Source organism: Heliomarina baculiformis, assembly GCF_019966545.1.
GTDB classification, from domain to species: Bacteria; Pseudomonadota; Alphaproteobacteria; order Rhodobacterales; family Rhodobacteraceae; genus Heliomarina; species Heliomarina baculiformis.
Genome location: NZ_JAIMIC010000008.1, coordinates 1 through 229,679, shown reverse-complemented (window position 1 = coordinate 229,679; position 229,679 = coordinate 1). Strand labels below are relative to the sequence as shown.

General features: G+C 60.0%; 213 protein-coding genes, 3 tRNA genes, 1 other RNA gene and 2 pseudogenes. 101 read left to right on the top strand and 118 right to left on the bottom strand.

What is annotated here, in order from left to right; all coding sequences use genetic code 11:
- Positions 1-14 precede the first annotated feature (14 nt).
- On the top strand, positions 15-1,268 hold the full coding sequence (locus MF268_RS19105; RefSeq protein ID WP_238372453.1) for a serine hydrolase domain-containing protein: 1,254 nt from the start codon (positions 15-17) through the stop codon (positions 1,266-1,268).
- A gap of 203 nt (positions 1,269-1,471) precedes the next feature.
- On the opposite strand, the gene MF268_RS19100 is transcribed toward MF268_RS19105, so the two are convergent.
- Positions 1,472-1,897, bottom strand: a complete 426-nt coding sequence (locus MF268_RS19100; protein WP_238372452.1) for a globin domain-containing protein — start codon at positions 1,895-1,897, stop codon at positions 1,472-1,474.
- 225 nt (positions 1,898-2,122) lie between these two features.
- On the opposite strand from MF268_RS19100, the gene MF268_RS19095 reads away from it, so the two are divergent.
- The 3 genes from MF268_RS19095 to MF268_RS19080 all read left to right on the top strand — a co-directional run bounded on the left by MF268_RS19095 (position 2,123) and on the right by MF268_RS19080 (position 8,521).
- Entirely contained in the window at positions 2,123-5,161 is a 3,039-nt protein-coding gene (locus MF268_RS19095; RefSeq protein WP_238372451.1) for a PAS-domain containing protein, read from the top strand.
- On the top strand, positions 5,158-5,889 hold the full coding sequence (locus tag MF268_RS25430) for a response regulator (RefSeq protein ID WP_238372450.1): 732 nt from the start codon (positions 5,158-5,160) through the stop codon (positions 5,887-5,889). The genes MF268_RS19095 and MF268_RS25430 overlap by 4 nt, the downstream gene beginning before the upstream one ends.
- Positions 5,890-6,337: 448 nt before the next feature.
- Positions 6,338-8,521, top strand: a complete 2,184-nt coding sequence (locus MF268_RS19080; RefSeq protein ID WP_273545080.1) for a calcium-binding protein — start codon at positions 6,338-6,340, stop codon at positions 8,519-8,521.
- Positions 8,522-8,927: 406 nt separating this feature from the next.
- Here the strand turns inward: MF268_RS19080 and MF268_RS19075 are convergent.
- The 14 genes and pseudogenes from MF268_RS19075 to chvE all read right to left on the bottom strand — a co-directional run.
- Positions 8,928-9,598 (bottom strand): annotated as a pseudogene (locus MF268_RS19075) (IS6 family transposase); the annotation flags it as partial.
- A 111-nt stretch (positions 9,599-9,709) separates the two neighbouring features.
- Entirely contained in the window at positions 9,710-10,312 is a 603-nt protein-coding gene (locus MF268_RS19070) for a 2-dehydro-3-deoxy-6-phosphogalactonate aldolase (RefSeq protein ID WP_238372449.1), read from the bottom strand.
- Positions 10,309-11,205, bottom strand: coding sequence for a 2-dehydro-3-deoxygalactonokinase (locus tag MF268_RS19065; protein ID WP_238372448.1), 897 nt, complete (start codon positions 11,203-11,205; stop codon positions 10,309-10,311). Before MF268_RS19065 ends, MF268_RS19070 begins: the two co-directional genes overlap by 4 nt.
- Positions 11,202-12,167 (bottom strand): galactofuranose ABC transporter, permease protein YjfF, encoded by a 966-nt coding sequence (yjfF, locus tag MF268_RS19060; RefSeq protein WP_238372447.1) that lies wholly within the window; start codon positions 12,165-12,167, stop codon positions 11,202-11,204. Before yjfF ends, MF268_RS19065 begins: the two co-directional genes overlap by 4 nt.
- The gene (locus MF268_RS19055; protein WP_238372446.1) at positions 12,164-13,189 is read right to left on the bottom strand and encodes an ABC transporter permease; all 1,026 of its coding nucleotides are present in this window, start codon (positions 13,187-13,189) and stop codon (positions 12,164-12,166) included. Before MF268_RS19055 ends, yjfF begins: the two co-directional genes overlap by 4 nt.
- The gene (locus tag MF268_RS19050; RefSeq protein WP_238372445.1) at positions 13,186-14,703 is read right to left on the bottom strand and encodes a sugar ABC transporter ATP-binding protein; all 1,518 of its coding nucleotides are present in this window, start codon (positions 14,701-14,703) and stop codon (positions 13,186-13,188) included. The genes MF268_RS19055 and MF268_RS19050 overlap by 4 nt, the downstream gene beginning before the upstream one ends.
- 96 nt (positions 14,704-14,799) lie before the next feature.
- Positions 14,800-15,747 carry a galactofuranose ABC transporter, galactofuranose-binding protein YtfQ gene (gene ytfQ, locus MF268_RS19045; RefSeq protein WP_238372444.1) on the bottom strand — a complete coding sequence of 316 codons (948 nt, stop codon included), beginning with the start codon at positions 15,745-15,747 and terminating at the stop codon, positions 14,800-14,802.
- Positions 15,748-15,844: 97 nt separating this feature from the next.
- Positions 15,845-17,368, bottom strand: coding sequence for an aldehyde dehydrogenase (NADP(+)) (locus MF268_RS19040; RefSeq protein ID WP_238372443.1), 1,524 nt, complete (start codon positions 17,366-17,368; stop codon positions 15,845-15,847).
- A complete protein-coding gene (locus tag MF268_RS19035) occupies positions 17,358-18,347 on the bottom strand; it encodes a Gfo/Idh/MocA family protein (protein ID WP_238372442.1) in 990 nt (329 codons plus the stop codon). The genes MF268_RS19040 and MF268_RS19035 overlap by 11 nt, the downstream gene beginning before the upstream one ends.
- On the bottom strand, positions 18,334-20,079 hold the full coding sequence (araD, locus tag MF268_RS19030; protein WP_238372441.1) for an L-arabinonate dehydratase: 1,746 nt from the start codon (positions 20,077-20,079) through the stop codon (positions 18,334-18,336). The genes MF268_RS19035 and araD overlap by 14 nt, the downstream gene beginning before the upstream one ends.
- 8 nt (positions 20,080-20,087) lie before the next feature.
- Positions 20,088-21,080 (bottom strand): AraD1 family protein, encoded by a 993-nt coding sequence (araD1, locus tag MF268_RS19025; protein WP_238372440.1) that lies wholly within the window; start codon positions 21,078-21,080, stop codon positions 20,088-20,090.
- Between the two features lie 4 nt (positions 21,081-21,084).
- Complete coding sequence (gene mmsB, locus MF268_RS19020; protein WP_238372439.1) at positions 21,085-22,290, bottom strand: multiple monosaccharide ABC transporter permease; 1,206 nt, start codon at positions 22,288-22,290, stop codon at positions 21,085-21,087.
- Positions 22,287-23,819, bottom strand: coding sequence for a multiple monosaccharide ABC transporter ATP-binding protein (gene mmsA / locus MF268_RS19015; RefSeq protein ID WP_238372438.1), 1,533 nt, complete (start codon positions 23,817-23,819; stop codon positions 22,287-22,289). Before mmsA ends, mmsB begins: the two co-directional genes overlap by 4 nt.
- A gap of 89 nt (positions 23,820-23,908) precedes the next feature.
- Entirely contained in the window at positions 23,909-24,973 is a 1,065-nt protein-coding gene (gene chvE / locus MF268_RS19010) for a multiple monosaccharide ABC transporter substrate-binding protein (protein ID WP_238372437.1), read from the bottom strand.
- Between the two features lie 172 nt (positions 24,974-25,145).
- On the opposite strand from chvE, the gene MF268_RS19005 reads away from it, so the two are divergent.
- The 11 genes from MF268_RS19005 (at position 25,146) to MF268_RS18955 (ending at position 38,671) form a co-directional block, all read left to right on the top strand.
- Positions 25,146-26,150 (top strand): LysR family transcriptional regulator, encoded by a 1,005-nt coding sequence (locus MF268_RS19005; RefSeq protein WP_238372436.1) that lies wholly within the window; start codon positions 25,146-25,148, stop codon positions 26,148-26,150.
- A gap of 830 nt (positions 26,151-26,980) precedes the next feature.
- Positions 26,981-29,047: an AAA family ATPase gene (locus MF268_RS25425; protein ID WP_238372435.1), complete on the top strand. Its 2,067-nt coding sequence runs from the start codon at positions 26,981-26,983 to the stop codon at positions 29,045-29,047.
- Positions 29,048-29,345: 298 nt separating this feature from the next.
- Positions 29,346-29,948, top strand: a complete 603-nt coding sequence (locus tag MF268_RS18995; protein ID WP_238372434.1) for a hypothetical protein — start codon at positions 29,346-29,348, stop codon at positions 29,946-29,948.
- Positions 29,945-31,717 carry a phage terminase large subunit family protein gene (locus MF268_RS18990; protein ID WP_238372433.1) on the top strand — a complete coding sequence of 591 codons (1,773 nt, stop codon included), beginning with the start codon at positions 29,945-29,947 and terminating at the stop codon, positions 31,715-31,717. The genes MF268_RS18995 and MF268_RS18990 overlap by 4 nt, the downstream gene beginning before the upstream one ends.
- A gap of 115 nt (positions 31,718-31,832) precedes the next feature.
- The gene (locus MF268_RS18985; protein WP_238372432.1) at positions 31,833-32,786 is read left to right on the top strand and encodes a DUF2971 domain-containing protein; all 954 of its coding nucleotides are present in this window, start codon (positions 31,833-31,835) and stop codon (positions 32,784-32,786) included.
- Positions 32,787-33,195: 409 nt separating this feature from the next.
- On the top strand, positions 33,196-33,729 hold the full coding sequence (locus MF268_RS18980) for a hypothetical protein (RefSeq protein ID WP_238372431.1): 534 nt from the start codon (positions 33,196-33,198) through the stop codon (positions 33,727-33,729).
- 2 nt (positions 33,730-33,731) lie between these two features.
- On the top strand, positions 33,732-35,069 hold the full coding sequence (locus MF268_RS18975; protein WP_420485447.1) for a phage portal protein: 1,338 nt from the start codon (positions 33,732-33,734) through the stop codon (positions 35,067-35,069).
- Positions 35,066-36,886, top strand: a complete 1,821-nt coding sequence (locus MF268_RS18970; RefSeq protein WP_238372429.1) for a prohead protease/major capsid protein fusion protein — start codon at positions 35,066-35,068, stop codon at positions 36,884-36,886. Before MF268_RS18975 ends, MF268_RS18970 begins: the two co-directional genes overlap by 4 nt.
- Positions 36,886-37,110 carry a gpW family protein gene (gpW, locus tag MF268_RS18965; RefSeq protein WP_238372428.1) on the top strand — a complete coding sequence of 75 codons (225 nt, stop codon included), beginning with the start codon at positions 36,886-36,888 and terminating at the stop codon, positions 37,108-37,110. Before MF268_RS18970 ends, gpW begins: the two co-directional genes overlap by 1 nt.
- Positions 37,110-37,436: a DUF2190 family protein gene (locus MF268_RS18960; protein ID WP_238372427.1), complete on the top strand. Its 327-nt coding sequence runs from the start codon at positions 37,110-37,112 to the stop codon at positions 37,434-37,436. Before gpW ends, MF268_RS18960 begins: the two co-directional genes overlap by 1 nt.
- Before the next feature lie 176 nt (positions 37,437-37,612).
- Positions 37,613-38,671 (top strand): tyrosine-type recombinase/integrase, encoded by a 1,059-nt coding sequence (locus tag MF268_RS18955; protein ID WP_238372426.1) that lies wholly within the window; start codon positions 37,613-37,615, stop codon positions 38,669-38,671.
- A gap of 57 nt (positions 38,672-38,728) precedes the next feature.
- Here MF268_RS18955 and MF268_RS18950 read toward each other — a convergent pair.
- Positions 38,729-38,805: transfer RNA gene (locus tag MF268_RS18950), tRNA-Met, on the bottom strand.
- A 55-nt stretch (positions 38,806-38,860) separates the two neighbouring features.
- A complete protein-coding gene (gene hemE / locus MF268_RS18945) occupies positions 38,861-39,892 on the bottom strand; it encodes a uroporphyrinogen decarboxylase (protein WP_238372425.1) in 1,032 nt (343 codons plus the stop codon).
- Positions 39,893-39,995: 103 nt separating this feature from the next.
- Here hemE and hemC point away from each other — a divergent pair, with 103 nt between their 5' ends.
- From hemC to MF268_RS18930, 3 genes are read left to right on the top strand one after another with little or no spacing between them, the layout of a single operon-like run.
- Positions 39,996-40,943 (top strand): hydroxymethylbilane synthase, encoded by a 948-nt coding sequence (gene hemC / locus MF268_RS18940; protein ID WP_238372424.1) that lies wholly within the window; start codon positions 39,996-39,998, stop codon positions 40,941-40,943.
- A 15-nt stretch (positions 40,944-40,958) separates the two neighbouring features.
- On the top strand, positions 40,959-41,309 hold the full coding sequence (locus tag MF268_RS18935) for a Lin0512 family protein (RefSeq protein ID WP_238372423.1): 351 nt from the start codon (positions 40,959-40,961) through the stop codon (positions 41,307-41,309).
- A complete protein-coding gene (locus MF268_RS18930) occupies positions 41,302-41,763 on the top strand; it encodes a Lin0512 family protein (protein ID WP_337926820.1) in 462 nt (153 codons plus the stop codon). The genes MF268_RS18935 and MF268_RS18930 overlap by 8 nt, the downstream gene beginning before the upstream one ends.
- On the opposite strand, the gene hemF is transcribed toward MF268_RS18930, so the two are convergent.
- The 4 genes from hemF to clpS are packed head-to-tail and all read right to left on the bottom strand — an operon-like array spanning position 41,673 to position 44,742.
- Positions 41,673-42,566, bottom strand: coding sequence for an oxygen-dependent coproporphyrinogen oxidase (hemF, locus tag MF268_RS18925; RefSeq protein WP_238372422.1), 894 nt, complete (start codon positions 42,564-42,566; stop codon positions 41,673-41,675). The genes MF268_RS18930 and hemF overlap by 91 nt on opposite strands.
- Positions 42,567-42,573: 7 nt before the next feature.
- Positions 42,574-43,374, bottom strand: a complete 801-nt coding sequence (locus tag MF268_RS18920) for an SDR family NAD(P)-dependent oxidoreductase (protein ID WP_238372421.1) — start codon at positions 43,372-43,374, stop codon at positions 42,574-42,576.
- A gap of 44 nt (positions 43,375-43,418) precedes the next feature.
- Complete coding sequence (locus MF268_RS18915; RefSeq protein WP_238372420.1) at positions 43,419-44,414, bottom strand: class I SAM-dependent methyltransferase; 996 nt, start codon at positions 44,412-44,414, stop codon at positions 43,419-43,421.
- A 7-nt stretch (positions 44,415-44,421) separates the two neighbouring features.
- Positions 44,422-44,742, bottom strand: a complete 321-nt coding sequence (clpS, locus tag MF268_RS18910) for an ATP-dependent Clp protease adapter ClpS (RefSeq protein WP_420485448.1) — start codon at positions 44,740-44,742, stop codon at positions 44,422-44,424.
- A gap of 99 nt (positions 44,743-44,841) precedes the next feature.
- On the opposite strand from clpS, the gene MF268_RS18905 reads away from it, so the two are divergent.
- On the top strand, positions 44,842-45,561 hold the full coding sequence (locus MF268_RS18905) for an HAD family hydrolase (protein WP_238372418.1): 720 nt from the start codon (positions 44,842-44,844) through the stop codon (positions 45,559-45,561).
- 243 nt (positions 45,562-45,804) lie between these two features.
- Entirely contained in the window at positions 45,805-47,253 is a 1,449-nt protein-coding gene (locus tag MF268_RS18900) for a D-alanyl-D-alanine carboxypeptidase family protein (RefSeq protein ID WP_238372558.1), read from the top strand.
- A 64-nt stretch (positions 47,254-47,317) separates the two neighbouring features.
- Here MF268_RS18900 and ccoS read toward each other — a convergent pair whose 3' ends face one another.
- The 4 genes from ccoS to ccoG are packed head-to-tail and all read right to left on the bottom strand — an operon-like array spanning position 47,318 to position 51,584.
- Positions 47,318-47,476, bottom strand: coding sequence for a cbb3-type cytochrome oxidase assembly protein CcoS (gene ccoS, locus MF268_RS18895; protein ID WP_238372417.1), 159 nt, complete (start codon positions 47,474-47,476; stop codon positions 47,318-47,320).
- The gene (locus MF268_RS18890; RefSeq protein WP_238372416.1) at positions 47,473-49,677 is read right to left on the bottom strand and encodes a heavy metal translocating P-type ATPase; all 2,205 of its coding nucleotides are present in this window, start codon (positions 49,675-49,677) and stop codon (positions 47,473-47,475) included. Before MF268_RS18890 ends, ccoS begins: the two co-directional genes overlap by 4 nt.
- Before the next feature lie 6 nt (positions 49,678-49,683).
- Positions 49,684-50,142: a FixH family protein gene (locus tag MF268_RS18885; protein WP_238372415.1), complete on the bottom strand. Its 459-nt coding sequence runs from the start codon at positions 50,140-50,142 to the stop codon at positions 49,684-49,686.
- A gap of 2 nt (positions 50,143-50,144) precedes the next feature.
- The gene (ccoG, locus tag MF268_RS18880) at positions 50,145-51,584 is read right to left on the bottom strand and encodes a cytochrome c oxidase accessory protein CcoG (RefSeq protein WP_420485446.1); all 1,440 of its coding nucleotides are present in this window, start codon (positions 51,582-51,584) and stop codon (positions 50,145-50,147) included.
- 197 nt (positions 51,585-51,781) lie between these two features.
- Here ccoG and MF268_RS18875 point away from each other — a divergent pair, with 197 nt between their 5' ends.
- Complete coding sequence (locus tag MF268_RS18875) at positions 51,782-53,962, top strand: M10 family metallopeptidase (RefSeq protein ID WP_238372413.1); 2,181 nt, start codon at positions 51,782-51,784, stop codon at positions 53,960-53,962.
- A gap of 6 nt (positions 53,963-53,968) precedes the next feature.
- Here MF268_RS18875 and MF268_RS18870 read toward each other — a convergent pair whose 3' ends face one another.
- From MF268_RS18870 to ccoN, 5 genes are all read right to left on the bottom strand, one after another.
- Positions 53,969-54,838: a LysR family transcriptional regulator gene (locus MF268_RS18870; protein WP_238372412.1), complete on the bottom strand. Its 870-nt coding sequence runs from the start codon at positions 54,836-54,838 to the stop codon at positions 53,969-53,971.
- Between the two features lie 345 nt (positions 54,839-55,183).
- The gene (gene ccoP, locus MF268_RS18865; protein WP_238372411.1) at positions 55,184-56,053 is read right to left on the bottom strand and encodes a cytochrome-c oxidase, cbb3-type subunit III; all 870 of its coding nucleotides are present in this window, start codon (positions 56,051-56,053) and stop codon (positions 55,184-55,186) included.
- A complete protein-coding gene (locus tag MF268_RS18860; protein ID WP_238372410.1) occupies positions 56,050-56,229 on the bottom strand; it encodes a cbb3-type cytochrome c oxidase subunit 3 in 180 nt (59 codons plus the stop codon). The genes ccoP and MF268_RS18860 overlap by 4 nt, the downstream gene beginning before the upstream one ends.
- Before the next feature lie 12 nt (positions 56,230-56,241).
- On the bottom strand, positions 56,242-57,003 hold the full coding sequence (gene ccoO / locus MF268_RS18855; protein WP_238372557.1) for a cytochrome-c oxidase, cbb3-type subunit II: 762 nt from the start codon (positions 57,001-57,003) through the stop codon (positions 56,242-56,244).
- A gap of 92 nt (positions 57,004-57,095) precedes the next feature.
- Positions 57,096-58,700 (bottom strand): cytochrome-c oxidase, cbb3-type subunit I, encoded by a 1,605-nt coding sequence (ccoN, locus tag MF268_RS18850; RefSeq protein WP_238372409.1) that lies wholly within the window; start codon positions 58,698-58,700, stop codon positions 57,096-57,098.
- A gap of 197 nt (positions 58,701-58,897) precedes the next feature.
- Here ccoN and MF268_RS18845 point away from each other — a divergent pair, with 197 nt between their 5' ends.
- A complete protein-coding gene (locus MF268_RS18845; RefSeq protein WP_238372408.1) occupies positions 58,898-59,737 on the top strand; it encodes a universal stress protein in 840 nt (279 codons plus the stop codon).
- A 51-nt stretch (positions 59,738-59,788) separates the two neighbouring features.
- Here the strand turns inward: MF268_RS18845 and MF268_RS18840 are convergent, their stop codons facing one another.
- Complete coding sequence (locus MF268_RS18840) at positions 59,789-60,835, bottom strand: glycerophosphodiester phosphodiesterase family protein (RefSeq protein WP_238372407.1); 1,047 nt, start codon at positions 60,833-60,835, stop codon at positions 59,789-59,791.
- Positions 60,836-61,098: 263 nt separating this feature from the next.
- Positions 61,099-61,833: a transcriptional regulator FnrL gene (gene fnrL, locus MF268_RS18835; protein WP_238372406.1), complete on the bottom strand. Its 735-nt coding sequence runs from the start codon at positions 61,831-61,833 to the stop codon at positions 61,099-61,101.
- Between the two features lie 62 nt (positions 61,834-61,895).
- On the opposite strand from fnrL, the gene hemN reads away from it, so the two are divergent.
- Positions 61,896-63,251, top strand: coding sequence for an oxygen-independent coproporphyrinogen III oxidase (gene hemN, locus MF268_RS18830; protein ID WP_238372405.1), 1,356 nt, complete (start codon positions 61,896-61,898; stop codon positions 63,249-63,251).
- 82 nt (positions 63,252-63,333) lie between these two features.
- On the opposite strand, the gene MF268_RS18825 is transcribed toward hemN, so the two are convergent.
- The 5 genes from MF268_RS18825 to MF268_RS18805 all read right to left on the bottom strand — a co-directional run bounded on the left by MF268_RS18825 (position 63,334) and on the right by MF268_RS18805 (position 69,761).
- Positions 63,334-64,911: an ABC transporter ATP-binding protein gene (locus tag MF268_RS18825; protein WP_238372404.1), complete on the bottom strand. Its 1,578-nt coding sequence runs from the start codon at positions 64,909-64,911 to the stop codon at positions 63,334-63,336.
- The gene (locus MF268_RS18820) at positions 64,908-66,014 is read right to left on the bottom strand and encodes an ABC transporter permease (protein WP_238372403.1); all 1,107 of its coding nucleotides are present in this window, start codon (positions 66,012-66,014) and stop codon (positions 64,908-64,910) included. Before MF268_RS18820 ends, MF268_RS18825 begins: the two co-directional genes overlap by 4 nt.
- Positions 66,014-67,111, bottom strand: coding sequence for a microcin C ABC transporter permease YejB (locus tag MF268_RS18815; protein ID WP_238372402.1), 1,098 nt, complete (start codon positions 67,109-67,111; stop codon positions 66,014-66,016). Before MF268_RS18815 ends, MF268_RS18820 begins: the two co-directional genes overlap by 1 nt.
- Before the next feature lie 7 nt (positions 67,112-67,118).
- Positions 67,119-68,945: an extracellular solute-binding protein gene (locus MF268_RS18810; RefSeq protein WP_238372556.1), complete on the bottom strand. Its 1,827-nt coding sequence runs from the start codon at positions 68,943-68,945 to the stop codon at positions 67,119-67,121.
- A gap of 312 nt (positions 68,946-69,257) precedes the next feature.
- Positions 69,258-69,761, bottom strand: a complete 504-nt coding sequence (locus tag MF268_RS18805) for a c-type cytochrome (protein ID WP_238372401.1) — start codon at positions 69,759-69,761, stop codon at positions 69,258-69,260.
- A gap of 110 nt (positions 69,762-69,871) precedes the next feature.
- On the opposite strand from MF268_RS18805, the gene MF268_RS18800 reads away from it, so the two are divergent.
- On the top strand, positions 69,872-70,699 hold the full coding sequence (locus MF268_RS18800; protein ID WP_238372400.1) for a prephenate dehydratase: 828 nt from the start codon (positions 69,872-69,874) through the stop codon (positions 70,697-70,699).
- A gap of 13 nt (positions 70,700-70,712) precedes the next feature.
- Here MF268_RS18800 and MF268_RS18795 read toward each other — a convergent pair whose 3' ends face one another.
- Both MF268_RS18795 and nudC read right to left on the bottom strand, forming a co-directional pair.
- Positions 70,713-71,180, bottom strand: a complete 468-nt coding sequence (locus tag MF268_RS18795; RefSeq protein WP_238372399.1) for an SRPBCC family protein — start codon at positions 71,178-71,180, stop codon at positions 70,713-70,715.
- Between the two features lie 60 nt (positions 71,181-71,240).
- Positions 71,241-72,218: an NAD(+) diphosphatase gene (gene nudC / locus MF268_RS18790; RefSeq protein ID WP_238372398.1), complete on the bottom strand. Its 978-nt coding sequence runs from the start codon at positions 72,216-72,218 to the stop codon at positions 71,241-71,243.
- Positions 72,219-72,541: 323 nt separating this feature from the next.
- Here nudC and MF268_RS18785 point away from each other — a divergent pair, with 323 nt between their 5' ends.
- On the top strand, positions 72,542-74,419 hold the full coding sequence (locus tag MF268_RS18785) for a 5'-nucleotidase C-terminal domain-containing protein (RefSeq protein WP_238372397.1): 1,878 nt from the start codon (positions 72,542-72,544) through the stop codon (positions 74,417-74,419).
- A gap of 44 nt (positions 74,420-74,463) precedes the next feature.
- An RNA gene (gene ffs, locus MF268_RS18780) (signal recognition particle sRNA small type) lies at positions 74,464-74,562 on the top strand.
- Between the two features lie 75 nt (positions 74,563-74,637).
- Here ffs and ypfJ read toward each other — a convergent pair.
- Positions 74,638-75,483: a KPN_02809 family neutral zinc metallopeptidase gene (ypfJ, locus tag MF268_RS18775; RefSeq protein ID WP_238372396.1), complete on the bottom strand. Its 846-nt coding sequence runs from the start codon at positions 75,481-75,483 to the stop codon at positions 74,638-74,640.
- A gap of 77 nt (positions 75,484-75,560) precedes the next feature.
- On the opposite strand from ypfJ, the gene MF268_RS18770 reads away from it, so the two are divergent.
- The 7 genes from MF268_RS18770 to MF268_RS18740 all read left to right on the top strand — a co-directional run bounded on the left by MF268_RS18770 (position 75,561) and on the right by MF268_RS18740 (position 81,917).
- On the top strand, positions 75,561-75,947 hold the full coding sequence (locus MF268_RS18770; RefSeq protein ID WP_238372395.1) for a YidH family protein: 387 nt from the start codon (positions 75,561-75,563) through the stop codon (positions 75,945-75,947).
- Between the two features lie 71 nt (positions 75,948-76,018).
- Complete coding sequence (locus MF268_RS18765) at positions 76,019-77,770, top strand: DNA polymerase III subunit gamma/tau (RefSeq protein ID WP_238372394.1); 1,752 nt, start codon at positions 76,019-76,021, stop codon at positions 77,768-77,770.
- Complete coding sequence (locus MF268_RS18760) at positions 77,763-78,161, top strand: RidA family protein (RefSeq protein WP_238372393.1); 399 nt, start codon at positions 77,763-77,765, stop codon at positions 78,159-78,161. Before MF268_RS18765 ends, MF268_RS18760 begins: the two co-directional genes overlap by 8 nt.
- A 32-nt stretch (positions 78,162-78,193) precedes the next feature.
- Positions 78,194-78,538, top strand: a complete 345-nt coding sequence (locus MF268_RS18755; protein ID WP_088632269.1) for a YbaB/EbfC family nucleoid-associated protein — start codon at positions 78,194-78,196, stop codon at positions 78,536-78,538.
- 7 nt (positions 78,539-78,545) lie between these two features.
- The gene (recR, locus tag MF268_RS18750) at positions 78,546-79,139 is read left to right on the top strand and encodes a recombination mediator RecR (RefSeq protein WP_238372392.1); all 594 of its coding nucleotides are present in this window, start codon (positions 78,546-78,548) and stop codon (positions 79,137-79,139) included.
- Positions 79,140-79,251: 112 nt separating this feature from the next.
- Positions 79,252-80,487: a putative DNA modification/repair radical SAM protein gene (locus tag MF268_RS18745; RefSeq protein ID WP_238372391.1), complete on the top strand. Its 1,236-nt coding sequence runs from the start codon at positions 79,252-79,254 to the stop codon at positions 80,485-80,487.
- Entirely contained in the window at positions 80,487-81,917 is a 1,431-nt protein-coding gene (locus tag MF268_RS18740; protein ID WP_238372390.1) for a UdgX family uracil-DNA binding protein, read from the top strand. Before MF268_RS18745 ends, MF268_RS18740 begins: the two co-directional genes overlap by 1 nt.
- Before the next feature lie 134 nt (positions 81,918-82,051).
- Here MF268_RS18740 and MF268_RS18735 read toward each other — a convergent pair whose 3' ends face one another.
- On the bottom strand, positions 82,052-83,236 hold the full coding sequence (locus tag MF268_RS18735) for a type III PLP-dependent enzyme (protein WP_238372389.1): 1,185 nt from the start codon (positions 83,234-83,236) through the stop codon (positions 82,052-82,054).
- 266 nt (positions 83,237-83,502) lie between these two features.
- Here MF268_RS18735 and MF268_RS18730 point away from each other — a divergent pair, with 266 nt between their 5' ends.
- Positions 83,503-84,369 (top strand): alpha/beta hydrolase fold domain-containing protein, encoded by an 867-nt coding sequence (locus MF268_RS18730; RefSeq protein WP_238372388.1) that lies wholly within the window; start codon positions 83,503-83,505, stop codon positions 84,367-84,369.
- 55 nt (positions 84,370-84,424) lie between these two features.
- Here the strand turns inward: MF268_RS18730 and MF268_RS18725 are convergent, their stop codons facing one another.
- Complete coding sequence (locus tag MF268_RS18725) at positions 84,425-85,186, bottom strand: DUF1013 domain-containing protein (RefSeq protein WP_238372387.1); 762 nt, start codon at positions 85,184-85,186, stop codon at positions 84,425-84,427.
- A 134-nt stretch (positions 85,187-85,320) separates the two neighbouring features.
- On the opposite strand from MF268_RS18725, the gene MF268_RS18720 reads away from it, so the two are divergent.
- The gene (locus tag MF268_RS18720; protein WP_238372386.1) at positions 85,321-85,968 is read left to right on the top strand and encodes a ribonuclease T2 family protein; all 648 of its coding nucleotides are present in this window, start codon (positions 85,321-85,323) and stop codon (positions 85,966-85,968) included.
- A 130-nt stretch (positions 85,969-86,098) separates the two neighbouring features.
- On the opposite strand, the gene MF268_RS18715 is transcribed toward MF268_RS18720, so the two are convergent.
- The 3 genes from MF268_RS18715 to MF268_RS18705 form a co-directional block, all read right to left on the bottom strand.
- Positions 86,099-86,794 carry a VPLPA-CTERM sorting domain-containing protein gene (locus tag MF268_RS18715; RefSeq protein ID WP_238372385.1) on the bottom strand — a complete coding sequence of 232 codons (696 nt, stop codon included), beginning with the start codon at positions 86,792-86,794 and terminating at the stop codon, positions 86,099-86,101.
- 508 nt (positions 86,795-87,302) lie between these two features.
- Positions 87,303-88,292: an NAD(P)H-quinone oxidoreductase gene (locus MF268_RS18710; RefSeq protein WP_238372384.1), complete on the bottom strand. Its 990-nt coding sequence runs from the start codon at positions 88,290-88,292 to the stop codon at positions 87,303-87,305.
- Between the two features lie 113 nt (positions 88,293-88,405).
- Complete coding sequence (locus tag MF268_RS18705) at positions 88,406-89,098, bottom strand: COQ9 family protein (protein WP_238372383.1); 693 nt, start codon at positions 89,096-89,098, stop codon at positions 88,406-88,408.
- Positions 89,099-89,214: 116 nt separating this feature from the next.
- Between MF268_RS18705 and rpsU the strand changes: the two genes are divergently transcribed.
- On the top strand, positions 89,215-89,421 hold the full coding sequence (gene rpsU / locus MF268_RS18700; RefSeq protein ID WP_007118112.1) for a 30S ribosomal protein S21: 207 nt from the start codon (positions 89,215-89,217) through the stop codon (positions 89,419-89,421).
- 95 nt (positions 89,422-89,516) lie between these two features.
- On the opposite strand, the gene MF268_RS18695 is transcribed toward rpsU, so the two are convergent.
- The 3 genes from MF268_RS18695 to MF268_RS18685 form a co-directional block, all read right to left on the bottom strand.
- Positions 89,517-90,242, bottom strand: coding sequence for a SpoIIAA family protein (locus tag MF268_RS18695; protein WP_238372382.1), 726 nt, complete (start codon positions 90,240-90,242; stop codon positions 89,517-89,519).
- 94 nt (positions 90,243-90,336) lie between these two features.
- Positions 90,337-90,828, bottom strand: coding sequence for an aspartate/glutamate racemase family protein (locus MF268_RS18690; RefSeq protein WP_337926822.1), 492 nt, complete (start codon positions 90,826-90,828; stop codon positions 90,337-90,339).
- A gap of 266 nt (positions 90,829-91,094) precedes the next feature.
- Positions 91,095-92,678: a GMC family oxidoreductase gene (locus MF268_RS18685; RefSeq protein ID WP_238372381.1), complete on the bottom strand. Its 1,584-nt coding sequence runs from the start codon at positions 92,676-92,678 to the stop codon at positions 91,095-91,097.
- Positions 92,679-92,864: 186 nt separating this feature from the next.
- On the opposite strand from MF268_RS18685, the gene MF268_RS18680 reads away from it, so the two are divergent.
- On the top strand, positions 92,865-93,461 hold the full coding sequence (locus tag MF268_RS18680) for a LysE family translocator (RefSeq protein ID WP_238372380.1): 597 nt from the start codon (positions 92,865-92,867) through the stop codon (positions 93,459-93,461).
- Between the two features lie 66 nt (positions 93,462-93,527).
- Here the strand turns inward: MF268_RS18680 and MF268_RS18675 are convergent, their stop codons facing one another.
- A complete protein-coding gene (locus MF268_RS18675; protein ID WP_238372379.1) occupies positions 93,528-93,986 on the bottom strand; it encodes an Lrp/AsnC family transcriptional regulator in 459 nt (152 codons plus the stop codon).
- Between the two features lie 138 nt (positions 93,987-94,124).
- Here MF268_RS18675 and ald point away from each other — a divergent pair, with 138 nt between their 5' ends.
- Entirely contained in the window at positions 94,125-95,246 is a 1,122-nt protein-coding gene (ald, locus tag MF268_RS18670; protein ID WP_238372378.1) for an alanine dehydrogenase, read from the top strand.
- A gap of 63 nt (positions 95,247-95,309) precedes the next feature.
- On the opposite strand, the gene mscL is transcribed toward ald, so the two are convergent.
- On the bottom strand, positions 95,310-95,741 hold the full coding sequence (gene mscL / locus MF268_RS18665) for a large conductance mechanosensitive channel protein MscL (RefSeq protein WP_238372377.1): 432 nt from the start codon (positions 95,739-95,741) through the stop codon (positions 95,310-95,312).
- Positions 95,742-95,882: 141 nt separating this feature from the next.
- Between mscL and MF268_RS18660 the strand changes: the two genes are divergently transcribed.
- On the top strand, positions 95,883-96,581 hold the full coding sequence (locus MF268_RS18660; RefSeq protein WP_238372376.1) for a glutathione S-transferase family protein: 699 nt from the start codon (positions 95,883-95,885) through the stop codon (positions 96,579-96,581).
- A 19-nt stretch (positions 96,582-96,600) separates the two neighbouring features.
- Here MF268_RS18660 and MF268_RS18655 read toward each other — a convergent pair whose 3' ends face one another.
- Positions 96,601-97,050 (bottom strand): YtoQ family protein, encoded by a 450-nt coding sequence (locus MF268_RS18655; protein WP_238372375.1) that lies wholly within the window; start codon positions 97,048-97,050, stop codon positions 96,601-96,603.
- A 125-nt stretch (positions 97,051-97,175) separates the two neighbouring features.
- On the opposite strand from MF268_RS18655, the gene MF268_RS18650 reads away from it, so the two are divergent.
- Positions 97,176-97,937: an ion channel gene (locus tag MF268_RS18650; protein WP_238372374.1), complete on the top strand. Its 762-nt coding sequence runs from the start codon at positions 97,176-97,178 to the stop codon at positions 97,935-97,937.
- A gap of 13 nt (positions 97,938-97,950) precedes the next feature.
- Here MF268_RS18650 and pheT read toward each other — a convergent pair whose 3' ends face one another.
- The 3 genes from pheT to pheS all read right to left on the bottom strand — a co-directional run bounded on the left by pheT (position 97,951) and on the right by pheS (position 101,809).
- The gene (gene pheT / locus MF268_RS18645) at positions 97,951-100,347 is read right to left on the bottom strand and encodes a phenylalanine--tRNA ligase subunit beta (protein ID WP_238372373.1); all 2,397 of its coding nucleotides are present in this window, start codon (positions 100,345-100,347) and stop codon (positions 97,951-97,953) included.
- 16 nt (positions 100,348-100,363) lie between these two features.
- Entirely contained in the window at positions 100,364-100,642 is a 279-nt protein-coding gene (locus tag MF268_RS18640) for a YrhK family protein (RefSeq protein ID WP_238372372.1), read from the bottom strand.
- Positions 100,643-100,735: 93 nt separating this feature from the next.
- Positions 100,736-101,809: a phenylalanine--tRNA ligase subunit alpha gene (pheS, locus tag MF268_RS18635; protein WP_088632290.1), complete on the bottom strand. Its 1,074-nt coding sequence runs from the start codon at positions 101,807-101,809 to the stop codon at positions 100,736-100,738.
- 189 nt (positions 101,810-101,998) lie between these two features.
- On the opposite strand from pheS, the gene MF268_RS18630 reads away from it, so the two are divergent.
- Positions 101,999-103,183: a YbfB/YjiJ family MFS transporter gene (locus MF268_RS18630; RefSeq protein ID WP_238372371.1), complete on the top strand. Its 1,185-nt coding sequence runs from the start codon at positions 101,999-102,001 to the stop codon at positions 103,181-103,183.
- Here MF268_RS18630 and MF268_RS18625 read toward each other — a convergent pair.
- The gene (locus MF268_RS18625) at positions 103,164-103,964 is read right to left on the bottom strand and encodes a MauE/DoxX family redox-associated membrane protein (RefSeq protein WP_420485445.1); all 801 of its coding nucleotides are present in this window, start codon (positions 103,962-103,964) and stop codon (positions 103,164-103,166) included. The two genes, MF268_RS18630 and MF268_RS18625, sit on opposite strands and share 20 nt — an antisense overlap.
- Positions 103,965-104,149: 185 nt before the next feature.
- On the opposite strand from MF268_RS18625, the gene MF268_RS18620 reads away from it, so the two are divergent.
- Positions 104,150-104,602 (top strand): DUF4174 domain-containing protein, encoded by a 453-nt coding sequence (locus MF268_RS18620; protein ID WP_238372370.1) that lies wholly within the window; start codon positions 104,150-104,152, stop codon positions 104,600-104,602.
- A 65-nt stretch (positions 104,603-104,667) separates the two neighbouring features.
- On the opposite strand, the gene rplT is transcribed toward MF268_RS18620, so the two are convergent.
- The 4 genes from rplT to pyk form a co-directional block, all read right to left on the bottom strand.
- Entirely contained in the window at positions 104,668-105,033 is a 366-nt protein-coding gene (rplT, locus tag MF268_RS18615) for a 50S ribosomal protein L20 (RefSeq protein WP_238372369.1), read from the bottom strand.
- A 15-nt stretch (positions 105,034-105,048) separates the two neighbouring features.
- Entirely contained in the window at positions 105,049-105,249 is a 201-nt protein-coding gene (gene rpmI / locus MF268_RS18610; protein ID WP_238372368.1) for a 50S ribosomal protein L35, read from the bottom strand.
- 130 nt (positions 105,250-105,379) lie between these two features.
- Positions 105,380-105,625, bottom strand: coding sequence for a hypothetical protein (locus tag MF268_RS18605; protein WP_238372367.1), 246 nt, complete (start codon positions 105,623-105,625; stop codon positions 105,380-105,382).
- 3 nt (positions 105,626-105,628) lie between these two features.
- The gene (pyk, locus tag MF268_RS18600) at positions 105,629-107,074 is read right to left on the bottom strand and encodes a pyruvate kinase (RefSeq protein ID WP_238372366.1); all 1,446 of its coding nucleotides are present in this window, start codon (positions 107,072-107,074) and stop codon (positions 105,629-105,631) included.
- Between the two features lie 116 nt (positions 107,075-107,190).
- On the opposite strand from pyk, the gene MF268_RS18595 reads away from it, so the two are divergent.
- Together MF268_RS18595 and MF268_RS18590 are read left to right on the top strand one after the other, a co-directional pair.
- Positions 107,191-107,706, top strand: a complete 516-nt coding sequence (locus tag MF268_RS18595) for an N-formylglutamate amidohydrolase (protein WP_238372365.1) — start codon at positions 107,191-107,193, stop codon at positions 107,704-107,706.
- A 236-nt stretch (positions 107,707-107,942) separates the two neighbouring features.
- Positions 107,943-108,257, top strand: a complete 315-nt coding sequence (locus MF268_RS18590; protein ID WP_238372364.1) for a DUF1244 domain-containing protein — start codon at positions 107,943-107,945, stop codon at positions 108,255-108,257.
- 36 nt (positions 108,258-108,293) lie between these two features.
- Here MF268_RS18590 and MF268_RS18585 read toward each other — a convergent pair whose 3' ends face one another.
- The 4 genes from MF268_RS18585 to dgcN form a co-directional block, all read right to left on the bottom strand.
- Entirely contained in the window at positions 108,294-109,238 is a 945-nt protein-coding gene (locus tag MF268_RS18585) for an alpha/beta fold hydrolase (RefSeq protein ID WP_238372363.1), read from the bottom strand.
- 139 nt (positions 109,239-109,377) lie between these two features.
- A complete protein-coding gene (locus tag MF268_RS18580; RefSeq protein WP_238372362.1) occupies positions 109,378-110,241 on the bottom strand; it encodes a D-amino-acid transaminase in 864 nt (287 codons plus the stop codon).
- A 10-nt stretch (positions 110,242-110,251) separates the two neighbouring features.
- Positions 110,252-111,217 (bottom strand): N-acetyl-D-Glu racemase DgcA, encoded by a 966-nt coding sequence (gene dgcA, locus MF268_RS18575; protein ID WP_238372361.1) that lies wholly within the window; start codon positions 111,215-111,217, stop codon positions 110,252-110,254.
- Between the two features lie 78 nt (positions 111,218-111,295).
- Positions 111,296-112,297 (bottom strand): N-acetyltransferase DgcN, encoded by a 1,002-nt coding sequence (gene dgcN / locus MF268_RS18570; protein ID WP_238372360.1) that lies wholly within the window; start codon positions 112,295-112,297, stop codon positions 111,296-111,298.
- Between the two features lie 383 nt (positions 112,298-112,680).
- On the opposite strand from dgcN, the gene MF268_RS18565 reads away from it, so the two are divergent.
- Entirely contained in the window at positions 112,681-113,637 is a 957-nt protein-coding gene (locus MF268_RS18565) for an L-malyl-CoA/beta-methylmalyl-CoA lyase (protein ID WP_238372359.1), read from the top strand.
- Between the two features lie 73 nt (positions 113,638-113,710).
- Here the strand turns inward: MF268_RS18565 and MF268_RS25500 are convergent.
- Positions 113,711-113,854, bottom strand: a pseudogene (locus MF268_RS25500) (GyrI-like domain-containing protein); the annotation flags it as partial.
- A gap of 280 nt (positions 113,855-114,134) precedes the next feature.
- A complete protein-coding gene (locus MF268_RS18560) occupies positions 114,135-114,320 on the bottom strand; it encodes a hypothetical protein (RefSeq protein WP_238372358.1) in 186 nt (61 codons plus the stop codon).
- Positions 114,321-114,439: 119 nt separating this feature from the next.
- On the opposite strand from MF268_RS18560, the gene MF268_RS18555 reads away from it, so the two are divergent.
- Entirely contained in the window at positions 114,440-115,402 is a 963-nt protein-coding gene (locus MF268_RS18555; protein WP_238372357.1) for an acetyl-CoA carboxylase carboxyltransferase subunit alpha, read from the top strand.
- Between the two features lie 114 nt (positions 115,403-115,516).
- Here MF268_RS18555 and MF268_RS18550 read toward each other — a convergent pair whose 3' ends face one another.
- The 6 genes from MF268_RS18550 to MF268_RS18525 all read right to left on the bottom strand — a co-directional run bounded on the left by MF268_RS18550 (position 115,517) and on the right by MF268_RS18525 (position 120,548).
- Positions 115,517-116,338, bottom strand: coding sequence for an ABC transporter permease (locus MF268_RS18550; protein WP_238372356.1), 822 nt, complete (start codon positions 116,336-116,338; stop codon positions 115,517-115,519).
- A complete protein-coding gene (locus MF268_RS18545; protein WP_238372355.1) occupies positions 116,331-117,098 on the bottom strand; it encodes an ABC transporter ATP-binding protein in 768 nt (255 codons plus the stop codon). The genes MF268_RS18550 and MF268_RS18545 overlap by 8 nt, the downstream gene beginning before the upstream one ends.
- Positions 117,099-117,140: 42 nt before the next feature.
- Positions 117,141-118,154 (bottom strand): ABC transporter substrate-binding protein, encoded by a 1,014-nt coding sequence (locus MF268_RS18540; protein ID WP_238372354.1) that lies wholly within the window; start codon positions 118,152-118,154, stop codon positions 117,141-117,143.
- Positions 118,155-118,268: 114 nt separating this feature from the next.
- Positions 118,269-119,057 carry a transporter gene (locus MF268_RS18535; RefSeq protein ID WP_238372353.1) on the bottom strand — a complete coding sequence of 263 codons (789 nt, stop codon included), beginning with the start codon at positions 119,055-119,057 and terminating at the stop codon, positions 118,269-118,271.
- A 116-nt stretch (positions 119,058-119,173) separates the two neighbouring features.
- Positions 119,174-119,818 (bottom strand): GntR family transcriptional regulator, encoded by a 645-nt coding sequence (locus tag MF268_RS18530; RefSeq protein WP_088632410.1) that lies wholly within the window; start codon positions 119,816-119,818, stop codon positions 119,174-119,176.
- A 37-nt stretch (positions 119,819-119,855) separates the two neighbouring features.
- Positions 119,856-120,548, bottom strand: coding sequence for a M48 family metallopeptidase (locus MF268_RS18525; RefSeq protein ID WP_238372352.1), 693 nt, complete (start codon positions 120,546-120,548; stop codon positions 119,856-119,858).
- 102 nt (positions 120,549-120,650) lie between these two features.
- On the opposite strand from MF268_RS18525, the gene MF268_RS18520 reads away from it, so the two are divergent.
- Both MF268_RS18520 and MF268_RS18515 read left to right on the top strand, forming a co-directional pair.
- Complete coding sequence (locus MF268_RS18520) at positions 120,651-120,974, top strand: TIGR02300 family protein (protein ID WP_238372351.1); 324 nt, start codon at positions 120,651-120,653, stop codon at positions 120,972-120,974.
- A 75-nt stretch (positions 120,975-121,049) separates the two neighbouring features.
- Positions 121,050-121,125, top strand: a tRNA-Ala gene (locus MF268_RS18515).
- Between the two features lie 196 nt (positions 121,126-121,321).
- On the opposite strand, the gene MF268_RS18510 is transcribed toward MF268_RS18515, so the two are convergent.
- Complete coding sequence (locus tag MF268_RS18510) at positions 121,322-122,335, bottom strand: AraC family transcriptional regulator (RefSeq protein WP_238372350.1); 1,014 nt, start codon at positions 122,333-122,335, stop codon at positions 121,322-121,324.
- Positions 122,336-122,445: 110 nt separating this feature from the next.
- Between MF268_RS18510 and MF268_RS18505 the strand changes: the two genes are divergently transcribed.
- Positions 122,446-124,209, top strand: a complete 1,764-nt coding sequence (locus tag MF268_RS18505) for an acyl-CoA dehydrogenase family protein (RefSeq protein WP_238372349.1) — start codon at positions 122,446-122,448, stop codon at positions 124,207-124,209.
- A 21-nt stretch (positions 124,210-124,230) separates the two neighbouring features.
- On the top strand, positions 124,231-125,040 hold the full coding sequence (gene dmdD, locus MF268_RS18500; protein ID WP_238372348.1) for a methylthioacryloyl-CoA hydratase: 810 nt from the start codon (positions 124,231-124,233) through the stop codon (positions 125,038-125,040).
- 568 nt (positions 125,041-125,608) lie between these two features.
- Here dmdD and MF268_RS18495 read toward each other — a convergent pair.
- Both MF268_RS18495 and MF268_RS18490 read right to left on the bottom strand, forming a co-directional pair.
- Positions 125,609-126,376, bottom strand: coding sequence for a choice-of-anchor D domain-containing protein (locus MF268_RS18495; RefSeq protein WP_273545079.1), 768 nt, complete (start codon positions 126,374-126,376; stop codon positions 125,609-125,611).
- A gap of 84 nt (positions 126,377-126,460) precedes the next feature.
- Positions 126,461-127,027 carry a choice-of-anchor D domain-containing protein gene (locus MF268_RS18490; RefSeq protein WP_238372346.1) on the bottom strand — a complete coding sequence of 189 codons (567 nt, stop codon included), beginning with the start codon at positions 127,025-127,027 and terminating at the stop codon, positions 126,461-126,463.
- A gap of 509 nt (positions 127,028-127,536) precedes the next feature.
- Between MF268_RS18490 and MF268_RS18485 the strand changes: the two genes are divergently transcribed.
- Positions 127,537-128,004 carry an AAA family ATPase gene (locus MF268_RS18485; protein WP_238372345.1) on the top strand — a complete coding sequence of 156 codons (468 nt, stop codon included), beginning with the start codon at positions 127,537-127,539 and terminating at the stop codon, positions 128,002-128,004.
- A gap of 227 nt (positions 128,005-128,231) precedes the next feature.
- On the opposite strand, the gene MF268_RS18480 is transcribed toward MF268_RS18485, so the two are convergent.
- On the bottom strand, positions 128,232-129,605 hold the full coding sequence (locus MF268_RS18480; RefSeq protein WP_238372344.1) for a sensor histidine kinase: 1,374 nt from the start codon (positions 129,603-129,605) through the stop codon (positions 128,232-128,234).
- Entirely contained in the window at positions 129,592-130,269 is a 678-nt protein-coding gene (locus MF268_RS18475; RefSeq protein WP_238372343.1) for a response regulator, read from the bottom strand. Before MF268_RS18475 ends, MF268_RS18480 begins: the two co-directional genes overlap by 14 nt.
- Positions 130,270-130,434: 165 nt before the next feature.
- Between MF268_RS18475 and MF268_RS18470 the strand changes: the two genes are divergently transcribed.
- From MF268_RS18470 to cyoD, 8 genes are all read left to right on the top strand, one after another.
- Positions 130,435-130,998: an HdeD family acid-resistance protein gene (locus MF268_RS18470; RefSeq protein ID WP_238372342.1), complete on the top strand. Its 564-nt coding sequence runs from the start codon at positions 130,435-130,437 to the stop codon at positions 130,996-130,998.
- A 295-nt stretch (positions 130,999-131,293) separates the two neighbouring features.
- Entirely contained in the window at positions 131,294-133,882 is a 2,589-nt protein-coding gene (gene mprF, locus MF268_RS18465; protein WP_238372341.1) for a bifunctional lysylphosphatidylglycerol flippase/synthetase MprF, read from the top strand.
- Between the two features lie 12 nt (positions 133,883-133,894).
- A complete protein-coding gene (locus tag MF268_RS18460) occupies positions 133,895-134,218 on the top strand; it encodes a YidH family protein (RefSeq protein ID WP_238372340.1) in 324 nt (107 codons plus the stop codon).
- Entirely contained in the window at positions 134,205-134,930 is a 726-nt protein-coding gene (locus MF268_RS18455; RefSeq protein WP_238372339.1) for a hypothetical protein, read from the top strand. Before MF268_RS18460 ends, MF268_RS18455 begins: the two co-directional genes overlap by 14 nt.
- Positions 134,927-135,886: a cytochrome ubiquinol oxidase subunit II gene (locus MF268_RS18450; protein WP_238372338.1), complete on the top strand. Its 960-nt coding sequence runs from the start codon at positions 134,927-134,929 to the stop codon at positions 135,884-135,886. The genes MF268_RS18455 and MF268_RS18450 overlap by 4 nt, the downstream gene beginning before the upstream one ends.
- Positions 135,883-137,976, top strand: a complete 2,094-nt coding sequence (locus MF268_RS18445) for a cbb3-type cytochrome c oxidase subunit I (RefSeq protein WP_238372337.1) — start codon at positions 135,883-135,885, stop codon at positions 137,974-137,976. The genes MF268_RS18450 and MF268_RS18445 overlap by 4 nt, the downstream gene beginning before the upstream one ends.
- Positions 137,973-138,602 (top strand): cytochrome c oxidase subunit 3, encoded by a 630-nt coding sequence (locus tag MF268_RS18440; protein WP_238372336.1) that lies wholly within the window; start codon positions 137,973-137,975, stop codon positions 138,600-138,602. The genes MF268_RS18445 and MF268_RS18440 overlap by 4 nt, the downstream gene beginning before the upstream one ends.
- The gene (gene cyoD / locus MF268_RS18435; RefSeq protein WP_238372335.1) at positions 138,599-138,904 is read left to right on the top strand and encodes a cytochrome o ubiquinol oxidase subunit IV; all 306 of its coding nucleotides are present in this window, start codon (positions 138,599-138,601) and stop codon (positions 138,902-138,904) included. Before MF268_RS18440 ends, cyoD begins: the two co-directional genes overlap by 4 nt.
- A gap of 43 nt (positions 138,905-138,947) precedes the next feature.
- Here the strand turns inward: cyoD and MF268_RS18430 are convergent, their stop codons facing one another.
- Genes MF268_RS18430 through MF268_RS18405 form a run of 6 tightly spaced genes read right to left on the bottom strand, consistent with a single transcriptional unit; the run spans position 138,948 to position 142,945 of the window.
- The gene (locus tag MF268_RS18430; RefSeq protein WP_238372334.1) at positions 138,948-139,334 is read right to left on the bottom strand and encodes a DUF1269 domain-containing protein; all 387 of its coding nucleotides are present in this window, start codon (positions 139,332-139,334) and stop codon (positions 138,948-138,950) included.
- Between the two features lie 31 nt (positions 139,335-139,365).
- Positions 139,366-139,632 carry a 3-ketoacyl-ACP reductase gene (locus MF268_RS18425; protein WP_238372333.1) on the bottom strand — a complete coding sequence of 89 codons (267 nt, stop codon included), beginning with the start codon at positions 139,630-139,632 and terminating at the stop codon, positions 139,366-139,368.
- A 24-nt stretch (positions 139,633-139,656) separates the two neighbouring features.
- The gene (locus MF268_RS18420) at positions 139,657-140,439 is read right to left on the bottom strand and encodes a 3-hydroxybutyrate dehydrogenase (protein WP_238372332.1); all 783 of its coding nucleotides are present in this window, start codon (positions 140,437-140,439) and stop codon (positions 139,657-139,659) included.
- Positions 140,436-141,074, bottom strand: a complete 639-nt coding sequence (locus tag MF268_RS18415; protein ID WP_238372331.1) for a cytochrome b/b6 domain-containing protein — start codon at positions 141,072-141,074, stop codon at positions 140,436-140,438. The genes MF268_RS18420 and MF268_RS18415 overlap by 4 nt, the downstream gene beginning before the upstream one ends.
- Before the next feature lie 6 nt (positions 141,075-141,080).
- The gene (locus tag MF268_RS18410; protein WP_238372330.1) at positions 141,081-141,827 is read right to left on the bottom strand and encodes an acetoacetate decarboxylase; all 747 of its coding nucleotides are present in this window, start codon (positions 141,825-141,827) and stop codon (positions 141,081-141,083) included.
- 14 nt (positions 141,828-141,841) lie between these two features.
- Positions 141,842-142,945 carry a DUF3734 domain-containing protein gene (locus MF268_RS18405; RefSeq protein WP_238372329.1) on the bottom strand — a complete coding sequence of 368 codons (1,104 nt, stop codon included), beginning with the start codon at positions 142,943-142,945 and terminating at the stop codon, positions 141,842-141,844.
- 825 nt (positions 142,946-143,770) lie between these two features.
- Here MF268_RS18405 and MF268_RS18400 point away from each other — a divergent pair.
- A complete protein-coding gene (locus MF268_RS18400; protein ID WP_238372328.1) occupies positions 143,771-145,402 on the top strand; it encodes an FMN-binding glutamate synthase family protein in 1,632 nt (543 codons plus the stop codon).
- Between the two features lie 27 nt (positions 145,403-145,429).
- Complete coding sequence (locus tag MF268_RS18395) at positions 145,430-147,142, top strand: thiamine pyrophosphate-dependent enzyme (protein ID WP_238372327.1); 1,713 nt, start codon at positions 145,430-145,432, stop codon at positions 147,140-147,142.
- 962 nt (positions 147,143-148,104) lie between these two features.
- Here the strand turns inward: MF268_RS18395 and MF268_RS18390 are convergent.
- The 4 genes from MF268_RS18390 to MF268_RS18375 all read right to left on the bottom strand — a co-directional run bounded on the left by MF268_RS18390 (position 148,105) and on the right by MF268_RS18375 (position 153,598).
- Positions 148,105-150,240 carry a sensor histidine kinase gene (locus MF268_RS18390; protein WP_238372326.1) on the bottom strand — a complete coding sequence of 712 codons (2,136 nt, stop codon included), beginning with the start codon at positions 150,238-150,240 and terminating at the stop codon, positions 148,105-148,107.
- A gap of 197 nt (positions 150,241-150,437) precedes the next feature.
- Positions 150,438-151,706, bottom strand: a complete 1,269-nt coding sequence (locus MF268_RS18385; protein WP_238372325.1) for an ABC transporter permease — start codon at positions 151,704-151,706, stop codon at positions 150,438-150,440.
- Positions 151,703-152,509: a taurine ABC transporter ATP-binding protein gene (locus tag MF268_RS18380; protein WP_238372324.1), complete on the bottom strand. Its 807-nt coding sequence runs from the start codon at positions 152,507-152,509 to the stop codon at positions 151,703-151,705. Before MF268_RS18380 ends, MF268_RS18385 begins: the two co-directional genes overlap by 4 nt.
- Positions 152,510-152,608: 99 nt before the next feature.
- Positions 152,609-153,598 carry a taurine ABC transporter substrate-binding protein gene (locus MF268_RS18375; RefSeq protein ID WP_238372323.1) on the bottom strand — a complete coding sequence of 330 codons (990 nt, stop codon included), beginning with the start codon at positions 153,596-153,598 and terminating at the stop codon, positions 152,609-152,611.
- A 401-nt stretch (positions 153,599-153,999) separates the two neighbouring features.
- On the opposite strand from MF268_RS18375, the gene MF268_RS18370 reads away from it, so the two are divergent.
- The 6 genes from MF268_RS18370 (at position 154,000) to MF268_RS18345 (ending at position 163,645) form a co-directional block, all read left to right on the top strand.
- Positions 154,000-155,391, top strand: coding sequence for an aminotransferase family protein (locus MF268_RS18370; protein WP_238372322.1), 1,392 nt, complete (start codon positions 154,000-154,002; stop codon positions 155,389-155,391).
- Between the two features lie 142 nt (positions 155,392-155,533).
- Complete coding sequence (gene pdxR, locus MF268_RS18365; protein WP_238372321.1) at positions 155,534-157,006, top strand: MocR-like pyridoxine biosynthesis transcription factor PdxR; 1,473 nt, start codon at positions 155,534-155,536, stop codon at positions 157,004-157,006.
- A 214-nt stretch (positions 157,007-157,220) separates the two neighbouring features.
- Positions 157,221-158,996 carry a sulfoacetaldehyde acetyltransferase gene (gene xsc / locus MF268_RS18360; protein ID WP_238372320.1) on the top strand — a complete coding sequence of 592 codons (1,776 nt, stop codon included), beginning with the start codon at positions 157,221-157,223 and terminating at the stop codon, positions 158,994-158,996.
- Positions 158,997-159,155: 159 nt separating this feature from the next.
- Positions 159,156-161,933 carry a molybdopterin oxidoreductase family protein gene (locus MF268_RS18355; protein ID WP_238372319.1) on the top strand — a complete coding sequence of 926 codons (2,778 nt, stop codon included), beginning with the start codon at positions 159,156-159,158 and terminating at the stop codon, positions 161,931-161,933.
- A 94-nt stretch (positions 161,934-162,027) separates the two neighbouring features.
- A complete protein-coding gene (locus tag MF268_RS18350) occupies positions 162,028-162,768 on the top strand; it encodes a 4Fe-4S dicluster domain-containing protein (RefSeq protein WP_238372318.1) in 741 nt (246 codons plus the stop codon).
- A gap of 1 nt (position 162,769) precedes the next feature.
- Positions 162,770-163,645, top strand: coding sequence for a dimethyl sulfoxide reductase anchor subunit family protein (locus MF268_RS18345; RefSeq protein WP_238372317.1), 876 nt, complete (start codon positions 162,770-162,772; stop codon positions 163,643-163,645).
- Between the two features lie 30 nt (positions 163,646-163,675).
- Here the strand turns inward: MF268_RS18345 and dapA are convergent, their stop codons facing one another.
- Positions 163,676-164,548, bottom strand: a complete 873-nt coding sequence (gene dapA, locus MF268_RS18340; protein WP_238372316.1) for a 4-hydroxy-tetrahydrodipicolinate synthase — start codon at positions 164,546-164,548, stop codon at positions 163,676-163,678.
- 248 nt (positions 164,549-164,796) lie between these two features.
- Here dapA and MF268_RS18335 point away from each other — a divergent pair, with 248 nt between their 5' ends.
- Positions 164,797-166,773, top strand: a complete 1,977-nt coding sequence (locus MF268_RS18335) for a lytic transglycosylase domain-containing protein (RefSeq protein WP_238372315.1) — start codon at positions 164,797-164,799, stop codon at positions 166,771-166,773.
- On the opposite strand, the gene MF268_RS18330 is transcribed toward MF268_RS18335, so the two are convergent.
- Both MF268_RS18330 and mnmC2 read right to left on the bottom strand, forming a co-directional pair.
- Positions 166,747-167,664, bottom strand: a complete 918-nt coding sequence (locus tag MF268_RS18330; RefSeq protein ID WP_238372314.1) for a DMT family transporter — start codon at positions 167,662-167,664, stop codon at positions 166,747-166,749. The genes MF268_RS18335 and MF268_RS18330 overlap by 27 nt on opposite strands.
- Positions 167,661-168,326 carry a tRNA (5-methylaminomethyl-2-thiouridine)(34)-methyltransferase MnmC2 gene (mnmC2, locus tag MF268_RS18325; protein WP_238372313.1) on the bottom strand — a complete coding sequence of 222 codons (666 nt, stop codon included), beginning with the start codon at positions 168,324-168,326 and terminating at the stop codon, positions 167,661-167,663. The genes MF268_RS18330 and mnmC2 overlap by 4 nt, the downstream gene beginning before the upstream one ends.
- A gap of 63 nt (positions 168,327-168,389) precedes the next feature.
- Here mnmC2 and MF268_RS18320 point away from each other — a divergent pair, with 63 nt between their 5' ends.
- Positions 168,390-169,415, top strand: a complete 1,026-nt coding sequence (locus MF268_RS18320; RefSeq protein ID WP_238372554.1) for an NAD(P)/FAD-dependent oxidoreductase — start codon at positions 168,390-168,392, stop codon at positions 169,413-169,415.
- Here the strand turns inward: MF268_RS18320 and MF268_RS18315 are convergent.
- From MF268_RS18315 to MF268_RS18300, 4 genes are all read right to left on the bottom strand, one after another.
- Complete coding sequence (locus tag MF268_RS18315) at positions 169,412-170,218, bottom strand: HTD2 family dehydratase (RefSeq protein WP_238372312.1); 807 nt, start codon at positions 170,216-170,218, stop codon at positions 169,412-169,414. The two genes, MF268_RS18320 and MF268_RS18315, sit on opposite strands and share 4 nt — an antisense overlap.
- A gap of 113 nt (positions 170,219-170,331) precedes the next feature.
- Positions 170,332-170,874, bottom strand: a complete 543-nt coding sequence (locus MF268_RS18310; protein WP_238372553.1) for an NADPH-dependent FMN reductase — start codon at positions 170,872-170,874, stop codon at positions 170,332-170,334.
- 130 nt (positions 170,875-171,004) lie between these two features.
- Positions 171,005-171,661 (bottom strand): YiaD family glycine zipper/OmpA-like lipoprotein, encoded by a 657-nt coding sequence (locus tag MF268_RS18305; protein ID WP_238372311.1) that lies wholly within the window; start codon positions 171,659-171,661, stop codon positions 171,005-171,007.
- A gap of 135 nt (positions 171,662-171,796) precedes the next feature.
- On the bottom strand, positions 171,797-172,645 hold the full coding sequence (locus MF268_RS18300) for a methylated-DNA--[protein]-cysteine S-methyltransferase (protein ID WP_238372310.1): 849 nt from the start codon (positions 172,643-172,645) through the stop codon (positions 171,797-171,799).
- A 218-nt stretch (positions 172,646-172,863) separates the two neighbouring features.
- Between MF268_RS18300 and nth the strand changes: the two genes are divergently transcribed.
- Genes nth through MF268_RS18285 form a run of 3 tightly spaced genes read left to right on the top strand, consistent with a single transcriptional unit; the run spans position 172,864 to position 175,093 of the window.
- Positions 172,864-173,508 carry an endonuclease III gene (gene nth / locus MF268_RS18295; protein ID WP_238372309.1) on the top strand — a complete coding sequence of 215 codons (645 nt, stop codon included), beginning with the start codon at positions 172,864-172,866 and terminating at the stop codon, positions 173,506-173,508.
- Positions 173,505-174,494 carry an adenosine kinase gene (locus MF268_RS18290; RefSeq protein WP_238372308.1) on the top strand — a complete coding sequence of 330 codons (990 nt, stop codon included), beginning with the start codon at positions 173,505-173,507 and terminating at the stop codon, positions 174,492-174,494. The genes nth and MF268_RS18290 overlap by 4 nt, the downstream gene beginning before the upstream one ends.
- 2 nt (positions 174,495-174,496) lie before the next feature.
- Positions 174,497-175,093: a GNAT family N-acetyltransferase gene (locus MF268_RS18285; protein ID WP_238372307.1), complete on the top strand. Its 597-nt coding sequence runs from the start codon at positions 174,497-174,499 to the stop codon at positions 175,091-175,093.
- A gap of 40 nt (positions 175,094-175,133) precedes the next feature.
- On the opposite strand, the gene MF268_RS18280 is transcribed toward MF268_RS18285, so the two are convergent.
- A complete protein-coding gene (locus MF268_RS18280; protein WP_238372306.1) occupies positions 175,134-176,453 on the bottom strand; it encodes a dicarboxylate/amino acid:cation symporter in 1,320 nt (439 codons plus the stop codon).
- A gap of 229 nt (positions 176,454-176,682) precedes the next feature.
- On the opposite strand from MF268_RS18280, the gene aroC reads away from it, so the two are divergent.
- The 4 genes from aroC (at position 176,683) to cobO (ending at position 180,434) form a co-directional block, all read left to right on the top strand.
- Complete coding sequence (gene aroC / locus MF268_RS18275) at positions 176,683-177,786, top strand: chorismate synthase (protein WP_238372305.1); 1,104 nt, start codon at positions 176,683-176,685, stop codon at positions 177,784-177,786.
- Position 177,787: 1 nt separating this feature from the next.
- Complete coding sequence (locus MF268_RS18270; RefSeq protein ID WP_238372304.1) at positions 177,788-178,732, top strand: AEC family transporter; 945 nt, start codon at positions 177,788-177,790, stop codon at positions 178,730-178,732.
- 146 nt (positions 178,733-178,878) lie between these two features.
- Positions 178,879-179,817: a DMT family transporter gene (locus tag MF268_RS18265; RefSeq protein WP_238372303.1), complete on the top strand. Its 939-nt coding sequence runs from the start codon at positions 178,879-178,881 to the stop codon at positions 179,815-179,817.
- 17 nt (positions 179,818-179,834) lie between these two features.
- Positions 179,835-180,434, top strand: a complete 600-nt coding sequence (gene cobO / locus MF268_RS18260; RefSeq protein WP_238372302.1) for a cob(I)yrinic acid a,c-diamide adenosyltransferase — start codon at positions 179,835-179,837, stop codon at positions 180,432-180,434.
- A 48-nt stretch (positions 180,435-180,482) separates the two neighbouring features.
- On the opposite strand, the gene MF268_RS18255 is transcribed toward cobO, so the two are convergent.
- Both MF268_RS18255 and MF268_RS18250 read right to left on the bottom strand, forming a co-directional pair.
- On the bottom strand, positions 180,483-181,448 hold the full coding sequence (locus tag MF268_RS18255) for a 2-hydroxyacid dehydrogenase (RefSeq protein ID WP_238372301.1): 966 nt from the start codon (positions 181,446-181,448) through the stop codon (positions 180,483-180,485).
- A gap of 254 nt (positions 181,449-181,702) precedes the next feature.
- Positions 181,703-182,467 carry a 23S rRNA (adenine(2030)-N(6))-methyltransferase RlmJ gene (locus MF268_RS18250; protein WP_238372300.1) on the bottom strand — a complete coding sequence of 255 codons (765 nt, stop codon included), beginning with the start codon at positions 182,465-182,467 and terminating at the stop codon, positions 181,703-181,705.
- 107 nt (positions 182,468-182,574) lie between these two features.
- Between MF268_RS18250 and MF268_RS18245 the strand changes: the two genes are divergently transcribed.
- Positions 182,575-183,279, top strand: a complete 705-nt coding sequence (locus MF268_RS18245) for a phosphatase PAP2 family protein (protein ID WP_238372299.1) — start codon at positions 182,575-182,577, stop codon at positions 183,277-183,279.
- 11 nt (positions 183,280-183,290) lie between these two features.
- Here the strand turns inward: MF268_RS18245 and MF268_RS18240 are convergent, their stop codons facing one another.
- Positions 183,291-184,157, bottom strand: coding sequence for a branched-chain amino acid aminotransferase (locus tag MF268_RS18240; protein ID WP_238372298.1), 867 nt, complete (start codon positions 184,155-184,157; stop codon positions 183,291-183,293).
- Between the two features lie 161 nt (positions 184,158-184,318).
- On the opposite strand from MF268_RS18240, the gene MF268_RS18235 reads away from it, so the two are divergent.
- The 6 genes from MF268_RS18235 (at position 184,319) to dxs (ending at position 189,606) form a co-directional block, all read left to right on the top strand.
- Positions 184,319-184,822 carry a MarR family winged helix-turn-helix transcriptional regulator gene (locus tag MF268_RS18235; RefSeq protein WP_088632339.1) on the top strand — a complete coding sequence of 168 codons (504 nt, stop codon included), beginning with the start codon at positions 184,319-184,321 and terminating at the stop codon, positions 184,820-184,822.
- A gap of 4 nt (positions 184,823-184,826) precedes the next feature.
- Positions 184,827-185,528 carry a response regulator gene (locus MF268_RS18230; RefSeq protein ID WP_238372297.1) on the top strand — a complete coding sequence of 234 codons (702 nt, stop codon included), beginning with the start codon at positions 184,827-184,829 and terminating at the stop codon, positions 185,526-185,528.
- Positions 185,529-185,604: 76 nt separating this feature from the next.
- Positions 185,605-186,537: a histone deacetylase family protein gene (locus MF268_RS18225; protein WP_238372296.1), complete on the top strand. Its 933-nt coding sequence runs from the start codon at positions 185,605-185,607 to the stop codon at positions 186,535-186,537.
- Positions 186,530-186,772 carry an exodeoxyribonuclease VII small subunit gene (locus MF268_RS18220; RefSeq protein WP_088632342.1) on the top strand — a complete coding sequence of 81 codons (243 nt, stop codon included), beginning with the start codon at positions 186,530-186,532 and terminating at the stop codon, positions 186,770-186,772. Before MF268_RS18225 ends, MF268_RS18220 begins: the two co-directional genes overlap by 8 nt.
- A complete protein-coding gene (locus tag MF268_RS18215) occupies positions 186,773-187,639 on the top strand; it encodes a polyprenyl synthetase family protein (RefSeq protein WP_238372295.1) in 867 nt (288 codons plus the stop codon).
- Positions 187,640-187,677: 38 nt separating this feature from the next.
- On the top strand, positions 187,678-189,606 hold the full coding sequence (dxs, locus tag MF268_RS18210) for a 1-deoxy-D-xylulose-5-phosphate synthase (RefSeq protein ID WP_238372294.1): 1,929 nt from the start codon (positions 187,678-187,680) through the stop codon (positions 189,604-189,606).
- Positions 189,607-189,651: 45 nt separating this feature from the next.
- On the opposite strand, the gene MF268_RS18205 is transcribed toward dxs, so the two are convergent.
- The 3 genes from MF268_RS18205 to MF268_RS18195 all read right to left on the bottom strand — a co-directional run bounded on the left by MF268_RS18205 (position 189,652) and on the right by MF268_RS18195 (position 191,077).
- Entirely contained in the window at positions 189,652-189,960 is a 309-nt protein-coding gene (locus MF268_RS18205; protein ID WP_238372293.1) for a hypothetical protein, read from the bottom strand.
- A 21-nt stretch (positions 189,961-189,981) separates the two neighbouring features.
- Complete coding sequence (locus tag MF268_RS18200; protein WP_238372292.1) at positions 189,982-190,125, bottom strand: hypothetical protein; 144 nt, start codon at positions 190,123-190,125, stop codon at positions 189,982-189,984.
- A 94-nt stretch (positions 190,126-190,219) separates the two neighbouring features.
- Positions 190,220-191,077, bottom strand: a complete 858-nt coding sequence (locus tag MF268_RS18195) for an SDR family oxidoreductase (protein WP_238372291.1) — start codon at positions 191,075-191,077, stop codon at positions 190,220-190,222.
- A gap of 108 nt (positions 191,078-191,185) precedes the next feature.
- On the opposite strand from MF268_RS18195, the gene paaA reads away from it, so the two are divergent.
- The 6 genes from paaA (at position 191,186) to MF268_RS18165 (ending at position 195,471) form a co-directional block, all read left to right on the top strand.
- Positions 191,186-192,181, top strand: coding sequence for a 1,2-phenylacetyl-CoA epoxidase subunit PaaA (gene paaA / locus MF268_RS18190; RefSeq protein WP_238372290.1), 996 nt, complete (start codon positions 191,186-191,188; stop codon positions 192,179-192,181).
- A gap of 65 nt (positions 192,182-192,246) precedes the next feature.
- The gene (gene paaB, locus MF268_RS18185) at positions 192,247-192,528 is read left to right on the top strand and encodes a 1,2-phenylacetyl-CoA epoxidase subunit PaaB (RefSeq protein ID WP_238372289.1); all 282 of its coding nucleotides are present in this window, start codon (positions 192,247-192,249) and stop codon (positions 192,526-192,528) included.
- Entirely contained in the window at positions 192,528-193,262 is a 735-nt protein-coding gene (gene paaC / locus MF268_RS18180; protein WP_238372288.1) for a 1,2-phenylacetyl-CoA epoxidase subunit PaaC, read from the top strand. Before paaB ends, paaC begins: the two co-directional genes overlap by 1 nt.
- The gene (paaD, locus tag MF268_RS18175) at positions 193,256-193,753 is read left to right on the top strand and encodes a 1,2-phenylacetyl-CoA epoxidase subunit PaaD (RefSeq protein ID WP_238372287.1); all 498 of its coding nucleotides are present in this window, start codon (positions 193,256-193,258) and stop codon (positions 193,751-193,753) included. The genes paaC and paaD overlap by 7 nt, the downstream gene beginning before the upstream one ends.
- Positions 193,754-193,763: 10 nt before the next feature.
- Positions 193,764-194,813 (top strand): 2Fe-2S iron-sulfur cluster-binding protein, encoded by a 1,050-nt coding sequence (locus MF268_RS18170; RefSeq protein ID WP_238372286.1) that lies wholly within the window; start codon positions 193,764-193,766, stop codon positions 194,811-194,813.
- 31 nt (positions 194,814-194,844) lie between these two features.
- Entirely contained in the window at positions 194,845-195,471 is a 627-nt protein-coding gene (locus MF268_RS18165) for a class I SAM-dependent DNA methyltransferase (RefSeq protein WP_238372285.1), read from the top strand.
- A gap of 60 nt (positions 195,472-195,531) precedes the next feature.
- On the opposite strand, the gene MF268_RS18160 is transcribed toward MF268_RS18165, so the two are convergent.
- The 5 genes from MF268_RS18160 to MF268_RS18140 all read right to left on the bottom strand — a co-directional run bounded on the left by MF268_RS18160 (position 195,532) and on the right by MF268_RS18140 (position 201,661).
- Positions 195,532-196,311 (bottom strand): carnitinyl-CoA dehydratase, encoded by a 780-nt coding sequence (locus tag MF268_RS18160; RefSeq protein WP_238372284.1) that lies wholly within the window; start codon positions 196,309-196,311, stop codon positions 195,532-195,534.
- Positions 196,308-198,338 (bottom strand): acetate--CoA ligase family protein, encoded by a 2,031-nt coding sequence (locus MF268_RS18155; protein WP_238372283.1) that lies wholly within the window; start codon positions 198,336-198,338, stop codon positions 196,308-196,310. Before MF268_RS18155 ends, MF268_RS18160 begins: the two co-directional genes overlap by 4 nt.
- Before the next feature lie 288 nt (positions 198,339-198,626).
- On the bottom strand, positions 198,627-199,787 hold the full coding sequence (locus tag MF268_RS18150) for an acyl-CoA dehydrogenase family protein (protein ID WP_238372282.1): 1,161 nt from the start codon (positions 199,785-199,787) through the stop codon (positions 198,627-198,629).
- 4 nt (positions 199,788-199,791) lie between these two features.
- The gene (locus MF268_RS18145; RefSeq protein ID WP_238372281.1) at positions 199,792-200,895 is read right to left on the bottom strand and encodes a TauD/TfdA family dioxygenase; all 1,104 of its coding nucleotides are present in this window, start codon (positions 200,893-200,895) and stop codon (positions 199,792-199,794) included.
- A gap of 10 nt (positions 200,896-200,905) precedes the next feature.
- Positions 200,906-201,661, bottom strand: coding sequence for a class II aldolase and adducin N-terminal domain-containing protein (locus tag MF268_RS18140; protein ID WP_238372280.1), 756 nt, complete (start codon positions 201,659-201,661; stop codon positions 200,906-200,908).
- A gap of 104 nt (positions 201,662-201,765) precedes the next feature.
- Here MF268_RS18140 and MF268_RS18135 point away from each other — a divergent pair, with 104 nt between their 5' ends.
- A complete protein-coding gene (locus MF268_RS18135) occupies positions 201,766-202,659 on the top strand; it encodes a LysR substrate-binding domain-containing protein (protein ID WP_238372279.1) in 894 nt (297 codons plus the stop codon).
- Here the strand turns inward: MF268_RS18135 and MF268_RS18130 are convergent.
- Positions 202,629-203,048, bottom strand: a complete 420-nt coding sequence (locus MF268_RS18130) for a VOC family protein (RefSeq protein ID WP_238372552.1) — start codon at positions 203,046-203,048, stop codon at positions 202,629-202,631. The genes MF268_RS18135 and MF268_RS18130 overlap by 31 nt on opposite strands.
- Positions 203,049-203,163: 115 nt before the next feature.
- Between MF268_RS18130 and ade the strand changes: the two genes are divergently transcribed.
- The 4 genes from ade to MF268_RS18110 all read left to right on the top strand — a co-directional run bounded on the left by ade (position 203,164) and on the right by MF268_RS18110 (position 207,888).
- The gene (ade, locus tag MF268_RS18125) at positions 203,164-204,966 is read left to right on the top strand and encodes an adenine deaminase (protein WP_238372278.1); all 1,803 of its coding nucleotides are present in this window, start codon (positions 203,164-203,166) and stop codon (positions 204,964-204,966) included.
- Entirely contained in the window at positions 204,963-206,426 is a 1,464-nt protein-coding gene (locus MF268_RS18120; RefSeq protein WP_238372277.1) for an AMP nucleosidase, read from the top strand. Before ade ends, MF268_RS18120 begins: the two co-directional genes overlap by 4 nt.
- Before the next feature lie 140 nt (positions 206,427-206,566).
- Complete coding sequence (locus MF268_RS18115) at positions 206,567-206,854, top strand: HU family DNA-binding protein (RefSeq protein WP_088632360.1); 288 nt, start codon at positions 206,567-206,569, stop codon at positions 206,852-206,854.
- Between the two features lie 146 nt (positions 206,855-207,000).
- Entirely contained in the window at positions 207,001-207,888 is an 888-nt protein-coding gene (locus MF268_RS18110; RefSeq protein WP_238372276.1) for a DMT family transporter, read from the top strand.
- On the opposite strand, the gene MF268_RS18105 is transcribed toward MF268_RS18110, so the two are convergent.
- Positions 207,889-208,413 carry a glutathione peroxidase gene (locus MF268_RS18105; protein WP_238372275.1) on the bottom strand — a complete coding sequence of 175 codons (525 nt, stop codon included), beginning with the start codon at positions 208,411-208,413 and terminating at the stop codon, positions 207,889-207,891.
- A 144-nt stretch (positions 208,414-208,557) separates the two neighbouring features.
- Between MF268_RS18105 and msrB the strand changes: the two genes are divergently transcribed.
- Positions 208,558-209,007 carry a peptide-methionine (R)-S-oxide reductase MsrB gene (gene msrB / locus MF268_RS18100; RefSeq protein WP_238372274.1) on the top strand — a complete coding sequence of 150 codons (450 nt, stop codon included), beginning with the start codon at positions 208,558-208,560 and terminating at the stop codon, positions 209,005-209,007.
- A complete protein-coding gene (gene msrA / locus MF268_RS18095; RefSeq protein ID WP_238372273.1) occupies positions 209,004-209,513 on the top strand; it encodes a peptide-methionine (S)-S-oxide reductase MsrA in 510 nt (169 codons plus the stop codon). The genes msrB and msrA overlap by 4 nt, the downstream gene beginning before the upstream one ends.
- A 59-nt stretch (positions 209,514-209,572) precedes the next feature.
- On the opposite strand, the gene MF268_RS18090 is transcribed toward msrA, so the two are convergent.
- The 5 genes from MF268_RS18090 to mtgA all read right to left on the bottom strand — a co-directional run bounded on the left by MF268_RS18090 (position 209,573) and on the right by mtgA (position 214,633).
- Positions 209,573-209,743 (bottom strand): YegP family protein, encoded by a 171-nt coding sequence (locus MF268_RS18090; RefSeq protein WP_238372272.1) that lies wholly within the window; start codon positions 209,741-209,743, stop codon positions 209,573-209,575.
- Positions 209,744-210,019: 276 nt separating this feature from the next.
- Positions 210,020-212,020, bottom strand: coding sequence for a hydantoinase/oxoprolinase family protein (locus MF268_RS18085; protein WP_238372271.1), 2,001 nt, complete (start codon positions 212,018-212,020; stop codon positions 210,020-210,022).
- Positions 212,017-213,105, bottom strand: coding sequence for a tRNA epoxyqueuosine(34) reductase QueG (queG, locus tag MF268_RS18080; RefSeq protein WP_238372270.1), 1,089 nt, complete (start codon positions 213,103-213,105; stop codon positions 212,017-212,019). The genes MF268_RS18085 and queG overlap by 4 nt, the downstream gene beginning before the upstream one ends.
- A 60-nt stretch (positions 213,106-213,165) precedes the next feature.
- Positions 213,166-213,831 (bottom strand): FtsZ-binding protein FzlA, encoded by a 666-nt coding sequence (gene fzlA / locus MF268_RS18075; RefSeq protein ID WP_088632367.1) that lies wholly within the window; start codon positions 213,829-213,831, stop codon positions 213,166-213,168.
- Positions 213,832-213,886: 55 nt separating this feature from the next.
- On the bottom strand, positions 213,887-214,633 hold the full coding sequence (gene mtgA, locus MF268_RS18070; protein WP_238372269.1) for a monofunctional biosynthetic peptidoglycan transglycosylase: 747 nt from the start codon (positions 214,631-214,633) through the stop codon (positions 213,887-213,889).
- Between the two features lie 294 nt (positions 214,634-214,927).
- On the opposite strand from mtgA, the gene MF268_RS18065 reads away from it, so the two are divergent.
- Positions 214,928-215,788: a VPLPA-CTERM sorting domain-containing protein gene (locus MF268_RS18065; RefSeq protein ID WP_238372268.1), complete on the top strand. Its 861-nt coding sequence runs from the start codon at positions 214,928-214,930 to the stop codon at positions 215,786-215,788.
- 200 nt (positions 215,789-215,988) lie between these two features.
- On the opposite strand, the gene MF268_RS18060 is transcribed toward MF268_RS18065, so the two are convergent.
- From MF268_RS18060 to MF268_RS18040, 5 genes are all read right to left on the bottom strand, one after another.
- Positions 215,989-216,984: a hypothetical protein gene (locus MF268_RS18060; protein WP_238372267.1), complete on the bottom strand. Its 996-nt coding sequence runs from the start codon at positions 216,982-216,984 to the stop codon at positions 215,989-215,991.
- Between the two features lie 373 nt (positions 216,985-217,357).
- Positions 217,358-221,890 (bottom strand): glutamate synthase large subunit, encoded by a 4,533-nt coding sequence (gltB, locus tag MF268_RS18055; protein ID WP_238372266.1) that lies wholly within the window; start codon positions 221,888-221,890, stop codon positions 217,358-217,360.
- A complete protein-coding gene (locus MF268_RS18050) occupies positions 221,887-222,315 on the bottom strand; it encodes a GFA family protein (RefSeq protein WP_238372265.1) in 429 nt (142 codons plus the stop codon). Before MF268_RS18050 ends, gltB begins: the two co-directional genes overlap by 4 nt.
- A complete protein-coding gene (locus MF268_RS18045) occupies positions 222,312-222,749 on the bottom strand; it encodes a GFA family protein (protein WP_238372264.1) in 438 nt (145 codons plus the stop codon). The genes MF268_RS18050 and MF268_RS18045 overlap by 4 nt, the downstream gene beginning before the upstream one ends.
- 139 nt (positions 222,750-222,888) lie before the next feature.
- Entirely contained in the window at positions 222,889-224,328 is a 1,440-nt protein-coding gene (locus MF268_RS18040; protein WP_238372263.1) for an NAD(P)-dependent oxidoreductase, read from the bottom strand.
- Between the two features lie 231 nt (positions 224,329-224,559).
- Here MF268_RS18040 and MF268_RS18035 point away from each other — a divergent pair, with 231 nt between their 5' ends.
- Complete coding sequence (locus tag MF268_RS18035; protein ID WP_238372262.1) at positions 224,560-225,363, top strand: undecaprenyl-diphosphate phosphatase; 804 nt, start codon at positions 224,560-224,562, stop codon at positions 225,361-225,363.
- A 4-nt stretch (positions 225,364-225,367) separates the two neighbouring features.
- On the opposite strand, the gene MF268_RS18030 is transcribed toward MF268_RS18035, so the two are convergent.
- The gene (locus tag MF268_RS18030; protein ID WP_238372261.1) at positions 225,368-226,351 is read right to left on the bottom strand and encodes a complex I NDUFA9 subunit family protein; all 984 of its coding nucleotides are present in this window, start codon (positions 226,349-226,351) and stop codon (positions 225,368-225,370) included.
- Positions 226,352-226,563: 212 nt separating this feature from the next.
- Between MF268_RS18030 and MF268_RS18025 the strand changes: the two genes are divergently transcribed.
- The 3 genes from MF268_RS18025 to MF268_RS18015 all read left to right on the top strand — a co-directional run bounded on the left by MF268_RS18025 (position 226,564) and on the right by MF268_RS18015 (position 229,519).
- Positions 226,564-226,650 (top strand) — tRNA-Leu (locus MF268_RS18025).
- A gap of 84 nt (positions 226,651-226,734) precedes the next feature.
- Positions 226,735-228,102, top strand: coding sequence for a site-specific integrase (locus MF268_RS18020; protein ID WP_238372260.1), 1,368 nt, complete (start codon positions 226,735-226,737; stop codon positions 228,100-228,102).
- A 118-nt stretch (positions 228,103-228,220) separates the two neighbouring features.
- Entirely contained in the window at positions 228,221-229,519 is a 1,299-nt protein-coding gene (locus MF268_RS18015; protein ID WP_238372259.1) for a hypothetical protein, read from the top strand.
- The last annotated feature ends 160 nt before the right edge of the window (positions 229,520-229,679 follow it).

The window sequence follows — 229,679 nt, the reverse complement described above, 5'->3', positions numbered from 1 at the left end:
GAAGCGACGTGTGCATGACCCAAAATTATTCGACTGCCAGTGAACTCAAGCTCATGGAGGGTTTTCCGCCCCCGCCGGAGCAGCAGGTAACACTCGAAAACGGCTTCTGGACTGCCCCCTACAACCGCTGGGCCTATCAGAACATGCGCAGGCTGATGCCAACTGCGCCTATTCGGTGCCCGGCCGAACCGATACCGCTCAAGATCGCGCATGACACGAGGGTCGAAACCCTGGCCGTGCGTCGACCTGACGACAGCCTCGCCAATTTTGCCAGCTTCCTGCACGAAACCTTTACAGACAGCCTTGTCGTCGTATCGGGTGAGACGATCGTACACGAAAGCTATCTGAACGGCATGACCGCTCGGACGCCACACCAGATGATGTCTTGCACAAAATCGCTGGCGGGACTTTTCGCGCTGCTCGCGATCGACGGAGAACGGGCGAGTGAAGGGGACACGATTGCCTCTCTCCTTCCCGACGCAGGTTTGGAGCCGGGCGTGGCCAGTGCGACTCTCGGACAGGTTCTCGATATGACGAACTCGATCCGTTTCAACGAAGATTATGCTGACCCTACGTCGCATATCCACGATTATGCCCGCGTCACCGGCATCGGACCGCGCGAGAAAGAGCGTCCAATAGCGAAGACCATCCAGGACTATCTCTGCACGCTGACTACCGAAGAAGAAGTGGCACACGGGCAAATCTTTCACTACCAGAGTCCAAAGACGGACCTGTTGAATTGGGTCACCTCGCGCCTCACCGGCAAGAGCTTTTCCCAACTCGCAGAAGACCTGTTATGGCACCCTTTGGGCGCCGACGGCGAAGCATACATGCTGCTTGATCCTGCCGGCACCGAGGTCGCCGCAGGTGGGCTGAACGCCACGCCGCACGACCTTGCCCGCTTTGGCGCGATGGTCTCGGCACGCGGCCGATGGAATGACAAGCAGCTGATCCGGGTGTCAATCATCGATAACATTTGCAGGGGTGGATCGCGCGAGGCGTTTCTGTCAGGGCCGGATGCCTCTCCCGAACTGGACAACGAGAGCTGGAGCTACCGCGCGCAATGGTGGGTGCGCCACACGCCCGGACGACAGGCGATTACGGCTCAAGGTATCTATGGCCAATGGATCTATTGCGATACGGAGCGCCATATTGCCATCATCAAACAGAGCTCCACTCCTGTTGCGTCGGACGCGGATTACGACCGCTACATTCTGAGTGCGTTCGACGGGATTATCGAGGCTCTTTCTTCTGACTCAGCAGGATAACCTGCCTTGGGAAAATACTCTGTATTTAGAAATCTCGGCATATCGAAACGTGACTCCAAATCGCTCTGGCGATGCTCCGTCGGAGGATAGTGAAAGCCTTTCAGTCGCGACGTGTGGGTCGGAATGATCCCTAAAGTGGATCGGTCAAGTTCGACCAAATATTAAAAGCACCATCTTATAGCCCAGGCCAGGGGCTCAGTCACTTAATGCGACTCAACCGAGCGATCTGGATACGCGACCGATACCATGAAACTCGCGATTTTCTCTAACGCGGCCTTCCAGGCGGCGATCTGGTCTGCGGTGGCGCCTGCCTGCGTCAAGGTCTCTATCAGGGCTGTGCAAACAACCCCGTAGTGTCTAGCTTCGGCACCGTATCCGACGTGACGCCGGGCAAGCGATGACAGAACGGGTTCGAGATTTTGCCACTCTCCGATCGCGTCCACAACCAGCGCGAGTGTTGCCGAGAGTTTGCGTCCCTGATCGTCCAAATTGTCGGGGAAGAGGCGACGGAGTTCCGGATTCGCTTCGAAAAGCAGAAGATAGAACCGGGCTGCAACAGCCTCGGGGGCGCCCCGGAAAATTGCTCCACTTTCTTTTAGCGCTTCGATTTGAGTTTTATCAAAAGACATTTAGACGATCCGATTCTGTCTTGTTGGATCAGACTAATCCCATTCCGTATCTGTCCAATGTCAGCTCTGTTTAGGTGTCAAATACGATCAATGGCTGAATAAACGCGGCTTAGCTCAAGCCAAGCAAGCCGGACAATGATACAATTGATACAATTATCGTCTGCAAAGAAACAGTTCTGACGTGAAACGGACGCATTGAGGGGTAGCAAGCGAAAGAAAGAAATCATGTCCAAGTCGACTACGCAGCATGCGGTAAGCGATATGACGCGAAGAGAGCAGCAAACTGCCTCCGAAAACTGCTTCAGCGACGCGTTCGAGGCGCTCGACGATGCGGCCATTCTTTTCGACACGGGCTGGCGCTGCGTGGCGACGAACGGCCGGTATCGTCGCACCTTCCATGCAACAAGCGCCGGGCCGTCGGCCGGCTACCGGTTTGAAGATACAATGCGCCTGTTATTTGACGGTGGCGGTGCCGCGATCATGTCAGGTTTCGACCTTCCTGGTATGATCGACAAGTCTGCAAATGCCATCCGAAGTTACCGGCGAGGTTTCGACGTTCCCATGACCGACGGTCGGATATTGATCGGCAGCGCCAATCCGACGCCTCGCGGCGGCTGTCTCGTCACGTTTCGTGACCGTCACCCGGAAATCATGGGCGAATTGCAGGCGCTCGGGCTTTTGGGGCAGGCTTTTGAAAGCGCGGACATGGGGATGATCATTCTGGACGCGTCGCTGACGGTACAGATGGCAAACTCCGCCTGGAGTGACCTGCTGGGTCCGGTCCGGTCGGGCATGTCCGGGACGGAATATGCAACTGGTCTGATCCAGAATGGTCTTCTCGAGGTCCCGACAGGTCAGACTGTCGATGAGATGGTCCAAGCTCTGTTTGCCATGGCGCAGCAGCAAACCATTACGATTGATGGAAAAACACCGGACGGGCGCAAGCTCTTGATGCAAAGCTTCCGTACGCCGACGGGCGGCATCATGGGGACCGCGATCGATGTAACCCAATTGCGATCGGAGGAAGCCCGCATAAATGACGCGCTGGGTGAAATCGTGGAGTCCCTGGAAGAAGGCGTCGCTCTTTACGATGCAGACCTGCGGCTGCGCATGTCGAACGAGGCGTTGCACCGGCTGGTGCATGATGGACATCCGCGTATGCCGCACGGCACGCACATGTCCGAACACTGTGCCTACGTTTACGATATTGGCCAGCTTGCACTGCCCGAGGGCGTCAGAGTCGATGATTTTACGGCCCAGATGAAAGATGCTACCCGCTCTTTTGCCCGTGATATGCCGATGCAACGGACGGATGGACGGCATCTGGAGTTCTCGAGCCATCCGACGCCTATGGGCGGCTACCTTATCGCACTGCGCGACGTCACAGAAAGGAAGCGGGCCGAAATCGCGGAGCGTGAGGCGGACGCCCGTGTGCGCACGATTGTGGAGTCCTTGGGAGAAGGCGTTGCGCTTTACGACTCCGAACGTCGGCTCTTGATGAACAACCCCGCATTCCGGAGGTTGTTGATGGACGATCGTGACCTCTCGGCCCCAGGAACAACCCTCGACGACGAGGTTCTGGCTTGTATCCGCGCAGGTCAGATTTCAGTCCCCGCAGATAAAAGTGAAAAAGATGTAATGGACTGGATCAGGACATGTATTGAGGAAGGCCGGATCGGGGTCGAATTGCCCATGGCGGACGGACGGGTTCTGGAGGCCTCGAATTTCCGGTCTCCCGATGGCGGGTATGTTATCGCCATGCGGGACATTACCATCCGCAAGCGTGCCGAAGAGAGCACCCGCGAGACCGACAGGCTTGTTCGTACGATCGTCAATGCCAGCCCGGCCACGTTGATGGTCAGCCGTGTCGATGATGGCAGGGTGATCTTTGCACCGCGTGCCACGCTCGAACAGGCGAACGGGCTGGACATGACGCGCGACATTTCCGATCCGGAGATACGGAAACGGTATCTTGAGGCGCTGCTCCCGACCGGAGAGCTGAGGGATTGGCCTGTGCGGTTCCACCGCGCCGATGGATCCGCGATTGACTGCCTCACCTCTGCCCGGGTGATCGAGTTCCGTGGGGAGCGTCTGATCGTTTCCTCAAGCCTTGACGTGACCGAGCGACTGGCGCTTCAGGCCGAGCTTGAACGACAGCGCGAGGTTGCACATCAGAACGAGAAACTTCTGGCATTAGGTGAACTCTTGGCGGGCGTGGCGCATGAGTTGAACAATCCGCTTTCGATTGTTGTGGGCCATACAATGATGTTGGCGGACGAGGTGGACACGCCTGCATTGAAACGTCGGGTCGACAAGATCTCTTCCGCGGCACAGCGCAGCGGACGCATCGTGAAAATGTTTCTCGCCATGGCGCGGCAACGTCCAGCGCGGGTCGAAAATTGCGATCTCAACGAATTGGTGCGTGTGGCGCTCGACATCTCTGCCTATGGGCTGCGAGCAGCCGGTGTGAAGGTTACGCTTGATCTCGACGCCGGGCTGCCCGAAATCGGTGTCGATTCCGATCAGATTGCACAAGTTGTGTCAAATTTGATCATGAACGCCGAACAGGCTCTTGCCGGTTGCAAGAATGCGCGGCTTTCCATCGTCACCTCGGCAAGTCCCGAAACCGTTGAGATCCGCGTGGCTGACAGTGGTCCCGGTGTCCCTGAAGCCCTGCGCTCGCGCGTATTCGAACCTTTCTTCACGACCAAGGAAGTAGGCGTGGGCACCGGCGTCGGCCTCGCTTTCTGCCATCGTATTGTTACCGCGCATGGCGGGCGGCTCACGCTGCATAATGGGCCAGAGGGTGGTGCGATCTTTACAGTAGCCCTTCCAATCCGGCCCGGTGGTGAATCGGCGAATGATGCGCCGAAAACGGAGAGGCAACAGCGTGCTCACATACTGGTCATCGACGACGAACCAGAGGTCGGCGAATTGCTCGGTGAGGTGCTGAGTCAGGCCGGACACAGGGTAACGTTGTGTACGGACGCGACACGGGCGCTTGAACAATGTCAGCGGACCAAGTTTGACGCGATACTGAGTGACATCAAAATGCCGGGCATGGACGGCCGCGCTTTTCTGGTTGCTCTGGGAGAAACAGCGCCACTGCTGGTTCACCGCGTTGCATTCCTGACCGGAGACTCGATGAGTCAGGACGTCGACACGTTTCTGACCGCTTCGGGTCGACCATATGCTGAAAAACCATTGCCGCCGGTGGAAATACTCGCGCTGGTCGACAATCTGCTAGAGGAGGCGGGCCGGTGAGCACTCCACGCATCGTGATCTGCGACGACGAACCGGATCTTCGCGAGATGGTCGGAGAATATCTGAGTGCTCGTGCCTTTAATGTGGAAATGGTGGGCGATGTCCGATCCCTCAAGACAGCGGTCGACGCGGCGCCGGTGGATCTCGTGATCCTCGATGTCCGGATGCCTGGAGAAGACGGGCTGAGCGCCCTGCGCAGCCTGCGCGCCGAGAGTGATCTGCCTATCGTTATGCTAACAGCCGCCGACGGAGTGATCGACCGAATCCTGGGGCTAGAGATGGGAGCCGACGATTATGTTGGCAAACCGGTGGACTTGCGCGAACTCGAAGCTCGGATCAAAGCCGTTCTCCGGCGCCGCGCTTCCTCTGTGGTATCTGTCGCGGAAGAGAAACAGATTCATCGCTTTGGCCCCTGGACGCTGGATCTGGACGCCGCGCGCTTGTCAGGAGAGCATGGGGACGTCACCATCACGGCAATGGAATTTGCTTTGCTGAAAGTGTTTGCTGAAAATCGCGGCCGCGTCTTATCCCGAGACCAGCTGCTCGACCTGGCGCATCATCGTGGATGGGAGCCGTTCGACCGCTCCATCGACCTGCGCATTTCGCGCCTGCGCCGGAAGATAGAGTCTAACCCGGCCAAGCCCCGCTATATCAAGACCGTACGTGGTCTGGGCTACGTCTTCTCGGATGATGCGCAAAGCGGCGGGCCGAAACGTACCGCCTATTAACCATTGTCTGCCTGATCGTTCTTCACGGTCGCAATCCCGCACTTCCGGCATCTGACGTATAGCGCGACGCCAAGCCATTATGGCGGTGGAAGGGTATAACCCCCGCACCCTCAATCAATTGGAAGGCCGACAAGGGCGTGACTCCGGCCTTGGCCGGTGTGGTCATTTTATGGCCCTGATACCAGCTGCATACATTGCGGTTACGAATGATACCCGAAACCGCCTTCTGCAACGCCAAGCTGAAACACGAGCCATTTAACTCCCTTGGTTATCGCATCGAGGGATGGTCCCCGGCGTACAACTGAAAGGCACAAGGCATGCGACATCGGACTTTCTATCGACTGCGATAAGCGTCTGTTTTCCAAGCCTGGATTCTCAAACCCTGAATTTCACCCCATAGGGCCGTGCGGCTGAGACGCTGGTCGGTCAATCCAAAAGGAACACTAAAATGTCATATGACAAAACGATTTATGGCAGTCACTTTGCGAACGATTTCTTGCTTGAGCAGAAGCTGAAAGAAACTGATCACGGCCCGGCCGCCATCAACGTAAGAATTCTCGGTCTCAACGGCGACGATCAGATTATTGCCGATGACGGCGCTTATCCCAAATTCTATGAAGCAACCGCGATGGTGACAGGCCAGGATCTTTTCGATGGCGGAGCGGGCACCGATATGGTCAGCTACGCCTTTTCAAAGATGCACGTCGTTGCGGATCTCGGCACTGGATGGGCTGAACGACCGGACAACGGAAAAGCATACATCGGTGGGGGCAACTATCAGACCCTCGATCGCGATCACCTGGAAAACATCGAGGACCTCTTCGGCACCGCTTTCAACGACTTCCTATATGGAGATGAAAACGCCAACGAGATCTTTGGTTACAAGGGCAACGACTTGATCCAGGGGCGTGGCGGCAACGACACGCTGGACGGTGGTGAAGGAGACGACAAGATCGACGGCGGCACTGGAAATGATTTTATCGACGGCGGCGATGACAACGACCAGATCTATGGCAGCTACGGCCTGGATACGCTGCTGGGCGGTGACGGTGACGATCTCATCAAGGGCGGCGACGGCAACGACAATATCTCGGGCGGCGAGGGTCATGATGAAATTCATGGCGGCAACCAGAACGATATCATTGATGGTAACAAAGGCGCCGACACCGTTTTCGGTGATCATGGAAACGATATCATCAACGGTGGCGATGGCAACGATGTCATCAAAGGCGGCGATGGCGATGACACCATTGACGGTGGGAACCACGCCGACGACCTGCGCGGCGACGATGGTGACGACGAGATCCGCGGTGGCGGCGGCGGCGACGAAATTCACGGCGGCAATCATAACGACCTGCTTTACGGCGATGTCGGCCATGACCAGATCTGGGGCGATGACGGCGGGGATGAAATTCATGGAGGTACTGGCAATGATTACATCCACGGCGGTGACGGTAACGATCACCTCTACGGCGAAGAGGGTATCAACATCATCCATGGCGGGGAAGGAAACGACTATATCGAAGTAGGCGAGTCCGGAACAGCGACGGGTGGAATCGGAGAGGATGCCTTGGTCGGAGGAGACTACGCCAACATAATGTCGGGTGACGAGGGCAACGATTTTGTCTTAGGCATGGGGGGCGACGACCTTCTGAAAGGCGGCCAGGGCAATGACTACATTGATGGCGGGTCTGGTAACGATACCGCGATCTATGACGACACGATTATGATCAACGGAAACGCCTTCAGCGTCGAGGTCTCGCTCAAGAACGACGGCACCGGAACCGCAACCGGCGCATGGGGAACCGACTCGCTGATCTCGATAGAGAATATCGAGACCGGCAACGGCGACGATACGCTGATCGGGAATGCTGGCGCCAACCGACTTGACGGTGGTGACGGCGACGATTTCATCAATGGCTCGGTCGGCGCGGATACACTGCTCGGCGGTGATGGCGAAGATACCATCTGGGGCGGCCATCACAATGACACGATAGAGGGTGGTAATGGGAACGATGACCTTGATGGCGGCGCCGGAAATGACACGATATCGGGTGGCGACGGTGACGACACGACCTTCGGCGCCAATGGTGACGACATAATTCTCGGCGGCGACGGAGAAGACCAGCTGCGGGGCGGTGATGGCAACGATATTCTGACCGGCGGCGCTGACGCGGACTCTTTCCTGTTTCTCGGCATCGACGACGGCATCGATACCATCACCGACTTCGCGATTGGCGAGGACATTCTGGCGATCCAGAACATCCTTGCAGATCCTGTGCCGGCCGGTGGATCCTATGTTGGAAAGGTCGCCGCGTTCCAGACATGGGATGGTGAGGGGGACGTCGTCCTGTCCGCGCATACAAACTCCGGATGGAAAGCGTTCGCCAAACTTGAAGACCTTGATGTCGACGACGTCATCGACGCGATCCAGTCAGGGGCGCTTTTCGAGGGGGGCCATTTTAATGGACCCGGTGACGAGCTTCCGCTGAATGGCGACCAATCGCTTGGCGGGGGCTTTGGACAAGAGCCAAACGCCAAGAGGACTGCAGCCGATCCTGTGGAATTCGCGACCCTGGAGGAGGATATGCCCGCCGAATTGGCGACATTCTTCGACTGCCACATGTTTTAGATAGCCGGTCGAAACAGGATCGAAAGGGCCGCCGGATCTGGCGGCCCTTTCTGCGTTCCGGTCTGCCTGACTTCCAATCGCAAGCAGGCCGTCTCAGTTGGTCCGGATTGAGTGCTCTGCAAGATAGCTTTGTTGCTTGTCGAGATACGTATGTTTGTTGGGACGAACCCCAATGCGATTTACACCGGGTCCGGAAGCGACGTGATCGTCGACTGTCGTGGATGTGCGCACCGGAATCCTTCGCTTGGAATACAACCCCCGCCCGTGACGAATGTCACATCGGGTCGTCAATCAAGTGTTCGCGCGGCACTGTAACGTTGACTGACGCCGGGCGCATTTGTGCATATTTTCTCCCGTATAGGGGCCTGAAGTTGAGCGAACTCGCGCCACGCTCTAGGGCACCGAAACGCAGCTCGCGGAAATCTGCAGACGTCATCTCGCGGCGGGGCCAGTGGAACAGGGCGTCGATCGACGCGAACCGTTGCAGACGCGGGAGACTTGAAACGCGTCACAACCCGCTCACGCCTTCGGACCCGCGGGCGGAAACTCGCGGTGCAATTGATCAGCCCCTTGTGTGAGCGATGCTTATACCCCGGCATGATCTCGCGCTTCGCGGCCGGATATTGCCGAAGCTAGTCGGTAATCAGGGCACGGGTAAGATGACCCTCTCGTGTCTGGAGCTGGCGCATCAACCGCATAGCAACTTTCCCGGCGCGGCGGCTCCGGACCAGAACATCAAGCACGAACACCTCCTGATCGAGCGCGCGCCAGAGCCAGTGTTTTTAAGCCCCTATTGAGACCGTGACCTATTCAAGATGCCACTTGTCGCCAAGCTGACCGGCCAAGCGGCGCCGGGCCGGCCTCGCAAAAAAGCCCCCGCTTCACGGCCCAGGTCTGCACCGTCTGGTGCGAGACGACGATGCCGCGCTCCTCAAGCAGATTCTCGACCATCCGCGGACTACTGGGGAGGCGGAAGCACAACCACACGACATGAGCGATCACGTCGGATGGAAAGCGGTGGGGACGATAGGATTTGGCCGTGGGCAAGGCACCAAATGCCACAGCGCAAACGAACATAATTAACTTGAAAGAACCCTCTCAAGCAAACGCACACAACTTGGCCCTCCCTGTCGGCGTGCCAGAACGGGCCTTCACCCAAATCATAGGTTCAATCGTCGTAGAAGATGGTCAGGTCATGGCCGCGTCATAGGCCGCGACGATCCGCGCAGCATTCTCCGCGACCTCCGCAACCGTGTCTCCCGGACGATAGAGCGCCGTGCCCACGCCAAAGCCCGAGATCCCCGCCTCTGCCCAATCGGAGAAATTCTCTGGGGTCGCGCCACCAACGGCCAGCACCTTTGTATCGGGTGGCAAAACCGCCCGTATCGCCGCCAGTCCAGAGGGGCCAATCAGAGACCCCGGGAACAGCTTGATCGCATCGGCGCCTGCACGCAGCGCGCTGAAACATTCGCTTGGTGTCATCGCGCCGGGGCACGAGATCATGCCCTGTCGCTTGGCCTCGCCGATCACGGCGGCGTTAGTGTCAGGGGAAACTATGAGTCTGCCGCCCGCTTTTGCCACGGCCAGCACCTGCGCGGGGTCCAGCACCGTTCCCGCCCCGATCCTGGCCTCTTTGCCGAAGGCCTGCGCCAGCCGGGCGATGCTGTCCAGTGGGTCAGGCGAATTCAGCGGCACTTCGATCTGGGTAATCCCTGCAGCGACCAGCGCTTCGCAGATCTGCTCGACCTCGGAGGGGTTTACGCCGCGCAGGATGGCAATGATCTCTCTCATTGGGCGTCCTCTCTCAACGTTTCAAAGGCTGCGCAGAGGCCGGCAAGGGTCAGCTCGCCCGCCTCAAACCTCTCGGCGTCACGTCCAGCCGCCTTCAGCGCCCGGTGATAGAGGTCTGCGAGCGTGGCATCCCCGATCAGGGCCACGGGCTGATCCTGCCAAATGGGCCGCATGGAGGCGACCTCCTGTCCGATGAGCACCGCCGAGAGCCGGGCGCGCACTGCACCGGGAGCGACCTTTTCGAGAAGACCCGCGGCGCGTAGACTGAACAGGTCAGCAGCCAGCGCGGACTGTGATCGCACGGCCCGGTTCACGGCCTCATCGAATGCGGCTTCGTCCCACCCGTCGTCGAGCAGTCCGGCAAGGGTCGAGCGCGTGCCAAGCAGGTCGAACAGTTCCCCTGTCATGGCGGTGCGGAAAGATTGCACACGGCCCTCTGCAACACGCACCCATTTGGTGTGGGTACCGGGCAGGCAGATCACGCCATCAAAGCCAGGATTTGCCTTTAGAAAACCCGCGATTTGAGTTTCCTCGCCCCTCATCACGTCGGGCGGCGTGGATTGGCTGAGGCCGGGGATGATACTGACATGCAGCCGAGGGTCGCCAGTCTTGATACGCTCTGGCCGAGCGATGGGAACACAGGGTACAGCCGCGTAAGAGACCTCCTGCCAGCCAGTCCTCGCCCCGGCCATGCCGCATATAAGAATCTCCACGGGGCCGACCTCTGGCAACAGCCCTACCGCCGCACGCAGGAAGGTCGGTTCGAAGGCGTCCGGTGTCAGATGGCGCATGCCTTCGTCTGAGGCCGCGGACCCCGTGACCTCTCCGCCTACGTTCAGCGCCCAGATGCGCAAACGCGAGGTGCCCCAATCCGCTGCGATCCAGCCGGTCATACAGCGACCCGTGCCGTGGTCACGCGCAGAAGCCCCTTTTGCAGCAGGATGAAGGCCAGTAGCAGTAGGCCGATGATGATCTTGGTCCACCAGCTCGAGAGCGAGCCGTCAAAGACGATATAGGTCTGGATCAGCCCCATGGTCAGCACCCCGATTAGCGTGCCAAACACAAACCCCGCCCCGCCGGTCAGCAGCGTGCCCCCGATCACTACCGCAGCGATAGCGGTCAATTCGGTGCCCACGGTGGCCAGCGGATAGCCTGAGCTCGTGTAGACTGAAAACACGATGCCCGAGAGTCCGGCCATCAACCCCGAAAACGCGTAGATCAAAATGGTCGTGCGCCCGACCTTTACGCCCATCAGGCGTGCGGTGGCTTCTCCTCCGCCCAGGGCGAAGACCGATGCGCCAAAGCGGGTACGGTGTGCAACGATAATGCCGAAGAAAACAGTAATCAGCATGAGAACGCCGATCAGGGTCAGCCGCCCCTTGCCGGGCATCAGATAATAGGCATCATCCAGCAAGTCATAGAACGCATGGTCGATTGGCACGGAGTCAATCGTGAGCATGTAGGCCACCCCGCGTGCCAGGAACATCCCCGCCAGTGTTACGATGAAGGGGGGCATTGCGAGCGAATGGATCAGCCAGCCCATTGCCGCGCCGAAACCGGTGGTGATCACAAGAAGCACGGCGAAGACGCTGATAGGATGAAGGCCCGTATCGCGCAGCATCACAGCGATGAAGACACCGGAAAATGCGATGACCGAGCCGACCGAAAGATCGATGCCGCCCGACAGGATCACAACCGTCATACCCACCGCCACGATCCCAAGATAGGCGTTGTCGGTCAGCAGGTTTCCGGCGACACGGGTCGACAGCATGTAGGGGAATTGCGTAACGCAGATCACCCAGGCCAGCAGAAAGATCGCGATGGTCGCGGCCAGGGGGTAGAGCCGTGGATTCATTGCCCTGTCTCCTTAGCAGAGGCCATGGCAGTTTCGCGGCGTGACTGTGCGGCGCGACGCAGCGCGTACCAGTGATGGCTCAGGTTCGGGCTTTGCAGCACCAGGATGATCAGCACGAGGCCCGCCTTGATGACGAGATTGTATTCCGATGGGAAACCCGCCAGCAGGATGCCGGTGTCGATGGTCTGGATGATCAGCGCTCCGAGCAGCGAGGCCGCGATGGAAAAACGGCCGCCCATCAGGGAGTTGCCACCTATCACCACCGCGAGGATCGCGTCCAGTTCCAGCCAAAGGCCGGCATTGTTGGCATCTGCCCCGCGAATATCGGCGGTGGCTACGATCCCTGCCAGCGCCGCGCAGAGGCCGGACGCCACATAGACCGCGATTAGTAGTACCGTCGCATTGACCCCCGCAAGGGCCGATGCGGCGCGGTTCACCCCCACGGCCTCAATCAGCATACCAAGCGCGGAACCGCGCATCAGAAAGGCCACGCCTGCGGCGGTCAGTACCCAGAGCAGCGCTGGGGCAGGAATGCCGAGCACATCGCCGGAGCCGAAAAATGCCATGCCCTCATGCGAAAAGGTCAGGATGCGCCCTTCGGTCACAAGCTGCGCGATGCCTCTGCCCGATGTCATCAGGATCAACGTGGCCACAATCGGCTGGATGCCGAAGATGGCCACAAGCGTGCCGTTCCACAGTCCGGCCGCGACCCCGGCGAGCAGCGCCAGTCCCAGCGCGCCGCCCAGCCCATAGCCCTGAGTGATCGACCAGGCGGCGACCGCGCCGGTGATGGCCATGGTGGTTCCCACGCTAAGGTCGATGCCGCGCGTGGCGATGACCAGCGTCATGCCGACAGCAAGCAAGCCAACCGGCGCGCCGCGCTTCAAAATGTCCATGGTCGTACCCACAAGGCGACCGTTAACCACCTCGATCCGCAGGAAGTCAGGGAAGAAGACTGTGACCAGTGCCACAAGCGCGGCCAGCGTGAGCAGTTGCGGTGTGACGCGGCGCAGCGCGTTCATGCGAGCACCTCCGTCATGTCGCGATCCGGCGCGGCAATGGCGCGGACGATGGTGTCCGTGGTGATCTCGGAACCCGTAAGCTCGGCCACATGGCGCCGGTCGCGCACGACGATGACCCGGTCGGCCACGGCGATCAACTCGTCCAACTCCGACGAAATAATAAGGATTGACATACCCTCGGCGGTGACCTGCTTGATCAAGCGCAGAATCTCGGCATGGGCACCGACATCGATGCCGCGCGTCGGCTCATCCAGGATCAGGAAACGCGGGTTCATGGCCAGCCAACGGGCCAGAACAACCTTTTGCTGGTTGCCGCCCGACAAATCTCCGACCGGCTGTTCCGGACCGGAGGTGCGGATGTCGAGCTTTTCGATGTAGGCCTCGGCAAGGCGCAACTGCTCGGCCCGGGGAATTGGACGCGCCCAACCGCGGCGAGCCTGCATGGCAAGCGCAATATTTTCAGGGACAGAGAGATCCGCGATAATGCCGTCCTCCTTGCGCTCTTCCGGCGCAAATCCAAAGCCTGCAGCGATAGCCTTGCGCGGCGAAGAGAGATCGAGCACCCCATTAGCATCGCGCGCCGCGCCGTTCTGGGCCGCTGCGAGGCCGAACATCAGCTCAGCGCTTTCAGTACGGCCCGAGCCAAGAAGACCGGCGAGGCCAAGAACCTCACCTTCGCCGACGCTCAGATCGAAAGGATCGATATGTCCGCGACGGCCAAAGCCGTCGAATTTCAGTAGCTCGGGCCATTCACCGCCCGCCTTATGCGTCTTGGCATGGCCGACCACATCATCCTTCAGCGCGTGGCCCAGCATATGCTCGATCAGCTGCACTCTGTCGAGATCGGCGGTACGTTCGGTAATGACGTTCTGACCATTGCGCAGGACGGTGACGCGGTCGGTCAGATCAAAGACCTGATCGAGAAAATGAGACACGAACACAATCCCCAGCCCCTTGTCGCGCAGGTCCCGGACCACCGCGAAAAGCGTCTCGACCTCGCGCGCGTCAAGGCTCGCGGTCGGTTCGTCCAGGATCAAAACTTTGCCGGAAAGCGCGACGGCCCGGGCGATGGCAATGATCTGGCGAATAGCTACGGAATAGGTCGAAAGGTCGCGCGACACGTCGATATCCAGCTTGTAGCCTTCGAGCATCTTCTCGGCTTGGCGCAGTTGCGCGCGCCGATCGACCATACCAAAACGCAGGGGTTCATTGCCGAAGGTCAGGTTCTGCGCCACCGTGAGGTTGGTCAAGAGGTTGACCTCCTGATAGACGGTGCCGATGCCCAGTTCCTGCGCCTCTGAGGTCGAGCTGGGCGAGATCTTTTCTCCCTCCAGCATAATCACACCTGCGTCGCGCACAAAGGCCCCGGTTAGGCATTTGATCAAGGTCGACTTGCCCGCACCGTTCTCACCCAACAAGGCGTGGACCTCGCCAGCGGCGAGCTCAAAGTCGACCCCATCCAACGCCTTGGTGCCGGGAAAGGTCTTGGTTAGGGATCTTATTGTAAGCAGCATTCTGCACCCGGAATTTCAAATCTGGCCGCATCTGTTGAAAACATCGGCGCAGTGGTACCGGAGGCGGTTGCTCCGCCTCCGATCATCAAGTCGAAATCAGTAACCCAGGCCCTTGCGGCGCTCATACTCGCCCGCCGGGTCGTCATCTTGCGTGTAGAGCTTGGATTCAGTCTGGATGAACTTCTCCGGTTCCGTTCCATCTGTCAGATAGGCGTCGAGCGCGTCAAATGCGGGACCTGCCATGTTCGGCGTCAACTCGACCGTAGCGTTGGCTTCGCCCGCCGCCATGGCCTGAAATATGTCCGGCACAGCGTCGATGGAAACGATCAGGATATCTTCGCCCGGCTTAAGTCCCGCTTCCTTGATGGCCTGGATCGCGCCCACGGCCATGTCGTCGTTATGCGCGTAAAGCGCACAGATATCCTTGCCGCCATTCTCAGCCTGCAAGAAGCTCTCCATCACCTCCTTGCCCTGCGCGCGGGTAAAATCGCCGGTCTGAGAGCGGACGATTTCAACATTGTCGGCCCCTTCGATACCCTTTTCGAATCCGGTCTTGCGGTCGATTGCGGGGGAAGACCCGGTTGTGCCCTGAAGTTCGACGACGCGGCATTCTTCACCCGAAACTGCGTCCACCAGCCATTTACCGGCCACTTCGCCCTCATGCACAAGGTCGGACCCGACGGCAGTCAGGTAGAGCGACTTGTCGCTGTCGACCTGACGGTCCAGCAGCACGACGGGGATCTCGGCTTCCTTGGCTTCTTCCAGCACCGAATCCCATCCAGTCGCAACGACCGGGGCGAGCAGGATCGCGTCTACGCCTTGCGCAATAAAGGACCGGATCGCAGCGATCTGGTTTTCCTGCTTCTGCTGCGCATCCGAGAACTTCAAATCGATCCCGCGTTCTTCGGCTTGCTGCTTGGTTAGGGTCGTCTCGGCCGCGCGCCAGCCCGACTCCGAGCCGATCTGTGAAAAGCCGACGGTCTGCGCCAGTGCGGCAGAGGCGCTAAAAGCCAGAAATGCCGTTGTGGTCAGTAGATGTTTCATAATTTCCTCCCTAGAATGAAGGACCCATTTCCTCCCTGGGTCCTGTCTATCGGCGACGGACCATCCACCGCCGATCTTGGTCTTTCCCGCCGCGCGGTCAGCCGATCCGAAGATCGGAGGGCAAAAGCGCGTCGGGGATATTCTGAAACGACACCGGGCGCAGGAACCGGCGAATGCCAAGGCTGCCGACCGAGGTTGCTCCGAAATTCGTGGAGGCGGGAAACGGCCCGCCATGGACCATGGCATCGGCCACCTCGACACCCGTTGGGAACCCGTTGGCCAATACGCGTCCCGCCATACGTTCCAAAACCGGCATCAATGCGCGGGCAGCTTCGGCGTCCCCCTCCTCCATCTGTAGCGTGACCGTCAGCTGCCCTGTGAACGACTTGGCGATGTCCAGCATCTCTTCTGGCGATGTTGTACGAATCAGGACGGCGGCGGGGCCGAACATCTCTTCCGCAAGGGTCGGGTTTGCCAGCCACTCAACGCCAGTAACCTCGAACACCGCAGGCAGGCCGCAGCGGTCCGGCACTTCGGTCGCCTCTGTCAGACGCTGTGCGGACTTCTCGGTCTCCTGCACGGCGGCAGCATAACCCTTGGCGGTGCCGATTGTGAGCATGGGCTGCGGGCCAGCGTCGGCCAGTGCCTTGATCGCGGCATCGCGGAACGCGTCCCCTTCCGCGCCCTGAGGCAGCACGACCACACCGGGGTTGGTGCAGAACTGGCCAACGCCCATTGTCAGCGACCCGGCCCAGGCTGCGCCGGTTTCGGCGGCGCGCGCCCTGAGAGCTTCGGGCATCACAAAAACCGGGTTAATTGAGCCAAGCTCGCCGTAAAAGGGGATTGGCTCGGGCCGTGCCATGGCCAGATCGAACAGCGCCTTGCCGCCCCGGAAAGACCCGGTGAAGCCGATGGCGCGGATCAGGGGATGCTTGACCAACGTTTCGCCCGCCTCGTTGGTGTTGGACTGGACAAACCCGAAAGTGCCCTTTGGCATACCGGTTTTTTCGATGGCGGCCGCGATGGCCTGGGCGACCAGCTCGCCGGTAGCGGGGTGACCGGGGTGTCCCTTGTAAACGACCGGACAACCGGCGGCCAAGGCCGCAGCGGTATCGCCCCCGGCGGTGGAGAAGGCCAGCGGGAAGTTCGACGCGCCAAAGACCCCCACAGGTCCAAGCGGGCGCTGGATCATCCGCAGATCCGGTCGCGGCATCGGCTTTCGGTCGGGCAGTGCGGGATCATGGCGGATATCTAGGTACTCCCCCTTCCGGATATGGTCCGCAAACATGCGCAACTGACCGGTGGTGCGGCCCCGCTCGCCTTCTAGCCTCGCTTCGGGCAAACCAGTTTCGGCAGAGCCGTAGGTGGTCAGCTCAGCACCGCGAGCTTCGATCTCGTCGGCGATGGCCTCAAGAAATGTCGCGCGCGTTTCGCGATCGGTCCAGCCATATGTCGCGAAAGCCTCTTCCGCCGCGACTACGGCGGCGTCGATGTCTTCTGCACCGCCGCAACAAACGGAGACCGGATCGCCAGTCACAGGGTCAGAGGTGAAAGGCGGACCGCTATCGACCCATTCGCCAGCGATCAGGTGTTTTCCGGTGAGGGGGGCGCTATCCAGCATGTGAGTCTTCCATAAGTGAAGGGTCAACGAACTCGGGCGCGTCGAAGCGCTTGGCGAGGGTGAAGGCGTCGGCCACCAGCACCATGGGGCGCAGGTCGACCTCGGAGGTGTTCGTGTCGAGCAGCTCTGCGAAGCGGGCGTAGAGGCCATCGTATTCGCCATGAATAGCCGGGTTCTCCCAAGCCTCGCCGTGTTGCTTCTGGCCATCAATCTCCATGACCGCACCGCCCTGATTGAGCGCAAGGGTTCCGCCGTCCGTCTCGATGATCTGTCGCCATAAGGGGTCGCCTTCCCAAAGGAAATCGACCTCGGCAGTGACAAGCGGACCGCTTGGGTCATCCATACGGATTTCGCCCGCCACCGGCGTTTCGCAATTGCTAGGAAAGCGCAAATCAGCCCCGGTGACGTGCACCTCGACCGGCAGGATCTCGGTGAGGATCGAAAAGGCGTTGATCGTCGGGTCGAAGATGCCCAATCCGCCAGCTTCCCATATCCATTTTTGACCGGGGTGCCAGACGCGCACATCTTCCTTCCAGTCGATCCTAACCGATATAATGGCTTTGTCAGAAAGCCAGGCCTTTGCAGCCGGAACCGAGGCTGCGTGCCGCGAATGCCAAGTTGCAAAGAGGGCCACGCCCTTGTCCTGCGCCAGCGTCTCGAGCGCGTGAACCTCGGAGAGCGACGCGCCGGGCGGTTTCTCCAGCATCACATGTCGGTCAGCGTCCAGCGCAGCGCGCGCGCCGGCGTAGCGAACTTGGGGCGGAGTGCAAAAGCTGATGGCAGAGATATCCGGGCGAGCCGCGAGTAACGCCTCGACGGTTTTGTAGTTTTCGACACCTCGGATACCGCCGGTGCGGCTGACTGTAGCGGCCAACTCGAACGCATCCGATGCGGCGAGCGCGGGGATATGCTGGTCCCGGGCGATCTTGCCGACGCCAACCAACGCGATTTTGATTGCCGTTCCGTCAGTGCGAGTCACGAGGCACCTCCCGTCCACGGCATCCTTTAAGAAAGTCGAAATCGGCCCCGGTATCGGCGCCTTCTACCGCGTCGTGGTAAAGCCGCGTGTAGCCGCCGTTGGCTGCGGGCCTTTCCGGCGGTGTCCAGGCGGCGAGCCGCACCGCAATCTCTTCGTCCGATACATCCAGGTGGATACGGCGCCCTGAGACGTCGACTTCGATCATGTCGCCGGTTTGCACAATAGCCAGCGCACCACCGGCGGCAGCTTCCGGCGCCGTGTGCAGGATAACGGTGCCGTAGGCGGTGCCGGACATACGCGCATCCGAGATGCGGACCATGTCAGTGATACCCTTCTTCAGCACCTTGGGCGGAAGGCCCATATTACCGACCTCGGACATGCCGGGATAACCCTTGGGACCACAGTTCTTCAGCACCATCACGCAGGTCTCGTCTATATCAAGCGCCTCGTCATTGATCCGGGCCTTGTAGTCGTCGATATCCTCGAATACGACCGCGCGGCCACGATGCTGCATCAATTCGGGCGTGGCGGCAGAAGGTTTCAGCACAGCGCCGAAGCGCGCGAGATTGCCCTTGAGCACGGCGATGCCGCCAGAGCGGGTCAGAGCCTTGTCGACAGGCAGGATCACGTCCTCGTTCCAGTTCACGGCCTCCTTGACCTCTTGCCAAATCCCATCGCCGGAAACTGTCAGCGCGTCCTTGTGCAGCATTCCGGCCTCGCCAAGCCGTTTCAGTACAACGGGCAGGCCGCCTGCGTAGAAGAACTCTTCCATCAGGTACTTGCCGGACGGCATCAGGTTCACGATGGTCGGCACGTCGCGGCCTAGCCGGTCCCAATCATCCAGCGTCAGATCCACGCCAACCCGGCCCGCGATGGCAAGCAGATGGATCACCGCATTGGTCGACCCACCGATGGCCCCGTTCACGCGGATCGCGTTCTCGAAAGCCTTTTTGTTCATGATATCCGAAGGCTTCAGATCGTCCTTAACCATCTGCACGATGCGTCGTCCCGTGATATGCGCCATGACGCGACGTCGCGCATCGACGCCGGGGATGGCGGCATTGCCCGATAAGGCCATCCCGAGCGCTTCGGCCATCGAGGCCATGGTGGAGGCCGTCCCCATGGTGTTGCAGGTGCCAGATGACCGGCTCATGGCCTGTTCGGCCTCAAGGAAATCCTCCTGGCTGATCTTGCCTGCTTTGATATCCTCGGACATCTGCCAAAGCGCCGTTCCGGACCCGACCCGTTCGCCCCGAAACCAACCGTTCAGCATCGGCCCGCCGCTGACGACGATCGATGGAATATCTGTTGAGGCCGCGCCCATCATCAAAGATGGCGTGGTCTTGTCGCAACCAACCAAAAGGACAGCACCATCGATCGGTTGCGCACGCATCTGTTCCTCGACCGACATCGCGGCAAGGTTGCGGTACATCATTGCCGTGGGCCGGAAGGTATTTTCCGATGCCGAAAAAACGGGCACCTCGACCGGAAAGCCCCCGGCCTCCCAAACGCCGGCCTTTACCTTTTCAGCAAGCTCTCGCAGATGACCATTGCAGGGTGTCAGGTCGGACCAGGTGTTCAGGATGCCGATGACGGGACGGCCATCAAAAAGATCATGCGGGTAGCCTTGGTTCTTAAGCCAGCCGCGGTGATAGATATTGTCCCGCGACTTGCCGCCGTACCATTCCTGCGATCTGAGTTTTCGGGGCCATTCGGCCGGTTTGAAAGGCATGACAGTCTCTAGAGCGAACGTATTTCGGTGCGCGGTTCGGGCTGGCCGAGCGGCGTGAAGGCAAGCGTATTGCGCAGCGGAAGGCCGAAAGGCGCGGCCTTAATTTCAAAGATGTCGCCATCGCGGGTCTGCACGCCATCTGCAAACGAAAGCGTCGCAGTTCCGAACATGTGGACATGAAGATCACCGGGCTGGCGGAACAGCTGATACTTAAAGTGGTGGTGTTCAAGGTTGGCGATGGAATGGCTCATATTCGCCTCACCCGACAGAAACGGCTTTTCAAACATCAGCTCGCCGTCCCGATAAACGCGCGACACCCCCTCGATATGATGCGGCAGGTCTCCAATCAGCAACTCCGGCCCAAAGGCGGCCGGACGCAGCTTGGAATGCGCGAGGTATAGATAGTTGCGCCGCTCCATCACGTGATCCGAAAATTCGTTGGCCAGCGCCCAACCAAGCCGGACTGGCGTGCCGTCCGGCGCGATAAGATAGATGCCGGCGATTTCGGGCTCTTCTCCTCCGTCTTCGGCAAAGTCGGGCGACTTGAGCGGCGCACCCGGGATGGTAAGAGCCGTGCCGTTTCCTTTATAGAACCATTCCGGCTGGACCCCCGCTGCGCCGTTGGAAGGCTTGCCGCCCTCCACGCCCATCCGAAACATCTTCATGCTATCGGTCTCGTCGCCAGTTGCTTTCTTGTGCATGTCCGCGCGGGTCGAGGCCGACCCCAGATGAGTCAGGCCGGTGCCGGTCAGGTGCAGATGCGCCGGGTCTGGATGGGTGACGGGCGGCAGCAGGCGGTGCTCTGCATACAAAGCTTCGAGATCCACCGGCCCCCCCATTCCAAGCGTGGCAATGCGGTCGTGCAGACCCTGCCCATTTTCGACGCATTTCATGGCAAGCGCATAGAGAGAGAGGTCGGTCTTGACCTCGTAGGCCTCTGACCCGTCGCGGGCGACGATCTGCGGTGTTCCGTCCCCGCGGTCGATTTGAGAAAGCAGCATGTCGTTAGCCTTTCTGCTTGTTCAGTACGTCAAAGATCACGGCCGCGAGCAGGACGAGGCCCTTTATGACCTGCTGCCAGTCGATGCCGATACCGAGGATGGACATACCGTTGTTCATGACGCCCATGATAAAGGCGCCGATGACGGCCCCGACCACGGTGCCGACGCCACCCGACATTGAGGCGCCGCCGATGAAGACCGCCGCGATCACGTCCAGCTCGAATGCAACGCCAGCCTTGGGGGTGGCGGTGTTCAGGCGCGCCGCAAAGACCAGACCCGCCAGCGCCGCCAGCATCCCCATGTTGGCAAAGGTCAAAAAGGTCAGCCGCTTTGAGTTGATGCCGGATAGAGAAGCCGCTTTTTCATTGCCACCGATCGCATAGATGCGACGGCCAAAGGTGGTGCGCGATGTCAGGAAGGAATAAACCGCGATCAAGAGCGCCATGACGATAAAGACATTAGGCAGGCCCCGGAAATCCGCCATCAGCCAGGACATATAGACTAGGGCGCAGAAGATCAGCGCGTTTCGACCTGCGAAAAAAGCGAAGGGTTCGCTCTCGGCCCCTGCCGCCAGTTGGCGGCTACGGGTGCGGATTGCAAGCCACAGCAACAGCACGGCCACGCCGATCCCGACAAAGAGCGACAGCAGATTCAGGTTCTCACCCCCGAAAATGTCGGGCACGAAGCCCGACGCGATCAGTCGGAATTCTGGCGGGAAGGGCCCGACGGATTGCCCTTCCAGCAACCACAGCGTCAGACCTTTGAAGACCAGCATGCCCGCCAGCGTCACGATGAAGGACGGGATCCGGAAATAGGCGACCCAAAAGCCCTGCGCTGCCCCTATGGCAGCCCCAGCAATCAGACACAGCACGGCAGCGATCAGCCAGGGAAGCTCCCAGTTCACGATCATCACCGCGGCCAGCGCCCCAATGAAGCCGAGAACGGAGCCGACAGAGAGGTCGATATGCCCGCAAACGATCACCAGCAGCATCCCCACGGCCATTATGACGATATAGGAATTCTGCAGGATAAGGTTCGTCAGGTTCACCGGTTTCAGCAGAATTCCCCCGGTGGCCACCTGAAAGAAAGCCATGATGACAACCAGTGCAATCAGGATGCCGTACTCCCGCAGGTGTCCCTTCAGGAACTGCCAGCCGGATTTCGACGGCTGATCGGCCTCGGCTGTGGTATGGACTGTGGTGTCGGTCATGCGACTTCTTCCGACTTGACGATTTTCGACATGATCTTTTCCTGACTGGCCTCTACCGTGGGCATTTCATCCACAAAGCGGCCTTCATTCATAACGTAGAGGCGGTCCGTCACGCCCAGTAGCTCGGGCAATTCCGACGAGATCACGATGATCGCCTTGCCCTGCGCCGCCAGCTCGCGGATCACGGTGTAGATTTCGAACTTGGCGCCAACGTCGATGCCACGGGTTGGCTCGTCCAGGATGAGGATCTCGGGATCGGCGAAAAGCCACTTGGAGAGAACCACCTTTTGCTGGTTGCCGCCCGAAAGATTCACAGTCGCCTGTTCGATGGAGGACGACTTGATGGCCAACTTGTTGCGATAACGCGTGGCGACTTCTGCTTCTTGTTCACGATCAACGATGCCATTGCGCGAAATGGCAGGCAGATCGGCCAAGGGCACGTTGCGCCGGATCGTGTCGTCCAGCACCAAACCGTAGGTCTTTCGATCCTCGGTGGCATAGGCAAGCCCGGCGTTGATCGCGTGCCGAACGGTGGAGAGGTTGGCAGACGCGCCGTTGATCGAGACGTCGCCACTGATGTCGCGGCCATAGGACCGACCAAACAGGCTCATCGCCAGTTCCGTGCGCCCTGCCCCCATCAGGCCCGCGATGCCCAGCACTTCGCCCTTTCGGACGTGAAAGCTCACATTCTTGACGACCCGACGTTCGGAATGCAGCGGATGGTGCACCGTCCAGTTGCGAACTTCCATAGCGATCTCACCGGGCCTTGCGTCGCGCTTTGGCGGATAGCGGTCCTCCAGCGCGCGGCCGACCATGTTGCGCACGATGTCGTTCTCGTCCACGCCGTCGGCGCAGTTCATCCGCGCCACGGTGGCCCCGTCGCGCAAAACGGTGATCGTATCGGCGACCTTCGACACTTCGTTCAGCTTGTGCGAAATGAGGATCGAGGTCAGACCCCTTTCGCGAAAATCCACGAGAAGTTGCAACAACTTGGCGCTGTCCGCCTCATTCAATGACGAGGTCGGCTCGTCCAGGATCAATAGGCGTACGTTCTTTGACAGCGCCTTGGCAATCTCGACCAGCTGCTGCTTGCCGAGGCCAAGGTCATCAAGGATCGTCTCGGGGTTCTCGGCCAGCCCAACGCGTGCCAGCAGTTCGGCCGCCCTGTCATGCGTCTCGCGCCAGTCAATGACACCGCGAGTGGCGCGTTCGTTGCCGAGAAAGATGTTCTCGGCAACCGAGAGAAGCGGGATCAGGGCGAGCTCCTGATGGATGATGATGATGCCGATGTCTTCGCTATCCCGGATCGAGCGAAAGGCGCGCGGCTTGCCGTCGTAGATAATCTCGCCGTCGAACGAGCCTGCCGGATAAACCCCCGAAAGAACCTTCATCAGCGTTGATTTCCCCGCGCCGTTTTCGCCGACCAAGGCGTGGATTTCGCCCTCCGCCACGGAAAGCGTCACGTCGTCGAGCGCTTTGACACCGGGGAAATCTTTGGTGATCCCGCGCATTTCAAGAATAACGCTCATCTGGGGCCTCGTGATCCTGTAAAGCACCCGCCGGACGTGTCCGGCAGGTAAGTCGTACCGATTGAAAAGAACCGGTCGGGGAAGAGATGTTATTCGATCTCGCTTTTTTCGTAGTAACCGCTGTCCACCAGCCGCTCTTCCCAGTTGTCCGCCGTTACCGGCAGCGGTTCGAGCAAGTAGGAGGGAACGACCTTCACGCCGTTGTCATAGGTCTCGGTATCGTTGATCTCAGGCTCACCGCCCTGCAACAGCGCATCAACCATGCCAACGGTGACACGTGCAAGTTCGCGGGTGTCCTTGAAGATCGTCGAATACTGATCGCCCCGCAGGATCGCCTTGACCGATGGCACTTCGGCGTCCTGACCCGACACGATGGGCATCTTCATGTCGCCCGAGCCATACCCAACACCCTGAAGCGACGAGATGATCCCGATCGACAGACCGTCATAGGGCGACAGCACGCCGTGCACCTCATTGTCAGTGTAATTCGCGGAAAGCAGGTTATCCATCCGCGCCTGAGCGACAGATCCGTCCCAGCGCATTGTGCCGACGGTGTCCATACCCATTTGGCCGGATGGGATGACGATGTCGCCGGAGTCGATCATCGGCTGCAGCACCGACAAGGCACCGTTATAGAAGAAATAGGCGTTGTTGTCGTCCGGACTGCCGCCGAAGAGTTCAACGTTCCAAGGCTTCTCATCGGGGAAGCGTTCCTCGAGACCCGCAACCAAGGTCTCGGCCTGCTGCACGCCGACCTTGAAGTTGTCGAAAGTTGCGTAATAGCTGACATCGCCGCTGTCACGGATCAGACGATCGTAGGCCACGACCTGAATATCCGCAGCGGCGGCATTGGCCAGCGCGCTGGTCAAAGTGGTGCCGTCGATTGCTGCGATCACCAAGGCGTCGACGCCCTTGGTGATCATGTTCTCGATCTGCGCAAGCTGGTTGGGGATGTCGTCCTCGGCATATTGCAGGTCTGTCGTGTAGCCTGCTTCCTCGAACTGCTTGACCATATTGTTGCCGTCGTCGATCCAGCGTGCGGACGACTTGGTAGGCATGGCGATGCCGACATACCCCTTATCCTGCGCGAAGGCAGGAGCGGCAATGACAAGCGCCAGCGCGGTCGCGCCCAGGGCGCGTCTAGTGAAAACCATCTAAATTCCTCCCGATTGTCCGTTCGCCGCTCCTCCGCGGTCTGGCGGACTTTTTTTTGCGCCTCGCGACTCATGGGACGTGAGGCATGTCGCGACAATGCGCGCGGCGCACTATAGCAATCAAATTCGGATTAAGATAAATGATATAGCACAAATGTAATAAAGGAAGATTATGTCTCGCGCCATTCCCGTGACAGCGCCCCCCGTCGTCCCTGTCCGGGACGAGTTGATCCGACGTGGCCTGCGCCTGCCCCAACTGCGTCTGTTGGTTGCGGTTAAGGAGACTGGGAAGGTATCGAGCGCAGCGGCGCAGGTCGCCATGACGCAGTCGGCCGCATCACGGCTGCTGGCGGATCTTGAAAAGACGGTAGATGCCCGCCTTTACGACCGGCACGCGCGCGGTGTGACCTTGACGGCCGCTGGCGAAACCCTCGCCCTGAAGGCGCGCGATTTGCTGAACGGCTTGGACGATGTGCAGCACCAGATCACCGCACTCAGCAAGGGCGAACGTGGCACCGTCCGGATCGGTAGCGTAACGGGACCGGCTGTCGAACTGGTTCTTCCCGTCATCCGCGAGTTGCGCGTCACCTACCCGGATATCGAACTGTCGGTGCATGTCGACACGAGCGACAAGCTAGCCGATGCCCTGACCGCCGGCGAATTGGATTTCTACATCGGCCGGGTACCTGAAGGTATGGATACGCGCGCGATCATGCTAACCGAGGTTGGTCCCGAGCCAGTGTCGCTGGTCGCGCGTCTTGAACATCCTCTGTCGCGCAAGACCGATCTGAAGGTGGCGGATTGTCTGTCGTATGACTGGGTCATGCAGCCTGAGAACGGGCTGCTGCGCCGGACAGCAGAGGCCTATCTGCTCAGCAACGGACTAAACCCGCCCGAACGGATTCTCAGCACCTCGTCCATGCTGCTGACCCTCGCCATCATCTGCGAAACCAACGCAATTGCACCGTTAGCAGGGGCCGCAGCGGACTTCTACGCCGGTGAACGCGCGTTCGGCGGTCGTATCCGACGGCTCAACACGGCTCCGGACCTTGCGGTGGTCCCGTTTTCGCTGATCCAATTACGATCGGTGGAGGCAACGCCTGCGGTGAAACGCGTGCTGCGCCTTATCCGGCAGAAGATCGCGGGAATGGCAAAAACCCCGAGCGTCCCGGATTGACGCGCCGCTTGGTTGTTCGCAAGGCCATTCAAACAGGCGGACAGTTTCTCAACCATTCGGACTGTCATCCCAAAGCGCTGTCAGGAGAAATCAAGGTAAGCATCCACCCTTTCCTCGAACAGCTTCATCCATCTTTGCGGTTAATGCGTGCTCACCCCCAAACGCCGGGACAATTCCCGAACTGAAGACCCTCGCACCGTTATATGATGCACCGCCGCCGACTTGAATTCGTCGTTGCAGTTGCTTTCCCCATGTCGGCCTCCTCGCCTCAGAATTCGGGAGCTAGGTGTCTACAATTCTAGAGGCACCTCAATTTTGGAATATGCGATCCGCCGTTCGGAAAAATTTTCGAATGATACAGAGGCGGCGCTGCTAGCGCATGAGGAAGGGGGGCGAATTATTAACGCCCTGTAGCATTGAAATGCGCAATCAAAGCAGGTCCCGCGCTATGTGGAACTTACTAATTCCACCCATCATATAGGAATCAAATTGGAATGAGGTTGTTACCTCAAGAAGCAACTCAGCGACCCGAATATCGGTAAAATCAATGATTTGCTTGGTAGCGGAGGAGGGACTTGAACCCCCGACACGCGGATTATGATTCCAAAATATCTCATTGATTCTATTGGATAATATTCCCAACCAGGGCTGAATCCCGCCTATTGGTTTCAATAGGTTACATCCCGTTTCCCAACCTTCGCTTTCGTCAACTCAAAATGAAAAACGCCGCCCCGGAGGCCAAGGGACGGCGCTGACGGCGTGAGAAAACGCCGACACCCAATGAGGACAAGATGCAGTGTGACAACATACAAATTCAGCAATCTGCGCAAGTGGGTTCACCGCTGGACCGTCCGCTGGACGTGGCCGTTTTCAAGGACAGGCGGGCGCTTTCGATCAAGCCCAAAACCCTTTCATTGCGGGACCTGTCCACCAGCCTGCCCGTGGCCGCGAGCAAGGACGCCATGCGCCATATCAAGCTAGGCGCGTTCACTGGCAAACCGACCGCTAAGGGGTCTTATCGACACAACGCGGCCCATGCGACCGTCAGCGGGATTGAAGCCGATTATGACGCCGGGACGATGACCGTGGAACAAGCCGTGGACGCTCTTGCCTGTGCGGGGATTGCCGCGATGATCTATACCACGCCAAGCCACCAGCAACCCGGCAAGGGTCATCGCTGGCGTGTTCTCTGCCCGTTGTCCGATGACGTGACCCCCGGCGAACGGCAAGCCCTGCTGGCAAGGGTCAACGGCGTCTTGGGCGGCGTCTTGAGCGCAGAGTCGTTTACCGCTGCACAATCCTATGCTTACGGCGCTGTAAAAGGCGGTCCCGCCCCGGACGTTCGTCTTGTGGACGGGCGTTTCCTTGACCACTGCAATGACCTTGACGCGGGCGCTATTGGCAAACCTGCCTCCGACCGTGGCGCCCCCCAATCCGCCGCCGACCTGTCGCACGACCAATGGCGTTTGGACAAAGCCGCCGCGATCCTAGAATCCGCCGCCGAAAGGTTGTCTAATACGCTGGTTGAACGGAACCCTGCCCTTTGCAAAGAAGCCTTTATGGCGGGCGGCCTGTTGGCAAACAACCTGCTGTCCCGTGAACAGGTCATGGACGCGCTGTTGCCCGCTATGGCGGCGAACGGCTACCTTGATAGCCACGCGAAGGGCGACATGTCAGACGTAGAGCGAGTCATAGATGCCCAGCTTAAAGCGGGCGCGCGTGAACCATTCGACCCGTCCGTGGCGGAGGACTTTGACGACGACCCCGACGACGACATAGTGGACGACCCCAGCATTGACTATCTGCTTGGGCCAGCCCCGGTTGACCACGAATCCACGGGGGGTCTGCCCTATCTGACGCCCGGCCAATGCGCCGATCTGCCCGCGCGTGACTATGTGGTGAAACGGTTGATTGCCCCGGGTCAAATCGGTTGCATCTTTGGCGAACCCGGCGCTGGCAAATCCCTTATTGCCCCGCGCATGGCTTATGAGATTGCCCAAGGCGAACCTACGTTTGACCTGCGGACCAAAGCCGGACCCGTGTTCTACGTCGCCTGTGAGGATCAAGAAGGCATGGCAGGCCGTGTGGCCGCGCTGCACATTGAACTTGGGGACGCAGACACGTTCCATCTGTTCAACACTGTCAGCGACCTGTTCAGCCCCGGAGTCATCAAAGGAAAGGGCAGTGCCGATCTGGAGGCTTTGCGCAAGGCCGCGCGGCAAGTCCGTCCCCAGCTTATCGTCATCGACACACTGGCAATGGCGATGCCGGGATTAGAGGAAAACGACGCCGCCGGGATGAACCGCGTAGTGCAAATCGGCAAGCGCCTTGCCAAGTATGGGGCCGCCGTCATCTTTGTTCATCACGGCACCAAGGCAGAAGGTAACACGCCGCGCGGCCATTCCGTGTTCAACGGCGCGCTGGACTTCTCCGTCATGGTCAAACCCGCTGACGCCAACGGCATTGTTCGGGGCATGATCCGCAAGAACCGCAACGGGCCGCCTGATCTGGACATTGCGTTCAAGATTGGCAGCCACAGGGTTGGTACGGACATTGACGGCGAACCCGTTGAAGCGCCGATCTGTCTGCCCTGCGAACCCGGCCAAGCAGAGAACGGCAAGCCCAAACTTACAGACGCCGAACGCGCTGCATATGACCTATTCTTAGAAATGGCAGCGAACGGACCTGTGGAACAAGCCGAATGGCGCAAACGGGCAGCCGATGAATACCACGTCTCTGGCAGCGATGAACGAGAGAACCGCCGCCGTGCTGTTACCCGGGCATTCAAGGGGCTGTTGAAAAAGGGCGAAATCGCTGTCGAAAATGGTCTGCTGACTTTTCCATACGCCGTGGAAATCCACGACTTTGACGACGATGTAGCGGGGCCAGACCAGTGACAACCACGCTTCGAGACATCAGGACTCACCGGACGAGTCCTGTCATTGTCCTGTCCGTCCGCCCCGTTGCCCCTCAACCGGAACCGGGACGGACAGGACTCCCCCCTTTAGGGGGGTCCGGCTGTCCGGTCCGGGTAGGCAACCCGATTGAATGTTCTATCGGCTTTCCAGTTTCCGTTGAAACGGGTCCCTCTGGGGATTGGCTGGCGGCGGGGAGCGTGGAGCGCAACCTTTCAACCGATTTGAGAATTTTGAACCAGCCGTCCCCCGGTTCAACAAGAACAAGAAAGCAGACCGAATGGAAAATCCGACAATTGACGAACTTTTGGACCTTGGCCCCACCGTGGAAACTCCCCAAGATGATCTGGTCACATCGGCAGACCTTGGCTCGTGGCTCGGGCTGACCTCCAGCCGCGTGAACCAACTTGCACGGGATTCCATCATCCCCCGCGTGGATGTACCCGGCGGTTTTGCTTTCCCACTCAAGCAATCCGTGCAAGCCTATGCCGAACACCTGCGCAACCGATCCGTCAGGAATTCCGACCCGCGCCTTGCCGACGAGAAATTGAGGGTGGCCGCCGGGCAGGCTGACAAGCTGGACATCCAAAACCAAAAGGCGCGCGGGGAACTGATCCCCGCCAATGCCGTCCGGGCCGAATGGCTTACAATCGTTGCTGACCTGCGCGCCCGCCTGTTGGCCGTGCCCAGCCGTGTCGCCGCCAAACTATCGCTCGACCGCCCCGCAACGGCAGCTTTGGACGTGGAATTGCGCCGTGCGATGCAAGCCTTGTCCGAAACCGCAAACGAGGAAGGCGAGGAGATCACCCTCGGGGCTGATTCAGCGTATTCCGCACCTTTGCTAGCCGACGACACTGAAACGCCTCTGGAGGGCCAAAAATGACCCATGCCGCCCTTACCGAAATCCGCGCCGAAACCTTTGCCGCGTTGCGTCCGCCGCCGCCCGTCAACCTGTCCGAATGGATCGAGTACCACGTTCGCCTGCCCAGCGAGGTTTCCGCCCAAACCGGGCCGATGACTCTGACTCCTGTGCAGCGCGGGATAGCAGAGGCGATGGGCGATCCCGAAATTGAGCGGGTCAGCGTCGTTAAGCCTGTCCGACTTGGTTACACGTCGCTGTTGACTGCGCTTGTCGGTTACTACTGCGATAGCGACCCCAGCCCAATCTTGGCCGTCCACCCGACCGAGTCAGACGCCCGTGGCTGGATCGTGGATGACGTGGAACCGATCTTTGCGGCAAGCCCGGAATTGCGCGGTCTGTTGACGCTTGAAGCTGACCCCACGGGCCGCTCCACGCTGCTGTCGCGCAAATTTCCCGGCGGTTCGCTAAAGGTCATCGCCGCCAAGTCCCCCCGCAACCTGAGACGCCACAACGCCAAGGTTCTGATCTTGGACGAAATCGACGCGATGGAATCCGGGGCAGAGGGTAGCCCGATTACCTTGGCCGAACGCCGGACGCTTTCATTCCCGGACCGCAAGATTGTCGCCGGGTCGACACCGACTTGGGAGGATACGAGCCACATTCTGCGTCTCTACGCTCAATCGGATAAGCGAGTTTTTGAAATCTGCTGTCTCGACTGTGACGGCTACACCGCGCCCACATGGCAGCACATCGAGTGGGAATCCGCCAAACCGGAAACCGCCGCGTTCACTTGCCCCCATTGCGGCGCGGTGCAGCCCGAAACCCGCAAGGCGGAAATGGTGAACCGTGGCCGTTGGGTCAAAACCGCGCCGGACGTGAAGGACCACGCCGGGTTCAGAACAAACGTCCTTGTATCCACCCTACCCGCTGCGTCCTGGGGGAACATCGCCCGCGAATTTCTGGCGGCCAAGGATCACCCCGATCTGCTGCAATCATGGACTAACACACTTATGGCAGAGGGCTGGCGGCAAGCGGGTGAGGAACTGGACGAGTCTGCGCTGGCGAACCGCCGCGAACCGTTCAGCTTGGAGGACCTGCCCCCGGGAACCCTGTTGCTGACCTGCGGCGTGGATGTGCAGCATGACCGCTTGGAAACCGTCACGTTGGCGCATGGGCGGACAGATACGTTCGTGGTAGACGCCCGCGTGTTCTGGGGACCCGTGAACGAGTCAGACACCCCTTGGACCGAACTGGACGCTTTCCTTGCGCAGACGCATATCCACCCCGGCGGGGGTATCCTGCGCATGGACGCGGTTGCCGTGGACTCGTCAGACGGGCAAACGATGGACCGGGTTCTGGCGTTCTGTCAGCCCAAACTGTCCCGCCGGATTGTGCCGATCAAAGGGGCAGACGGGCAACGCCCCGCAATCCGGGCAAGCGCCACCAAAGGGCAACGGCTCTTTATCGTGGGTGTAGACGGTATCAAGGCCAACCTGACCGAACGGCTTATGCGCGGTACGTCCATCCGGTTTTCCGACACGCTGGACGCCCGGTTCTTTGAAGAACTGGCAAGTGAACGGCGCGTGGTCAAATACCAGCGGGGCGCGCCGAAAGCGTCATGGGAACGGATTCCGGGCAAACGGGCAGAGGCGCTGGATTGCGTGGTTTATGCCTTGGCGGTCCGAGGGCTGGTCGGGGTCAATCTCGGCATGCGCGAACGAGAATTGGCGGACCGGGGCAAAACCACGCCCCGGCAGACCGTAGTGAAGTCGAAATGGCTAGACGTATAACTGAACGAGGATTATCCCAAGCTGCAAAGTTCCCCCTTCAACTTTGTTCACCCTGAAAATATCCTGCCGAAAATAAGCCCTTGGCCGCGCACGTTGATTATGAAGAGGCAGGAACATGCAGCTCGACGAATCCATAATTAAATACAATCAGATTTTCCTTCCCGGCCTTTTGGAAGCAATGCTCGACGTGGTGCAGAATAACAGGCGTTTTGCCTACTACACTGGCGCTGAAACGGCGATGAAAGTTATACGCAATGGCGAACTCTGGTTCCGCAATGCGATGGTGATGAATGATTTTTCGGAAATTGCCTACGGATTGAATCTTATCCGAAAAGTGTTTTCCGGACCGCAGGGTGATCGATTCCGGAAAGCTGTGAATGATATTTTTCCAGAAGTAATGGAGAAGGTTGACGCGAGCTTCACAGAGTGGAACGCGGACTGGGAATTAGAGACTTATATCGCATGTGTTTCTCTCCACGACGACTCCGAGGATCAAAGCGGCAGGCTTTCAATGTGGCGTGCGTATGGCGATACCGCTCTTATCGTTAACAATACGCCAATGACTGCTGTCACTGACCTGCTTGGCGTCTTTTCTGTTCCAGTATCCTACTTGGATGAAGCTGGATTGGACGCGAAGCTATCGGGCATTGTGGATGAAATTTTAAAAAACAGAACGTATTTGATGGAGCTGGGTCCAGACGTTCTGGTGGGGTACATGCACCACATGCTGTTCAACATTGCGATTGCGACAAAACATCCCGGTTTCGCAGAAGAGAAGGAATGGCGTCTCTTTTTCCGACCCAATGAAAGACAAAGCCCGGGAATGCGCTGTGAAACAGTGGTCGTCGGGGGAGTCCCACAAAATATTTGGGCGCTTAGTCTGGTAGACGATCCGGACAACGGACTACACGGCGCGGCTATACCGTCACTACTGGATCGACTGATTGTTGGCCCAACCGAGCACCCTTATGTCTGCGGCCAAGCCTTCCGCCGCATCTTGTCGGACGTTGGCGTAGCAGATGTGGGAAAAAAGGTGTTCGTTTCGGACATTCCTCTTCGAACAGGATAGCTAAAGGTTCTGCGCTGCAGTAAGTAAACCAATCACGGGCATTTTCTTCCAAGTGGCCATTTCCCTGTCGCGTATTTGACCGTCTGTCGCCAGCGCAGCGATGTCGCGTGGGCAAGGTATTCCGAGTCGCCAGAATGTAGCGCGGCACGCTTCTAATGCCTGACTCGGCGGCACGTCTTGCGAATAATACAGTACCACGCGGGCAAGTGATTTTGCGCTCAAGCTACGCAGCCATTTTTCAGTTTTCGGGTCTGTCACTGCTCTAACCTCCAAGATCGGCCGGGGTTGCAGAGGGCTACCCGGAAGCTGCCCCCTGCGTTTCTCGACACCTACATACAGACCTCTAGCATCTTGCATAAATTTCCGCAAGTTGATATAGATTCTCTCATACACCGATAGGAGCTGGAAAATGAACGCAACATTAAGAGACATCACCGAAGCGATTTGCGCGGTAGACCGCTTGGACAAAAGTGAATGTAAGCGGGTCTACGAACGGGCACGGATGCTTCGGGATAAAGGGCTACTGAAAACTAGCACTCCACCGAGCCAAGGCCGTGCTGCTTCCTTCAGCGAAGCAGATACAGCAGCTGCCGTAACTGCCATTCGGGCCAGCCTTAGTGGTTCTGGCTGGAATCTGATTGGTGCAATTCTCTCGGAATTACGCGCCATCGACAACACGAATGGCCGTCCCGAATTCGAAAGACACATAGAGGCAATAAAGGCGGGAAAACCCATTTGGGCGCGCGTGGATGTCATAGTGAATCCTGAATTTGTTGAAGTTGGACTTCCGGGTGAAGTGAACGCGAAAATGGGGACTTTGGCCGCTATCGGGGTAACTGATGACCCGAAAAACACAGCCCAGACCACGCACCAAATCACCCTTTGGCCTGTGACACTGATTGCGAAACCTGTTCTGGATCATATCAAGTCGGTTGCGCTTTGATTATGGCTTTCCCGTTCGCACACTTGTTCAAACGCACCGCACCTAACGACGTAGAGTTTCGCAGTTTTGACGCTGCAACGGGCGGACGCCGTGGGTCTGCGTTCATGTCTTACGGGTCCAACGCCACCGAAACGCTTGCCGCCGCCGCACCTGTGCGCAGCCGCGCCCGTCACGCATACGCAAACAACGGCTACATCGCCAACGGAGTTTCCGCCATTATGGCAGAGGCCGTGGGGGCTGGCATTGAACCCGCGTCGGCGCACCCGAACGCCGATCTGCGTGACGACCTGAATCAGACTTGGCTAGAATTTGCGGAAACTGCGGACGTTGAAGGCCGCACTGACCTGCGCGGCCTGTTGGCCCAAATGGTTCTGGCTTGCGTGGTGGACGGGGAGTCCTTCGCGGTTGTCGAAGAAGACCGCGACGGGATTCAGGTCCGCTTGATCCCGGCTGAAATGGTGGACGAATCCAAAACCGCCGATCTAGGGCAAGGCCGTTACATCGCCGCCGGGGTTGAATACGACGCCCGGGGTCGCCGCGTGGCATATCACGTCCAAACGCAACGCCCGACCGATCTGTTCCCAACGTCCCGCGACGCTATCCGGGTTCCCGCAAAGGATATGCTGCATCTTATGCGCCCCCTTGGCCCCGGTCAGGTTCGGGGCGTGTCTTGGCTTGCGCCGGTCCTGCTGACCCTGACCGAATTTGATGGGCTTATGGACGCTTTGCTTGTCGGTTGCCGTGTCTCTGCCCTGCACACCGGGTTCATCGTGGACCATAATAACCTTGGCGGTGCGGGTCCCTATCCCGACGAAGAGTCGGGGGCGGACGTCTCGCTGGAACCCGGAGTCATTCGGACTCTGCCCGGCGGTAAGGACATCCGCTTTTCCAGCCCACAAGAAGCTAAGGATTCAATTGCCTTTGCCAAGTTGACCCTTGGACAGATTGCAGCGGGGCTTGGCGTCCCCCAGCACTTGCTGGACGGGGACCTTTCCAACGCGAACTATTCCAGCCTGCGGGCGGGTCTTTTGCCGTTCCGGGCAAAAATTGAACAGTTTTGCTATCACCAGCTTGTCCCGCAAGTCCTGACCCCGCTTTGGCGGCGCGTGATGACCCGGGCTTACTTGTCCGGCAATACCGTCCCAGACCTGGCCCCCGCATTCAAGGTGGAATGGCTGACGCCGCGCGCGCAACAGGTGGACCCTCTCAAGGACACCCAAGCCCTTGTCGCCCAGATTGACGCAAAGCTGACAAGCCGGACGCAAGCTGTGGCTTCCTTGGGTTGGAACCGCGCCGATCTGGATCGCGAAATTGCCGCCGAAACCGGAGACACCAAATGACTGTTCACGATCCCATCCCGCCCCTGACCCGCACCGCGACAACCGCAAACAGCTATGACCCGAAAACTCGGACGTTCGAAGCCGTGGTAGCCACGATGACCCCCGTGACGCGCCGGGATGCACGGGGACCATTCAACGAGGTTCTGACCCCCGCAACCTTGGCCGCCAGCACGGGGATGCCCTTGCTCGACTCCCACAAAACGGACTCGGTTCGTGACCTATTGGGCCGCGTTGTTTCAACCCGCGTGGATGGCAATCAAATCATAGCCAAGCTGCAATTGTCCTCCGCGTCTGACACCGATCCGATTGCCCAGCGCATTGCAGACGGCAGCTTGACAGGCGTTTCCATCGGCTACCGTGTCAGCGGTTGGGCCGAATCCACCGGGGCGGACGGTCAACGTCAGAAATCCCCGACCGCGTGGACCCTTACAGAGGTCACACTGACCACCAATCCGGCCGACCCGAACGCGCGCGTCCGCCATGCCAAAGCCCCCGCTGAACCGGCGCGCGCGGGCGGTATCCCCAAAAATCGCGCCGCTACCAATGGAGTCCACATGCCCGATGTAATTGAAAACACCACGGAACAGGATGCAGAGCGCACCCGCCGTTCCACCATTCGGACTCTTGTCCGTTCCGCTGGCCTGTCGGCTGAAACCGCCGACGACCTGATCGACCAAGAAGTCACCTTGGATCAAGCCAAGGCCGCCGTCTTTGACGCGACCCAGACCCGGACCGCACCCGTCATCCGCACCCACGCGCCCCAGAACAACGATCCCGCTGTTATCACCCGCCGTCAAGCTGACGCCGTGGCCGTTCGCATGGCTGGGGGCGATTGCCCAGACGATGCACGTCAGTACATGGGCGATAGTCTGCTGGACATGGCGCGCGATAGTCTGACCCGCTCTGGCGTGTCCACGCGTGGCCTGTCCGCCGATGACGTGTTCACCCGCGCCTCACACGGCACGTCTGACTTCCCGCTGGTTGTCAGCAATGCGATGGGTAAGGTGGCAGCCGACTCCTACAAGGCCGCCGAGTCGCCGCTGAAACAGCTTGGCCGTCAGCGTGTCTTGCGTGACTTCAAACCGTCCACCAGCATCCGTCTAGGCGAAATGGGCCGTCTTGAGGAAATCGCGGAGTCCGGCGAAATCAAGGCTACCAGCCGCGCGGAAAACGGTGAGTCCATGTCCCTCAAAACCTACGCGCGCGGGATCAACGTCAGCCGCAACCTTTTGGTCAACGATGACTTGAACCTGTTGGGCGATATGACCGCTGCGTTCGGGGAAGCCGCTGCACAGACAGAGGCGGACGAAATGGTGGCCCTGCTGACCGGCAATCCAAACCTTTCGGACGGGACTCCCGTGTTCGACGTCAGCCGGGGCAACTTGGCAGCCGCCGGGGCAGCGCCTAGCGAGACCACCCTGTCAGCCGCGCGCAAGGCGATGCGCGGTTTCAAGGGGCTGGATGGTAAGACGCTGCTTTCGGTAACGCCCAAGTATCTTTTGGTCGGACCGGAACTGGAGACCGACGCCGAAAAGCTGTTGGCAGCTATCTATGCCGCGACCACTGGCGACGTAAACGCATGGACTGGCAAGCTGTCGCTGCTGGTGGAACCGCGTATCACGGATGACCAATGGTTTGTCTTTGCCGATCCTGCCCGCGTAGCGTCCTTGGTCTACGGCTATCTTGCGAGCGCACAAGGCGTCCAGATTCAACGGGCAGAGGCTTGGGACACCTTGGGTATCAAATACCGCGCGTTCCTCGACTTTGGAACGGGCTGGTCTGACTGGCGCGGTGCTTACCGGAACGCAGGTTCCTAATGCCCACGCCGGGCGAACAACTGACCGAGGCGCGGGCGGCTTACCACCGCCTGCAACTCGGGGAACTGGCCGTCAGTTTCCGGGACGGCAACGGCGAGCAGGTTGAATACAATCGCGCCTCTGCCCCCCGACTGGCCGCCTACATCAACGACCTGGAACGGCAGGCAATGGGTATCAAAAGCCCCCAGACCTTCCTTTTTCAAACCTCAAAAGGACTGAACTAATGCGCAACTACATTCAAAAAGGTGACAACATCACCGTTAACTCCCCGAATGACGTGCTGTCCGGCGCGGGAGTCATCATCGGCAACCTGTTCGGCGTAGCCAACGGTGATGCCCAGACTGGTAAGCCCGTGGTTCTGTCCACGGTTGGCGTGTTCGATCTGCCCAAAAAAACGGCTGACGACATTGCCGTAGGGGATACCGTATATTGGGATGACACCAACAGCGAACTGACTGTCACCGCGACCGACAACACCAGAGTCGGCGTGGCTATCACGGCCAACGCAGGCGCTGGCACCATCGTAACCCGTTTGAACGGCTCTTTCTAAGGCATGGCTCGTCGGGCTGCATCCTTTACCCAAAGCGACGTGACACGCGCCTTAAAAGCCGCTCAATCGGCTGGACTGGACGTGGCGCGGATAGATGTGCAGCCTGACGGGACGATTAGTGTCATCACAAGCAAAAAAACGAATCTGGAAGATGAAACGCTGTCACCGCTGGAGCAATGGAAGGCTACCAAAAAATGCGCGTCCGCCTGAAAGGTCTGAATCGAGTCTCCAAACGCCTCGCAGATGGTAGCAAAGCAACCTACTACTACGCTTGGAAGGGTGGCCCTAGTCTACCGGGAAAACCGGGTGACCCGGAGTTTGTAGAGGCTTACAACGCCGCCTTGGCAGCCAAGGTCAAATCCCCCGTTGGAACCCTACAGTCTGTTTTAAATCTCTATCAAGAAAGCCCCAAGTTTCTCGACTTAGCCCCCCGAACAAGGCGGGACTATGTCCGGCATGTGGGCAAGATCGAATCCGAATACTCTGACTTTCCGATTGCCGCGCTTTCTGACCGTGCCACGCGGGGGGAATTCCTTTCATGGCGGGACAAATTGGCGAAGAAATCCAGACGCCAAGCGGATTACACTTATTCTGTCTTAGCTCTAATAATCGCATGGGCTTACGACCGTGGCTTGGTTCCAGGAAACCCGTGCGAACGCCCCGGCAAGGTCTACCGGTCTGAGCGTATCGACAACATTTGGTCCGCAGACGATGAAACCAATTTCTTGGCAACTGCACCGACCCACATTGGGCTGGCGTTCACTCTGGCGCTGTGGACCGGGCAACGACAAGGCGACCTGCTACGCTTGCCTTGGTCCGCTTTTGACGGCCAAGCTATACGCTTGCGCCAAAGAAAGACCGGCGCGCGCGTGGTGATTCCTGTTGGCGCGCCATTGAAAGCCGCGCTAGAGGCCACCCCGAAAACCGCCGTAACCATCCTCGCAACCACCAGAAAAACCGCTTGGACGGAGTCCGGTTTCCGCGCCTCATGGCGTAAGGCTTGCCAGAAAGCCGGTGTCGATGGGCTGACCTTCCACGATCTACGCGGAACCGCCGTGACGCGATTGGCGGTTGCAGGATGCTCTACCGCCGAAATCGCAGCGATTACCGGTCACAAGCTGAGTCACGTCGCTGCAATTTTGGATGCACACTATCTAAGCCGCGATTCGGCGCTTGGTGTTTCAGCGATTCAGAAGCTGGAAGCGCACGAAAACAGAACAAAGATTCCCAACTGAGCGCCCAACTATGAAAAAGCGTCAAAGCATGGAGGCCAAATTTACCAATGAAAGCAATGGTAGCGGAGGAGGGACTTGAACCCCCGACACGCGGATTATGATTCCGCTGCTCTAACCAACTGAGCTACTCCGCCATAAGCGAGGCCGGACGTAAGGCAGGTAGGCCGGGCCGTCAAGCCTGAAATCACACTATTTCGCCCGAACCGTATCGATCATGATCTGAACGTTATCAGGGTCGGCATCCGGCGTGATACCGTGGCCAAGATTGAAGATATGCGGGCCGCCGGAAAAGGCATCTACAATGGCGCGCGTCTCGTCGACAAGCGCCTGCCCCCCGGTCACCATGTGCGATGACGCGAGATTGCCCTGTACACAACCATCGCGCTGCACATGTTCCACCGCCCAGTCGAGATCGACGGAATTGTCGAGAGCGACGCAGTCCGCGCCGGTCGCCTTGGCAAAACCCTCGTACTTCGGTCCTGCTTCGCGCGGAAAGGCGATGACGGGAACGCCCGGATGACGCGCCTTGAGCTCAGCAATGATTCTCGCGGCCGGTGCCAGAGCATATTTATCAAAGGCCTCGCCAGAGAGAGAGCCGGCCCAGCTGTCGAACAGCTTAACGCATTCCGCACCCGCTGAAATCTGACGCGACAGGTATTCTATAGTCGCCTCCGTGATCAGGTCCAGCAGGCCTTCGAAAACTTCGGTGTCTTCCTGCCGCAGCAAGTGCGCAGGCCCCTGATCGGGCGTTCCCTTGCCAGCGATCATATAGGTCGCAACCGTCCACGGTGCTCCTGCAAAACCGATCAGCGTCGTGTCCGACGGCAGCTCCCGCGACAAAATCTGCACGGTCTCGTAAATCGGACCGAGTGTATCGTGAACAACGTCGACCGGTTTCAGCGCATCCAGATCGCGACGCGACGTGACAGTCGACAGACGCGGCCCCTCGCCGGTCACGAACCAAAGGTCCGCACCCAGCGCCTGGGGCACCAGCAGGATATCCGCAAAAAGGATCGCCGCGTCGAAATCGTACCGGCGGATAGGCTGAAGCGTCACTTCGGCTGCAAGTTCAGGGTTGTAGCAGAGCGACAGAAAGTCCCCGGCTTTTTCCCGCGTGGCGCGGTATTCGGGAAGATAACGGCCTGCTTGCCGCATCATCCAGATCGGCGGGGTTTCGAGAGTTTCGCCCGCCAAGGCGCGCAACAGTTTCTTCTGGCTCATATCGCCCCCCATGAATGCTTTTTCGATGGGTCGCGGCCAGAGAGCGAAATGTCAAGCGTCAGACCAGTTGTCACGCTTCGTTGCGACGATTAGAGACAGAGACATGACAGTTGATCTCCCCTCCCCCGCCAACCCGCTCAGGATCGGCACGCGCGGCTCTCCGCTCGCTCTTGCGCAAGCGCATGAAACCGCCCTGCGGCTGGGCAATGCCTTTGACCTCGAACCGGATTCATTCGAAGTCGTTGTGATCCAGACCACCGGTGACCGTGTGCAGGACCGGGCGCTGCGCGAAATCGGCGGCAAGGGGCTGTTCACCCGCGAAATCGAACAGGATCTGCTGACGGGCAAGATCGACATTGCCGTCCATTCGATGAAGGACATGCCGGTTCTGCAACCCGAGGGGCTGCTGCTTGACACCTATCTGCCGCGCGAGGATATGCGCGACGCCTTCGTCTCGCTCAAAGTCGGCTCGATCGGGGAACTGGCCGAAGGCGCAGTCGTAGGAACATCCAGCTTGCGCCGGAAATCGCAACTGCTTTACCGGCGGCCCGACCTTCAGGTTGTCGAATTCCGGGGCAACGTCCAAACCCGCCTGCGCAAGCTTGCCGATGAAGTTGCCGAATGCACGTTCCTCGCGATGGCCGGGTTGAACCGCCTTGGGATGACCGATGTGCCCGCGCGAGCCATCGACGTCGATGACATGCTGCCTGCTTTGGCGCAGGGTGCGATCGGCATTGAACGGCGCTCGGACGACACGCGGGTCGCGAACATGCTGGAAGCGGTGCACGACACAGAGACCGGCAAACGCCTTGCCGCTGAACGTGCCTTTCTGGCCGCGCTCGACGGGTCCTGCGAGACGCCGATCGCGGGATTGGCCGAACTCCACGGCGGTGAGTTGCGCCTGCGCGGACAGGTGCTTCGCCCCGATGGATCAGAAGCGATTGACGACGATCAGACCTGCCCGGTGGAAGACGGCGCCATGCTTGGCCGGGAAATGGCCGTTAAGCTACTCGACTTGGCGGGTCCGGATTTCTTCGACTGGCGAGAATAACTTGAGAGGATTGCGATGACCCGCGTGCTTACCGAATTCGGCATGGGGACGTCCCTGCGCAGAGGGGATTACACCGAAGCGGCGCGTCGCGGCATCTCGGATGCCCTCTGGCACAATTCGATCAACATGGCGGAACTTTTCGGTTTCGACAAAAGCGCCATGCGCATCCTTGTCGAAATCGGCGTTCAGCAGCCCGAGGCCGTAGATGCCGAGGCTCTGCTTGATATTTTCCCATACGGCCAGCCGGAAATCCGGGTGGTTGCTGGCGGCCTCGACATTCCGCGCCCCGATGGCGATGGCAATGCAACGGTCATCGCCAACGTCGCACTTTCCGTAAGTTTCGCTATGGAACAGGCCAATGACTGATCAGCGCGTCATCATCGAAATGGGCATGGGCAACGACCAGTACGGTCAGGACTATACCAAAGCGGCCGCACGGGCGATCGAGGATGCGATCCGCCATTCATCTCTTCCGATAATCAAATCGCTGAGCATAGCCGAAACCGATATGCGCGTGTCAGTCACCATTGGCGTTCAGCGGCCCGAGCAGGTGGATACCGACCAGCTTTCAACCAAACTGCCCCACGGAAAGGTAACGGTCCAAGCCGTCAAGGGCGGTCTCAACGTAGAAAACCCCGAAGCCGGTACCATGATTGTGATCGCAAGCGCGGCGGTCGAGGTTTTCCTGCCGCCGCAGTCAGGCTGGAAACTCAAGAGCAGCCAGAGCGCTCAGACCCATTTCGCCAGTGGCGGCAAGCTCATGAGCACCGCGTTGGCGTCATGCCCCGTCTCCAGTCCGAATTTCGTCCCCCGATCGTAAACGAGGTTATATTCGGCATAGAGCCCGCGATGCACCAGTTGTGCATCCTTGTCAGCCTCATCCCACGCCGTGGCCATGCGCTTTCTGACCAGAGGCACATAGGCAGGCAGAAAGGCGCGCCCGATATCTTGCGTCAGCGCGAAATCGGCATGCCAGTCGCCGGTCGAATAGTCGTCCATGAAAATACCACCGACGCCTCGCGCCCGCTTGCGATGCGGGATGTAAAAATATTCATCCGCCCATTCCTTGAACCGGGGATAGTGGGCTTTCCCATGCGGGTCGAGATGCGCCTGCTGCTCGCCATGGAAATGCGCCGTGTCCTCTTCGTATTCGATACAGGGGTTCAGGTCGGACCCGCCGCCGAACCACCACGCGTGCGGGGTCCAGAACATCCGGGTGTTCATATGAACGGCAGGCACATGCGGGTTCTGCATATGCGCGACAAGGCTGATCCCGCTGGCCCAGAACCGGGGATCCTCCGTCATTCCCGGTATGCCCTTGCGCGCCGCCATGGCCATCTGCGCCCGCTCGCCAAGGGTGCCGAACACGGTCGAGACGTTCACGCCGACTTTCTCGAAAACGCGACCACCGCGCATCACGCTCATCAGGCCACCACCCGCGTCCAAGCCGTCGCTCGACTCTCGCTTGGTCGGTGTGACATCGAAACTGCCCGGCTCGGCGTCCGACAGCGGCCCCTCGTCGTGGCTTTGCTCTAATTCTTCAAAGGCATCTACGATTTCGTCTCGCAGCTGTCGAAACCACGCCGATGCCTCGGCTTTTTCGGATGTGAACTCTTCTGCCATGCGACCCTCAATGCGCTGGTGCGGGCACTGCGTCAAGCAGGGTCCGACCGCCGTCGACCGTCACGATCTGGCCGGTCATAAAGCTGGACGCCTCCGAACACAGGAACTGCACCGCCTCTGCAACTTCGCTCGGCGCCGAAATCCGACCAAGCGGCGTGCATTCTTCGATCTCTGCACGATAGGCGCGGTTTTCCTTGAGAAAGGTCTGCAAGGAATTGCTCATGACGGAACCGATCGCGACGGCATTCACCCGGATACGTTGCGGTGCAAGCGCGACCGCTAGCGAGCGCGTCATCTGGTCGAGCGCTGCTGCGCTGATGGAATAGCCCATCAGTTCCGGGTGTGTCCGCCGTGCAGAAATCGAACTGATGTTCACGATGGAACCGGCAATACCCTCGGTACGGCCCTCGGCCTGCTTGATCATGCGCTTGGACACCTGCTGGCTAAGCCGCAAAGCTGGCATGACATTGTTATACAGCATCGCCTGAACGGTTTCGTCATCGCCATCCAGCGGATCCGTCATCTGGATCTGGCGCGCGCCGTTCACCAGAATGTCGATCTGATCAAAGGAATCCAGAGTGGCGGAAACAAGGTTGGCAATCGTCAGCTTCTCGCGCAGATCGCCCGCAAAAGAGCGAATATTTCCTTCTTCGAGCTGGTCCCCCAATTCGGCGACCAAAGCCTTTTCATCCATATCGGCGAACATGACGTTTGCGCCTTTTTCAGCAAACAGCCGACCTATGGAGAGACCGATGCCATTGGCCGCCCCTGTGACGATGGCGGTTTTACCGGCGATGGAAAAGGACATGACAGCCTCCTTGGCTCACGGCGTTTGCAGGAGTTTACCGGGGATTAGCGCAGCGAACGGATCGGGCGTTTTGCATGAAGGACCTTGAACCTGTTGTCGCCTGTTGGCTCTGTTACCTCTGCGAAGCATTCCTTCAAAACGGCCTCATAAGCAAGATGCCGGTTTGCAACCATCCAGAAATGTCCCGACGAACCAAGAATACGAGACGCCGTTCGTATGAAATCTCGCCCCAGATCGGCATCGACCTTTCGCCCCGTGTGGAAAGGCGGATTAGAAACGATAGCGTCGATACGTTCCGTTGGTTCCCAGTCGCGTGCATCCGCCCAGTGAAACCGGGCACGCGGATCGGTCACGTTTTGGCGCGCACAGGACAGCGCGTCATGGTTGGCTTCGACGAGATCCAGCGTCTCGATGCTATTGTCTGTAAGCATCGCAGAGGCGAGGAAACCCCACCCCGCCCCAAGGTCGACCACATGGCGCCCCAGCTTGCGCGGCAGCGTCTTGGCAAGCAGTGCCGAGGCCGGATCGATACCATCGGCCGAAAACACACCGGGCGCGGTCAGGAACTCGTCCACCCGTTGCTCTGCCGAAACAAGCCAGTCCGCAACCTTGTCGGGATGTGAACCCAGCCAGAACAGCTTTCCATGCGCCTTGGAGAGCGCGGCCGACACATCGGTTCTCTTGCGGAGGTCCTTGTAAATGCTGTCGATGCCTTCGGTCTTTGCGCCGTCGATTACGACCGTGTCTGTGCTCTTTTGCATCGCGAGCGCGATCAGGGAAAGCGCCTGCGCCTTGGCCTTTGTCAGGAAGACAATCGAAACGGCAACAGGATCGACGATATCCTCTGCCGAGGTCCTCACGTCGAAACCGGCATTCTCAAAGAACCTGAAATCAGGAAAATTCGGCTGCACGATCACGACCCGGCCCTGGTCGAGCATCGAGAGGTCAGTACCGGCGACAGGGTGAAAGACGGCGATCCTTCCCTCGGACGGCAAGGCCAATCCGCCCTCTGAAAGGGCAAGGCTTAGTCGAAGTGACATGAAAACGTCAGTCTTCTTTTTCCATCGTACATTGCAACGGATGCTGATGGCGGCGCGCGAAATCCATGACCTGACCGACTTTTGTCTCGGCTATTTCGTGGCTGAACACGCCCACGACCGCCAGCCCTTTCTTGTGAACGGTCAGCATGATCTCGAATGCCTGCGCATGGTTGAGGCCGAAAAACCGTTCAAGCACATGAACCACGAATTCCATCGGCGTGTAGTCGTCGTTCAGCAGCAACACCTTGTAAAGCGGTGGACGCTTTGACTTGGGACGCGTTTCCACGATGACGGCATCATCGGTACCGTCATCCTGTTTGTTCGACATCGAAATTTGCAAAAGCGTCATGGCAGGAAACTGTTCAGGTCGACATTGGTGTGGGATATCGAAGTGTATATAACCCTAACACAAGTTTATTAAAGACCAATGTGTCTGCTGGGGGGCGACTTGCAAAAAATTACCACTGTCGGATTCGATGCAGATGACACGCTCTGGCACAACGAAAGGTTCTTCCGGCTGTCACAGGACAGTTTTGCCGAGCTTATCGGGGAATTCGCGGAACCGGATCATTTGAACGAGAGGCTATTAGCCGCAGAAAAGCGCAACCTCCTGCGCTACGGCTTTGGCATAAAGGGGTTCGTTCTGTCGATGATCGAAACCGCGATCGAAGTCACCGATTCGCAGGTTCCCGTGGCGACGATCGGTAAAATTCTCGACCTCGGGCATGAAATGCTCGCACACCCTATCGACCTTTTACCGCATGCGGCTGAAAGCGTATCCGCGGTGGCTCAGACACACAGGGTGATCCTGATCACCAAGGGCGATCTTATGGATCAGGAGCGCAAATTGGCGCAATCCGGCTTGGGCGAACTGTTTCAGGCGGTAGAGATCGTGTCGGACAAAACGCCGGATCGGTACCGGCGAATCTTCGAACGTCATGGCGATGGAAGCGACCGGGGCATGATGATCGGGAATTCGGTCAAATCCGACGTGACGCCGATGCTGCAGGCCGGAGGCTGGGGCGTGCATGTGCCGCATGAACTCGTCTGGGATCTCGAACATGCCGACCTGCCCGCCGACAGCGACCGGTTTCGACAGCTACCAACGCTTGCCCCGCTGCCCGAATTGCTTCGGGAAATCGGTTAAAGCTTGAAGGGTAGAAATCATAATTTTGACATAATCGCTGGTTTGGTTGCCCGTTATTTAGTCACCCCCAGATGTAGCATTTTTCTAGCGCCGAATTTCCGCTCAATCGCTCAACCGACGGGTTTATTTTAGTTATTTCTTATGGTACTTTGGCCACAACTTAAAAGGTCAGCCGGAAAATCGGCGACATGAGGCAGACAGAGGCAATTTATCGTGCAGGTACGGCGCATCAGCCCGGCCCGGATGGGCGTGTATTTTTTCGCAGCAATCTGGTTCCTTGTGATCCTTCCGATCAGCGTTATGGCCGCGCCATACGCCGATTATGTTATCGACGCCCGAACCGGCGAAGTGCTGCATTCGACGAATGCCGACACGCGGTTGCATCCGGCCTCGCTCACTAAGATGATGACGCTCTACGTCGCCTTCGAGGCTATTCGTAACGGCGAGATCACCCTTGATACCAAGGTGCGGATTTCCAAGCACGCAGCCTCCGAACCGCCGTCAAAGCTGGGCCTGCGTTCGGGGCAGACCATCGCCTTCCGCTACCTGATCCGCGCCGCCGCTATCAAATCCGCCAACGATGCGGCCACGGCAATCGGCGAGGCCATCAGCGGCAGTGAGGCCGCATTCGCCCGGCGAATGACCCGCACCGCACAAGCGATTGGGATGACGCGCACGACATTCAAGAACGCGCATGGCCTGACCGAGGAAGGGCACCTGTCCACTGCCCATGACATGACGATCATGGGCCGGCACCTGCTTTACGATTACCCGCAATACTACAATCTGTTCTCGCGCCAGTCCGCGCATGCGGGGATCAAGACTGTGACCTCGCACAACCGGCTGTTGCGCAGCTACAAGGGCGCTGACGGCATCAAGACCGGCTATACCCGTGCGGCAGGTTTCAACCTCGTCGCCTCTGCCGAACGCGGCAACGAACGCGTCATCGCAACTGTTTTCGGCGGAAAATCGACACCGACACGCGACGCGCGGGTCGCCGAGCTGCTTGACATCGGCTTCCGCCGTGCCCCCTCGCGCGCACCGCTGCGCAAGCCCGATCGCCCCAACTATGTCGCAGGTGCCGACGATTCCATTCCGACCGGAAAGTCGATCCGCGTCTCGGGGTTGGTCAAATCCAGCCTGCGTCCGGTGGCCAGAACCGTGCCTTCGATCGAAGTTGCGCAGGCCGTGGTCGATACGGCAGTCGAGGCGAGCTCCACCCTGCAAGCGGGTATCGATGCCGCCGTTGCCGGACTGGGCAGCGCCGCGCAACCGGCCAAGCCTGCCCCCAAGGAAAAGCGCCCGTCCGACGCCGCTTCGCTGGTCGCTTCGGCCTCGGTTTCGGATGACGCGGTGCTGCGTCCTACCGCTCGTCCTCAGGATCTCATCCTCGCCTCGACGACACCAACAGAGGAAGCCTCTCAGGAAATCGTAACCCGCCTGTCCACCTCCGGCGGACACCATTGGGGGATCAACGTCGGCCGCTATGGCAGCCGGTACGAGGCGGAAAAAGTGCTGCTTCAGATGGCTCTGACGGAAATGGCGACGCTTGACGGTACCCTGCGGAAAGTCGTGCAATCACCGCGCGGGTTCGATGCCAACTTCCTTGGAATGACACGCGAGAGCGCCGATCTCGCCTGTCGTCGCCTTCAAGCCCGCAACGTCTCCTGTTTTATGGTCGGCCCGAGCTGAGCCAAAGCAGGCTGCTTTCGGACATGCTCTCCCGGCTTACCGAGCCGGGAAGGCGGGGACCGGCTCAGGTCTTGGGGTGATCATCCCATTCGTCTGAAAGGATGCGCCTGCTGTCCCCTTCCGGATCATCATACTGGTTGGACCGGACCGTATAAATAAAAGCGGCAAGCCCGACTGCGCCAAGCGTCACGGATATAGGTATCAGATAACTCAGGACGTTCATTTCGCCCCCCTCAGTCTCAATGCGTTCAGCGACACGGTAATCGAGGAACTCGACATCGCAAGCGCCGCGATGAGTGGCGTCGCAAGACCGGCGACCGCCAAGGGCACCGCAATCACATTGTATACCGTGGCAATACGAAAGTTCTGCCGGATCCGCCGCGTCGCTATTTTCGCAGTCTCGCACGCCCCGGCAATCACACTCAGGTCCTGATTCAGCAGTACGATATCCGACGCCACGCGCGCAGCATCCAAGGCGGACGCAGGCGAAATAGACACATCCGCCGCAGCAAGCGCCACCGTATCGTTCAGCCCGTCCCCCACCATGAGAACCTTTTTGCCCGATGCTTTCCAGTCTTCGATCCGGGCGGCCTTTTCCTCTGGCAATGCCTCGGCCACCCAGTCGGTGATGCCCAGCCTGTCGGCCATCGACCGGACAACTTTGGTGGTATCACCCGAAATCAAAGCGATGGATTTGCCCTGATCCATCAACGCTCTCACTGCTTCCTCGGCACCGGGACGCAGGCTGTCCGAAAACAAGAATGCGCGTGGTGGCCGGTTCTTGCCAATGCTCAACCATGTCGCCGTATCGCCCGTGGAGGCCGTATCCAGACGCTCGGCGCCAACCCATGATGCCCGGCCGAGCCGAACAACCCCACCTTTCATCTGACCGGTCGTACCATAACCCGGCACCTCTGCAATCGAGGTAACAGGCGCGGGCACGACATGCGCATCTTCAAAAGCTTGAACCAGCGATTGCGACAGAGGATGCGAAGACGCCTGCGCAAGGGCCGCAGCGACTGCGAGCTCGTCGCTGCTGAACTCCGAGAGATTCCTAAGTTCCGGCTTACCGGTCGTCAGGGTTCCGGTCTTGTCGAAAACCACGTGGTCCACCGCCCCCAACCGTTCCAACGCCGTCGCGTGTTTGATCAGCATCCCTTTGCGGAACAAGCGTCCGGAGGCCGCTGTCGTTACTGCAGGTACCGCCAGCCCAAGCGCACAGGGACAGGTGATGATCAGGACCGCAGACGCGATGTTAAGAGCGGCGCGCATATCCCCTGCATACAGTAGCCAGCCAAGAAAGCTTGCCGCCGCGAGGATATGCACCAATGGCGCGTAAAGCCGCGCCGCCGCGTCCGCCAGTGAATTGTACTGCGCCCGGCCCGATTCCGCGACGGCGACAAGGTCGGCCAGTCGATGCAGAGAAGTGTCGCGCCCGACCGCCTCTGCCCGGACCCGCAGAGGCCCCGTGAGATTGATCTCACCCGCGCTGACTTTCCGGCCCGGTTCGGCAAAGACCGGAATGGTCTCTCCCGTCAGAAGCGATCGATCAATTTCCGACCGTCCTTCGACGATCTCGCCATCGACCGGCATCCTTGCGCCCGGTCTGACCAGCAATAGGTCGCCAAGCCTCAGCTCCGCCACCGGCACCTCTCTCGGTTCCGGACCGCCCAACAGCAACGCACGCGGCACTTCGAGCGCGCTCAGTTCTTCGGCGGCGGAACGGGCAATTGCCCTTGTCCGATGATCAAGGTAGCGCCCGGCGAGAAGGAAGAACGTCAGCGTCAGCGCCGCATCGAAATAGGCATGCGCGCCGGAAAGCGATGTCTCCCAAAGCGACGTGACCAGCGCCAGCAGGATCGCCAGCACGATGGGCACATCCATGTTCAGACGATGGGCGCGCAGCGCCGACCAGGCACTTCTAAAAAAAGGCTGTGCGGCATAGGCGATCGCCGGGAGAGTGATCGCCGCTGAGATCCAGTGAAACATGTCGCGCGTCGCATCCGTCGCCCCGGACCAAACCGAAACCGACAAGAGCATTACGTTCATCGACGCGAACCCCGCAACGGCCAGCCTTGTCAGCAGGGCGCGCCCGGCTAGATCGGTCTGCGTCGCGCCAAGGCTCGCCGTGTCCAGCTCATGCGCCTCAAAGCCCAGATACTTGAGCCGTTCGATCAATACGCCGGGCATGACACTCGGCTCCGCATCAATCAGGACACGCTTGAGGGTCAGGTTGACCCGGGCGGATTTGACGCCATCTATCCCCGCCAGCCCACGTTCGACCGAGGTGATGCAGTTCTGGCAATGGATGGTCGGCAGGGATAGCGCCAGTTGCACCTTTTCAGGCGGCTCTGCGACCGCTGCAGCCGGCGCGGCAATGCATCCGGGACAGGCGATGATCGCATTTGGCGCTTCGTCTCTCATTCGTGTTCAGCCTCTTACGTGCAGGATGACCCGCTGCTTGAACTCGACCCCGTTCGCCGCCCGTGCAGTCATGCGGATATTCCAGTTTCCGGGCCCAAGGTGCACCGGTGCCACATAGGTGGTGCCGTTGAACACAAAGTCGGGCTCGACATCGTCCCGCACATGGGTGGCGCGCCCAAGAACGGCGTGCAGCTTGGCGACCTCGACCGGCTTGCCCTCTTTATCGGTGATATCCAGCTGCACCTCACCTTCGCGTGCGCTGGCATAAATTGACCAGCCCAGCGCTTCCTGCGCCCGGCGCTGGCGGTCGAAGAGCTGGCTTTCCACATAGGAATTCTTGGTCTCAAGCCCCGGAAATGTTTCAACGGCGCTGAACGCGAGCACAAGGTTCACCCCGATGATGACTCCAAAGGCACCGATGAAAACGGCCGCGGCATGCCAGCCAGTGAATTCACGTTGCGCCATCGTCAGGACTCCTTGCCATTGAACGTCGTGTCTCTGTAGGCCCGTTCGCCTGTCTTGCTGTCTTCGACCCAAAGCCGGAAGGGAGAACTCTCCTGCATCGCCGGTTCGGTGCCCGGCGGGGCGATGACATAGACTCGCTGCAGGCTGGTTGTATCGGCTGGCACATCTACAGTCTGGCCTTCCTGTCCCTCAAGTTGAACCACAAGGTCGTCGTCTCCGGTCAAGCTCAGGATGAATTCGCGCGCTTCGCCATTCTTGTTGCGCATCCGCACGTCGTAGGTGTTTCGGATCGATCCATCCGACAGCGTGACGAATGTCGGGTTCCGAACCGGCGCAACCGTCATTTCGATGTCGGCACGGATGAACAGCGCAAATACCAGTCCGATGCCGACCAGCGACCATAGAGCCGTGTAAAGAAGCGTGCGCGGGCGCAGCACATGTTGCCAGATGGGGCGCGGCGGCTTCCCGGATCGCTCGCGGGGCTCGTCCGACAAGGCCATGTAATCGATCAACCCGCGTGGCTTTCCGGTCTTGTCCATAATGTCGTCGCAGGCGTCGATGCAAAGCGCGCAGGTTATGCACTCCAACTGCTGCCCTTCTCGGATATCGATCCCCATCGGGCAGACGTTCACGCAAGCCATGCAATCAATGCAATCGCCCTGCTCTGCACCCAATTTCACCTCGGCCGAGTGTTTGCGAGGCTCGCCGCGCCAGTCGCGATACCCGACGACAAGGGTATCCTCATCCATCATAGCCGCCTGGATCCGTGGCCATGGACAGGCATAGATACAGATCTGTTCGCGCATGAAACCGCCAAAAACAAAGGTGGTCAGCGTCAGAACACCTATTGTTGTATAGGCAATCGGCGCCGCCTGCCCGGTTACCAGATCGCGGGCAAGAGTCGGAGCATCCGCAAAATAGAAAACCCAGGCCCCTCCTGTCGCAAGCCCGATCAGCAGCCAGACAACCCACTTCGTCACTCGCAAACGAACCTTACGCAGGTCCCATTTCTTTTGCCTGTGAAGACGCAGCCGGGCATTGCGGTCACCCTCGATCCATCTTTCGACAAGGATGAACAGGTCGGTCCAGACCGTTTGCGGGCATGTATAGCCACACCAGACCCGCCCCAGCGCCGAGGTGAAGAGGAACAGCCCAAGCCCCGCCATAATCAGCAAGCCCGCGACGAAATAGAATTCGTGGGGCCAGATCTCGATCCAGAAGAAATAGAATCGGCGGTTCGCCATATCAAGCAGAACAGCCTGATCGGGCAGGCTCGGCCCCCGGTCCCAGCGAATCCATGGCGTCAGGTAGTAGATCCCCAACGTGACGGCCATGATGATCCATTTAAGGTTTCGGAATTTACCTGACACGCGGCGCGGAAAAATCGGCTCTCTCGCGGCGTAAAGACTTGGCGGTTGGCTTGCTTGGGTCACGATACTCACATCGAATGCAGAATTTCTGATGTTTGTATTTCATGCCAAGCATCGGCGCTCTTTGACATGGGTCAAAAAAAAGCATTCCGAAGTCAGCTTTGCATCGAAAGGCTTGAATCCACATTTCACGGCATTGCCACATTCAGAGGCTGAAATTGCCTGAATCAAACCCGACTACCAGAACGGTAAAACGTGGGTAGTTAAGTATGTGTACGGTATGTTCGGCGATCCGCCACCCTGTAGTCCCTTGTGAATATCAGGGCATCGTCTCTGCTAAGGAAATAACCGAGGTCGCAGAGGCCGCGGACGGTATTTCCACCACCTACGGAATCTCGGTCGGCGACAGGTTCACCGGCGTTCTGAACGACAGCTCGGACGCCGACTGGATCAGTGTCTCGCTGAAAAAAGGTATCGTCTACGATATCGCGGTCAACGGTTCCGCCGATCTGACCGAAATCCTGTCCGACCCGGTCATGAAGATCTACGGCGCCACTGGCAATTACCTTGCCGAGAATGACGATGGCGGCAAAGGCACGAATTCCTTCCTTTCTTTCGAGGCCACTGCAACCGGCAAGTTCTATATCTCGGTCCAAGGTTATTCTGGTGCCACGGGTGGTTACGAAGTTCTCGTCGATGTTCAGGCGGGTGAATCGCAGGCGCTGCCCGGTGCCGCGCCGATCACCGCTGACCTCGATACGCTGGCCGACTACCTGATCGAAGGCTACTGGAACGATGATGGCGGCACCGCGCATCACTTCGATACCAGCGCCAGCAACATCATCACCGTGAATCTCGACGCATTGACCACGGATGGCCAAAAACTCGCCAAGTGGGCGCTCGAAACATGGGAAGCCGTCGCGGATATCGATTTCGTAGAAACGGCGGGCAGCGCCCAGATCACCTTTGATGATGAGGATAACGGTGCCTATGCCACCTATTCGGCTCTTGGCGATGCGACCAGCTTTGCCGAGGTTAATGTCGGTCAGGACTGGCTGAACGAATACGGCGCCACTATGGGAACCTACGCTTTCCAGACCTTCATTCATGAAATCGGCCATGCGTTGGGACTTGGCCATCTGGGCGATTACAACGGCGACGCGATCTACGGCAACAACAACACCTTTGCCAATGACAGCTGGCAAGTCTCGGTGATGTCCTACTTCGATCAGGACGAAAACACCGAAACCGATGCAAGCTATGCAACGCTGATCTCGGCCATGGCCGCAGATATAGTCGCGGTGCAGGAGCTCTATGGCGCGGCGTCAACTGGAAGCATCAGCGACGGTGACACCGTTTACGGTGTGGGGCATACGCTTGGCGACAGCTGGCTTGGTCAGATCTTTGACGTCATGAACGGCAACCCGAATGACAGCGTCTTCGAAGATACATACGTCGCCTTCACCATCTATGATGCCAACGGCGGTGACCGGATCAATTTCTCCCAAGACTATTTCGATCAGGTCGTCGACCTGAACCCTGAATCCGTCTCGGACGTGCTCGGCAGCACCGGCAACATGTACATCGCCCGTGGCACCCTGATTGAAGAATACGACGCAGGAAACGGCGACGATATCGTCGACGGCAACGCGGCCAACAATGTCATCCGGGGCAACTGGGGCTCGGACACGCTGCGCGGCGGCGATGGCAAGGACAAGCTGTTCGGCGGCGATGGCGATGACATCATCGAAGGCGATGCAGGCAATGACAAGCTGAACGGCGGCAGCGGATCCGATCGCCTTGATGGCGGTGAAGGAAACGATACTGCCATATTCCTTGGCGAAAGCAGCGGCATCACGCTAGACCTGCAGAATTCAGATCTGAATGACGGCGCGGCGCTCGGCGATGTGCTCATCGATGTCGAACGGATCATCGGCACGGCCCATAACGATACCGTCTGGGGAGATTCGAATGACAATCTCTTCAAGGGCAAAAAGGGCAATGACAGCTTCTACGGTCGGGACGGTGACGACAAGCTGCTTGGCAACGCGGGCAAAGACGATCTCGACGGCGGTGCCGGGAATGACATCCTAAAGGGTGGCAACCGCAAGGACACGCTGCTAGGCGGCGAAGGCGACGACCGGCTGATCGGCAATGGTGGCAGCGATACGCTTTCCGGCGGATCCGGCAATGACACGCTGAGCGGCGGCCGAGGCAAGGATACCTTCATCTTCACCGGCGGCATGGATATCATCACTGACTTTCAAAATGATCTGCTCTGCTTTGACGAAAGCCTCTGGATCGGATCTGCGCCGGCCACATGGGACGTCCTCGCGCTTGCCAGCGTTTCCGGCGGCGACACGGTCTTCTCGATTGATCAGAACAGCAGCCTGACGCTTCAGAATTTCACGGATGTCGACAGCCTATGGGACGTTCTGACCATCGTCTGACGGGCTTCAGATCGTTCGTCGCAGCCAGTTCACGAAACTGCGCGCAGCCGGGCGCATGACACCCGGTCGCGTGACGATGTGATACCCGGCCCCGTGGTCCGGTTCTTCGAACAGGATCTGCAAGCGACCCGCCGCGACATCGCCTTCAACGAAAAGACGCGTGCTGACGGCAAGCCCCTGACCGTTCCGTGCCCCGTCCAACACGAGGTTCCCGGGCATCTGTGACCGGTTCTTTGCCAGCGCACCGGAGACGCCGCGCCTTTCCAGCCATGTCGATGCCTCGGAAGTCCCGAGTTCTTCAAGCCATGGAAACTCCGCCAGATCCTTCGGCTCATCGACCTTTCTGCCTTTAATCAACTCCGGCGCACCAGAAACGACCATCGGGGTGGCGATCAACAGTTCGGTGTCCAGTCCGGCCCAGCCACCCGATCCATACCGCAGGGCAACGTCGATCCCACCCGGATTGAGTTCGACCACAGTTGCCGTCGGGTCGATCATCAGCTCCACGTCCGGGTTTGCCATGCGAAAGTCGGGCAAACGGGGCATCAGCCAGTTGGCGGCGAAAGAAGGCGTCGTCGAAATATGCAAGGGACGCGCCGCATCGCGCCCGGTCAGCTCCTGCACGACTGAAGCGATTGCCCCGAAACCCACCGTGAGAGAATGCGCCAGTTGCCTACCTTCATCGGTCAGGCTCAATGCTCTCCCGCTCCGGTCCAGCAGGGCCACGCCCATATGCCGCTCAAGCGCCCGCAGATGCTGGCTGATCGCGGCATGGGTCACGTTCAGCTCTTCACCGGCCGACACCACGTTGCCGGTTTCAGCAAAGGCGGCAAATGCCCTCAGCCCGGCGAGGGGCGGCATGTCCCTCCACTTCATGTGTAAATCATACTTACATATTGCATATCTCATTAAGTCGCATTCATCGACAGTTCAGTCAATGATGAGCGTGTCGAAAGGCAATGATCGGAAACAAAAAATGTTAGGATTAGGACCAATGCTTGGAATTTATGCCAGATCTTTCATGACCGCGACGCGTACCGGTACGGAACTCGTACGAGATGTAACGCCGAAACGCCACGACAGGAAAAAGCGGTGGCTGCCCAGAGGGCACTGGTTTGTTCAATCGCCCCGTGACATCGACCCGAACAAACTATGATCGGCCAAAAATAAAGCCCCCCGACCAAGGATCGGGGGGCTTTCGTTTTAATCCGTGGCGAAAGGCTATTCGCCGCCACCCAACTGGTGAACATAAGAGGCAACCGCGCGAATCTCCGCTTCGCTAAGGTTCTGCGACCACGGCGGCATCACGCCAAACCGGGCGTTCATCACCGTCTCATGCAGCGCATCGTAGTCACCACCATAAAGCCAGATCGCATCGGCAAGGTTCGGCGCCCCCATGTCGCGGTTGCCCCTTGCATCCTCACCGTGGCAGGCTACGCAGTTATCCGCGAATACCTGTTCACCCGCCTGCGCTGCCGCCGCATCCTGCGGATCACCGGACAGGGACATCACATAGTTGACAACCTGGTCCACCTGCTCGCCGTCAAGGATGCCATCACGTCCGAACGCTGGCATTTCCGAATAGCGCGCATCGAAATCCTGTTCGTTCCGGATCCCGTGCGAGATCGTGTAATGAATGGACTCGATATCGCCGCCCCATAGCCAGTCGTCATCCAGCAGGTTGGGATAGCCCTTGGCCCCGGCCGCACCGGACCCGTGACACTGGGCGCAGAAGGTGCGGAACACCGCGCCGCCCGCCGAGGTGGCATATTGCGTCAGCTCCGGATCTTCCGAAATCGAGGCAAGATCGACCGATGCCAGCTTGGCGTTGATCTCGGCATTGGCCGCTTCGGCGCGGGCCAGATCTTCGACCAGCTCGTTACGAGTGGAATAGCCAAGGACACCCGCAGTCGCCTCGTTGATCATCGGCCAGGCCGGATAGGCAATCGTATAGCCCAGACCCCAGATGATGGTCGCGTAAAAGGTCCAGAGCCACCAGCGCGGCAGCGGGTTGTTGAACTCTTCGATTCCGTCCCAGCTATGGCCGGTTGTTTCCGGATCACCCGCCTTTTTAGGAGGTACTTTACTCATTTTCTTGGCTCCTTTGCAGGCTTGTCTGCGTGGCGGAACGGGATTTCAGATGTCTCCGCGTAGGTCTTGCTGCTGCCCGGCCGGAACACCCAAAGGACAACCCCGACAAAGAACAGGAACAGGCTCAGCAGCATCCAGCTGTCAGCGAATTCGCGCAGGATTGAATACATGTCCATATCAAGTCCCCCTTAGCGGCTGGCATCTGGCGTGAAGGTCGAGAAGTCGACCAACGTACCCAGCATCTGAAGATAGGCGATCAGCGCATCCGCCTCGGAAATCCCCGGCTGGCGGTCAAAGTTACGAACCTGCGCGCCGGGATAGCGTTCCAGCATGCCGTCGTAATCGCTGTCCGGGTCGGCCTGCGCCCGGAAATCGGCCGAGGCGTTTACGATCATCTCTTCGGTATAGGGCACGCCCACGAATTGATGGGTCTCCATCAGCTCCTGTACGTACTCGCCCTCGATGATGGTATTCTCGAGAAAGCCGTACTTCGGCATCACGGATTCCGGCACGACCGACTGCGGATCGCGAAGGTGGTCCAGATGCCAGTCATCCGAATAGCGCCCGCCAACCCGCGCCAGATCGGGACCCGTCCGCTTGGACCCCCACTGGAACGGGTGGTCATACATCGATTCCGCCGCCAGCGAATAATGCCCATAGCGTTCGACCTCGTCGCGCATCGGACGGATCATCTGGCTGTGGCACACATAGCAGCCTTCGCGGATATAAACCTCGCGCCCGGTCAGCTCGAGCGGCGAATAGGGCCGCACGCCTTCGACCTTTTCGATCGTGTTCTGAAGATAGAACAGGGGGGCGATTTCCACGATCCCGCCGACGGTCACCACAAGAAAGCTCAGCACAAGCAGCAGCGTCGCGTTGGTCTCGATGAACTTGTGCTTGTCAAGGAACCACGTGTGGTGCGGCAGCTCGTTCGGCACCTCATCAGGCATATCCTCGAGAGTGGATACTTTCGGATCGTCCTCAGGATCGCTGATCTTGGGGTTGTTCGGTGTTTTTTCGTCACTCATTGTCTCGGCCCTCCTTATTCGGCCGGGACAGCTGTCGCGAGGCTCTGCTCTTTGGCAGGGGCCGCACGGACAGTCATCCAGAGATTATAGCACATGATCAGCGCACCACCCAGGTACATGACTCCGCCCAGACCGCGTGTCACATACATCGGGAACTTGGCAGCAACGGTGTCGGCAAAGGACCAGACGAGGAAACCGTTCGCATCGACTTCACGCCACATCAGGCCTTCCATGATACCGGTCACCCACATCGACGCTGCGTAAAGAACGATACCGATAGTCGCGAGCCAGAAGTGCCAGCTTACCAGCGACAGGGAATACAGCCGCTCGCGCTTCCACAGGACCGGGGTCAGGAAATAGAGCGCACCAAAGGTGATCATGCCGTTCCAGCCCAGCGCACCCGAGTGCACGTGTCCGATGGTCCAGTCGGTATAGTGGCTCAGAGAGTTCACCGCGCGGATCGACATCATCGGGCCTTCAAAGGTCGACATGCCGTAGAAACCGATCGAGATGACCATCATGCGGATGACCGGGTCGGTGCGCAGCTTGTCCCATGCGCCTGACAGCGTCATCAGACCGTTGATCATGCCACCCCAGCTCGGCATCCAGAGGATGATCGAGAACACCATCCCAAGGGTCGAGGCCCAGTCAGGCAGCGCCGTGTAATGCAGGTGGTGCGGACCGGCCCAGATATACAGGAAGATCAGCGCCCAGAAGTGGATGATTGACAGCTTGTAACTGTAAACAGGACGTTCCGCCTGTTTCGGCACGAAATAGTACATCATGCCAAGGAAGCCGGCGGTGAGGAAAAAGCCCACAGCGTTGTGGCCATACCACCACTGCGTCATCGCATCCTGCACACCCGAGAATACCTGCACCGAACGCGACCCCCAGATAGAGACGGGGATGGACAGGTTGTTAACGACGTGGAGAAGCGCAACGGTCACGATAAAGGAAAGGTAGAACCAATTCGCCACGTAGATATGCGGCTCTTTCCGCTTCACGATGGTTCCAAGGAAGACGGCCAGATAAGCCACCCAGACTATGGTCAGCCACAGATCGACATACCATTCCGGTTCGGCGTATTCCTTGGACTGCGTCGCCCCGAGGAGGTACCCGGTCGCTGCCAGCACGATGAAAAGCTGGTAGCCCCAGAACACGAACCAACCCAGGTTACCGCCCCAAAGACGTGCAGCCGAGGTGCGCTGCACCACGTAGAATGACGTACAGATCAGCGCGTTGCCGCCAAAGGCAAAGATAACCGCCGATGTGTGCAGCGGCCGCAACCTGCCGAAATTGCCGATGCCTTGCAGGAATTCAAAGTTCAACTGGGGGAAGGCGAGCTGAAAGGCGATGACCACCCCGACGAGGAAGCCGACGACGCCCCAGAAGGCTGTCGCGATGACCCCGGCGCGGATGACGCTATCGAAATAGTCGCCCTGCGATACGGGAACCACCTGCTCCTCCATGTTCCGCAGCGTGTAAAGAAACAACCCGCCGGCGACGATCACGACGATCGCGGCATGGACCATATACGCAAGATCGCGCGCATAGTTGATTCCCATCATCGCGATCAAGGTAATGACACCAAGCACGATCAGCTTGATATAATTAGACATTTTCTTGTCCCTTATTCTGGTCTGGGCAAGTCTTATGCCACCCAAGACAGATCCGTTCGCGGCAGATACTGCTGAAATCGGAGGCAGGCAGCTTTGATCTGTGTCAACAAAAACGCGGTTGATCCGTGGCAGTGATTGTGGGCGACCACCGCTTGCCATCGACAGCCCTGGTGGACACGTATTCTGGGAGAAATCTGATGACATACAAATCTTTGCTGTGCGTGGTGACTGAGAGAAAGTCGGCCGAACCGGCATTGGCGCAGATGACAACACTGGCCGACCGCCTCGACAGCCACGCCGAAATCCTCTGCATGGGTCTGGATCGCACCCAATTGGGCTATTACGACGCCGGTGCCACGGCGATGGTGCTTCAGGAATCCATCGACAGGGCCCAGTCGGACGCCGCCGAGCTGCTGGCCTTTGTGAACGAGACCATGAACAAGAGCGACATACGCTGGTCCGCCGAGGAAAGCGTCGTGCCGGTGACCAATCTCGGACGGCAGGTCGCGTTCCACAGCCGTTTCACCGACCTCGTGATCGCGCCGCAGCCTTATGGCGAACACGGTGACCGCGACGCCGAAGCGGTAATCGAGGCGGCGTTGTTCGGCGGTCAGGCCCCGGTTCTCGTTGTGCCCTCCAAGGGTCAGCCCATTTCGCTGCCACAGACCGTGGTCGTGGCATGGAACGAAAGCGCGGAATCGCTGAACGCCATCCGCCGGTCCATCCCCTTCCTGCAAGCTGCGAACCGGGTTCGGATCACCATCATCGACCCGCCCGCGCATGGTCCGGAACGCTCGGACCCCGGCGGGATGCTCGGCCAGATGCTGGCGCGGCACGGTGTCAGCTGCGAGATCGACGTGCTGTCGCAAACCATGCCCAAGGTCTCTGACATCCTGAACCGCCATGTCGCCGATAGCGGCGCCGATATGCTGGTCATGGGGGCCTATGGCCACTCCCGCCTGCGCGAAGCGGTACTTGGCGGCGCGACCCGGCACATGCTGGAAAAAGCCACAGTGCCGGTGCTCATGGCGCATTAAAATGGCCGCCCGTTTCGGGGCGGCCAATGAACTCGTACAACACAACCTTTATCAGGCGGCTTTGCGACGACGACGGATAACCGCGAGGCTGCCAACCCCTGCCAGCATCAGCGGCAGACCAGCGGGAAGCGGCACGGCCGAAACATTCGCGTCCACGATCGCGCGGGTCAGGTCCGTGTAGTTGGTGAACAGACCGTCCATGCCCGCGTCGATCCAAGCCTGCTGAGCTGCCAAGGCATCTTCCTCGGTCGACTGGTTAAAGGTCCAGCCATGCACGGCAAGGCCAAGATCATGGGCCGCGACGATGAACTCGGAGGTTAGCGAGCCAAGGTTTACGCCTACACCGTCGGCAAACAGTGCGAGATCGGCGAGCTGGTTGATGGTTCCCGTAGGATAGTCGTAAACGCCGAACCCTTCGGCGGTCAGCTGCGCATAACCCAGAACCGCGATCTGGTTATCCATGCCCAGCTCGTCCTGAATCGCAGCCAGATCGGCCGCGCCCTGGGCGCTGAATGTCTGGACGAACGAATTATCTTCGCGGGTGGTGAACCCGTTGGCCTGCATCTCTGTCAGGATCTGGCGGTTCATGGTTTCCGCGCTCGGCACTTTCGCTTCGGGATAGACGCCGATCTTGTCGCCCGTTGCGGTGTTATGCGCCTTCACAAGGTCCATGACCTCCTGGAAAGTCGGCACTTTAAACGGCTCCGCCATCGACGGCGTGTAACCGGGATAGCTATTACCGGCAGAGGTTTCGACGGTCAGCGTCTTGATCTCGGCCAGCGTGTATTCGGATACGTTGTAGCTGCCATTGCGCTCACCCAGAACGGTTTCCACGTTGGTCGTGCGGGCCAGCGAGCTGTCGTGCATCGCGACAAGGTGGCCGTCCTTGGTGGTCTGGAGATCGGGCTCGACGATATCCGCACCCATCTGGATCGCCAGCTCATACGCAGCCAGCGTGTGTTCGGGAAGATATCCGCTTGCGCCACGATGAGCGATCACCAGCGGAGCTTCTCCGGAAAGCGTGTTGAAGGAAGCAGCGAAAGACGGCGCAGCAAATGCGGTAGCGACGGCAAAGCCGGTCACGATCAGGCGAAACATGAGGAGATCCTGTCTTGAATTGTGTAATTTTCGCGGCGCAAATGCGCCAACAATCGGACATTTACCCGCGCCAAACGACACTTTTCCGACACATTTACTAAGTTAACATGACAGCTTTCCGGTCGCTCGCGCCTTGCGCGCCCGGCACACGGGACCCGTTCAGTTGAAAATCTTTGCTGCGCTACAGCCAAACAAACAGCTTACACCCCGTCGTAACGCACAACCCCGGCAGCTTGCTGAAAATCAGCCCGCTGGAGTTTTGCTCAGATCAGGTGACCACCATCGCTGTCATCGCCCGCCGCTTCCATCAGCCGTGCCATGTCCGGCACGGTCACATGCCGGTTGCCCTGAAGCGAGATGACTCCCGCCTTACGCAGGGCCGACATCTGCCGGCTTACCGTCTCAAGCGTCAGACCAAGATAATCCGCCATGGCTTCGCGCGTCAGCGGCAGATCAAAGACCACGGCCCCATGTGGCGAAAAGGTCGGTTGCCGCCGCGCCACGATATTCAGAAGGCTCGCGATCTTTTCCCGCGCGGTCTTGCGACCCAGCACCAGCATCCACTCCCGCGCGGCATCTAGCTCGTCTAATGTCATTTCGAGCAGCCGGTGCGAGATATGCGGAGTGTCGATCATCATCTTCTCGAACGGCTTCTTGCGAAAACAGCACATGATAAGATCCGTCGTGGCAACGATGTCATAGGCCGCACCCTTGCGCCCGGGGCGTCCGACAAAATCCGAAGGGAGAAGCAATCCGACCATCTGCGTCCGGCCGTCTTCCATTGTCTGGGTCAGGGTTGCGACACCGCTCACGACCGAGGCGACAAAATCCATCCGGTCATTGGACCAGACAATCGTCTGCCCCGCCTCAAAGCTGCGGTAGTACTTTATTTCCTCAAGCTGGGCGAGCTCGTCCGCTTCGCACCGGGCACAGACTGCACGGTGACGGATCGGGCAATCCGCACAATTTGAAAGAAGAGATTTAGTTGCAACTGTCATCAGGCCGAGCCGATTGATCTGGATCAATGAGACGAATCTAACACATCGAATATCGATTGCACATGCTGACTCAAACCCGATTTTCCCGCATGGGGCTATTTGACGCTCGCGTGCCTCGCTACACAAGCTATCCCACGGCGCCCCACTTTGGCGACGCCACCGGTCCCGGTGATTTTGGCGACTGGATCGCTGGTCTTACCCCCGGGCGTGAAATTTCACTCTATGTGCATATCCCGTTTTGCCGTCGGCTATGCTGGTTTTGCGCCTGCCGGACACAAGGCACCCAGAAACAGGCGCCCGTCGTCAGTTACCTTGAGACGCTGAAGCAGGAACTTCAGTTGCTTGCCGCAACCTTGCCCAAGGGTATCCACCTATCGAGGCTGCACTGGGGCGGCGGTACACCCACCTTGCTAAGCGGGGACATGATCCGCGATCTTGCGGAATCGATCTTCTCGGTGGCACCGCTTGCCGGGGACGCTGAATTTTCCGTCGAAATCGACCCGAACGAGCTCGACGCGGAACGTGTCGACGCACTCGCCGAAATGGGCATGACCCGCGCCTCGATCGGCGTTCAGGACTTTGACCCCGAGATCCAGAAAGTGATCGGCCGCCAGCAAAGCTTTGAAATCACGCAGCGTGCGGCGGATATGATTCGTGACAAGGGCATCGAAAGCCTCAACACGGATATCCTTTTCGGCCTGCCCGGGCAGTCGCGGGAAAAGATGACACAAAGCGTCCAGAAACTGTTGTCACTCAACCCCGACCGGATTGCTCTCTATGGCTACGCGCATGTGCCCTGGATGGCCCGGCGTCAGTCGATGATCCCCTCGGATACGCTCCCCTCTCCCCAAGAAAGGCTCGCGCTGTTCGATACGGCGCATGAATTGCTGACATGGGACGGGTACGAGGCCATCGGCATAGACCACTTCGCCCGCCCCGAAGACGGGCTTGCCAAGGCGCAAAAGGCCGGCAGGCTCCGGCGCAATTTCCAAGGGTATACCGACGATCAGTCTGATGCCCTGATCGGACTGGGCGCCTCGTCGATCTCGAGACTGCCTCAGGGCTATGCCCAGAATGCTCCGGCCACCTCGGCCTATGTGGGAAGCATCCGGTCCGGCAGCTTCGCCACCACGCGCGGCCACAGCCTCAGCAGCGAAGACCGCCTTCATGCCCGGATGATCGAAATGATCATGTGTGATTTTCATATCGCAACCGACGAGCTGGTTCGCGATTTCGGCGTCGGACGGAACCACGTCCGTCGCCTCCTAGATCGGGCGAACGAGAGGTTCGAAAATGGGCTTAAGGTGGACGACAAGGGCCTCAGCATCCCAAAGGACATGCGCCCGCTAACCCGCATGATCGCGCGACAGTTCGACCTTTACGACATGAGCGTCCACGGCCACAGCTCCGCGATCTGAGCGACCAAAACTTTTGCAAAAGTTTTCCCAAGAATTTTACTGCAAAATTCTTGTCGCCCTTGGCCGACCTTGCCGCGCCCGATCAGTGGGTCGCGGCAACCAGCGTCTTGGTGTATTCTTCCTTCGGGCGATCAAACACTTCTGCCGCCGGTCCCTGCTCGACCACGTCGCCTTGGTTCATCACAATCACCTGATGTGACATGGCCCGAACCACCTTCAGGTCATGCGAAATGAACAGATAGGCCAGCCCGTATTTTTGCTGCAATTTGCGCAGCAGTTCCACGATCTGAACCTGCACGGTCATGTCCAGCGCGCTGGTCGGCTCATCCAGAACCAGCAGTTTCGGCCGCAGGACCATCGCCCGGGCAATCGCGATACGCTGGCGCTGCCCGCCCGAGAATTCATGCGGGTAGCGATCCATCGTCTGCGGGTCCAGCCCGGTTTCGCGCATGACCTCGGCAACCAGTTCCCGCTGATCTCGGCTGGCGTCCACCTTATGCACGTTCAACCCCTCGGAGATGATCTGGAAACAGGTCATCCGGGGACTGAGGCTGCCGTAAGGGTCCTGAAACACGATCTGCATTTCAGCACGCAGGCGCCGCAGCTGGCGCGTCGACCATTTGCGCACGTCTTCCCCGACAAAGGCAATCCGCCCTTCCGATGCGATCAGCCGCATGATGGCGAGGGCAAGCGTGGTCTTGCCCGATCCGGATTCCCCGACGATGCCAACCGTTTCCCCGGCCCGCACCCGCAGGGTTGCCTCGTTCACCGCCTTGACGTAGCCGGTCGTGCGCTTCAGCAACCCTTGCTGGATCGGGAACCAGACTTTCAGCTTTTCGGTTTCCGCGATCACCTTTGCATCCGTCGCAACCGGCTCGGGCTCGCCCGTCGGCTCTGCCGCGAGCAGCTTTTTCGTATAGGGGTGCTGCGGGTTCTCGAAGATTTCCTTCGTCGGGCCGGTTTCCACGATTTCGCCATCCTTCATGACGCAGACGCGATCCGCGATCCGGCGCACAATGCCCAGATCGTGGGTGATGAACAGCAGACCCATATCCTCATCCGCCTTCAGCTCGGCCAGAAGTTCGAGGATCTGCGCCTGAATCGTCACGTCCAGCGCCGTGGTCGGTTCATCCGCGATCAGCACGGCCGGCTTGTTCGCAAGCGCCATCGCGATCATCACACGCTGGCGCTGACCGCCCGAAAGCTGGTGCGGATAGGCTCCCAGCCGCGATTCCGCGTTTCGGATTCCGACACGATTCAGCAGTTCGAGTATCCGCGTTCGCGCCGCGCTCCCGCTCAGCCCTTGGTGCAGGGCCAGCGATTCTCCCATCTGCTTTTCGATGGTGTGCAGCGGGTTCAGCGAGGTCATCGGCTCCTGAAAGATAAAGCTGATGTCATTGCCCCGGACCTTATGCAGCAAATCCTTCGACGCGCCGATCATCTGCTGGTTTTCGTAAGTGACCGAGCCTTCAACCTCGGCACTGTCACCAAGCAACGACACCGTGGAGAGGGCTGTCACCGATTTGCCCGAGCCGGATTCACCGACCAGCGCAACAGTCTCTCCCCGGTCGACGGTAAAGGACACGCCCTTGACCGCCTGCGTAACCTTGCCGTCCTGCCGGAACGACACCTTCAGATCGCGAACGTCCAGCAGGCTCATGAAAAGGTCTTTCTGGGGTCGAACGCGTCACGCACCCCTTCGAAAATAAACACCAGAAGCGACAGCATCAGCGCAAAGGTGAAGAAGGCGGTAAAGGCCAGCCACGGTGCCTGCAAGTTCTGTTTTGCCTGAAGCGTCAACTCACCCAGCGACGGCGCCGAAGACGGCAGACCAAAGCCGAGAAAGTCGAGACTGGCCAGCGCGCCGATGGTGCCGGTCACGATGAACGGCAGCATGGTCAGCGTGGCGACCATCGCATTAGGCAGCATGTGGCGGAACATGATCGTCATGTTGCCCACGCCCAGCGCCTTGGCCGCGCGCACGTATTCAAGGTTCCGCGCCCGCAGGAACTCGGCCCTGACCACGCCCACCAGCGCCATCCATCCGAACAGTACCATCAGCAGGATCAGCAACCAGACCTTTCGTCCCAGTATCGCGAACATGATGATGATGACGTAAAGCTGCGGAGTCGCGCTCCAAACCTCGATGAAACGCTGGAACAGCAGGTCGGTCAGCCCACCGAAAAAGCCCTGAACCGCCCCGGCGGCAATACCGATCAGGCTCGATAGAACCGTCACGATCAGGGTAAAGGCCACCGAAAGGCGGAAGCCGTGTATCACCCGCGCCAGCACATCGCGCTTGGTATCGTCGGTGCCAAGCAGGTTCTGCCCGTTCGGCGGCAGCGGCGCTGCACCGGGCCGGTCCACCGGCGTATCATAGGAGTATGGGATCAGCGGCCAGATCGTCCAACCTTTCTGGATCTCTTCACCGTCGATCACCCCGTCCTGCGCATCGACGATCAGAGCCTCGGGGTCATCGAAACAATCGATATTCCCGCCGGTCTGAATCAGGCATTCCACCTCGGGATCGCGATAGACCGCCTCGGTCTGGAAATCACCGCCAAACGCCGTTTCCGGGTAGAAGTTCCAGATCGGCGTATAGAACTGGCCCTGATAGCGAACCAAGATCGGCTTGTCATAGGCAATGAACTCGGCAAACAGGCTTAGCCCAAAGAGTACCGCAAATATCCAGAGCGAAAAGAACGCGCGACGATTGCGTTTGAAATTGCGCCAGCGCCGCTGGTTGAGGGGGGACAGAGCCATCAGCCTTCCCTCTTTTCGAAATCGATCCGCGGATCGACAAAGACATACATCAGGTCCGACAGGATATTCACCAGAAGGCCCATCAGGCCAAAGATGAACAAGGTGCCGAACACGATGGGATAATCCCGCGCTACAGCAGCCTCGAACCCTAGCCGCCCCAGACCGTCGAGCGAAAAGATCGTCTCGATAATGATCGACGACCCAAAGAACACGCCGATAAATACGGCCGGGAACCCGGCGATCACGATCAGCATGGCGTTGCGGAACACATGCCCGTAAAGCACGCGCTTTTCCGACAGGCCCTTGGCCCGCGCGGTGATGACGTACTGCTTCTTGATCTCATCGAGAAAACTGTTCTTGGTGAGCAGGGTCAGCGTCGCAAAAGACGAAATCGTGAGCGCGATCGTCGGCAGCGCGATATGCCAGAAATAGTCCAGTATCTTACCCACCGTGGTCAGCTGGTCAAAGTTGTCCGAGGTCAGCCCGCGCAGCGGGAAGATCTGCCAGTAGGACCCTCCCGCAAAGAGCACCAGCAGCAGGATCGCGAAAAGAAAGGCCGGGATCGCATAGGCCACGATAATCGCCGCACTGGTCCATGTGTCGAACAGCGACCCCTCGCGCACCGCTTTGCGGATGCCAAGGGGGATCGACACGATATAGGCAATCAGCGTCGACCAGAGCCCGAGCGAGATGGACACAGGCATCTTTTCAAGGATCAGGTCGATCACGCTTGCCGAGCGGAAATAGCTCTCGCCGAAGTCAAAACGTGCATAGTTCCATAGCATCAGCCCGAACCGTTCCAGCGGCGGCTTGTCGAACCCGTATTCCTTTTCAAGCTTTTCGATGAACTCGGGCGGAAGCCCCCGCGCTCCGATATATTCCTCGGATTGCGGGTCCCCGCCGCCGGACCCGCCCATACCGGCATCACCCTGACCGCCAGCGAACGATCCGAACGTGTCGCCCTGCCCCTGCGCCCGCGCGATGGCCTGTTCGATCGGGCCACCGGGGACAAACTGGACAAGGACGAAGTTGATGATCAGAACGCCCAGAAGGGTCGGAATGATAAGCAGCAATCGCCGCAGTATATAGGCGCCCATCTGGCGATTACCTCAATGCGCCGGCGGTCTTCAGTGCCTCGGCTTTCTCGGCGTCGTACCACCAGAAATCGAGATAGCCCAGATCATAGGGCGGCAGAGGCTCGGGATAGCCATATTGATCGTAATAGGACACCCAGTAATCCGCCTTGTACCAGACAGGGATCATGAAGAATTCGAACCTCAGCGCCCGATCCAGCGCGCGCAGCGAGGTCTCTTCTTCCTCGGCATTCTCCGCCATCAGCGAAGCCTCGATGATCGCGTCCACCATCGGGCTGGCAAGACCGGCCGGATTGAAAACCGAAAACGCCGCTTCGCTCGAGCCATACATCTGCATCAGCCCAGTGCCGGTGCCAAGGAAAGGACGGTACGAGTCGAAGACGAGGTCGTAATCAAACTCGCGTTCGCGCAAGGTATATTGCGCCGGGTCGACCTTCTCGAGGGTGATGTCGATCCCCATCGCCTGGACGTTGTTGACGTAGTTTTCAAGAATAGCCCCCAGCGTGCCCTCGGCAGCCGTGTTGAACAGCAGGGTCAGGCTCAGCGTCTTGCCATCGGCATTGCGGCGTACACCGTCGCTACCCACCGGCCAACCGGCCTCGTCCAGCAGCTTCATGGCCCGACGCAGGTTGCGACGGTCGGTCAGGCGTGAGCCATCCGAGCTATGCGGCATCCGCGCCTCTTCCGTCAGCATCTCGGCAGGCACCACGTCTCCCAACGATTTCAGGAATTCAAGCTCGGCCCCTTCCGGCGCACCGGTCGCCATCAACGGCGTATCCTGCGAGAACGAGGCCCGCTGTTCGAAAAGGTTGTACTGCAGGCTTTCGTTGGTCCATTCAAAGTTAAAGGCCAGAGACAGGGCCTCGCGCAGGTTCTTGTCCTGCATCACCTCGCGACGCAGGTTGAACACGATCCCCGACGGCGTAGGCGGCGTACCATCCGGCAATTCCGCTTTCACCACCTGACCCGCCTGAATCTTGGGAAAGTTGTAAGAGGTTGCCCATTTCTTGGAATCTCCCTCTACGCGGAACGTGTATTCCCCCGCCTTGAAGGCCTCGAAAGACGCAGTGTCGTCGCCGAAATACTCGACACGGATGCTGTCAAAGTTGTGTCGGCCCTGGTTGATCGCCAGATCTTTGCCCCAGTAATCCGGGTTCCGCTTGTAGACGATGCGGCGGTTCACATCAATCCGGTCGATCATGTAGGGCCCCGAACCGGGCGAGGTCTCCATACGCGATTCATCCAGCCTTGCGCCGGACTCTTCGAACCATTTCTTCGACCAGACCGGCACGCCCCCGACCTGATCAATCAGGCTGCGGCGCGAAATACCGGGGGTAAAGTAGAACTTGATCGTATGCTCATCGAGCACCTCGACCCGAGGGATGCGCTTTTTTACCGCCGCCGCGTAAGACGGAAGCCCCTGTTCCAACAAAAGGTTATGGCTGAACATCACGTCTTCTGCCGTGACGGGCGTGCCATCGGAAAACTTGGCCTCAGGACGCATGTGAAAGATCACCCAGTCCTTGGTGGCCGGGTATTCGAGGCTCTCGGCCAAAAGCCCATAGGCCTCGCCATAGGCATCCGCCGGACCATCGCCCAGCAGGCTCTCGTACATGATCCAGCTCAACTCACCCCGGCGGCCTTTGACGGTGTAGGGGTTCATCGAATCGAACGTGCCCAGCGCCGCATAGGACAGTTCACCCCCCTTGGGCGCATCCGGGTTTACGTAATCGTAATGCTCGAAATCCGCCGGATATTTCAGATCGCCGTAAAAGGAATACCCGTGCGAGACGATCATCTCGCCTTCTTCAGCCGAGGCTTCTTGCCCGCGCGCCATCCCCGCCAGTGCCAGCGCAGTCGCGAAACAAACGACCAATCCCGTCAGGGCATGAAAGACCGGTCTGCGATCCAGGGCACGGCTTTGCGAACGGGTGGCGGGTTGTCTCATCGGGCACTTCCTCCATTGGCGGTGTTCTCTCCGCCTTGCTGCTTGCTGACGTAGGCTAATTGGCCAGCGCGCCAACATTCAAGTTGAGATTATGTAAGGAAAACGTGAAGAGCGCTCACACGTCCTAATATCCGGCATCAAAATGCAAAAAAGGCCGCAGCACCACGCTGCGGCCCATGAATTTTCCGAAAGGTTCGACGGTTAGTCGCCAACGCTTTCAAGATAGGCGATCACGTTCGCGCGGTCCTCGGCCTTCTTCAGACCGGCGAAACCCATCGCAGTGCCCGGCGCATAGCCCTTGGGGTTCTCGAGGAAGCGGTTCAGGTGATCGTAATCCCAGACGCCTTCGATCTCGGTCAGCGCGCCGGAATAGCCGAATCCGTCAACGCCGGCGATATCGCGGCCAACGACGTTATGCAGGGTCGGACCGGTTGCATTCTCGCCCGCGCCAAGCTTGTGGCAGGCCTGACACTTCTTGAAAACATTCGCGCCCTTGTCAGCGCTTGCCGATGCCATGACCTCGGTGAAATCGATTTCCGGTTCAGCTTCGGCCGGTTCATCGCTGGCGCCGGTGTCGATGACATAGGCAGCCTCGCCATGACCTCCGACGTGATACAATTCTTCCGCTACCCATTTGCCGAGCAGGAGCACCAGTAAGGCGCCACAGAGAGAGGCAACCACTTTGGTTGAGGTCATCGTGTCCATTTGATCGCGAGTCCATTTGATCCGTTTCGGACGATTGTCTAAGCCTTCCCCTTCCCGGAGGCAAGGTATAGACACCGCGACTATTCGCCCACCACCCAGAAAGTCCCGTCATGACCAATCGCATAGCCTTCCAGGGAGAACCCGGAGCCTACAGCCATCAGGCCTGCCGCAAGGCGCGCCCTGAGATGGAGGCCATGCCCTGCCGGACCTTCGAGGATGCCATCGACGCGGTCAAATCCGGTGCCGCCGATCTCGCGATGCTCCCGGTCGAGAACTCCACTTATGGCCGGGTCGCCGATATCCATACGCTGCTGCCTGAATCGGGTCTGCATATCATCGACGAAGCCTTCGTGCGCGTGCACATCAACCTTCTGGCAGTGCCAGGCACCACGCTCGATCAGGTTACCCACGCGATGAGCCACACGGTGCTTCTCGGCCAGTGCAAAAGTTTCCTGAAAGAACATGGCATCCACCGCATCACCGGCGCTGATACAGCAGGATCCGCCAAACAAGTGGCCGAGACAGGCAACCCGGCGACCGCCGCGCTGGCCGCGGAACTTGCGGGTGAAATCTATGGTCTCGACGTGCTTGCCCGCCATATCGAAGACAATCACGACAATACGACGCGCTTCCTGATCATGTCTCCAAAGGCTGATTCTTCGCGTCGCGGCGACATGATGATCACCAGCTTCATCTTTCAGGTCCGCAACATTCCGGCGGCGCTGTACAAGGCAATGGGCGGTTTCGCGACCAACGGCGTCAACATGACCAAGCTCGAAAGCTACATGGACGGTTCATTCACCGCGACGCAGTTCTATGCGGATATCGAAGGCCACCCCGAAGACGCCCATGTGAAACGCGCGCTCGATGAGCTGGGTTATTTCACTTCGCGTCTGAAAATTCTCGGGGTGTACCCGGCCGCAGAAGACCGAACCTAACGCACATCAACCATCACGCCGTGCGGCTGTGATGGTCCTCGATGAACCTGCCATACTCCGCAACCCGGTCCTCGAATTGCTTGGTCAGGTTGGACTTGGCCAGCTTGAGCGACTGAACCAGCAGCCGCGCCGAAATCGTTTTCGGCGTCAGGGCCAGATCGATCGAAACCCGCGTTCGTTTCTGCGACAGAGCGACAAGCTCGACGGACATCTGCGTCTCTAGCCCCTGCGACGTCGCGTCGAATAGCAACTCCTCGGGCGCGACGGCCTTTACCAGTTCAATCCGGATCGTGCGGGCCTTACCCCGCAGGGAAAACTTGACGTCCCATGCCGCGCCCACATGGGGCGGATGCACCTTGCTGGTACGCTGAACTTCGGCACCGCGCCGGATCGCGGCGCGCTCGAACCTCTCGAAATCGCTCAACATGAGGTATACGGCCTCGATCGGCGCTTCGACATCTTCCTGGGTTGAGAATTTCATGTAGTTTCCGATTTCTTCTGAACGCCGCCAATGGCGAGGCTGCGCCCTACGGTAGTTGTATCAATCAAGCGTATCTGCAAGCCAGTTGTCCAAAAGAAAATGCGCGATAGCGCCCTTACGGGCCGGTTTCAGAACCGGGTGTTCCCCGGCAAAAGCCGACATCATTTCCTCCCGGCTGACCCAGATCGCATCCTCGATCTCGACCGGGTCGATGGTTATCTCGCGGCTCAGCGCCTCGCCATGGCAGCCAAACATGAGCGAGGCTGGAAACGGCCAGGGCTGGCTGGCCAGATAGCCGACCTCCCCGACGCTCACCCCCGCTTCCTCAAAAACCTCTCGCCGCACCGCTGCCTCCAGTGTCTCGCCCGGTTCGACAAAACCAGCCAGCAGCGAATACATGCCTTCAGGCCATCCGGGCGACCGGCCCATCAGCACCGAATTCCCATACGTAATCAGCATGATGGCAACCGGATCGGTACGCGGGAAGTGATGCGTGCCGCAATTCGGGCAGATCCGCTGCCAGCCCGCCTGCGCCACATCGCTTGGCGAACCACAGCGGGCACAGAACCGGTGCGACCCGTGCCAGTTCACGATGGCCTTGGCCGTCGCAGCCAGTTCCGCATCGCGCGGTGTGATATGCACCATGGCCCGGCGCAGTTCCGTGAACACGCAATCATCCGGGAAATCCGGATGATGCTGCATGGAAAGATCCGCGAACATACCAAGGCTGCCGGTATCCTGCCCCTCTGGCTCCCATTTGGAGATATCGCAGGCAAAATCCGGCGCGCCGCTTTCTTCGAGTCCCAGAAAGACCGGTGCTTCGATGTCGCCGCCAAGCCCTTGCTTGAGGATCGGGTGATTCATCGGCACCAGCGCCAGCTCGCCTTCGCCCCGCATAAGCGGCTTGCCCCGCCAGAGCAGCACGCAGGCCGCCTTGGGATGGGCCATCGCCGCCGCCAAAGCCTCCTCGTCCATCCTGATATGCGCCGCGCGGTTAAGCCCCGACCCGCCAAACGTCACTTTCTCCGCGTGCTTCATTCTCTTTTCCCGCCCCACTTACCCGTTACTCGTTCCAATCGCACAGCTTTTCCCACATTTCAATTCGGCGGCGGGTTCAGAAAAAGGGGCCGCCCGATGTCACGAGAGGCACGACCGACGCGATACAGCGCCAAAAATTGACACAAGTTGCGTCATCAAAAATTAGTAAATTAGCAATCTCCGTATATCTTTTATGAATAATTGTCTCTGGCAGAACATTCGAAAGAAACACGATCACAGGCAATCCGCCTCAGGGGAGAGGCATCGGCAGCATGAACGGCTCACGGTTCATTGACGTCGGCACGAATGCAAGGTTGCGCCTCATGGCGACAACCGATCTGCACATGCATCTCACGAGCTACGATTATCGCAGTAACCGTGAAGACCCCTCCGTTGGCATGACCCGCACGGCAACCCTGATCCGCAACGCCCGCCGCGAGGCCGAGAGGGACGGCATGACCTGTTTTCTCTTCGACAATGGCGACTCCCTTCAGGGCACGCCGCTTGCCGATCTTGTCCGTCACCGCCCGGACCGGCCGCATCCGATGATGCGCGCCTTTGGCACGCTCCGGTACGATGCCATCGGACTTGGCAATCACGATTTCGACTTCGGGTTGAAACCGCTCAGCTCGGCAATCGCTCAGGCTCCCTGCCCGGTGCTCTCAACGAATACCACCTGCCACAGCCCGGCCCAGACACCCTGCTTTTCACGTTTCGCGATTCTTGACCGCATCGTGCAGATCCATTCTTCGGCCGAAAGAGTAGGAGATCCGTCTCCTACCGAACCGGTCGAAGTGCCGATCCGGCTTGGCATCCTGTCCTTCCTGCCGCCGCAGACCCTGATGTGGAATACCCATCTGCCACGGCACCAGCTTGAAATCGCCGATATCGTGGACAGCGCCCGCGCCAGTCTCAGCACGCTTCAAACGCTGGAATGCGATATCATCGTCGCCCTCTGTCACGCCGGTATCAGCCGTTCTCCCGCGCATCATCGCATGGAAAACGCCGTCCTCCCGCTCGCCGAAATCGACGGGATCGACGTGATTATCGCCGGGCACAGCCACATGCTTTTACCAGGCTTGGATTTCGCCGGGATCGATGGTCTCGACCACGGTGCCGGCAAGGTGCGCGGCAAGCCTGTGGTGATGGCGGGCGCGGCAGGCTCTCACCTCGGTCTTATAGACCTCGACCTGAAACGCCGGGACAGTGGCTGGGAAATTGCCCGCAGCCGCTCAAGCCTACGTGCCATCGCCCGCCGCACCTCCGAAGGGCAGCTTGAATCGCTCGCCGAGCAAGACCCCGAGCTGGTCGCGCAACTGGCCGAAGATCACGCCGATACGATCGAGATGCTGAACCGTCCCGTCGGCCGCGTCAGCCAACCGCTGCACAGCTACTTTTCCTTCATCGCCCCCGATCGCTCTCTCGCCACCGTCGCTGCCGCGCAGGCGGCCGCGCTGCGCCCGCTCTTGCAGGGCACGCCGGTTGCCGAGCTGCCGCTGTTGTCGGCAACATCCCCGGGCCGCTATGGCGCACGCAGTGGCCCCGGCAATTACACCGATGTTCCCGCGGGTCCGCTTGCATTGCGCCACCTGAGCGACCTCCAGACCTTTCAGAACGATCTGCATGCGGTGATGGTCTCCGGCGGGCAGCTTGTGGACTGGCTCGAAATGTCCGCCTGTCTGTTCCGCCAGATCCCGCCGGGCGCCGAGCACGCCGCCTTGATAGATCCGGAACTGCCTGGGCATGAATTCGACGTCATCTACGGGCTAACCTACGTGATCGACCTCGCCGCCCCGCCAAGATTTGAACCCGACGGCACCCTGCGGCCCGGCAACCACAGGCGTATCCGCGATCTTTGTCACAAGGGGCAACCGGTCGACGATGACGATGTCTTCGCGGTCGCCCTGAATAGTTTTCGTGCTGCCGGAGGACGATTCAAGGTCCTGGAAAATGCACGGCACCTACCGGTCGATCCGGTCGGCCTGCGCAGTGTCCTGCGCGCCTATCTGGCCGGTAAGCTGCCCCGCGATCCGCTGGAATCCATGCCCCACCCGTGGCGCTTTGCCCCGATGCCCGGCACGTCGGTCAGCCTTCAGACCGGCCCGGACGCCCAGAGATACCTTGAAGAAATCGCGCCGCTCGACGTCACCAGCAACGGTATCGACGAATGCGGTTTTCTGCGGCTCTCGCTCCCGCTTTAAACCGCCCGCTTGCGAATCCGAAACACGATCCCTATATGGGGTCTTGAGAGGTTGGCGCGGGCAAGCGCCTCGCCAACCTGGTCAGGTCCGGAAGGAAGCAGCCACAACGAGCCCCGCTTGGGTCGATGTCCAGCCTCTCACTTAAGCAGCAAATCCCAACGGGATTTGCGCGAAAGCAAAAAGCGATTTGCGCGTAGGCTTCCCCAAGACCGCTCCTCTTATAAACGATCCGCGCTAAACGTGTCGCAGGACCGCAGATCGCCACTGTCATACCCCGTGGCAAACCAGCGTTCACGCTGCTCCGAGGTGCCATGGGTAAAGGTATGCGGCTGCGGGACCCTTCCGGCATCGCGTTGCAGCTTGTCATCGCCGATCTGGCGGGCCGCGTTCAGCGCCTCCTGCAGATCGCCACGCTCCATCAGCCCGCCGACCTTCTGTGCCCAGATCCCGGCAAGGCAATCCGCCTGCAATTCCAGCCGAACGGTCAGCGCATTGGCCTCGACCTGGCTGCTCTGGCGGCGCGCGTTATCGACCTGCCCGAGGATACCCAGAAGGTTCTGCACATGATGGCCAACCTCGTGCGCGATCACATAGGCCGCCGCAAAATCGCCATTCGCACCCAGCTGCCGATGCATGGTCTCGAAAAACGCGGTGTCAAGGTACGCCTTTCGGTCCGCCGGGCAGTAAAACGGCCCCGTCGCGCCCGAAGCCCCGCCACAGGGGCTCTGCGTCACGCCGGAAAACAGCACCAGCTGCGGCGGCACGTAATCGCCGTCGACCTGCGCATCGAAGACCTCCGTCCAGACCTGCTCGGTGGTGGTCAGCACACGAGAGGCAAACTCCGCCTCCTGCTCCTCGGCCGGGGTCGGTTCGCTGGCAACCATCTGGGTGCTGTCCTGTCCGGTCAGCAGCGGCGTTACATCCACACCGGTGAAATACCCGAAGGCAAGGATCGCCAGAAACCCGACAAGCCCAATACCGCCAACCGCCCCGCCGCGGCCCGATATGCCCCGCCCACGGCGGTCTTCGACGTTACGGCTGCGACCAATTCCACCCAAGCGCATGGCGACACCTCCCAATCACACTAATTCAATTCAAAGTTAACATAACTTGAGGTATTATGGTTCCGGAAAGATGACAGATGCAGGATGACGGCGCCCCCGACGCAGACCGCAACACCCGCTGGGCGGAAAACCGGACCGACTGGGCCGAGGACCGTACGCTGCAGGCCAACGAACGAACATTTGCGGGCTGGATGCGCACCGGCATGGCCTCAGTGGCCATTGCTCTTGGCTTGAGGGCGCTGTTCGGCGCCTTCGAGCCAACATGGCTCGCCAAGACTGTCGCGAGTATCTTCCTGCTCATCGCCACCGGCATTTTCTGGACTGCACGGCGCAATGCCTCCAAAACGCTCGAGCGGCTCAACGACCACCGCGCCGAGCCCCTGACGGCGCGCAATTTCACCCTTCTCGCAGCCGGTCTTACCGTCGGTGCGCTGGCCACGGGTGTTCTGCTCTGGCTGCTTTAGTGGACCTTCCTGCGCGCTCGCATTAACCTGTGCCGAAACGAGCACCCGAATCCTATCCCCCACAGGTCTGCATGTCCGAAACCGCGCCTTCTCAATATCGCGTTCTTGCCCGCAAGTATCGCCCGGAAACCTTTGCCGATCTGGTCGGACAGGATGCGATGGTCCGCACGCTGAAAAACGCGTTCGAAGCCGATCGCATCGCACAGGCCTTCATCATGACTGGCATCCGGGGCACGGGTAAGACAACGACGGCGCGTATCATCGCGAAGGGCATGAACTGCATCGGCCCCGACGGCAATGGCGGACCAACCACCAACCCCTGCGGCGAATGCGAACATTGCAAGGCCATTATGGAAGGCCGCCATGTGGACGTGCTGGAAATGGACGCCGCGTCGCGCACCGGCGTCGGCGACATCCGTGAAATCATCGATTCCGTCCGCTATCGCGCCGCCTCGGCCCGCTACAAGATCTACATCATCGACGAAGTTCACATGCTCTCGACCAGCGCGTTCAACGCGCTGCTCAAGACACTCGAGGAACCGCCCGAGCATGTGAAATTCATCTTCGCCACGACCGAGATCCGCAAGGTCCCAGTCACGGTGCTGTCGCGCTGCCAGCGCTTCGATCTGCGCCGGATCGAACCCGAGGTGATGATTGACCTGCTGAAAAAAATAGCCGGGGCGGAAAACGCGCAGATCTCCGAGGATGCGCTTGCCCTGATCACCCGCGCCGCCGAAGGCTCGGCTCGCGATGCGACCTCGCTGCTGGATCAGGCGATTTCCCACGGGGCGGGCGAAACAACTGCCGATCAGGTCCGCGCCATGCTGGGTCTTGCCGACCGGGGCCGCGTGCTCGACCTGATGGATATGATCCTGCGCGGCGATGCCGCCGGGGCGCTGACGGAACTCTCCTCCCAATATGCCGAGGGTGCCGATCCGATGGCAGTGCTGCGCGATCTGGCCGAGATCGCGCACTGGGTCTCGGTCGTAAAGATCACCCCGGATGCCGCCGAAGACCCGACCATCTCGCCCGACGAGCGCGCCCGCGGCAGCGACATGGCCGCGAACCTGCCGATGCGGGTGCTGTCGCGCATGTGGCAGATGCTGCTGAAGTCCATGGAAGAAGTCGCCGCCGCGCCGAACGCGATGATGGCCGCCGAAATGGCCGTGATCCGCCTGACCCATGTGGCCGACCTGCCCAGCCCCGAAGAACTGGTCCGCAAGCTGGGCGCCACCCCGCAGCCCCCCCAGCCTTCCGCACCTCCTCCGACGGGCGGTGGTGGCGGTGGCGGGCACAGCGCGCATCACCAGTCCAGCACCAACGCAGTGTCCCACCGTAGCAGTGGTGGCGCCCAGCCCGCTCCGGCCGAGGCTCCAAACAGCGCGCTTGCCCATTACCCGAGCTTCGAGCACGTCCTCGAACTGATCCGCTCTAACCGCGACGTGAAACTGCTGGTCGAAGTCGAAACCGGCCTGCGTCTCGTCTCCTATTCACCGGGCCGCATCGAATTCTCGCCAACCGATACCGCACCCGGTGACATGGCGCAGCGGCTCGGCTCCGCGCTACAACGCTGGACCGGCAACCGCTGGGCGGTCAGCGTCGTCGCCACCGGCGGCGCGCCCACCGTGGCCGAGGTACGTGACGCCAAGGAAAACGCCCTGCGCGAAGAGGCCAGCACCCACCCGATGGTGCAGGCCGTACTCGCCCGTTTCCCAAAAGCAGTGATCAAGGATATCCGCACCCCGGAACAGATCGCGGCCGACGTCGAAACCGAGGCGCTGCCCGAGGTCGAGGACGAATGGGACCCCTTCGAGGATGACTGAAACAAGGGCGCTGATCCCCGACAGCCTTGCCGCCATCGAACGCGACTGGTGCATGTCACCGGGACTGACCTCGGGCGATCATGTCTTTCTGACCGGCATCACCGGCCAGCGTATCGACGGCGTGATCCCCGAAACACCCGAGGAACAGTATGAAACCGCTTTCGACAATATCGCGCTGATCCTGGCTCAAGGCGGGATGACGCTTGCCGACGTTGTTGACGTCACGACCTTTCACATCGGGCTTCAGGAACATCTCGATACCTTCCGCAAGGTCTGGAATGCGCGGGTTTCGCCCCCATATCCTGCATGGACGGCGGTCGGCGTGACGGAATTCATCATTCCCGGCAACTTCATCGAAGTGAAGGTGGTGGCCCGCCTGCCAAACGTGTAAACCACCGCGAAACGAACAATCAGGAGACTGAAATGCTCAAAGGATTAGGCGGTCTTGGCGACATGACCAAGATGATGAAAGCCGCGCAGGAAATGCAGACCAAGATGGCGCAGCTTCAGGAAGACATGCACAACCTGATGGTCACCGGCGAATCCGGGGCCGGTCTCGTCAAGGCGACCTGCACCTGCAAGGGCGAGCTGAAATCGCTGGACATCGACCCGTCGATCTTCAACGGCGACGACAAGGAAGTGGTCGAAGACCTGATCCTTGCCGCCATCAAGGACGCGCAGGGCAAGGCCAGCGATCGGGCTCAGGAAGAGATGGGCAAGCTGACCGAAGGCATGGGCCTGCCCAAGGACATGAAACTCCCGTTCTGAGTCCCGCTTGAGCAGTACCAGCGATATCGACAGCCTGATCGAGCTGATGGCCCGCCTGCCGGGCCTCGGCCCCCGTTCGGCACGTCGCGCGGTACTGCATCTGATCCGCAAGCGCGGGCAATTGCTGACCCCGCTGGCGGGCGCCATGCAGCAGGTCGCCGACACGGCGCGCGAATGCCTGAACTGCGGCAATGTCGGCACCAGCGATATCTGCGACATCTGCGACTCCGAGAAACGCGCCACAGGCGAACTTTGCATCGTCGAGGACGTGGCCGATCTCTGGGCCATGGAACGCTCGCAGGTGTTTCGCGGCCGCTACCACGTGCTCGGCGGCACGCTTTCCGCCCTAGATGCCGTGGGCCCCGAAGAGCTTCGCATCCCGCGCCTGCTCGACCGGGTGGAAACCGAAGGCATCACCGAGGTCATCCTCGCGCTCAATGCCACCGTCGACGGCATGACCACTGCCCATTACATCGCCGATCAACTGGGCGAACGGGTCCGCATCACGTCGCTGGCACAGGGCGTGCCCATCGGCGGCGAGCTGGACTATCTCGACGACGGCACGATCAGTGCCGCCATGCGCGCCCGCAAGGCGCTCTGACCATCCTCCTCTGCCCCCGTCCTCCGGCGAAAATCAGCCCTTAAAGAAAAGTTGATCGCGCGCCCCACCGACTCTAGTTGCGCCTGTCCTTTTGCGAACATATCGTGAACGAATGGCTAAACTCACACTGGACAGAAAACTCGCGATTCTCTCTGACGCCGCCAAATACGATGCTTCCTGCGCATCGAGCGGCGGTCAGAAACGCGACTCACGCGATGGCAAAGGGCTGGGCTCGACCACCGGCTCCGGTATCTGCCACGCCTATGCGCCCGACGGGCGCTGCATCAGCCTGCTCAAGATTCTGATGACCAATTTCTGCATCTACGACTGCGCCTATTGCATCAACCGGGTCAGCTCGAATGTCGAAAGGGCGCGGTTTTCGCCGGAAGAGGTCGTGACCCTCACCACTGAATTCTACCGTCGCAACTATATCGAAGGTCTGTTCCTGTCTTCGGGCATCATCCGCAGCCCCGACGATACGATGGGCGACATGGTGCGCATCGCGCGGATGTTGCGTCTCGATCACCACTTTCGCGGCTACATCCATCTCAAGACCATTCCCGACGCCAATCCCGCCCTGATCGAAGAGGCCGGGCTTTACGCCGACCGGCTCTCGATCAATGTCGAACTGCCCACCGACAACGCGGTGAAATCCTATGCGCCGGAAAAGGACCCCGACCAGATCCGCCGCGCGATGGCCGATGTGCGGCTGGCGCGGGAATCGCGCAAGGAGCGCAGTTTTTCCGGCAAGCGCCCGCCGCGCTTTGCCCCGGCAGGCCAGTCCACCCAGATGATCGTCGGCGCGGACGGCGCCAATGACGCCACGATCCTGAAAACCTCTACCCGGCTCTATTCCAGTTACAAGCTCAAGCGGGTCTATTATTCGGCCTTTTCGCCGATACCCGACAGTTCTGCCGCCCTGCCCCTGATCAAACCGCCGCTGGTACGCGAACATCGGCTGTATCAGGCCGACTGGTTGATGCGCTTTTACGGTTTCGACGCGGATGAAATCGCCGGAGCCACGCGCGACGGCAATCTCGATCTTGAAGTTGACCCAAAGCTTGCATGGGCGCTGTCCAACCGGCACCTGTTTCCGCTCGACGTGAACCGGGCCGAGAGGGAAAACCTGCTGCGCGTGCCGGGACTGGGCACCAAAACCGTCGCGCGCATCCTCACCACACGGCGACACCGCAGCCTGCGCTATGACGATCTGCGGCGTATGGGTGCGAACCTGAAACAGGCCAAGCCCTTCATCACGCTGCTCGACTGGCGGCCACGGGCGCTTTCGGACATCGCCGATCTGCGCGCCCGCTTTGCCCCGCCGCCCGAGCAACTGCAACTGATCTGATGCGCCGCGTCACCCTCCCCGAGATCGGCACCTTCGAGGCATGGCGCGATCAGGCCCGCGCCTTTCTTGCTGCCAGCATCCCGCCCGAAGACCTGCTCTGGCAGCGCGGCGAAGGCGACGCGGACCTCTTTGCCGACCCCCTGCCGCCGCTGACGGGCGGCGACATAACCGTGCCGCGCGGTTTTGTTGAACTTGCCCGACAGGTTGTCTGGCACAGCGACCCCGAGCGCTTTGCCCGGCTATACGCCCTGCTCTGGGCGCTGAAATCGGACCGCCGCCTGCTGGAAGATCGCGGCGATGCGCGTGTGGCTAGGCTGAACCGTCTCGCCAAGGAGGTCGGGCGCGACAGGCACAAGATGACTGCCTTCGTTCGTTTCCGCGAAATCGGCGATCCGGGCGCGAACCGGCGGCGGTTTGCGGCGTGGTTCGAACCTACGCATTACATCCTCGAACCGACCGCGCCGTTCTTCGTCAAACGCTTTGGCGATATGGACTGGTCGATCTTCACCCCCGACCTCAGCGCGCATTTCCTTGGCGGTGACCTCAGCCTCGCCCCGCCCGCGCCACGGCCCGACCTGCCCGATGACGCGGCCGAGGATCTCTGGCGCACCTATTTCCGCAACATCTTCAACCCGGCACGGGTCAAACTGAAAGCGATGCAGGCCGAGATGCCCAAGAAATACTGGCGCAATATGCCGGAGACCGCGTTGATCCCGGAAATGGTTGCCTCGGCCCATGCCCGTGCGCGTGCGATGGCCGAAGCCGCGCCCAGCCTTGCGCCCAAACGCGCCGAAGCGATCACCGAAAGGCTCCGGTCGGATCAGGCGATGGCTCGGCCAGACAATACAGGCCAGTCTCTGAAAGCGCAGCTTGCCGCCTGCCGCCGCTGCCCGCTCTGGGAAAATGCGACGCAGGCGGTGCCTGGCGAAGGTCCGGCGGACGCGGCGCTGATGATCGTCGGAGAACAGCCGGGCGATCACGAGGACCTGACCGGCCGCCCCTTTGTCGGCCCGGCGGGCCAGTTGTTTGACCAGATTGCGAGACGCGCCGGACTCGAAAGGTCGAGCACTTATGTGACCAACGCGGTCAAGCATTTCAAATTCCAGCCGCGCGGCAAGCGCCGTATCCACCAGGCCCCGAACCGGGGCGAGGTTTCTCATTGCCGCTGGTGGCTCGACATGGAACGCGACCTGGTGCGCCCGAAACTGATCCTCGCCATGGGCGCAACCGCACTGGAGAGCCTGACCGGCAACCGGCGCGACCTGCTGAAGCGGCGCGGTGGCATAGAGACACTGGCCGACGGCACGCCGATTTTCGTAACGGTACATCCGTCATACCTGCTGCGCCTGCCCGATGCAGAGCGTGCAGAGGCCGAAGCGCGATTCGAAAACGATTTACGCAAGGCGGTGGCCCATCTTGGATCGCTTTGATCGCAAAGGGTGCGACAGGGAGCAGACGGGTTCGGGGCTCTGCCCCATCCGCGCAGGCGCGGATTCCCCGGGATATTTTTGACCCAAAGAAGGGCGGATCGCGGTTGATTGAGCCGCGACCCGCCCTGTTCTGCTCAGAGAACGACCACGTCCAGAGGCGGGAAGCCGTTGAAGCCAACCGAGGAATAGGACGAGGTGTAAGCCCCGCAGGCGCGGATCACGATACGGTCGCCCGAACGCAGACCGAGGGGCAGCTGCACGGGACGGTTTTCGTAAAGCACGTCTGCGGAGTCGCAGGAGGGGCCGGCAAGGACGCAGGCTCCCATGTCTTCGTGATCGCGGGCGGTCTGGAACTGGTAGCGGATCGCTTCGTCCATGGTTTCCGCGAGGCCCGAGAACTTGCCGATGTCGAGATAGACCCAGCGGTGCAGGTCTTCTGGGGATTTCTTCGACACGAGCAGGACCTCTGCCACGATCTTGCCCGCCTCGGCGACAAGGCCGCGGCCCGGCTCGGCCATGATGCGGGGCACATCGCCGAAACGGTCGTGGATCAGGTCCATCACCGCAGCGGCATAGGTGCTCGGGTGGTCGATCGTCTCGCCGTAGAAGGCCGGGAAGCCGCCGCCGATGTTCAACAAGGTCAGGCCAAAGCCCGCCGCCTGCGCCGCGTGCCAGATCCCGGCCACCTGATCGAGCGTGCCGGTCCACATCTCGGCGCGTTTGGTCTGTGAGCCGACGTGGAAGGAAAGACCGACCGGCTTCAGGCCCAGACCGCGGGCATGGCCGAGCAGCGAGAGCGCATGGCCGGTTGCCACGCCGAACTTGCGCGAGAGCGGCCAATCGGCTTGCGAGTTCTCGACGATCACGCGGATATAGACCTGCGCGCCGGGAGCATGGATGGCGATCTTTTCCAGTTCTTCCTCGGCATCTGCGGCGAAGAGCTGGATCCCTGCATTGTAGGCGAATGCGATGTCGGACGCGCGTTTCACGGTATTGCCGAAAGAGATGTGCTCGGGCGCGGCACCCTGGCTCAGGCAGAGCTCGATTTCACCGCGCGAGGCCGCATCGAAACGGCAGCCCTTGTGGACCAGCATTTCGATGATCTCACGGGCCGGGTTCGCCTTGACCGCATAGTGGATGTCGGCACCGCCCTTGCCGGTGCGCAGCCCGCGGGCCAGCGCATCGTATTGATCGGACACCAGCGCGGTGTCGAGCACCAGTGTCGGGCGGTCAAAGGTATTGGCCGCGATGAAGCCGTCAATGGCTTGGGTGCGCGCATCAGCGAAGGCGCCGACAAGGTCGGTTACGTATGCGTTCATGGTCATCTCCAATAGAACCGGCCCAACGGGGCCACTCACTTCCAAGGGAGACGTTACCGTCGCTACGTAAACACGTGGATCGGGGTTGGAACCCGACACAGGCCAGAGGCGCGTGCGTTGGCGTCTTGAATCCGCCATTTAAGCGTTTTTCCGATTCTTGCAAGAGAAGAATTTTGCGAATTTTCGAGACTAAAAACTGTGGATTTTCAGGCACTCTTCACCGAAGTATGAAGCCCGGGAAACGGGATACTGAAAAAGGGATAGCGATGGCCAGCCTGATGATGAACGCGGTGCGACTGGCCCTGAAAGCGGCGGGAAAGCCGATGAACAAGCCTTCCCGCTATCTTGCCGAGCGCGAGAACCGGGAGGTCCCGATACGTGTCGATCCGCCCTCGGATACAGACGTTTCTTTCAACGAGATCGGCGGTTGCGCATTTTTCTGCGTGACACCCCCTGGCCCGCTTTCGAACCGGATGATCTATTTCCACGGCGGTGCCTTTGTGAACCCGATGCGCAAGGTTCATTGGCGCCTGATCGCGCGCCTCGGAGAGGTGCTCCGCGCCGAGATGATCGTGCCCACTTACCCGCTTGCGCCCCAGCACGATCACCGCCCTGCCCATGCGCAGGCGCGCGCGCTCTTGCAGGCGCAGGAGGGGCGACCGTTTCTGATGGGGGGCGATTCAGCCGGGGGCAACCTTGCGTTGGTGATGGCGCTGGCTGGCCGCGCTGGCAAAGTGCCGACAGCCGAACGGCTAATCCTGCTCGCCCCCTGGCTCGACCTGACCTGCGCCAACCCGAAGGGCCCCGAGCTTGAACCGAAAGACCCGATCATCGGGCTTGAGGTCGTGCGCAAGTGTGGAAAATGGTGGGCCGGGCCGGAAGATCCGCGTGCGCCGCATCTCAGTCCGCTCTTCGGCCCGGTGGATGGGCTTCCTCCTGTCGACATCCATCAGGGCACGGCCGATCTCTGCTGGCCCGATGCGAGCGATTACGCCACCCGGCTTGCGGCGGCGGGCAATACGGGGCGCTATTACGAATACCCCGGCGCGATCCATGTGTTCCCGGCGGTGACCTTCCTGCCGGAATCGAAACTGGCCTACCGTCGAATCGAACGCGACGCGCTCGGCTCCTGAAACGCAAAACGGCGCGGGAAGATCCCGCGCCGCTCTTCATCCCGTAAGGCCGGGATCAATCCTCGTCTTCATCCTCGTCATCCGCATCCGGCAGGTTAAAGAAGCTGTCCGCGTCGGAATATTCCTTGGCGTTGCGCTTTTCTTCCTCTTCCTCGGCCGGTGTCCCGCTGAGCGTGAAGGTCTCCAGACCTTCGATCGCGGTCGGCATACGCGGCTCGGCTTCCATGCCTAGCGACTGCTCGGTGGAGACCAGCTTGCGGCGTTCGTCGTCGCTCATCACCGCACCTTCGGCGGCTTTCTTCGCGGCTGCCTTCTGTACCACCATGTCCAGTTCGGACTGCTTGCAAAGCCCCAGCGCAACCGGGTCGATCGGCTGGATATTGGCGATGTTCCAGTGGGTCCGCTCGCGGATCGCCTGGATCGTCGGCTTGGTGGTGCCGACAAGCTTGGAAATCTGCGCATCCGACAGCTCCGGGTGGAACTTAACCAGCCACAGGATCGACGCCGGACGGTCCTGACGCTTGGACAGCGGCGTATAGCGCGGCCCACGGCGTTTTTCCTCGCCCTGCGCGGCGGCGTTGTACTTCAGCTTCAGCTTGTGCAGCGGGCTTTTCTCGGCCGCATCGATTTCATCCTGCGTCAGCTGGTTGTTGGCGACAGGGTCGAACCCCTTGACCCCGGCGGCCACGTCACCATCCGCAATGCCCTGAATCTCAAGCTCGTGCATTCCAACGAAATCCGCGATCTGCTTGAAGCTGATCGTCGTGTTGTCCACCAGCCAGACGGCTGTGGCTCTTGCCATAAGCGGCTTGCCCATGTCACATCTCCTAAACTCAATTCTTCCCCGTTGCCCGGCTTTCGCAGGCGGCCTCCGGTACTCGGGGGCGGGCTTCCGTTGTCGGGGAACTTGGGGCCTATATAGTCAGGTCTGTGCAAATTGGAAAGAGCCGAATGATACGGTCAATAACAGGTATCCTCTGCGCCGCGCTGCTGGCCCCGCCTCTCTCTGCCGATGCCGGAGGTGAGAAGTCCGGTGAATTCGACTATTACGTCCTGTCGCTCAGCTGGTCGCCGAACTGGTGCGCGATGACGGGCGATGCGCAGGGTTCCGATCAATGCGACGCGCGCCATGAGCATGGCTGGATCATGCATGGTCTCTGGCCGCAATATGCCCAAGGCTACCCGTCGAACTGCCCGACCCACCATCGGGCGCCCTCGCGCAAGATGACCTCTGACATGGCCGATATCATGGGAACACCTGGCCTTGCCTGGTACCAGTGGAAAAAGCACGGGACCTGCTCGGGCCTTGCTGCCGACCAGTATTTCGCGCTGGCACGGCTGGCCTATGAGCGCGTGAACCGTCCTGAAATCCTGCGCAAGCTCGACGAACCTGTGCGCCTGCCCGCCTCGGTCATCGAAGAGGCCTTTCTCGAGGCCAATCCCGAATGGGAACCCGACATGCTGACTGTCACCTGCAAGCAGGGACACATTCAGGAAGCGCGGCTGTGTCTCTCGCGCGCGCTCGATCCGATGACCTGCGGGTCTGACGTGATCAGGGACTGCGCGATGGATAACGCGCTGTTCAACCCGATCCGCTAAGGCAAAGAAAAAACGGCTCCGCGTCTGAGAACGCGAAGCCGCATTGGGTTGCTGCATAGATTGTCAGGCGCGCGATATGCCCCTTCGCGTGGCCCGCCGGAACGGGCCAGCTGTCAATCGCTTCCCGAATTTATGCTTTCTTGCGACGGCGCATGACGCCAAGGGCACCCATCGCGCTCAGGATCATCAGACCAGCGGCCGGAACCGGCACCGGGGTAGTTTCCGGGATCGGGTTCGCGGTGACAAGATCCTGGTTCTTCTTGCTGGCAAAGAAAGTCATGTCGTAATCGTCAAGGCTGCCACTGGACAGGGCACTCAGGTAGCTGTTCGCCTGGCTTTTGACGGCCCAGTTGCTCTTTACCTCGAACGAACCGTGGTCGAGGTTAAAACCCCAGTAGCTGTTGCTGTCTTCGACAACTTCCCAAATCGCAACCTGAAGACCGGCCGCCTGAACCGACGTGGTGATCACGTCGCCAAGGGTACCGCCGCCCAGAACGCTCGAAAACAGCTTGGACAGGTTGTTGGTGATGGTGTTCGTGAACAGGTTCGGCGCGATCGTGGCTTTCTGCGGGTTGCCAAGATACTGGTCGAGGTCGACACAGAAGGCGAGGAAATCGCCAAGACCATTGTTGCCGGTCAGATGGAACATGCCCGCATTGACAGTGGAAGTGCTGTAGCCGTTCTTGATCTTCACGCTTTGCTTCAGGTTGCCCGAACCGAAGACGCCAGAGGATTGGTGCGTGATCGTGTATTCGGTCGAAGCGGAAGCCGCGCCAGCGAACAGGGAAAGCGCAATTGCTGCGCCGGTAACAAAGTTCTTAACCATTTTAACTCGTCCTAACATTGGGTTGTGGTCGGCCCCCACCGTGCTGACAAACCTTTGACACAAATCCGCCCCAATTCTCAATCTTAGAAATGGAAACTATCTGTTCGCAGCAGGCGACAAACGGTAAAGACGGGTAACCTACTGTAAAAAATAAGCAATTCTAAGATTTCAGGATTGCCCCCAAGTGAAAACCCGTCCGAGAAGGTAAACAATCCGACCTCTAGCCAAGGAACTTCCTCAATAAAGATCACCCCGTTGTAAAATTCGATCACCTAGTCGGCATCGCGAGGCGTCGACGGCAGCATGTTCTAATGGGAAGAGATACTGTTTCAGGTAAAGGCGTATCCGGTCATCGTCCGCCCCTTCGAAAAACACTTCTCAATAATCACGGGCCGTTCGACCGCGAATCCGGGCCAGCAAGCACCCGGATTCACATCAATTCAAACCCTGATAGGTTTCGATACCAGATAAGTGAGGGTCGCGATGGCCACAGCCGTGCGGCGTAACTTTAACCGCCCGCGACCTCCAGAACGATCTTGCCGATATGGCCCGAGCTTTCCATCCGTGCATGGGCATCCGCCGCCTTTTCAAAGTCAAAGCTGCTGTCCATCACCGGAGCTACCCGCCCCGAGTCCAGCAGCGGCCAGACCTTTTCACGCAGCTCGCGGGCAATCTCTGCTTTGGCAGCCACGCTCTGCGGGCGCAGGGTTGATCCTGTCACCGTCAGGCGGCGCACCATGATAAGGGCAAAGTTCACCTCGGCTACCGGGCCCTGTAGAAACGCGATCTGCACCAGCCGCCCGTCTTCGGCCAGCGCCTTGATGTTGCGCGGAATGTAATCGCCGCCCACCATGTCAAGGATCAGGTCCGCGCCGCCCTCGGCCTTCATGACCTCGACGAAATCGTCTTCCTTGTAGTTGATCGCCTTTTCCGCGCCCAGATCCTCGCAGGCTTTGCATTTCTCAGCCGATCCGGCGGTCGCGAAGACCCGCGCGCCAAAAGCCTTGGCCAATTGGATCGCAGTCGTCCCGATTCCGGAAGACCCCCCATGCACAAGGAACTTCTCTCCGCCGTCGAGTCCGCCGCGCATGAACACATTGGTCCAGACCGTGTAAAAGGTTTCGGGCAGGCAGGCGGCCTCTTTCATTCCCATGCCTTCGGGCACGGGCAGGCAGTGCACCGCCGGGGTCGCCACGTATTCCGCATAGCCACCGCCGGGCAGCAGGGCGCAGACTTTGTCACCCAGTTTCCATTCGCTGACGCCCTGACCAATGCCGACAATCTCGCCCGAGCATTCCAGCCCCGGCAGATCGCTGGCATCTGGCGGCGGCGCATAGCTGCCCGCACGCTGCAGCGCGTCGGGGCGGTTCACCCCGGCATAGGCCACCTTGATGATCACCTGACCGGGCGCCGGCTCCGGGATCGGACGGGTCGTGGGCACAAGAACTTCCGGCCCGCCGGGCTTGGAAATCTCAACGGCGCGCATGGTCTGCGTCATGGCTTTGGCTATCCTTTCCTGCGCATCCCCGTCATCGGAAATCGCGCCTAAGTCTCGGCTCCTCCTAGGAAACCTGACTTTTACACACATTTCAAGAAGATGATTCGAACGCCTCAGCCACGCGGAGTCGTCGACCCCGGAAAGCCCTGCATCCGATGTTTCCCCGGCGCTTTGATCTGGCTCATCACCCAGTTCGGCCCCATCATCAGCGGTTTCAGCAGCGGGTTCCGGTTCACGTCGGCCTTGATCTTTTCAATGGTCATGACGTTCTCGATACGCCGGTCAAGAAACTCCCAGGTCGCGCGACTGCCCTCGCTGTCATCGCCCAGCCAGTACAGCGCCGTCGCCGAATAGACGGCCGAAAGCGTCGCCCGCTTGGTATACCAGTTCGCATCTTCCGAGGTATCGCCCAGCGCGGTCCAGATCGCGTCCGCCGTGCCCCAGATCGCCTTGGTCCCGTCCGCCGCGTGCTGCGGCAGCGCGAACAGCGTCGTGCCCCGGCGCACCAGCTCACGGTCAGCCACTTCCAGGCGGAACCGCACCGCCGCCGCGATCCGGTCGCGAAAGCGCATCGCCTCCATGTCGGCGGCTTCGATCTTGGCCAGCATCGCCGCGTCACCGCGCGCATGATAGGCCAGCGCCAGATCTACCGCGCCGCGCGGAAACAACGATTTCGCAAGCGCAGGCTCAATCTCCGAATCGGCGATTGCCGCACGGAACGTGGCATCGCTCCAGCCATCGAACGGCACATGGTTCAGCGCCGCATCCAGCAGTTTTTCCCGTGGATCACTCTCTGCATCGGTCATTCGGACACTCCCGTCGCTAAAAATCCTGTCTGACTGGACAAGATAGCCCGGTCTTGCTATAGGGCCACTTCCTGCAATCTCTTGCAACTTTAACTTAGAAAGGTGGTGACAACCACATGCAGGTTAGTGTTCGCGACAACAATGTCGATCAGGCGCTCCGCGCTCTGAAGAAAAAGCTGCAGCGTGAAGGCGTTTTCCGTGAAATGAAGCTCAAGCAACATTTCGAGAAGCCGTCCGAGAAAAAAGCGCGCGAGAAAGCCGAAGCGATCCGCCGCGCCCGGAAACTGGCACGGAAAAAAGCACAGCGCGAAGGGATGATGTAAGTCGCCCGCCGCAGCATTCCGAACGGAATGAGCGACCCCCGAGGTGGAAACCGCGGGGGTTTTGCTTTTCTGGGGTTCACGTTTCTAGGCTCAGCTCAAGCCGCAAGCCAACTCTTCGCAGCCTCGATCTCTGCGCCGGGAAAATATCTGACCTCACCCGACAAAACCCGCTTGCCGACCTCTGCCGCCAAGCGCTGCCAGCCCGCATCCCCGACAATCGCGGCCCGCTCGACCAGCCCGGCATGGTTGCGGACCAGCTTCAGATGTTCGCCGATGGCGCCCAGCCCCTGCCAGCCGTCGAACTCGCGAATGTCCAGCAGCATCCGGAACCTGTCGTTCTTGCGGATGAACGCATCCAGATCCGCGCTTTCCTCGGCATAGACTGCTGCATCGAGCTGCCCGAGCAACTGGACATGCAGCACGCCATTGCCCAGATCGGTCTGGTGGATCGACCCCAGCGATTCAGACAGCCAGCGCCGCGCCTCGTCGATCTCCTCCGGGGCAAAGACCTTAACCGGGCAGGGCATGAATACCCAGAACGCCTTGACCACACGGCGCATCGCATCCGACCCGGTCACCACCGCGCAGCGGTCAAAGCCGCGCCAGTGTTTCAGCCCCATCCGCGCATCATCCATCATCGCACCAAGGGTGAAATCGCTGATATCGCTCTCAAGTTCGACTAACACCCGAACGCGTTCCGAATCCTCTATCGCCTTGTCGATGGCCGGAACCAGAACCTCCCGATAATCCTCGTCCGTGATCGCGCCACTCATGCGGATTTCCAGCATGCCGTCACGCGCCATTTCTTCCAGTTCAATCATGTCTCAGACCTCCCACAAACCATGCTGGAACCTTACCACACCGGATGTGACTCGGCTTTGACCTGAGTCAGTACGCCAAAGGGTTCTGCGTGTTTCAAAGGTCCGCCGGATCGACCTCCCCGGCGGCGATGCGCGCCAGCAGCGCCACATGCACATCCAGCGAGTCGATGACCGGATAGCCCGGGTCCTGCCCGTCAAATGCAAGATTGAGGTCTGTGCCTGCTAGCACGATTGCCTCGGCCCCCTGCTCCTCGACCATCCGCCGGCCTGCATCCAGAAACATCTTTCGTTGCGCAGGCGTGCATGTCCCGGCGACGGCCACCTCCTGATAGCTCTGCCCCAGCGTTTCGATCTCTGCATCCAGCGCCACCGCCTCTGTCTGGTCAAGCTGCCCATACAGGCGTGTCCGCATCACGACCCGCGTCCCCAGCAATCCGACCCGCCGGATGCCGTTCTCGACAAAATACCTGTCGAGCGGCGTCACCGCCGAGACCAGCGGCAAAGGCGAAATCGCCACCAGTTCGTCAAAACAGTAATGTGCGCCAAGCGAGGTCAGCGCGGCCACTTCGGCCCCCGCACTTTTCAGCTCGGCGATCTGATCGGCAAAGATGCGGGCCTGCGGCGCGCGGATATCGGCAAGGTTGTTCTTGATCAGCGTATGGATATCCCCGTGACAGGGTCATGCGTAGCTTTGCTCCCTTAGCCTCCATCGCCGCCGCAAGTCGCTGATAGTAAACCACGCTGGCCGCGACGCCGATTCCACCTACCAGACCGATATGCATGATGCCCTCCAAAGCTGGCTGCGCAGGTGCAGGATGACGCCCAGAGCGGGACGATTGCAAGGTATACCCCCTACCGTGCAGCCAGGATCATCTCGCTCGCCTTCTCCGCGATCATGATCGTGGGCGAGTTGGTATTGCCGCTGGTAATCGTCGGCATGATCGAGGCATCAACCACGCGCAACCCTGCTACCCCGCGCAGACGCAATTGCGGATCAAGCGGTGCCTCCTCGCCCGCGCCCATCCGCACCGTGCCCACCGGGTGAAAGATCGTCGTCCCGATGTCGCCCGCCGCCCGCGCTAGATCCGCATCGGTCTCAATCGACATTCCCGGCTTCATCTCTTCGGGCGCATATTTCGCCATCGGCCCCTGCGCCATGATCCGCCGCGCCTGCTTGATCGCCGCGACGGCCACCGTGCGGTCGCCTTCAGTCGAGAGGTAATTGGGTGCTATCACCGGTGCGTCCTCGGGGTTGGGCGAGGCGATCTTAACGCTGCCCCGGCTTTCCGGGCGCAGGTTGCAGACACTCGCCGTAATCGCCGGGTAATCGTGCAAAGGCTGGCCGAACGCCTCAAGCGAGAGCGGCTGCACGTGGTATTCCAGATCGGGCGTCTCAAGATCCGGGCGCGACTTGGAAAACGCGCCAAGCTGACTGGGCGCCATCGACATTGGCCCGCCCCGGCGCAGCATGTATTCCAGCCCGATCTTGGCCTTGCCAAATAGCGTCGCCGCCATCGTGTTCAACGTCAGCGCATCCTTCAGCCGCCAGGCACAGCGCAGTTGCAGATGGTCCTGCAGGTTCGCACCGATCCCCGCCATGTCGCGCTGCACCTCGATCCCGTGTTCCTGCAAAAGAGGCCCCGGCCCCAGCCCGGACAGTTGCAGGATCTGCGGCGAATTCACCGCGCCTGCCGACAGGATCACCTCGGCCCGCGCCCGCGCCTGTTGGAGCGCGCCGTTCTGGCGATATTCGACGCCGACGGCCTTGCCCTCTTCGAGCAAGATCCGCGTGGTATGGGCGTTGGTCTCGACCTTCAGCAGATCTTTCGGCGCCGCTTTCAAAAAGGCACGCGCCGTGTTCAGCCTCCAGCCCTTACGCTGGTTAACCCGGAAATAGCCGACACCCTCGTTATTGCCCCGGTTGAAATCGCTCGTCCGGGGCAGGCCTTCGGCTTCGGCCGCCGCCATCCAATCATCCAGCAGATCCCAACGCAGCCGCTGGTTATCGACCCGCCACTCGCCGCCTGCCCCGTGCATGTCATCCGGGCCGTCGACGTAATCTTCGAGCCGCTTGAACAGGGGCAGCACATCGTCCCAGCCCCATCCTGGATTGCCCTGCTGCCGCCAGCCATCGTAATCCGCCGCCTGTCCGCGCAGGTAGAGCATCCCGTTGATCGAGGAACATCCGCCCAGCACCTTGCCGCGCGGATAAAGCAGCGAGCGACCGTTCAGACCGCCCTCTTCGGCGGTGCGATACATCCAGTCGGTGCGCGGGTTGCCGATGCAATAGAGATACCCCATCGGGATATGGATCCAGTGGTAATTATCGCGCCCTCCCGCCTCGAGCAGCAGGGTCCGATGACCGGCGCGGCTCAGTCGATTGGCCAGAACGCAGCCCGCGCTGCCGGCCCCGACGATGATGTAGTCGAATTCCATATCTCTCTCCCCTTGGCTCATTTGTCGGGCAGCAAACCCGGAACCGCAAGCGCGATTGTGCAGCTCCTTTCATCGCCGCACCTGATGGGGCACATCACGAAATAGCCGCACGCAAGGGGGTATGAGCCGTTGCAGGACGCCCTCGGCGACGGTTAGTCTTTCCGAACCCAGCCATGGAAGGTTCCCATGCCCAGCTTTGCCGAATTCCCCGCCCTGATTGGCTTTGCTTTTGTCGCCGCCGCTTCGCCAGGGCCGAACAATATCATGGTCATGTCCTCGGGCGCGAATTTTGGAGTTCGCCGCACCCTGCCGCATATGTTCGGCATCGGCATCGGGTTCGCCGTGATGATTGTGCTGGTGGGACTTGGCCTAATGGCGCTATTCGAAACCTTTCCGATCCTCAACACCATCCTCACCGTGGCCTCGGTCACCTATCTGCTCTGGCTGGCCTGGAAGATCGCCACTGCCGCTCCGCCGCAGGCGGGCGGCGACGTGGGAAAACCGTTCAGCTTTCTGCAGGCAAGCGCCTTTCAATGGGTCAACCCAAAGGCCTGGGCGATGGGCACCACGGCCATCACCCTCTATGCGCCGGAACACACCCTCTCGGCCGTGCTGATCGTCGCCACAGCCTTTGTCGCGGTCACCCTGCCTTCGCTCACATTCTGGGTGTTCGCCGGTACGATGGTGCAGCGCTGGTTGTCGAAACCCGCCCGGCTGCGCACCTTCAACATCGTCATGGCCCTATTGCTTGTGGGATCGCTCTATCTGGGTCTGCGGCACTGATCGCGGCAAAAGTCATACAAACGGTGTACAGGGGGTGTACGGCTTTCACCCCCCCTGTTTTGCCTCTTATACCGGCAAAGCCGTGGTCTGCAGAACTGTCCGCAGGGCAAAGCTCGACTGCATCTGTGACACGCCTGGCAGGCGGCTTAGATGCTGGCGGTGGATTCGGGCGAAATCCTCGGTATCCTCGGCAACGATCTTGAGGATGTAATCCGCCGTCCCCGCCATCAGGTGACATTCCAGTACATCCGGAATCCGCCGTACCGCCTTTTCAAAGGCATCCAGAACCTCGTCCGACTGGCTCTGCAGCTTGATCTCGACGATGACAGTTGTAGACATACCCAGCCGACGCGGATCCAGCAGGGCGACATAGCTGCGAATGAACCCTTCGGCCTCAAGCCGCTGCACCCGGCGATGGCAGGCCGAGGGCGACAGGTTCACCTTTTCGGACAGATCCGCGTTCGACAGCCGCCCCTTGACCTGCAGGGCTGCAAGTATCCGCCGATCGGTTGCGTCCAGCTCCATCCGCGCAATTCCCTTGCGTAAAGAGATCCAAAATTCGCAGAGTCTTCGACAAAAACCCCGCTGAGCGCCCAGAATTCTCACAGATTTTGCAAGATGGGAAGCGCATAATCGGTACATTTACACAAGGGAGGTCAGAACATGAAGATCGGTTGCCCCAAAGAGATCAAGCCGCAGGAATTTCGCGTCGGCATGACACCCAACGCGGTCCGGGAAGCGGTTGCGCATGGCCACAGCGTCATGATCGAGAAGAACGCTGGCTCAGGTGCCGGTTTCGAGGATGCCGCCTATATAGAGGCGGGCGCGCAAGTTGTTGCAACAGCGGAAGAAATCTTTGCGAGCGCCGAGATGATCGTCAAGGTCAAGGAACCCCAGCCGGTCGAGCGCAAGATGCTGCGCGAGGGCCAGTTGCTGTTCACCTATCTCCATCTTGCGCCCGATCCGGCCCAGACCCATGACCTGATTGCCTCGGGCGTCACCGCCATCGCCTATGAAACCGTGACCGACGCGGCGGGCGGGCTGCCCCTTCTGGCGCCGATGTCCGAGGTCGCGGGCCGCCTTGCGCCGCAGGTCGGTGCATGGACCCTGCAAAAGGCCAACGGCGGACGTGGCGTGTTGATGGGCGGAGTGCCCGGCGTCGGCCCGGCCAAGGTGGCCGTGATCGGCGGTGGCGTAGTCGGCACCCATGCCGCACGGATCGCTGCTGGCATGGGCGCGGATGTCACCGTGCTCGACCGCTCCCTACCCCGTATCCGCTATCTCGACGACGTGTTCGGCGGGCAATTCAAGACCTCCTACGCCAGTGCGGGCAATACAGCCGAACTGGTCGCCGAGGCCGACATGGTGATCGGCGCGGTGCTGATCCCCGGTGCCGCCGCGCCGAAACTCGTGACCAAAGCGCAGCTTTCCACCATGAAGCCCGGTGCGGCCATCGTCGACGTCGCCATCGATCAGGGCGGCTGCTTTGAGACATCGCGCGCAACCACGCATCAGGACCCGATCTACGAGGTCGACGGCATCATGCACTACTGTGTCGCGAACATGCCCGGCGCCGTGGCACGCACCTCGACCATCGCGCTTGGCAACGCCACCATGCCCTTTCTGCTGGCGCTGGCTGACAAGGGATGGAAACAGGCCTGCGCCGACGATCCGCACCTGCTGAACGGTCTGAACGTCCACGCGGGCAAGCTGACCTATTTCGCCGTGGGCAAGGCGCTGGGGATCGATGTGACCTCGCCCCAGCTGGTTGTCAAAGCGGCTTAACCGCTTGATATGGCGCGTTATCCGCAGGACCCCGCGGATAACGCCCTTGTTCAGACGGTTCGGTTAACGCTGCTGAAGCGCGTCGCGGATTTCGATCAGGATGTCCTTTTCCGACGGGCCGGTATGGACCTCGGGTGCGACCTCATCTGGCTTTTCCGCCAGTGATTTGACTCGATTCACCATCTTGACGAGCAGGAAGACCACCCAGGCGATGATCAGGAAATTAAGCACCGCCATCAGGAAGCTGCCATAGGCGAAGATCGACGCCCCGGATTCCCGCGCGGCGGCAAGACTGGCGCCTTCCGGCACTTCGCCACCCAGCACGATGTACTTGTCGGTGAAATCGAACCCACCTGTAAACAACCCGATGAAGGGGTTGATGATATCGGCGACCAGCGAACTGACAATCGCCGTAAAGGCCGCGCCAATGATGATGCCGACGGCCATGTCCATGACATTGCCCTTGGCGATAAAATCCTTGAATTCCTGGATCATTTCCTTGCTCCTCGATCGAAAGACCCTGCGGCCACTGTTCGCATTCACACATCGGACCGGGCACCAACGCACTCATTCGGGCCTGTCCGTCCGGGTGAATATCATTACCTTAACTAAGGTTACGCTATCAGGAGCGCCTTCATGACTGACCTCACCCAATTTCCCATTACCGCAAAATGGCCCGCCGCAAATCCGGAAATCATCCAGCTTTATTCTTTTCCCACGCCCAATGGTGTAAAAGCGTCTATCGCACTGGAAGAGATGGGCCTTGAATACGAGCCGCATCTGGTCACGCTGGCCGATGCCGATGTCAAAAGCGATGCGTTTCTGTCGCTGAACCCCAACAACAAGATCCCCGCGATCATCGACCCGAACGGACCGGACGGCGCCCCAGTAGGCCTGTTCGAAAGCGGCGCGATCCTGATCTATCTGGCGGAAAAGACCGGCAAGCTGATCGGGGATTCCGCGACGGACAAGGCCAAGATCATCCAGTGGGTGATGTTCCAGATGGGCGGGCTGGGTCCGATGCTTGGCCAGCTTGGGTTCTTTTACAAGTTCGCCGGTTCCGAGATCGAAGACCCCCGCCCGCGCGATCGTTACATAAACGAAGCCAAACGCCTGCTGGCCGTTCTGGAAGAGCAGCTTGTTGGTCAGGACTGGGTGGCCGGAGACTATTCCATCGCCGATATCGCCATCGCGCCCTGGCTCAATGCGCTGGATTTCTACGGTGCAAAGGACGTGGTGAACTGGTCGGGCCATCCCAACCTGATCGCATATCTTGAACGCTTCTACGCCCGTCCGGCGGTGGAAAAGGGCAAGAACATCCCGCCCCGTCCCTGATGTTTTCTACTGCCGGGTCTCAGCCGGGAAGTTTGCCTGTCAGAACATAGCGCAGGATGTCGACCACTTGAAGCGGCTCTTCGGCCACCGCCAGCGCGGCCGCGTCGACCTCTTTAAGCGCATGGGCATGATCAGGTCCGTGCAAGATGATGAGCGATTTGCCAAGCGCCGCGGCATAGCCCGCATCAAAGGCCGCGTTCCACTGCTTGTACTGGTCCCCGAAACGGACGACGATTACATCCGCGTCCTCGATCCCCTTGCGGGTACGGATCGCGTTGACCTGCGCGCCCTTGCGGTCGTGCCAGAACTTGTTCGGCTCTGCCCCAAGGATCGCGACGCCACAATCGTCGCTGGCCCCGTGATCGGTGACCGGCGCGTTAAAGGTGATATCCAGCCCCTCGGCGCCCGCAGTAATCTGCTCGCGCCAGTCGGTGTGAATTTCGCCGCTCAGATAAACGTTGAGTGCCATGGCTTTCTCCTGTTTGCTGCTGCGCTCTTGCTAGCGGATCACGGCCACGGTCGAAACCCCGGTGAGAGGTTGAGGCGCCAAGCCCGCCCGCGCTATGATCCACCGATCAGGGTCAAGGAGCCACCATGCTATCCAAACTTGCGTCGCTATATCAGGACGATACGCCTGCTGCGCACCGGTTCCGTTATGGGCTGCTGGCCTTCGACCTTGGCACAATTGCATTCGTCGTCGTAACCTCGTTCTTCCCACATAGAATCGCCATCGAGATCATCGACGCGGTGCTTGGCGTGATCATTCTTGCGGATTTCCTTGTCCGGTTCGCGATAGAAAAGAACAAGAAGACCTTCATGTTCCGCGTCGCGACCATTGCGGATCTCATCGCGATCGCATCTTTCCTTGCCCCGATCGCTGGCGAAGGCTTCGGGTTCCTCCGCGTTCTGCGGACCCTGCGGCTGCTGCATACCTATGAGCTCAGCTCGCGCCTGCGACAGGATTTCAGGTACTTCCGCGAGAACCAGGAAATCATCCTTGCGGCGATCAACCTGTTTGTCTTCCTGTTCGTGATGACGGGGCTGATCTATGCGACGCAATATCCCGAGAACCCCGAAATCGGCAATTACGCCGATGCGCTGTATTTCACTGTCACCACGCTGACCACGACCGGGTTTGGCGACATCACCCTGCAAGGCACGTCGGGGAGGATGCTGTCAGTCGGGGTGATGATCGTGGGCGTCACACTGTTCCTGCGGCTGGCGCAAGTAATGTTCCGCCCGACCAAAGTGCGCCACGAATGCCCGAGCTGCGGGCTGGTGCTGCACGACGCGGACGCCGTACATTGCAAGCATTGTGGCGAGACGATCCGCATCAAGACCGAAGGGGTCTATTAGCGGATCGACAGTCTCAGCCGCGCAGGCTGCCGCCAGTGGCCTTTGAGACCTTCTCGACGATCTTGGCGCTGACCGCTTCGATTTCCGCTTCGGTCAGGGTCTTGTCGCTGGGCTGAAGCCGCACGGTCACGGCGAGCGATTTCTTTCCCTCACCCAGCGAGCCGCCGATGAATTCATCGAAGACGCGCACATCCGTGATCAGTGCTTTGTCGGCACCGCTGGCCGCGTTGACCAGCGTCAGCGCCTCGACATCCGCATCGACGACAAAGGCAAAGTCTCGTTCAACCGCCTGCAGGTCCTTGAGCGCCAGTGCCGGACGGGTCGCGCCCGTCTTGCGCGGCATCGGTATTTCGCCCGGCCAGAGAGTAAAGGCCATCGCCGGTCCCTTGACGCCCATTTCGGTCAGAACCTTGGGATGCAACTCGCCAAAGACGCCCAGCACCTTTTTCGGACCCAGACAGATTTTGCCGTGACGGCCCGGGTGCCACCAGCCTTGCGCGCCGCGCAGGATCTGCATCTTGGCAGGTGCACCCATTGCCGACAGGATCGCCTCGGCATCGGCCTTGACGTCGAACACATCGATGGGGCGCGACGCGCCGTGCACATCCTTGGGTTCGGTACGTCCGACCAGCAGGCCCGAGATCAGCGTATGCTGCTCGCCCGGCTCGCCGCCGTGGAAGGCCGGCCCGAGTTCGAACAGCGCCATGTCCAAGAAGCCGCGCGCCTGATTGCGGGCAGCGGCCTGCAAGAGCCCCGGCAAGAGCGCCGGACGCATATGGCTCATCTCCGAGCTAATCGGGTTTTCCAGCCGGGTCGCGTCATCGCCGCCGCCGAACAGCGCCGCGCTGGCCTGATCGATGAAGCTGTAGGTGATGCATTCGTTGTAGCCCAGTGCCGCCGCCATGCGCCGTGCCGCCTGCTCGCGACGCTGCATCGGGGTCATCACCGGGTTTGGCACACCTTGGGTCAGGCGGGGCAGCGGACGGCCTTCAAGCTTGGTGAGAGACGCAACGCGCGCGACCTCCTCGACCAGGTCGGCCTCGCCCTGCACATCGGGGCGCCAGCTTGGGACATGGGCCATGTCACCATCCAGGCGGAATCCCAGCGCGGTCAGCGTCTCGCGCTGCGTATCGGCAGGAATGTCCATGCCGACAAGGCTTTGCACTCGGTCTGTATCGAGCTTGTAGGCGCGGGAGTGATCCGGCAGCGCGCCTGCCAGAACCACCTCGGAAGCTTCACCGCCGCAGAGCTCGAGTATCATCTGAGTGGCCAGTTCCAGACCGTCAGCGGTGAAAAGCGGATCTACCCCACGTTCAAAGCGATACCGCGCGTCCGAATTGATCTTGAGCGCGCGACCGGTCATCGCAATCTGCACGTGATCCCAGAATGCGGATTCGACGAAGACGTTGACGGTCTCGTCGGTCACGCCGGTTTCTTCACCACCCATTATCCCGGCAAGGCTTTCCGGCCCGTTTGCATCTGAGATCACCATCATGCCGGGCTGGAGCGTATAGGTCTTTTCATCCAGCGCCTCGAGCGTTTCACCACCATCGGCACGATGCACACGCAGACCGCCCGACATCTTGTCGACGTCGAAGACGTGGAGCGGGCGGTTGCGATCAAAGGTGAAGAAGTTCGTGACATCGACCAACCGCGAGATCGGGCGCAACCCGATAGCGCGCAGGCGGTCCTGCAACCACTGCGGGCTGGGGCCGTTCTTTACGCCCTTGATCACGCGGCCCGCAAAAGCCGGGCAGCCATCGAGCGTGTCCTCGTCGATACTCACCTCTACCGGGCAGGGGAAGGTTCCGGGAACCGGTTCGACCGGGTGCTGTTTGAGCGTGCCGAGGCCCCGCGCGGCCAGATCGCGGGCGATGCCCTCGACGCCCAGCGCATCGGGGCGGTTTGGCGTGATCGCGATTTCGATCACCGGGTCGACCTTGGCGGGATCGTTTTCTGCCAGCCAGTCGATGAACTTGTCGCCGACTTTGCCCGAGGGCAGTTCGATAATGCCGTCATGTTCCTCGGAAAGCTCTAGCTCACGTTCGGACGCCATCATGCCAAAGCTTTCGACGCCGCGGATCTTGCCCACGCCGATGGTGGTGTCGATGCCCGGCACATACATGCCGGGCTTGCAGACGACGACGGTGATGCCTTCGCGGGCGTTTGGCGCACCGCAGATGATCTGCATCTTGCCTTCGTCAGTGTCGACATTGCAGACCCGCAGCTTGTCCGCATCGGGGTGCTTTTCCGCATGGGTCACATAGCCAAGGGTAAAATCCTTGAGCGCGTCGGCGGGGTTCGAAATCTCTTCGACCTCGAGCCCCAGATCGGTCAGCGCCTCGCCGATCTCATCGAGTGTGGCCGTGGTGTCGAGGTGGTCTTTCAGCCAGGACAGGGTGAATTTCATGGTGTTGTATCCTTGCTCAGCCGTTCAGCCGGTCGGCGAGATCATCGGCGTCGCCCATCGCCGCAAGTTTCAGTTCGCGGGCCAGCCGCAATGTCGGTTTCGTCGCAAACAGGATCGAACCGACGATGAAAAGCCATGTGCCGAAGGTTTGCCAGCTATCGTAGAGAAACATCACCGAGCCGATCAGGAAGGTCAGCGCTGCCATGAAATCGACAAGCGTGTAGACAATCTCGAACAGCGCATGAATGCGTTTGGTGTCGGCATTCCGGTTGCGTTGGTCCTGATGAAACAGCATGGTCGGATGTCCCGGCGGGTTGGTTTCGGTTATGCTCGGCAATGGCAAAGAAAGCCATTGGATGCAAGCTGGGCGGGGTTGCCCCCGACCCGATCAGCGGCTGAGACCCCCGTGGAGCGCGGGCTGGTCGAGGCTGGCAAAACCGTAGTGGCGCAGCCAGCGCAGATCGCTGTCAAAGAAGGCGCGCAGGTCGGGAATGCCGTATTTCAGCATGGCGATGCGGTCGATCCCCATGCCAAAGGCGAAGCCCTGCCATTCGTTCGGGTCGATGCCGCCTGCCTGCAGCACCTTAGGGTGTACCATGCCTGAGCCCAGCACTTCGAGCCAGCCGTCGCCTTCGCCCACCTTGAGCGTGCCGTCCACCCAGGAACACTGGATGTCGACCTCTGCCGACGGTTCGGTAAAGGGGAAATGCGACGCGCGGAACCGGGTCTTGATGCCGTCGATTTCGAAATAGGCCGAGAAGAATTCCTCGAGCACCCATTTCAGGTTTGCCATCGAGATGTCCTTGTCGATGGCAAGGCCCTCGACCTGATGGAACATCGGCGTGTGGGTCTGGTCGTAATCGGCACGGTACACACCACCGGGGCAAATGATGCGCAGCGGGGCGCCCTGCGCCTCCATCGTGCGGATCTGGACCGGACTGGTATGGGTGCGCAGCACATGGGGCGGACGGTTGTCGCCCTCGGCGCGCGCCATGTAGAACGTATCCATCTCGGCCCGCGCGGGGTGGTGGCCGGGGATGTTCAGCGCGTCGAAATTATACCAGTCCGTGTCGATCCGGGGACCTTCGGCCACCGAAAAGCCCATCTCGGCAAAGATCGCCGTCAGTTCTTCGGTCACCTGGCTGACGGGGTGCAGCGTGCCCTGCGGGCGGTTGCGGCCGGGCAGAGTCACATCGAGCCATTCGCTGCGCAGGCGTTCATCCAACGCGGCGTCCGCAAGGGCCGCCTTTTTCGCGGCCAGCGCCGAGTTGATTTCGTCCTTGAGCGCATTGAGCGCGGGTCCGGCCGTCTGGCGTTCCTCGGGCGTCATCTTGCCCAGCTCGCGCATCTTCAGCGCGACCTCGCCCTTTTTGCCGACGGCAGCAAGGCGGATCGCTTCGAGGGCGTTTTCGTCGCCCGCATCGGCGATTTGGCCCAGGTATTTGTTTTTCAGATCGTCCATGACGGCCCCCTGATAAATTCCCAGCCGTGCTAGCCGCAGCAACCCCCGAATGCAAGCCGGGCAGGCGCGATTGCAGGTCGCATGGCATGTAGCATGGACAATGTCCGGCTTTGCCAGCTAGCGTGCTGCAAGGGAGAAGGCGGGTGGAAGCGACGTGAACGGGAGAGCTGTGGCCGATAGGGTGCCGTCATGAGCGCAGAGCCACGCCATCCGTGGCTGGTCCTGATCGGCCTGTCATTCGGTGTTTGCGTGACCAATGGGTTCGCCCGTTTTGCCTATGGGCTGATCTTGCCCGCAATGAAGGCCGAGCTGCACTGGACCTATGCGCAGGCGGGCTGGCTGAACACGGCGAACGCTATCGGCTATATCATCGGCGCGGTTATCACCATGGTAATGATTTCCCGTATGAACCCGTCCTACCTGTTCAATTTAGGGCTGGTAAGCACCGCGCTCTGCCTTTTTGCCACCGGCCATGACGAGGCGCTGTGGTGGCAGACCATGTGGCGCATCCTTGCGGGCATGTTCGGGGCTATGTCATTTTCAACTGCAGGCGCGCTGACCGCGCAGCTTTTCCAGAGCGATCCGAAACGCAATGCGCTGGCCATTGCCATCCTGTTCGGCTTTGGCGGCGGTCTGGGGATCGTCCTTGCCGGTGCCGCGCTGCCGCTGATGATCGATTACTGGGGCAACGGATCGTGGCCCTGGGCCTGGACGATCATCGGGTTGACCTGTTTCGTCATGCTACCGCTTAGTTTCTGGGCCGCGCTTCAGGTACGTCCGCCAGCGCAGAAGCAACGGCAGAAGCCTGACCTGCCCCTGCGGGCCATGTTGCCGGAATTGCTGGGGTATGCGGGATTCGGCCTTGGCTATATCGTCTATTTCACGTTCCTCAGCGCGTGGATGACCGAGCAGGGGTCGGGCGCGTGGCTGATCTCGGCCACATGGGTCATGCTGGGGCTTTGCCTGTGCCTGTCGCCCTTTGTCTGGCGACCAGTGCTGGCGCGGTTTTCGGGGGGAATACCGTTGGCCATGATCCTGACCGGGATCGCGCTCGGATCGGTCATGCCCGTGATCTGGCCCAAGGGGTTGGGCCTTGTGATTTCGGCCACTGTTTTTGGGCTTTGCGTGTTCATGTCGCCCGGTGCGGTGACGAGCTTTGTGCGTCAGAACCTGACACCGCACAGCTGGGGCGCGGCGATCAGCCTGTTCACGGTGGTTTTTGCTATTGCCCAGACCGTTGGCCCCTATGCCGCCGGATTGCTGGGCGACCTCACCGGCAATATCGGCACCAGCCTGATCGCCGCCTCGGCGATCCTGTTGGCCGGGGCCGGTTGTGCGGTATTGCAGCCAACGCTTAAATCAGCAGATGCTTGACGATCATCCAGATCCCCATGCCAAGCATCATCACGTTCTCGGTCAGCGATATAAATCCAAGCGGTGTGTTGCTGTCGCCGCCCATGCAGGCGCATTTCAGCTCGCGTTTGTCGATGTAAACGGCTTTGAAAACCGAGACTGCACCGATAGTGCCGATGAAAATCGCAATTGGTGATGACACCCACCAGAGAATGCCCGCCGTCATCAGGATACCTGCCAGCGCCTCGCCATAGGGATATATGTATCCATAAGGGACCCAGCGCCGCGCGAGCAGATCGTAGTTCAGGAACATGGTCGAAAAACTTTCCACATCCTGAAGCTTTTGCAGCGCGAGCAACGTCATCGAAATCGAGATGAAGAGTTCGAATGTCCGCAGACCGAAGGGGATCGCGGTAAAGGCCGTCACAGCGAGTGCAAGCAAGGCGGCGACGGCGAAAAGGGTCAGAACCGGTCGATAGCTCTTGCCGTCGTCCTCAGCATCGTCCTTGCCGAAATAAACCCGCAGATCGTCATGGCCACCGATACGCTCGCCATCGATCCAGGTTTGAGGGCTTGTCTTCACATCGTATTTCTCAAGAAACGCATCGGTTTCCTCGCGTGTCTCCAGCCAGTGATCCTCGACCTCGTACCCCTGTTGTTCGAGCAGATATTTGCTCTTTAGACCGAAGGGACAGAGGTGATCCGGCATCACCATGCGGTATAGGACCGCTTTCTTGCTGCTGCTTGATTGCGCGGGGTCTGTGTCACTCAGGCCCGGCGACATGGATGTCGTATCCGTCATGGGGCGCTCCTGTCGTTCATGGATCAGAGGTAAAACGCCCTTCCAGCGCTGGAAGGTTCCCATTTCCCTCATTTTTGCGAAATCGGAAAGGCTGACACACTCTGTCCGCACCGCCGCCGGAAATCGTGAACGATCCGGAACACCGGTTCTGGCGTAGTGTTAATTAACCGAAGAGGAGCAGAAAGATGACAACACGCATTAGCAAGTTTTCCAGAATCGGTGCCGCCTCCCTTTTCGGGATGGCCGCGATCTCTGCCGGGACAGACGCCGGCACCAGTGACGCCGATCTGTTTCGTCAGCTTCCCTCAGAAGCCCGCGATCTGAAAGACATGCAATGGAAGCATCGGCCGGTTCTGCTATTTGCGCCGTCAGAGGATAGTGCGGATTATACCAAGCAAATGGCGTTGTTCCGACAAGCCGAAGCGGCCCTTGCCGAGCGCGACATGGTTGTGTTGAGCGACGTGGAGCCGCAGACGCCCAGCCCGATCCGTCAGGCCTTTTCGCCCGGTGGGTTCAAGCTGGTATTGGTGGGCAAGGACGGAGGCGTCAAGCTTGAGAAAGACATGGTGTTGTCGCCAGAAGAGCTTTTCGCGGTGATCGACCGGATGCCCATGCGGCAACGCGAAATGTCAGAGTGAACTCCAGCCAAAAAGCAAAAGGCCGCCCCGAAGGACGGCCTTTTCTGTTCCTGTCGAAACCCGTATCAGGCTGCGAGAGCGCCTTTGGCTTGTGCGACAATAGCACCGAACGCTTCGGGCTCATGCACCGCCAGATCGGCCAGAACCTTGCGGTCAACTTCGATACCAGCCAGCGTCAGGCCGTTGATAAAGCGGCTGTAGGTCAGCGCTTCGTCATGGCTGCGGACGGCTGCGTTGATCCGCTGGATCCACAGGGCGCGGAAGTTGCGCTTGCGCTGCTTGCGGTCGCGGGTTGCGTACTGGTTGGCCTTGTCGACGGCCTGCGATGCAACCTTGAAGGTGTTCTTGCGACGACCATAATAGCCTTTTGCGGCTTTGATGATCTTCTTGTGACGAGCGTGGGTTACGGTACCACCTTTAACGCGTGACATGTGATCAGACTCCTATCAGCGGTCGTAGGGCATATAGCCCTTGACGATTTTGGCATCCGGTGCGCTCAGCGTGGTGACACCACGAGCATCGCGAATGAACTTCTTGGTGCGTTTGATCATGCCGTGACGCTTGCCGGCCTGTCCGGCGAGGACCTTGCCGGTCGCCGTCACTTTGAAGCGCTTTTTGGCGCTTGCCTTGGTCTTCATCTTGGGCATTTCCGTCTCCTTTATTCGGGTCGGTCGTTAACGCGACTCGGCATGCCACTCTGGCCGGTCGCGCGTGTAGAGGCGCCGTTTACGAAAAGAGGGGTTTGGTTGCAAGAGACAATTTGCGTAGAAAAAGGCGCTAGTGGCCGAAAAACCGGATGCGGCCCAGCACGTCATAGATCGCCAAGGGAATTTCCGAAAGAGCATAACCGCCGGGTTTGACCTGAAACGCCCAGAGGACCAGAAGGCCCCCGGTCACCACCACCACAGCCGAGACCCGCGGCGGGCGGCTGTCACTATAGACCGAAACCATCGCCGGGATCGAGAGCCAAGCGAGAAAAAGGCCGAGAGCAAGCAGAAGGTTCGGATCGCCGGTTATTGCCATGGATCATCCCGGATCGGTGTTGAAGATCAGCTTTTCGTCGCAGGGCGCCACGCGCAGAATATTGGTGGTGCCCGGCACGTTGAATGGCACTCCGGCGGTGACGACGATCTGATCAGATTCGGTTGCAAATCCACCGGCCCGCGCGGCGCGGGCAGCACTTACCACGGCCATCTTGAAGCGGTTCAGCTCGCCTACCATAACGCAGGTACAGCCCCAGCTCAACGCCAGACGCCGCGCCGTCCCGCGCTGGGATGTCAGCGCGATGATCGGAACGCCGGGACGTTCCCGCGCGGTAAGCAGAGCGGTGGTGCCAGACTGGGTAAAGCAGCAAATCGCCTTGATATCGGTGGTTTCCGCGATTTCGCGGGCGGCAGCGACGATGCCGTCCGCGACGCCCGAGGCGCGCCCGCCCCGTGATGCGGCGATGATCTGCATGTAATTCGGATCGGCCTCGACCTCGATCGCGACGTTGTTCATCGTCGTGACGGCCTCGATCGGATAGGAACCGGCGGCGGATTCAGCCGAGAGCATGATCGCATCCGAGCCTTCGTAGATCGCTGTCGCCACGTCCGAGACCTCGGCCCGGGTGGGCATCGGGCTTTCGATCATCGATTCCAGCATCTGCGTGGCCACGATGACCGGCTTGGCGGCGGCACGGCATTTCCGGGTCAGGCGTTTCTGGATCGGCGGCACCGCGTGGACGGGCAATTCCACGCCCAGATCGCCGCGAGCGACCATGATCCCGTCGGAGGCCGCAAGGATCGCATCGAAGTTATCGACCGCAGACGGTTTTTCGATCTTGGAAAGGATCGCGGCACGGCCCTGCGCCAGCTCCCGCGCCTCTTCGACATCGCGGGGACGCTGCACGAAGGACAGGGCCAGCCAGTCGACGCCCAGCGAGCAGGCGAATTCCAGATCGTCACGATCCTTTTCCGACAGAGCCGCGACTGGCAGTACCACGTCGGGCACATTCACGCCCTTCCGGTTCGAGATCACACCGCCCGCTTCGACCACGCAGTTTGCGAAATCCTCGCCGCAATCCGTTACGCGCAGGCGGATCTTGCCGTCGTTGACCAGCAGGTGCGCGCCTTCTTCGAGGGCCGCGAAAATCTCGGGATGGGGCAGTCGGACACGGGTTGCGTCGCCTTCTGCAGGGTCGAGATCGAGCCGGAATTCCGCGTCCTGTTCTAGCATCTCCTCGCCATTGGCAAAAGTGCCAACCCGCAGTTTCGGCCCCTGAAGGTCGGCCAGGATGGCAATCGGACTTTCGAGATCCTTTTCGACCTGTCGTATGATCTTGTGTCTTTCGCGGATATCATCCTGTGTGCCGTGGCTCATGTTGAGGCGAAAAACATCGGCACCGGCCTCGTGCAGGGCACGGATCATCTCGTAAGTGTCGGATGCCGGTCCGAGTGTGGCGACGATCTTGACGTTTCTTGAGCGTTTCATTTTTCGGCTCTCCCTTGATCGCTGCCCGTTATCGCAAACATAGTTGAAATCCTTATGACCCAATTCCCCTCGTGGAACAACTGGCGTAAGCCTTCGATAAAAATCAGCACAGGCATATGACATATTTTCCGTTTTCCATCCAAGGCGAAACCCGTCCCGGGTGGTGGCTTGTGACCTCTGATCGTACCCGCAACACCGTACCATCAGGTGTGAAACCAAAGCCAACTTGGCCTGCCGCAGGAAGACATCAACGACATATTGCCTATGACATAGGCGCCCGTGGCCTTTCCCTGCACGTTGCGCGGTTGCTGAACGCCCCGGTGATCGCATCGAGTTATTCCCGCCTCGTGACCGATCCCAATCGCGGCGAGGATGCTCCGACATTGTTAATGAAAGTTTACGACGGCACGATCATCCGGGCCAATCGTCACGCGGACGGGACGGAGCAGGAAAGGCGGCTGGACGCCCATGATCGCCCCTATAACCAAGCGCTGGCGCAGTTCGTGGCGCGGCCGGGGCACGGCGATCCTGTCTGCCCGCAACCAGCGGCTTGCCAATCCGCTATCTCAGCGATCTGCCGGGTGATAGCATCGACAGGCATGCCACGCTGCCAACGCTACCCGGCGTGGTAGTCGAGCTGCGAAACGACCTGATTGCGGGGGAAGAGGCGCAGTCCGGTTGGCGGAACGACTGGCACCGCGGCTGAAGCGGGCTATGACTGATGTCACCGGCGTGTCTGCGGGCCAGGTCTGACCGGGGCGCTGCCCCGGACCCCGAAGTATTTTCGGCAAGAGGAAAAACAGCTGTGGCACCGGGGTGACATGAATAACGTCACGCCCTAGATCGGTTAGGTGAAATGGAGGGTGAGATGGACAAGCAGACCGAACTCGAACTGGAAGCAGCGGCGTTCCGGCGTCTCAGGCAACATCTGATGCAGGATCGCACCGATGTACAGAACATCGACCTGATGAACCTCGCCGGGTTCTGCCGGAACTGCCTCAGCCGGTGGTACCAGGAAGCCGCGAATGAACGCGGCATCGACATGGGCAAGGAAGAGGCGCGCGAGATCTTTTATGGGATGACGATGGACGAGTGGAAAAGTCAGCATCAGACCGAAGCTGGTGCCGAAAAGAAGGCCGCTTTTGAAACCGCCTTCGAAGAGAATGTGACGCGGAAAGTCTGATACGGGATAGCTGGCTTTTCTGAACGACGTCGTTCTTCAGGCTGTCCGCGCCCAGATCCGGCGAATGAAATCGGCGCAGTCCTCGGGGGCCGTAAGGGGCAGCATATGCCCGCGATCAGGAAGGAATTCGCAGGTCAACCCGTAGCGTTCCATGCTGCGCCCCTGTGTTTCAGGATCGAGCAGCGCATCTGCGGCGCCATAGAGAACGCCGCCGGGAACGGTCAGTTCACCGTAGCGCGCGACCTGCACAGGAAGTGCTTTCTCGAGGGCAACCAGATCGCCCGAGGCGGTGACGAAGGCGCCGGGACGCAGGCCCAGAGCCGCACCTCCCCGGGTCAGGAAGTTATCGACCGGCGGTTCCGGCGAGAAGACATGCGCCAGAACTTTCTCGGCGCCGGCCCGTGCGAGGGGTGTCGCGACGGTCGAGGCCACAAGGCGGCGGGCGCGGGGGCTGCGCAGCTCAAGCCCTTTGAACACCGGGTCCACCGCGTCCTGAACATGCGTCAGGGGGGCGATCAAGGCGATGGCTCTTGTCTTCTCCGGCCGGTCCAGTGCCATCGCAAGTGTGACCGCCCCGCCAAGGGAGTGACCCGCAATCATCGGATTCTTGACGCCTTTCGCATCAAGGAATTCCCCAATCATGCGGGCCTGAACAGATAGCGCCGCATCTTCGTCGCGGTCTCGGTGCGAGTAGCCACAACCCGGGCGATCCACCACGTAAACGTAGAAGTCCCGGGCCAGCATCCTGGCCATCGCATAAGTGAAATGCTGAAGCTGCCCGGATATCCCGTGGATCAGAACCAGCGGCGGTGCGCCCGACTCTCCCATTTCGACGAAATGAATGGCACCGCCGTTTACGGGCTGAATCTCTCCGGCCTGCGGAACCATCGCGGACGCCGCCGTCGCAATATTCTGGGTCCAGAGGTAGAGGCCCAGTAGGAGTGCGATCAGCAAGAGCAGTGGTGCTATCACGAATGTCATGTCACGCGGGTTTCCGATCTGTCACACAGCGACGGCCAAGAGCCAGCCCCCGAATGACTGTCTGCCCTGAAACCGTTCCTGCTGCCAACCGGTTTCGGCCTGCGCAGGCGATTGCTCCCTGCGCAGACGCCATTTTCGCTTAGATCGCGACCTTGCGGCTCTCGTCGAGGTAGATTTCACGCAGCCGGGGGGCGACCTTGCCCGGCACACCGTCGCCGATGACCGTGCCGTCGATTTCAACGACTGGCATTACGAAGCTGCTGGCCGACGTAATGAACGCCTCGTCTGCGGCGCGGGCCTCTTCGATGGTGAAGCTGCGCTCTTCGACTTCCATCTGGGCTTCGCGTGCGAAACGCAATACGGCGGCACGGGTGATGCCATGCAGGATATCGTTGGAAAGCGCGCGGGTGATGATCCGGTTATCCTTGACGATATAGGCATTGTTCGACGTGCCTTCGGTCACGAAACCGTCCTCGATCATCCAGGCGTCGTCGGCACCGGCCTTCTTGGCCATCATCTTGCCCATCGACGGATACAGCAGCTGCACCGTCTTGATGTCACGCCGTCCCCAGCGGATATCCTCGATCGAGATGACTTTCATGCCCTTTTTCGCCGCCGGACTGTCGGCAAGCCCGGGTTTGTTCTGGGTAAAGAGGACGATGGTCGGCGCGGTCGTTTCCGGATCCGGGAAAACGAAATCACGGTCACCCGGCGCGCCACGGGTGATCTGAAGGTAGACGAGCCCTTCGTCGATACCGTTCCGGCTCACCAACTCACGGTGGATCTCGAGCAGTTCTTCCTTGGTGGTGGGGTTGACCATGTCCAGTTGGGAAAGTGACCGTTCAAGCCGGACAGCGTGACCGTCAAAATCGATCAGCTTGCCTCCCAGAACGCTGGTCACCTCGTACACACCGTCGGCCATGAGAAAACCGCGGTCGAAGATCGAAACCTTGGCGTCTTCTTCGGGCAGATAGTCACCATTCATGTATACTGTTCGGGTCATCCCTGTCTCCTTATCCCCAGAGCGCCGCACTGGGCGGGTGCACTCCGGCCGTGTCAAATGTCAGAGGCGTGTCGCGGTCCTTGGCCAGCAGAAGCGGGCCGTCGAGATCGGTCACAACAGCGCCCTGCGCGACCAGCACGGCAGGCGCCATGGCCAGCGACGAGCCGACCATACAGCCCACCATCACCTTGTAACCCTCGGCCAGCGCGGCCTCGCGCAGCGCCAGCGCCTCGGTCAGCCCGCCGGTCTTGTCGAGCTTGATGTTCACAACATCGTACTTGCCTTTCAGGCCGGGCAGGCTCGCGCGGTCATGGCAGCTCTCATCGGCGCAGACCGGCACCGGACGCTGCATGCCGATCAGTGCGTCGTCCTCACCGGCCGGCAAGGGCTGCTCCACCAGTTCGACCCCAAGCCGCGTCAGATGCGGCGCCAGATCCGAATAGACCTCGGCGCTCCAGCCCTCGTTCGCGTCCACGATGATCCGTGACGCTGGGGCTCCTGCGCGCACCGCCTCAAGGCGGGGCATGTCATCCGGTGTACCAAGTTTGATCTTCAGCAAGGGGCGCATCGCGTTCTTCGCGGCCTGCGCCATCATATCCTCGGGCGTGCCGAGCGACAGGGTATACGCCGTGATTTCCGGACCCGGTACAGGCAACCCCGCCAGTTCCCAAGCCCGCTTGCCCGACCGCTTGCATTCCAGATCCCAAAGCGCGCAATCCACCGCGTTGCGGGCGGCCCCCGCGGGCAAAAGCTCCATCAGCGCGTCCCGGGTCACATCCGTCGGCAGTGATCGGATCTCCGCCTCGACAGACTCCAGCGTCTCGTCATAACGCGCGTAAGGCACACATTCGCCGCGACCGACAAAACCGCCATCCTCGAGATTTACAGTCAGAACCTGAGCCTCCGTGCGGGACCCCCGCGAGATGGTAAACACCTGCGCCAGCTTGAATACATCGCGAGTCACATCGATTTTCATGGGCGCCCCGTCCTTCTTTGGGTCAAAAATATCCCCGCCGGAGGCTCCCGGCGGGTCAACTTGTTCATTTGTCAGCGATTAAAGCGCAGCCAGCGCCTCGGCAAGCCGGTCCGCGTTCTGACGATAGGGATCGACAGTCGGAAGACCCATGTCCGCTTCAACCTTCGCAAGATAGGCCTCGGCCTCTTCATCACTCAGGTGTTGCGTATTGATCGAGATCCCTACCACTTCACAGGCAGGGTTGGCAACACGGGCCAGCGGCAGCGCGGTATCGCGCAGCGCTTCAAGCGTCGGCAGCTTGTAGCCCGGCAGACCGCGCATATGCTCTCGGGTCGGCTCGTGGCACAGGATCAGCGCGTCCGGCTGACCGCCATGCACCAGCGCCATCGTCACACCGGAATAAGACACATGGAACAGGCTGCCCTGGCCTTCGATGATATCCCAGTGATCGTCGTCGTTGTCGGGCGTCAGGTATTCAATCGACCCGGCCATGAAATCGGCGATCACCGCGTCCAGCGGCACACCGCCGCCGGTGATGAGGATGCCGGTCTGGCCGGTCGCGCGGAACGTGCTCTTCTTGCCCATCTTGCGCAGGGATTCATCCAGCGCCAGCGCCGTGTACATCTTGCCGACGCTACAGTCGGTGCCAACGGCCAGAACCCGTTTACCGCTGCGCTTCTCGCCGTTCGCGATCGGATATTGCACCGTCGGGATCCGTACGTCGTGCAGGGTCCGGCCACATGCCTTTGCAACGGCCGCAAGGTCTTCTTCATTGCGCAGGAGGTTATGCAGACCCGAGGCCAGGTCAAACCCTTCTTCCAGCGCCTCGACCAGCACCTTTTTCCATGCCTGCGAGATGATACCGCCCCGGTTGGCCACGCCGATGACCAGAGTCTTGGCACCCGCGGCCTTGGCTGCAGCCAGATCCATGTCCGGCAGCTTCATATCGGCCTTGCACCCTTCCATCCGGAACTGGCCAACCGCGTTTTCCGGTCTCCAGTCCTTGATGCCCTGGGCGACCTTTGCAGAAAGCGGATCCGGCGCGTCGCCGAGAAAAAGAAGGTATGGGGTCTCGATCATTGCGGGTACTCCTTTGATTCGCCCGGACCATAAAAGAAGACGCGATCCAGTCGCTTGCATAAATCGGCGCAAGAAGCCACCAACTCGCAAGATTATTCGAAAAACTTGCACAAGCGCCGCAAATTAATGCAGCTTGGCCTCACACATCGGCAAGAGATGGCTGGCCCCTGAGAATATGCGCCCGCCTCGCTGCCTTCCCTCAGGTCCCTGCCCACGGCTAGCCGGAATTTCGCGGAAAACAACTGCCAAGGCTCAAGATGCCGTGTAACGCCTGTGAGGAACTGCTTGAAACGCTGCATTGCAGAAACATGTTGCGAACGTCCGGGTAATTTTATAACCCGATCACCAGACAATCGAAAACTTTATTTCGCCAAGGAGTCTCCATGTCCTTCCGCCTCCAGCCTACACCGCCGGCCCGACTGAACCGTTGCCAGCTTTTCGGACCGGGTTCGAACACGAAACTGCCGCCAAAGATGGCAGCAAGCGATGCGGATGTCATCAACCTCGATCTCGAGGATTCCGTTTCTCCGATTGACAAGGATCAGGCCCGCAAGAACATCATCGAAGCCATCAGCGATATCGACTGGGGCAACAAGACGCTGTCGGTGCGCATCAACTCTCTCGACACGCCTTACTGGTATCGGGACGTAGTGGACCTCCTCGAGCAGGCGGGCGACCGTCTCGACATGCTGATGATCCCCAAGGTCGGCTGCGCCGAGGATATCTATGCGGTCGACGCACTGGCCACAGCGGTCGAACGCGCCAAGGGCCGTACAAAACCGGTCAAATTCGAAGTGATCATCGAAAGCGCGGCAGGCATCGCTCACGTAGAGGAAATCGCCGCCGCTTCCCCCCGGCTCGAAGCGATGAGCCTTGGCGCCGCCGATTTCGCCGCATCGATGGGCATGCAGACCACCGGCATCGGCGGCACGCAGGAAGATTACTACATGCTTCAGGAAGGCCAGAAATACTGGTCCGATCCGTGGCACTGGGCGCAGGCCGCCATCGTTGCCGCCTGTCGGACACACGGCTTGCTGCCTGTCGACGGCCCCTTTGGAGATTTCTCGGACGACGAAGGTTTCCGCGCACAGGCGCGCCGCTCCGCAACGCTCGGCATGGTCGGGAAATGGGCTATCCACCCCAAGCAGGTGGCGCTGGCCAACGAAGTCTTCACCCCCGGAGAGGAAAAGGTCGCAGAGGCACGTGAGATCCTTGCCGCGATGGAGGAAGCCACGCGCACGGGCGCCGGTGCGACGGTCTACAAAGGCCGGCTCGTGGACATTGCATCGATTAAACAGGCCGAAGTCATCGTCAAGCAGTCCGAGTTGATCGCGGGCTAAGCAAGACCGCCGGTCACCCTTGTTCTTCGGGAGGTGACCGGCCGGAAATCCAGGATGCAGGGTCCAGAGGCATTTAGATTTCCGTTACCATCTTCTCCGGCGCGGTATCGGTCGGCGTATTAAGATATCTCTGCAAACAGCCGGGATCCGCCGCATCACGACCCCTGCTGGTCAGCCAATCGCCAACAAAGTAGTCATAAGCCTTTTGTACGCCGTAGAACGGCCCTGAAAGGTAAGCGCCGCATTTTCACCGCCCGACGACTCCACCTTTTTGAAAGGCTCGGTCACATTGAAACGCTCAGAAATGACGGCACCTGCATAGGATGGCAGTTCCTCGCCTGGCATGCTTCCGCGCGTTCTCGTAAAAGTCACCGACCAATTCTCTCCTCTGAGCAGCTGGCGACGCGCGGCAAGCGTCTCGAACGCCCTCGCGGTCGCGGAACATATCCGGCGTGACGCCCATTCTTTCGCGAAACGACCGAGAAAAACCGGTCTGATCAGATTACCCGCATCTCGCTGCTATCTCTGTCAAAGAGGCCTCTTAGAACACCAGGATGGCCGAGGCCCAAGGCGCCCGGATGCGCCGAGGCATCCAACAGCGCACCAAGTGACAGATCGCGGTCGGGATTTTGGTAACTATAGTTCACCACGCCGATCAGCTGGTTTTCATATGCCTGGGCCACCTAGGTCCCCGCTGCTTCATCCTTGCAGGCTGGCACGAAGTTCATTTGCAAATCTTGCCGAGTTGCAATCTCCTCGCCCAAGGACATATACGATGCGGGAAACAAGGATGAGCCAAGGCATGACACAGTATCTGGATTTCGAAAAGCCGCTTGCCGAGATCGAAGGCAAAGCCGAGGAGCTGCGCGCCCTCGGACGGGCAAACGAAGAGATGGATGTCGCCTCCGAAGCCGCGGCACTGGATGCCAAGGCCGAAACCATGCTCACCGATCTCTACAAGAACCTGACGCCCTGGCGCAAATGCCAGGTCGCGCGCCACCCGGAACGGCCCCATTGCCGTGACTATATCGATGCGCTTTTTACAGAATTCACCCCGCTCGCGGGCGACCGCAATTTTGCCGACGATCTTGCCGTAATGGGCGGTCTCGCCCGGCTGGACGGCACCCCGGTCATGGTAATCGGTCACGAAAAAGGCTCGGACACCAAGAGCCGCATCGAACGCAATTTCGGCATGGCCCGCCCAGAAGGCTACCGCAAGGCGATCCGCCTGATGCAGATGGCTGGCCGGTTCAACCTGCCCGTCATCACCCTCATCGACACCACAGGAGCCTACCCTGGCAAGGGCGCCGAAGAACGCGGCCAGTCCGAGGCCATTGCGCGCTCCACAGAAACCTGCCTGCAAATTCCGGTACCGCTGATCAGCGTCATCATCGGCGAAGGTGGATCAGGCGGTGCCGTAGCTTTCGCAACAGCCAACCGTGTGGCCATGCTCGAACATTCCATATACTCGGTCATCAGCCCCGAAGGCTGCGCGTCGATCCTCTGGAAGGACTCCGAAAAGATGCGCGAAGCCGCCGAAGCCCTGCACCTCACGGCACAGGATCTCAAGACACTGGCCGTCATCGACGAAATCATCCCCGAACCTAGCGGCGGTGCCCATCGCGGTAAATCCGCCGCCATGGAAAGCGTCGGCAAGTCGATCAAGGCGATGCTCAAGGAACTCGGCAAGAAGAAAGGCGCCGATCTGGTCGCCGATCGCCGCCAGAAATTCCTCAAAATGGGGTCCAAGGGCCTCGCCGCCTGACAGGCGAGGCAGCCCCCCCCCCTGACCTTACCTGCTTCTTTGGGTCAAAAATATCCCGGGGAATCCGCGCCTGCGCGGATGGGGCAGAGCCCCTCCCCGGTCACCATCCACATATCAGGCACGCCAGCGGAGCAGGCGTCTTTCGATCAGCCCGATGCCGGAACTCGTAAGAACGCCAAGCGCGGAGAGTATGACCACCCCGGCAAAAAGCTTTTCAAGATCGTAAAGCGATCCGGCCTGAAGGATATATGCGCCGATACCGTATTCCGCGCCAAGCATCTCTGCCGCGACAAGCAGGATGATACCGATGGCCAGCGACACCCGCAGCCCTGACAGAATACCGGGAAGCGCACCGGGTACGACGATCTTTCGCACAATGCTCCACCAGGTAAGCCCGAAACTCTGACCCATCCGGATCAGCGTCCGGTCGACGTTATCCACCGCCCCGTAGGTCGAAACCACAGTCGGCGTGAACGTCCCGAGCGCGATCAGGGCGTATTTGCTCGCCTCGTCGATGCCGAACCAGATCACGAATAGCGGCAGCAGCGCGATCTTCGGGATCGGAAACAGGGCCGCGACAAGCGGCACCAGCCCGGCACGCGCGTAGCTGAACAATCCGATCAGCACGCCGACCGCCACACCGAGACTGACACCCAGAAGACTGCCGACGACAAGCCGGGTCAGCGAAGGCTGCATATGCACCCAGAGCTGACCGCTCTCGGCCAGAGCCCATAGCGTCTGTCCCACATCTGACGGACGTGGCAGGGTCAGATTGCCGATCCACCCGGCCCGCGTGCCCCATTCGATGACAAGCAGCAGGGCAACGAACACCACAAAACCGATACCACGCTTAGCGACGGGGCGAAAACCACCCCCCCGGAATGCCACCTTGCGCGTGGGAACCTGCCCCGACCGGGCCAGTGTCGCATCAGACATCTAGCAACTCCTGATCAGCCGCCATCGCTTCCTGCTTCATCAGCGACCAGAGATGCGCCTGCACCTCGTCAAGCCGGGCATGACCGTGATGGCGCTCTTCCAGCGGCAGATCGATTTCGATGATTTCGCGGACCTTGCCGGGACGGCGCGACAGTACGGCAATCCGATGCCCAAGCCGCACAGCTTCGGCGAGGTTGTGCGTCACATAAACCCCGGAAAACGGCTGCCGCGTCCAGAGGGCGAGCAGATCGTCCATCAGCAACTCGCGCGTCTGAGCGTCCAGCGCCGAGAGCGGTTCGTCAAGCAGCATGACGGCCGGTTTCACCGCCAGCGCGCGCGCAATGGCCACCCGCTGCTTCATGCCGCCGGAAAGCTGCCTTGGCAGAGCCTTGCGAAAATCACTCAGCTTGGTACGTGCCAGTACATCCTCGATGATCTCGTCGGCTTGACGGCCGCGAATGCCGTGATCTTCCAACACGAGAGAGATATTGCCACCGACACTGCGCCAAGGCAGGAGCGCAAAATCCTGAAATACATAGGTGAGCGGGTTCAGGCAGCCTTCTGGCGGTTCTCCCAGCTGAAGGACCTGACCGAAATCTGGCCGCTCTAACCCGCCGATCAGGCGCAGCAGCGTAGACTTGCCGCAGCCCGAAGGGCCGATGATACAGAGGATCTCTCCGGCCGGAATGGAAAGAGAGATGTCCTCCAACACCGGCAAGCCGGCATAGTGATGCGTAATCTGTTCGAGAGCTAGTTTCATGGCAGGATGGGGCAGGCCACAAATGGCCCGCCCGGTCAAGCCCTAGATCATTTCCACATAGCTGGAATCGACAAGCGTCTCGGTAGAAATGCCGTCCTTAATCAGACCTTCGGATTTGAACCAGTCCACCTGATCCGTGACCGACCCCATATTCAGTGCCGCATTCGCGTTGATCCGCATCGCGCCGTTGATGATCGACTTGCTGGCCTTTTCGTAAGGATCGTCCGCGTACACATACTTGTGAATCAGCTTCACCATGTCTTCCATGCCAGCCTCGTCGGTGGTCTTGTCCACCAGCGCGGCGTTGAAATCCGCCGCCCCTTTTGAGAACGCACGCAGGAATGCTTCGGTCTTTGCGCGTTCGTTCTCAGCATTCTCTGCCGAGGTGAATACCGTCGTCACCTGATAATTGGGCAGGTAATCCGCGACCATGCCGATATGCTTGACCGCGCCGCCACCAACAAGCGCCTTGCCGATATGCGGCACGATGGTCCATGCATCGACCTGTCCGGACTTCATCGCGCCGATGATCGCACCGACCTTTTGCAGCGGCTTATAGGACATTTCGGCGTTTTCGGCCTGGGCAATCTTGGCGCCCATGTAATGGAAGGACGACCCCGCCTGCGTTACGGCAAAGCTCTTGCCATCCAGCTTGGCCGGTGCGGTCAGACCGGCATCATAAGCTGCGTTCGAGGCAAGTATCATCTGGCCATCGATCCCCTGCTCTTCGCTGAGCGCACCGCCGATCACCTTGGCCGCGCCTTTTTCGGCAAGGCTGATCAACCCGCCGGTGATCGAGGTCACGCCGAAATCCGCGTCACCCGAGGCAATCGCAACGGCCATCGGCTGCGCCGCCTGGAAAAAGCGGAAATCGACATCCAAACCTTCTTCGCTGAAGTACCCGCGCTCAAAGGCGACAAAGCTGGCCGCGTGGCTGGTAAAGCGCAGCGCACCAACGGTCATCTTCGTGTTGGCCAGTGCAGGCGTCCCAAGCATCGGCAGCGTCGCGGCACCGCCCATCAATCCAAGCGCACCGCGCCGAGTGAAATTCGTCATGAGTCTTCCTCCCAAAGTCGCTTTGCCCTCGAAATGAAGGCAGATATTCCGGCGCGACCCTAATTCGCGACGTCGAGAGGTGCAATTGCAATAGAGTCAGGGGAAGGTGTTGACCTATCTCGGGAAAAGGAAGCTTACGATGATCCGCGCGCCCCAGTCATCCGGCCCGTTCGCGGTCGTATCCGCCCAATAGCGGACCCCGCCGCCGATGCTGACAAGGTTCGATCCTATTTTGGTTACCTTGGTTGCCGTGAAGTTGATCGGCACACCGCTGTCATCCGTCACCCAATCGTAAGTGGCTTCGGAGTTAACGGTGAAGGTCCAGGCATTTGGTGTGGAATAGCTTAGAAAGGGCTGGAAAAAGGTCGAATCGATCTCGGTATCGCCATCTACGTCCCAGAGATGGTTTGCCAAGGCCCCTATCGTCCAAGGACCCGCCTGCTTTAGCACGACGCCGGTGATACCGGCCGCGAACTCGTCCGCGCTGAGATTGTCAGCGCCTGTCGGCAGCAAGAAAGCAGGACCGACCCCCCAGATCAGACCGCCGGCAGTGGGTGCCTTTGGCGAGAAAAAGAAGCTTTGAGTTATGTCGCCAAGGCCGGATTGGGAGGTGCCGGGAATAACATCCTTTTGATCGATAAACGGGATGATAGTACGCGAGATCAGGTTCCAGTTCTCACCGATGGAAATGGGTATCACCGGCTGGAAATTGACGAAGCTACGAGAGCCATCGCCATTCGGACCATACCCTTCGTCATAGTTGTACTGGTAGGGAACACTGATCAGCGCAGCGACCGGGTTGCTCAGCTGTTTCGCAAGATCCTGCGCGTCCTGCGCTGCGGCAGGTCCGATAGAAAGCAGCGTAGAAACGGTGACGACTTTCAGGGAATCCGGACAATTCATTGCGCGCCTCCAAATAAATAAAATCAACCCTAGGTAGATTTAGCCACAAGTTGCCCTCGCGCGATAGCCCTTTGTTAGTAATTTCTTATCAGTTTCGCTTGGCCTGGCGAACGGGTTCAGGTTGTCAGCAGACGCAACCCCTGCGTTACATCCGAGCGTACCGCGAGGCGAAGCCCCGGTTCGTCACCGGACTTGAGCGCCGCGATGATAAGCTTGTGGTAATGCGGGGGATCGGTACGTTTCAGGCGACCGTAAAGCGCCCGCATTGTCGGGCCCAGCTGCAGCCAGACTGTTTCCGCGATTGCCAACATCGCCGGGGCCTGTGCCCTCAGATAGAGGGTGCGATGAAATTCGAGATTGGTGCGGATGTATCCGACCGCATCACGGTTCACCACCACCTCGCCAATCGTGTGGTTGATGGATTGCAGCCGGTCGATCAGAGCCATATGCGCTCTTGGCAGGGCCCGGCTCGCCAGTTCGACCTCGAGCAAAGCCCGAAGGGCGGCGAGTTCCTCGATCCGTTCGTTGCTGAGTTCCGGCGTGGACACCCGCCCCGAGCTTGAAAGAAACAGAGCGCCCTCAGCCACCAGTCGGCGAACGGCTTCACGCGCGGGGGTCATCGAGACATCGTATTCCCGGCCGATACCCCGCAGGGTCAGAGAGGCGCCGGGCGCGATTTCCCCATGCATGATACGTGTGCGCAATGCACGGTAAACGCGTTCATGCGCTGCGGGAAAGGCTTCGGTCAGACGCGGGTTCATCATGTCATCCGGTTTGTGATCACAGTTCTGTCACAAGTCAACCATCCGAATCGAAGCGATAGCGATGCAGCTTGTTCCCCTCGCTCCGCAGCCATGCCCGGGGTGCGGCATAGGGTCCGTACAGATTTTCAACCACGGACCAGAAAGCCGGAGAATGGTTCATCTCTGCGAGATGAGCCACTTCATGCGCGGCGACGTAATTGAGAACTTCGGCAGGCGCGAGAACCAGCCGCCAAGAGAACATGAGATTACCCTCCGAGGTGCAGGAGCCCCAACGCGACCGTGTATCGCGCAGAACCAGCCGCGCATATGGCCGCCCCAACCGCGTCGAGTACACGTCACATGCCGCCGCAAGACGATCGCGCGCCCGAACTTTCAGCCAAGCCTGCAATCTCGGCCCGACCGGCCCTTCTGGCACGCCAAGTGTCTCATCTTGCAAAACAATCCGACGCCCTTTGATGTGCAGGATTTCCCGGGGGATTCCGTCTACGGGGAGCGCAACGCGCGGCCCGACGCTCACGTCTTCTTCGCGCCGGTCGAGATGTCCGAGAATCCAGTCCTGCTTTTGCCGCGCAAAATCGAGCGCTTCGGATTCCGGCGTGCCATTGGGCAGGGTCAGCGTCACACGACCGTCGAGCTGCGATATGCGCAACGTTATCCGCCTTGCCCGTGCGGAACGCCGCATCACGATTGGCACGCTCGGAACGCCCGGAAGATGATGTTTGCCCAAGATGGACCCCCGAATATGTTCAAAGGCTTTGACAGTACCTACGTCATATGGCAAGCGACCGGAATCGTCGATATGACCAGATGCAATTTCAAGGGGACGCCAATGCCCAAGGAAGAATGGGGTACAAAGCGCGTTTGCCCGACAACGGGTAAACGGTTTTACGACCTGAACCAGAATCCGATCGTCAGCCCGTATACGGGCGAGGTGGTCGAAGTAGACAATGCCAAGGCGCGCATGATCGCCGCCGACGCCGAAGATGCCGCGACAGCAAAGTCGAAAAAAGCAATGGAGAACGATGACGAAGTCGTTCTGGACGATGATGATGTTGACGTGGATCTCGGCGACGATCTTCTTGAAGATGAAGACGACGACGATGATGTTTCGCTCGACGAAATCGCGGACGTCGCCAGCGACGACGACGATTGAAGAAAACCTGCGCTTGGGCGGAACTTTTCGCTTGAACCCGCCCAAGCTTGCGCCTATTCAGCGGCGCACACAATCGGGGCCTTAGCTCAGCTGGGAGAGCGCCTGCATGGCATGCAGGAGGTCAGGGGTTCGATCCCCCTAGGCTCCACCATATTTCCAGTCCCAAGAAAACAGTGGTTGGCGGACCTTAGCCGCGTGTGCGAATTGGAGTGAGTGATTTCAGCCAATGCCGACGCCCTGAAGGCAAAAAACAACCCGACAATGTTGGTTAGTATGACACCAGAGCCTTCGCTTGGACTGCCGTATTGCAGAAGTGGCAGAGGCATTGGATCAGATCATCCGTGAATTTACAAACGGTATGAGCCGGGCGTCCGGTTGGTCCATTTGTGAAAGGCTCGGTGGAAGTTCGACGGTGCAGAAAAACCGGTGTCAAAGGCGATCTGTTCGATGCTGTCCGTTCCTTGCTGAAGCGCTCGGATAGCGATGTCACGGCGCAGAGCGTCCTTTATGGATTGAAAGGATGTCCCTTCCTCTTTCAAGCGGCGATTTAGCGTCCGGGGCGTGATTTTCAGTGCTTGAGCCGCGTCCGGAAGTTGGCAGCTCTGCCATGTCTCTCCGTAGAGAAAGGCGCGGACGCGGAGGCTGTTCGTATGGGCGCGTGAGCCGGTGAAAATCCAGTCACGTGGCGCACGTTCGAGGAAGACGGATGCTTCGGCGGGGCTGCGAGTGACCGGACGGTCGAATTGGCTTGGATCGAATATTATGCTGGTATGCTGTGCGTCGAACGCGACCGGACAGGGAAAGACAACCGCGTAATCTGCGGCGAAATCCGGACGGGAAAAGGCAAAGCGAACCTCATGCACCGGCGTTTCCGCCCCGCCCAGCCAAGACAGAAGCCCATGCGCCAATTTGAGGATCAGCATGTGACCAAATCGCTGGGGCTCGGCGTGCGGGGAGTAAGGAATCAATGCCAGCTCCACCTGCTTTGAGTTGCTCCGCAAATCCAGGCGAAAATCATCCAGTAACAGATTCCAGAACGTCGAGAACCGAAACAGTGCTGAGAGCATGCTGCTCGCCTCACGCTGTACGGTCAGGAGGTGCTGCAATGCGCGTGATCGGATCGGGCGGCTCCAGAGCCCCATCATTTCATCGCCGGTGGCTGGCGCGGCCTGCTGATACAGAGTGGCGATTTCTTCGAGCGTGATGCGCTGTGTCGGCGCCATTGGACTGGTCTGCAGTCCAGAACTTTCCAACAGGGAGGTCATCTCCACCGACGTGCAACGGGACCGCAGAGCATCGAGCCAGTCCTCGATGAAACCCGCTGAAACGGTCGTCAGGGAGATTGGGTCATGATTGGTCATAAAGGGTTTTTTGTCGTGATCGGATATAAATTTGGCAAAAAATGAACTTATTGGCAAGTTACGGAAGTAGTAGGAGGCAAGAAGCCATAGTTTCTGTCGGAGAACCCGTCATGTCCTATCAACCGCCCCTGCAAGATCTGATGTTCTGTGTTGAACACCTGTCCCACTGGGACAACGTGTCATCGCTCGAGGCGTATTCGGATTGTGCGCTGTCGGATATTGATGCCGTGCTTCAGGGTTATGCCCGGTTTTGCGCCGAGGAGGTCGCACCATTGTCCCGGATCGGCGACACAGTGGCGACCCGGTTTGACAAAGGCCGGGTGACCATGCCCGAGGGCAACGCGCGGGCCTATGACCGGTTTGTAGAAATGGGATGGCAGGCGCTTACCCATCCGGGCGAATATGGCGGCACAGGGCTGCCGCGTGCCGTTGGCGCAGCAGCTGTCGAGATGTTGAACGCCGCTGACATGAGCTTTGGTCTCTGCCCACTGCTGACCGACGGGGCGATTGAGGCGCTGCTGCTGACCGGCTCAGAGGAACAGAAAGCCACCTATCTCGGGCCGCTGATCGAAGGGCGCTGGTCCGGCACAATGAACCTGACCGAACCGCAGGCGGGCAGCGATCTGGGCCGGGTGGCGACAAAGGCGATGCGGCGCGCAGACGGCACTTATAGCGTCACCGGTACCAAGATTTATATCACCTATGGTGCCCATGACCTGACAGAGAACATCATCCACCTGGTGCTGGCGCGCACACCGGATGCGCCTGACGGACCCAGGGGGTTGAGCCTGTTCATCGTGCCACAGAAACACGTGGAACCGGACGGAACCCTTGGCATTGCGAACTCAGTCAACTGTGTGAGCATCGAACATAAGCTGGGTGTGCGCGCGAGTCCGACCGCCGTGCTGAACTACGACGATGCCACAGGTTTCCTGATCGGTGAGGAAAACCGCGGCCTCGAATACATGTTCATCATGATGAACGCCGCGCGGTTTTCGGTAGGCGTGCAGGGCGTTGCGATGTCCGAGCGGGCCTACCAGCGGGCGCTGGCCTATGCGCGCGACCGGGTCCAAAGCCGTCCGGTGAATGGCCAAAGCAAGGACGCCGTCCCGATTATCGACCACCCGGACGTCCGCCGTATGCTCCTGCGGATGCGCAGCCTGACCGAAGGCGGACGGGCGATGGCGGCGGCAACTGCGGGTTTGCTCGATATCGCGCATCACAAAGGTGATCCGGAAATGGTATCGCTCGCCGAATTCATGGTCCCACTGATTAAGGGCTTTTGCACCGAACGTGCGGTCGAGGTCGCGTCGCTGGGCGTGCAAATCCACGGCGGCATGGGTTTTATCGAAGAGACCGGCGCCGCGCAGCACTACCGCGACGCCCGCATTCTCCCGATATACGAGGGCACAACGGCCATTCAGGCCAACGATCTTTTGGGACGCAAGGTGATGCGCGACGGGGGCGAAACCGCCCGTCGGTTCGCGGCACTCATTGCGGAGACCGAAGCGCAGCTTGCGGGCGGTGATGCATCGGCGCAGGCGATCGGCACAGGCCTCGCGCAGGCGCGCGGTGCATTTGAGGCCGTGCTGAATTGGCTTCTGGAGAACAGCCGCAAAGATATCGACGCGGCATTCGCGGGCTCTGTCCCCTTCCTTATGCTGACCGGCACATTGGCGGCGGGGTGGAAACTCGCCGAAGGCGCCCTGGCGGCGCAGTCCGCGCGCGAGGCCGGGCAGGACGCCGCGTTCATGACCCGGAAAATCGACACAGCCCTTTTCTATGCCCAGCACGTTCTGCCCGAATGTGCCACCGAGCAAGTACGCATCCAGCACGGCTCTCAAAGCCTGTTGGACGCCGCTTTCGCCGATTAATCCCTTGAAAGGACCCGACCCATGAATGACGTCGTGAACCCCGAAACCTACGAAAGACTCTCGATTTCCGCGCGCGACAACGGTCTCTATGTCGTGTCGCTGAACCGCCCGGAAAAACGCAACGCTCTGGATGTGGTCACGATCGAGGAACTGATCCGCTTCTTCAGCGGGGCGCGGATAGCGGGCGTAAAGGCCGTTTTGCTGGCAGGCGACGGTGATCACTTCTGCGCCGGTCTTGATCTGGTCGAACATTGGAAAGCAGACCGCAGCCCAGATGACTTCATGCATGTCTGCCTGCGCTGGCATGAAGCCTTCAACAAGATGGAATATGGCGGCGTTCCGATTATTGCCGCGCTACAGGGTGCGGTTGTCGGCGGCGGTCTGGAACTGGCCAGCGCCGCCCATGTGCGCGTGATCGACCCTGGCACCTATTTCGCCCTGCCAGAGGGCCAGCGCGGGATTTTCACCGGAGGCGGCGCGACGATCCGGGTGTCCGACATGATCGGCAAGTATCGCATGATCGACATGATTCTGACCGGCCGCGTGTATCAAGGGCAAGAGGCCGTCGATCTGGGGCTGGCGCAATACATCACCGAAGACGGCGGCAGCTTTGCAAAGGCGATGGAACTCGCCGACAAAGTGGCGCAGAATCTGCCCCTGACGAACTTTGCGATTTGTTCGGCAGTCAGCCATATGAACAACATGTCCGGTATGGACGCCGCCTATGCCGAGGCCTTCGTGGGTGGTATCGTCAACACCCAGCCCGCCGCACGCGAACGGCTTGAGGCCTTCGCCAACAAAACTGCCGCCCGTGTGCGGCCCAACAGTTAAGCCAAGCGGACCCGGGTCGGGATCACATTTCGAGGACAGCTGCAAACCATGTGCTTTTATCACCCCCGTCCTGCTTGCGCGGCGCGGAAAGCCTGCCCGGAGCGCGCAAGCAACGATTTGTGGCGACATACGGCGCTGCTCGTGGAACGAGGCCTAGTGCCTTTTTTGCCAAAAATACTTCGGCATGCTCGGCCGCACGGTTCCGACGTTTAATACCACCCACCCGTAAGGGTCTTTTGGCATCCGCGAATCGCACTGCAATAGAAGTTCTGAACCACCTCGCGATTCTTCATATCAAGACCACCTGATTTTACGTGAGCGGCAAACGATTGTTTCGACGGATCGGAACACATTATTAATCCACGCAGAGCGAGATCATGTCAGGGCCGGAAGCGCAGCGCGTGCCTCTGTGTGGAAACTGCCATTCGAATTTTACTGCCTGTGAAAAACTGACACTTGCGAAGATTCCAGCACAGGACTGGCTCGAACACACGGATTTCAGACTCAGCTTCGGAAGCAATACTGATGTCAAATTCAAACAAGTGGACAGGTTTGCAATTGCTCGATTTCAAGTTCGACGCGATCTTTGCTGAACGCCGAAAAGTCCAAGTAGTCCTAAGGCAAGTAGCGTTATCGAGGCAGGTAGGGGTACTTGCGAGGGGTTGGGTGGCACGGTCCCCGTCCCTCCAGTGAAGTTCAATGTCCGTGTTTTGCCATCGATTGCAAAACTTGTCGTTCCGAAAATCACGCCTTCGATGGTCGGCATAAATGCATACTGGAACTGGCAGGACTCGCCTGGGGCGAAAGTCTTTCCGGCACAGTTCTGAGAACCAGGGAAATTACCGCCCGGAACAGCACCGCCTGCAAAGTTGGGCGAAAGAGTTGCACTGCTGACATTAGTGATGGTGACGAATTGGGGAGCCGACATCTGGCCGATCAAGGTCTCATTGAAATTAAAGCTGAGCGGCGTCACAAGGAACGGGTCTATCCCGTTGCCCTGGAAATTCAGCGTGTAGGCAGCGCCGTCGATTGCGAAATTGGTCGTTCCTGAAACCGATCCCTCTCCTCCCGGTACAAACTGGTAAATGAACTGGCAGGACTCGCCCGGCGCGAAAGTCTTTCCGGCGCAGTTCTGCGAACCGGGAAAGTTGCCACCCGGAACCGCGCCCCCTGCGAAATTCGGCGATTGTACGTCGCCGCTGACATTCGTGATCGTCACGCTCTGGGCAGGCGAGGTCGCGCCAACATGCATGTCGCCAAAATTGAAGGACCGCGCTGTAACAAGAAACGGGTCTGCATCTGTGGTCCCCCCGATTCCAGTGAACGAGAGTGACATCGCCTCGCCGTCGATTGCAAAGTTAGTAGCGCCCGTAATCGGGCCTTCTGTTTGCGGCGCGAACCGGTATGTAAATTGACAGGATTAGCCCGGCGAGAACGTCTTACCGGCGCAGTTCTGCGAGCCGGGGAAGTTACCCCCCGGGACAGCGCCCCCCGCAAAATTCGGCGACAAGTTTGCATTGCTGACATTCGTGATCTTCACAACCTGCGGAGCAGACTCAGATCCTACGGCCACATTTCCGAAGTCGAATGAAGTCGCCGTCGCCAAAAAAGGACTTATTCCGTTGCCTTTGAAATTGAAACCGTAAGTCTCAGCATCGACGGCAGCACTGGTTGAGCCCGAAACTGGACCAAGCGCCTGTGGCGTAAAACGATAAGCGAATTGGCACGACGCGCCGGGCGCGAGCGTCGCGCCGGCGCAGTTTTGTGAGCCGGGAAAGTTATTCCCTGGCACCGCGCCGCCAGCGAAATTGGGTGAAACCGGAACGTCACCTAAGTTGGTAAAAATCACTTCCTGAGGCAACGACGTGTCGCCGACCGCGACATTGCCAAAGTCGAAGGATACGGGCGTAACCTGGATAGAAGAGGCGCAGACCGACGTGGCCGTGAGAAATCCAAAAGACCACATTACAAACGAAAATCTGAACATACTTCCCCCCAAATCACTTGCGATGAGTCACACGCCCCAATCGCTCAACTTCAGAAATAAATGCTGTCTTTGCTGGTCGTCACAAAACTTGTGTATGTATTCAAATGAACAGAGAACGTGTCCACCTGAGGCGATTTCAAAGAACAATACTCTAATGGACACCCGTCGCTACTTTAGCACGGGCTCGCGTTGCCAACCAAAAAAATTTGACTTCTTTTTCCAAGAGAGAGCGTATGGCAGACACGCGTCCCCTCTGTGGGTGACTGATCTATCTTTGGGTCAGTTATTTCGTTGCCGTACCAGACAGGATGGAACGAAATTTCGACAGACCTAGGCTCCAGCATAGCTCCCTTTTAAAGCACCAGATAATTCTGCCTTTGTTGCCAGAGAATCTGCCTCGATCGCGCAGAACGATACTGTTTTGCCCATCAAAATTCATGCAGCCTTGATCCACACCTTTCGGCGTGTTGATCGCTTCGCTGCCCACCTTTCAAACCTGAGGATGCCCCATGAGCGACCATTTCTTCGTCGTGACGGGCGGCCCCGGTGCGGGCAAGACCAGCCTGATCACCGAGCTCGCTCGCCGCGGCTTTCACACAATTCCCGAATCTGGTCGGGCGATCATTCGCGAGGAGATGGCGAACGGTGGTATCGCTTTACCTTGGGCGGATCGCACGGCCTACGCCGAACGGATGCTGCAACAAAACCTGCACGCCTACAGCGCCGCGCAGGCGCTCCCAAGTCCTGTGATCTTTGACCGCGGCATTCCCGACATTATGGGCTACCTGACCCTATGCGGGCTTCCCGTGCCGCCATACGTCACCGCAACGGCCGAGAAAACACGTTACAACCGTCGCGTCTTTCTTGCGCCTTTCTGGGATGCCATTTTCGAACAAGATGCCGAACGCAAGCAGACCCGCGCCGAGGCTGAAGCAACCTGCACTGTCCTGCGCGAGACCTATACTGCACTCGAATAAGAGATCACTGAGCTGCCATTTAAGGACATTGTAAATCGCGCCGACTTTGTCGCCGCGCATCTGTTGAGATGAGAGATTAGACAAGCGCTTGCATTGCCTACTTGCATGTTTCCTCGGGAAGTCAAATAGCAGCTAACTTCGGTCTCATAGCGACAGCTTCCGGGGTGGAAGGTCAGAATTCAGCCCAGCTGTCGCTGCCCGTATCGCTCAATTTTGTTTTGCAAACGCTAACTGCCCAGGCTTGGAAGGGTTACCAAGACGATCAGGCCAGGATGGTTGTCTCCCAGCACGACCGTTCCACTGTGTTTTTCGACAATCGCGCGGACGAGCGCCAGTCCAAGGCCGCTTCCCGGTTTGGACCGGCTGGGATCAAGCCGTAGGAAGGGTTCGAAAACGCTCTCCCTTTGCACCTCGGGAATGCCGGGACCTTTATCCGCCACCGCCAGCCGGACGATACCGTCCGATCGGTTCAATGTGACGGAGATGACATTGCCGATGCGTCCATGGGTAACCGCATTCTGAATCAGGTTCACCAACATCTGCTGAAGCATCTGGGAGTTACCCTTGATCACGTAATGCTGACCTTGCTCGACATCGAATGACAGGCTCTGTCCTTCGTCCTCCGCGATCAGCGCGAAAGTCTCGACCAGCTCAAGCAGCAGATTTTCCAAATCAACATCGCCTGTCAGATGCTCACCGCCGGCCGCTTCTATACGGGAAAGCTGCAGGTATGAATCGAATATGACGCGCATGTTTTCGAGCTCATCCTGCGTGTCGGTGAGCGCCTCGGTCGGATCCTCGCCCTGATCCGCCATCTCCAAGGCTTTACCCAGCGAAAGATAAGCGCGACCGAGCGGTGATTTCAGATCGTGTGCAGCGGCGGCAGCCGTGTTTCGCGTCGTTGCGATCATTCGAGACAAGCGATCGAGATGTAGATTCATCTGATGTGCGATCCGGTCGATCTGTGTTGTTCCCCCATTTTCAGATATCCGAACCGCCGTGTCCCCTTCGCTGGTTTTCGACAGGGCGATTTCAATGTCCTTCAAACGGCGAAGACTCTTATGGCTCAGATAATATCCGACCGACAGCATCGTCAGAACCACGATGAACCCGCTCAGCGTCAAGGCTCGAAAAACTAGGATCTGCGTGCGGTAAAGCAGGTCAAGCCGCTGCCCGACAACAAGGATCCCGTCCTCCAAAGGGCCAGAGAAGTAGACGTAATCGTTGGTGAGATCCTCGGGTGATGCGGCAGCATGCTCAAGCTTCCCGACCTGCAGTCCGTCGCCTTCCGGCCGATTCATGATGTTCCCGGCGACCAGAGTATCCGCTGCCCCGAACAATGAAACCGCGTGATGTCCGCCCGTCGCAACCCGTGAGACGTGCGCGATCGTCCGCACCACGTGGTCCTGCCCTTCGTTTGCATGGTCGGTGGCGATGATGTTCCAACGTTGCTGCACATCGTCGCCGAGTTCAGCAATCAGGCTTCGCTCAACGTAGGTCAGCGTGACCCAGCCAAACAGCACAAGCACCAAAATAAAAACAAAAGCGGAGCGCAGAACCGCCGAAAACGCGGCCCCCGAAAGGACGTCACCGCGGTCCATGCATCGAATACCCGGTATTGCGGATCGTGTGGATCAGCGGCGTGTCGAACGGTTTGTCGATCTTGGCGCGCAATCGGCTCATATGTGTTTCGACCACGGTGGTGCTGGGTTCGAAGTTGAAATTCCAGACACGTTCCAGCAGCAACGTACGGGTCACGACCCGCCCAGCATTGCGCATCAAGATTTCGAGGATGGCAAATTCCTTGTTGTGCAGCTCGATCAAGTTGTTTTGGCGCCTCGCGGTGCGGGAGAGGAGGTCGAGCGTCAAATCGTGTACTGTCAGGGTGGATACCACGCTTGTCTCGGACCTGCGGCGGACGATGGCATCAATCCGAGCGACAAGTTCCGAGAAGTGGAACGGTTTCGTCAGATAATCATCACTACCTGCCGCCAGACCTTCGACGCGGTCGTCGACTTGCCCCAAGGCGGTTAGGAAAAGCACCGGCACAGCTTTCTTTGACGCCCTGAGTGCCTTGAGCACCGAGAGGCCATCCATCCCGGGCAGCATGCGGTCGAGGATCGCCATGTCGCAGTCGTTGTAGAGACAGTAACTGAGCGCGTCCCGGCCATCGGCAACGTGATCGACGGAATGACCGTGTTCCGCAAGGCCGGCAACGATATATTCAGCAATTTTGGTATCGTCTTCAGCCAGCAGAATTTTCATCGGTGTCCGTCTCCTTGCGGCCATCTAATTTGAATCCGTCTGGCTGTGCCAGCGAAACAGCTTCCTTTGCACAGAAGTAAGGTTCGCGCGAATTTCGGGCGATGCTGTACGCCTAGGTTCATCTCGTTCCCGACAGACCGAAGGGAAACCAAGGAGCGTTCCCAAATGCAGACCTATTTGACCAATCTGAAGTCACCGATGCGTGCAGGTAGCAAGCGGGCGAGCTTCAAGCGCCTGAAACTTGTCGGCGCAATTCTTGTTGTGATTGGCCTTCTGGCCATTCTGCTTCCCCAGTTTGCCACCGTCGCGGCAGAGGTGCTGGTGGCATGGATGCTGACGATGTGGGGCGCCGTCGGTCTTTGGTTTTCACTTGCGATAAGACCAGCGCCAGAGTGGCGTTATGGCTTTGCGGCCTTTGGCATTTTGTTTCTCGTCGGTGTTGCGTTCGTCCTGTTTCCGCTCGCAGGCATAGCCGCGTTGACCGTTCTGATGATGCTGTCGTTCCTGATGGAAGGCATTCTTTCCATTCTCTTCGGGCTGCGCAGCAGTGCACATGTGCCGAACTGGGGCTGGCTCGTGTTCAGCGGGCTGTGTTCCTTTGTTGCTGGCGTCGTGATCCTGTTCGGCTGGCCTTGGACTGCAAGTTGGACGCTGGGCCTGATGATGGGCTTGAACTTTTTTTCGACCGGCTTGTCGCTGGTCATGCTTGGAACTCGGCAAGTGCAGTGAAATGACATCCAATGCGTTGATGCTTTGCGCCGCACCCTTTGATCGCCGGATGCTCATCCCGCTCAATTTCGTGGTGTCCTGCCTCACGGTATCTCAGGGCACCTCCCTCATGATGAACCGTGACAACAAGGACACCGAAACCCAAAGCTGCGCAGGACACGAATTCCGGATTAACCACAATACAAACCGGAGATACGCTTGCTGCCTGAAAACAACGATCACTAGTTTTCGGTGGATTGGGGAAAGCTATTGGTGATTTCACTTATTTGGATCGACATTTTCAAGGAAGGCATAGATGGCCGAGATTAAGATGCAGACCTTCATGTCGTCTGTTTTGCGCGTGATCGAACACCCAATCTTCAAATTCGCAATTCCCGCAATCGTGGGTGTAATTGCAGTGATCGTTTTGCACAAATTGGCCAGCCATATCCGATTGGAGGACGTAAAGGCCGATGTCGCTGCGGCCCGCCCGACGGTGCTTCTCGCGGCGCTGGCCTGCACCGTCATGAGCTTTGTTGGCATTGCGACCTACGACTTCCTCGGCATGCGGACGGTCGCACCAAAAAGGTTGCCCGCTTTGGTGCCGATGGTCACCGGTGCCGCGGGCTACGCGATTTCCGGCTTGCTTGGAGTGTCCTACCTTACCGGCACGGCAGTTCGCTATCGGGTGTATTCGGCGTTCGGACTCGATCTGGTCACGATAACAGCGATCGTCGCGATTGCTTGGTCGGGCTTTGTTTCCGCTCTGGTTCTGGGATTTGGTCTGTTGCTTGCGCTTCATCCCACCGGATTGAGCGCCGTTATCAACTTTTCCCCCGCCTTCGAGACGGCAATTGGCTCAGCCCTGCTCACCTGCTGGGGCGTTTATCTGGTATGGCTTTCACTGGGCAAGCGACGATTGAAATCGGGCGGAAAAACTGTCGATCTGCCAAGACCCGTGCAAGCTGTTGGCCTTACCTTGGCCGGTTTACTGGATGTATCCGGTGCCGGGTTGACCCTCTACATACTGATGCCCGCCGATCTGGTGCCAAGCCTTCCTGTCTTTGCGACCGTCTTTATCGCGGCGATCGGCCTGGGTATTCTCAGCCATGCGCCCGGCGGTCTTGGCGCGTTCGAGGCAACCATCATCGCCGGCTTCGGAGCAACCGGACGTTCCGACGTTCTGGCAGCGTTGCTACTGTATCGCCTGATTTACACCGTTCTTCCCTTCGCCGTAGCAACCTTGGGTCTTGCCATCTCGGCGGCTATGGCCAACCGGGGAAGGCTAAAAACGACATCAAGCGTTCTCTGGCGTGCGATGAAGCCGGTGGTGCCCATAGTTTCTGCGGCCCTCGCCATGCTTGCAGGTGTCATTCTTTTGGTCTCAGGCAACCTGCCGGCCGAGGGCACCCGGCTTGAAATTCTGCGTGACATCTTTCCGCTCGGCGTTGTCGAAGCCTCTCACCTCGCCGGAAGCCTTGCTGGCGCTCTTCTGATCGTCATCGCGGCGGGGCTCTACCGCAAGCTCTTCCGCGCGTGGCTCTTTGCCATGGCGCTGATCGGGATCGGGTTCGTCGTATCACTGGTGAAGGGTCTCGACTGGGTCGAGGCCATGTCCATGGCCGCAACGCTCGTGACACTGGGCCTACTCCGACCGGCGTTCTATCGCGCGGAAGGGATCTCCCTCTTTCAGCTGGACCGACGGTGGATGCTCAGCGTCCTCGTAATGGCCGGGGCAATCTTCTGGATCGGGCTTTTCGCTTATCATCACGTCGACTACCGAAACGCCCTTTGGTGGCAATTCAGCTGGAATGGCGATGCCTCGCGCTTTCTACGGGCCAGCCTTGTCGTCGCGATCGTTCTGGTGGCGGTCTTCGTCAACTCTCTTATCAGCCACCGCCCCGCGGTGAACAAGCCTACCAAAATTCCGGATGCTGTACGTCGGCTGGTGAAGGAAAGCGAAGATACCGAAGCCAATATCGCCTTGACAGGAGATAAGCTGTTCCTCGTGTCAGAAGATGAAACCGCTTTCATCGCATATGCGGATACAGGAAAATCGCTGATCGCCAAGGGCGATCCAGTTGGCAATCCCAAGTCAGGACAGGCCCTGATATGGGCGTTGCGCGAACAGGCCTACCGCGCTGGTAAGCGGGTCGCTTTCTATTCGGTTTCAGCTGCCTATTTGCCGACCTATCTTGATCTGGGTTTGTCCATTCTCAAGATCGGGGAGGTCGCGCGTGTCGATCTGCTCGGCTTCACCCTCGACGGCTCAAAGCGCAAGGATCTGCGCCAAGCCCGTAATCGCGCCTTAAGGGACGGATTTGTTTTCGAAGTGGTTCCAGCCTCGGATACAGAGCCGATCCTGCCTCAGCTCCGGCGCATTTCCGACGCTTGGCTCGCTCAGAAACACGGCGAAGAAAAGGGCTTTTCCCTCGGGGCCTTCACTGAAGATTACATGCGCTTTTTCGACATTGCCATACTGCGCCATCCCGACGGACAGATCATTGCCTTTGCCAACATGTTCCGAGGCGCAAACCGGCGCGAACTGTCGCTTGATCTCATGCGATACCTGCCGGACGCGCCACATTTCGCAATGGATGCGCTGTTTGGAGAACTGTTGCTGTGGGGCGCGGCAGAGAACTACCGCTGGGCATCGCTGGGGGCTGCGCCCTTCGCGGGTGTCGAGAACCGCGAACTTGCGCCGCTCTGGAACCGCACCGGCGGTTTCATCTACGAACATGGCGAGCATTTCTACCGTTTCGAGGGTCTGCGGGCCTACAAGGAAAAATTCGATCCCGTCTGGTCGCCGAATTACCTCGCCTGCCCGGGCGGATTGGCAGCGCCGCAAATTCTCTACGAAGTCAATGTGCTGGTCTCCGGCGGGCTTCGCGGCTTGATGAAATAGGAGACCGTGACCATGATCGTCAATTTCGAGCTGCATGCTTCTAATGAGCGGACCTTCCTGTCGTGGGTGCGCACCGCTGTTGCCATTGTCGGCTTTGGCCTTGCAGCGGCCCGGCTAGGTCAGCGAACGGTACCGCATTGGTCGACCTGGCTGCTTTTCGGCGCAGGGGCTGCCGTAGTGATGATCGCCTGGCTACGTATGCGTCACGTGCGTAAGCGGATCGATCTGGAAGAGCGGCTGCCCGACGACGATGGATCGGCGGCCGCCTTTCTGCTCCTGCTTGTCATGGCTCTTTTCGTCTTGCTGGGAAGCTTCGCTGTTCATGTCGCGCCTTGATCTGCATTTTCCCCGGACGGGTATTGCCGCGATCCGAAAGGTTCCGTTCACGCTTGCATTCCTCGCGGTGATGCTGGTGGCCAACGTTGCTGCGGGAACGTTTTCTGGTCAGATCGATCCGCATGTACTCGCCGCCCGGGGTATCGGTGTGGATGCAATGAAAGACGGCAATCTGATGCGATTTCTGACCGCCATTTTCCTATCACACGATCTGCCGATGCTGCTGCGTCAGCTTGCCTTCGCCGCCAGCGTGATCGGAGCGACGGAGCTTATATGGGGCACCCGGTGCGCCGTCGGCTTCTTCTTCGGGATCGATGTGACCGCGACAATCATCCTTCTCGCTGCGATTGCCTTTCTTCCCGATTTCACCGGGCTGGCGGCAACCACGGATGTCGGCATGTCAATGGGCGGCTTCGGATTGATCGGCGTTTTGATAGCTGCGCACCGGAAGGCATTGATCTGGTTCGTTGCACTCCTTGGCCTGATCGCGGCAAAATTTGCCGTCGCGCCAGAGCCGCTCGCCGACGGAGGTCATGTCATCGCCTTGATCATCGGCTTCGGTCTCGGTTGGTATCTTCCCCGCCGTCCGGGTCGTGACATCGTCCTGGGCGCCACACCGCCAGCCCGCAATCATCGGCGGGCAAACGAACATGTGGCCGAAGCTCAACAAGAACGTTACTTTTGCATCAAGCAGCAGGATGGACGGCAGTGATATTTCGACGAATTTTCGGGATCATTCCTCTGATCGGCTGTTTCGCTCTGGCGGCATGCAGCAAGGCGGGAAGCACGTTTCTACTGCCTGCAGGACCGATCGCGGCAGCACAGCGGGCGGAGTTCATCCAGATTCTCGGCTGGACCCTCGTTGCGATCGTCCCTGTCTTTGCGCTCGTTCCCGTGCTGCTCTGGCGTTACCGATACCGGAACCGCGATGCGCGCTATGCACCGGACTGGGACAGGTCGCCGTTGCTTGAGGTGCTGATGTGGGGTGTGCCACTCGTCATCGTGACAGTCCTGTCGGTGCAGCTCTACAGGACGACACACGAGCTCGACCCGATTAAGCCCATCGCATCTGATAACCCACCGCTTCGGGTCGAGGCCGTGGGGCTCGACTGGAAATGGCTGTTCATCTATCCCGATCTTGGCATCGCCACGATCAACGAACTGGCCTTCCCCGAGAAGACGTCCGTAGCGCTTGACCTGACGACCGACACGGTGATGCAGTCATTTCTGATTTCTGCGCTGGCAGGGCAAATCTACACCATGCCGGGCATGCATACGCGGCTGCATGTCCTCGCCGATCAGCCCGGCGAATTCGAGGGCGAGAACACCCAGTTCAACGGAACCGGTTTCCCGCAACAGAAATTCCGGGCGATTGCGATGACACCGACAGCCTTCGAGTCCTGGGTTGAAGAAGTCAGATCGGACGGCCAGCCACTGACGGCAAAACATTATGGCGTGCTGGCCCAAGCCACCACCGGTGCAACAGCGCAACAGCAGCTGGGCGCTAAGGCTCTGTCTGGGGGCGTCCTGCATTTTTCGTCGGTCGACAACGACCTCTTCGATGAGGTCCTGCATCGCTACATGCGGGGCACGCCCGTCCCATCTGCTAATCAGCCGGGCGCGGTCGGCTATGATCCTCAAGCGTCGACGGGAGAGCCAAACCAATGATCCATACAATTTTCGGCCGGCTCGACCTGTCTTCGCTGTCCCTCTGGCGAGCGATACAAGATCCAACTGTAAGCGAGTTGGTCGCGGCCGGCGCAGCTACGGCAGTGCTTCTGGGCGCGCTTGTCACGGTGTCCCTATTGACTTGGTTCCGGCTTTGGGGGCCGCTTTGGCGCGATTGGCTGACAAGCGTCGATCACAAGCGGATAGGTATCATGTACTGCGCGCTTGCGCTCATCATGCTGGCACGCGGCGTCATCGAAGGCGTTTTGATGCGAACCCAACAGGCATTCGGCCTGCACGGCGGTTTCCTCACGCCCGACCACTTTTCCCAGTTATTCAGTACCCACGGAACCATCATGATTTTCTTCGTCGCGATGCCCTTTATCGCCGGCGTAATCAACTACGTCATGCCGCTTCAGATCGGGGCGCGGGACATGGCCTTTCCGGTAATGAACCAGATCAGCCTCGGTCTCACTGCGACAGGTGCCGCGCTGGTGATGATCAGCTTGGTGCTGGGAAAGTTCGCAACCGGCGGCTGGGCCAATTACCCGCCCTATACCGGGTCCGATTTTCAGCCGGGTCCTGGGCCGGATTACTGGATTTGGTCGATTGTGCTTGCGGGCATCGGCACCACGCTCTCGGGGATCAATTTCGCGGTCACGCTGTACAAGGAACGCGCGCCGGGTATGACCTTTTTACGGATGCCGATCTTCTGCTGGACGGTGATCTGTACCTCCATCATCATGATCTTCGCGCTGCCGCCGCTGACAGTTGCTGCTTTGATGCTGGCTGCCGACCGCTATCTCGACTTCCACTTCTTTACCAACGACCTCGGCGGCAACATGATGAACTATGTCAACCTTTTCTGGTTGTTCGGTCATCCCGAGGTCTACCTGCTGGTCATCCCTGCTTACGGGATCTTTTCCGAAGTCATCTCGACCTTCTCTGGCAAACGGATCTACGGCTACATGTCGATGGTCTATGCCACCATGTCGATCGCAGTGCTCAGCTTCTGCGTTTGGCTGCATCACTTTTTCACCATGGGCCAGAGCGCCAATATCAACGCGGCCTTCGGCATCGCGTCGATGGCAATCGCCGTGCCTACGGGGATCAAGGTCTACAACTGGATGGCAACGATCTTTCGCGGCAGGGTCCGCATGACGGTGCCTATGATCTATGCAACCGGGTTCTTTTACCTTTTTGTCATCGGCGGCCTCAGCGGCGTAATGCTGGCGAACCCGGTAATCAGCTATCAGGTGCACAACACCTTGTTCTTGGTGGCGCATTTCCACAACGTTATCATACCGGGCGTTCTGTTCGGGCTGTTGGCAGGGTATCACTACTGGTTCCCCAAGGCGTTCGGCTTTCGCCTGAATGAAGGCTGGGGCCGGGCGGCGGCGTATTTGTGGATCGCCGGTTTTTCATTCACCTTCCTCCCGCTCTACTGGCTGGGGCTGCACGGCATGCCGCGCCGATCTGCCACGTTCAGCGACCCCGCATTTCAGCCCACCCTTTGGCTGGCGCTCTTCGGTGCAGTTCTAATCCTGGCCGCGCTCACGTGTCTGGCGGTCCAGTTGTGGGTCAGCATCCGTGACCGCGACAGTCTGACTGTGCCTTTGGGGGATCCTTGGGACGGGCGCTCGCTGGAATGGTCGATCCCGTCGCCGCCGCCGGAGTACAATTTCGCAATGCAGCCGCAGGTTGCCGCGCGCGACGACTTTGCCGAGGCAAAGACCAAGAGCCGCGCCTATACCGAGCCGGAAGAATACGAAGACATCGAAATGCCTAACAATACAGCCATCGGCATGATCATCTGCGTGTGCGCGACGCTGTTTGGACTGGCACTGGTGTTCTGGATGTGGTGGCTGGCCGCGCTGTCCTTCCTCGCGATCGTGCTTTCCATTACTCTGCCAACCTTCCTGACCGAGACCACGCATGTCATCCCGGCTGCAAAGATCGCCGCCGAGCATCGCGCTTGGCTCGACAAAGTAAAGGACGCCTCGGCGGTCGACAGGCTTGAGGAAACACAGGAAAGCAATCTGGGCCGTGCCCTGCTGGAGCGACCTACACGGATCGAGGCTGCGGAATGAGTGAACACAATCTTCATCCCGGCCTCAATCTAGGAGCGCGGCACGGGGCTGCACATGAGGGGGCGGAAACCATCCTCTTCGGTTTCTGGATCTTCCTGATGAGCGATCTGGTGATCTTTGGGCTTGTCTTCGCCTCTTACCTTACTGTCGCCAACCCGACCGGCGCGGCGGGAGGCCCGGGCCCAGCAGAAGCGTTCGACCTGCGAAGCGTTTTCGCACAGACTGTGATCCTGCTTTCCAGCAGTCTGACATTCGGCTTTGCCACGCTTGCGATGCGACACGAGACGGGGCGCAGGTCAATCGCATCCTGGCTGATTGTGACGCTGTTTCTTGGTATAGGTTTTCTGGCGATGGAGTTGCGCGACTTCGCCCACATGATCGATGTCGGTGCTGTACCATCGCGCAGCGGTTTCTGGTCGGCCTTCTGGGGGCTTGTGCCACTTCATGGGGTGCACGTGACCGTAGGTTGCTTGTGGATCGTGGTGATGCTGATCCAATTGGCGACCCTCGGCCTGATCCCGGTCGTGAAGATGCGCGTTCTGCGGCTTGGACTCTACTGGCATTTCCTCGATCTGATTTGGGTCGGGATCTTTTCAATCGTCTATCTTGGAGGGCAGATGCGATGAAAGACCCTGACCATCGCAGCGAGGCACGGCTTTATCTAGCAGGCTTTGGTCTGGCATTGACGCTGACGCTGATCCCTTTCGCCCTGGTTCACTGGGCGTTGCTTCAGGGGCGAACGCTGGCAATCACGATTGCCGTCCTCGCTATTGCGCAAATCGTCGTGCACCTGCGGTTTTTCCTTCATATCGACCTCTCGCGTCAGAAACGCGAGGATCTGCAGCTGATCCTCTTCACCGTTATGCTTCTTGCAATCATGGCGCTTGGCACGCTCTGGATCATGGGCAATCTCGCGACCCGGATGTAGTCTGGCACTGGGCTCAAAGAGAGAGGTTGCCGACTATAAGTGCCTAGGTACGGAACAGCAATCGGCTGGCAATAATCGGAGCGTAGAGAAGAATTGCGCAAAAAGTTTCAAGCGCCGCGCTTCCTCGTGCGGCAGGAACTTCTGGCCTATCTGTGCCTGACAGCGCCCCGGCCCCTGCACCGACGGCAGCACCAAGCAGCGGATTGAAGAAAATCATTCCGACAAGCAGGCCCCAAAAAGCGCCGCCGGCCGCGCCTGCGGTCCACAGGTTGACCATCTGGTTGAGCTTGACGTTTCCTTCGTCGTCCACAACGGCAGCGACGGCGTCGGCCACGTCAACAAGATATTCCCGGGCCATGGTCATGAGGTCTGCGCGGGCCTCTTCCGCCCTTTCGGGGGTTTCGTACCCGATGACGATCAGTTCGGACATTTCAGTCTCCTTTTCAGTCCGTGTGTGTATGTCAGTTGGAGGCCACGTGCGTGGTATCGAAGCTGTCGCCCCATTGATGCACGGAAAGTTCCAGGTCCGCGACGCGGTCGTCATGGGCGTCTTGACCGGCTGCCTCGCCGTTCAGACGCTCTTGCAAGTGCCTGTAGCGCTCCCTCAACTCTTGTGCCATCAGATGCGCCCCGTGGTTCTTCAGGTGTGAAGCTGCCCGCAGCCGCGCTTCGGCGGCTTCGATCTTTTGCCCCAGCGCATGCAGGCGGTCGTGAATGTTTTTTTCCATTCCATGTCTCCTGTCATGGAAAAGTCAGTTCATGTACCAGCCATGGCTGACCACCAGCGACTGGCCGGTAAGCGCATTTGTGGGGAAGGCTGCAAAGACATGCGCCACCTCGGCGACGTCGTCGATTGTGGTGAATTCCTGATCGACGGTTTGGCCCAGCATGACCTTGTTGACGACGTCCTCTTCCGAGATGCCGAGATCGCGGGCCTGCTCCGGGATCTGTTTTTCCACCAGCGGCGTCTTCACGAAACCGGGACAGATCACGTTGGCGCGGACACCATGCTCTGCGCCTTCTTTCGAAATGACGCGGGCAAGGCCCAACAGACCGTGCTTTGCGGTCACATAGGCGGATTTCAGAGCGCTCGCTTCTTTGGAATGGACAGAGCCCATAAAGATGATTGAGCCCGAACCGGCCTTGTACATGTGCGGCAATATAGCCTTTGAAGTCAGGAAGGCGCCGTCGAGGTGGATTGACAGGAGTTTCTTCCAGTCGTCGAAGGGGAAGTTCTCGAGCGGATGAACGATCTGCACCCCGGCATTGGATACCAGCACGTCGATCTTGCCCCATGTCTCGACGACCTTGGCGACACCGTCATTGACCTGGGTCTCATCGGTGACGTTCATCTCGACAGCCATGGCCTCGCCCGGTCCTTGGGCAGTCAACTCGTCCGCAGCTTTCTGCGCGGCGTCGAGCTTCAGGTCGGCGATGACAACCTTGGCGCCGTCGGCCACAAAGCGTTTGGCGATGCCATAGCCGATACCGCTGGCCGCGCCGGTGATGATGCAAACTTTGTTCTTGAGATTCATTTCATAGGTTCCTTGTTGGGCGCAGCGTGAAAGGACCACATTCCGCGCAGATTGAAGTCGGTAAAAAAGTGATGAAGGACGGCCATGCCGACGTGGCCGATCAGGTAAGCCCAGACGAGGTTCGAGAGCGTCCGGTGAATGAACATTGCGGCCCCGACCAATTCACCAGCATCCGGGTTTGCGCCCCCGATGGCGTAGTAAACCGTGCCCGTGACCGCCATTGCGGTGATGAGCACAATTCCTAGCCCATGCACGGCATTGGCCAGCGGGCTTTCGTCATCATGCGCAGGCAGGCGCAGACGGAAGAGTGCGTTGGCGTGGCGCTTTACGTCCGACCACAGCGCAGAAAGACGTACGGGCGAAAACCATGGAAATAGCAGACCCGCAGGGGTGCCGTGCTTGCGAACCGTCAGAACGATCCAGAACAGCAGGATCAGGGCAAAGGCGATCAGTCCGCAAATTTCGTGGACCCCGAACCAGAGATTACCGTCACTGCCATTCTCAGCCGGGCGCAAGACTAGGCTGGTTGCAAGCTGCATTACGACCGCAAGCGCCAGTCCCGCATGGACCAGCCGTGTCGGAAGGTTGTGGCGGGATACTTGCGCCGTATAGGCGGATTGTCCTGCAGGCTGCATGATCGGTCACCCTTTTGGCTGGAGATAATCGTGGACGACTTCGCCCAGCCCAAGCGTGAGGTCGGTCATCAGATGGACGGCCGAGACGACCTCGCGAACCGGCAGATCAGACACCGGCGCCAGCGCGTGCTGATGCAGCTCGAGCCCCGCCGGGCCTTCCCACGCGCCCTTGAGTGTCACGTCCGTCGTATAGTATCGGACGAGCTCGCAAATCCGCGGCGTGCAATCGACATGAGGTATGACCTTCAACATGAAGTTCGGCGCCTCAAACCCCTTCTGCACCTTGTAGTGGTCGAGCTCACGATGTTTGTAACCCATTGTGCCTGTGGCTACCCGAACCGAGCCGACGTCCAATGTGCCGACCAGCGTATCCTTTTCTACCCGAAGTGAGGGATCGGCGAGCTTCTTGGGAAAACCCCAGATCTCGCGCCCTCCGGCAATCGGCGCGTCGTCGTTCAGAAACATCGAGTGGACATACCCCCCAGCGACGCCATCGAGCGTAACGGGAATAACCTGACCGCTCTCAGTGTAGTCACCAAAGCCGGTGCTATCGGGCATGCGGATGAATTCGTATTTCACCAGCGGCTCCGGGATCTCCAGCGGCTCCGGCACGACCCGTCGCACGGCCTTCATGTCGGTTCGATATGTGATCGTCAGAAATTCGCGATTGACGAAGCGGTAAGGGCCCTTGGGATAGGACGGGCTGGTGACTGGCATCGCAAAGGCGGTTGTGACGAGATCAGACATTTTCATGGGATAACCCTCTGTCAATCGCATTTTCCAAGATCGAATATTTGCAGGCCGTCCGTGCCCGGACGACGGGAGGTCCATGCCTCGGCGGCCAGGGTATGCGTGACGTCCTCGCGGCCGGCAGCCCAGTGATCGGACATCGACTGCCGGGAAAACTCGTAATCCTTCGCGCTGCCCTCGAAACCTTGCTTGCGATGGATTAGGTGCACGAGAGTGACAGGGCAGGATGGACCAGCCTTGCGCAGAACAGCCAGATCCGGGTCGCCTTTCAGCCCTTCCGGCAGTTTTTCGGCAAGTCGTTCGGCGGCGGTGCGCAGCGCATGCAGATCTCGATAACGATCCGTCGTGAGGCGTGTTCGGCTCGAATAGCGGATATCCATCTCCCGCTGCTGAACCTCCAAGACGTCCTTCGGAAGCGCGCTCTTCGCATTGAAGAGATCAATCTGGAACACACAGAGCGGCTGATCGCCCTCGGCCAGTTCCATGACGTATTGCAGCGGGGTATTTGACACGAGACCGCCGTCCCAATAGTAGCGCCCGTCAATCTCGACAGGTGGAAAACCCGGCGGCAGGGCGCCACTGGCCAAAATATGTCTCGCGTCGATCCGGGTGTGGCGGCTGTCGAAATAGACAAAGTTCCCGGTCTCCACGTCGGTGGCGCCAACGCAAAGCCGGGGGCCGCCGTCGTTGATGAGGTCGAAATCGACAAGTTCGCCTAGCGTCGCGGCGAGAGGCGCGGTATCATAGAAACTCAAGGCAGGCTCGGTGAGGAAAGGCCAGAACGCGGCAGGCATGCGCGGTCGGAAAAAGCCCGGCGCCCCCGCGAGCGCTATCTCGGCTGCCGCCAGCTCTGAAAAGGCGCGGCGACCTGACTTTGTCCATAATGGTGCCGACATTGTCAGGTTCGAGGTGATCTTGTTCCAAAAGGCCTCAAGCGCTGGAATTCGGTCCTTTTCGCGGTTTCCGCAGATTAACGCGGCATTGACTGCACCGATCGAAATACCGGCCAGCCAATCAAATGAAAAACCGGCCTCATTGAGAGCAGAGAACGCTCCTGCCTGATAGGCTCCCAGCGCTCCGCCTCCTTGCAGCACCAGGGCATTCAGTTCGTTAGAAGGCATTTCATCTGTTCCTTTCAGCCGACGTATCGTGTCGTTGAAAGAAATCTAGGGCTGCTCTCAGGCGCCATCTTTTCGGCAACCTTACATCTGCGACAGGTTTGCCGGGCCGTTCAGCTAAAACAGGAAATCCGTCCCCTATGGGAGGATGACTGCGTTAGTCGGATTGTAGCGAGTTATACCATCAACCCAGCCAAGCCCGGCCCGAATAGCTTTCCGGCGGCATCACACCGCAGCCGAGCTGATACATCTGGCGAAAGTCGTCTTAAATAACGTCAGCCATGTCTGGATCGGGAGGGTGGAGAAGAAACTGACTTGCGCCGGGACACTGCTGTGGTCCGTCAGACTCGGAGGTAGTTATCTTCCGCATCGCACTCACAAAACGTTCAGCAGAATGCCATCAAATATTATGGACGGTCCCATTCGACCCGGTGTCTCCGCACGATCGCGCGCGTAAAGCTCTGTGATGTACTTCTGTCGCTGCACAAAAAAAGCAGCCCCGATCCGAATGCCTGTTAGATACCGTTCCACCCAATCACGTGCAAAACCGTAACTTAGCTAGAGCCAATCCGCGACACATGACCGGAAGCTTGCCAGCGGCGACGCACTGAAACGCAGCGCAGCCTCTAGGGCGACTGACATCGCAACGGACCCAAATTATCGGCACAGGGTTCTTTGAATGAAGAGCGGCCTTGGCGCGTTGGATGACAACGCCATTCTGCTTCTGAAGAATATGTAAGGAACCGGAAACTCTGGCGTAAGGTCCGGCGCGGAACCTGCACCGTATCACCGACGTTTTTCAGAATATAAAATCGAAAGAATGAAAAATTGAAAAAGTTTTTCGTCAGCTTTCTCGATCTATCCAAGCGGGCTGTGGTGCCGATAACGGCGGTAATCCTGCTCATTGTTGCCATCGTCTATGGATGGTTCTGGGTCGCGTTGGTCATGGCCGCCATCGTATTGCTCGGGCTGTTTGATGCGTTCCAGTCTCGTTGGGCAATCACGAGAAATTATCCCGTAGCTGGCAGGATCCGATGGATCTTTTACGATCTGAAACCCTATCTCTACAGCTACATCGTAGAAGACGATCTTGGCGGCACGCCGTATTCCCTGGCGGCGCGACGCCTTGTTCATGCCCGTGCGGAAGGCATCACCGACACCCAGCCCTTCGGTACCGAGCGCAACACTGATGAGGATACGTATCACTGGATAGGGCATTCCATCGCCCCCACCGAGAACCCGATCAAGTCGCCTCGTGTCGATGTAGGGTCCGATCAATGCACCAAGCCCTATTCGGCATCCGTTCTGAACATTTCCGCCATGAGCTTTGGCGCGCTTTCCGCCAATGCCGTGCGCGCTCTGAATTTGGGGGCTAAAAAAGGCGGTTACTTCCACGACACAGGCGAAGGAGGACTTTCGCCCTATCATCTGGAACACGGCGGCGATCTCGTCTGGGAACTCGGGTCCGGCTATTTTGGTGCTCGTGACAAAGACGGCAAATTCGACCCGGAGACATTCAAGGACACCGCGCAGCGTGACGAGGTCAAGATGACCGAGATCAAGCTCAGCCAAGGCGCAAAACCGGGCCACGGCGGCCTTCTGCCTGCCGCCAAGGTGACCGAGGAAATCGCCGAGATCCGGCAGGTGCCTGCGCATGAAGACTGCCTGTCGCCACGCGGCCACTCAGCATTTTCCACGCCAATCGAGATGCTGGAATTCGCCGCCCGGATGCGCGACTTGTCCGGTGGAAAACCTGTGGGTCTGAAGCTGAGCATCGGCCAGCCGCACGAGCCTTTCGCGATCATGAAGGCAATCCTCGAAACGGAGATCTATCCGGATTTCATCGTCGTGGATGGGGGAGAGGGCGGCACCGGCGCCGCACCGCTGGAACTGTCCGACTGGGTCGGAATGCCATTATCCGAAGGCCTGATCCTAATGCGAAATGCGCTGGTTGGGGCAGGCGTCAAATCCCAGATTCGGCTGGCGGCAAGCGGCAAGGTCTATTCCGGCATGGGTTTGGCGCGCAACATCGCTCAGGGGGCGGACTGGTGCAACGCAGCACGCGCGTTCATGTTCTCGGTCGGCTGCATTCAGGCGCAACGCTGCCACCTTGGCACCTGCCCGACCGGTGTAACCGCGCAGGATGCCACCCGTCAACGGGGACTGGTGCCAGAGGTACAGGGCGAACGATCAGCCCGTTTCCACGAAAAGACCGTTGATGCCTTGATGGAAATTGTCGCGTCAGCCGGTCTGGAGCATCCCGGCGACCTGGAGCCACACCATTTGATGCACCGCAATGGACCCGAAAAGGCGTTGCCAATGGATCAGGTTCATCCGTTCCTCGCCGAAGGAGCCCTTTTGGAGGCGCCAGAGGACACTGTTTATGCCGATTTCTGGCGCGCGGCACAGGCGACCAGTTTCCGCCCTGCCCTCGATCTCGCGAAAGCGCGAGCCAAGTAAGCGATTTCATCTGAAAGGACACTAGGTATGGCTAAGGTTGCGAATGTCGTCGTGGACGCCCTTGTGAAGGCAGGCGCGCGTCGCTGCTGGGGAATCGTTGGTGACACGATTAATCACTTCACCGACGCGGTGCGCGAGTCCGATCTGCGTTGGATCCATGTGCGACACGAAGAGGTGGGTGGCCTAGCCGCTGGCGGAGAGGCCTACTTTACAGGTGAACTGGCTGTCTGTGCTGGCACCTGCGGACCGGGATCGCTTCATTTCGTCAACGGAATATTCGAAAGCCACCGGAACGGCGCGCCGGTTGTTCTCATCGCGTCGGACGTAGCGCGCACAGAGGCCGGTCTCGGGTTTCCGCAAGAGGTCGACCAGCGAAAGATCTATGAACAGCACAGCGTTTTCTGCGAATACATCTCGCACCCCGACCAAGCGCGGCGCATCACGGTACAAGCTGCTCAGGCGGCGCTGACGAAGGGGGGCGTAGCGGTCGTCATCGTCAATGGCGACATGTTCGAAGAGGATACGCAAGACGAACTGCCCTGGTCAGTCCACCGTCCCAGATCTCGGCTGATCCCGGCAGACGATGAACTCGATGCGCTTGCGGAACGGCTCAATTCGGCGGACACTGTCACTCTCTACGCCGGGATCGGCGCGCGCGACGCGATGCCCCAGCTTTTGGCACTCGCCGAAAAACTCGCCGCCCCAATCGCTCATACCAGTCGATCAAAGGAATTCATCGAACCCGGCAATGCTTACAATGTCGGCATGATCGGCATTCTGGGTAACAAGGCCGGAGTCGAGGCCGTAGACGGTGCCGACGTGATGCTCTGCCTGGGCACGGACTTTGCTTACACACAATTCTATCCCGGACAGGACAAAATCATCCAGATTGATCGGGATCCCGCGCATATCGGTCGCCGGTCGCCGGTCGGAATGGGGCTGGTCGGCGACATAGGACCGACCGTCGCGGCGTTGATCGACCGATTGGACCGGAAGGACGACGCAAAGCATCTGGAAGCCACGCGACAGCAGTGGAAGAAAGACCTTGATGGATATGAAGATGAAGCCAAGGAAAGCGATCCTTCGCTCATTCATCCGCAGTTCGTCACCGAAACTCTCGACCGCCTTGCCGCACAAGACGCGATTTTCACCGCAGATGGCGGATCGCCCATGGTCTGGCTGCTGCGGCATCTCACGGCGAACGGCGACAGGCGTTTCCTGACCAGCCTGCTGCACGGCACGATGGCCAATGCCTATCCCCAGGCCATGGGCGCCGTCGCAGCTTACCCAGAGCGTCAGGTCATCTCTATGTGTGGCGACGGCGGCCTGACAATGCTGATGGGCGATCTCCTGACGCTCAAGCAAGAGAAACTGCCGATAAAAATTTTGATATATAACAATGGCTCCCTCGGGTTCGTCGAAATGGAGCAACGGGTCGAAGGCCTGCTTGACAGCTATACCGGGCTGGAAAATCCCGATTTCGCCAGATTGGCCGAAGTCTGCGGGCTGAAAGGTATCCGAGTCGAAAGTGCAGACGATCTGGAAGGAGCCATGACAGAATGGTTGGACACCGACGGACCGGCCATTCTCGACGTAAGGGTCAGCCGGATGGAACTGGTCATGCCACCAAAAGTCGAAACCGGTCAGGTCGCCTCGACCGCGCTTTTCGGCATTAAGGCTGTTCTGGACGGTCGCGCGCGCGAAGTTGTCTCGCTTCTGCGTGACAACTTCCTCCGTTGATTCAACACTGTCCGAAAACCAGCACTCAAAAATCTTAATGGGCTCAATCCTTGAGAACTTCATTAACGGTAGGTTGAGAGGCATGACATGCGTCGACGTGTTCTGACATTGACGTGGTTGTCCGATAAGTAATCTCGGAGGTTCGTGCCCGCCTTCGGACCTGTTTTGAGGCAGCTTTGCATCTGATCGGCAAGTAAAGCCGTACCGGCTGCGCGGATCTTCTTGCGGGCAATTCTTGCGTCGTCGTCTTCGTAAACTAAAAGGGTTCGCGATCGAACAACGCAAAAATTCACCCCGGGTTTAGTTCGCCATTCTTTTAATTCGCCGGAAGATGTTGCGTCAGCAAACCTTAGAAACGTCTGTGAGAGGCAAAAGCTATTGCTACGATAAAGCCGCGGTTCAGTCCTTTGGGGAAACCATCAAACAGACCTGATTTGGCACAGGTCATTGCCAACGCGAAAAGCCGCCCAGCCGGCGACCTTCGGCTATGTCAAACCCTACACGATCCGCGCGAGCATTACATAGCTGCGAAGGCAAAACGCCATGTCGCATTAGAACTAAAAGAGCCTACACGCGCCCGGCGCGCCACGAAATCGCGACAGTTTCAACGGTAATTAATTAACAAAGATCATGTTGCCTTCGTCGCGGCCGCCGGCAATTCAACGGAAATTAAACTGGTTCATAAGAACCGTTAAACATGCATAACAGGCATCTGAACTGCCAGCAGCTTAACATACGCAGGCTATGATCTCTCTTTTTACTCGAAGTTACCTGTAGCAACAAACGGGAGCGAATAGGTTCGTCCATCAAACCCACAGCCTTTCAAATCAATTCTTCTTATCGCTCCGCCTCAGCCACCAACTAGCCGGAAACTGCTGATACAGAACCGCGATTTACCCTGAGGGATCGTCTTTCTATCATTTAGAATGCAGACGCATCACAACCGTTTTTTCTTGGATAGTTTACGCTGCCTGTCCCCGATCTGCACCCTGGGTGTCACCTTCCCGCTCAAGTGAACTGGGCGCGGTCGCCAAAAGACAGAGGGTAAACGTGCTGCCTACACCGAGTTCGCTGTCAACGGATATCGTGCCTCCTTGGGCCGAGGCAAGTTCACGTGAAATCGCAAGTCCAAGCCCAGTCCCGCCGCGACGCCGGGTTACAGACGAATCCACTTGGCGGAATGCTTCGAATATCCTGCCGACATCATCCAACGCGATCCCAGTACCCGTATCGCGCACATGAAACATGACGTATTGATCATTCCTTTCGGTGGACAGAACGATTTTTCCCTTGTCCGTGAACTTGAGAGCGTTCCCGATCAGATTGTAGAGGATCTGTCGCGTCCGGAATGCATCCGCGTAAACGGTACCGTTATCGCAGTCGACCTCGAATGCCAGCCCTTTCCGTTCGACTTCGATTTCCAGCTGGGTCTCAAGCGGTTCAACGATCTCGCTTACTGACGTTTCGGCGCATTCGACGACGAATGTGCCGGATTCGATCTTGGCGAAATCCAGCATCTCGTTGATAAGGCCCAACAAGTGCTGGCCCGACTTTTCCTGCTGGATGACCAATTTCGAAAAATGGGCGATGACTTCATCAACCTTCTCTCGCACAGTGCTGGATGCGCCGGTTTCCTCGAGCGATTTTTTCAAGGCCTGCACAACCGGCATCCGGTCGGTCAATTTCGCGATCCCCGCAAGTCCGAGGATGACGGTCAGCGGTGTCCGGAGTTCATGCGACAGCGCGTTTATAAACTGAGTTTTGGCCAAGTTGGCGGCCTGGGCCTCCGAAACCGCCTCTTCGAGTTCCGTGACATCTGTACGAATGCACACCATCCCGCCATCTTCCATCCGGTGATCCGAGACACGCAGAACTCTTCCGTTGCTCATTTTGTCTGTGCAGATGAAACTGTCGCTGCGCCGGCGTGCAGCGCCGTGCTCTGCGATCCAGTCTTCTTCGCGACCGATGGCATCGGCAACGATTCCACGTCTGGCAACGGCTTCGGCAAATTCCCGTGCAGATGCTCCGGGGCGGATCACATCCAGCGCGCCGCTATAGAAACCAGCGAAAGTGGCATTGCATTTGTGCAACCGTCCTTGGCTGTCGAAAATGGCCAAACCATTTTCCATCGCGCGGATCGCGTTATTCAGACGGGCTTCTGCCAGATAGCGGGATTCTGAAAGACGCAGAACGTAAGCCAGGATAAGCACGACAAGGAGCGTGACAGCGAACATGATGACCCGGTTGCGCAACCAGTCCGGTGAGTGCTCCGGCCATCCCGATTTCGGCTTGGCGAGAAATTTCCAGCGGCCGTTCGGAAACTCGAACGCAAAACTCAGCGCAGACCCCCAATCCAAGGACGCATTGCCGTAAATGACGGCGTTCCCCTCGATTGCAGCCGTCTCATCCAATATGAGAACATCAAACGCCTCGGACAATTCTTTCAGTCCGACGCCCGAGAAAAAGCGCTCGACGTCGACCGCGACCGTCGTAACGCCCCAAGCCGCATCGCCAGGTTCCAGAGGATGCGGCACGACGCGCTGCCGTAGCAGCACAATCTCGCGCCCGTCTGTCGCCGTAACGGGTCCGACAAGAATTCCCAACTTCCCGGCAAGATACTCCGGGTCAGATTCGTGCGGCTCGAACAGGTCATCGATCTGGCCGGCGGGCAAGAGCGCATCAGCGCCGGGAGGATAAGCTGCTTCGAAACCCGAAAAAGGCGAGGCGATAACGGCGGTCAGATAATCGTTTTCGCTGATTTCCTTTTCAGCATAACGTTGAAAATGAGAAGCCCAGTGACTGTTCCCACCCAGTACATGCAAGGTCAGGCGTTGTAAGGTTAGGAATAATCCAAAGGTTGTTACCTTCACTTCCTCCCGCCGTTCCACAAGCTCGTCAAAGGCCTGTGCGCGCACGTTTTCCTGAAACTGTCTATCGATCAACCGCTCGATCTCGAGAGAAACGACAACCATCGCGATGGCGGCTACAGCCATAACGATTACGGCGCCAAACCTGAACTTGGCCACATTGGCCACCCCCTGCTGGTACGGGGTGATGCCAACACCATCTACCCTTGGATCGTTTGCCTTATGGCGCAAATCAGCAGACCCCTTTTTCGCCGTCAGATTCCCCGGCATTAAAAAGCAGGCTTGTTGATAAAACGTGACCATCCGCCTGCGCGGGCAGACGAGCCAAGAGCGGGAAAGCTGAATGGGATCAATCGCCCAGCCACCGGCGGCAATACGAAAAGGCGCGCACCTGCGCAGGGCGCGCCTCTCACCGGATCAGGGGTGGCTTAGCCCTTGCCCTTCCACGGAACCAAGAGACGTTCCGCCCAGCGCATCAGCATATCTATGCCAAAACCGATAATACCGATCAGGATGATCCCCATGATCACGATATCCGTGTTCTGGAACTTCGACGCGACCATGATCATCATACCCGCGCCTTTTTCGGCGGCAACGAGTTCGGCGGCCACGACCGTTCCCCAGCAGACCCCCATTGCAACACGGGCACCTGTAAAGATGTCGGGCAGCGAGTTCGGGATGATGACATAACGCATGATCTGCCATTTGCTCGCGCCGAGCGAATAGGCAGCGTGAACCTTGGAGATCCGCACGCCCGACACGCCCGACCGCGCAGCAATCGCCATGATCCACAAGGCCGCAAGGAACAGCAGGATGATCTTGCCGACCTCGCCGATGCCCGCCCAGATTATGACCAGCGGGATAAGCGCCAGCGGGGGTACGGGGCGCATGAATTCCACGATCGGATCGAACCAGCCCCGGAACCAGTCAGACAGTCCCATCGCATAGCCGAGGGGGATGCCGACGATCGCCCCGCACAGGAAACCGACAATGACACGAAACAGCGAATAGCCGAGGTGTTCCCAGAGCGTCGACCCCCGGAAACCCTCGCTGGCGATCTCGACGACCCGCGCAACGACCGCTTCGGGCGCAGGGAGCCAGATCGGCTCCATCTGCCAGCCCTGGTTCGGCTCGAAATTGAGTGTTCCCTTGGGGCTCATGCCGATGCGACCGAAATCGGTGATGACCTCGCCGCCTGGGCTGATTGGCTGTCCGTTCACCGCGACGACTTCGGCACCTTCATCGCGTCCAAATTCGTCATTGCCATCGACGCGGATCAATCCGCTGCGCCAGACGCCGACGGTTGCACTGTCATTCTTGGCCCAGCCTTCGCCCGGATCTACTTCGGGGGCGTCAACGCTCTGATCGATCGGGTGAACCATCACGCTGACGGTTGCCGTATCGCTGCCCTGACCGGGTGCTTCTGCGGTGTATTCGAATGTTGCCAACCCCTCGAACGGGCCCGGCGCATGCAGGAATTTCGGCAGAAGGGTCGAGCCGGTGAACATGCCCCAAAGCAGGAACAGCGTCAGGATCGAAATGACCGAAGCCGCCCGGTTCGGACGCACCGCGCTTTCATCGCCGAAAGTGACCGTCTTGAGCGACGTGAAATCGCGCGTCGTCGCCTTGGCGATCACCTTTGTCACGAGGAAAAAGGCCACGACAAAGATAAAGACGTAGAGAAGTAGGACGATCATGCGCTTGCCTCCGTGCGGCCCATGATTTCCTCTTCCATGTCCCAGATCATCCCAAGGATCTCTTCACGCTTTACCGCGAACTCGGGGTGTTTCTTGACCTCCCGCAGGTCCTGATTGACACCAAGTTCCGCGAAAGGCAGGCGATATTCCTTGTGAATGCGACCGGGCCGCGGTGCCATGACCAGCAGGCGCTCCCCAAGCAGCAGCGCCTCTTCGACCGAGTGGGTGATCAGGATGATCGTCTTGCCGGTTTCTTTCCAAAGCTTGAGCACGAGGCTCTGCATCTTCTCCCGCGTCAGCGCATCCAGCGCCCCAAGCGGTTCGTCCATCAGGATCACGTCCGGATCGTTGGCGAGGCACCGCGCCAAGGCGACACGCTGCTGCATCCCGCCAGACAGCTCGTAAACCGCCTTTTCCTTGAAAGCCCCAAGGCCAACCACGTCCAGCAGGTGGTTCACTATCTTGTCCTTTTCGGCCTTGGCCATGCCTTTCATCGAAGGACCGAACCCGACATTTTCACGCACGCTCATCCACTCGAACAGCGCACCCTGCTGAAACACCATGCCACGCTCTGCATCTGGCCCTTTCACCTCGTGTCCGTTCAGCACGATGCGCCCGTCCGTTGGCGCCAGAAATCCTGCAACGATGTTGAGCAAGGTTGTCTTACCACAGCCGGATGGACCCAGAACGCTCAGCAGCTCTCCTGCCTTGAGATCAAGCGATACGTTCTTCAGCGCCTGAACCGACGTCCCGTTGGGCAGGTCAAAGCGCATGGATATATTGTCGATAGCCAACCCTGACATGAGGCCCCGCTTTCAAATTTCCAGATTGTCGTGATGGCCCTCGCCCGAGCCCGATGAGAAATGGACCGGGCAGCACAAGGGCAGCCCGATCCGTTTCAATCACATGCCATGCGCGGCCTGAAGCGGCCCCGTGTTGACAGCGTTTTCGTAAGAGTCCTTGGCCGCATCAATGCTGCCCGCTTCGACAAAGACCTGCGCCACGCCCTTCATGAACTCCTGCGCACCGCCACCAAGCCACTTGGCTTTGAGCTGGTCATCGACCGTCGGGAAGACAAAGGTCGAGATGGTCTCCATCGTCGCCTCTTCGTCCATGCCCGCGTCCTTGGCGATCACGGGAAGCATTTCGGCGTGGTTAGCCTCATCGGCCCACATCGCATTGGCTTCAGCCGTGACCTTGAGGAATTTCGCGGCAACATCGCTGTTTTCGGCAACCCAACCGGCCGGGGCCGAGGTGACGTCGAACACGAGAATGCCAAGCTCTTCCTTTTCTGCACCGGTCAGCAACACGTTGCCATGCTCTTTCATACGGCGCAGTGAACCGCCCCAGCCGCAGGCCATGTCGACCGCACCCTGCGCAAAGGCAGCCGCGCCATCCGGCGGCGCCATGTCGACGATCTCAAGGCTGTCGAGCGGAACCCCGAAATGGTCCATCTGCTTGAGAAACCCGTAATGCGCCGCAGTTCCCAGCGGAACGGCGACCTTTTTGCCTTCCAGCTCGCCCGCGCTGTCCTTGTCGATTTCAAGAGCGCTGGCCACGACGCAGTTGTCGTTATCCGAGTAGCTGACCGCAACATCGAGCACCTGAAGGTCCTGCCCGGCGCTCGCCGCGACGACGAAAGGCGGTACGCCCTGGCTGACACTGATTTGCACGTCGCCCGAAGCCATCGCCGCGCTCATGGCGGTGCCCGCATCAAAGCTCACCCAGTTGACCGTCTCGCCCAGCGCTTCGTCATACATGCCGGTGGCCTTCGCGTATTGGAATGGCATAGGCCATTCGAGGAAGTAGCCGACCGTAATATCCGCCAGCGCAGGTCCGGCGGCAAAGGCAAGCGACGCTGCCGCGCCCAGCAGTCTAAGTTTCGTTTTCATGTTTTTCTCCCTATTCCGCCGCTTGTGCGGCTTGTTACATTGTCCGGCCGCTGCACAGCCGGATCAAATTTTCCGAAATGCGCCCTTTCGGGTGCGTCCCTTCCGATAACCCGAACCGAAAAGAAGCAGCCGATCAACATTTTTTGTGACAGCTTTCAACCCAAATCAGCAAAAGAGGTCGTCAAGAATACGGGCGAAGAAATGGTTTTTTTTATTAAAATCCTATAGTTAAATCATCTCGACTTACGAGGGACAGCACTTCACAGCCCATTCTGGACTTATGGCTGATGCTGAATTGGCCCTATAATCTGCAAAGAATTCGCGCTGTTGTCGTTAATGAAACGAGGGTAGCGAGTCTGCCCGTTTTTCCTGTGTTTTCACCGCATTCGAAAGGGCCCGTCATGGATGGCGCATTCAGCGAGAACGATATTTCTCATGTTGTAGAGGCCGACAAGGCCCATGTCTGGCACCACCTCAGCCAGCACAAACCCTATGAGACCTCCGATCCCCGCATCATCGTCGAAGGCAAGGGCATCCATGTCTGGGACCAGCACGGGAAGAAACATCTCGATGCGGTTTCCGGCGGCGTCTGGACCGTCAACGTCGGCTATGGCCGCGAGTCTATCGCCAATGCCGTGCGCGACCAGCTGATCAAGCTGAACTATTTTGCCGGATCTGCCGGCTCCATTCCAGGCGCGATCTACGCCGAAAAGCTGATCTCCAAGATGCCGGGTCTATCCCGCGTCTACTACATGAACAGCGGGTCTGAGGCGAACGAGAAAGCCTTCAAGATGGTGCGCCAGATCGCGCACAAGAAATACGGCGGCAAGAAACACAAGATTCTGTACCGCGACCGCGACTACCACGGTACGACCATCGCCTGCCTGTCCGCAGGCGGTCAGGACGAACGTGGGATGCAGTACGGCCCCTTTACCCCGGGTTTCGTCCGGGTGCCGCATTGCCTCGAATACCGTCGCCACGAACAGGATGGTGCTCCGGTCGAGAACTACGGCGAATGGGCGGCGGAACAGATCGAAGCGGTCATCCTGCGGGAAGGCCCGGATACTGTCGGTGCGCTCTGCCTCGAGCCGGTAACGGCGGGCGGTGGGGTCATCACGCCGCCGGAAGGCTACTGGCAGAAAGTCCAGGAAATCTGCCGCAAATACGATATCCTGCTGCATATCGACGAGGTCGTCTGCGGCGTCGGGCGGACCGGTACATGGTTCGGCTACCAGCAATACGGCATCGAACCGGATATGGTGACAATGGCCAAGGGTGTGGCGTCGGGCTATGCCGCCATTGCCTGTCTCGTGACAACCGAGAAAGTATTCGAGATGTTCAAGGACGATCCCTCGGACAAGCTGAACTACTTCCGGGATATCTCGACATTCGGCGGTTGCACCTCCGGGCCGGCCGCAGCGCTTGAAAACATGCGCATCATCGAGGACGAAAACCTGCTCGACAACACGGTTGCCATGGGCGAACGGCTGATGGACAATCTGCACGCGCTGAAAGACAAGCACCAGATTATCGGTGACGTGCGCGGCAAGGGCCTGTTCTGCGGGCTGGAGCTCGTCGCAGACCGCGAGAGCAAGGAACCGGTGACCGAGGCACAGATCGCCGCTGTAACGGGCGACTGCATGGCGCAAGGCGTTGTGATCGGCGCTTCGAACCGCTCCGTTCCCGGCAAGAACAACTGCCTGTGCTTCTCGCCGGCCCTGATCGCGAGCGCCGACAATATCGACGAGATCACCTCGGCCGTCGATTCCGCTCTGACCAAGGTGTTTGGCTGACAAGAAAATTCACTTTTCTTGAGAAAATTTCCTTCGGAAAATTGGCCCCGGCATGCGTGCCGGGGCTTTTTTGCAACCAGCAAGTCTTGCGCACCTCTAAGTCCAGATTGCACCCGCCTTAAGACCAGCTTATTGCCAATACATGGCAATATCGGTCGAAACGTTTTTTCTCGCGGCAGACGGGCAAGGTACGCTCCAAGCGCAGATCCAGCAAATGATCGCGCAGGGTATCCTTTCAGGCCGGTTCCACCGCGGTGAAAAGCTCCCCTCCTCGCGCAGCCTCGCCGCGCACCTCGGGGTCAGCCGCATCACCGTCACCCTTGCCTATACCGAATTGCTTGCCAACGACTATCTAAGCTCCCGTGGTCGTTCCGGGTACTTCGTTTCCGACAACGCACCGGTGCCCCCTATCTACGACCCCCGCCCCGCTTCGGAGGACCGGGTGGATTGGGCTCGGGCGATCACCCGCACGTTTACAGGCGGCGATACACCGGTCAAACCTTCGGATTGGGAAAACTACCGCTATCCTTTCATTTACGGACAGGTAGATCCCACACTATTCGACCATGCGAACTGGCGGCTCAGCGCCATGCGCGCTCTCGGGGCCAAAGATTTCTCTTCCCTTACCTCCGACTACTACGACCGTGACGATCCGCTTCTCGTGGAATTCATATCGCGTCACACGCTGCCTCGTCGTGGGATCACCGCGCGTCCGTCTGAGGTACTCATCACCATGGGTGCACAGAACGCGCTCTGGCTCACCGCGCAGGTTCTGCTCAACAGCCGCCGCCGGGCCGCGATCGAAGATCCCGGTTATCACGCACTCAGGGACGTCCTTGCCCATACCCGCTGCGCCATTTCGCCGGTGCGCGTCGATGCCGATGGCCTGCCGCCAGATGCCATTCCGGCCGACACGGACATCATATTCTCAACGCCGAGCCATCAGTCCCCGACCACGGCCACGATGCCGATGGCCCGACGCAAGGCCTTGCTTGAAAAGGCCAGCGCGCTGAACGCCCTCATCATCGAGGATGATTACGAATTTGAACTGTCCTTTCTCGGCGCCCCCTCCCCCGCGCTTAAATCGATGGATCGCGACGGGCGCGTGATCTACGTTGGCTCTTTTTCCAAATCGCTGTTTCCCGGTCTGCGACTTGGCTATCTGGTCGGATCGGAACCCTTTATCCGCGAAGCCCGCGCCCTGCGCGCCTCGGTGCTTCGTCACCCGCCGGGGCACGTGCAGCGCACCGCCGCTTACTTCCTGTCTTTGGGACATTACGACGCCCAGATCAGGCGAATGTCCAAGGCCCTGCATGCGCGCCGTAAACAGCTTGAGGACTCGGTGCTGCATCACGGTCTTACCATTGCCGGGAACGGCGGTTACGGTGGTTCGGCCCTGTGGATGCAGGCGCCGGTCCATGTGGATACCGAATTGCTGGCCAATCAGTTGCGCCGGAAAGCCGTGCTTATCGAACCGGGCGCGCCCTTCTTTTCCGCCAAGGCAGGCCCCGCGAATTTCTACCGGCTGGGGTATTCGTCAATCCATATCGACCGGATCGACGATGGCGTGCGTCTGATCCGCGAAGGGCTGGAAAGATACGAACCGACGGCCTGACCCACCGCCGGATGCGTTTGTCGGAGCCTTTCCGAAAGGGCCATCCTGCCAGCGTCTTTGCCATGCTCCGTTCAAATCTATAGTAGTGGCACGGGCGAAACAGCGATGTGGACCTAACTGCCACTCACAACTGGCCCTAACCGCGAAAGCCTGCAATCCGGTACTGTCCGCACAAACGCAAACGGGGCGATCCGCCCCCAAACGAGGCACCCCGATGAAGATGACAACAGAAGAAGCCTTTGTAAAAACATTGCAAAGGCATGGAATCGAACACGCTTTTGGCATCATCGGATCGGCTTTCATGCCGATCTCCGACCTTTTCCCAAAGGCTGGCATCACCTTCTGGGACTGCGCACACGAAGGTTCCGGCGGCATGATGGCCGATGGCTATACCCGCGCCTCCGGCAAGATGAGCATGATGATCGCGCAGAACGGCCCCGGGATCACCAACTTCGTCACTGCTGTGAAAACCGCGTATTGGAACCATACGCCGCTGCTACTGGTCACACCGCAGGCCGCGAACAAGACCCTCGGTCAGGGCGGGTTCCAGGAAGTCGAGCAGATGAAACTGTTCGAGGATATGGTGGCATATCAGGAAGAGGTCCGTGACCCGTCCCGCGTCGCCGAAGTGCTGAACCGCGTGATCCTGCAGGCAAAGCGCGCCTCGGCCCCGGCTCAGATCAACCTGCCTCGTGATTACTGGACGCAAGTGATCGATATCGAGATCCCCGAAGTCGTCGAATTCGAACGCCCCTCCGGCGGCGAAAAGGCGCTGGACGATGCCGCCGCGATGCTGAGCGCTGCCAAGAATCCCGTTATCCTCAACGGTGCCGGTGTCGTTCTTGCCGGTGCGATCCCCGACACGATGAAACTGGCCGAGCGTCTCACCGCACCGGTCTGCGTCGGCTACCAGCACAACGACGCCTTCCCCGGCTCTCACCCGCTTTTCGCAGGTCCGCTGGGCTATAACGGGTCCAAGGCCGGGATGGAGCTGATCAAGGATGCGGACGTTGTGCTGTGCCTCGGCACCCGCCTGAACCCGTTCTCGACGCTGCCGGGCTATGGGATGGATTACTGGCCCAAGGACGCAAAGATCATTCAGGTCGACATCAATCCCGACCGCATCGGGCTAACCAAGAAGGTGTCGGTCGGCATCGTTGGCGACGCCAAGAAAGTCGCGCAGGGAATCCTGTCGCGCCTCTCCGATAGCGCAGGTGACGAAGGCCGCGATGACCGTCAGGCGAAGATCGCGCAAGCCAAATCCGCATGGGCGCAGCAGCTTTCCTCAATGGATCACGAAGATGACGATCCGGGCACCACATGGAACGAACGCGCCCGCTCGGCCAAGCCTGACTGGATGAGCCCGCGGATGGCATGGCGCGCGATTCAGAGCGCCCTGCCGCGTGAAGCCATCATCTCTTCGGATATCGGCAACAACTGCGCCATCGGCAACGCCTACCCCTCGTTTGAGGAAGGGCGCAAATATCTAGCGCCGGGGCTGTTCGGTCCCTGCGGCTATGGCCTGCCAGCCATCATCGGTGCCAAGATCGGCTGCCCGGACGTACCGGTGGTTGGCTTTGCCGGCGACGGCGCCTTTGGCATCGCGGTGACGGAACTGACCGCCATTGCCCGCAAGGAATGGCCGCCGATCACCATGATCGTTTTCCGCAACTACCAGTGGGGCGCGGAAAAGCGGAACTCGACCCTGTGGTATGACGACAACTTTGTCGGCACCGAATTGTCCGACGGCGTTTCCTATGCCGGCATCGCTCAGGCCTGTGGTCTGAAAGGCGTTCAGGCGAAGACGATGGAGGGTCTGACCGAGGCGCTGAACCAAGCGATCACCGACCAGATGCAGAATGGCACGACCACCCTTATCGAAGCGCTGATCAATCAGGAACTCGGAGAACCCTTCCGCCGTGACGCGATGAAAAAGCCGGTCTCAGTGGCCGGAATAGACCCGGCTGATATGCGTACACAAACCGTATGATACCTGTATGACATCCGTCATACATGCCGAACCCCGGTGCCAAAGCCGGGGTTCTGGCAGCAACTGTTGACTTTGTTCCAATTTTTACGCCCCATCGGGGACAGGGTTTTACCAACGACCTGAATAGCAGAACGAATACCTAGACGCGCCCGGGACTGAATGGCCTTACACCAACCCAAGCTTGATACGTCACCCCGGGTTTCCGACGAGATCCGCAAGACCACCTGTTACATGTGCGCCTGCCGCTGCGGGATCAACGTTCACATGAAATCGGGCAAGGTCTCTTACATCGAAGGCAACCGTGATCACCCGGTGAACAAGGGCGTGCTCTGCGCCAAGGGGTCGGCCGGGATCATGCAGCATACCGCGCCCTCGCGGCTGCGCGCGCCTCTTAAACGGGTCGGGCCACGCGGATCAGGCGAATTCAAAGAGATCAGTTGGGACGAAGCGCTCGATCTCGCCACCGAATGGATGGCGCCACTTCGCGACAAAGCACCTGAAAAACTGGCCTTTTTTACTGGTCGCGACCAGTCGCAGTCCTTCACCAGCTTCTGGGCGCAGAATTTCGGCACGCCGAACTACGCGGCGCATGGCGGATTTTGTTCCGTCAACATGGCCACCGCCGGGATTTACACAATGGGCGGCGCGTTCTGGGAATTCGGGCAGCCCGACTGGGACCACACCAAACTCTTCATGCTGTTCGGTGTGGCCGAGGATCACGACAGTAATCCGATCAAGATGGGGCTGGGCAAGATCAAGGCGCGCGGCGCTAAGGTGATCGGGGTTAATCCGATCCGAACGGGGTACAACGCGATCGCCGACGAATGGGTCGGCATCACGCCCGGCACCGATGGCCTGTTCATCCTGTCGCTTGTCCATGTGCTTATGGCAGCGGGCAAAATAGACCTCGACTATCTGTCGCGCTATACAAACGCGCCGGTACTGTTGAATTCTGACCCGGATTCCGCCGAATTCGGTCTGTTCCTGCGCGATGACGACGGCAAACCGCTGGTCATCGACCGTGTGTCGAAAGAACTGGCGCCCTTCGACCGGCCGGGCGTGCGCCCCGACCTCTCGGCCAGTTACGATCAGAAAGACATCACCCATCGGACAGTTTTCCACCGGATGGCCGAACGCTACCTGTCCCCCGAATATGCGCCAGAGAATGTAGCCGAGCGCTGTGGCATCAGCGCGGCGAGGATAAGGAGTATTGCGGCGGAGCTTGCCCGCGTCGCCTTTGACGAAGCTATCGATCTTGACCGCGAATGGACCGATTTCCGGGGCGAAACCCATCGCAGCATGATCGGACGTCCGGTCAGTTTTCACGCCATGCGCGGCATCTCTGCGCATTCCAACGGGTTTCAGACCTGCCGCGCGCTGCACGTGTTGCAGATCATTCTCGGTTCGGTCGAAACGCCTGGCGGTTTCCGCTTCAAACCTCCCTATCCGAAACCTGCCGAGGCCCATCCCAAACCCCATTGCAACGTGACGCCCGGGGGGCCGCTGGACGGCCCGCACCTTGGATTTGTTCAAGGGCCGGTTGACCTCGCGCTGAAACCCGATGGCTCGCCTGCGCGGATCGACAAGGCCTTTACGTGGGAAAACCCCATGTCGGCGCATGGGCTGATGCATATGGTCATTTCCAATGCCCATGCCGGCGATCCCTACAAGATCGACACGCTGTTTCTCTACATGGCGAACATGTCGTGGAACTCCTCCATGAACACGGGCGACGTCATGGAGATGCTGACGGACAAGGGTGAGGATGGCGAATATGTCATTCCCCGGATCATCTACTCGGATGCCTATAGCTCGGAAATGGTGGCCTATGCAGACCTGATCCTTCCTGACACGACCTATCTTGAACGGCATGACTGCATTTCCCTACTCGACCGGCCGATCTGCGAGGCCGATGCCGCCGCCGATGCCATCCGCTGGCCCGTCGTCGAACCTGACCGGGACGTGCGCGGGTTTCAGTCGGTTCTCTGCGATCTGGGCACGCGTCTAGGCCTGCCAGGATTCGTGAATGCGGACGGGAGCCAGAAATACGCCGATTACGCGGATTACATCGTCTCGCATGAACGCCGCCCCGGGATTGGTCCGCTTGCCGGCTGGCGAGTGGGCAACGGCCCGGGGCGCGGCGAGGCCCCGCCAGACCAGATCGACAGATATATTGAAAACGGCGGATTCTGGATCAAGCACATCCCCGAGGAATGCGCTTATTACAAACCGTGGAACTCGGCCTATCAGGACTGGGCTGTCGAGACGGGTTTCTACGACAAGCCCCAGCCCTATCTGTTCCAGCTTTATGTTGAACCTCTGCGCCGGTTCCAGCTTGCCGCGGAAGGTCACGGAGATCGCCAGCCTCCCGAGGCACTGCGCGACCAGATCAAGGAAAAACTCGATCCGCTGCCGATCTGGTACAGCGATGGTGAAGATGCGGACGAAAGCTTTGACATCCATGCGCTGACGCAGCGCCCGATGGCAATGTATCACAGCTGGGGCAGCCAGAACGCTTGGCTGCGGCAACTTCACGGACAAAACCCGCTTTATGTGCCAAGCAATCTGATGCGGGAAAAAGGGTTGCAGGACGGCGACTGGGCGCGGGTTAGTTCGGCACATGGCGAGATCATCGTGCCGGTCATGGAAATGGCTGCGCTGAATTCGAATACAATCTGGACATGGAATGCCATTGGTAAACGCAAGGGCGCGTGGGCACTGGACCCCGACGCGCCCGAGGCCAGAACAGGCTTTCTGCTCAACCATCTGATATCCGAGCTCCTGCCGCCAAAAGGCGATGGGCTGCGCTGGTCGAACTCAGATCCGGTGACAGGACAGGCGGCGTGGTTCGACCTGCGTGTCCGGATCGAGAAGGTGTCCCCTCCCGACCAAAGCCAGCCGGTTTTTCCACCGATCCACTATTCGGCGGACCAGTAAGAATGGAAGGTTTCGTGACCAGATCCCCAAATTTTTCCAAAAAATTTGCCAAGAAAATTTCAGTTTTTTTGGGCGTTTCGAAGGTTTCCGCGCGATGACCGAACTTCCCGGTGAAACCACCCGCAAACTGGGTCTGGTCATCGACCTCGACACCTGCGTCGGCTGCCACGCCTGCGTGATATCCTGTAAAGGCTGGAACACCGAGAACTACGGCGCACCGCTCTCGGATCAGGATGCCTATGGCGCAGAACCAACCGGCACGTTCCTCAATCGCGTGCATTCCTACGAGGTCCAGCCTGACAGCGGACCGGCGCAGCTGATCCATTTCCCCAAGTCCTGTCTGCATTGCGAAGACGCGCCCTGCGTGACTGTCTGCCCGACGGGCGCCAGCTACAAGCGGGTCGAGGACGGTATCGTGCTCGTCAACGAAACCGACTGTATCGGATGTGGCCTCTGCGCCTGGGCCTGTCCATACGGTGCGCGTGAAATGGACGGGGCCGAGAAGGTGATGAAGAAATGCACCCTCTGCGTGGACCGGATCTATAACGAGAACCTGCCCGAAGAAGATCGCGAACCCGCCTGTGTGCGGACATGCCCCGCCGGCGCGCGCCACTTCGGCGATTTCGCGGACCCCGACAGCAATGTGTCGCGACTGACGCGGGAACGTGGTGGCATCGAGCTTATGTCTGAGCAGGGCACCCGCCCCGTCAACCGTTACCTGCCACCGCGTGCAAAGGATCGGATGGCCGAAACGCAAACGCAGCAACTCGATCCAGTAGCGACTGATTTGCCCGGTTTTCTTGGCTGGCTCGACAGGGCGCTGGACCGGCTTTGACATGAATCCCGCAGCTTCTGTTATCGCTTTCACCTCTCTCTCCGGGCTTGGCTTTGGTCTGCTCTTCTGGCTCGGGCTTGGGTTCCCGCCTGTCACAGACTGGGTTGCCTTCGTGTTCTTCGCGCTCGCCTACCTGCTGGCGGTCGGCGGTTTGCTCGCCTCGACCTTTCACCTCGGGCATCCCGAGCGGGCGCTCAAGGCGTTTACCCAATGGAAGACAAGCTGGCTCAGCCGCGAGGCTTGGAGCTCTGTTGCCACGCTTCTTGTCATGGCCGCTTTCGGTGCCGGGCTTCTTTTCGCCGGGATCGCAATCGCACCCGTCGGTTGGCTTGGCGCCGTACTTTCCCTGCTGACCGTCTTTACCACGTCGATGATCTATTCGCAGCTTCGGACGGTTCCCCGCTGGCATCAGCCGTTGACCCCGGTTCTGTTCCTGAGCCTCAGCCTGTCAGGCGGCGCCCTGCTGGCTGGCATGACAAGCGTCGCGCCCTGGCTGCTGGTTCTGGCAGGGGTGATCCAGTGCCTCCACTGGTGGCGGGGCGATCAGGCACTGGCCAGCTCCGGCACGACACTCGCAACGGCAACCGGACTTGGCAGCATCGGCAAGGTTCGCTCTTTCGAACCGCCTCACACGGGCGGCAATTACCTGACCCGCGAGATGATCTACGTGGTGGGTCGCAAACATGCGCGCAAACTGCGCGTCATAGCACTGCTGCTAATGGTGGTTCTGCCCGCCGTTCTGTTGCTTCTGCCTATCAGCCATGCTCTTGCAGCGCTGGCCGTCGTCAGTCACCTGACCGGCGTTGTCACATCCAGATGGCTGTTCTTTGCAGAGGCCGAACACGTTGTCGGCCTCTACTATGGTGAGCGAACATAAGCCAGCCAAGCAACGCCGGGCCGCAGAGGATCAGATCAGACCTGCATGTTCCATGGCTGCATCGATCGCCGCCTTGGTGCTGTCTTCGAGCGCGGTAAGCGGCGAGCGGACTTCATCGCTGCAGAGCCCAAGACGGGAAAGGCCGTATTTTGCTCCGGTTACGCCGGGCTCCATGAAAATCGCTTCGTGCAGCGGCATCAACCGGTCCTGATATTCAAGCGCCTTGACGAAATCGCCCTCTGCCATGGCCGCCTGGAATTCGGCGCAGAGCCGGGGAGCGACGTTTGCCGTGACCGAGATACAGCCCACGCCACCATGCGCATTGAACGCAAGCGCGGTCGCGTCTTCACCCGAAAGCTGGACGAAATCCTTGCCGCAGGCGGCGCGCTGCTGGCTCACACGTTCCAGCTTGGCGGTCGCGTCCTTGACACCGATGATCCGGGGCAGCTTGGACAGTTCTCCCATCGTCGCAGGCACCATGTCGATGACCGAACGCGGAGGGATGTTGTAGATGATGATCGGCAGGTCGCAGCAGTCATGGACCGCCGTGAAATGCGCGATCAGCCCCTTCTGGGTCGGCTTGTTGTAATAAGGCGTAACGACAAGCGCGGCATCGGCACCAGCTTTTTCCGCGAAACGGATCAGGCGCACGGCCTCGGTCGTGTTGTTCGACCCGGCACCCGCGATCACCGGTACGCGCCCGGCTGCGGCGTTTACCACCTCTTCGACGACCTGCTCATGCTCTTCGTGGCTAAGGGTCGGGCTTTCGCCAGTGGTCCCTACGGGCACTATGGCCGCGGAGCCTTCCTCTATATGCCAGTCGACCAGACGTTTGAGTGCATAGATGTCCAGTTTGCCGTCGCGGAACGGGGTAACGAGGGCGGGCATTGAGCCTTTGAACATGGACACTCTCCGTAGTTTAACGTGATGTTGACGGGTTTGCCCCATCAATCACCGGGCTTTTGGTGACGGGTGTCTCCCGTCCGGTAATTTCGGTTGCGTCGGCGGGTGAAATCCGCTGACAGGGTTGCGTTGTGCGGACGAGACTCATCCGGTCAAAGATGATCGCTGGCACGAAAGTGAGTTGATCCCGCCTATACAGGCTTTATCGTCTAGAGGCTCTAAACTCGGATGCTCGGGAAATGCAAGTGATGACACGCGTTCTGGCCCTTTTCGCCCTTATTTTGGCGGCTCTCGCACTGCCCGCCTTGGCGGATAGTGCCGACGATCTGCGCCGCGCGATGATCGAGATGCGGCAAGGGGATTACGAGTCGGCCCTGCGCACTGCCGGACGCGAAGGATCCATCGGGCGTGACGTGATCGAATGGCATCGGCTGCGGGCCGGGCGCGGCACTGGCGGCGAGGTCATTGCCTTTCTGGGCAGGCGCCCCGACTGGCCGGGTCTGGACTGGCTGCGCCGCAAGAGCGAAGGGGCGATTGCGGCCACGGGACAGGCGGAAGTGCTGCGGTTTTTCACCCAGTCACCACCGCAAAGCCCCGAAGGCGTGCTGGCCTTTGCCAATGCGCTGATCGATACGGACGCCCGCGGCGATGGCGAGGCAGCGCTGGTACTGGCATGGCGCACCATGCCAATGGGAAGCGCCATTCAGGCCGCCTACCTCTCAGCGCACAAGGAATTGCTGGCCCCTCATCACGAGGCGCGGCTGTCGCGCATGTTGTGGGACGGTCACCTCGACAGTGCCGCGCAGATGCTGCACATCGTCAATGACGCGCACCGTAAACTTGCCGAGGCGCGGATCGCCCTGCAGCAACAGGCTCCGGGCGTCGATACGAAGATTGCCGCCGTGCCCGCATCGCTCCAGAACGATCCCGGCATGGCCTATGACCGGTTTGTCTGGCGCGACAAGAAAGGGCGCGACGCCGACGCGATTGCCCTTATGCTTGAGCGCAGCTCGAACGCCGAGTCGCTGGGTGATCCCGGCGCATGGGCCTATCGCCGGCTCAACCTTGCCCGTGCGATGATGCGCAGGGGCGATCCGGCACAGGCCTACAATATCGCCGCGTCGCACCACACAACGCCCGAAGCGGGCTATGTCCACGCCGATCTTGAATGGCTTTCCGGGTTTCTTGCCCTGCGCAAGTTAAACAACCCCAAGGTCGCGCTGGAACATTTCCGCCGTTTCGAGGCCGCCGTTCAATCCCCGATCTCGCAGGGTCGCGGCGGGTACTGGCTGGGCCGGGCGCATGAGGCGCTGGGTGAAGCCGACGCGGCCAAGCTCGCCTATGCGATGGGCGCGCAATACCAGACCTCGTTCTACGGTCTGCTTGCGGCGGAACGAGCCGGGCTGCCGTTTGACCCGTCCCTGCGCCAGCCACCGGAATTGCCCGACTGGCGCGATGCGGCTTTCATGGATTCCTCTGTCCTGATGGCGGGGCTGATGCTGCTGACAGCAGGAGAGGAAAACCTTGGCGAACGGTTCCTTACCCATCTAGTCGAATCGCAGGATGAGATCGGCGCGGGGCAGATGGGGCAGATGGCGGTCGAAATGGAACGGCCCCATCTGGCGGTGATGATCGCCAAGCGCGCGGCGCGGCAGGGGCAGATCCTTTACGGCGCTTACTATCCCATACACCCCGTCGGCCGGATGGATCTGCCGATGGCGCCCGAGATGACCCTTGCCATCGCCCGCCGGGAAAGCGAATTCGACCACACGGTCATCAGCGGCGCCGGGGCGCGCGGCTTGATGCAGGTAATGCCTGCGACGGCCAAGATCGTCGCCACGGGCCTTGGAATTCTCTCGGCCCATGACACGGGCCGGCTGACGCGCGAATGGGACTATAACGCCAAGCTGGGCGCGAATTACCTTGCGACGCTCGCGGGCGATTTCACCGGCAATGTCGTCATGATGTCCGCAGGATATAACGCCGGGCCGGGCCGCCCCTCGCGCTGGATGGAGCTTTACGGTGATCCGCGCCGTGCCGAGCCGAAAGACGAGGTCGAGATCGTCGACTGGATCGAGATGATTCCCTTCGACGAGACCCGGAACTACGTCATGCGGGTCACCGAGAGCCTGCCTGTCTATCGCGCCCGGCTGGGCAAGGACCCTTTGCCTATCCCCTTCTCGCGCGAGCTTGCCGGGTCAACTCTTCTGGCGTTCGCGCCATAGGGTAAACAGCCCGGCGGCCACGATGATCGCTGCACCAATGGCAACATTGGTGCGCAGCACTTCGCCGAATACGATCATCCCGATGGCCGACGCAAAAACCAGCTGGAAATAGGCAAAGGGCTGTACCGCACTGGCCTCGGCGGCCTCGTAGCAGCGGATCAGCAGCCAGTGGCCCGAAGCGCCTGTCAGACACAGCAAGGCCATCCAGGCATAGTCAGTCTGCGTCATCGGCTCCCAGTACCATATACCGACCGCGGTCATGAACACCGCGCCCGTAACGCCGGTCCAGAAAAAGGAGGTGGCCGTGCGATCTTGCCGTCCAGCATAGCGGGTCAAAAGCCCGTAGACCGCGAACATCACCGCCGAGATCAGCGGAATCACCGCCAGTGGGTCAAAGACGCCAAACCCCGGTTGCAGGATGATCAACACGCCGACAAAGCCGATAGCGATGGCCGTCCAGCGTCGCCAGCCGACCTTTTCGCCCAGGATTGGACCGGAAAGCGCCGCCACCAGAAGCGGGTAACAGGCAAACACCGCATGGCTTTCAACAAGTCCCAGAAGGGTAAAACCGTAGATTGCCACGCAGATTTCCCCGGCCAGCATCAGGCCGCGGAAAATCTGCAGATACGGCTGGCTGGTACGCGCCGCCGCGCGCAAGCCGCCAGCCGTGCGCGCCGCAAGCGCTATGACGAAAGTGGCGAAGAACCAGTAGCGGATCATGACCACCATGATGGTGTTGTATTCGCTTGCCAGATGGCGCGAGATCGCGTCTTGGAGTGAGAAAACCACCGTGGTCGCCAGCATGAGCGCCACACCGAGCGGGACGTTGTTGCTTTGCGTGGCAGGAGCCTGTGCCGGAACGGCAGCGCGCGGCAAATGTGTTTCGCTCATTCCAGAATCGCCCGTGTCATATGTCTCTTGCGCCCGTATCCCGGGACCCGTCTCACGTCAAACCCGGCCGCTTCCAGACCGCGGCGCACGAAACCTGCCGCCGTATAGGTCGCTGCTGTACCGCCCGGAACCGTATGGGCCGCGACCTCGACCATCAGCTCGGGTTGCCAGAGCTCGGGGTTCTTCGCTGGGGAGAACCCATCAAGAAACCATGCGTCGGCGCGGCCCTGCCAGGCGGCGAGGCTCTCCCGCGCGTCCCCGCCCACGATTTCGAGCGAAACGGTGGGATGGGAGAACGCACCACCCGCCCAGAAGGCCACCAGCGCCTCGGCCGGCTCGGCCAGTTCAGGGTAATGCGACAGGGCGCGGATCATTTCCTCGGGCGACATGGGGAAACCCTCGAACCCCGTGTAGTGCAGATGGCCGGGCGCGCCCGCCTTTTCCCATGCCACGAGGGTCGCCAGAAAATTCAAACCCGTGCCAAACCCAAGCTCGGCAATGCGAAACCCGTCGACGAACCGCTTTGGCAGATCATTCCCGGCAAGGAAAACGTGGCGCGTTTCCGCGAGCCCGTTTTCGAGACTGAAATACGGATCGTCAAAGCGCTTGGAAACCGGCACGCCGTTTTCCCGCCATTCGATCTCTGCCTTCTGGTGCTGCATCGCGCAATTCTCTAAACCAAGCCCGGAACGGCGCGACACTGGCGAAAGGGACAATCCTTGGCAATGGTCGATATCACGATCCGAGGGGCTGGTATCTTTGGCCTCTCTATCGCATGGGCCTGTGCCCGGCGGGGCGCAAGCGTGCGCGTTGTCGACCCCAATGGCCCGGCCGCCGGGGCCAGCGGCGGGATCGTCGGCGCGCTGGCACCGCATGTGCCCGAGAACTGGAACGAAAAGAAAGCATTCCAACTTGCCAGCCTGCTGATGGCCGAAACCTTCTGGACCGAGGTTGCCCAGACCGGTGGCGTTTCCCCCGGCTATGCGCGGACCGGGCGGCTTCAGCCGATTGCGGATGAGCGCGCCCTCGTGCTTGCCCAGTCGCGCGAGGAAACCGCCGCCGAGCTGTGGCAAGATCATGCCCGGTGGGAGGTCATCGCCGCGACCGAGGCCGGCATGTGGTCGCCGCCCAGCGCCACGGGTTTCCTTGTCCGCGATACGCTGAGTGCCCGCGTCCATCCCCGGCAGGGCTGTGCCGCGCTGGTCGCGGCCCTGGGCGCGATGGGCGTTAAAATAGTCAAAGAAGCTGTGGACGAGGGGCTGGTTCTGCACGCGACAGGCGTCGCAGGGCTGGCTGAGATTAGCCGCGCCAAGGGCAAGACCTTTGGCAACGGGGTCAAGGGACAGGCCGCGCTTCTGGCATTCGACGCCGGGCAGCAAGCCCCCCAGCTTTTCGCCGACACGCTGCATTTCATTCCCCACGCCGACGGGACTCTTGCCGTCGGATCCACCAGCGAGCGGGATTATGAAAACGGTCAAAGCACCGATGCCTTGCTCGATGAGGTTCTGAACCGTGCCATTACGGCCATGCCGGTGCTACGGGACGCCCCCGTGATCGAACGCTGGGCCGGTCTGCGGCCACGATCACAAAGCCGGGCGCCGGTGCTGGGGGAACATCCGCTCTACCCGGGACAATTCATTGCCAATGGCGGCTTCAAGATCGGCTTCGGCATGGCCCCGCGCATCGCCGAGGTCATGGCCGACCTCATGCTGGAAGGGCGCGATGACATCCCCGAGGGCTTTCGCGCCTAGGTCTCGGCGGTGGCCGTCATGCATTGCCGCCCATCCGGACCGCGCACCCACAGCGTTTCGCCCACGCGACAGAAACTGGCCCTCTCGGTGTGAAGCAGAGGCGAGGACGCGCGAAAGGAAAATCGCCGGAGCGGGCCGATAAGGTCCTGCGCCATCAGCATCAGGACCTGCGCCAGCAAGGGACCATGCACCACCAGCCCGCCGTACCCCTCGGTATCGCGGGCATAATCCAGATCGTAATGGATTCGGTGACCGTTGAAAGTGAGGGCGGAATAGCGAAACAGCAGGGTTGTATCAAAATCCATGTCGCGGCGGTCGGTTTCATCCGTGCGGGCCGCAATGGTCGGGGCGGGGTCGGCAGTTGGATCGGCATCCTCGCGATAGACGAGATCCTGCCATTCCGAGAGGCACAGCTTTCCGTCCTGATAGATGTCATGGCGCAGCGTCACAAATCCGAGCGGACCGGAGCGGCCCGTCTTGTGCTGGGCTTGCTCGACCTCGCTGACTTTTTCAGCGGGCCTGCCAGCGATCAGCGGTAAATCAAAAGAAAGCCTGCCGCCTGCCCACATACGTCGGGGCAGCCCCATGTCCGGGATCAATCCCTCGCCGACGCGCGGATGACCATCGCGTCCAAGGCTCCCCGGCGGCTCTGGCGACCAGAAATAGAGCTGATGGTAAAATGGCGGCAGGGTCGAGCCCGTTTCGATATCCGGCGTCAGACCCATGGCGACCTGAAACGCCCGAGCGCGGGCGGGATCAATCAGATCGGTGAGCGTTGCGCTGGTTGCCGTGCCGGGTGTCATGGTGAAAGCCTAAGTTTGCAGGCTACAGGAAACAAGCTGCAAGGCCCGTGGTTCGGCCTTTTGAACGACGTCGCTGCGAAAACGCCATTGCGGCCTGCTGAAAACTCATTCAGCTAACGCGAGATTTCCGCTCGCAGGTTGTCCATCAACTGCTGCAGGGTTTCGATGTAAAGCTCTCCGGTCAGTCGACCATCCTCGTCGAACTGGTTTGAACTGTCCGCCAGATGCATTTCCGGCCCCTGCACAATCCGGGTCTGGAAAGGCACCATGAAGGTGCGCAAGACCAATTGAGACCGCTCTCCGCCCGCGCGACCGGAAGAGGCCGACATCACGGCAAGCGGTTTTCCCTGAAATGGTTTACCCTTGACCCGGCTGATCCAGTCGAGCGCGTTTTTCAGCACACCGGGCGGGCCCTTGTTGTATTCAGGGGTGGAGATGAGAATACCGTCCGCTTCGGCGATATTGGCCGCTGCACCGCGTACAACATCCGGGATCCCGTCCAGCTTTTCGCGGTCGCCATCGTAAAGCGGGAAATTCAGGTTGAGCAGCAGGAAAGATTCCGCATCGAACAGGCGGGCCGCTTCGTAAAGCAGGCGCGTGTTGGTCGAGTCCCTGCGCAAAGAGCCGGACAGTCCGACAAGCTTGTAGGTACTGATGAGAGACCCTCCCGTAATCAGATGGCGCTGGTAGAGAGGCTAGTGCGGACGGGCCGAAAGGAAACAGCGCAAAAGCAAACGCCGACCACAGCGGGTCGGCGTTTACGGTGGATTTATTGTGTCGCCGGGCTCAGCGCGGCAGGATAACGATCTCGACGCGGCGGTTCAGCGCGCGGCCCTCGGGGGTGAGGTTGGTCGCGATCGGGGCGTCTTCGCCGCGTCCGACAGTCACGATGCGCGATGCCGAGGTGCCGGAGCTGATCAGCACATTTGCGACCGATCCGGCGCGACGCTCGGAAAGATCCTGGTTGTAGGCGGCCTCACCGGTGTTGTCGGTATGACCGATCACCTGAACAGTCGAATTCGGATAGGCCTGAAGGTTCTGCGACACAGCGCGCAGGTCCGGCACCAGCGAGGAGCGCACGGCGAAACTGTCCGTGTCGAAAAGGATATCCTGCGGCAGGGTAACGATCAGACGGTCACCGGTGTTGGTGATCGTCACGCGGTCATTGCCCAGCGAATTGCGCAGTTCCGCTTCCTGCTTGTCGAGCTGGTTGCCGATCACGCCGCCAGCAAGACCGCCGATCACGGCGCCTGCTGCGGTGGCTTCAGTATCGCCGCCCGCAAGGTTTCCCACCAGCGCGCCGACGCCGGCACCGATCAGTGCGCCCTTGTTGGTGTTACGGTTCGGGTTGGTCGGGTCATTCAGCCGCGCCGGGTCGGTGCCGCACGCGCTGAGAAATACTGCGCCGCCAAGAGCGACAGCCAAAGGTGTCTTGAAATTCATATCGGTCCTGCTCTGTATGGATCCCGTTCTTCGGGATATTGAACGCAGTAAACCATATTTCCGTCGCAGGGCGCAGCCGGAAACTGGCCTGCTTCGGCGAAATCCCGCCCATTTCCCACATCACGTGGGGCAGGCTCAGGCGTCGTGGCGGGCCGATTCCCATGCCAGCATCGCCCGTTTGACGGGCAATCCCCAATGATACCCGCCAAGCCCGCCGGATTTCCTCAGCGCACGGTGACAGGGGATAAGCCAGCTGACCGGGTTGCGCCCGACTGCCGTGCCCACCGCCCGCACTGCACGCGGGTTGCCGATGGCCTCGGCGATTTCCGAATAGGTCGTGACATGGCCCGAGGGAATGTTCAGCAGCGCCTCCCAGACCTTGATCTGGAACGGAGCGCCAATCAGGAAAAGCGGCGTTTCACTCAACCCCTCATCTCCGCCAAATGCGCTGAGCACCCATGGACGCAGACGCATCACATCCTCGATATAGCGCGCCTTTGGCCAGCGACCGCAAAGGTCTTCCATCGCCGCCGCCTCGCCCGCATCTGCCGCAAACCCCATGCCGCAGATGCCTTTTTCAGTGCCCATGACCAGCGCCGGACCAAAAGGGCTTTCGAACCAGCCCCAGTAGATGGTCAGCCCCTCACCGCCGCGTGCATATTCGCCCGGGCTCATCGCTTCCCAGCGGAGGAACAGATCATGCAGACGTCCGCTGCCCGACATGCCGGTGGCAAGCGCCGTTTCAAGCGTTGTGAAGCGTTCGGCCAGCAAAGACTTGGCATGTCCAAGGCGCAGGTATTGCTGGTAGCGCTTGGGTGAAACCCCGACCCATGCCGAGAACAGCCGCTGGAAATGCGCAGGGCTCATGCCCATTTCGCGTGCCATTTCTTCGAGCGTGAGCGCATCGCCGCCTTGATCGATCAGCTCGATCGCGCGGCGCATGACACCGTAGTGATACCCGGTCTCGGATGATTGGACATTCATGGAAACACCCTTTCCTTGCTGCTGCTCAACCTATCCCGACGGTGTCAACGGAGCGACCCGTTTCTTGTGGAAATCGACCTCCGCCTCACGCGCCAAAAGTCTTTAATTAAGACTTTTGGCAAGAATTTTTGAAAATTCTTGCGCCCCCGCAAGGTTCCGCAGGGGAGGGGAGGATTTTCCGTTGCGATGCTGGCGCTTGCACGGCATTAAAGCCCGCAATGGCAAAACAACTCAGCTACCACACGATCCGCGAGATCTTTACCCGTTTCCATACGGCCGAACCCGAGCCGAAGGGAGAGCTGGATCATGTGAACGCCTATACGTTGGTCGTCGCTGTGGCGCTCTCGGCACAGGCAACCGATGCCGGGGTAAACAAAGCCACCGCCGCCCTGTTCAAGGTCGCGGACACGCCGCAGAAAATGCTCGATCTCGGTGAAGAAGGCCTGATCGAGCATATCAAGACCATCGGCCTTTTCCGCCAGAAGGCAAAGAACGTGATGAAACTGTCGCGTATTCTTGTCGAGGATTATGGCGGAGAAGTCCCCAATTCGCGCGCCGCGCTGCAGTCTCTCCCGGGCGTGGGGCGCAAGACGGCGAATGTCGTCCTGAACATGTGGTGGCAGTACCCGGCGCAGGCGGTCGACACGCATATCTTCCGTCTCGGCAATCGCTCGGGCATCGCCCCGGGCAAGACGGTCGATCATGTCGAACGTGCCATAGAAGACAATATCCCGGCGGATTTCCAACTCCATGCGCATCACTGGATGATCCTGCATGGCCGCTACACCTGTGTCGCGCGCAAGCCGAAATGTCCGGCCTGCCTGATCCGCGACCTATGCCAATACGAGGAAAAGACTGAATGAAAACCTATGACATCGTCGGAATCGGCAACGCAATCGTGGACGTGATATCGCAATCCGACGACAGCTTTCTCGACCTCATGGGCATCGAAAAAGGCATCATGCAGCTGATCGAACGCGACCGCGGCGAAACGCTGTACGGCGCGATGGAAAACCGCGTCCAGACGCCCGGCGGATCGGTTGCCAACACCATTGCCGGCGCGGGCGCGCTGGGTCTGAGCGCCGGTTTCATCGGCCGCGTCCATGATGACGCGCTCGGCCGGTTCTACGCCGATGCGATGAACGACAAAGGCATCGATTTCGTGAATCCCCCAGTACCGGGCGGCGAATTGCCCACATCGCGGTCGATGATCTTTGTCTCGCCCGATGGCGAGCGGTCGATGAATACTTATCTCGGGATTTCCTCGGAGCTCAGCTCCGATGACGTTTCCTCGGACGTGGCCAGCAACGCCAAGATCATGTTCCTCGAAGGGTATCTTTTCGACAAGGACAAGGGAAAAAGCGCTTTTCTGGAAGCCGCCCGCGATTGCCGAAAGGGTGGCGGCAAGACCGGCATCGCCATCTCTGATCCGTTCTGCGTCGAGCGCCATCGGGCCGACTTTCTCGACCTGATCGAAAAGGATCTGGATTTCGTCATCGGCAACGAAGAGGAAATCAAGTCGCTCTTCGAAACCGACGATCTTGAAGAAGCCATCACGAAAACGGGCGCGATCTGCCCGCTGGTGGTCTGCACCCGGTCAGGCGACGGCGTCACCGTACTGGCCGAGGGCAACCGTGTGGATGTGCCTGTGACCAAGATCGTGCCGGTGGACGCCACCGGCGCGGGCGACCAATTCGCTGCCGGTTTCCTCTATGGCCTTGCCACGGGTCGCGATCTGGAAACCTGCGCAAAAATCGGCAACGTCTGCGCGGGCGAGGTGATCTCTCACATCGGTCCCCGGCCCGAAGCCGACATGCCCGAACTGCTGCGCAAGGCCGGTCTTCTCTGACCATGATCGAAGAAGGCTTTCACAAGGTGCCGCTTGGCCATGTGGCGACTGTCGTCACCTATCTCGAGATGACCTCGCCCGCGGCCCTGCGCCCGGCGGAGCTCCCCGAGGGTGTCACCCTGCAGCGCGTCACCGACCCGGATACGGTCTGGTACAAGGACCTGTTCATGCGGGTTGGCGGACAGGACTGGCTCTGGTTCTCGCGGCTCAAGATGGAAAACAGCAAGCTGGGCGCGATCATCCGCGATCCGGATGTCCATATGTTCACGCTTGATCTAGACGGAACGGCGCAGGCCATTCTGGAGCTCGATTTTCGCGAAAAAGGCAAATGCGAAGTGGCGTTCTTCGGCGTTGCCCCTGCCCTGACCGGGAGCACGGCCGGGCGCTGCCTTATGAACCATGCGATTACTTATGCCTTCGCGCAGGGGATCGACATGCTTCACCTGCACACCTGCACGCTGGATCACCCACGGGCGCTGGCCTTTTACCGGCGCACCGGGTTCACGCCTGTCCGCCAGGAAATCGAGGTACTGGAAGACCCGCGTCTGACCGGCGATCTTCCCAAGGAAGCCGCCCCGCACATTCCGATTTTCGCCTGAAGAATACCCGGCGGCCTCACCAGTGCCGCCGGATCCGATATCAGTGTGGCTTGGCGTATTGCGCCAGTTCCGCCTCGGCAGCTTCGTCTATATCGAGGTCTTCATCCGTGATCAGCCCGGCATTCGGGTCGTTGAATACCGCAAGGTCGATTTTGTTCTCCCCCTTGGCGACGATGGTCGAAACCACCGCATCGCCGGTGATGTTGACAGCTGTCCGGATCATGTCCATCAGCCGGTCGACCCCAAGGATCAGGGCGATGCCTTCGATCGGCAGCCCGACCTGACTTAGCACCATCGTCAGCATGACAAGGCCAACGCCCGGCACGCCCGCTGTCCCGATCGAGGCCAGAACCGCCATTGCGATCACGGTGATATAGCCGCCAAGACCAAGGTCGATACCGTAGACATTGGCAAGGAACACGGTGGCGACACCCTGCATGATCGCCGTGCCGTCCATGTTGATCGTCGCGCCAAAGGGCACGCAGAAGGAAGCGACCGAGTTATCGACACCCACCCGTTCCGTGACCGAGCGCAGCGTCACAGGGATGGTCGCGTTCGATGAGGCCGTGGAAAAGGCGAAGATCTGCGCCGGACGCATCTTTTGCATGAAGATAAAAGGATTCAGCCCGGTGAACAGCTTGAGCATCAACATCAGCGTCACGAAGAGATGCAGGAACAGGGCCGCGACCAGCGTCAGCACATAGGCCAGAACAGGGCCGAAAAGCTCGATCCCCTGTTCGGTGAAGGTTTTCGCGATCAGGCAGAACACCCCATAGGGCGCAAAGGCCATGACGATGGAAACGACCTTCATCATCAGCTCGTTCATGTATTCGCAGCCCTCGACGAATGCCTTGGACCTGCCCCCCAGCATCAACACCGCGACGCCAAGGATGACCGTATAGAAAATGACCTGCAGCATGTCGCCATTGGCGAAGGCCGCGACCGGGTTGGTCGGCACGATACCAGCGAAGACATCCCAGACCGAAGGCGCTTCCTTGCCGGTGACACCGCTGGTGTCGACGCCTTCCATATTGAAACCCTGACCCGGACCGACAAGCGTCGCAAGCAGGATGGCCACCGCGATGGCGATGGCCGTGGTGGTAAGGTAAAGCACGAAACTCTTGCCGCCCACCCGGCCAAGGATGCGGATATCACCAATCCCGGTGACACCGTTGATCAGGGAGAAAAACACCAGAGGCACGACCAACATCTTGAGAGCATTGACAAACATCTTGCCAATCATCCCAAAAAAACCGCCAACGATATGGGTATTGATGAAATCGCTGTCGATCATGTTGAAGATCACGCCAAGGATCAGGCCCGCGATCATCCCGATCATCACCTTAACGGTAAGAGACATTTTTCCGCTGCCTGTCGCGCTATGAGTCACAGTCATGGTTCACTCCACTCATTCCCCGATCTGCTTCGATGGTGGCATGAAATTTTCGATTTCTATAGTAAATTTTCATCTTTTGGTTGTGGCTGCTTGGGATTGGCCCATGAAATCGCCCGATTTTCAGCGACCAAGCGCGATTGCGCGCCCGATCCCGATGGGGTAACCGAAGCAAGGTTTTGAAAGGGCGCCCGACATGACGACCAACAGTTTTGGCCATCTTTTCCGTGTCACCACGTGGGGCGAAAGCCATGGTCCGGCGCTTGGCGCAACGGTCGACGGTTGCCCTCCGGGTGTCAAAATCGACGAGGCGGTGATCCAGCACTGGCTTGACCGGCGCAAACCCGGCCAGTCCAAGTACACGACCCAGCGGCGTGAACCTGATCAGGTGCGGATCCTCTCGGGCGTCTTCGAAGGTCAGACCACAGGGATGCCCGTCCAGCTGATGATCGAAAACACCGATCAGCGGTCGAAAGATTATTCCGAGATCATGGACAAATTCCGTCCCGGCCATGCGGATATAACGTATTGGCAGAAATACGGAATTCGTGACTATCGCGGTGGCGGCCGGTCGTCGGCACGCGAAACTGCGGCGCGCGTCGCCGCGGGCGGTCTGGCGCGTGAGGCGATCCGCGCACTGGCGCCAGAGGTCAAGATCACCGGCTACATGACGCGGATCGGACCCCACGGGATCGACCGCGAAAACCTTGACCTTACCCAGATCGAGGAAAACCCTTTCTGGTGTCCCGATGCCGGTGCGGCCGAGACTTGGGCCGGTTACCTCGACGGGCTGCGTAAGTCCGGCAATTCGGTCGGCGCCATCGTCGAAGTGACCGCCAGCGGCGTACCCGCCGGGCTTGGCGCGCCGGTCTATGGTAAGCTCGACACCGATCTCGCTGCCGCGATGATGAGCATCAATGCCGTCAAGGGTGTGGAAATCGGTGAAGGCATGGCAGCCGCCATGCTGACCGGCGAAGAAAACGCCGACGAGATATTCATGGGCAATGACGGCCAGCCGGTTTATTCCAGCAACCACGCGGGCGGGGTCCTTGGCGGCATCTCGACCGGGCAGGATCTGGTTGTCCGTTTCGCGGTCAAGCCGACCTCATCGATCCTCAAGACCCGCCAGACGATCACCAAATCCGGCCAATCGACCGATATCATCACCAAGGGGCGTCACGACCCCTGCGTCGGCATCCGCGCCGTGCCGGTAGGCGAGGCGATGATGGCCTGCGTGATCCTTGACCACCTGCTGCTGCATCGCGGTCAGGTCGGGGAAAACCGGGGCAAGATCGGCTGAAATGCTCTCCATTCTGGGCATTGTCTTCCCGCTTTTCGCGGTGATCGCCGTTGGCTATGGCGCAGTCCGCGCCGGATGGTTCAAACCCTCGGACATGCCGGTTCTTGGCCGGTTCGTGATGCAGCTTGCCCTGCCAGCCCTGCTGTTTCACGCGGTTGCCTCGCGCGACCTGCACGAGGTCATCGACACTGGCTATATCACGATCCTGCTTGTCGGCGGGCTGCTGACCGTCGTGGTCACGTTCGGCTGGTTCTCACTGACCGCATCGGACAAGCGGCGGCGCGCGATTGCCGTCATGGGCTCGGTCTGCCCGAATTCCAGCTTTGTCGGCTATCCGCTGATGCTGATGGTTTTCCCCGATCTCGCAGGCGTCATCCTAGCGCAGAACGTGTTGATCGAGAACATTCTGTTCATTCCGCTGACGCTGATCCTTGTCGATCTGGCCGAAGACCGTCCGGGCCTGTCCCTGCCCAAGCTGCTGGTGACGGTGATCTGGGGCTTCCTAAAGCGTCCGATGGTGATCGCGCTGCTCGCCGGCCTTGTGTTCTCGATGGCGGGCCTCCATCTGCCCGGACCGGCAGACCGGTTCTTTACACTCCTCGCCGGGGCGGCCTCTGCCGTGGCGCTGGTGGTGATCGGTGGCTCGCTGGTTGGCCTGCCGCTGACCGGGAACCGCGCGATGGCGGTCCAGATTGCGGCCGCCAAGCTTCTGGTGCACCCGGCGCTGGTCGCGCTTTCCGCCGCGCTTCTGATGGGCGCAGGGGTGGTGTCGCTATCTCCGGATATGCACACAAGCGTCATCCTGACCGCTGCCATGCCCATGTTCGCGATCTACACCGTTTTAGCACAGGAACGCGGCCTTGGCGGGGCCGCATCTCTGGCGCTGCTTGCCGGAACCAGCAGCGCCTTTTTCACGCTAAGCATTTTCCTCTGGTTGCTGACATGAAGGGGGCGCTCCCGAACCAAAATCGCGGTGATACCGGCGTTGAATAACACCCGCACCGCGGACCGGCCGCAACAGCCACGTCCCGCCTGCAAGGCTGCAAAATCAACCCGTTGATCTTTCCCGCGCCACGGCGCAGGTTCGCGCGCATGCCACAGCCCCTGTCTTCTCACCGTCCCGGCCTTGCCATCGTCCTCAAGATCTCAGCGATCGGTTTCTTTTCGGTCATGGCGGCGATGATCAAGGCGACCTCGGAAGAGATTCCGCCGGGCGAGGCGGTGTTCTTTCGGTCCCTCTTTGCCATACCGGTGATCTTTATCTGGCTGGCCGCGCGCGGTGAACTGCGCCACGGTCTGTCGACCCGAAACCCGCGCGGGCATTTCTGGCGCGGGGTGCTGGGCACCACGGCCATGGGGATGACATTCGCCGGGCTTGGGATGCTGCCCCTGCCCGAGGTCACGGCGCTTGGCTATGCCGCGCCGATCTTTACGGTGATCTTCGCCGCTATCATGCTGGGCGAAAAGATCCGGCTGATCCGGATTACAGCCGTTGTCATAGGGTTGGTCGGGGTTGTCATCATGCTCTGGCCAAGGCTGGGCGGCGGTGCAGATCTGGGCGATACGGCGACGCTTGGCGCGGTCCTGATCCTTTGCGCAACCATCGCGCGGGCGCTGGTGCAGATCCACATCCGCCAGCTCGTCCAGACCGAACATGCCGCCGCCGTCGTGTTCTATTTCTCGGTTACGGCCACGGTACTGTCGCTGGTCACGATCTTTTTCGGCTGGGTCCTGCCGTCGCCGCAGAACCTGTTCCTGCTCATCAGCGCGGGGCTGCTGGGCGGCATCGCGCAGATCCTCGTGACCTCGTCCTATCGTTTCGGCCCCGCCTCTATGCTGGCGCCCTATGATTACACATCCATGTTGTTCGCGATCCTGATCGGCTATGTCTGGTTCGCCGAACTGCCGACGCTGGTGATGCTGGCCGGTGCGGTGCTTGTCATCGCGAGTAACGGTATCGTCGTCTGGCGCGAACGCCAGCTTGGCCTGCAACGCACCAAGGCGCGGGCTGTCACCGACCCCAAAGCCTGATCCAAGGAGGAGATCCCATGTCCGACAGCACAACGCACAAGGAAGAAATGCAAAAGGTTCAGGCCAAGCAGCGCGAAAAGGTATCCAAGCTGCAGGACCCGGAACGCGGGCTGGTGCTTATCCATACTGGCGCGGGCAAGGGTAAATCCTCCTCGGCCTTCGGCGTGCTGATACGTGCGCTTGGCTGGAAACAGACCTGCGGCGTCGTACAGTTCATCAAGGGCAAATGGATAACCGGCGAGCGCCGATTCTTTCAGGACCTTGGCGGCGTGACATGGCACACGATGGGCGAAGGTTTCACCTGGGACACGCAGGACCGCGAACGCGACATCGCCGCCGCAACCGCCGCTTTTGACAAGGCCTGCGAGATGATGAAAAGCGGCGAATACGACCTGATCGTGCTGGACGAGATCAACATCGCCCTGCGTTACGGTTATCTGTCGGTGGAACAGGTGATCGCGGGTCTCGACGCGCGCGACAAGCGCACGGGCGTGATCCTGACCGGGCGCGACGCCAAACCCGAGCTTTGCGAATATGCCGACCTCGTGACCGAGATGGGCGAGGTCAAACACCCATTCAAAGCCGGGATCAAGGCACAGCGCGGTGTGGACTACTGAAACCCGCGCCGGACAAGCGATGGCGGCATTCCGCCATCGCTTTCTGGCTCAATAACCGACGGACCGGTCCACGGCCCCCGGCGGCACCTTGCCTTCGCTGAGCGCGATGTAATTCTCGACCACCTGCCGCAAGACCTCGCGCCGCGTCGTGTCCGACGCTTTGTGTGGCGTCACCAGCACGTCCGGCAGCGTCCAGAACACGTGATCGGCAGGCAGCGGTTCCTGACGGAACACGTCCAGCGTGGCCGAAGCGATCTGACCCGACCTGATCGCCGCGAGGAAATCCTCTTCTACCATGTGTTCACCACGCCCGATCTGGACCAGCGCCGCGCCCTCTGGCAGCTTTGCAAAAAGCTCGGCGTTCAGCACGTCGCGTGTATCTTCGGTCAACGGCAACAGGTTGACGAGAATGCGCGACCGGGCCGCGACCTCTTCCACCGCATCCTCGCCGACGACGATCTCAACACCGGGCTCGGGGTCTTTTTCGCTGCGGCAGGCGACGATGACCGGATAGCCCATCGCGACCAGAGCCCGGGCGGTCTGACGCCCCATCAGGCCAAAACCCAGAATGCCGACCGGAACCTGCGAGGGCATGTCGGTCGAATGGGAATGTGCCCAGCGTTTTTCCTCTTGCGCCTTGAGGAATTCGCCCATCTTACGGTGATGCCAGATCACGTGCCATGCCGCGAAACCGGCCATTTGGCGGGCCTGCTCATCGTCACGGATCCGGGTAACGGTCGCGCTTTCCGGCAGCGATGGGCAGGCAAAGATGCTGTCCACGCCCGCCGCGATCGACGACACCATCTTGACGTTGGGAAAGCGCTCGAAAGCATCGTCCTCGGGTGCCCATACCAGCGCGCAGGTCACAGCCGAGGGATCTTCGACCTCGTCCGGGCGCACAAGGTTGAGGCGCGGTTCATTCGCCTTGGACATGGCCCGCTTGATGTCATAGCCGTCACGCGACAGGGTCACGACGGTCAGCGGCGTGGCTTCGGTGATCGGGGTGTCCTTCATGCCATGGCCCCTTTGCCGCAGCGATACGAGTGGGAGACAAGGGCGCGAGAGCCCTGGAAACGTCTTGTCATTCTGTCTGTCTTTCCTTTGCCGACGCCGCCCGTCACGGCGTGCGATTTTTGTCGCGAAGCTAGACGGCAGAGACCGGGAATGTCGACCTGCCGGAAGCCAGAAAAACCGAAAATCGCTACAAAAGTCCGCGGTGCGCCAGTGGAATGAACAGGTCCGCCCCGCCGGTGCCGGACTGCGCCCGTTCAGCCGAGATAGGACTCGAGTTCGGAGACAGCACGATCCAGCCCCCATGGCGGGTTGATCACCACCATCCCGCTGCCGATCATGCCATGTCCCGGGCGTGCCGCCGCGAAATTCAGCTGGTGGTGCAGCATGTCTTCGGCCAAGTCCGGCAGCGTCCCGGTCAGCGTTTCATGCATCCCGTTGCTCAGGATTGGATACCAGAGCATCAGCACTCCGACCGGCCATTTCCGGTGCAGATCGCGCAGGAGTTTGGGCATCACCTGCCATTCGTCCTTGATCTCGTAGCTAGGATCGATCAACGCCACGCCGCGCCGTGGCGTCGGCGGCGCAAGCGAGAGCAGCATCTGCACACCATCGGTCTGCCTGATGTGCACCGATCTGACGTTTTCGCGCAGCGCCGCGACTTCCTGCGGGTGCATTTCGGCCAGCGTGATCGTGTCTTCGCCCCGCAGGAGTGTTCGGGCAATCAGTGGCGACCCAGGGTATGCGTCCGCGCCCGCCGTGTCACGGATCGCCCCCAACGCCCGCATATATGGATGATCGGGCGGAAAGCGGTCCTGAACCCGCGCGATGCCGGCCACGGCTTCGCCGGTCTTGAGCGCCTCGGCCCCGGACAGATCATAAAGGCCCCTGCCCGCATGCGATTCCATGTAGGAAAGGGGTTTTGGCTTTTGCACCAGATAGTCGAGCACAAAGGACAGGATTGCATGTTTATGCACGTCCGCCATGTTCCCGGCATGATATGCGTGTTGATAAGACAACATTTACCTGCGTCCTCGATACTTCGGAACCGTCTTCATCACATCAACGTTTAACATCGACACATTTCTGTCATGAAACTGTCATAATTTGTTTTTGACGAGGATGTCCGATGGACGAATACCTTCTCCTGCTCAGTAATTCGATAATCGGACATTCTGACAAGATCGACTACCATATTCTCTTTCTGGCTAGAAACCCGCTTACGAAAAGCCTGCCGCTTATCGTGTGCTTTTGGGCGCTTTGGTTCGTAATGAAGGAAGGGCAATACATCAACCGCTCACGCGTGGCGGCAAGCTTCATCATTGCGCTCGTGTCTATAATAGTCGGTCGTTTCCTCGCCGTGGTCTTGCCGTTTCGCCTGCGTCCAATACACACGCCCGACATCGACATCACTGTATTTGAGGGCCTCGGCCGCAGGACGCTTGATGGGTGGAGTTCCCTGCCAAGCGATCATGCGATTTTTTTCGCATCGCTCTGTGCCTGCGTTTTCATGATCAACCGCACGCTCGGTATCATCATCAGCATCTACAGTTTTTTCATCGCGCTGCTTCCCCGCGTCATATACGGGCTGCACTGGCCATCCGACGTATTCGTCGGGATCCTCATCGGGGCCGCCCTTGCTGTGCTGCTGATGAAACCCTTGCAAAACGCGATAGAACGCGCGGGGCTGGTCGATACGGCACTACGTTACGAGACCTTGTTTTACCCGGCCATGTTCCTGCTGACTTTTCAGATGGCGACCATGTTCGACTCGCTACGTGCCGTGCTTGAGGTGGCGAAGAACACCGTGATGTTCTTCGCCCGAGCGATCTAAATCCGCTCCGCTTAGCTGCGGACCAGTTTTTCGTAGCTTTCCGAGATATCACGAGTCATCGCGCCGACTTCGAAGTTATACGTCCCGATCTGGCCGACGGGCGTGACTTCGGCGGCGGTACCGGTGAGCCAGCATTGCTCAAAACTTTCGAGTTCCTCTGGCTTGATGTGGCGCTCATGCACCTTGATCTGCTTGTCTTTCAGCATACCGATCACGGTCTGGCGGGTCAGCCCGTTCAGGAAGCAATCCGCGTCCGGTGTGTGAACCTCGCCGTCCTTGACGAAGAAGATATTGGCACCGGTGGCTTCGGCGACATAGCCGCGATAATCCATGAACAGCGCGTCCGAGCAGCCCTTGGCCTCGGCCGCGTGCTTGGACATGGTACAGATCATGTAAAGACCCGCCGCCTTGGCGTGAACCGGGATGGTTTCCGGGCTCGGGCGTTTCCATTTCGAGATGTCGAGCTTGGCGCCCTTCATCTTGGCGTCGCCATAATAGTTGCCCCATTCCCAGCCGGCGATGGCCAGACGGACCGGGTTGCGCGCCGCCGAAACGCCCATGTCTTCGCCCGCGCCGCGCCATGCGACCGCCCGCACATAGGCGTCGGTCCAGCCGTTCGCCTCGAGCATCGCGTATTTGGCCGCTTCGATCTCATCGACGGTGTAGGGAATTTCGAAATCCAGCATCTGCGCTGAGGCGCGCAGCCGCTCGGAATGCTCTACGCCTTTAAAAATCTTGCCACTATAGCAGCGCTCGCCCTCGAAAACCGAGCTGGCGTAATGCATGGCATGCGTCAGGATATGGACATTTGCGTCGCGCCAATCGACCAGTTTCCCGTCCAACCAGATCTTGCCGTCGCGATCATCATATGCCGACATAGTCTTACTCTCCTGCGCCCTAGGATTTTCAATTGTTGCGCTACAAGCGGATAAACCGGATATATTATTGCGCGAAATCTGCGATTCGATACCGCTTGGCCCTTGGAATGTCAATATCGCTGACTTATGCTGGCTAAAAACGTGACGAAATGAGAAAAGCGATGTCGGACACGAGAGCGGGTCAAGCGCAGCGGGGCGGGAACCTTCTTTTCCTCACGGACGAGCAATTGCGGCAGGGGATCGAGGCGATGTTCTTCGCCTATCGCGGCTTTACTGCAGATCCCGACCGCATCCTTGCCGAACTGTCCTACGGACGCGCGCATCACCGGGCGATCCACTTCATCAACCGGGCGCCGGGCACCACGGTCAACAACCTGCTCAGCATACTTGGGGTGACCAAGCAATCTCTGAACAGGGTGCTGCGGGCGCTGATCGCCGACGGGCTGGTATCGAGCCGTGTCGGCACCACCGACAAGCGCGAGCGGCATCTCTATCTGACAGAAAAGGGGCGCGAGCTGGAGGCAGAGTTGAGCGATGCCCAGCGCGCCCGGATGCGAGCCGCCTTTCGCGATGCCGGGCCCGAGGCGGTTGCCGGTTTCAGACTTGTGCTTGAATCGATGATGGACCCGGACATGCGGCGTGCCTATACCCGGCTGAGGGATTAAAGGTATGGCGGAAATGGACGCCCATCTGCTGATAGTCGATGATGACGAGCGCATCCGGGATTTGCTGAAGAAGTTCCTGATGAGGAACGGTTTCCTCGTCAGTGCGGCCCGCGACGCGGCCCATGCCCGGCGGATCCTGACCGGCTTGCAGTTCGATCTGGTGGTACTGGACGTGATGATGCCCGGCGAGGACGGGATTAGCCTGACCCGCGCCCTGCGTGAAACGATGACGACGCCGATCCTGCTGCTGACCGCCAAAGGCGAGACCGAGAACCGTATCGCGGGGCTCGAAGCCGGAGCGGATGACTACCTTGCCAAGCCTTTCGAGCCCAAGGAATTGCTGCTGCGGATCAACGCGATCCTGCGGCGAATGCCGGAAACACCTGCCGCCACCGGTGCGCCGAAGTTCCTGAACCTTGGCGCGATCCGCTATGACGTGGAACGGGGCGAGATGTGGCAGGGTGAGGATCTGGTCAGGCTGACCGCTACAGAAAGCCAGCTGATGAAGATCTTCTCGGCCTGCCCGGGCGAGGCGGTGAGCCGCACCAAGCTGGTGGAGGATCTTGGCCGCGACCGGGGCCAGGCACAGGAACGCGCGGTGGACGTGCAGATCACCCGGCTGCGGCGCAAGATCGAAACCGACCCGAAGCAGCCGCGCTATCTTCAGACCGTACGCGGCGCGGGATATATGCTGGCACCGGACTGAGGGCGTCGAAGCCGCTGCGCGGCGATTTGATGCCTCCGGCGGGAGTATTTCCGGCAAGAGGAAAACAGGAGTAGAGATGGTAACGGCGCTGATCACCCATGCGGATTGCCTGAAACATGAAACACCCGAAGGACATCCGGAGCGGGTGGCGCGGCTGGAACATGTGCTGCATGCGCTAGAGGATCTGGAGCTGCGGCGTGTGACCGCGCCGCTGGCAGCGGAGGATGACGTTCTGCGCGTGCATCCGGCGGCCTATCTGGCGGATATACGGCGGGCTTTGCCGCAGCACGGGATCGTACAGATCGACGGCGATACCTTTTTGTCGCCGGGATCGCTCGATGCCGCGTTCCGCGGGGCGGGGGCGGTTGTGCGGGCGGTCGACATGGTACTGGGAGGCGAGGCCGGGAATGCTTTTGCCGCGATCCGCCCGCCGGGCCATCATGCGGAAACGGATACGGCCATGGGGTTCTGCCTCTTCGGCAATGCGGCGCTGGCAGCGAAATACGCGCTGGATCACCACGGATTGAACCGAGTGGCCGTGGTGGATTTCGACGTGCATCATGGCAATGGCACGCAGGATCTGCTCTGGAACGAAAAGCGCGCATTGCTGGTGACAAGCCAGCAAGTACCGCTCTGGCCCGGGACCGGGCGGACAGACGAGACCGGCGCGCATGACAATATCCTGAACGTGCCCCTGCCCCCCGGTAGCAGTGGGGCGCAGATGCGGGGCGAATACGAGGCCAAGGTGTTCCCCCGGCTGCGCGCCTTTGCGCCGGAACTGATCATTATCTCTGCCGGGTTCGACGCGCACCGCGACGATCCACTGGCCGAGCTCAACTGGGAGATCGAGGATTTTGCATGGCTGACCGAACAGCTCTGTACGCTCGCAGCCGAGATCTGCGGCGGCCGCGTGGTCTCGACTCTCGAGGGCGGCTATGATCTGAAAGCCCTGAGCGAAAGCGCGAGGGCGCATGTGCAGGAACTGATGAAGGCCGCGAGAGATGAGTGACAAGCCCGTATCCGAATTGAGCTTTGAAGAGGCGATGAAAGAGCTGGAAACCGTCGTGGACCAGCTTGAGCGCGGGGATGTGCCGCTGGATGCCTCGATCACGCTTTACGAACGGGGCGCGGCACTCAAGAAACGTTGCGAGGAAGAGCTGAAGCGCGCCGAGGAAAAGGTCGCGGCCATCACGCTGGATGCGGATGGCAACCCGAGCGGGACCAAGCCTGTCGAAGGGCTCTGAATGTTCGAGGAGAAGCTGGCGGCGGCGGGGTCGGCGATCGACACCCGCATGATGGGTCTGTTGGACGGTCTGAGCGATGTTCCGGTGGTGCAGGCGATGCGCCATGCGAGCCGGGGCGGCAAGGCGCTGCGCGGGTTCCTGGTGCTGGAATCGGCGCGGCTGCACGACGTCGAAGAGACCCGCGCGCTCTGGGCGGCCAGTGCGATAGAGGCGATGCATAGTTATTCTCTGGTCCATGACGACATGCCCTGCATGGATGATGACGACATGCGGCGCGGGCTGCCGACGGTTCATGTGAAATGGGACGAGGCGACAGCGGTGCTGACCGGCGACGCCCTGCAGGCGCTGGCGTTTGAATGCGCGGCCCACCCCGGGGCCGGTTCTGCCGAGGTGCGCGCGGACCTGACGCTTAGCCTTGCGCAAGCAGCGGGCGCGCGCGGCATGGTATTGGGTCAGGCACTGGATATCGCGGCCGAAAGTGCCGATACGCCCCTGACCCTGTCGGAAATCACCGCCTTGCAGGCGGGCAAGACCGGTGCACTGATCGAATGGGCGGCCTGCGCGGGCGCGCGGCTTGCCGGGGCCGATATTTCCGCCTTGCAGAGCTATGCCCGCGACATGGGGCTGGCCTTTCAGATCGCGGATGACATTCTTGACGTCGAAGGCAGCGCCGAGGTGACCGGCAAGGCTGTCGGCAAGGATGCGGCGGCAGGCAAGGCAACCTTTGTTTCCCTGCTGGGCCTGGACGAGGCCAAGACCCGCGCCACGGCGCTTACCGAAAGCGCCTGCGATGCGCTTGCGCCTTACGGAGACCGGGCGGAAACCTTGCGGGAAGCCGCGCGTTTCGTTATCTCGCGACAGGCATAGCCCGCACGATCCTGTTCCAGCCGCCGAAAGAGTGACCATTGTCAGACCGTCCCCAAACCCCGCTGCTCGACAAGATCCACCGCCCCGCGGATATGAAATCGCTGACCGACAAGCAGCTGAACCAGCTTGCGGACGAATTGCGGGCCGAGACGATTTCCGCCGTGTCTGTTACGGGCGGCCATCTTGGCGCCGGGCTGGGCGTGGTCGAGCTTACCGTGGCTTTGCATGCGGTGTTCGACACGCCGCGCGACAAGGTGATCTGGGATGTCGGGCACCAGTGCTATCCGCACAAGATCCTGACCGAACGCCGCGACCGTATCCGCACCCTGAGGATGAAGGACGGGCTGAGCGGTTTCACCAAGCGCGCCGAATCTCCCTATGATCCGTTTGGCGCGGCGCATAGTTCGACCTCGATCAGCGCCGCTCTGGGTTATGCCGTGGCCCGAGATCTGGGCGGAAATCCGCCCGAGGGCATTGGCGACAGCATCGCGGTGATCGGCGATGGCGCGATGAGCGCGGGCATGGCCTTTGAGGCGATGAACAACGCGGGCCATCTGGGCAAGCGGCTGATCGTTATCCTCAACGATAACGAGATGAGCATCGCGCCACCGGTCGGGGCGCTGTCGTCCTACCTCTCGCGGCTCTATGCCGAGGAACCGTTTCAGGAACTCAAGGCCGCCGCCAAGGGGGCCGTTTCCCTGCTGCCCGGCCCGTTCCGCGAAGGTGCCAAACGCGCCAAGGAAATGCTCAAGGGCATGGCGATGGGCGGTACGCTCTTCGAGGAGCTTGGGTTTTCCTATATCGGCCCGATTGACGGGCATGACATGGACCAGCTTCTGCCGATCCTTCGGATGGTCAAGGCCCGTGCTCGCGGCCCCATCCTGATCCATGCACTGACCCGCAAGGGCAAGGGTTATCGCCCTGCGGAACAGGCCCGCGACAAGGGCCATGCGACCGCCAAGTTCGACGTGGTGACCGGCGAACAGACCAAGGCACCTTCGAACGCGCCCTCCTATACCAAGGTGTTCGGAGAAAACCTCGTCAAGCTGGCCACCGCCGATGACAAGATCTGCGCGGTTACGGCGGCGATGCCGGATGGCACCGGGCTGAACCTCTTTGCCGAACGCTTTCCCAGCCGGTGTTTCGACGTGGGCATCGCTGAACAACACGGTGTGACCTTTTCCGCCGCGTTGGCAGCAGGCGGGATGAAACCCTTTTGCGCGCTTTATTCCACGTTCCTGCAAAGGGGCTACGATCAGGTCGTGCATGACGTGGCGATTCAGCGCCTGCCGGTGCGTTTCGCCATTGATCGCGCAGGGCTGGTCGGGGCGGACGGGGCGACCCATGCAGGCAGCTACGACATTGCTTACCTCGCGAACCTGCCGGGCTTTACCGTGATGGCCGCCGCGGACGAGGCCGAGCTGGTGCATATGGTTGCCACCGCCGCCGCCCATGACAGCGGGCCGATTGCCTTCCGCTATCCCCGTGGCGAGGGCACCGGTATCGAGATGCCGGAACAGGGCGAGGTTCTGGAAATCGGCAAGGGCCGGATGATCCAGGAAGGCAAGCGCGTGGCCATCCTGTCCTTTGGCACGCGTCTGGCCGAAGTCGAGAAAGCCGCCGAAGCACTGGCCGCCAAGGGCATCACGCCCACCATCGCCGATGCCCGTTTCGCCAAGCCGCTGGACCGCGACCTGATCCTGCGCCTTGCCGGTGAACATGAGGCGCTGATCACCATCGAAGAAGGCGCTGTCGGTGGTTTCGGCAGCCACGTGGCGCAGTTTCTCGGCGATGAGGGCGTGTTCGACCACGGGTTGAAATTCCGCTCGATGGTCTTCCCGGATATCTTCATCGACCAGTCCAGCCCGGCGGATATGTATGCCGTCGCTGGCATGAGCGCGGATGAGATCGAGAAAAAGGTGCTCGACGTGCTGGGTGTGGCGCGCATCGGGGAAAAGCGGGCGTAAAGTCTTCTAACGAGCGAAAACTGGAAAAGTGCGAAAAGGGGAAACTCATTTCAGAATTTCGGGACTAATCTTAAAGTCATCCAAGCCCAGACTTTTGAAGCCCCTGACTATCTCTGCTTCGCGTTCTTCGATTATTTCGATCACATCATCCTTGAGAGCTTTCTGATTGTTTTGAACAATAAAGAAGAAAACCCCAAAGAATGTCGCTGACATGATGCCAAGAACGGCAAAAATAACCGCGAAGAACTCGAAGCGGCCCGGCGTTTTGTCCAGTTGTCCCTGCAATCGAGCAACAGCAACTCTCAGTTGCAAAAGTTCTTCTGTCGTTTGCGCCGATATTTTTTCCTGATCCATTCCAAGATCAAATACATAACATCAATTGAAAGCAATGATGGTGAGAACGACGGAAATAAACAAGAACAAAGGTACCACTACGGCAACTATCGCCATCCGGTCCGAAATTTGTTTTCTCTCCAAGCTCTCCACTAATTCCTCGAGTTCAAGAATGAGTTCATTCATGGCGTTAACCTCTTGGATGCGATGAATAATCCCAATGATTTGATAACAAACCATTACCGAGTTACGGTTTGTGATCGTCTTAACCGAAGGTTGATCAGCCCTTCTCGTCTTCCAGTAACGCCTGCAATCCCGTCCGGTAATCCGGGTAGAGCAGTTCGACCCCTAGCTCGTCCTTGATGCGGTCGTTCCGGACGCGCTTGCTTTCGGCGTAAAAGCTGCGGGCCATGGGGGTCATCTCGGCGGTCTCATAGTCGACGGCTGGAGGCATCGGCAGGCCGAGCAGTTCGGCGGCATGAGCGATCACGTCCTGAGGCGGGGCCGGGTCGTCATCGCAGAGGTTGTAGATCGCGCCGGGATTTGGCTGCGCAATCGAGGCGGCGAGCACCTGCGCGATGTCATCCACGTGGATGCGGGAAAACACCTGACCCTCCTTGATGACGCGCCGCGCTGTGCCCTTACGCACCTTGGCAAAGGGACCGCGTCCGGGGCCATAGATCCCGGCAAGCCTGAAGATATGCAGCGGCAGGTCGGGGATCGATTGCCATTCGGCCTCGGCGGCAACGCGCCATTTACCGCGCCGGGTCGAGGGAGTGAGCGGCGTGGTCTCATCAACCCACCCCCCCTGGTGATTGCCATAGACCCCGGTGGTCGAGAGGTACCCCGCCCATTCGAGCTTTGGCGCCAGTTTCTCGATCTCGGGGCGCAAGGCACGCAGGACCGGGTCGCCCTCGGCATCCGGTCCAGCAGAGATCAGAAGATGCGTTGCCTCGGATAAGCCTTCGGAGGGCAGATCGCCCGGGAAAAGCACCGGTTCGACGCCGCTCGCGCGCAACGATTCGGCCTTGTCCGCGCTGCGTGTCGTGCCGATGACACGCCAGCCCTGCGGGATCAGCAACCGGGTCAGCGCCCGCGCCGAAAAGCCATGACCGAAAGAAAACAATGTCTTGCCCATGCCCCTTGATGCGCGGCGACGCGACCCGATGCAAGCGTTACGAAAGTTGATTGATTTTTTATTTTTCGTAACATATATTGGTTTTGCAAGTTTGGAGGAGCCTAGCCCATGTATAGCCAAGGTCTGATCGGCGCTGACGGTCGTAGCGAGGAAACCCCGGAATTTCTGGCGGCGTTCCAAGCACGCGTGGATGCGGAAACCAAGATCGAACCGAATGACGATATGCCCGAAGGCTATCGCCGCACGCTGGTACGCCAGATCGGCCAGCACGCGCATTCGGAAATCGTCGGCATGCTCCCCGAGGGCAACTGGATCACCCGCGCGCCGAGTCTGCGCCGCAAGGCGGCCCTGCTTGCCAAGGTGCAGGACGAAGGCGGCCACGGACTCTATCTTTATTCCGCGGCCGAGACGCTGGGCGTTACCCGCAAGCAGATGACAGAAGAGCTGCTGGACGGTCGCGCGAAATATTCCTCAATCTTCAACTACCCGACGCTGAGCTGGGCAGATATCGGCATCATCGGCTGGCTGGTCGATGGCGCCGCGATCATGAACCAGATTCCGCTCTGCCGGTGTTCCTATGGCCCCTATGCCCGCGCGATGATCCGCGTCTGCAAGGAAGAGAGCTTTCACCAGCGTCAGGGCTATGAAATCGTGATGAAACTGGCGCAGGGCACCGCTGAGCAGAAGGCGATGGTGCAGGATGCGCTGAATCGCTGGTGGTGGCCGTCGATCATGATGTTCGGCCCGCATGACGCGGACAGCCAGCATTCGGACCAGTCCATGGCCTGGAAAATCAAGCGGTTCACCAATGACGAGCTGCGTCAGAAATTCATCGATGCCACCGTGCCGCAGGCCGAGTATCTCGACCTGACCCTGCCGGACCCTGACCTCAAATGGAACGAGGAAAAGGGCGGCTATGATCACGGCCCCATCGACTGGGACGAGTTCTGGCGCGTGGTGAAGGGTTTCGGCCCGATGGCCAAGGACCGCGTCAAGGCGCGCAAGAAGGCCTGGGACGATGGCGAATGGGTGCGCGAAGCTGCGCTGGCCCATGCGGAGAAGCGTAAGGCCCGCGCGCAGGCCGCGCCGATGGCAGCCGAGTAAGGGGGCGCTGCCCCCGTCCGCCAAGGCGGACTCCCCCGGAGTATTTTTAGCAAGAGGAAAACGCCATGAGTGGTGAAGTGCCCCTTTGGGAAGTGTTCATCCGGCCCCGGAACGGGTTGGCGCACAAGCATGTCGGATCGCTGCATGCGACGGACGAGGTGATGGCCCTGCAGGCGGCGCGCGATGTCTATACGCGGCGCGGCGAGGGGAATTCGATTTGGGTGGTGGCCTCGAGCGCGATCACCGCGAGCGATCCGGATCAGGCGGGTGAGAATTTCGAGCCCGGCGAGAAGATCTATCGTCACCCGACTTTTTACGAGATTCCGGACGAAGTGGGGCATATGTGATGGCCCTGTTCGACGCTTTGCTGGAACTGGCCGACGATCATCTGGTGCTGGGTCACCGGGTGAGCGAATGGTGTGGCTATGCGCCGATGCTGGAAGAAGACCTCGCCATGCCGAACATGGCGCTGGACGTGATCGGCACCGCGCGGTCCTTGTACGATTATGCCGGCAAGGTCGAAGGCACCGGGCGTGACGAGGACGATCTGGCCTATCTGCGGGGCGAGCGCGAGTATCGCAATCTTCTGCTGGTCGAGCGTCCGAACGAGGATTTCGCCCATACCATGCTGCGTCAGCTGTATTTCGCGGCCTTCATGCACCCCTACTGGACGGCGGCGCTGACCAGCCAGGACGAAACCATCCAAGGCATCGCCGGCAAGGCGGTCAAGGAAATGGCCTATCACATCCGCCACGCGGGGGAGTGGGTTGTGCGCCTTGGCGACGGCACGGAGGAGAGCGCGCGCCGGATGGCGGATGCGGTTCAGTCCCTGTCGATCTATGTTGGCGAGTTGTTCGAGGAAGGCGCGGCCGAAGAGGTGGACGTCCTGCCCTCTCGCGCCGCTGTTCGCGATGAATGGCTTGCGACGGTCCAACGGGTGTTTGACGAAGCCGGGCTGACCTTCGAGGATTCGAAGTTTCCGCAGACCGGCGGGCGGTCGGGCATTCATGGCGAAGGCCTTGGACATATGCTTGCCGAGATGCAATCGGTGCATCGCGCCCATCCGGGGGCGACGTGGTAGCCACGGCCACATCTCTGGACGAGGCGCGCGCCTGGGCGGCGGCCTCTGCGGTGCCGGACCCCGAGGTGCCCTGCGTGACGGTGGCCGATCTTGGCATCCTGCGCTGGGTCCGGGTTGAGGGTGGCACGGCCGTCGCCGGTGTGACGCCGACCTATTCGGGCTGCCCGGCGGTGCTTGCCATCGAGTTGGCGGTCGAGACCGCGCTCTTGGATGCCGGGTTCGAGGCCCGGGTGGAGCGGGTCATGTCGCCGCCCTGGACCACCGACTGGATTACCGAAGAGGGGCGCGAAAAGCTGCGTGATTACGGCATTGCCCCGCCGGTAGAGCAATCGGGATCGAAACTGGCGCTTTTTGGCGAGACAAAGGTAGCCTGCCCGAAATGCGGCTCGGATCATACCGAGAAGCTGTCGGAATTCGGCTCTACCGCCTGCAAGGCGCATTACCGCTGCACTGCCTGCGGCGAACCCTTTGACTATTTCAAATGCATCTGAGGACACGTCCATGTTTCATAACCTGACCATCAGCGAGATCCGCCGTGAAACCGACGATTCCGTCGCGATCAGTTTCGACGTGCCCGAAGATCTGCGCCGCGCTTTCACCTACAAGCCCGGGCAGTACCTGACCCTGCGTTCGGACGTAAACGGGGAAGACATCCGGCGCTCTTATTCCATCGCCTCGGCGCCGGGCGCGCCGCTGACCGTTGGTGTCAAACAGGTGCCAGACGGCGCGTTTTCGACATTCTGCCAGTCGCTAAAGCCCGGCTCGACCCTTGCGGTGATGGCGCCCGAGGGGCGGTTCATCGCCTCGGAAGAAGAAAAGCTGGTTCTGATCGCGGCCGGTTCGGGGATCACGCCGATGATGGCGATTGCCGCCGATGCGCTGGCGCGCGGGGCCGAGGTGACGCTGATCTATGGCAACCGCCAGACCGACAGCATCATGTTCCGCGCCGCGCTCGAGGCGATGAAAGACAAATATCTCAACCGCTTTACCCTGATCCATATCCTCAGCCGCGAAGAGCAGGATGTGCCGATCCTGAATGGCCGGGTCTCAGGGGAAAAGGTCACCCAGCTGGCAAAGGCCGGCGCGGTCGACCTTGAGTCCGCCGACGGGATTTTCCTGTGCGGTCCGGGCGAAATGATCGACGATGTGACCGGGACCCTGGAACAGCAGGGCATCGACCGCGCCCGCATCCATTTCGAACGCTTTACGCAAGATGGCGAAGCCCCGCGCAAGCCGCGCTCGGAGGCTGCGGATGCCGCCGCCAAGTCCGGTGTGGCCGTGACTGTGGTGCTTGATGGTGCCTCGCGCAATTTCACCGTGCAGGAGAGCGACGACACGGTGCTGGACGCCGCCGCGCGTCAGGGACTGGAACTGCCTTTCTCCTGCAAGGGCGGCATGTGCTGTACCTGCCGCTGCAAGGTGGCCGAAGGCTCGGCAGAGATGGCGGTGAACTACTCGCTCGAGCCCTGGGAGACCGAAGCAGGGTTCGTACTTGCCTGCCAAACGCGCCCGACCAGCGAAAAACTCGTACTGGATTTCGACGCGGCTTGAATCTCGGGTCGGGATTTGTTTGCCTTGGGGCATGACTGATCCCGATCTGGAGGCAGCCTACGCGCTGCGAACCCCCGATGATTCCCGTCGGCTTTATGCCGACTGGGCCAATGATTATGACATGACGTTCGCGGCGCAGGAGGATTACGAACTCCACCTGCACACGGCGCGCGCCTTTGCGCAGGCAGGCGGCAAGGGCCCGGTTCTCGACGTGGGCGCTGGCACCGGGCTGTGCGGTCTGGCGCTGGCCGGACACCGGATGAAACCGGTCGACGCGGTCGATATCTCGCCCGAGATGCTGGACGTGGCGATGAAAAAGGGCGTCTACCGCAAATCCTTCGAGGCCGATCTGACTGTCGGCCTGCCGATGGAAGATGAAAGCTACGAAGGCATCGTATCCTCGGGCACCTTCACCACAGGCCATGTGGGGCCGGATGCCATCAACGCCCTGCTGCCGGTCGCCTGCAAGGGCGCGGTTTTTGCGCTCTCGATCAATGAGAAACATTACGTTTCGGAAGGGTTCGAGGCGAAATTCGCCGAGTTGTCCAAGGGCGCGATCGAAGGCCTCGAGCTGATCGAAACCAAGATCTACGGTGCCAAGGCGACGGGCGCGCACAAGGAAGATACTGCGCTGATCGCGGTTTTCCGCAAGGCATAAGCTTGGAAAAAGGCCGGTGCCCTGCAAGGCACCGGCCTGTTTTCTGCCGAAGGGTCGGGCTTAGCGCCCTTTCCAGACCGGATCGCGTTTCTCGGCAAAGGCGCGCGCGCCTTCCATCTGATCCTCGGAGGAATAGAGCGCATCCACCGTCGCCAGATGCCGCCCGGTGATCCGGTTCATCGCATCCTGGAACTTCGAATCCTCGGCGTCGCGCACAATTTCCTTGATCGCCGCGTAGACCAGCGGCGGACCCGAGGCGAGCAGCCGGGCCTGCTCCCACACGCGGTCCATCAGCTTGTCCGAGGGCACGACCTCGTTCACCAGCCCCCAGCGATGCGCCTCATGCACGTCGAACCAGCGCCCGGTCAAAAGCAGCTCCATCGCGATGTGATAGGGGATGCGCTTGGGCAGTTTGATGCTGGCCGCGTCGGCCACCGTGCCCGAGCGGATCTCTGGCAGGGCAAAGGTGGCATGTTCCGCGGCGATGATGATATCCGCACTTAGCGCCAGTTCCAGCCCGCCGCCAAAGGCGATGCCGTTGACCGCCGCGATCACCGGCTTGTTCATATCGCGCATTTCCTGCAGGCCGCCAAAACCGCCCACGCCGTAATTGCCATCGACCGCGTCGCCATCCGCCGCCGCCTTCAGATCCCAGCCGGGGCAAAAAAATTTTTCCCCGCCCCCGGTGATGATCGCGACGCGCATATCCGGGTCGTCGCGGAAATCGCGAAACACCTCGCCCATTTCCACAGAGGTCTTGAGGTCGATGGCATTGGCCTTGGGCCGGTCCAGCGTGACCAGCAATACGCCGCCATCGCGTTCAGTTTTCAACGGGCTCATGTCTTTGCCTTTCGGATCAGGGCATCCGCCGCCACAGCCCTTTCGGGCGTGCAGATCAACGGATTGATTTCAATTTCGCTCAGGGTTTCCGCGTGGGCCGCGACATAGGCCTGTACCGCATCGACCGCATCAAGCAGGGATGTCATACAGATACCGGGCCTGCCGCGATAGCCGTTCAGCACCGGCGCGCAGGCCAGTTTCTGCACGGCCGAGGCGACGGCCTCGCGGTCACTGGGCACCAGCATCGACACGGTATCGCGCAGCAATTCGGTCTGCACCCCGCCCGCACCAATCGTAAGGACGAACCCATGCGCCGGGTCCAACGTGACCCCGACCAGCAGCTCCGCCACCGTACCGCCGATCATCTCTTCGACGAGGTAGCCCCCGGCGCTCATGCCGGTTGCCGCCGCTTCGATTTCGGCCGCCGTCAGGCCCAGCACGACCGCGCCATGTTCCGATTTATGGGCAAGCCCGGTGCCCTTGAGCACCAGCGGGGCACGCAATTCGCCCGCCATGCCCGCCGCCTCTTCCGGTGTTCCGGCCAGACGCGACTGCGGCACGTCCAGTCCAAATCCCGCCAACGCCTGCTTGGCCTCGGATTCACCAATCAGTTCGATCTCTTCCGGCTGGCCGGGCAAAAGTACAGGATCGGGCAACTCGCCCGTGACACGCCCAAGCCGCGCGGCGGCCTCGGCAGCGACTAGCGCCTCACGCATCCCGCAGAGCGGCGCGACGCCCTTCCCCATCAACCGCTGCGCCACATCCGACGGCATCAGTTCCGGCAGGCTGGAGACCACGGCAAAGGGACGACCGGTTTCCCGGCGCACCCCAAGCGCCGCCTCGGTGGCGCATTCCCACGCGCTGGCATCCGTATGCGGGTAATCCACGACGCTCAGCGTCAAGGCTATATCCGCGCCGGTCATCCCCGACCAGGCCCGCGTCATGGCAGGCGCATCGCCCCAGATATAGGTGTGGTAATCCAGCGGATTGGCGAGCGCTACCATCAGCCCCAGTGCCGCGCGCAGCCCGTCCTTCTGGCAAGGCTCCAGCGCCGGAAACACCAGATCGCGCGGTTCCGCCAGATCCGCAATCAGGCTCGCCTCGCCCCCCGAACAGCTGATCGACGCGATCCGGTTCGAGGCCAGCGGACCGACACAATGCAACAGCTTCAGCGTCTCGAGGAATTCCGGCAGATCCCGGACCCGCACGAACCCCAGCCGATCCAACAGGGCCTGCGCCCCCGCATCGCTTCCGGCGAGAGAGGCCGTATGCGAAACCGTCGCGCGCCGCGCCTGTTCCGAGGCCCCGACCTTGAGGGCGACAACCGGAACATTCCTTGCACGCGCGGCACGGGCAAGAGCCTCCCATTGCCGCAGATCGCCAAACCCTTCGATATGCAATCCGATGGCCGTGACCCTCGGATCATCGAGCATCGCAAGCGCAAGCTCCGACTGCGAGGTCTGCGCCATATTCCCACAGGTCAGCATGTACCCGATTGGCAGCCCCCGGCGCTGCATCGTCATGTTGATCGCGATGTTGGAGGACTGGGTCAGAATGGCGACACCGGAGTCGACAGGGCTCATCCCGTGCTGGTCCGGCCATATCGCCGCCCCGTCGAGCGCATTGACGAACCCATAACAGTTCGGACCAAAGATCGGCATGTCCCCAGCCGCATCCAGCAAGCGCCCCTGTAATTCCACGCCGGACGCATCCTCTTCATGCGCCTCGGAAAAACCGGAGGCGAAACAGACGGCCCCACCAGCGCCGAGGCTCCGCAACTCCCCCACGATGTCGATCGTCGCATGGCGATTCACCCCGATGAACGCGACATCGATTTCCCCCGCCCAATCAGAAAGAGAACGCACCGAAGCCATCCCGGCGATCTCCTTGCCACCCGGATGCACGGGAAAAATATCTCCCTTGAAGCCGATCTGCCGCGCGGCGCCAATGATCGACGCACACCATTTACCGCCGCCCACAACGGCAATGCTGCGCGGAGCCAGCATGCGCTTCATATCACGCGCCATTCATCCACCTCATAGAATTTGGATAGTCCAGATGCCTCCGGCGGGGATATTTTAAGACCCAAAGAAGCAGGGGACTCTGCGCTATTGGTAACCATTTGTTGACCATCTTGAGCCATGCTGGAAAAGCGGTACAGGCGGGGACGTCGATGATCGCACCCGAAGAAGCCCCCTGTTGCCTGACGCGACAGGGGGTGGATTCTTTCTTCTTCTTTGGGTCAAAAAATATCCCGGGGGTCCGGGGGCAGAGCCCCCGGTTCGACCGTATCTCTCCACGCGGATTCATCTCGATCATGCGCCAAGCGGACGCAGCAGATCGCGGCTGATGATGTGTCGCTGGATTTCCGACGTACCGTCCCAGATCCTTTCCACGCGCGCGTCGCGCCAGAAACGCTCCAGCGGGTAATCGTCCATCAGGCCCATCCCACCATGGATCTGGATTGCCGCGTCTGTCACCCTTGCCAGCATTTCGCTGGCGTAGAGTTTGGCCGAGGCGATCTCGCGGTTCGACGGCAGGCCCTTGTCCAGCCGATCGGCGGCAGCAAGGGTCAGCAGATCGGCGGCGTCGATTTCGGTGATCATGTCGGCAAGCTGAAAGCTCACGCCCTGAAACTTGCCGATGGGCTGGCCGAACTGTTCCCGCTCGGCCGAATAATTCAGCGCGTAATCGAACACCCGACGGGCCCGACCGACCGACATGGTCGCAACGGTGATCCGCGTTGCATAGAGCCACGTGTTCATAACGTCGAAACCGCCGTCGACTTCGCCAAGCACCTGCGCGTCCGGAAGGCGGCAGTCGTCAAATTCGAGGATCATGTTTTTGTAGCCGCGGTGGCTAACCGATTTATAACCGTCCCGGATCTTGAAACCGGGCGTGCCGCGGTCCACGAGAAAGGCGGTGATCCGTTTCTTGGGCCCTTTCGGTGTCTGGTCTTCTCCGGTCGCGATAAAGACGATGACGAAATCCGCGTGGTCGGCACCCGAAATGAAATGTTTCGTGCCATTCACCACCCAGTCACCGCCATCGCGGCGCGCCATACATTTCATCCCCCGCACGTCCGAACCTGCGCCCGGTTCGGTCATCGCCAGCGCATCCATCCGCTCGCCACGTACGGCGGGCATCAGGTAACGTTCCTTCTGCTCCCCCTCGCAGGCCATCAGGATGTTCTGGGGGCGACCGAAGAAATGGTTCAGCGCCATGGCCCCCCGCCCCAGTTCACGCTCGACCAGCGCGAACTCGAGGTGGCTCAGCCCGGCGCAGCCCACGCTTTCGGGAAAGTTGCAGGCGTAGAACCCAAGCTCGAGCGTCTTGCGCTTGATGTCCTCGGCGATCTCCGCCGGCACTTCGCCGGTGCGTTCGACCAGTTCCTCGTGGGGGTAGATCTCCTTTTCGACAAAGCTCCGCACGGTGGAGACGATCATCTCCTGCTCGTCGGTCAATCCGTATTGCATGTAATCAGTAGCCTTGTTTTACCAGAGTTCGGTAGGTCGAGCGCAATGCGCCCCGGTCGACATAGCAGCCGCGCAGGTGGCGCTCACCGCTGGTGGCGACAAAGGCTTCGCGCCCGTGCACCACGCGGTGATTGTCGAAGACGATGCATTCGCCCGCATTCAACCGGAAGGTGTTCATGAATTCCGGCGAGCGCAGCATTTTCAGGAACTTGCAGAAGGCCGGATAGTAGCGGTCCAGCAGGTCCTGGGGCAGGTCGAAGACATCCGCCAAATGCTGCGATACCGTCACGCCCGACACTTCGCCGCGCGCATCCAGTTCGATAACCCGCTGATGTGCCCGATAATCCCAGCCGTCATGGCGGCGCATGAAGGGGATGTCATGGCTGGCGAGAAGCTCAAAGGCGTCGGGGTCTTCGGCCTTGAGCGCCTCGGCCACAGCAACCCCGTCGACGAACATCGACAGACCGCCCTGCACGGAATTGCGGCGGCAATGCAGGAACTGAACGCCGGGCGCCGCCTCTTCCGAGGGCAGATCGGTGTGCATTTCCAGCGCCCCCGCCGTATAGGCTAGGTTGGTCGGGTTGATGTGCAGCTTGACGTCAAAGTAATAGCCATCGACGCAGGGCGTGATCGGCCCCAGAACCTGTGTCAGCCGGGTCAGTCCCTCGTCGCTGTCTTCCATATCGCGGACCAGCGCAATACCGTCCTCGATCAGCGCACGGGCGAATTTTGCGCGTTCTGCCGGGCCGTTGTCAAGCGCGGGCTGGCTCACGCGGGCCCAGTCCTCGTAGGAACCGGATTGCCATGCCCGGCGCGGGATCATCGCCGGGTCGCGCGGCGCGGCGGTTTCACCCCAGGCATCCAGCCAGTCCAGCGGAAAGCGCGACTCAAGCGGCTCCCCTTTCCAGCGGATAACCAGCGTGTTTTCCTCCATCCGCGCCTCTTCGGGCAGCGGATCGCCTTCAAGGCCCGAGATGTCGAACACCCGTTCGCGCGTGACCGGATCGATCGACGTCGGATCGTTGTCGCGCAACCAGAAATAGTTAAAATATCCCTGCCCCGAAGCGAGTGGCAGCCTCAGGCCTTTGTCTTCCAATTTGATGTTCATGGTCGTTGCCTCAGCTGGCGTAGTTGGAACCTTCGTCGTCGAGAATAAGCTTCAGCTCGGTCAGGTGGCGGTCGCCCTGCCCCGGATAGTTCTCAAGCTCTTGAGCTGTTTTCTCGGCAATATCGTCGGGCAGCACACGCAGCGGCTGACCGGTCTGGAGCGCGCGGATATAGGTCTCGGCGGCGCGCTCGAAATAGTAGAGACGGTTGAACGTGTCGGCCACGCTGTCTCCGATCACCAGCACCCCGTGGTTGCCCATGATCATGACCTTCTTTTTAGGATCGCTCAGCAGCGTGGCGCAACGCTCGCCCTCATCCTCGAAAGCCAGCCCGCCATAGCCTTCGTCGATCACATAGCGATTGTAGAAGGTGGCGCAGTTCTGGTCGATCGGCGGCAGGTTGCTGTCCTTGAGAGAGGCCAGAACCGTGGCATGGATCGAATGCACATGCATGACACAGCGCGCGTGCGGGCAGTGCCGGTGGATCCCGCCATGCAGGCCCCATGCAGTCGGGTCCGGCGCATCCGGGCCTTTCAGCGTGTCGGGGTTGTTCGCGTCGATCTCGAGCAGGTCCGAGGCGCGGATACGCGAGAAATGCACCTGGTTGCGGTTCATCAGGAACTTGGTGCCCCCATCGTTGATCGCCAGCGAAAAGTGGTTCGCCACCGCCTCGTGAAAGTTCAGCCGCGCGGTCCAGCGAAAGGCTGCCGCCATGTCCACCCTTTCGGGCCAGTGGTTCATGTTCGGGCGCAGTTCGGTGATGCTCATCTGATCTCTCCTTGTCTGGCGGCAAACCTGCCTGCCGCGCACATATTTGACCAACGAAAAAAACGAAGTCTTGTCATTAGCTGAACTTATGTCAAATTTATGCAATGAAATCCGCCCTCCCTCCCCTTGGCTGGCTGCGCACCTTCGAGGCCGCCGCCCGCCACCTGTCCTTCACCGGTGCCGCGCATGATCTGAACATGACGCAAAGCGCGGTTTCCCAGCAGATCAAGTCGCTCGAGGGCTATCTCGGGCAGCCGCTGTTCATCCGCCGCCCCCGCGCGCTGGAACTGACCGAAGCGGGAATCACCTATCTCCCGGTGGTGCGCGATGCCTTTCGCACGCTTCTGCGCGGCACCCGCGCCGTGACCGGACAACAGGGTGACGTGGTGCAGGTCATCTGCAATCTCAGCCTCGCCTGTTTCTGGCTCGCCCCGCGCCTGCCCCGGTTTCGCGCCGCCCATCCCGAGGTCAAGCTGAACCTGATCACCGAGTTGTGGGAGCCGCGCGAAATGGCCGAGAATGCGGATGTGGAAATCCGCTATTCGGTGCGCCCCTCCGACACCGTTCGGGCCGAACAGCTCTGCTCCGATTATTACTACCCGGTCTGCGCGCCCGACTTTCCCGTGACTCTCGACACGCTGCAGGAACAGCCGCTGTACGAATGCTCGAACCTGCTCTGTAGTTGGGCGAACTGGGCCGAGGATCAGGCGCTAAGCTGGGGCGATCCGACGATTGTCACCGCCACGACCTTCGCGCTGACCATGTCTATTGCCCGTGCCGGGGGTGGGCTGACGCTGGCCCATGACACCATCGCGTCATGGATGATCGAACGCGGCGAGTTGATCGCGCCCTTCAGCCACCGCGCGCCCATGGCCGAGGCCTACTATCTTATCCTGTCCCCACAGGCCGAACGCTCTCCGGGCGCCATCGCCTTTGCCAACTGGGTCCAGGCCGAATTCGCCCGCGATCAGAGCACCCGGCTCGGCACCCATGCATAACCGTTCTCACAAAGGATATAGGCCTCGCGCAGCCCATGCGGCTTGTCCGCCAGCGCTTGCAGGATGGTCGCGCCCGCTGCTTCGGCCTTTTCCACCGCGGCCTCAGGATCGCTGTCGTACAGACGAATCTCGATCCCCGCCCCGCGCGGCGGCGTCTCGGGCAAAAGCCCCAGCAGCGGATTCGCGTGATAGGTGCCGTCTGAGTGAATTTGAAACACCTGCTTGCCATAGCGAAGAATAGCGAAATCATCCGAGACCTGATGCGCGGTCATGCCGAAAGCCCCGGTCAGAAAAGCGCATTGCCGCCGCACGTCCCGCACCAGCAGGTTGATGCCCAACCCGCTGAGGGAACGGCCGAATTCCTCGGGAGAGATGGTTTCGTAATCCATGAAACCCAGCCTGCCCAAGCGGACCGGCGCTGGCAAGCGCCATTGCGACACGCAGGTTTCATGCAGCAATGCCATCACCCCTTGAACCCGGCCCCGCAATCAGGACAATTGGAACATGGATCATACAGCTTTTCCCGCATGGCCCGACGTGGCCGCCCGCCTGATTGCCGTGGCCGCTGGCCGAAAACCCGCCGATTGCGTCATCAAGGGAGGGGTCTGGGTTAACGTCCACAGCCGCGAATGCCTGCCCGGCCATGATATTGCCATCGCCGAGGGCCGCATCGCCTGCGTCGTCCCGGATGCCGGTTACTGCACTGGACCCGAGACCGAGATCATCGAGGCCGAAGGCCGTTACATGATCCCCGGCCTCTGCGACGGCCACATGCATATTGAATCCGGCATGCTCACCCCGGCGGAGTTTGCCCGCGCGGTGATCCCGCATGGAACCACGACCATGTTCACCGACCCGCACGAGATCGCCAACGTGCTGGGCCTCAACGGCGTTCGGATGATGCATGACGAGGCGCTCATGCAGCCGATCAACATATTCACCCAGATGCCGTCCTGCGCCCCCTCGGCGCCGGGTCTGGAAACCACCGGCTACGAAATTTCGCCCGAGGACGTAGCCGAGGCGATGCAATGGCCCGGCATCATCGGTCTGGGCGAGATGATGAACTTCCCCGGTGTCGCCAATGCCGACCCCAAGATGCTGGCCGAAATCGCGGCGACGCAAGGCGCGGGCAAGACGGTAGGCGGCCACTATGCCTCGCCCGATCTGGGACCGAACTTTGCGGCCTATGTGGCGGGCGGCCCCGCCGACGATCACGAAGGCACCTGCGAGGCCGACGCCATCATGCGCGTGCGTCAAGGGATGCGGTCGATGATGCGGCTCGGCTCGGCATGGTATGACGTCGAAAGCCAGATCACCGCGATCACCGAAAAGGGCATGGACCCGCGCAATTTCATCCTCTGCACCGATGACTGCCATTCGGGCACGCTGGTGAATGACGGCCATATGAACCGCGTCGTGCGTCACGCCATCGACTGTGGCTGCGACCCGTTGGTCGCGCTGCAAATGGCGACGATCAACACCGCCACCCATTTCGGTCTGGAACGCGAGCTTGGCTCGCTGACCCCCGGCCGCCGCGCCGACGTGATCCTGACCTCGGATCTCAAGCGCCTGCCCATCGAACTGGTCATCGCGCGCGGCCGGATCGTCGCGGAGGACGGCGAATGCCTCGTTGACTGTCCCCATTACATCTGGCCCGACAGCGCCCGCGGCACGGTGCACCTCGGCCATGACCTGAGCGAGGCGGATTTCGAGGTCACGGCCCCCGAAGGCGCCAATTCCGCGCGTGCCAACGTGATCGGCGTGGTGGAAAATCAGGCCCCGACCAAGGCGCTGAAGATCGACCTGCCTGTCCGCGACGGTCTGGTCGAGGGCGAAGGCGACACCTGCCAGATCGCGCTGGTCGAACGCCACCGCGCCACCGGCGGGGTTATCAACGCCTTTGTCTCGGGCTTTGGCTATACCGGTCCGATGGCGATGGCCTCGACCGTGGCCCATGACAGCCACCACATGATCGTCGTCGGCACCGACCGCGCCCAGATGGCGCTGGCCGCGAACCGGCTGGCAGAGATCGGCGGCGGCATCACCCTCTACCGCGACGGCGAGGAACTGGCGCTGGTCGAACTGCCCATCGCCGGTCTGATGTCGGACAGCCCCGCATACGAGGTCGCCGCAAAAGCCGAGCAGATGATGGAGGCGATGCGCGCTTGTGGTTGCAAGCTGAACAACGCCTATATGCAGCATTCCCTGCTGGCGCTTGTCGTCATCCCCGAGCTGCGCATTTCCGATCTTGGCCTGATCGACGTGCGCGATTTCAAGAAAATTCCTTTGTTAGAGCCGCAGACATGAGCAAGATAGACACGCCCGAAATCTTCAAGACCGAAAGCTTCACCGATGCCGAGGCCGCCGTCGCCCGGCTGGAACAGCTTTACGCCGAAGCGACCGACTTTCTCTGCGAACGCTTCATGGAGGTCCTGAAAAAGGGCAATCCCGGCTATCGCATCCGCGCATTCTACCCGGAAATACGCCTCACGACGACCTCCTATGCGCGGGTCGATTCCCGGCTGAGTTTCGGTCATGTGGCGCTGCCCGGCACCTATAGCACCACAGTCACCCGGCCCGACCTCTTTCGCAGCTACCTGACCCAGCAGATCGGCCTCTTGATCAAGAACCACGGCCAGCCCGTCGCCATCGGTCCCTCGCACACGCCGATCCCGGTGCATTTCGCCGTGGCCAACCGCCCCGAGATCACCGTGCCGCAGGATGGCGCGACCGATTTCACCCTGCGCGACGTGTTCGACGTGCCAGACCTCAGCACCACCCACGACGACATCGTCAACGGCACCTATGCCGCCCCCGACGGGATCGCGCCGCTCGCGCTCTTTACCGCCCAGCGCATCGATTACTCGCTGGCGCGTCTTTCGCATTATACCGCGACGGATGCCGAGCATTTCCAGAACCACGTTCTGTTCACGAACTACCAGTTCTACGTGACCGAGTTCGAGGCCTTCGCCCGCGCCCAGCTTGCCAATCCGGGCAGCGGCTATTCCAGCTTCGTCAGCACCGGCAATGCCGAGATCACCAAACCGGACGAACCGCTCGACGCGCCGCTGAAACTGCCACAAATGCCGACCTATCACCTGAAACGGCCGGACGGGTCGGGCATCACGCTGGTCAACATTGGCGTCGGCCCCTCCAACGCCAAGACAGCGACGGACCACATCGCCGTGCTGCGCCCCCACGCCTGGCTGATGGTCGGCCATTGTGCCGGGCTGCGCAACACGCAGGCGCTTGGCGATTTCGTCCTTGGGCACGGCTACCTGCGCGAAGATCACGTGCTCGACGACGACCTGCCGGTCTGGGTGCCGATCCCGGCGCTGGCCGAAATCCAGACATCGCTGGAACAGGCAGTAGCCGAGGTGACCGAACTATCCGGCTTTGAACTCAAACGCATCATGCGCACCGGCACCGTCGCCACCATCGACAACCGCAACTGGGAACTCCGCGACCAGTCCGGGCCGGTCCAGCGCCTTTCACAATCCCGCGCCATCGCGCTCGACATGGAAAGCGCGACCATCGCCGCCAACGGCTACAGATTCCGGGTGCCCTATGGCACGCTCCTCTGCGTCTCCGACAAGCCGCTGCATGGCGAATTGAAGCTGCCCGGCATGGCGTCGGACTTCTATACGACGCAGGTTTCGCGCCACCTGAACATAGGAATCCGCGCGATGGAAATGCTTCGCACAATGCCTCTTGAACGCCTCCACAGCCGAAAATTGCGCTCTTTTGACGAAACGGCCTTTCTTTAAAGGGCAAAAACAGTAAAAAACCGCAAAAATCCGCCTGTTTGGGGCTTGGCACAGACCACAATTCGTTGTGTTCTCCCCCCATATCCCGTTAAATATCCGGGACGAGGCCCAAGAGAGCGGGCAGTTGAAGGAGAACAAAAATGTCGAAACCAATGACCAAGACCCAGCTTGTCGCCGCACTTGCAGAAGAAATGGGCACCGACAAGAAAACCGCAGGCAGCGCGCTTGACGCGGTATGCGACCTGATCACCAAGGAAGTATCTGGCGGCGGTGCCGTCACCCTGCCCGGCGTTGGCAAGATCTACTGCCGCGAGCGTCCCGAGCGCATGGTGCGCAACCCCGCCACTGGCGAACAGTTCAAGAAAGACGCCGACAAGGTGGTCAAGATGACCATCGCAAAGGCGCTCAAGGACAGCGTCAACGGCTGATCTTGAATCTTTCTTAGATTTCGGAAAGGGTCGCCCGCGGGCGGCCCTTTTTGATTTGGGCACCCGATAAGGGCTGTGTCTGGCCCGCAAGGAGGCCATGACCATGAAACAGCACAGCCATTCCTGCACCCGAGGGGTGCGCTGAGTTGGATATTCGTTCGATCCTGATGGGGCTGGCCTTTGCGCTGATGTGGTCCTCGGCCTTCACCTCGGCCCGTATCATCGTCGCAGACGCCTCACCGCTGTTTTCGCTGGCGATGCGCTTTCTCGTCTCGGGCGTGATCGGCGTGGCGATCGCGCGGATGATGGGCCAGTCCTGGCGGCTGACCAAGAAACAGTGGTACGCGACGATCCTCTTCGGCATATGTCAGAACGCGCTTTACCTCGGCCTGAATTTCTATGCGATGCAAACTATCGAGGCGAGCCTTGCTTCCATCGTCGCCTCGACCATGCCCCTGCTGGTCGCGCTGGCGACTTGGCTGATCTTCCGCGAAAAACTGGCGCCTATGGGCATCGTCGGTCTTGTGGCCGGCATCGTTGGCGTTTCAATCATCATGGGTAGCCGCATCAGCCAAGGCGTCGATATCCACGGTGTCATGCTCTGCGGCATCGCCGTCCTCGCGCTCACCTTTGCAACGCTGGCAGTGCGCGGCGCCACCTCGGGCGGCAATTTCATGATGATCGTCGGTTTGCAGATGCTCGTCGGCTCGGCCATCCTGCTCGTCGCCACGGCCCTGTTCGAAACCGTTCATGTGAACTTGACGCTGCCGCTGGTGCTCGCCTTTACCTACACGACGCTGTTCCCGGGTATTCTCGCGACGCTTATCTGGTTCATGCTGCTCGACCGGATCGGTCCGACCCGCGCGGCTACCTTCCACTTTCTCAACCCGGTTTTCGGCGTTGCCGTTGCGGCGGTCCTGCTGGGCGAAAGCCTTGGTCCGCAGGACGTGCTTGGCGTGGTCATCGTGACCGTTGGCATCCTCGCCGTTCAGCTGTCGCGGCAGTCCAAAGTGAAAAAGCCACCGATCAACTGATCAATCGGCCAGCAGCGGTTCGATGCGCGCCCGGATTTCCTGAGATTCAGGGCGCGTGTTCGACCCCCATGTGGCCACGACGTCTCCGTCCGGCCCCACCAGCACCTTGTTGAAATTCCAGCCCGGCACAAAGCCTGTCGCCGCCTTGACGTCCTGATAGAACGGATGCGCCTTGGCCCCGCGCACCGGGGTGATATCGGTCATCGGCATATCGAGACCAAAGGTCAGCTCGCAGAACTCCTTGACCTCCTCCGCGCTGCCAAGCTCCTGCCGGAAATCGTCCGAAGGCACCGCCAGCACCACAAGCCCGCGCCCGCGATAGGCATCGTAAAGCGCCTGCATGCCTTCGTACTGATAGGTATAGCCGCAGCGCGAGGCCGTGTTGACCACCAGCACCGGCTGCCCCCGCCACTGGTCAAGAGACAACCCGCCCCCGTCAATCGACTGGAACTCGCCCCGAAGGGCACCGGCCTGTGCGGCGGCTCCCGCCAGCAGGGCGCAGATCATCAGGACAAAGCGCAGCATGTAAAACCTCGTATTCTCGCGTCATACCTGTTACGGCCCCGCCGCCACTTCGGATCACTTTCCCGGTGAACCCGCCCGCCGGGGCTTTATTTTGCCGGTGAAAGCGCCAAATACTAACCAAACGCCACAAAGCAGAGGTGAGTCATGACCAAGTATACCAAAGACCCCGATAAGATCGCCGCGCTTTCCGAAGAGGAATACTACGTCACCCAGAAATCCGGCACCGAACGTCCGGGCACCGGCGCGCTTCTGGGCAACAAGGAACCGGGCATCTACGTGGATATCGTCTCGGGCGAGCCGCTGTTCGCCTCGGCGGACAAGTATGAATCCGGTTGCGGCTGGCCAAGCTTCACCAAGCCCATCGAACCGGCCCATGTGCAGGAATTGCGCGACGCCTCGCTTGGCATGATCCGCACCGAGGTCCGCTCGACCCATGGCGACAGCCATCTTGGCCACGTCTTCCCCGACGGTCCCCGCGACCGGGGCGGTCTGCGCTATTGCATCAACTCGGCCTCGCTCCGCTTCGTCCATCGCGACGACATGGAAGCCGAAGGCTATGGCGACTATCTCAACCAGGTGGAGGACGTAGCATGAGTGAAGAACGCGCAGTACTCGCAGGTGGCTGTTTCTGGGGCATGCAGGATCTGATCCGCAAGATGCCCGGCGTGATTTCCACGCGGGTCGGTTACACCGGCGGCGATGTCCCCAACGCCACCTATCGCAATCACGGCACCCATGCCGAGGGGATCGAGATCATCTTCGACCCCGAGGTGATGAGCTATCGCCGCCTGCTGGAGTTCTTTTTCCAGATTCACGATCCGACCACGCCGAACCGGCAAGGCAACGACCGAGGTCTCTCCTACCGTTCCGCGATCTATTACGTGGACGAGGCGCAGAAGGAAGTGGCCGAGGACACTATCGCAGACGTCAACGCCTCGGGTCTCTGGCCCGGCCGCGTCGTTACCGAGCTGGAACCCGTCGGCGATTTCTGGGAGGCCGAGCCCGAGCATCAGGATTACCTCGAGCGGATTCCCAACGGCTATACCTGCCATTTCATCCGCCCCGACTGGGTGCTGCCGAAACGCACCGCAGCGGAGTAAATCTAACTAACTGACAATATCGCTCGACGGCGATCAATTTATGATCGCCGTCGGCTTTTTCACTGGTCGTAAATTGGCGCGCTAGAAGCACCTTTAACAAGATTGATTCCCGCAATGGCATCAGTCTTATTCCAATAGCTCTCCGCGGAGTCAGCCACTGTCTTGTGATTTGCCGCTTTTAGGGTCCAACGCCACTGCTGCGACACATCCTTATAGATTTTAAAGTACATACATATGGTTCCTTCAATTGAACGGCAAATTGCCGCTCTCAGACGAGTTTTGCTGCTTAACGCTTGACCGTCACGCGAGACCCATGCGAATCTAACTGCGTGTTTGACGACACGATCGTTGCTTTGCAGCGATTAGGCGTCTGGGAATCGCCCCAGACGCCTGCAATTATAAAGTTATTCACAGCTTGAGTCCACATCTAGACGGACCAGCACCACAACAGGTCGAGAAAAGACGGTCCGAAACCACAAGATGTGGAGACTTTCCCGAACGCCCCCCTATACCTCCGCCGCCACCCGGGGCCGCCCGCTCGCCTCAACGGTCACAACCGCTTCGACGAACACTTCCCGCGCCTCGGCCTGCGCCACCCGCACATCCCGCGTGACCGAGATTTGCACGCCCTCGGCCCCGCTTGCCGCCGCCAGCGCCTCGGCCTTCAAAACCTCTTCCAGCCGCGCCATCGCCGCCTCGGACTCCGCGAAATCTTCCGGCCCCTCCGCGAGATGGACCCGAAACCGCCCCTCGGCCGGGCAGGTCACCGTCCCGGACCGGCGCACCGTCACCCGACCGACGACCGCCCCGATCGCATTCGCCACGCCCGCATGCTCCGGCAGGATCATCCGGCGCCCAAGCCGCTCCCCCACCGCCGGGTAATAGGCCGGGGCCGACGCGCCCAACCCGATCACATCCACGTTCAGCCGCGCCTCAAGCGCCAGAACCCCGCGATGCCCCGCCAAGGCCCGCGCCATCAATTCATGGCGCGCCAGAACCTCGGGCGCCGCGTCAAACGCTTCGCCCTCTTCGGCAAAAGCAGCCTCCAACAGGGCCAGAGCGGTCTGTTGCGTCAACTGGTCCACGATCATCCGCGCCAGCGCCCCCGCATCCGGGGCCAGACGCTCGCCCGACCCGATCCGCCGCCGCGCCATCAGGGCCAACGCCTTTTCCGCCGCCGCCCCGTCCCATGCCTCAAGCCGCCCTAGCAAGTGCGACGCATCCGAGGGCGTGACGCCCGCCACCTGCACCAAACCGCGATCCACCAGCCGGCCCAGCGCGCCCTGCTCCATCCGCGTGCGCAGAACCGCGCCCATCGGCTGCACGCCCTCGATCCGCTCCAGCAAAGTGGCCTCCCGCGCGCTCAAGCCGCCCGCAGGCAGACCGGGCACCGCCCGCAGGAACCGACCGTCATATTCGCCAACGCTCTGCGCCCGCAGCTGCGTCTCCAGCGCGCGATGTACCACCTCCGGCGCCTCCCGCGCCATCAGCGCCACCGGCACCAGCCGCCGAGGCCCCAGCCGCACTCCGCCGCGCAGCCCCTCGACCTCCACATGAACCTGGCTGTCTCCGCCCAGCCCGGTGGTGCGCATCGCCACCGCTTCGACCATGGTGCGATGCCCGCCAACCCGCGCGCCCCCCGGATCGATCAAAGGCCGTCCTTCCCGCAGCATCGCCACATCGGTCGTTGTCCCGCCGATATCCGACACCAGCGCGGTCTGCGCCCCGGTCAGCCAGCGCGCGCCTACAAGGCTGGCCGCCGGGCCACTCAGGATAGTCTCGATGGGCCGCAGCCGCGCCTGCTCCGCCGACATCAGCGCCCCGTCGCCGCGCACCACCATCATCGGCGCCGTGACCCCGATCTCGCCCAGCACATCCTGCGCCCGCCCGATCAACCGGTCGATCATCCCCACCAGCCGCGCATTCAACACCGCCGTCACCGCCCGTTTCGGCCCGTTCAGCCGGGCCGACAGCTGATGCGAGCAGGTCACCGGCAGCCCGGTCACTTCTGCTATCACCCGCGCTGCCTCAATCTCATGCCCCGGGTTACGCGTGGCGAACTGCCCGGCCACGGCAAAGGCCGACACCCCGCCCGCGACCTCGTCCAGAAAGCCGCGCAACCCCGCCACATCCAGGGGGCACACCGCGCCACCCGCGTGATCATGCCCCCCGGCCAGAACCACCGACGGATCGCCCCGCAGAACCTCCGCCAGCCCGTGCCGCGCCAGATCCTCTTCACGAAACCCGATGTAAACCAGCGCCACTCGCCCGCCCTGCCCCTCGACCAGCGCATTCGTCGCCAGCGTCGTGGACAGCGAGGCCAGCGAAACCTCCGCCGCCGACACCCCGGCCTTTCCCAGAACCGCACCCACCGCCTCGCCCACGCCGATGGCCAGATCCTGCCGCGTGGTCAACGCCTTGGCGCTCGCGATCACCTCATCCTCACCGCGCAGCAAAACGGCATCCGTATAGGTGCCGCCCGTATCCACCCCCAGCAAGATCGTCATGCCTGCAACCTCTCCACCGCCCAGACGGCTGCATCGGCGACCGTCGCATCCGCATCGCCGACCAGCCCGCGCGCCACCTCCAACAGGGCCGCCTCACCGGAATTGCCAATCGCGTAGAGCACATTGCGTACGAACCGGTCCCGCCCGATCCGCTTGATGGGCGAGCCCGAGAACATCGCCCTGAACCCCGCATCGTCCAGCACCGCCAACTCGGCCAACCTTGGCGCAACCAGATCATCGCGCGCCGCATAGCGCATATCGCTCGCCGCCACCGCGAACTTGTTCCACGGGCAGGCCGCCAGACAATCGTCGCACCCATAGATCCGGTTGCCCATCTTCTCACGCAACTCCGGCGCCACCGGCCCCTTATGCTCGATCGTCAGATAGGAAATGCAGCGCCGCGCATCCATCCGGTAAGGCGCCGGGAAAGCATCGGTCGGACAGGCGTCCAGACAAGCCCGGCAGGATCCGCAATAATCCCGCTCCGCCCCGTCCACCGGCAGCTCCAGCGTAGTAAAGACCGAGCCGAGAAACGCCCAGTTCCCCCAGTCCCGGCTCAACAGGTTGGTGTGCTTGCCCTGCCAGCCCAGACCCGCCGCCTGCCCCAGCGCCTTCTCCGGCACCGGTGCCGTATCCACAAACACCTTCACCTCCGGCGCGGCCACCTCCGGAAAGGAAACCCAGCGCCCCTCCCCGTCGCGGCACCCGCCTTTGGACGACGCCTCGATCAGCCAGCGCGCCAGCCGCTTCAGCCGCTTCTTCACCAGATCATGGTAATCGCGGTTCTGCGCATAGACCGAAATCGCCCCGCGCTCCCGCCGCGCCAGTACCGCCCGGGGATCGACCTCCGGCGTATAGCTCTCCGCCAGCATGATCACCGACCGCGCCTCGGGCCAGAGCGCCAAAGGATTGCCCCGCCAGTGCGACCGCTCTTCCAGCCAGCCCATCTGCCCATGATACCCCGCCTCCAGAAACGCCGCCAGACGGCCGGCAACCTCCGGCACATCGCTCGGCCGACATACCCGGCAGGCAACGAACCCCTCGCGCAGGGCCTGCGCCACAAGCTGCTCTTTCAGAACATCCATGTCTTCTTTGGGTCAAAAATATCCCGGGGGAGTCCGCAGGACGGGGGCAGCGCCCCCTTTTCAGAAGTCGAGATCGGCATAATGCGGCGGTGGCCGGAAACCGGGAATCTGGTCGGCAAGGATCGACCGGAAGGCAGGGCGCGACTTGATCTTCGCATACCAGTCCTTGACCGCCGCCGACCGGTTCCAGTCCACGTCCGAGATGTAATCCAGCGAGGACAGATGCGCGGCAGCGGCGAAATCGGCCAGCGTCATGCTGTCCCCCGCCAGCCAGCGCCGGTGATCCAGAAGCCAGGCCATGTAGTCGAGGTGATACTTGATCGCCTTGGCCCCGGCCTTGACGTTCTTGCTGTCCGGATAGCCCGCACCGGTCACCTTCTTGTTGACCCGCTCATACAGCAGCTTCGACGTCACCTCGTTATGGAACTTGTCGTCAAACCAGCCCACCAGCCGACGCACTTCCAGCCGCCCCTCGGCATCTTTCGGCATCAGCGCGGGTTCGGGGCGGGTCTCCTCGATATATTCGCAGATCGCCGCGGACTCGGCCATGATCCTGCCGTCCAGCTTCAGCACCGGCACCTTCGCCGCCGGGTTGCGGCGCAGGAAATCCGGATCCGCCTCCCAATAGCGCTCCTCGACCAGCTCCACTTCTATTTTCTTCTCGGCAAGGCTCAGACGCACCTTGCGGCAAAAGGGGGAAAGGGGGACGTGAAACAGTCGGGCCATGATGATCCTGGTTACAGTAAAGCCTCACCAGCAATGCCTGTTGCGGCAGGGATTTTCAATCCTCGAAACAGGCCGCGCGCCCATCTGCGCGAATGGTGGCCGCCCCCTCCCGGATCGACGCCGCCCGCTTGCGGACGAATGACGACGGCTGCGTGACGGACCGTTCGCGCGGATTCGGCAGGATCGCCGCGATCAGCGAGGCCTGCTGCGCGGTCAGCTTATCCGGCGCCCGGTCGAAATAACGCTCCGAGGCCGCCGCCACCCCGAACACCCCGTCACCCATCTCGGCGACGTTCAGGTAGACCTCGACGATACGCCGCTTCGACCAGATCACCTCGACCAAGGGCGTCAGACCCGCCTCCAGCGCCTTTCGGATCCAGCTCCGCCCCTGCCAGAGATAGACATTCTTCACCACCTGCTGGCTGATCGTCGACCCGCCCCGCGCCGCCCCCGCGTCCCACGCCTTGCGGATCGCCTCCACGTCAAACCCCCAGTGCAGGCAGAAATTCGCATCCTCCGCCGCCACCACGGCCCGCGCCATCTCGGGGGCCACGTCCTCGATCGCTACCCATTCCCGCTCGACCGAACCCAGCCGCCGCTGCTCCGCCCAGATCGTATGGGTGATCGGCGGGTTTACCACGGTGTAAAGCAGCACCACGAACAGCGCCAAGGCCACCGCCACCAGCACGGCGCGCGTGGCCAGAAACCACAGCCACCCCTTCAGGCTACGCTGTTTGAATCGACGCGTTTTCCCCTTGGCGGGACGCTTGCTCTTGCGGGCGGTAGAGGATGCCTTTGCCATGGCCCAGCATTACGCGCAGACGCGGCGGCGGAAAAGAGCTTAACAGATGCTCCATTCCGAACGGACCAAACCAGCCATACCGCTTCTCTCCGAATCAAAGGAAACGGGGAAACAGTCGGCATTTGTTTCCTGGCGCAGCCCTGACGACTCCCCGAACCAAGGCAAAAACCGGCATAGTTGCATTCGACCTTCCCCGCCCCTCAGAAAGGGGTTTTTTGTTTAAAAAACATTGAGATGGCAATGTTTTGCCATACGGTGGCCGGAATTGACGGAAGCCAAAATTCGGAGGGACAAATGGCAAGACGAATCAGATTAATCTCGACAGTATATTTTGGTGTCATCGCATGTGGCCTGACCGCAGGCATGGCACAGGCGGCCGATATCTCGCCGAACATCGTCTTCGGATCGGGCAATACCAATGGCAGCTTTACCGTTGGCACCGGCAGCTATAACGGCCCCAACATCACCGGTCCCGATGCCAAACTGGAAGTTGGCCTGCGCGCCAAGCTCCGCTTTGACGAAAACAATGCGCCCAGCGCCACCTATAACTACGACGGCGTCGACACCTATACCTTCGACGCAGGCGCCGCTCCCGGCGGTTTCAACTGGGATAAAAACAGCCCGACCACCCCGGTCTGGAGCTTTGACTGGAGCGTCGCGACAGAACTCGACTTCACTCAACCCTCCTTCAACAACACCAGCCTCAACGCGCTAACCTATGAAATGCGCATTGACGGTGATGCGGGTGCAGGCACCGACTTTTTTGCTTTCGACCCGATCAACCAGCCCTATTGGGACCATGCACTTGGCAATATGGCAACCGGCAATGGCGATGGCATCGTCGCGGCCAGCCCTTCGGAATATGCTTATTATCTCGGCACGTCATCCGTTGCGCAAAATTCCTGGAACTATGAATTCTTCAATGAACCGAGCGACGGCTTCTTCATGTCGCCGCTCGCCACCTTCGACCCAAGCGTGGCTGGCAATTACCGCATCGAATTCGAAGCTTTCTACAATGGCAACTCTGTCGCCTCGACCGGCATCAATGTCGTCGTGAACGCGACAACGCCAGTGCCGCTGCCTGCGTCGCTGCCGATGCTGGGCGCCGCCCTCGGCGGGATCGCCGTTCTGCGTCGCCACCGTCGCAAAGCATGATCGCCTGATCATCCAGACCAAGGGCCGCGCAACGCGGCCCTTGGCTATTTGGTTTTTCTGCATCGGCCTGCTGTCAGACCATGTGCGCAGGACCAAAGCTTGGTCGCGGCAGTTGCCGCTCCTATCAGCGCAACGTCTGGGACGGAAAATATCCGACCCGCCCCCCCGGACAGTGACCCCGACAAAATCCCGGCGACCGCTTACGCCGCCGCCGCGATCAGGCTTTTTCGATAGCTCTCGAAATAGGGCTCGAACGCCGAAAACTCCCGCAACGGCTCAAGATAGCATTCCGCCAGCAGATCAGCGTCCGAAGGATCAAGCGCCAGCTCACGAAAACTCTGATCTTCGCTCAGCGCAAGCTGGGACCGGAGGTCGTCGAACTCCTCTTCGCCCATGGCTTCGAAAGCCCGGCGCAGGGTCCACGTCCGGAAATGCTCGTTCACCGTGGATAGCGATTCCAGCTCTTTCTGATGCGGCGGACTGTTCTTGTACAACTGGTTCCGCTCCATCGCGCCGATCAGCGTATCGATCAAAGCATTTGTGGCCGCCCGGGTTTCCAGATTGCCATGGTCCGTGCGGTTGTCGCTCTGAGCATCCGTAGCGATGTCATGCGGCGCAGGAAGCTCTGTCAGGGCTTCGTACTGCCGCCAGAACCGTTCCGGATCGCGCGTATAATCCTCCATCGCCAGCACCACCGGCTCGAACCCGTTGTCGCGCCAGATTGGCAGGATCCGATCCAGCCGCAGATTATCCAGCAAGGGCGTGCGAAAGGCGGCGAAATATCCCTGAAGATTCAGGGACCCGCCATATTTGATGTATTGCGCATGCGCCGACCTGATCCAGTCGACGGGATTCCGAAGGATCAACAAGGCCGTCCGCGAAAGCTGCGACAGCGTTGCCGCAATGAATGCCTGCCGTTCAAGCGTCAGATGCCGGTACTCTTCCGGCGTATCCTCCGCGCAGCCGAAATAGGTAAAGCACTCATAGGACAGCACATTGGGCTTATCGGCGGTCAGGTTGATGTCGATCTTGTGCGCGTCCGGCGAACGGGCCCCGGCCATGAACGCCTTGGAAAGCGCATCCCCCGCGCTGACACCGTTGAAAAAGTTGTAACGATCCGACCGGTTCCAGCGTTCCTGCATGAACGTCGACAGGCATTTTCCATGGCCGATGTGGATCAGGTCAAACTCTTTCATGGGACACTCGTACAATCTCTGGGCATGACGACGATCTCATGCGCGGTGAAACCTATCCGGCAGCGGCGCAATCTCTGCACGCCGCGACCGCTGCCGCTCACACGGCCCCGACAGCGCCGAGGCCCGACACATGCATTTACGCATGCAGCGAAAGGATATTTAGATCCACCTATAAGTGTAAACATGAATAGGCAAGTTTACCTGAACGGAACTCATATACATTTTCGCCACAGTGATCCTGGCGCCTGCAAAACACGCAAAATGCCTGAACTCATCGAAGTCGTCGATTGCGCTTCCGCAACCGCACCCGAAACAGAACACATGAAAAAAGGGCCGCAAATGCGGCCCCTTCCCGTCTTCTATCCTTGATCCGTCACTCTGCCGGAATGGCCCCCTGCTCAAGGCTCAGCGGCGCAGCAAGGTGGTTCAGCATCTCTTTCGGGCAGACCTGAAGGAAGTTCTGCTTTTCCAGATCCCAGTGCTGCAGGATATCGGCCCCCTTGAGGCTGTTGGTCTCGGCCACATGGCGCTCAATCAGCTCTTCGAGCTGCAACTCCCAGTGCGGCACCGTCACCGGGCAGGTGACCAGCGTTTCAAGGTTCATCATCGTCGTGGCCTTGCCCTCGGGATCGTAGAGATAGGCCATCCCCCCGGTCATCCCGGCACCAAAGTTCGCACCGATCTCCCCAAGGATCACGGCCACGCCGCCCGTCATGTATTCACACCCGTTCGACCCGCAGCCCTCGATCACCACTTTGGCACCCGAGTTACGCACCGCGAAACGCTCGCCCGCACGACCGGCCGCAAAGAGATACCCGTCGGTCGCCCCGTACAGAACGGTGTTGCCGATGATGGTGTTTTCGCTCGCTTTCAGCGGGCTCGCCATCGGCGGGCGCACGACGATCGTACCGCCGGACAGCCCCTTGCCGACATAGTCGTTCGCGTCGCCGGACACTTCCAGCTTCAGACCCGGCGCGGCAAAGGCCCCCAGCGACTGCCCGGCCGAGCCTTGCAGCTTCACCGTCAGGTGGTCGTTCTGGAACGCGTTGCGCATGCCAAAGTTCTGCACGATGAGGCTTGAGGTGCGGGTGCCCACCGTGCGGTGCGTGTTCTGCACCGCATAGGAAAGCTGCATCTTCTCGCCATCCTTAAGGAAGCGCGCCGCGTCACGCACGATCTCCGCATCCAGCGTATCAGGCACAAAGTTGCGCTCTTTCTCGCGGTCATACCGAATGCGCGAGGCCCCATCGACCGTGATCAGCAGCGGGTTAAGGTCCAGATCGTCCAGATGCGCCGACCCGCGGCTAACCTGCGCCAGCAGATCCGCACGACCGATCACCTCGTCCAGCGACCGGGCACCGATGGCCGCGAGCAGTTCGCGCACTTCGGTGGCGTAGAAGGTGATCAGGTTGACAACTTTGTCCGCCGAGCCGGTGAACTTGCCGCGCAGCGCCTCGTCCTGCGTACAGACGCCCACCGGGCAGGTGTTCGACTGGCACTGACGCACCATGATGCAGCCCATCGCGATCAGCGCGGCGGTGCCGATGCCGAATTCCTCGGCCCCCATCATCGCCGCCATTACGATGTCACGGCCCGTCCGCAGACCGCCGTCGGTGCGCAGGGTGACGCGCTCGCGGAGCTTGTTCATCGCAAGCACCTGATGCGCCTCGGTCAGGCCCATCTCCCACGGAAGACCCGCGTATTTGATGGACGTGGCCGGAGAAGCCCCGGTGCCGCCGTTATGGCCCGAAATCAGGATGATATCCGCCTTGGCCTTGGCCACACCGGCAGCAATCGTGCCCACGCCCGAAGACGCGACCAGCTTTACCGTCACCTTGCAGCGCGGGTTGATCTGCTTGAGGTCATAGATCAGCTGCGCCAGATCCTCGATGGAGTAAATGTCGTGGTGCGGCGGCGGTGAAATCAGCGTCACGCCCTTGGTCGAATGGCGTAGACGCGCGATCAGGTCGGTGACTTTCATCCCCGGCAACTGGCCGCCCTCACCGGGCTTGGCGCCCTGCGCGACCTTGATCTCAAGCTCTTCGCACTGGTTGAGGTATTCGGCGGTGACACCGAACCGCCCCGACGCGACCTGCTTGATCTTGGCGCTGGGATTGTCGCCATTCGGCTCCGGCACGAAATGCGCCGGATCTTCGCCGCCTTCGCCGCTATCGGACTTCGCCCCGATCCGGTTCATCGCCACGTTCAGCGTCTTGTGCGCCTCGGGCGACAGCGCCCCAAGCGACATGCCGGGCGTCACGAAACGCTTGCGGATCGAGGTGATGCTTTCGACCTCTTCGATCGGCACCGGCTTGCCCAGCGGCTTGATGTCGAGCAGATCGCGCAGGTGGATCGGCGGGTTGCTCTGCATCTTGCGCGAATACTGCTTCCACAGCTCATAGGACGCCTTGTTGCAGGCCATTTGCAGCATATGCATCGAGGTCGCTTCCCAGGCGTGGGTCTCGCCACTGGCGCGCGCCTTGTAAAAACCGCCGATGGGCAGCGTGGTCAGACCGGACTCCCAGCCCAGCGCATGCACCTCTTCCGCCTTCCGCTGGATACCGCTCACGCCGATGCCGCTGATCCGGCTGGTCATGCCGGGGAAGTATTCGTTGCACATCGCACGGCTCAGGCCCACGGCCTCGAAATTCAGCCCGCCCCGGTACGACGACACGACCGAAATCCCCATCTTGGCCATGATCTTGAGCAGACCGGCATCAATAGCATCGCGATAGCGCATGACCGCCTCGGTCAGCGGCCCGTCGATCAGGCCGCGCTCGATCCGGTCGGCAATGGAATCCTCGGCGAGATAGGCGTTCACCACGGTCGCCCCGCAGCCGATCAGCACCGCGAAATAATGCGGATCGATACATTCCGCCGAACGCACCGTCAGCGAACAGAAGGTCCGCAGCCCGTTGCGCGTCAGGTGGCTGTGCACCGCGCTGGTGGCAAGGATCATCGGCATCGCGACGCGACCCTCGCCCGAGTCCTGATCGGTCAGAACGATATGCCCGGCGCCCGAACGCACCGCGTCCTCGGCCTCGGACCGGATCCGCGCCAGCGCGCCGTGCAGCGCCCTTTCACCCTTTTCAAAGGTACAGTCGATCACCGTCATCGGCGCGTTGAACTGCGTGGTCAGCGCCTCGAACTGTGCATTGCCGATGAACGGGCTTTCCAGCACCACGATCTCGGTCTGGCTGCTGTCCTCGTCCAGCACGTTCTTGAGGTTACCGAACCGTGTCTTGAGGCTCATCACGCGGAATTCACGCAGGGAATCGATCGGTGGGTTGGTGACCTGAGAGAAGTTCTGGCGGAAGAAATGGCTCAGCGGGCGGTACTTCTTCGACAGGACGGCACTTGGCGTGTCATCCCCCATCGAGGCCAGAGATTCCTTGCCGTCCTCGGCCATCGGCGACAGGATCTGTTCCAGCTCTTCGATAGTGTAACCGGCCGCGATCTGGCGGCGGCGCAACTCTTCGCCAGAGAACAGCGGCTTTTCACTGACCCCGGCCAGCACTTCGTCCGCATCGTTGATCTTGCCGACCCATTCGCCGAACGGCTGCGCGGCGGCCAGCCGGTCCTTGATCTCGACATCGTGGAACAGCTTGCCATCCTGCATGTCGACCGCGATCATCTGGCCCGGGCCCAGCGCGCCTTTTTCCACCACGGTGGATTCGTCGATTGGGACCATGCCCGCTTCGGACCCGGCAATCAGAAGCCCGTCGCCCGTCACCACATAGCGCATCGGGCGCAGACCGTTCCGGTCAAGACCACCGCAAACCCAGCGCCCATCGGTCATCGCCAGCGCGGCCGGACCGTCCCACGGCTCCATCACCGAGTTGCAGTAGGAATACATGTCGCGCCAGGCCTCGGGCAGCTCCACCGCCTGCTTGGACCACGACTCCGGCACCAACATGGTCTTGGCCATCGGCGCGTTACGCCCCGCGCGCACCAGCACCTCGAACACCGAATCCAGCGCCGCCGAATCCGAGGACCCGCCCGCGATGATCGGTTTGATATCCTCGGCCATCTCGCCAAAGGTCGACGACGCCATGCGGATCTCATGGCTCTTCATCCAGTTGGTATTGCCCTTGAGCGTGTTGATCTCGCCGTTATGGGCCAGCATCCGGAACGGCTGCGCCAGCCACCACTGCGGGAAGGTATTTGTCGAATAGCGCTGGTGATAGATCGCAAAAGCACTTTCGAACCGTTCGTCCATCAGGTCGGGGTAGAAAACCGCGACCTGCTCGGCCAGCATCATGCCCTTGTAGATGATCGACCGGCAGGACAGCGACGCGATATAAAGCTGCCCGACACCGGCAGCGGCGGCGGCCTTCTCGATCCGGCGACGGATCACGTAGAGCTCGCGCTCGAATGTTTCCTCGTCCACGCCCTTGGCGTTCGAGATGATTATCTGCTCGATCTCGGGCCGGGTCGCGTTGGCCTTTTCACCCAGACAGGTCACATCCACCGGCACGTGGCGCCAGCCATAGATGTAATACCCCATCCGCAGCACTTCGGATTCCACGATGGTCCGGCAGGTCTCCTGCGCGCCGAAATCCGTGCGGGGAAGGAACACCTGCCCGACGGCGATCAGCTCGTCCTGACGCGGTTCATGGCCCGTGCGCTTGATCTGGTCGTAGAAGAACGGCACCGGGATCTGCACATGGATACCCGCGCCATCGCCGGTCTTGCCATCCGCGTCCACCGCGCCCCGGTGCCAGATCGCCTTGAGCGCCTTGATTCCGGATTCCACGACCTTGCGGCTTTTCGAGCCGTCCACCGACACGACAAGCCCCACACCGCAGGAGGAGTGCTCGCTCTCTTCGGTATAGAGCGAATTCTCTGCCATCCACTTGCGCTTGGTTTCTTCCGCGCGCACCCAGTTCTCATCATAAGCAGTCATGGCATTTCTCCTTCGGGTATAAACGGGTGTTTCTCTTCGTATTCGGCGGCGGTTACACGCGTGGGCCCATCGGCAATGTCCCAGCCGTCCGGTTTTCGGTCGGCATAGACGATACGCGTCAGCCGTCCGCCCCCGGCATTTTCAAACAGGCCGGGTACAAATTCATAATCGCCACCGTCGTCACGCAACCAGAGCGCCGACCCGCAGGTGTCACACCAGGCGCGTTCCGAAAACGGGGAAGAACGATAGGTCTTGACCGGGCCGCTCACGGTAACCGTATCCGCCGGGGCGTCGATGCCCATCTGCACGGTGCCGCTCCAGCGCGTGCACATCGTGCAGAAACAAGCGCTCATCTCGTGGCCCAGACGGCCCGAGACCGTGACCGCACCACACAGGCAACGGCCATGTTGCACCGCCTCGCTCACGCGTCGTCCTCGATACCGAACATCTTCATCACTTCGCTGCGAGTCATGCGCTGATGATCGCCCGCGATGTCGAAACAGGACGGCTTGTGGTCGATGTAGATCTCGCGCTTCAGAACCAGCCCTTCGGTATCGTCGAACAGCCCGATCGGAATCTCGTAATTCTCGGTCATCGGACCATCGGCGGTGACGTGATAATACAACCCCGTGCCGCAGCGCTGGCACCACGCCCGCTCGGCCCAGTCGGAACTCTGCAGCGTGCGCACATGCGCCTCGCCTTTCCATGTCACGCCCTTGACCGGGACCGAAACCGCCATCAGCGCGGACCCCGTCCATCGGCGGCACATTTCGCAATGGCAGATGCCGAACCCCTCAGGGACGTCCTGCGCCGTGAATTCCACCGCGCCACACATGCATTTTCCGGTCCGCATCGTCATGTCACTGATCCGTTTGCCTGGGTCTCGCCAACCGGGTCCGCAACGCTGACCTTGTGACGCTTGGGTATTTCAGATGCCGCAGCGCGGCGGTGTACAGGGGGTGTACAGCCTGTGTACGGCAATCACGCCCCAGATTCTGTCATTCCGCCGCAACTGCAACAGGGCTGCCGAACTGGCGCAGGATCGCGTCGGCGCAGTCGCGACCGTCGCGAATGGCCCAGACCACCAGCGACGCGCCGCGCACGATATCGCCCACCGCGTAAACGCCCGGCAGATCGGTCTGACCGGTGGTGAACTCGGCCCGGATCGTGCCCCAGTTGGTCACGGTCAATTCCGGCTGATCCCAGAGCGTCGGCAGGTCTTCCGGCTCGAACCCAAGCGCCTTGATGACCAGATCCGCCTCTTCGACGTAATCCGCACCCTCGATCACTTCTGGCGCCTGACGGCCCGAGGCATCCGGTGCACCCAGACGCATCTTCTGCACCATCACGCCGCTGACCTTGTCGTCCTTGGCCACGAACCCCTTGGGCGCGCAAAGCCATTCAAAGACAACGCCTTCTTCCTCGGCATTGGCCACTTCGCGCTGGCTGCCCGGCATATTCGCCCGGTCGCGACGGTAAAGACATTTGACGCTCGTCGCACCCTGACGGATCGAGGTCCGCACGCAGTCCATCGCCGTGTCGCCGCCGCCGATCACGACGACGTTCTTACCCTCGGCATTCATCCGGCCATTGGTGAAATCCTCGACCTCGTCGCCAAAGCTCTTGCGGTTGGACGCGGTCAGGAAATCGATCGCCCGCTCGATGCCCGTGGCTCCGCTGCCCGGCCCGCCCAACTCGCGCGATTTATAAACGCCGGTGGCGATGATCACCGCATCATGGGTCTCGCGGATTTCCTCGAAAGAAATATCCTCGCCCACGGTGCAGTTCAGCTTGAAGGTCACGCCGCCCTGTTCAAGCTGGTCATTGCGGCGCATCACCACGTCTTTTTCCAGCTTGAAGCCCGGGATGCCGTAGGTCATCAACCCGCCCGCGCGATCATAGCGATCATAGATCGTGACCTGCACGCCGGCGCGACGCAACACATCCGCAGCCGCCAGACCGCCGGGGCCCGCGCCGATGATGCCCACGCTCTCCTTGCGCTCCTGCGACGGGTTGGCGGGCTTGACCCAGCCCTTTTCCCAGGCAGTGTCGGTGATGTACTTTTCGACAGACCCGATGGTGACCGTACCATGACCCGACTGTTCGATGACGCAATTGCCTTCGCAAAGCCGGTCCTGCGGGCAGATACGGCCGCAGATCTCGGGGAAGGTATTCGTCGCCTGGCTGACCTCATAGGCTTCCTGCAGCCGCCCCTCGGCGGTCAGGCGCAGCCAGTCGGGGATATTGTTCTGCAGCGGGCAATGGCTCTGGCAATAAGGAACACCGCATTGGCTGCACCGGCTCGCCTGTTCTTTGGCCTTTGCGTCCGCGAACTCGGCATAAATTTCATGAAAATCTTCGCGTCGCATATTAGCGTCACGTTTCTCCGGCATATCCCGGTCAATCTGGACAAATTTGAGCATCGGCTGTTTGGCCACGAGTCGGTCTCCAGAAAAAGGTAAGAAGTCGGCATCATTTAAACAAAGCATGAAAGGATGAAAAGTCAGCTATATTGACCTATTTCACGTTTTTCGACCGCCTGACGACAAAAAGTGGCGATCAAAACTCTTTTTTAGGTATCAAACCGGACCTAAATGTCCGCTTTCCATTCAATTTAGGTACTTATACATGATTCTCGAAACCGCTCCAAAATACCGGTCCCTTCGCCCATGCCTCTGTTTCAGCTAATACTGATTGCCCTGATTCAGGGCATAACCGAGTTTCTGCCGATCTCATCCTCGGGCCACCTGATCCTTATCCCCGGCCTGACCGGGCTGGACGATCAGGGTCAGCTGATCGACGTGGCGGTGCATGTCGGCACGCTTGGCGCGGTGGTCGTTTATTTCTGGAGCGACGTGCGCAGCGCGCTGGCCGGGCTGGGCCGTCTCTTTCGCGGGCGCGTCGATACCCCCGGCGCGCGACTCGCCCTTGGCCTCGTGATCGCGACCATTCCGGTCGTTATCGTCGGTGCCTTCCTGCACCTGACCGGGATCGACGAATCCCTGCGCTCGGTGGCAGTGATCGGCTGGACCATGCTGATATTCGGGCTGGTGCTTTACTGGGCCGACCAACGCGGCGCCGAACACAAGACCGCCTCTGACTGGACCAAGGGCGATGCGCTGAAAATGGGGCTATGGCAGGCCGTGTCGCTGATCCCGGGCACCTCGCGCTCGGGCATCACCATCACCGGCGCTCGCCAGATGGGCTACAATCGCGAAGACGCCGCACGTCTGGCCATGCTGATGTCGATTCCGACGATCTTTGCCTCGGCGGTCCTGCTGGGCGCGGACGTGGTCAATGATGCGAATTACGGCGCGGTTCACGACGCCGCACTGGCCGCGCTCTTTGCCTTTGGCTCGGCCCTGCTGGCGCTGACGCTGATGATGCGCCTGCTGCGCAGCGTCAGCTTTACGCCCTACGTGATCTACCGCGTTATTCTGGGCGTCGTCCTGCTGGTCTACGCCTATAGCTAGGCGATCAGGTCCGCAGGTTGCCTGCGGACTGCTTGATCGCATCGTACTGACCCGAAGGGCGGAAGCGCCACAGGTAATCCGGCAGGATCGCCTCCATTGCGACCGGCTTGATTCCCAGATCGTCAAAGCCCTTGGCATCCTCGGCCACCACGTTGTCGACCGCCAGGTTCCGGACCTGATCGCGCGTCAGCATAGTGTTGCGGAAGATCCCGAAGGACAGGAACTGCAGCAGGTCGAGACCCCCGGCCATGATCCGCGCGGCAAAGAACGGCAGGCCGATCATCACGCGCTTGCGATGGATCATGCCCAGCATCTTTTCCATCAGGCCGCGGAAGGTCGCGGTTTCGGGTCCGCCAAGTTCATAGATGCCCGGTGCGGCCTCGCCCAGCACGCCCTTGACGGCAGCCTCGGCGACATCGTCCACGTAGACGGGCTGGAAACGCGTCTCTGCCCCGACCAGCGGCACCACCGGCGAGAACATCGCCATGCCGCCGAAGCGGTTAAAGAACTGGTCCTCGGCGCCAAAGATGATCGAGGGCCGAAGGATCACCGCCGACGGGAAATGCTCAAGCACCGCCGCTTCGCCTTCGCCCTTGGTCCGGGCGTAGTCGCTCTCGGCTTCGGTGTCCGCGCCGATGGCCGAAATCTGAACCAGATGATCGACACCCTCGACAGCCGCCAGCCGCGCCACGCGGGCCGCACCTTCGCTCTGGACCGAGTCGAATGTATTGCGGCTTTTCTCGGCGAGGATACCAACGCAGTTCACCACCGCATCCGCGCCCTTGATAACCGAGGAAACCGAAGCATCGTCGCGGATATTGCATAGCACAGGCTCAACCTGGCCGACCGCGCCATAGGGGCGCACAAAAGCTGCCTCGTTGGGGCGGCGCACCGCGACGCGCACGCGCCAGCCCTGTTTGGCCATCCGCCGGGCAATGTACCGCCCGACAAAGCCGGACCCGCCAATGATCGTCACCAGTCTGGACATCCGTGCTCTCCCGTAACTGACTTTTACCGTGATCTACCGCTCTACGCCCTTGCGAACAAGGCGCAAATCGACGCGTTTCGCCCGCACCCACAGCACAAACCCGGACGCCCGGCAGATTATCTTCGTGTTAAGGCAAAAAACTTTACCTGACTCCGCGAAAATCCGTTTGACACCCCGCTCGCTAATCCTTAAGTGCACGGCTCACGACACCTGCCCAGGTGGCGGAATTGGTAGACGCGCTAGCTTCAGGTGCTAGTATTGGCAACGATGTGGAGGTTCGAGTCCTCTCCTGGGCACCAACGCTCTAAGCTTAACTGGTTGAATTTAAACGGTTTTTCTGGATGTAAGACCTATGGAGGTCCACATTCAGGTCCACAAAACCAATGACAAGAGCTTTCGTTATCAAGCACCTCCGGACAGAAGCAAACGGCACCCGGAAATATCGCCGACGTGTACCAAAAGGTCTTCAATCGGCGCTGGGCAAAACTGAGTTCGTGAAAGTACTCGGGAAAACCGAGCAAGAAGCCCTCCGCAATTATGGCCCGTATCACGATCACGTCGAACGTCTGTTACGATCCGCCACCCCAAAGCAAAATGCCGCAGACTTGGTCAGGATCAAAGCGGACATCGAAGCACACTTCTACGAGTTAGAACTGACCCCATACTCTCCCGGTGATACCCCAGACGAACGCCTGTCGCGTTCCGAGGAAGCCGAACGTATTTTGGGTAAATATCCAACCAACCCCGCGACCGGCTACCCCGACCCAGAGGATGTCAGCCTCCAGGACAGAGCGATGATCTCAGCTCTGCATAGCGGCGTTCATAGCTTAGAAGCAGAACTGTCGATCTCCCAGGCTTTTGCGTTCTACCTTTCAGAACGTCGAGAGCCCGATCCGTACAAGCTAAAAAAACAAGAACAACGGTTCGACCGCATAATGGCGGAACTCCTAAAGGTTACTGGACAAGATATTACCATATCGAAGGTTGGCCGGAACCACGCTAGAGCTTTGAGGGACAATCTCCTCAACAGGATGACACCTGCATCGGCCAAGCGCTACATCAACGATGTCAAAGCTGTCTTCTCTCTGGCCATCCGGGAGCATGACATGGACGCAAATAATCCGTTCCAAAGACTGAACTTCCCTAAGGATACAGATGCGGCAGTGGACCGACGCCACCCGCTTCCTTCCAAAGTCATTCTGGCGATGTATTCAGAATTAGAAAACAATCAGGTTCTTCAGGACATCTGGACGCTAATCCATCACTCAGGCTGTCAGTCTGCCGAAGTCTTGGGCCTGACGGCAAATGACCTAAACCTAGATGGAGCCATTCCGTTTTTTGAGATTAAACCGCATGGTTTAAGGACTGTGAAGGATCGGTCACGAATCAGAAAGGTGCCGCTCGTCGGCAAAGCGCTTCAGGTCGCTCAGCGCCTGGAATCAGCGACCGGCCCCCATAGCGCCCTCTTCCCCAAGTATGTAGCTACGAAGAGCCACGAAAACTTTAGCAACACGGTACGAGCCCGCCTCCGGAAACACACAAAGAACCCTAAACACGTCGTCTACAGCCTTCGACACAACATGAAGGATGCGCTCAGGGCAGCGCGCGTTGGCGAGCGAGTGGAATTGGCGTTACTCGGCCACTCCAGCGAGCGGTCTTCGTCAGAAGGATACGGTAGCCCCGTTAGACTAGAAGAACTCCACGAGGCACTATTGAAAATTGCATTCGATGTACCAAAAGAACCTGTGTAGGGCTCGAAAGATCAACATGCAGACACTTCGTCTAATTGACTCCCGAGATGCAGTTAAAAACCTCTCTTACCCGCTGTGACTGCCCAACATACCCGAAGACACTCCAGCAGGAGGGCTGATGCTGCCTAGCGAGCAACACAACATTGATCGCGACCCCGAAGCGCTGAGAGCGGCCAATCTGGCTGACCTGCTACTTGAGGCTCATTCACCTGAAGCGATGCAATTGGCGTCCTCGCTGTCAGAAGAGACGGTCTTGTTTCTGAAAGACACAGGCACACGTCAGCGTGGGTTCAAGACTGAAGCAAGAGACAGGTTTGACAGGACAGTTGGAGCCCTTCTAGGGGACCTAACGTTTGCCGCAACCAACCGTGCAGCCGAGCGATACTGCTACCGATCCAGTAATCGGGATGCGTTCAAACATACCGTAGCTGAAAGCCGACATTACGACGCCCTCAAGAACGCATGGCGCTCTATGGGCCTTATCGAAGTCGTAGATGGCTTTCGAGGCACCGATGACTTCGATGGTGCTGTATTTCATCCGGACACACCATCCTCGAATTGGGCTACAAGGCTCAGGGCAACGCCAAAACTGCTTGATCGACTAATTGCTCACGGCATCGAACCATTCTCTGCCAACCTGCACTTCAAACGGTCTTTGCCAATGTTGTCGCCGGTCTTGCTTCGGAAATCGAAAAACGAAGGTGGGCACAAAGGCGATCTTATGACTTTGCCGAAAGGCCCCAAGCTGGACCGAATGTCGGCGGAAGTGAGCGATATCAACGCCTACCTTTCGGATCAGGTTTTCAGCTTCGGACCACCTCCCTACCTCTATCGCAGCTTCAACAACGGAAATGCTTCCGGATTCGACTGGAACTTTGGCGGAAGATTTTATGCTTCGGGCAATACCTATCTTAGCTGGCCCAAGGAGGATCGTTTCAACATAACGATCAACGGAAGCCGCACTCGTGAGTTGGACATATCAGCGTGCCAGCTAACAATGCTGTATGGCCTGACTGATACCCCGATTGACGCGAATTCGGACTTTTACTTGGTCGACGACGTGCCAAGAGAAACGGTGAAGAAAACCATTAGCATTTGGGTCGGTCGTGGATGTGCCCCTGAACTTTCGGAAGTCGAAGTTTCATCGGACAAGAGAGCGCCGGAACATGCCGCCATCCTAAGACGGCACCCTGTACTCAGAAAGCTCCAAGAGGAAGGCTGGGACAGTCTGAAGCTCCAAGCAGTAGAGTCGGACATGATGTCAGACACCCTTCTCAAACTCGGGAAGCACTACGACATTCCAGCTCTGCCGATCCATGACTGTATCCTTGTGCGGGAGGAGGACGCAGAAACGGCCAAATCAGTGCTGAGCGAGGTCTTCAATAAGACTGTGGGCGTTACCCCTACCATTAAGTGACCCCGGAGCTCCCTCGGCGGTCTATGTTCTTTTCCCAATGTAGATGGTGTCAATGAACATCGACAGTTACGTCGACCTTTAAGGTAAGCATCCGGCGTAGGCCACAGCGAGGTCAACGCGCGCGGTCGCGGTCCATTTCGATGAACTCTTGCAGGTTTTC

Bases quoted from the DNA above. Each gene is read 5' to 3' on its own strand.
- MF268_RS19105 (WP_238372453.1), top strand. From the start codon at position 15: ATGACCCAAAATTATTCGACTGCCAGTGAACTCAAGCTCATGGAGGGT.
- MF268_RS19100 (WP_238372452.1), bottom strand. From the start codon at position 1,897: ATGTCTTTTGATAAAACTCAAATCGAAGCGCTAAAAGAAAGTGGAGCA.
- MF268_RS19095 (WP_238372451.1), top strand. From the start codon at position 2,123: ATGTCCAAGTCGACTACGCAGCATGCGGTAAGCGATATGACGCGAAGA.
- MF268_RS19080 (WP_273545080.1), top strand. From the start codon at position 6,338: ATGTCATATGACAAAACGATTTATGGCAGTCACTTTGCGAACGATTTC.
- MF268_RS19070 (WP_238372449.1), bottom strand. From the start codon at position 10,312: ATGAGAGAGATCATTGCCATCCTGCGCGGCGTAAACCCCTCCGAGGTC.
- MF268_RS19065 (WP_238372448.1), bottom strand. From the start codon at position 11,205: ATGACCGGCTGGATCGCAGCGGATTGGGGCACCTCGCGTTTGCGCATC.
- yjfF (WP_238372447.1), bottom strand. From the start codon at position 12,167: ATGAATCCACGGCTCTACCCCCTGGCCGCGACCATCGCGATCTTTCTG.
- MF268_RS19055 (WP_238372446.1), bottom strand. From the start codon at position 13,189: ATGAACGCGCTGCGCCGCGTCACACCGCAACTGCTCACGCTGGCCGCG.
- MF268_RS19050 (WP_238372445.1), bottom strand. From the start codon at position 14,703: ATGCTGCTTACAATAAGATCCCTAACCAAGACCTTTCCCGGCACCAAG.
- ytfQ (WP_238372444.1), bottom strand. From the start codon at position 15,747: ATGAAACATCTACTGACCACAACGGCATTTCTGGCTTTTAGCGCCTCT.
- MF268_RS19040 (WP_238372443.1), bottom strand. From the start codon at position 17,368: ATGCTGGATAGCGCCCCCCTCACCGGAAAACACCTGATCGCTGGCGAA.
- araD (WP_238372441.1), bottom strand. From the start codon at position 20,079: ATGCCTTTCAAACCGGCCGAATGGCCCCGAAAACTCAGATCGCAGGAA.
- araD1 (WP_238372440.1), bottom strand. From the start codon at position 21,080: ATGCTGCTTTCTCAAATCGACCGCGGGGACGGAACACCGCAGATCGTC.
- mmsB (WP_238372439.1), bottom strand. From the start codon at position 22,290: ATGACCGACACCACAGTCCATACCACAGCCGAGGCCGATCAGCCGTCG.
- mmsA (WP_238372438.1), bottom strand. From the start codon at position 23,819: ATGAGCGTTATTCTTGAAATGCGCGGGATCACCAAAGATTTCCCCGGT.
- chvE (WP_238372437.1), bottom strand. From the start codon at position 24,973: ATGGTTTTCACTAGACGCGCCCTGGGCGCGACCGCGCTGGCGCTTGTC.
- MF268_RS19005 (WP_238372436.1), top strand. From the start codon at position 25,146: ATGTCTCGCGCCATTCCCGTGACAGCGCCCCCCGTCGTCCCTGTCCGG.
- MF268_RS18995 (WP_238372434.1), top strand. From the start codon at position 29,346: ATGGAAAATCCGACAATTGACGAACTTTTGGACCTTGGCCCCACCGTG.
- MF268_RS18990 (WP_238372433.1), top strand. From the start codon at position 29,945: ATGACCCATGCCGCCCTTACCGAAATCCGCGCCGAAACCTTTGCCGCG.
- MF268_RS18985 (WP_238372432.1), top strand. From the start codon at position 31,833: ATGCAGCTCGACGAATCCATAATTAAATACAATCAGATTTTCCTTCCC.
- MF268_RS18980 (WP_238372431.1), top strand. From the start codon at position 33,196: ATGAACGCAACATTAAGAGACATCACCGAAGCGATTTGCGCGGTAGAC.
- MF268_RS18975 (WP_420485447.1), top strand. From the start codon at position 33,732: ATGGCTTTCCCGTTCGCACACTTGTTCAAACGCACCGCACCTAACGAC.
- MF268_RS18970 (WP_238372429.1), top strand. From the start codon at position 35,066: ATGACTGTTCACGATCCCATCCCGCCCCTGACCCGCACCGCGACAACC.
- gpW (WP_238372428.1), top strand. From the start codon at position 36,886: ATGCCCACGCCGGGCGAACAACTGACCGAGGCGCGGGCGGCTTACCAC.
- MF268_RS18960 (WP_238372427.1), top strand. From the start codon at position 37,110: ATGCGCAACTACATTCAAAAAGGTGACAACATCACCGTTAACTCCCCG.
- MF268_RS18955 (WP_238372426.1), top strand. From the start codon at position 37,613: ATGGAAGGCTACCAAAAAATGCGCGTCCGCCTGAAAGGTCTGAATCGA.
- hemE (WP_238372425.1), bottom strand. From the start codon at position 39,892: ATGAGCCAGAAGAAACTGTTGCGCGCCTTGGCGGGCGAAACTCTCGAA.
- hemC (WP_238372424.1), top strand. From the start codon at position 39,996: ATGACAGTTGATCTCCCCTCCCCCGCCAACCCGCTCAGGATCGGCACG.
- MF268_RS18935 (WP_238372423.1), top strand. From the start codon at position 40,959: ATGACCCGCGTGCTTACCGAATTCGGCATGGGGACGTCCCTGCGCAGA.
- MF268_RS18930 (WP_337926820.1), top strand. From the start codon at position 41,302: ATGACTGATCAGCGCGTCATCATCGAAATGGGCATGGGCAACGACCAG.
- hemF (WP_238372422.1), bottom strand. From the start codon at position 42,566: ATGGCAGAAGAGTTCACATCCGAAAAAGCCGAGGCATCGGCGTGGTTT.
- MF268_RS18920 (WP_238372421.1), bottom strand. From the start codon at position 43,374: ATGTCCTTTTCCATCGCCGGTAAAACCGCCATCGTCACAGGGGCGGCC.
- MF268_RS18915 (WP_238372420.1), bottom strand. From the start codon at position 44,414: ATGTCACTTCGACTAAGCCTTGCCCTTTCAGAGGGCGGATTGGCCTTG.
- clpS (WP_420485448.1), bottom strand. From the start codon at position 44,742: ATGTCGAACAAACAGGATGACGGTACCGATGATGCCGTCATCGTGGAA.
- MF268_RS18905 (WP_238372418.1), top strand. From the start codon at position 44,842: ATGTGTCTGCTGGGGGGCGACTTGCAAAAAATTACCACTGTCGGATTC.
- MF268_RS18900 (WP_238372558.1), top strand. From the start codon at position 45,805: ATGGGCGTGTATTTTTTCGCAGCAATCTGGTTCCTTGTGATCCTTCCG.
- ccoS (WP_238372417.1), bottom strand. From the start codon at position 47,476: ATGAACGTCCTGAGTTATCTGATACCTATATCCGTGACGCTTGGCGCA.
- MF268_RS18890 (WP_238372416.1), bottom strand. From the start codon at position 49,677: ATGAGAGACGAAGCGCCAAATGCGATCATCGCCTGTCCCGGATGCATT.
- MF268_RS18885 (WP_238372415.1), bottom strand. From the start codon at position 50,142: ATGGCGCAACGTGAATTCACTGGCTGGCATGCCGCGGCCGTTTTCATC.
- MF268_RS18875 (WP_238372413.1), top strand. From the start codon at position 51,782: ATGTGTACGGTATGTTCGGCGATCCGCCACCCTGTAGTCCCTTGTGAA.
- MF268_RS18870 (WP_238372412.1), bottom strand. From the start codon at position 54,838: ATGAAGTGGAGGGACATGCCGCCCCTCGCCGGGCTGAGGGCATTTGCC.
- ccoP (WP_238372411.1), bottom strand. From the start codon at position 56,053: ATGAGTAAAGTACCTCCTAAAAAGGCGGGTGATCCGGAAACAACCGGC.
- MF268_RS18860 (WP_238372410.1), bottom strand. From the start codon at position 56,229: ATGGACATGTATTCAATCCTGCGCGAATTCGCTGACAGCTGGATGCTG.
- ccoO (WP_238372557.1), bottom strand. From the start codon at position 57,003: ATGCCTGATGAGGTGCCGAACGAGCTGCCGCACCACACGTGGTTCCTT.
- ccoN (WP_238372409.1), bottom strand. From the start codon at position 58,700: ATGTCTAATTATATCAAGCTGATCGTGCTTGGTGTCATTACCTTGATC.
- MF268_RS18845 (WP_238372408.1), top strand. From the start codon at position 58,898: ATGACATACAAATCTTTGCTGTGCGTGGTGACTGAGAGAAAGTCGGCC.
- MF268_RS18840 (WP_238372407.1), bottom strand. From the start codon at position 60,835: ATGTTTCGCCTGATCGTGACCGGCTTTGCCGTCGCTACCGCATTTGCT.
- fnrL (WP_238372406.1), bottom strand. From the start codon at position 61,833: ATGACAGTTGCAACTAAATCTCTTCTTTCAAATTGTGCGGATTGCCCG.
- hemN (WP_238372405.1), top strand. From the start codon at position 61,896: ATGCTGACTCAAACCCGATTTTCCCGCATGGGGCTATTTGACGCTCGC.
- MF268_RS18825 (WP_238372404.1), bottom strand. From the start codon at position 64,911: ATGAGCCTGCTGGACGTTCGCGATCTGAAGGTGTCGTTCCGGCAGGAC.
- MF268_RS18820 (WP_238372403.1), bottom strand. From the start codon at position 66,014: ATGGCTCTGTCCCCCCTCAACCAGCGGCGCTGGCGCAATTTCAAACGC.
- MF268_RS18815 (WP_238372402.1), bottom strand. From the start codon at position 67,111: ATGGGCGCCTATATACTGCGGCGATTGCTGCTTATCATTCCGACCCTT.
- MF268_RS18810 (WP_238372556.1), bottom strand. From the start codon at position 68,945: ATGGCGCGCGGGCAAGAAGCCTCGGCTGAAGAAGGCGAGATGATCGTC.
- MF268_RS18805 (WP_238372401.1), bottom strand. From the start codon at position 69,761: ATGGACACGATGACCTCAACCAAAGTGGTTGCCTCTCTCTGTGGCGCC.
- MF268_RS18800 (WP_238372400.1), top strand. From the start codon at position 69,872: ATGACCAATCGCATAGCCTTCCAGGGAGAACCCGGAGCCTACAGCCAT.
- MF268_RS18795 (WP_238372399.1), bottom strand. From the start codon at position 71,180: ATGAAATTCTCAACCCAGGAAGATGTCGAAGCGCCGATCGAGGCCGTA.
- nudC (WP_238372398.1), bottom strand. From the start codon at position 72,218: ATGAAGCACGCGGAGAAAGTGACGTTTGGCGGGTCGGGGCTTAACCGC.
- MF268_RS18785 (WP_238372397.1), top strand. From the start codon at position 72,542: ATGGCGACAACCGATCTGCACATGCATCTCACGAGCTACGATTATCGC.
- ypfJ (WP_238372396.1), bottom strand. From the start codon at position 75,483: ATGCGCTTGGGTGGAATTGGTCGCAGCCGTAACGTCGAAGACCGCCGT.
- MF268_RS18770 (WP_238372395.1), top strand. From the start codon at position 75,561: ATGCAGGATGACGGCGCCCCCGACGCAGACCGCAACACCCGCTGGGCG.
- MF268_RS18765 (WP_238372394.1), top strand. From the start codon at position 76,019: ATGTCCGAAACCGCGCCTTCTCAATATCGCGTTCTTGCCCGCAAGTAT.
- MF268_RS18760 (WP_238372393.1), top strand. From the start codon at position 77,763: ATGACTGAAACAAGGGCGCTGATCCCCGACAGCCTTGCCGCCATCGAA.
- MF268_RS18755 (WP_088632269.1), top strand. From the start codon at position 78,194: ATGCTCAAAGGATTAGGCGGTCTTGGCGACATGACCAAGATGATGAAA.
- MF268_RS18745 (WP_238372391.1), top strand. From the start codon at position 79,252: ATGGCTAAACTCACACTGGACAGAAAACTCGCGATTCTCTCTGACGCC.
- MF268_RS18740 (WP_238372390.1), top strand. From the start codon at position 80,487: ATGCGCCGCGTCACCCTCCCCGAGATCGGCACCTTCGAGGCATGGCGC.
- MF268_RS18735 (WP_238372389.1), bottom strand. From the start codon at position 83,236: ATGAACGCATACGTAACCGACCTTGTCGGCGCCTTCGCTGATGCGCGC.
- MF268_RS18730 (WP_238372388.1), top strand. From the start codon at position 83,503: ATGGCCAGCCTGATGATGAACGCGGTGCGACTGGCCCTGAAAGCGGCG.
- MF268_RS18725 (WP_238372387.1), bottom strand. From the start codon at position 85,186: ATGGGCAAGCCGCTTATGGCAAGAGCCACAGCCGTCTGGCTGGTGGAC.
- MF268_RS18720 (WP_238372386.1), top strand. From the start codon at position 85,321: ATGATACGGTCAATAACAGGTATCCTCTGCGCCGCGCTGCTGGCCCCG.
- MF268_RS18715 (WP_238372385.1), bottom strand. From the start codon at position 86,794: ATGGTTAAGAACTTTGTTACCGGCGCAGCAATTGCGCTTTCCCTGTTC.
- MF268_RS18710 (WP_238372384.1), bottom strand. From the start codon at position 88,292: ATGACGCAGACCATGCGCGCCGTTGAGATTTCCAAGCCCGGCGGGCCG.
- MF268_RS18705 (WP_238372383.1), bottom strand. From the start codon at position 89,098: ATGACCGATGCAGAGAGTGATCCACGGGAAAAACTGCTGGATGCGGCG.
- rpsU (WP_007118112.1), top strand. From the start codon at position 89,215: ATGCAGGTTAGTGTTCGCGACAACAATGTCGATCAGGCGCTCCGCGCT.
- MF268_RS18695 (WP_238372382.1), bottom strand. From the start codon at position 90,242: ATGATTGAACTGGAAGAAATGGCGCGTGACGGCATGCTGGAAATCCGC.
- MF268_RS18685 (WP_238372381.1), bottom strand. From the start codon at position 92,678: ATGGAATTCGACTACATCATCGTCGGGGCCGGCAGCGCGGGCTGCGTT.
- MF268_RS18680 (WP_238372380.1), top strand. From the start codon at position 92,865: ATGCCCAGCTTTGCCGAATTCCCCGCCCTGATTGGCTTTGCTTTTGTC.
- MF268_RS18675 (WP_238372379.1), bottom strand. From the start codon at position 93,986: ATGGAGCTGGACGCAACCGATCGGCGGATACTTGCAGCCCTGCAGGTC.
- ald (WP_238372378.1), top strand. From the start codon at position 94,125: ATGAAGATCGGTTGCCCCAAAGAGATCAAGCCGCAGGAATTTCGCGTC.
- mscL (WP_238372377.1), bottom strand. From the start codon at position 95,741: ATGATCCAGGAATTCAAGGATTTTATCGCCAAGGGCAATGTCATGGAC.
- MF268_RS18660 (WP_238372376.1), top strand. From the start codon at position 95,883: ATGACTGACCTCACCCAATTTCCCATTACCGCAAAATGGCCCGCCGCA.
- MF268_RS18655 (WP_238372375.1), bottom strand. From the start codon at position 97,050: ATGGCACTCAACGTTTATCTGAGCGGCGAAATTCACACCGACTGGCGC.
- MF268_RS18650 (WP_238372374.1), top strand. From the start codon at position 97,176: ATGCTATCCAAACTTGCGTCGCTATATCAGGACGATACGCCTGCTGCG.
- pheT (WP_238372373.1), bottom strand. From the start codon at position 100,347: ATGAAATTCACCCTGTCCTGGCTGAAAGACCACCTCGACACCACGGCC.
- MF268_RS18640 (WP_238372372.1), bottom strand. From the start codon at position 100,642: ATGCTGTTTCATCAGGACCAACGCAACCGGAATGCCGACACCAAACGC.
- pheS (WP_088632290.1), bottom strand. From the start codon at position 101,809: ATGGACGATCTGAAAAACAAATACCTGGGCCAAATCGCCGATGCGGGC.
- MF268_RS18630 (WP_238372371.1), top strand. From the start codon at position 101,999: ATGAGCGCAGAGCCACGCCATCCGTGGCTGGTCCTGATCGGCCTGTCA.
- MF268_RS18625 (WP_420485445.1), bottom strand. From the start codon at position 103,964: ATGACGGATACGACATCCATGTCGCCGGGCCTGAGTGACACAGACCCC.
- MF268_RS18620 (WP_238372370.1), top strand. From the start codon at position 104,150: ATGACAACACGCATTAGCAAGTTTTCCAGAATCGGTGCCGCCTCCCTT.
- rplT (WP_238372369.1), bottom strand. From the start codon at position 105,033: ATGTCACGCGTTAAAGGTGGTACCGTAACCCACGCTCGTCACAAGAAG.
- rpmI (WP_238372368.1), bottom strand. From the start codon at position 105,249: ATGCCCAAGATGAAGACCAAGGCAAGCGCCAAAAAGCGCTTCAAAGTG.
- MF268_RS18605 (WP_238372367.1), bottom strand. From the start codon at position 105,625: ATGGCAATAACCGGCGATCCGAACCTTCTGCTTGCTCTCGGCCTTTTT.
- pyk (WP_238372366.1), bottom strand. From the start codon at position 107,074: ATGAAACGCTCAAGAAACGTCAAGATCGTCGCCACACTCGGACCGGCA.
- MF268_RS18595 (WP_238372365.1), top strand. From the start codon at position 107,191: ATGACATATTTTCCGTTTTCCATCCAAGGCGAAACCCGTCCCGGGTGG.
- MF268_RS18590 (WP_238372364.1), top strand. From the start codon at position 107,943: ATGGACAAGCAGACCGAACTCGAACTGGAAGCAGCGGCGTTCCGGCGT.
- MF268_RS18585 (WP_238372363.1), bottom strand. From the start codon at position 109,238: ATGACATTCGTGATAGCACCACTGCTCTTGCTGATCGCACTCCTACTG.
- MF268_RS18580 (WP_238372362.1), bottom strand. From the start codon at position 110,241: ATGACCCGAACAGTATACATGAATGGTGACTATCTGCCCGAAGAAGAC.
- dgcA (WP_238372361.1), bottom strand. From the start codon at position 111,217: ATGAAAATCGATGTGACTCGCGATGTATTCAAGCTGGCGCAGGTGTTT.
- dgcN (WP_238372360.1), bottom strand. From the start codon at position 112,297: ATGATCGAGACCCCATACCTTCTTTTTCTCGGCGACGCGCCGGATCCG.
- MF268_RS18565 (WP_238372359.1), top strand. From the start codon at position 112,681: ATGTCCTTCCGCCTCCAGCCTACACCGCCGGCCCGACTGAACCGTTGC.
- MF268_RS18555 (WP_238372357.1), top strand. From the start codon at position 114,440: ATGACACAGTATCTGGATTTCGAAAAGCCGCTTGCCGAGATCGAAGGC.
- MF268_RS18550 (WP_238372356.1), bottom strand. From the start codon at position 116,338: ATGTCTGATGCGACACTGGCCCGGTCGGGGCAGGTTCCCACGCGCAAG.
- MF268_RS18545 (WP_238372355.1), bottom strand. From the start codon at position 117,098: ATGAAACTAGCTCTCGAACAGATTACGCATCACTATGCCGGCTTGCCG.
- MF268_RS18540 (WP_238372354.1), bottom strand. From the start codon at position 118,154: ATGACGAATTTCACTCGGCGCGGTGCGCTTGGATTGATGGGCGGTGCC.
- MF268_RS18535 (WP_238372353.1), bottom strand. From the start codon at position 119,057: ATGAATTGTCCGGATTCCCTGAAAGTCGTCACCGTTTCTACGCTGCTT.
- MF268_RS18530 (WP_088632410.1), bottom strand. From the start codon at position 119,818: ATGAACCCGCGTCTGACCGAAGCCTTTCCCGCAGCGCATGAACGCGTT.
- MF268_RS18520 (WP_238372351.1), top strand. From the start codon at position 120,651: ATGCCCAAGGAAGAATGGGGTACAAAGCGCGTTTGCCCGACAACGGGT.
- MF268_RS18510 (WP_238372350.1), bottom strand. From the start codon at position 122,335: ATGACCAATCATGACCCAATCTCCCTGACGACCGTTTCAGCGGGTTTC.
- MF268_RS18505 (WP_238372349.1), top strand. From the start codon at position 122,446: ATGTCCTATCAACCGCCCCTGCAAGATCTGATGTTCTGTGTTGAACAC.
- dmdD (WP_238372348.1), top strand. From the start codon at position 124,231: ATGAATGACGTCGTGAACCCCGAAACCTACGAAAGACTCTCGATTTCC.
- MF268_RS18495 (WP_273545079.1), bottom strand. From the start codon at position 126,376: ATGTCACTCTCGTTCACTGGAATCGGGGGGACCACAGATGCAGACCCG.
- MF268_RS18490 (WP_238372346.1), bottom strand. From the start codon at position 127,027: ATGTTCAGATTTTCGTTTGTAATGTGGTCTTTTGGATTTCTCACGGCC.
- MF268_RS18485 (WP_238372345.1), top strand. From the start codon at position 127,537: ATGAGCGACCATTTCTTCGTCGTGACGGGCGGCCCCGGTGCGGGCAAG.
- MF268_RS18480 (WP_238372344.1), bottom strand. From the start codon at position 129,605: ATGGACCGCGGTGACGTCCTTTCGGGGGCCGCGTTTTCGGCGGTTCTG.
- MF268_RS18475 (WP_238372343.1), bottom strand. From the start codon at position 130,269: ATGAAAATTCTGCTGGCTGAAGACGATACCAAAATTGCTGAATATATC.
- MF268_RS18470 (WP_238372342.1), top strand. From the start codon at position 130,435: ATGCAGACCTATTTGACCAATCTGAAGTCACCGATGCGTGCAGGTAGC.
- mprF (WP_238372341.1), top strand. From the start codon at position 131,294: ATGGCCGAGATTAAGATGCAGACCTTCATGTCGTCTGTTTTGCGCGTG.
- MF268_RS18460 (WP_238372340.1), top strand. From the start codon at position 133,895: ATGATCGTCAATTTCGAGCTGCATGCTTCTAATGAGCGGACCTTCCTG.
- MF268_RS18455 (WP_238372339.1), top strand. From the start codon at position 134,205: ATGTCGCGCCTTGATCTGCATTTTCCCCGGACGGGTATTGCCGCGATC.
- MF268_RS18445 (WP_238372337.1), top strand. From the start codon at position 135,883: ATGATCCATACAATTTTCGGCCGGCTCGACCTGTCTTCGCTGTCCCTC.
- MF268_RS18440 (WP_238372336.1), top strand. From the start codon at position 137,973: ATGAGTGAACACAATCTTCATCCCGGCCTCAATCTAGGAGCGCGGCAC.
- cyoD (WP_238372335.1), top strand. From the start codon at position 138,599: ATGAAAGACCCTGACCATCGCAGCGAGGCACGGCTTTATCTAGCAGGC.
- MF268_RS18430 (WP_238372334.1), bottom strand. From the start codon at position 139,334: ATGTCCGAACTGATCGTCATCGGGTACGAAACCCCCGAAAGGGCGGAA.
- MF268_RS18425 (WP_238372333.1), bottom strand. From the start codon at position 139,632: ATGGAAAAAAACATTCACGACCGCCTGCATGCGCTGGGGCAAAAGATC.
- MF268_RS18420 (WP_238372332.1), bottom strand. From the start codon at position 140,439: ATGAATCTCAAGAACAAAGTTTGCATCATCACCGGCGCGGCCAGCGGT.
- MF268_RS18415 (WP_238372331.1), bottom strand. From the start codon at position 141,074: ATGCAGCCTGCAGGACAATCCGCCTATACGGCGCAAGTATCCCGCCAC.
- MF268_RS18410 (WP_238372330.1), bottom strand. From the start codon at position 141,827: ATGAAAATGTCTGATCTCGTCACAACCGCCTTTGCGATGCCAGTCACC.
- MF268_RS18405 (WP_238372329.1), bottom strand. From the start codon at position 142,945: ATGCCTTCTAACGAACTGAATGCCCTGGTGCTGCAAGGAGGCGGAGCG.
- MF268_RS18395 (WP_238372327.1), top strand. From the start codon at position 145,430: ATGGCTAAGGTTGCGAATGTCGTCGTGGACGCCCTTGTGAAGGCAGGC.
- MF268_RS18385 (WP_238372325.1), bottom strand. From the start codon at position 151,706: ATGATCGTCCTACTTCTCTACGTCTTTATCTTTGTCGTGGCCTTTTTC.
- MF268_RS18380 (WP_238372324.1), bottom strand. From the start codon at position 152,509: ATGTCAGGGTTGGCTATCGACAATATATCCATGCGCTTTGACCTGCCC.
- MF268_RS18375 (WP_238372323.1), bottom strand. From the start codon at position 153,598: ATGAAAACGAAACTTAGACTGCTGGGCGCGGCAGCGTCGCTTGCCTTT.
- MF268_RS18370 (WP_238372322.1), top strand. From the start codon at position 154,000: ATGGATGGCGCATTCAGCGAGAACGATATTTCTCATGTTGTAGAGGCC.
- pdxR (WP_238372321.1), top strand. From the start codon at position 155,534: ATGGCAATATCGGTCGAAACGTTTTTTCTCGCGGCAGACGGGCAAGGT.
- xsc (WP_238372320.1), top strand. From the start codon at position 157,221: ATGAAGATGACAACAGAAGAAGCCTTTGTAAAAACATTGCAAAGGCAT.
- MF268_RS18355 (WP_238372319.1), top strand. From the start codon at position 159,156: ATGGCCTTACACCAACCCAAGCTTGATACGTCACCCCGGGTTTCCGAC.
- MF268_RS18350 (WP_238372318.1), top strand. From the start codon at position 162,028: ATGACCGAACTTCCCGGTGAAACCACCCGCAAACTGGGTCTGGTCATC.
- MF268_RS18345 (WP_238372317.1), top strand. From the start codon at position 162,770: ATGAATCCCGCAGCTTCTGTTATCGCTTTCACCTCTCTCTCCGGGCTT.
- dapA (WP_238372316.1), bottom strand. From the start codon at position 164,548: ATGTTCAAAGGCTCAATGCCCGCCCTCGTTACCCCGTTCCGCGACGGC.
- MF268_RS18335 (WP_238372315.1), top strand. From the start codon at position 164,797: ATGACACGCGTTCTGGCCCTTTTCGCCCTTATTTTGGCGGCTCTCGCA.
- MF268_RS18330 (WP_238372314.1), bottom strand. From the start codon at position 167,664: ATGAGCGAAACACATTTGCCGCGCGCTGCCGTTCCGGCACAGGCTCCT.
- mnmC2 (WP_238372313.1), bottom strand. From the start codon at position 168,326: ATGCAGCACCAGAAGGCAGAGATCGAATGGCGGGAAAACGGCGTGCCG.
- MF268_RS18320 (WP_238372554.1), top strand. From the start codon at position 168,390: ATGGTCGATATCACGATCCGAGGGGCTGGTATCTTTGGCCTCTCTATC.
- MF268_RS18315 (WP_238372312.1), bottom strand. From the start codon at position 170,218: ATGACACCCGGCACGGCAACCAGCGCAACGCTCACCGATCTGATTGAT.
- MF268_RS18305 (WP_238372311.1), bottom strand. From the start codon at position 171,661: ATGAATTTCAAGACACCTTTGGCTGTCGCTCTTGGCGGCGCAGTATTT.
- MF268_RS18300 (WP_238372310.1), bottom strand. From the start codon at position 172,645: ATGAATGTCCAATCATCCGAGACCGGGTATCACTACGGTGTCATGCGC.
- nth (WP_238372309.1), top strand. From the start codon at position 172,864: ATGGCAAAACAACTCAGCTACCACACGATCCGCGAGATCTTTACCCGT.
- MF268_RS18290 (WP_238372308.1), top strand. From the start codon at position 173,505: ATGAAAACCTATGACATCGTCGGAATCGGCAACGCAATCGTGGACGTG.
- MF268_RS18285 (WP_238372307.1), top strand. From the start codon at position 174,497: ATGATCGAAGAAGGCTTTCACAAGGTGCCGCTTGGCCATGTGGCGACT.
- MF268_RS18280 (WP_238372306.1), bottom strand. From the start codon at position 176,453: ATGTCTCTTACCGTTAAGGTGATGATCGGGATGATCGCGGGCCTGATC.
- aroC (WP_238372305.1), top strand. From the start codon at position 176,683: ATGACGACCAACAGTTTTGGCCATCTTTTCCGTGTCACCACGTGGGGC.
- MF268_RS18270 (WP_238372304.1), top strand. From the start codon at position 177,788: ATGCTCTCCATTCTGGGCATTGTCTTCCCGCTTTTCGCGGTGATCGCC.
- MF268_RS18265 (WP_238372303.1), top strand. From the start codon at position 178,879: ATGCCACAGCCCCTGTCTTCTCACCGTCCCGGCCTTGCCATCGTCCTC.
- cobO (WP_238372302.1), top strand. From the start codon at position 179,835: ATGTCCGACAGCACAACGCACAAGGAAGAAATGCAAAAGGTTCAGGCC.
- MF268_RS18255 (WP_238372301.1), bottom strand. From the start codon at position 181,448: ATGAAGGACACCCCGATCACCGAAGCCACGCCGCTGACCGTCGTGACC.
- MF268_RS18250 (WP_238372300.1), bottom strand. From the start codon at position 182,467: ATGTTGTCTTATCAACACGCATATCATGCCGGGAACATGGCGGACGTG.
- MF268_RS18245 (WP_238372299.1), top strand. From the start codon at position 182,575: ATGGACGAATACCTTCTCCTGCTCAGTAATTCGATAATCGGACATTCT.
- MF268_RS18240 (WP_238372298.1), bottom strand. From the start codon at position 184,157: ATGTCGGCATATGATGATCGCGACGGCAAGATCTGGTTGGACGGGAAA.
- MF268_RS18235 (WP_088632339.1), top strand. From the start codon at position 184,319: ATGTCGGACACGAGAGCGGGTCAAGCGCAGCGGGGCGGGAACCTTCTT.
- MF268_RS18230 (WP_238372297.1), top strand. From the start codon at position 184,827: ATGGCGGAAATGGACGCCCATCTGCTGATAGTCGATGATGACGAGCGC.
- MF268_RS18225 (WP_238372296.1), top strand. From the start codon at position 185,605: ATGGTAACGGCGCTGATCACCCATGCGGATTGCCTGAAACATGAAACA.
- MF268_RS18220 (WP_088632342.1), top strand. From the start codon at position 186,530: ATGAGTGACAAGCCCGTATCCGAATTGAGCTTTGAAGAGGCGATGAAA.
- MF268_RS18215 (WP_238372295.1), top strand. From the start codon at position 186,773: ATGTTCGAGGAGAAGCTGGCGGCGGCGGGGTCGGCGATCGACACCCGC.
- MF268_RS18205 (WP_238372293.1), bottom strand. From the start codon at position 189,960: ATGGATCAGGAAAAAATATCGGCGCAAACGACAGAAGAACTTTTGCAA.
- MF268_RS18200 (WP_238372292.1), bottom strand. From the start codon at position 190,125: ATGAATGAACTCATTCTTGAACTCGAGGAATTAGTGGAGAGCTTGGAG.
- MF268_RS18195 (WP_238372291.1), bottom strand. From the start codon at position 191,077: ATGGGCAAGACATTGTTTTCTTTCGGTCATGGCTTTTCGGCGCGGGCG.
- paaA (WP_238372290.1), top strand. From the start codon at position 191,186: ATGTATAGCCAAGGTCTGATCGGCGCTGACGGTCGTAGCGAGGAAACC.
- paaB (WP_238372289.1), top strand. From the start codon at position 192,247: ATGAGTGGTGAAGTGCCCCTTTGGGAAGTGTTCATCCGGCCCCGGAAC.
- paaC (WP_238372288.1), top strand. From the start codon at position 192,528: ATGGCCCTGTTCGACGCTTTGCTGGAACTGGCCGACGATCATCTGGTG.
- MF268_RS18170 (WP_238372286.1), top strand. From the start codon at position 193,764: ATGTTTCATAACCTGACCATCAGCGAGATCCGCCGTGAAACCGACGAT.
- MF268_RS18165 (WP_238372285.1), top strand. From the start codon at position 194,845: ATGACTGATCCCGATCTGGAGGCAGCCTACGCGCTGCGAACCCCCGAT.
- MF268_RS18160 (WP_238372284.1), bottom strand. From the start codon at position 196,311: ATGAGCCCGTTGAAAACTGAACGCGATGGCGGCGTATTGCTGGTCACG.
- MF268_RS18155 (WP_238372283.1), bottom strand. From the start codon at position 198,338: ATGGCGCGTGATATGAAGCGCATGCTGGCTCCGCGCAGCATTGCCGTT.
- MF268_RS18150 (WP_238372282.1), bottom strand. From the start codon at position 199,787: ATGCAATACGGATTGACCGACGAGCAGGAGATGATCGTCTCCACCGTG.
- MF268_RS18145 (WP_238372281.1), bottom strand. From the start codon at position 200,895: ATGAACATCAAATTGGAAGACAAAGGCCTGAGGCTGCCACTCGCTTCG.
- MF268_RS18140 (WP_238372280.1), bottom strand. From the start codon at position 201,661: ATGAGCATCACCGAACTGCGCCCGAACATGAACCACTGGCCCGAAAGG.
- MF268_RS18135 (WP_238372279.1), top strand. From the start codon at position 201,766: ATGAAATCCGCCCTCCCTCCCCTTGGCTGGCTGCGCACCTTCGAGGCC.
- MF268_RS18130 (WP_238372552.1), bottom strand. From the start codon at position 203,048: ATGGATTACGAAACCATCTCTCCCGAGGAATTCGGCCGTTCCCTCAGC.
- ade (WP_238372278.1), top strand. From the start codon at position 203,164: ATGGATCATACAGCTTTTCCCGCATGGCCCGACGTGGCCGCCCGCCTG.
- MF268_RS18120 (WP_238372277.1), top strand. From the start codon at position 204,963: ATGAGCAAGATAGACACGCCCGAAATCTTCAAGACCGAAAGCTTCACC.
- MF268_RS18115 (WP_088632360.1), top strand. From the start codon at position 206,567: ATGTCGAAACCAATGACCAAGACCCAGCTTGTCGCCGCACTTGCAGAA.
- MF268_RS18105 (WP_238372275.1), bottom strand. From the start codon at position 208,413: ATGCTGCGCTTTGTCCTGATGATCTGCGCCCTGCTGGCGGGAGCCGCC.
- msrB (WP_238372274.1), top strand. From the start codon at position 208,558: ATGACCAAGTATACCAAAGACCCCGATAAGATCGCCGCGCTTTCCGAA.
- msrA (WP_238372273.1), top strand. From the start codon at position 209,004: ATGAGTGAAGAACGCGCAGTACTCGCAGGTGGCTGTTTCTGGGGCATG.
- MF268_RS18090 (WP_238372272.1), bottom strand. From the start codon at position 209,743: ATGTACTTTAAAATCTATAAGGATGTGTCGCAGCAGTGGCGTTGGACC.
- MF268_RS18085 (WP_238372271.1), bottom strand. From the start codon at position 212,020: ATGACGATCTTGCTGGGGGTGGATACGGGCGGCACCTATACGGATGCC.
- queG (WP_238372270.1), bottom strand. From the start codon at position 213,105: ATGGATGTTCTGAAAGAGCAGCTTGTGGCGCAGGCCCTGCGCGAGGGG.
- fzlA (WP_088632367.1), bottom strand. From the start codon at position 213,831: ATGGCCCGACTGTTTCACGTCCCCCTTTCCCCCTTTTGCCGCAAGGTG.
- mtgA (WP_238372269.1), bottom strand. From the start codon at position 214,633: ATGGCAAAGGCATCCTCTACCGCCCGCAAGAGCAAGCGTCCCGCCAAG.
- MF268_RS18065 (WP_238372268.1), top strand. From the start codon at position 214,928: ATGGCAAGACGAATCAGATTAATCTCGACAGTATATTTTGGTGTCATC.
- MF268_RS18060 (WP_238372267.1), bottom strand. From the start codon at position 216,984: ATGAAAGAGTTTGACCTGATCCACATCGGCCATGGAAAATGCCTGTCG.
- gltB (WP_238372266.1), bottom strand. From the start codon at position 221,890: ATGACTGCTTATGATGAGAACTGGGTGCGCGCGGAAGAAACCAAGCGC.
- MF268_RS18045 (WP_238372264.1), bottom strand. From the start codon at position 222,749: ATGACGATGCGGACCGGAAAATGCATGTGTGGCGCGGTGGAATTCACG.
- MF268_RS18035 (WP_238372262.1), top strand. From the start codon at position 224,560: ATGCCTCTGTTTCAGCTAATACTGATTGCCCTGATTCAGGGCATAACC.
- MF268_RS18030 (WP_238372261.1), bottom strand. From the start codon at position 226,351: ATGTCCAGACTGGTGACGATCATTGGCGGGTCCGGCTTTGTCGGGCGG.
- MF268_RS18020 (WP_238372260.1), top strand. From the start codon at position 226,735: ATGACAAGAGCTTTCGTTATCAAGCACCTCCGGACAGAAGCAAACGGC.
- MF268_RS18015 (WP_238372259.1), top strand. From the start codon at position 228,221: ATGCTGCCTAGCGAGCAACACAACATTGATCGCGACCCCGAAGCGCTG.